The organism is Limnobacter sp. G6BE5S (genome assembly GCF_058448965.1).
This window is the reverse complement of record NZ_JBZFLM010000003.1, coordinates 171448-400803: the sequence shown is the minus strand read 5'-3', so window position 1 is coordinate 400803 and position 229356 is coordinate 171448. Positions and strand designations below refer to the sequence as shown.

Below are 229356 nucleotides of genomic sequence, written 5' to 3'. Positions count from 1 at the left end.
CCTGCCAATCACCGCGAGAACCCGCATGCACCCAGCCCAAGACAACCCTGTAATTCAATGGACCAAGGGCGAAGAAACCTTTCGTGCACGCTGGCAGTCGGAGCGCAACCTGGCCGTGCCGGGCAAAGTGATGCTGGCAGACGACACGCTGACCGCAGACACCGCTTACCGACTGGCCTGCGAGGGCAATGTATTTCTGTGGCAAAGTGATTTTCAAAATGCCCGCCAATTGATGCAGGCCTTGGTTCGCCGGGTTGATAAAAGCGCCGAGCACAAAAAAAGCAAAGCTGCCAAAGCGAGCAAGACCGATGTTGAATACCCACAAAAATTTCATTTGTACCGCCAGGCACAAGCCCAGCGCGCACGTATTCTGGGTTCAATCCTGATTCCGTTTAACGCCGATTACACCATTTCCCTGCGCCGCGCACCCGATGTGTTGGCAGCTTGCACTGAAGCATGGGGCGAGCCACAGGCCGATGGCCCCATGATTGTGTGTTCATTGCGGGAGATGATGGGCGTGGTGGGTGCGTACGAATGGCGCAAAAAAGGCGTGGATGTGCCTGCGCTTGGCGATCCGCCCAATAATCGAATTCATCCGTATTACGGTGTCTTCTCGCCTGTGCGTGGCGAGTATGTGGATTTGGTGTTGAAAGCCCCATTGCCCAAAGCCTGTGAAGTCAATGGCTCGGCGGTGGATGTGGGTACTGGTACTGGTGTGCTGGCCGCTGTGTTGGCGCACCGCTGGTTGAGCAATATTGTGGCCACCGACAACGATCCGCGTGCGCTGGAATGTGCGCAATTCAATATTCAGAATTTGGGCATGGGCAAGCAGGTGAAGGTGGTGCAAGCCGATCTGTTTCCTGAAAACAAAGCCGATTTGATTGTGTGTAACCCACCGTGGTTGCCGGGCAAGCCCACCTCACCGATTGAACGCGCCATTTACGATGAACACAGCGGCATGCTGAAAGCGTTTTTGGCGGGCTTGGCTGCGCACTTGAATGCAGGCGGTGAGGGCTGGTTGATTTTGTCCGACTTGGCCGAACACCTGAAACTGCGCACACGCGAAGAGTTGCTGGGCTGGATCGAGCTGGCTGGTTTGAAAGTGTTGAGCCGCATGGATGCCAAGCCGAAACACGGCAAGGCATTTGATTCTGCCGATGGTTTGTTTGATGCGCGTTGCAAGGAAGTCACCAGCTTGTGGCGACTCGCTGCTGCCTAAGGACTTTCAAGCCTTTGCCCAAAACACCGCAAATTTTTGTTCCGGGTCGGTGTAAGCTTTGCTCTCGACAAAACCTGCGCGCTTGAGCAAGTCTTCAAATCCGGTCAGTGTCCACTTGTAAGAATTCTCGGTGTGAATGCGTTCACCCTCTACAAAGGCTCGCTCGCCACCTTCCCAGTTCACCGAAACATCCCGCAGTGCTTCCAGGTGCATTTCAATGCGGTTGAGTTCAGTGTTGAACAGGCCAATGTGTTTCCAGTCTTCCAGCTTGAAATTGGTGCCAGCCAGTTTGTTGAAGTGCAGCAACATATTGCGGTTGAAGGCAGCTGTTACGCCCAGGGCATCGTCGTAAGCCGCTTCAAGCACAGCTTTGCTTTTCACCAGGTCAACACCGATCAACAGGCCGCCATCCGATGCCGCTGCACACACCGTTTTTACCTGTTTCAGAAACAGCAGTGCTTCCTCGGGGGTGAAGTTGCCAATGCTGGATCCCGGGTAAAACATGACCCGGGGTTGTGCAGGGTTCAGAGCCAGGCCAGCTGGCAAATTCAATTCAGTTGAGAAGTCCATGCCCACCCCACTCATTTCCAGATCTGGAAACTGGCGTTGCAGGCATTCCAGTGAGCCTTTCAGGAAGTCCACGGAAATGTCCACCGCGACATAGCGGTCTGGGTGAAATACATTGAACAACCGGGCTGCTTTTTCACAATTGCCTGCACCCAGGTCAATGAACGCAGCGCCTTTGGGCACTTGCTGTGCCATGTCATGCCCGTGGCTGTTGAAAATCAGCGCTTCCGTGCGGGTGGGGTAATACTCAGGTATGCAAGTGATCGCCTCGAACAGTTTGGAGCCCAATTCGTCGTAGAGATACTTGGGTGAAGTGTGTGCTTTGCTGGCGCGCAGGCCGCTTAGTAACTCTTCACGAATGTGGTCAGCTTGGGCTTGGTAAATCTGGATAAATTGTGGTGTTGGTGTCATTGGCTCAGATCAATTAACGGGTCATTCGACTGCGAAGGTGATAGCTCATGCTGTCTACGATCGCAACCAACAGTAGCATGGCAGCCAATATCGTTGCAGTCTTGCCCATCTGGAACAAGCCCATGTGGAAAGACAGCAACTGGCCGAGGCCACCTGCACCAACCACGCCTAGAATGGCAGCGGCTCGGATGTTGTTTTCCCATCGGTACAGGGTGTAGCTCATTAGCTGGGGGATCACTTGCGGCAAGGTGGTGAAATAAAACACGCGCAGGTTTCCTATTCCCTGCGTACGCAGGGCGTCCGCGGGTTCTTGTGGTGCGTTTTCGATGGATTCAGCAAACAATCGCCCCAACACACCGGTGGTGTGAAATGCCAACGCCAGTGTGCCTGCAAATGGCCCCAAGCCCGCTGAAATCAATAAAAGCGCGGCCCAGACCAATTCGGGAATGGAGCGCAGCGCATTGAGCACCCAGCGTGTTGGTGTTCGCATCAGGCCTTTGTCACTGCTGTGCAACTTACTGGCCGGAATGGCCAATGCCAGCCCGGCTACAGCCGCCAGTACTGTGCCCATGAGCGACATGGCCAAGGTTTCAACGGTTCCCCAGCCCACTTTGCCGAGAAATTTTGAATCAGTTTCCATGGGGAAAAACTCAGCAACGAAACGCCCCATGGATTTGAATGCTTCGAACGAAAGGAAGTCTCCCCATTTCAGGCCCAAAGTCCAGAAGCTAGCGATGATCAGCGATAGCATGGCCAGCAGCAATAATCCCGTGCCGCCGCTCATGATGGCGGGTGCTTTGCTCGGACAGGGCATGGAATCAAGCCGTGCGCTCATATCAGCCTCTTGCGGAAGAACGCGCTAACTGCATCAGCCAGTGCAACCAGCAAAATGAATACGATCAACATGGTGGAGACCTCGCCACCATTGAACATCTTCATGGAGTTGTCCAGTTCCTGGCCCAGCCCGCCCGCACCGACAAAGCCCAGCACCACAGAGGAACGAATCGCACATTCCCAGCGATACACGGTGTAGGAAGTTAGTTCCATTACGTTTTGGGGCAACAGGCCATAAAAAAATGCTTGCAACCGCCCACTGCCGTTGCGCAACAAGGTTTCAGTGGGCGTAGTTTCCCCGCTTTCCAGAATTTCCCCATATACCTTGCCCAACATGCCGCCGTAGGTCAGCGCAATAGCCAATACACCGGCCGTTGGGCCCAAACCCACCACGCGAACAAATACCAGGGCCCACACCAGTTCGGGAATGCTGCGCAGGAAAATCAACATCCAGCGAATGGCTTGTCGAACAACAAATGGAAGGGTGTTCATGCGGCCAGAAATGGCAGAAACCGACAGCACGCGTGTGGACAAAATGGTCAGCGGAAAGGCGATGGTAAGAGCCATGACCATGCCAGCGGTGGCAATCGCGACGGTGGTCCAGGTGGCGTCAACTATTCGCCAAAGTAATTCGGGTTCGAGCACAGGGGGAAAGAAGCTGCCGATGAATTCAGCGCTAATTCGCATGTTCTCTGGTTCAATCAGCACCCCGGGACGGAATTCGGTAGCCACCGCCAAAGGCCAAATCAACACGATGGCAAAAACCATCCAGAACAGGCGTTGATGCCATGCAGGGTCGCGCAGCGGCACATCAAACCGCGGGTTGTGTACAGGTAAGCTGCTCATCGACAATTGTTGACCACCACGGCAGGCGTCACTTTCTCGAACTGCTTTTCAATTAACTCGCGGTCCACTTCACCGAGCAGCTCGTGTTCATATTGTGAATACAAACTTTTCAACATGGCTGGGGTGACTTGTTCAGTGGGCAGATCAAACTCGATTTCCCCGTTGCGCAAACCAACGATGCGCTTGAAAAATGCAAGTGCCATGTCAACCTGGTGCAGGGTACATACCAGTGTAATTCCCTTTTCTGCCGCAGATTCAGTCAATGCAGACATGGCCAGACGAGCCCGTGTGGGGTCTAACGCTGATAAGGGTTCATCCACCAACCACAATTGGGCTGGTGACACGAACAGGCGTGCAAGACCCACACGCTGGCGTTCCCCACCAGAGAGCCTGTCCACACGTTCAAAAATTTTCTCGGGTAAATCCAGTTTGCTTAGCGCACTGTGAGCGGCTGGAATATCCACTGGATAAAACATCGACTTGATGCTTTGCATCAGACTCATCGCAGGAAGCCGGCCAGCCAGTATTGAGGTGATTACTCTTTGGCGCGGTGGTAACGGGGGCACTTGTGGTGCCACGATCAATTGACCGCGAAGTTTTTGAAGCTTGCGTTTGCTGAGTTGCCAAGGTTGCTGCCCTTGCAGTTCAATTGCGCCACCCAATGGTTTTAGTGTGCAGGAGAGAACCTGTAGCAGGGTTGTTTTACCAGCGCCAGAGGGGCCAATCAGCGCGACTTGTTCGCCGCTGCCGATTTGGAGACTCATTTTTTTGATCGCCGGAACGCTGCCCGGCGGGGCGGATGGGTGGCAGGCATTGATGTCCCGAATTTCAAGTTTCACTGCGTTGCCTTCCCTATCCTACTGCGAGAGCCCGGCATGGGCTCCCATCTTCCTTGCAATTATAACAAGCCTGCGCTTTTCGCTGCAGCCTCGAGGCCTTTGTAGTTTTCGGGCTTGGTGTCGATGTAACGTGTGGCCCGGTTCAATTTCAGGATTTCAGCATGTTCAGGTACGGCTGGATCCAGGTCAAACAAGGCTTTCTGGATTTTATTGCGCAAATCAGCCCGCATGTCGGCGTGCACAGTCCAGTTGTAGTTGTAGTACGGTGGCGTGGTGTAAAACACATTCACAGCATTGGTGTCGACCTTATTGGAGTCCACAAATTTTTTCCATACCGTAATGTCGAGCGCCGCAGCATCCACTTTGCCGCTCACAACAGAGGCAATCGTTGCATCGTGCGCACCGGAATAGGCAACCCGTTTGAATGCTGTTTCAGGTTCCAGGCCGGCTTCGAGCAGGAAATTGCGGGGCATCAAGTGGCCCGAGGTGCTGCTTTGGGAGCCGAAAGACACTTGTTTGCCTTTCATGTCTTGAAGGGATTTGATGCCGGAATCTGTTTTGGCAATGAAGACCGACTGAAATTTGGTGTCTTCAACACGCTGGGCGATCGGAATAACCTTTCCGCCAGAACGACGTGATGCTTGAATGTGTGTAAAGCCGCCCAACCAAACCAGGTCAACTTTTTTGTTGGCCAGTGCTTCAACAGCAGCAGGGTAGTCGCTGACCGGTGTGAATTCGACCTTCATACCGATTGCCTTGGACAGGTAATTGGCCAGTGGCTCAAATTTACGAATCTGCTCGGTGGCTGCTTCTTCGGGAATGGTGGAAACTTTCAGAGTCTGCTCGGCGTGTGCGGAGACGGAAAAGCCAGCGGCCAGTGCAATGGCTGCCACAGAGAATAGACGACGTGAAACGGATATTGCTGAACTTTTCATGAGTACCTCGTTATATAGAACGATTGGAAGAAAACTCGAAAATTGATGATCGCACAAACAATTCGGTTTTTAACTGTGAAATGTTTGTACGGTTGTTTTTTTAACTTTTAGCTGCCCAGTTTTCCAGCGGCCTGAACTTCGGCCGCCTGTTCTTCCCCGGTTTTATAGTGGGGTACCCGGATCACCAAGCGCTTTGCGCGTTGGATAAAGCTGTTGTTGCCGTTGACTTCCTGGGCCCAGTAATCGTCGGCCAAAGCGATGTTCTTATCAAGCTCAAGTTCGAAGGCGGCTTGTGAAACGAATCCACCGAAAATGTAGGTTTTTCCGTCGACCACTTTGAAGTCGGCTGCATTGCCGCCCCATGGGATGCCGAACATAATCCCGTTGGCGCAATAGCCGCCGTACTGGGGAATGTATTTGGTGGGTTCTGCGTCAAACAAGGCTTTGTGGTCGGCGCTTGAGAAATGAAAATCCACTTCCTGGTAAGTGCTGCTGAACTCGGGCTTGCCCTGGACATAAGCGTTTTGAGTGATGTATGCCACCACGTCGGCACCAAACAGCATGACGCGGTCATCTCCGGCCACTTCAGCTGCATTCACCGGGCTCAATTTGGTAGAGGGGTTTTGCGCCGTCATTGCGGTACAACCGCTCAAGCCCAACAACAAACTGCCCGTAATTAAAAGTTTGTGTGTGCGTGTCAAAGTCAAAATACTTCTCCTGTTTGTTTGAATCGATTTGGTGTTTTAACTGACTGGTTTGCCTGCAAACAGTTCCGTCGGCAATTTGTCTGCATCAATGACTTGTTCCCGCAAATCTTCAAGATATGGTGCAGGCCAACCCAGCAGGGCGCTGGCCTGCTCGCAGCGCTGGCGCAAGTCGCGCGGGTTTTCTCCACCCAGGTGAACAATGCCGTAACGGTAGCTGCGCAGCCATTTGAAGTCGCGGTGCAGTTCTTTGGTGTCTTTGGGGTACTCAAACAGCAAGGCATCGGGAAATGCTTTGCGGAAGGCCGCTTTTTGCACAAAACCGGGAAATGGTACAGCGGCTTTGGGATTGAAGGAGCGGTAAACAAAGCTGGCTGTAGCGCCGGCTGTGGGCACTGCGCGGGTCAGTGTTGCAGGGTCAATACCGTGTGCCAGCGCAAATGCAATTTCGTGCAGGTCGATGCCGTCGACACGCAAATACAAATCCGAGAATTGCGAGGCCATGCGGGGGTTGAACTCGATCACCGTGATTTTGTCGGTGGCTTCGTCATGGAAAAATTCCATGTTGAACAATCCGTGATCAAAGCCCACAGCATTCAGAAAACGTCGTGCCACGTCGGCTGCTCGCGCCTGCACGTCTGCCTGCAACCTGCTGGGGTATTCAAAACGCATGAAGGCGTCGGTGTTCGGGTACATCACCTCGTCAACCACGCCAAGCGGGCGAACATCACCCTGCCAGACATAGCCATCCAGGTTGTATTGTCGACCGCGCATGGGGGCTTCCAGCATCATGCTGTGCGCGGTTCCGGCTTCTGGCAGTCGCTTTTTTGCAATACGTTCGAAGGGCTCCACCAAATGCTTGATCACCCACAGCTCCCAGGGGCCAAAGCGGGTGTGGGCGTGCAGTTCCTCGGCATTCTTGACCTGTCGCGACAGCACCGAGAACGCGGCTTTTACCGGTTTTACAAATTGCGGATAGTCAATGCCTTGGGGCACAGGCCCGCCATATGCCGCGTCAAGCCTGGCAAATGGCAAGTTGGCCTCGGGGGCTACTTGCTGCAACACCTTGCGGGCGTACAACTTGTGTTGACAGGCCAGAATGGCGTTCACAGGTGTGCCCGGCCACCCCATTTTCTCGGCAAGTAAGGCTGCACAAAGCGCGCCAAACTGCTCATGGTTCGAGGCCACTGCTTTGGCACCGTGCAATTTGGCGAACACGGCCGCTTTGGCTACAAATCGTTCGGTGTCAAACCAGGCCAAGCGCGCATTACTCGGGAAACTGAATAAATCAAAACCAGATACCACGCTGGGCCACTGGGTTCGAAGCCGGTTTGCACCTTGCTCATCCCAGTCGTAGTTGAACAGCAGCAGTGTTTTTGGATGAGGCATGTGAATAGCAAGTAGGGTTAGCGTTTGATGTCGTTAAGCGACCAGTCGTACTCTGTATACGCAACAGGAAGTGATTTGGATGCGAGTTTATCCACTATTTCCGAGTCCGCTGACATCTCCCTGGCCCATTTTGCAAATACATCCTTCACTTCATTGAACCCCTGGTGACCCTTTTCGAAGTCTTCGGCGAACCACTTGAAAATAGGGCTGATCTGAAGTTCGCCGTTCTTCACCCGGTTGCGGCTTGGATCACCTAAAAAGCGGCGCATGCCGTCGTCAAGTTGTGCATTCAGTTTTGTGGCTGTAAACGCTTCGTTGCGCAAAGCGGGGCAGCCCAGGCTGGCGCAGTTTACCGCAGCATGCACTCTGGGTTCCTTGTATTTGGGGCGCAGTTGTTCGTGTTCAATCCAGTCCAGGTGGCGCTTTTGACCCAGCAGCGTAAAAAACTCCTGTTTCCATGGGCTGCTGAATACGCCGCCAATGTCTTTGATGGATTTGATTTTGGGGTATTTGGTCAAAATCAGCTCAATGGTAAAACCGTTGTAGGCATTGATTAAAAAAGCCATTTGCTGGTTTTTCGAAAAGCTGTTGAACTCGGTTTGGCCAACGGCAGACCAGTCGTTTAATAGCGCTTTCAAGGCCTGCCGGTCTTTCTGAAATCCTGCGTAATCAACGGCAGTTTGCTTGTTGTCGGGTAGCCATTTCACATGTTTGGCCAGCAGGTTGTTCCAGGCTGAGTAGTTGTGGTCAAACTCGGCGGCAAAGCTGGTGCTGCTCAGTGACAGGGCAAAAGTCAGTAACAATGTTTTAACAAATTTAAGCATGGCGAATCAATGGCACCGTTATTTGGAATTGAGTGTGTTTAGCGTATTCGCTCGGTACGGCAATTTGGTTACACTACCGCAGATTCGTCAATTCATTTGGAGTTGCCATGCCCGCTGTGCCGGTCACCATTGCCATGTTGTTGATCAGCAATATTTTCATGACGTTTGCGTGGTATGCCCATTTGAAAGACATGAGCCAGAAACCATGGATTATTGCGGCATTGGTGAGTTGGGGAATTGCCTTGTTTGAATACCTGTTCCAGGTGCCTGCCAACCGGATCGGATACACCGTGTTGTCTGTGGGGCAGCTGAAAGTGATGCAGGAAATCATCACCTTGACCGTGTTTGTGCCTTTTGCTGTGTTCTACATGAAAGAACCGTTGAAGCTGGATTACTTGTGGGCCGGTTTCTGCCTGGTGGGTGCGGCCTACTTTATTTTCCGTGACAAGTTGTAAGGCCTGCTCGGCATTTAAAGCACTTTTTGATCAAACTGCGCCATGAAATGTTCAATCGCTTCGGTAAACCGGTGGCCTTGGCCCCCTTTTTCCGCGGCCTGAATGCGGCCTGCAGATTGTTGTTCCAGTTGACCTGGCAAGTCCTCCTCAGTGGATTGAACAATGACAGGAGTGTGTTCGCAATAATCGAGCAGGAATCGGGCGGTGTTTTCTGCTTTGGAGTCACTCACATTCAGGTCGGAAATCAACAACTGGCAACCGCCGTGCGAGGCTTTTAACTGCGACAGGCTTCTGAAGTATTTCACCTCGACCCGGTCTGCGAGTAGACGTGTCAAATGCGTTTCCAGAAGAAAACGGTGCATTTCAAAGTCTTCGAGGCAGAAAATTACAGGTTTCATGCGTTTATAGAATTCAGGCGGTAACATTTGTATCGTACGAGAAATGCTTCCGGGGTGAGAAATCGAGCGAATTCTCATCCCTCACAATGGGGTTGTTGCGCAGGAGAAGTTGAATGCTTGTCGATGTATTTTTCTTTGTGGCCGGTCTAGTTCTGTTGGTGCTTGGTGCCAATGTGCTTGTGCGCGGCGCTTCGAATTTGGCTTTCTCGTTTGGTATCTCACCATTGGTGGTGGGGTTGACTGTTGTGGCCTTTGGTACAAGCGCGCCTGAAATTGCTGTTTCAGTTGGTGCTGTCATCGCAGGTACTACAGACATCGCCATCGGAAACGTGGTGGGCAGCAATATTTTCAATGTGCTTTTCATTTTGGGCTTAAGCGCCTTGATTACCCCTTTGGTGGTTAATCTTCAATTGATCCGCCAAGAGGTGCCCATCATGATTGGTGCCTCTGTGCTTTTGCTTTTGTTAAGTCTGGACGGGCAACTGTCCTGGAGTGATGGCGGTATTCTCGCCGTGCTCATGGTGGCTTATACCGCGTTTCTCATTATTCAGTCGCGAACTCAGGTCAAAGAAGCCCAGGCAGAATTTGAAGAAGAATTACACCCGGCTGATCAAGGCAGTTGGGATTCCAGATTGCCCGTGCAGTTGGGACTGATTGCGTTGGGTCTGGTTTTGCTGGTGTTGGGTTCGGAGTGGTTGGTGGGTTCCGCTGTTGTGTTTGCGAAGGCCATGGGGGTTAGTGATGTGGTGATTGCGTTGACCATTGTGTCTGCCGGTACCTCCATGCCCGAGGTGGCGACCTCGATTGCTGCGGCACTGAAGGGCGAACGCGACATTGCCGTGGGCAACGTGGTGGGCAGTTCTACATTCAATATTTTTGCGTGCTTGGGTATTTCAAGTTTGGTGGCCGCACCGCTTGGCTTGCAAGTCGCGCCTTCGCTGTTGGCGTTCGACATGTGGGTGCTTTTGGCGGTGGCGTTTGCCTGTTTGCCTATTTTTCTGAGCGGGCGGGAAATTGCACGTTGGGAGGGTGGCGTGTTTTTGGCCTACTACACCGCTTATGTGGTTTACCTGATTCTGGATGCGCAGGGCCATGATGCACTTGAGTTGTATTCAAACACCATGCTCAGTTTTGTGGTGCCAATTACGGTGATCACTTTGGTGGTCAGCCTGCTGCGCAGAAAAAGCGGTGTTGGCGGCAATTCAAACGCTTGAATTCGCCCCGTTTAGCAGCATTGATCACAAGATCCGGGTACTTACGCCCCCTTGTTTAAAGGCGTAAATTGGTATCGTGTATTGACCTGCAGTACAGCTTGATCAGGAGAAGGCTTTGAAAATAGGCCCCGCCGTTGTTGCAGTTGGTTTGTGCGTGTTTACTTTGGGCAATGTGGCCCACGCTGCGAACACTGAGAGTGATTTGCCTGTTTGGCTTCAAGAACGTTTTGAGCCAGTGCATTACGACTTGACTGAAATGGTTGATGACACGGCACGCGGCATCGACCAGTTTTTTGGTACGGAAGACAGCCTGTTTGTAGAAAACCAATCTTTTCTTCGCGTTGCGCTGGACACCCGGCTTCAGCCCGGGGAGTCCAAGATCGATCCCAGCGTTCGTTTCCGGGTGGACTTGCCCACGACCAAAAAGCGATTGCGCCTGATTATTGAAAGTGACATTGAAGAGCCCCTGAGCCGACTTTCGGAGCAGGGCGTCCGCGAGGTGCGCGGTGGCGAACGATTCAGCACCAACAATTCCGCCGTTGGCCTGGAGCAGCGTTCTTCAAAGGACCCAACCAAAGCATGGGTTCAAGGCTTGGGTTTGGGTGTGAAATTTGGTACACCACTTGACCCTTATGTGCGTTATTCCGCCCTGCGGCAGTGGAATTTCAGCGAGAGCAAATGGCAAATCAATTCTTCAAGCCGGGTGACCCAGTTCAATCAGCGCGGCTTGCAGGTGCGAACAAATTTTGATGTCAACAAGCCGCTCGACGAGAAAAACACCTTACGCTTTCAGACCTATGCCGAGTACGAGGAAAGGCGTGATTCCACCGTGTTTTCTCAAACCGCAGAAATTAACAAGGTGCTGGATTCACGCACTGCCTTGCGTTACGCCCTGATTGTTGTGGGTGAAGACCGTGGCGAGAACACGATTAAGGATTATATTTTGCAGGCTCACTACCGCCGAGATATTCACAAGAATGTTTTGTTCATGGACATCATTCCGGAAATTCATTTTCCAACCGAAGGCAATCGCGATCCCTATGTGGCCTTGACCTTCCGTCTGGAGGCATTCTTCCGGGGCAACTTCAGCCGCTCCCTATGACCCGTTCGGTTCTACAATTGCAGCGAGACAACTTGCTGCTCAGCGCTTTGGTTGACGGTCCTGAACAGGGCGCTGTTGCCATGCTTGTACATGGTTTTCCTGATACACCACACAGCTGGAACGGCGTGGCCGAAGGGTTGGTGCAGGCAGGCTACCAAGTGGTGCGACCCTGGCTTCGCGGGTACACGCCGGGCTCGGTAAATCCTGATGCGGCTTACGATCCGTTCAATGCCGGGCTGGACCTGTTGGCGTGGCGTGCAAAATTTGAAGGCCGTGATGTTCACCTGGTCGGGCACGATTGGGGTGCTGTGGCCGCAATGGCCGCCGCTGCCACCGATGCGCAGGCCTGGAAATCACTGAGCCTGTTGGCCATACCACCGTTTCAAAAAGTGGAGCGAGCCTGGCGTTTAATGCCCCGGCAACTCAGGCAATCGGCTTACATGCTTGAAATGCAATCGAGCAATGCGCCAGCCAAATTGTTGGTCAACCAGTTTGGTCGAATTCGCGCACTGTGGAACAGTTGGTCACCGGGATGGAAGTATTCAGAAGCCGAGATTCAAGCGGTATTTGACGTATTTTCGAATTCAGGCGTGGCTTGGGCTGCAACAAGGTACTACCGTTCCTTGTTCACCTTGCATCGCGCTGCGACCCGTTCAATTTACGCCTTGTCCAGAAAGCCGCTCGCTGTGCCAACCCTGGTCATGGCCGGTGAAAACGATGGTTGCATGCAAGCGGCATTGCTGCCTGCCATGGTAGAGCCCCAATGTTTTCCGAAAGGCGTTCGAACGTGTACCCTGTCCGAATGTGGCCATTTTCTTCAGGCCGAGCGGCCCGATGCGGTGTTGAAAGAACTTCTTGCGCATCTTCGTGGTCAAGATAGAATTCATTGAATCGATTTTAAAGCAGTACGCCCATGCCCTCCGTTTTTGCACTGTTTGCCTTTGTGTTGTTGGTTGTCGGAGGTTATGGCTATATCAACCAACCTGAACAGGTACCGCCCTGGAATCAGGTTATCCCAGGCTTCGCATTTTCGCCTTACCAGGCTGGGCAAAGCCCCATCGACAACATCGAACCCAAGGTTGAGGACATTAATCGGGACCTGTCCTTGCTGGCCGGTAAAACGCTTGCCATTCGAACCTACACAGTGGCCGGTATTTTTGGCGAAATTCCTGCACTGGCCAAAACGCACAACATCAATGTCGCCTTGGGTGCATGGTTAAGCCCCGATCTGCAGGCCAATGAAAAAGAACTGGATCGCTTGCTCAGCGTTGCACACAGCCCACCCTACAATGTGGTGCGCCTGATCGCAGGCAACGAGGCCTTGCTTCGTGAGGACCTGAACCTGACTCAAATGATTGCCTACCTCGACAAGGTACGCAGTGCAACAGACATACCGGTGAGCACGGCTGAGCCCTGGCATGTGTGGTTGAAAAACCCGGAACTGGCTGAGCATGTTGATTACCTTGCGGTTCACCTGCTGCCCTTCTGGGAAGGCATTGCGCTGGACAATGCCGTGGACTTTTCAATCAACACCTACCAACGTTTGCAGGAGGCTTTCCCGGGTAAACCGATTGTGGTCACCGAGGTGGGTTGGCCCAGTAACGGACGTTCAATCAAACAGGCGGATGCATCGCAGGCCAACCAGGCCAAATTTCTGCGTCGTTTCATTCCGCGCGCCGAACAAGAGCACATGGTGTTTTATGTGATGGAGGCGTTTGACCAACCGTGGAAATCTGACATTGAAGGCAGCGTGGGTGGGCACTGGGGGGTGTTCGATTCATTCCGTGAGCCGAAGTTTGAGCCAGACCGCCCGATTATTGCGATACCGCAATGGAAGTTGTTGGCCGCTGCATCGATTGTGGTGGCTTTGATGATGACTTTTCTGCTGCTGATTGACAGCAGAACCCTGCGAGACAGTGGGCGCACATTTTTGATTTTCAATGCCTTCGTTATTTCGTCCTTGATCATTTATGTCATTTACGACTTCACCCTGCAGTACCACACCTGGGTCAGTGTGGCCATTTCCGTGTTTTTGTTGTTGGGTGTGGTGGGCGTTTTTGTCATTGTGATGTCGGAGGCCCATGAGTGGGCTGAGGCCATGTGGTACACCAGTCGACGCAGATTGCTGACCTTGCCCACGCGCACCGATTCACACAGTTCAGTGGTCACCAAGTACCGGCCATTCGTGTCTGTGCATGTGCCGGCTTATGAAGAGCCACCTGAGATGTTGATCGACACCTTGAATGCTTTGGCCAGGTTGGATTACCCGAATTTTGAGGTAATCGTGGTGGACAACAACACGAAAGACGATGATACCTGGCGCCCTGTGCAGGCGCATTGCCAGTTGTTGGGTGAGCGCTTCCGTTTCTTTCACGTAAAACCCTTGAGCGGTTACAAGGCGGGAGCCTTGAATTACGCGCTGGAAAGAACCTGCCCGCATGCAGAAGTGGTGGCGGTGATTGATGCAGACTACAAAGTGCAGCCACACTGGTTAAGCGATTTGGCGCCACAGTTCGAAAAACCCGAGATTGCGATCGTACAGGCGCCGCAAGATTACCGCGACGGTGCAGACAGTGCATTCAAGTCGTTGTGTTATGCGGAGTACAAGGGTTTTTTCCATTTGGGCATGGTCACTCGCAATGAGCGAAATGCCATTATTCAACACGGCACCATGACCATGGTTCGCCGGTCTGTGTTGGAGAAGGTTGGCTGCTGGGGCGTGAGTACCATTACTGAGGACACTGAGCTGGGTTTGCGAATTTTTGAGCAAGGCCACGAGGCAGTGTATATCGACCAAAGTTATGGACACGGCCTGATTCCCGACACATTCACGGATTACAAAAAACAGCGACACCGCTGGGCCTACGGTGCCATGCAAATTTTGCGTGAACACGCAGGCCAGCTTCTGGGTTTTCGGCGCAGCAGTCTGACTGCAGGTCAGCGGTATCACTTTGTGTCAGGTTGGCTGCCCTGGGTGGCAGACGGTCTCAATCTGGTTTTCACGCTGTTGGCGATTGTGTGGTCTGGTTTAATGCTTTTTGACCCATTGACATTCAATGCACCGCCGCTGCTGATCAGTGTTGTGCCAATCATGTTCTTTTTATTCAAAATCACCAAACTGTTCACCTTGTATTTGGTGCAAGTCAAAGCCAGTTTCCGAACAGCCTTTGCAGCCACCCTGGCCGGGCTGTCTTTGAGCTATGCCATTGGGCGGGCCACCTTGTCGGGTTTGTTTGTTGGCCGTAAAATCCCGTTCATTCGCACACCCAAAATGGCCAACCGAATGGCCATTCTTTATGCCATGAATGCTGCCCGCGATGAATCTGTTTTGGCGTTTGTGTTGTTGTGTGCGGTAGGGGTGATTTATTTTCAATTGGGTTTCGATTCCAAAGAAAACCTGGCCTGGTGCCTGGTTCTGGTGTCCCAGAGTTTGCCCTTCGTAGCGGCGTTCGTCGTTTCCTTACTCAGTGCTGCGCCCACACGGGCCGCGGCGCACAATGAAGTTGGTGTAAAGCAGTCATGAGTTCAACAGATACCGCACTGCGAGGTGGCTTGGGCCTGGGCGTTGGCACAAGCGCGGAAGTTTCAAAATGGCGTTTCAGTGGTCAGGTGTTGCTGGCCCTGGTCTTTTTAAATTCCACGCTTTGTTTTTCAGCCATTTGGCCCACGGTCTATGTATTGCCCGACCTTGGTGTGTCTTCCGAGTTCGTGTGTTTGCTCATGCTGTTGTCGGCATGGGTGGCCGTGTTTGGCAAGCCCACCCTTCGGGCGTTGAGCATTGTTTCGGCAATTTACTTGTTGATGGCGGTGGGGCATTACGCCGATGTCGTGGTGCCCAATTTGTTGGGGCGCCCCGTCAACCTTTACTGGGATGTACCCCAGCTTCCCCGTTTTGTTTGGGTCACTGTTCAAGGTTTGCCTGTGTGGCTTACCGCCTTGGTTGTGCTGTTGACCTGCGCAGTCGTGTGGGCTTATTACCGTTTGTTGGTAATGGCGATGAACACAGTGAGCAAGGCGGTTCAGCCTGTGGCAAAAACCCCGTGGCTGTGGAGTGCGCTGTTGTTGGCTGGCGTCATTGTGATCGCCAATTACTCGGAAAACCCGGACGAACCCACATTTGTTTCCAAAGCAGTGGTGCCCGTGTACTGGAAAGAAGCCTTAAAGCTGCGCGATATTTTGATACCTTCCCGGGCCGCACAACTTTTGCCCGCCAGCACGGTGATTGACGAGGCCTTGGCCAAAACAGATGCACCCGTGTTGGGTGCATTGAACAAACGCGATGTGCACATGATATTTCTTGAAACGTATGGCGCCGTGTTGTATGACCAAAAGGACTCGTCGGCCGCGGTCGCTCAAACCCGTGCACAGCTTGAAAAGTCCATACTGGCCAGTGGCCGCAATGTGGTGTCCGCGTTTTATGTGTCGCCAACTATTGGCGGTGCCAGTGACCTGGCTCATTTGTCGGTGTTGTCTGGTATCGATCTGAAAGATTCGCGCAAGCACGACGTACTTCTGACCACCGAACGCCCAACCTTACTGGACGTGTTCGAACGTGATGGTTATGAAACATTTGGTTTGTACCATTCAGTGGGGTGGGAATGGGTTGAGCGCGCCTTTTACAGCTTTGATCAATACATTGATGGCCCAGCCTTGAACTACCAAGGCCCTGCATTTGGCTTTTGGAAAATTCCTGACCAGTTTGCTGCCGCCCGGGTTGATCAGCTGTACCCACGTGATCAATCGGCCAAGCCTCGCTTCACTTTTTTCCCCACAATTTCCAGCCATTTCCCGTTTCATCAAGTGCCGCCTTACCAGTCCGACTGGAAAAAATTACTGGGCCCACAACCGTTTGATGCCGCCGAAGCTGCACGCGCGCAAGCCGAGCCCGTGAACTGGGAGTACATGAAGCCAGATTACCTGCGCACGATTAACTACACCAACACGTGGCTGGCGGGTTACTTCAGTCAGCCCGAGCCCAGAGAAACCGTGTATGTCATGATCGGCGATCACCAGCCCACAGGCAGCGTGTCCCGAGAGCCCACGCCCTGGGATGTACCTGTTTTTATCGTGTCGAAAGACAGTCGCTTGCTGGATCGTTTCAGGGCGATGGGTTTCACCAATGGATTGACGCCTCAGAAACGAGTACCCTTGGGGACATTGAATGAGCTGACTGCCGTCTTGCTGAAAGGCTTCGGCAGTTGAATTCGTGAAATGCCTCAACAAGGAGAAAGCAATGGGATTAAGAATCAATGATGTGGTGCCTAACCTAAGCCTGGAAACAGATCAGGGAAAATTCATGCTGCACGATTTCATCGGCGACAGCTGGACCATTTTGTTTAGTCACCCCAAAGACTTCACGCCTGTGTGCACCACCGAGTTTGGTGCAGTGGCCCAGTTGGCCGAGGAATGGAAAAAGCGCGGAACCAAAGTCATCGGTCTTTCGGTGGATGGCGTGGAGGAGCACACGCATTGGAAAGGTGATATCGAGAAGTTTTCTGGCGCAAAAGCGTCATTTCCGATTATTGCGGACAAGTCGCTTGAAGTATCCAAAGCACTGGACATGCTGCCTGCCAATGCATATTTGCCCGATGGTCGCACTGCCGCAGACTCTGCCAGCGTGCGCGTGGTGTTTATTTTCAGCCCAGACAAGAAAATGCAGTTGTCCATGACTTACCCCATGTCGGTGGGCCGAAATTTTGCGGAAGTGTTGCGTGCACTGGATGCACTCCAGACTACTTATGGCAAGCCAATTGCCACACCGGCCAACTGGCTGCAAGGGCAGGATGTGATCGTGGCCTTGTCGCTGAACAATGAACAGGCCACTGAGAAATTTGGCGAAATTGACATTAAGCTGCCGTACCTGCGCACCACGAAAATGCCGGCGCAGTGATCTAACCCTGCAGCGGCTGCGCCAGAATCCAAAGCCCCACGCTGGTGAACACCACCATCAACACCAGCATGGGCAGTTGGCTTAATGTGGCGCGCCCGTTGCTGCGTTCAAGTTGCAACGCCTGCTGGTGGGCTAACCACACAGCTGCCACATGCCCTGCCAGAATCAGCGCCACCTGGCTGGTCCAGATGTTGGCCATGTCGGGCAACCAGGGCAGGCGGCCAGTTATGGCATTGCCGAAAATATTCCAGCCCCAACCGAATGGATCGGACACCAAACCCCGAATTTTCAAACCCTGACTAAACAGCAGGGTGTAGTAATGCGTGAAGTGGTACACCACTGCAATGGGTACCAGGCTGGGCAAGTAACGGCGCAACAGCAAGCCGATGGGTTGTTGCCCGCCGGTCAACACTCGCCCCAAGGCTAGAAATGCGATGAACAGCAGCAGGTAGAACAGCGGGGAAACCAACAACAAAATAATTTCCCAGGCCATAAACCACGGGCGCACTGTGGGGTAAATTTTCATGGGGTGATCGCCAAATGCAGCGGTCAACAGCCCCAGTGGGTCTTGCCAAAACAGGTTGAAGTACACCGCGGTTTCCCGCAGCCCGTCGTAGGCAGTGGAAGACAGCAGAAACAATACAAACAGGCATTGCGCGGGGTGCCACAGCCGTGCGTGGCGAAGGTCAGAGAAAGGCAGCGTGAATCGCCAGCGGTATTTTCCGTCGGTACCACGTGTTCTGCGCAGTGGTGCACAGGCGGCGAACAAGCGAAACAGTACGGCAAATAACTCGCCGCGCTGCAGCCAGCGCCGTGTTCCCCACAACAGCATGCCTGCATAGTTGAACGCGCCAAACGCGATCAGCAGCAAGGCCAATTTGCGTGGCGTGCTGTGAAAAAACAATTCGATCGACACCAGGGTGACCAACTGAACCAACGCGGGCCAGTGCCCAAGCCATTTTGGATAGTTGTAAAAACCTTTCCAGCGGGCGGGCAACAAAAAACGCCATGGGTGTTGGTACTTGTACCAGTCGCCAATCAACAGGGCTGCGTAGGAACCACCCAATACAAACAGGATCCAGAAGAAAGTCATGTTGATATTGCGGTGGCTGTCGTTGCTGCCCACAAGGCCGGTCACGATACAAAACGCCAACGCGCTCAGCCAGAATAGTGAACCTGCTGCCCGCGCAGCATGAACCCACTTCGCAGGCCACGCCACCAAGGCCAGTTGTACTTTGAATTGCCCGTTGGTGGAATAGCGACCGGCGAGGGCCAGCAACAGAAATGACAACACAAGCGCCAGCACCGAGCCCGCAATGTAAAGCCCGTAGGGCATGGGCAACTGCACTGGTTCACCAAATGCATGTGCCCACACGCTACCCGGTGCTGCCAGCAGCACCGCAGTGAACCAGCGTGCAATCATTTCGGATTGTTGCGGTAGTACACGTTTTCCCACATGCGCACGTAAGTCTCGGCGCTGTTGTACAGCGCGTCGATGGCCTCGCCGCCACCTTCAAGACGAACTTCTTCAACAAAGTCGGCCACCATGCCATAGTGCGCCATGCCCACTTCGTCGATGTGCCAGAACTTGCCACTCTCAGGTATGGTCAGCAAATTGACTTTCATGGCAGGCAGTGATTGATAACGTGAGCCCCAGCCTTCACCACGGAACAGGGTGAAGGGATATTGAACGGGCACACTGTTGCCGCCGCGCGGACCAGGGTGTCCACCAAAGCCGTTGCCATCTGCGCCATAACCCAGGCCCAGCAGGGTGTTATTCAACCCTGCCTTGTTGCGCCAGAATTTCAGCTTTTCCAGAAACTCCACATGCTTGATGCCGTTGCCTTTGTAGGGGTAAATCACACCGCCACTTTTTAGCATGCGCACTGCCTGGTCGCTGGTTAAACCACCATGGGCGTCGTGGGATGAGGCCATGGGGTAGGGCGGATTCATGGTTTCTGCCAAATCCAGCATCACATCTTTGCTGTGGTAGGCCGCATGGTCAATGTCGATTACAAAGCCACGATTCATCAGGGCAGTCAGTGCATACTTGCCAAGGTCAGTTACCGTTCGGGCATTACAGCGTTTGCCGTCTGGGTATAGCGGTGTAATACCGCCCACTGCCTCCAGCAGCATAGTGGTCAGTGCATTGCTGCCAGTACCAGGAACTGCAGTCGTCATATTGGTACCCGGTTCGCGCACTGAAGGTTCGTTCTCCGGGAAGTCACGACATTCGGTGGTTTTCCAGAAGGCGCCCGTGTCCAGGAAATTCAGAAAGTTGATTACGTCGCCACTGAAAATACCAGCGCCGCCCAGCGAACTGTCAATGTCGTGGAAGGGGTACACGTGGCGCGCACCCAGTGCCCAAAGCTTTTCTATTTCTGCATCAATCTGTGTTTGGTCGCATTTGCGGATTTCCCCGCCACCAGGCAACATGGTCACGCCACAGTTGAACACCTGCGCTACTTCCACGCCTAGCACCACAGCCAGCTTGCCCTCGTTTGCTACTTGGCGTGCTTCCGCTGGTGTTTTTACAATTCGGTACCAGCCTTTGCCGGGCCCTCCAAACTGGGCGTCGATGTAGTCTTGCACGTCATACAGGTATTCCACCTGTTTTGTAGCTACGCCCATGTCGTCGCAATCCGCCTCGGGTTTGCCTGAGTAAGTTTGACCGATACGGCACAGTGCCGCAATGTTGGTGCCGTGGTTCACCATCACGCGCAAGCCTGCGCGCCATGCACGTTCAACCCAGGCGTGGTACATCACTTGGTGGGTCAGGAAATTGCGGCGGGGCCAGTCCACAAAGGTTGGCCAGCCTTGCGTATCGTGTTGTGCGCCCGGCGTGGTTTCCAGAATGTTGTTGGCATCCCGAATGCCATTGGGACCATGGAATCCCTCGCAACTGCCCAGCGCATGGGGAATGCCAAAACGGTGCACCACTTCGCCGTACAGCACGCCACCTGCGGATGGGCCTACACTGCCATCCAATGACATTTCGCTGGACATGCCCATGTGGGTGTGGGTGTCGGCAAAACCAACAATGGGCTGATTTTCGCCGCGACCTTTGTAGGGCGTGCCTTCCATGGCGGTGGGCATTTCAGGGTAGGCGGCACAATCACTGGCCGGTGCCAGCTTGAAGGCGGTGCGCTCGCTGGCGGCATTGGCCAGGGTCAAGCCGGAAGTCTCGTCCAAGGCCAAAAACCGGCCTGTTGAATCGGTGAAGCTGAACTGGCTTTTGGCCCGGTCAAAACTGGCTTGCCACACCGCTGCATTGGCGGGTTCTGCGCTGGCCACCAGGGTGTTGCCTTGCACGGTCACCATTTGACGGTCGCTACCGTAAATCAGGTATTTGCCCAATTCTGTGGGCCGCATGGTGAAGTTTTCCGCTTCTGTGGCGGGTCCCGCGGCGTAGCGGGCTGCGGCGGGTTGCACAAACTGGCGACTAAACGCCGATTGCAATCCAAAGCAGCCATTGGCCACCGAGAATTCAGACAGCTGCAGCGGGGTTTCACTGGGCGTGACCGGCTGGCTAGCGCCGCTGGTTGTTGTTGTGGATTCGCCGCTTGAAAGACAGGCGGAAAGGAGTGCTGCTGTTGCGCTCAAGGCGAGAAGTGACTTCACATTCATCAGGCAAACCCCGTTCAAAATTTGGTGGTGATTTACTCTTACTGAAGGTGTGGAAGTTTTAGATGTGTTTGTGACAGTGAGAATGCCAGTAATGTAAAAAGGGCGACACTTCGGTCACGGGAACAGGAATGAAAAAAGCCTGGGTATATAAATCGAAGATCCGCCTAGGGGCTCATCCAGCTGGGCTCTCCAGCAGAGTTATCGCCGCTCAAGAATTTGGATTGATTGGCAATGACAGAACCCAAAGGCCAATCGTGGTCAGGCTCACCATCAATAGCAAGGCTCCCGAATGTGCAACAAGCAATCTGTTTGAGGTTGATGAATACGTACCGATCGCGTGATGAATCATGATTCCTCCCCATGCATGGCCCGCCAGAATCAGGAGTACCTGTGCATACCAGACCCACTCTGGGTCGAAGGTCCATGCCATGGTTAGGCGTAAATTACTTATTTCAGGCAACCAGCCCCAGCCAAAGGGGTCAACAAGCATGAATGGAAGCTGAAAAGCCTGCTCCCCCAGCAATGAGAGATAGTGGGCCGCGTGGTAAGTCACAACAATGGGTATCACACTTCTGGCAGCGCTGAAAAATAACTGGGGCAGTTGATTCTTGACGCTGAGAATTTGTGCTGTGGCAATAGAAAAGAATGCGAATAACAAAACATAGACGATGGGGGCAATGACGATGAGTGTAAAAGCCTCAAATGTGGTGAACACAGCTTGAAGTAATTTGAAATCTGCGCTGTATTGCAGCCCAAGCATGCCATTCAGAACCGACTGGTAAAAACCGCCCCAGTAGATGGATAACCACAGCAATGATTCTTTGATTCCGTCGAATGTGGTTGTGGCCAGAACGAAAAATACGATACAGGTTTCAAGTGGCCGAAGCGCCCGCCGATCCTTGAGCCTTGCAATCGTGAAAACAGCAAAGAACAGGTTGAAGAAATCGTAGTCTTTAAACCACCTCACGGGCCCGATTCGGCTTGCGCCATAAATTGATATCAGCAGATAGAGCAACAGAAAAACCGCCAATGCACGGGGGTTTGCATGTGTCAAAAGCTCAATGGAAAACAGAGCCACCATGCACAATATGGGCAGGGTGAGCAGGTGCAGTGGAGCAGAAGCTTGTGGAGCAGGCTCAGGCAAGAATTTTTGAAATTTTTCAAAAATAAAGAATACGATTGCTTGCCAGGGATTGATGACTGAAAACTTGTTGACGAAAAAATTGATGTAGAAGAACAAGAGCAGAAAATCGATCCAGAACAAATTCATGCTGATGTTCAGAAATGGATTTCTGTTTCCGATCGCCGAGGTCAGCATGCACATCATCAACAAAAAAGTGCTGACCCAAATCCACGAATGTTGCTTCAAGGGTTTTGTCCGTTGATCGGCAGCATTCATGTTTCGGCATGTTGTATGGTCAACCCTGTACATCCATACGGCAGCCAAAGTAGAGAGTAAAAGGGCAAAAGACACCCCTGCAAGATAGACATGCAAGGGCATGGGCAATGTGTATACCTTGCCAAAGGAGTGTGCGAACACTTCTGCGGGAAGAAGCAAAAGCGATAAGAAAACCCGACTTACTGGTCTTTTATGCATGCCGCTTTGGCTGGTTTGTAGCCATCCGTGAAATCAGACAGCTTGTAACGGGAAAGAAAGCGCCAGGAAATCTCTGCCATCATGGGACCTTTGGGGTCGGCAAATTCAGCGGCGTCTGTGTTGGGGCTGCCACCCGAGAAAAAATGCCCCATTCCATGAATGACCCAGTCCTCTACAAGTAAACATCCTTGCTTGTCGGTATAGCGACTGACTGTGAATGCATACCCGTTGCTTTTCTGATTCTGAAATGTAACGTCGGGCTGCCTGTCAAAAGGCGCTGTCGCTGTACCTGTCATCACGTAGTTATTGGTGGCAAGCCATTGGTTGATTACTTGTGGACTGTTTGAGATAGGCACGGTGGTGTCTTGGTCACCGCGTAATTGAAGCACTGGCATTACGCGGGCATGCTCTCCCATCGCGTCGAACGCAAGTTGCCCCAGCGTGTCGTCGGGAAGGGTGGGGCCTACGAATGCGCATGTTGCGCCAGCTAGGTATGCACAACCAGCGTTTTCTGCAATTGCAGCGTACACGTCCGGGTAGGTTGCACCCAATATGCTGGTCATCATCGCGCCAGACGACATACCAAGTGCATAAACACGATCTTCGTCGATGTTCATGTTCACGATGATTTCTTGCGTAATTCCTGCCAGCAAGGCCGGGTCACCAGAACCTCTGACCTGGCTGATCGGGTTGAACCATTGCCAGCATTTCAATGGTTCGTTTCTTAAAGGCACATCCGGGTACACCACCACGATTCCTTCTCGTTCGGCTGTTGGGTGAAGGGCGCTGGATGCCATGAATTCTTGCGCGGTGGTGTTGCAACCATGTATGGCCAGCAATAGCGGTGCAGGTTTGTCCGGATTGTACGAGGCGGGGGTGTAGACGGAATAATTCAGGGATCCAATCAATGGGTTGTCGGAGTTGAAGGTGTGATTGCTGATGATTCCTGGCTTTGAAAAATCAGCAGACTGCTGGGCCGGTTCGTTGATTGTTTCCAAACCTGTGGAGTTCACATTTTGCCGGGTGGCCTGTGGCCTTGCAGGTGTTTCGTTGCCGCACGCGCTTAGCACGCTGGCCAATATCAACAAAGTAGTGGAACACTGCAAAAAGGTTTTGATGGAGGCTGGTTTCATCCTGATCACCGTAGGGGAAAGATGGAGGGGCTCATCTGCAGGATCTGAAACCCGGCGCATTGCGAGGTGAACAAAATCTGACCTTTGACCGTGTCAATCGTGGGGCGTGAACTACTCCAGTCAGCCCCCGCACACAAACCGGTCACCGCGTAGGCGGACCCAGCTTTATACCCGGGGGTCATTGCCGGGTTGTAGTACGCAATTTCTTTGACTTTCTGTGGTGTTCGAATATCAAAAAGCCGAAGGCCCGAGTTGAAATAACTGCAGGCGAGCATGGTGGCGTTGTCTGGATTGTCCACAGAGCAATAGTGGCTGTCGTATGAAAAAATCACCGAGGTGCTGCTATCCGTGCTGGCTTGCAAGCAGTTTTCCAGCTGTCCTATTTCAAGAGCCAACTTCGAGACAAGGGTAGGGTTCTTTTCATCGGTGATGTCAAAAATCCTCGGGATTCCAAATCCCGGTCGCCCCGTTTGACAGGTGGTGTACCGCGCGGCAGCAGATTGCGCCCCATCTGACCCCATCTCGTCAATTGATACAAGATACTTGAGACCTTTGATTGAGAATGGTTCTGTGTGTTGAGCCCATGCGCCATCATTCCAGAACGCTGTTGAAATCAACCTCACTTCCGGATTGTTCTGACGTTTTTGAATTGCGGTTAAATCATAGATTCCAAAGCCATTCCTGGCGTTCGCGCCACCTTGACCCTGCAAGATGAAATAGCCACGGGTGCCGTCCTTGCTGAACGACATGCCGTGCACACCGAGATCTTGTTCTGGCACTTTCCATTGGGTTAAGTATTTGGGTTTTGTCGGGTCTGACAAATCGATTGCGTAATAAATCTTGTTCTCTAGGTCTGCGCCGTAGTAGGTCAATCCGTCGGGGGCCCAGTTGCCCTCATGCCCTTTGAGTTTCATGTCATCCATGGTGATCGAGGCCAGCAGCACAGGGTTTGCGCAATCTTTTGCAATGTCGTACACATCAAACTGAGGGCCGCCATTTGTGCTGCTTGTGCCATTGACGGCAGCCAGTAATCCCCGGCCGGCATGTACCTTCAGGGACTCCCATGGATCCAGCATGGCAGGCGATTGCAGGTAAGCAACTGCTTTCGGGTTACTTGGGTCAATTGCGTTCACAACTACCACGCCAGGCGTTCGCAAGCTTGGGCGTCTGAGGCTGTCGGGTGCAACCGCCGCCACTGCGTAGGCCTGCCCATAATAAGCACAGTGTTTGTAGGAGCCATGCTGCAGGCTTGCCCCATCCCCTTCAAAGCGACCAATCAGTTTCAAATTGCAGTTTGCGCCTGCAAAGCCTGCAATTCGTTCAACCAGTGAAACCTGACCTTGTAGTCCTCGTTCAGGGGTGTCTGTACTTTCACAGTTTTCCACTGGCACAACGGCTTGAGCCACATTGACAGGGGTAGGTTGTTGCGAAGGGTCAACCACCGATTGACCTGAATTTCGGTTGTTTGAAGAAGGATGGTCACTTGCGCTAAAGCATGCCGTCAATGCACAAGGCAGTGCCAGCGTGGCGAGCAGCAATATGCGCCTGACCTTTTTTGTCATGTCTCCTCCCCGGGTTTTTTTTGTGTATTGCTGGTCTTTCTTAATCGGTTATTTCGTTATTGATGGACCAACAATAAGATGATAGTATAAAAAATCATTCAAGCGCAATTGAAAAATAGAAAGCAATTTCAATACAAAAGCGCCGTTTACACAGGAGACAAGACAATGATTCGGCTAGCCGCTTTGAGTGGGATACTTTTGATTGCCGCGGGTTGCATGAGCGATTCCGAACAAGGTTCTTCAGCGGCCTCCAGGGTGTCCAGCAATCAAACGCAAGCCCAGCAGCAGTCCAGCTTTTGTGGTGATGTGGGCGAACGCCCTTGGTGCGATGTAAGGTTGTTGCCTGCGCAGCGGGCTAATCTTTTGATTGGTGCCATGACGCTTTCTCAGAAGATCGGAATGCTTGGCGGGGATGATCTTGTTTCCACTTTCACGGCAACCCCTTATGTCGGGGTGGTGAAAGGAATTCCAGAGTTGGGTGTGCCCGACCTCAGAATGTCGGACGGCCCTGTTGGTGTGCGCGGTGGACTAACTACTTCAATGCCAATTCCGCTTAGCCTGGCCTCTACATTCATGCCCGAGCTGGCGAAAAAAACCGGGCAAACAGTTGCCAATGAGGTAAAAAACAAAGGAAATGATCTGATCCACGCCACTGTGCCAGACTTGGCCAGAAACCCATATGCAGGCCGTGTGTTTGAGACCTTTGGAGAAGACCCTGTGCTGTCAGCTCAAATGTCGAGGGAGTGGACCAAGGGCGCGCAGTCAGAAGGGGTGTTGGCCAACACCAAGCATTACCTGATGAACCATCAAGAGGGTCAGGTCGGTGTGCCACCATTGACCAGCCTCATAGGGGGAAGAACTCGTGTTGACCACCTGATTGATGAGCGAACCCTGCGAGAGCTTTATTTACCGCCCTTCGAAGCCGCGGTGGTCGATGGTAAATCTGCCACGGTCATGTGCTCATATAACTCCATGAATGGAAGTCCCACTTGTGCAAATGACTTTTTGATCAACACCATTCTGCGAGGCGAGTGGGGATTCAAGGGATTCATTGTCTCTGATTATATCCAGGCCGTGAAAGACACTAGCAATTCGATCAAGGTGGGCACCGAGATAGAAATGCCGATCCCGGTCTATTACGCTGAACCGTTGGTGCAGGCAGCGTTACAGCGTGGCGAAATTGATGAAAGCGACATCGATGCAAGGGTATTCAACATACTGTCAAAGCTTTTTGAGTTTGGATTTTTTGACCGTGAAAGGTATGTTGCGGATGACTCAAAAATTGACATCGAAGCACATGCCGCAGTGGCCCAAAAAGTTGCGGAGGAGGGAACGGTTCTGTTAACGAACCAAGGTGCCTTGCCCATAAACGCCTCCGTCAAACGCATCGCAATTATTGGTTCTTCTGCGGTGAATCGGCCCAGTGGCGGTGGCTCCTCGGCAACTAATCCTTTCCGCTATGTAAGCCCACTTGACAGTATTCGTCAGCGTGCCGGGCCCTCGGTCACTATTGACTACATCGATGGTAATGATTTGAATGAAGCCCGCAGCCTTGCAGCAGCGGCTGACCTGGCGATTGTTTTTGCTTCAGACAAGTCAACAGAAGGCATGGACAAATTGTGTTTGCGCCTGGATTGTTCATTTGCAGATGTACTTGATCCAGCATTGCTGTCAAACGCCAACGCTGACCAGTTTCTGAATCAGATTCTGGATCCGATTCTTACAACACCGCCTTTCAGTTTGATAGGGGTCCCTTTGTTGGATGCCTTGTCCCGTACGCCTATCAAATACCCCGCATCGGTGTCTGATCAGAATGCGCTGATCCGGGAAGTTGCCAGCGTTCAAAAAAATTCTGTCGTGGTACTTCAAACTTCTGGTGTGGTTATTACACCGTGGAGAAATCAGGTCAATGCGGTTTTGCAGTCATGGTATCCAGGCCAAGAAGGGGGCAAGGCGATTGCCCGAATCCTGTTCGGTGATGTTGATCCGGGAGGCAGATTACCATTGAGTTTTCCGGACAAGGAAACTGACAACTTGGTGTTTGGTCAGCCAGATCGATATCCTGGTTTGAATGACAAGGTGTCTCATTCAGAAGGTGTCTTTATTGGTTACCGCTGGTTTGATCAACAAAACATCACGCCTGCTTTTCCATTTGGTCACGGACTTTCTTACACGAGTTTCGAGCTTTCAAATCTGAAAGTGCAAACAATGGGTAGCGACAAACTCCGTATTCGGGTTTCTTTAAAGAATACGGGTAGCCGGCCCGGATCAAGCGTTGTACAGCTTTACCTTTCACTACCCAGCCCAAGGGCAGATGTACCCCAACCCAAAGTCGTTCTAAAAGATTTCAAGAAGACCAGGTTGGCTCCGAATGCAATGGAGTCGCTGGAGTTTGAGGTAAGCCCAAAACAACTTTCTTATTGGGACCCTGAGCTGGAGTCTTGGAAAATTGCAGCCGGGTGTTACGGGGTTTCAGTGGGCTTTTCATCCAGAGATCTACCACTCGAACAAAAGGTTGCTTTAGGAAAAGGTGCCTGTAGCTGAAACAAATCAGAAAGTCTTATGTTGTTTTTAGTATGCTGACATGATCTTTTGACGCTTAAGTGGTTTGGTAAAAACATGACAGATTCGATGGGCTTTGTGCCACGCAGACTTTCCCCTGAAAAACGCAAGGCTGAAATATTGCAGGCGGCACACAGGCTTCTGGTTCGAGAGGGGCTTTCAGGGTTTTCTCTGGATGCTGTTGCACGAGAGGCTGGTGTAGCAAACTCTTTGCCCCGCCATTATTTTGGAACCTACGGTGAGCTGCTGGCCTGCTGTGCGGAAAACATGCTGGAGAGGGTTATTGACGCGTTGGTAGCTCATCCGGAAATACCGTTAAGGTCAAAGTTTGAACGCTACCTGGATGTCTTGGCCTCGGCGCCTTGGGGGCATCAATTGTGGATGACAAGAGGTTTTGGGCATCCAGAAGTGGCTGAGCTGGCTCTTCCTGCGCGAAGGGCCATCATGGAGGCAATTGCCGGGCGAAGTTTCAATAAGTTATCGCCACTGCAAATTCTGCGTATAAGTGGGTTACTTGGGTACGTGGAAAGGATCGTAGAAGACTGGATCATCGGTGGCATGGTCAATCGAGAGATGGTGCTTGATGTGTTGATCGAAGGCATGGAAAAACTGCGTGCTGAAGCTTCAGAAGTCTGATTGTTGTGTATGACTTTTCAAAGTGGTTGCAACACAAGTTTTATATCAACCTGGCCTGTTAAAAAAACGATTCGATCCCATTCAATAAAATTTGATTCAGAATAAGGTGGGAAAAAATGATCAAGGTCTGTGGTGAATGTCGAGGTATTTTTAAATGGGCAGTGTTATTCACACTTGCGCAATTCATTGCGGGTTGTGGCGAATCAGGCAGCGATACCCAAGCCAGCTTGAGTTCATCGAGCACAACTACAGCAAGTGCAAGTGATTCCAACAAAGATGCGAACTGGTATGCAGTTTGGGCCACAGCACAAACCGGTGTTACAACCACACGGTTCGACAATCAAACGCTGAGGCTTGTTGTCTACCCAACAGGCGGTGGCGACAAATTACGCATCAAGCTTAGAAATTTTTTTGGCAATGATTCGGTTCGTATTGGCGCAGTAACCGTGTCGCAAAGGCGCGAGAGGGATCAAATCGTTGAGGGAAGCACCGTTCCTCTATTCTTCAATGGCCAGAAAAGTTTTACCTTGCAGGCAGGCGAGGACATGTTCAGTGATTCCACTCGTTTTGCCACTGAAGCATTCAAAGACATCGTGGTTGATGTTTTCATCGAAGATTCAGCCGCAGTCAGTCAAGACAGTGCCGCTTATCTGACGTCTTATGTTGGTGCTCCTGGGTCGGGTGACCTGACTGGTCAGAATTCCGCAAACAGTTTTCGCTCAGCAACAACAGCCATGCCGCTTCTTGAAGAAGTTTCGGTTTTTTCTAGTGGCATTGCCGGCACCATCGTGGCCGTGGGTGGGTCAGTTGTGGATGGAGTTGGCTCCGATGTTGATCAACACAACCGGTGGAGCGATGTACTCGCGGTAAGGCTGATGGGTCAACCTGGCAAGAAATTGACTGTCGTTAATGAAGGTGTCAGCGGGAACACGACTGAAGACGTGCTTGCTCGTTTTGATCGAGATATCCTGGATAAGACAGGCATTTCGCATGTTGTGATATACGCCGGGACTAATGACCTATCGTTACCCCCACCGCTGGGTTCTACCGCGGAGCAGATCATGGGTAATTTCAGGGCTTTGATCAAAAAAAGTCATGATCTGAAAAAGAAGGTCATCATTTCCACCATCACTCCCCGATTGCAATATTTTCCGATGTCGAATGAAGAAAGAAAAAAGGTCAATGATTGGGTGAAGAAAGGCGGGAACTGTAGTGGTGAATGCGATGGAATTGTGGATTTCGATTCTGTGCTTTCTTGGGCGCCTTACCCAAACATGATCAACCCTGCATTTGACAGTGGGGACACCGTGCACCCTAACGGCACTGGCTATAAAGCCATGGCTGAAAGTTTTGATTTGTCGATTTTTTCCAATTAATCTGGATTAATTGTGATTTCAGGGGGTGTTGGTATTTTAAGCCACATCGATCTGGCCAGCCAAATAGCCATTCCCTTGGTTTTTTATCGCGGCGTAGTCTCAGCGAAAAGTACTTTTGTCTGCCTTCTTTGGCTGAATTGAATGGTCTTGGGTACCAGTTTGGTACCAGATCGCCAAAAATGAAAAAGCCTGAGTAATTTAACCAATGGCCCACTTAGGGCCACATCCAGCTTGGCTCGCCTTTGTCTAGTGGAGTGTATTTGGTGATAAAGCAGCCCTGCACAGCTACGATCTGGCTACGTTGAGGTTTTTGGTGAAATCAGCTGTCCTGTTCTTTGAGTCTGCAAGAAATGTGAAGCCGATTACAGCTATTAAAGCTAGCTCGGTTCAATAAGGCCGTGTTGTCTCCACGGCTAGCTGAGCTTGAGTTAGGGCGTGCCTTGAATCAGCCACAAATCTCTCCAGTCAATTCTCAGGAAGGAGGCATGCCTGTCCCTGACTGTTTGCCGCGGCCTTTTCTCCCCTGCTTCCAAGTACGGTTTGGAAAAAAGTGATATTTATGATATCCCTGTTGACACATTTAAATTTTTCGGTAGAATCACCAGCATGATGCAAAGGATATAACAAATATCACGCCGAGGGTACAAATGAACAATACCAAATCATTCAAAGCAGGTGCCATCTTTTACAAAAGCCAACACGCTATGGAACGATGCGCGCAAAGAGCAATCACTGATTCAGTACTTGAACTGGCCATAATATTTGGGCAAGAAAGACAGGCTGGCCACGGTTGCATTAGCATTTATATCGATAAAACTGCCAAACAAGAAATCCGGGAACATATCGGCAGCAAACAATTCGCTCAGATGGAATCTCAACTGAGTGGACTTTATTTAATTATGGCCGATGACAAAATCGTTACTTCCGCCAGAGCGCACTAATCCCGTACCACACGAATAAACAGAGAAAAAAATGGACAATCAAAAAGAACACTACCTACTTCACGCACGCCTTCTCATGCTCGGCTTCTATACAAATCTATGGCGCATTTTTGATCTCGAATTGAAAACTGAATTACCGAATGAGATCTGCGGATACGAGTTAAGTGAACAGACATTAGAGAAAGCGCTACAGCACAAAACCGTTCGTGATTTCTTCAATCGCTCTGATCTCTTCCAATGGCTGATCAGGGTTTATGAGTATGGGGAGGAAGGAATTGATGATCCCTCCAACCAGCCTGAGGACGAGGAGGAGAGTTGCCAGCCATTTTGGACAGCTTTCCAACAAATGGACGACTTCATAGAAAACAACTGTGAATTTCGCGTTAATCAATCATTTAGCGTCGTCAACAAAGTAGTTGAAAAATATCATGCACGATTTCGACTTGATTACACTACCGCTTACACCCCGGTTATCAATGGTGAAGCCGCACTTTTTCTGACGGACTTGGCTCGACTTTCAGACCTGGACGAGAAAACGATACGCAACATGGCCAGTAAAAAGATGGAGGGATTTCCAACACTCCTCAAGCTTGAAAATCGAACGTATGTCTCCAAAGCTGAAGCACGCAGTTGGCTCATCAGCCGTGGATGGAAAGATACTGTGTCCCTGAAAACTGAAGATGTCAGAGTTAGATTACCGGAACAGTTTCACAGCGCTGAGCATATGTTGGAGTTTTTACACGCTTCTGTTCAGCAGCAAAGCGCTCTGAAAGGAGCCGTTTCGCCCGAGCCTTGGATCAATAAAGTTCAGTCACTCATTGAGGAAGGGAATCTTGCTATCCCTCTTAGCTACACGGAACAATGGGCTAAATTTATTGGCGTTTTGCACTATGACCTGGCGGTTCTGATTCAGACCTGCAAACACAGGCTAGAGCAACGGTCGCTCTTGTCTCACTTTGATCAAAACTAATTTTTATCACCCGAAGAAACCAACACTAAAAGAAAAATATGGCCATCACAATCGATACAAAACTTATCTGCAATTCAATTTTCGAAGCCGCTACCCCAATCATTCGCATCAAGGGACTCGAATCCAATATGTGGCATAGAGACGTACCTCAAACCGACGGACGGTATGGCCCATGGAAGACAGCCAACTACGAAATTCTGGATGAGATTACTTGGAAGCAACTCAAACCCTGTTTGTATCTGGTGCGGGCCGAAGATGGAGAACTCAAGTACGTTGGCATCTCAGCAAATCGACTCAAAGACCGCTGGCGTGTCTCACCCGCAATTTCATATGCGAATAAAAGCAAGCTTCCCGTTAATCAGCTATTTCACAGTCAGTGCTGGAAACACATTGAGCGCGAATTCAGCTCAAATCCATCCGTACGATACGAAGTACGTTGCATCGACGGTGAGCGACTGTCCCAGCACTTGCAGCGTTTAGGCCCACCTTTATCTGGATTTTGCACGTTGGCAGATGATCATGAAGGTATCGTAGCTGCAGTAGAACGCTGGATGTGTAATCAAAGCCGCGAAGGGCTAATTACTTGGAATATTGCAATGACTGGACGAGCCAGACGGTCGCGAATTAATAATTGATTTTATTGGGGTGCATTTGCCCCCTGTTAGAATCCAATTTTCAACGTCTAGGTCAACACCATGATCAGGAAGGATTTCGAATTCTATTCTGTCGATGAATGTGCGTCGGGGAAGTTGCGCTTCTCCACGCTCCATAAGCAAAAGGTCGACGCCAGAGAGAAGAGAGAAAACTAATAAATACCTGAATTTCCGAGGGTAATTCAGACATTTTGTTGTGAACTAGTTTTAGGGGGTATTACCGTAATGCATGAAATCATATGTCCTCATTGTTCAAAGGCATTCAAGATTGACGAGGCGGGTTAGCCACTTCCACGACCGTGTCTTTGTCTGTTTCTCTCAGGATTCGAACAATCTGCTCATCACTGAATCTGGCTCGTTTCATCTCGTCTCTCACTTGGCTGAGAGACCATTGTAATTAAGTCACGTTGGATCGAAAAATCCGGGGCAGGTCAGTGGTGCTTTACTCGCGTGATGTAGCTGCAAATTACTACCTTTTATCATGTTACTCAAAAGACTTCAGATGGAGCGCAAAGACAAATTCGGTCCTAAACAAGGGGATTCTGCTACTATAAAAAATACATTGATAAGCAGAAATAATCTCGTAGAACGGAGGTTTTCGCTGACTCTAATACGGGACGTTGTTCCGGCCATAAACAACTCAAACATAAAATAAAGCTGTGACAATAGAAAATGCACTCACTGCTAGGGACGGAGGACGGCAAAGCGCTTCGGGTAGCGATTACCTGAATGCAATTGGAATCAGTCCGGGGCTCACTCTGTCCGGTCTCGAGGCTGAAAAAGTAAGCCCAGTACCGGCATGGGCAGGGTTTCTGTTGTGGCTTGGCTGGTGGATGAGATCAAATGTCCGCCAAGATCGCAGATATTTTGCTGTAGTTGTGACCCCGACCCGTCACACCACGGCTTTAATAGCCGCATTTGGTGTCCAACTGGCAGGTGCCAAGATAACGACAGGGGTACTTGACTGGACATCGCTAACAACTCTGCCTCCTGGGACCGAAGTATTTATTCAAGAGAGGAAAGACCGGAACAAGTCCGGTGGAAAACAGGTTCACGGCGTCATCGAAGGACTTACTAGGGTGCCAGGGCTTGATAATCAGGAATTTGTTCTTATCCGACAGAAAGACGTGATCCGTCAAGTGTCCGTCAGTCATCTGCATGAATACACGATAACGCTGCAGTCCGTGGGGGGGCGAGCCAAAACAGCGATTCACCGCCACAGCGAGCTGTTCGAGACCCTTATCCCGGGCTTTGACCGGAAGTGGTTCATCACTCCTTCCAATGAGTCCGTGATCATCGGCGAAACAGCCGTACTCCAGCGGGAAGCAGAAGGTGTCTATCTTGGACACTCTGGAATCCGTCATCGGTTCAACCTCGGCAAAATCCTTGGTATTGATAGTCCGCGAGGCCAAGCTCATGCCAAGACGGCACTAATTACCGCTCGCAGTCTGACGGATCAGCCGGCAATAGCTTCGGTATGTATCCTTGACGGTGCAACTGCTTTTCGCTCACTTGAGCACTGCATGGAGGTGACGCAGGCGGGCGCATACGTTGCTTTTCTCGACCGTACGGAATTCGACGAGCAGTTCAGGCGGCGTTCGCTCGCATGGTTGGAGGCGTCGAGTCCGGCCCTTCTAACCGGTTGTCAGGCCATTCCGCAGATGCTTCCCGCAGGCGTGGAGTGCATTGTCTGTGGGATTCCTCTGCAGGAATGACGAACATGAAAAAGTCCGTAGTGAAGGTAATACCTAAAAAAACTGCAAACATTGAAGTGAGCCGCGGTCAGGATTTTTTTCAGATCAGCAGCAACGTTTTTAGCTGTGCGGAAGAGGCAGTTCTACATTTGCACCCGGTCGGCTTCGAACCAGTCCGCATGCTTACACGCCTAGTAGGCTCTCTGTACAATGCTTTGGATCGTATGGACTCAACCGAGGCTGCGGTTGCGCGGGTAGTGTGGCAGCTGCGTTCAACCGTACTCTTCACTCTTCTTCCGTTTGATCATCCTGCACTGCCTATCCGAGAGCTCGGTAATCGACTGGTTCGGATGGCAGACACTTTGCCGTCTGTCAGGCAGCTGGCAGTTGACATTAACGGCACAGTGAAGCAACTCTATGGTATCGCTGAGAACCCTAAGTGGGCCTTGCTTAACGAGCTGTGCTTGCAGTCCGGTGCTGGAGACAGGATCGGACTCCTCACTGCGCTGTGCCCCGGACCGGTGCCAGGCTGGCCCGAAGAATTCCGAGAGCTTCTTGCTACAATTCCTGACAGGCACGTTTCGGCAGTTGACTCACGCCGAGATCTTAAATTTGTGACCTTTGATACGCTGATTATTCCTGCAGGACTACGGCATTGCGCGCCTCAGCTGGCAAGTGATGCTGTTCACGGTTGTCGCGCACGGAGGATTCATCTTCTCCGGTACGAGAGCGAGGGCGTCGGTCTGCCGGAGAGATCCGTCTTGCCTGCTTCGGCGCCTTTTATTTACACAGTTCCTGAGCGCAGACAAGTAGTTACTAAAGCTGTTGATATTCCTGACGTCTTTGAAAATGTAGATCAGTGGCTTGCCCAGAGTTATTGGGTGAACCTACGTCCTGATGGAACACACGTGGCTGATGATCAGGAAGAGACGGAGGCGGCTCGATTTACGGTGTTCTTCAACGGTTATGGGGCATTTCTACCTGACGAAGGTAAGGTTATTGAGGTTTCCGAATTGTTTGACGGACTCGTAGGAACAGCGGGAAACGATTTACCGCGAAAGAGAGTCAACCTTCTGGAAGAGGGCGATCTGGTAGTCATACGCACCTCTGGTGGCGGCGACTATGTGGAGCAACTGGCAGATGCTCTGTTGAGGCGCGCTAATCGTTCAGGCCTTCGTGCTTCAGCTTTGGCTTGGAAGGCGGCACTACGCTCGGCGTTGCTGCGGCACGGTCCGAAAAAAATTGCAGCCTTACTGCGTGCCGAGGGAGGGAAGGTAACCTCACCCGGATACATTTATAACTGGGCTGGAAGTGTTGTCATGTCGCCCCAGCGAGCAGAAGATTTTGTGGCGCTGATGAAAGCCGTTACACAGGCCGGAGAGATCGAACACGGAGACCCGGTTCAATATGCTAATAAAAAATGGCGTGAAATGGAGGAGCTGAAAAGTTACCATCACCGTGCGGGACAGCAGATCCGCCGGGAGCTGCTTACCAAGGTTAATGAACTGGCTGCAGTCCGCCGAAAGATTGAGACTGAAGCACGGATAGCCCTTCCTCATGCCGAGGGAAGCGAAATGTCCGTTCTTCGGATCGCCGCAATTGACCGCACGGTAGTGGACGTGCCCCGTAGCCGGCTCTTCCGGCTTGAACAGACAGTACCTGCACTCCATGGCTAAACTGATACCTGCAACAATTTCCGCGCGGGCCTCTTCTGGTGAGAGGGAGCTGTTTTACCGTCTGCGTGACGATCCTCGCACCGATGGCTGGGTTGTCTTGCATTCGCTAGAAGTACGCCGCCATCTGACCAAACTGGAAGGTGAGATCGATCTTATCGTCATCGTTCCTGGCAGCGGCATTCTTTGTATTGAGGTAAAGGCATGTGATGTGTCGAGGGAGGCTGGAACATGGGTCTACCCCTACGGTACCTCTGCTGAAGGACCTTTCAAGCAGGTAAGCCGTGCGATGCATTCCCTGAGGAAATGGTTGGCCGACAGCGACGCTGCATTTGCTGGCCTGCTTTACTTCTCTGCCGTCGCATTCACAGAAATCAATTTTTCGGAACGCTCACCAGAATGGCACCCGTGGCAGGTTATAAACAAATCAGATCTCCTTCACAACTCGCCAGCCACACTGATCGGTGCAATATTGGAGAAGGCCCATGTCTTCGTAAGGCAGCGCTCTTCTAGGTGGTACGACGAAGTCCGTTCGCGTCCGGGGTCTGCCGTCGTACAACGCATCACGGAAATGCTGCGAAGGGACTTCGAGTACCAAGAAAGCGCCCGAACAGAAATTGAGCGGCTTGAGCGAGCAATCCATCGTTTTACTGACGAACAGATGGATGCAGCGGACCATCTGGCGGAAAATGATCGTGTCATCTTCAAGGGACCCGCTGGCACTGGGAAAACCTTCCTGGCGCTCGTGGCTGCGCGTCAGGCGATCAGGCAGGGTAAGCGGGTGGGACTGTTCTGCTTTAATAAGTTTCTCGGTGAGTGGCTGGACGAGCAGGCTGCTTTACTACGTCAAGAGGCACATGCTGCCGCCATTCCGTTTTATGCCGGTACCTTTCACCGTTTTCTCATGCAGCAGTGCCCCTCGCAGGAATATGTTGGAGTCTCTCCGGACTTCTGGAAAACCACCTTGCCTGCTGCATTCTGCGAACATATCCTAACTCAAGTAGACAGCTCGCCCCTATTCGATATGGTTGTTCTCGATGAGGCGCAGGATCTGATCACTCCGGAATATCTGGACGCGCTAGATCTGATGTTGACCGGAGGACTGAAGAACGGCCGCTGGGTCTTTTTCGGCGACTTTGAACGCCAGGCCATCTATGTGCCGGCCGGTACGGGATCTGGTGCGCTGACGCCGGGAATATTGAAGGACCGTGCGGGTCCACACGCCACTTTTAATCTGACAACCAATTGCCGTAATGCGAGACGTGTAGCTGAGACCCTTACGGTGGTATCTGGCCTCACGCCCGGATATCGAAAGCTTCTGCAGGAGGCGGATACAGGGACGGTTGATCCCGTGTTCTATGACAGTCCTACAGCACAGACTCGTAGGTTGCAGTCCGAAATTGAGCGCTTGCTTCACCGTTTTCGGCCCGATGAAATAATTGTACTGTCGTCACGGACCGCCGGCCAGAGCTGCGCTGCACAGCTATTTAGTAGGGATAATCTACCATTTGAACTATCAGAAATGAACTCTGGCTCCCGCCGTCCTCTGTCTGCCGTACGTTATACATCAGTGCACCGCTTTAAAGGATTGGAGGCATCAGCCATTATTCTGACGGACTTGGACAAATTGGAGGACGAGCAATCAAAGGCTCTACTGTATGTTGGTATGTCGCGGGCGAGGGTGCATCTGAGCGTACTGATGCAGTCCCGCCTCTCACCCGTTTATCAGACCGCTGTGCTTGCCAATCTGCGACAGATACTGGACACGGCATCCTAAACCCAGACAGAAAGAGGACCTATGTCACTCGATGAGAATCTGAAAAGCCGAATTGCTCTTCTCAATGGGCTCAGGGCTGAAGTAATTGGCCCTAATCCTCAGGGAAAGCCCGATCCGGTCGTCAGGAAGCAGCTGATGACATATGACGAGTTTCATCGTCCTCGCGTCCAGTCGGACGGCGAGGAAATCCTCTGGCAGGATCGTCCGGTCAAGCGTTATGGTGCTGCGGTATTGTACCCTGCTGGTGTATCTGAGCTTGCCGAGGGCACTGACATCGCTGTCTCAGCAGGAGTGAGTAGCGATGAGGACAACTCCTCCAGAGAGACAGCGGTGGCCGCTGCAGAAAAGATAGGTGCAAGACGGGGTGAGGCAGATGACGATGGGGATTACGATATAAGCCTTGCAAACTCATTCCGTCCCTCAGCTGTCGGTCTGAGCTTCGTGATTGATCTATCGAAGACTAACGATTTTAGCATCCGTATCGAGCATTCGGCACGTCTGTCAGGTAGTGAGATACAACGGCATCCTAGTGGATATTATCAGCGGTTGCCAGTGCTGGTGGGAGACAAGGCATATGAGCGCTCTCTTTGGTTGCGACGTCCGCTTGTCGATGAAAAGGGACAGGTCCCTACTGTTACCGTTACGGCTGATAGTTTATATGCTTCTGCTCAGCCAGTGGTGCATTCTGTTTCAGGCCCTTTCGCTCAACTGCAATTAGTGGTTATAGCGCGGACTTGGCCAGGCATGCCAAGCGAACATCACCGCTTACTGACGGTTTCCCTCATTAATCGGAGGAAGCCTGCAGAGCGGAGTATAGACGAACACTGCCTTTTTCAGGCTGGCTTCGTGATCTCTGGCAGGCCTGGCTCCGGATGTATCCGGCCCTATCCTGAAACTATCCTGCCGGGAGAGCGGGATGCGTCGCCGATATCCGACGAGAACATTAACCGCGTGCTGTACCGTCATGCGCACACTTTTGCTATCGGTCACGGTTGTGCGGCGGACTGGGAAAGCGGGCAGCCCGCTGAGGTGGACTCTGTCTGGACCGATTACATGCCGATGTATGAACTGCCCGCCACCAGCGCTGATCTTGAGCAACAGAATTCCTCTGGTGACTGGCAGTCGCTGGCAGTCAGTATGAGGAAGCTCGCAGGATTGATTCCCGGAGATGACGGAATAGCTGATGTTGAGAGGCTGGTCGAGGCGTACGCAAGCTGGATATACGGCCGCCGGGAGGAAATGAGCCAGCTTACTCTGGAGCAGCAGAAGACCGCACCGTTTCTTATTGAGCGAGGTGAGATTTGCCTCAGGAGAATGCGGGCGGGCCTCTTGCTTATCACTGCAGACGCGGATGTCGGAAAGGCCTTCAGACTAGCCAATCACGCTATGATCCTGGCTCAGTTGCGCGCTGCGTCAGCGACCAGACAGCCGCAGCTCAGCGGTGGCGGGGTACTTGCCGGTTGGGTGCCGACTTTTGAGGTGGTTGACGCGGCTGGCGGCGATATGGAAAGAGGATTTTGGCGTCCATTCCAGCTGGCATTCTTGCTCATGTCCCTATCTGGCATCACCGGAAAGGCTCCGGACGAGAGGGAGATAGTTGACCTGATCTGGTTTCCCACTGGCGGGGGCAAGACAGAGGCATATCTGGGATTAACCGCTTTTACCGTGTTTTTCAACGCATTGACAGGTCGCAAATCGGCAGGTGCGACAGTTCTGATGCGCTACACGCTGCGGCTCCTCACGGCTCAGCAGTTCCAACGAGCTGCAACGCTGTTTTGTGCAATGGAAGTGCTGCGACGCACCCATTCTGAGCTCGGAACGCGAGTTTTTCGCATCGGTTTGTGGGTCGGAGGAAGTACTACCCCTAACAAGCGTGCAGATGCCGTGAACGCCCTGAAAAAGCTGCAAAAAGATGCAACAGCGGAAAATCCTTTTGTATTGCTACGCTGTCCGTGGTGTGCCGCCGAATTCGGTCCGGTGTCCTATGGTAACAACAAGTCGCTAGTCTTCGGCTATGCGGAACACCGTGGACCGGGGATCAACAGCGTCATGTATCGCTGTGGTGACACGCGCTGTGACTTTGGCGGTACGACCGACATAAAACCAAGTGCACGACCTCTTCCAATCACGGTGATCGACGAGGATCTATACGCGGAGCCAGCAGACCTGATTATAGGGACGGTGGATAAGTTTGCACTTCTTGCATGGACTCCACAGGCAAGGCGTCTCTTTGGAATCGATGATAAGGGCAATCATACAGGTTTGCCGCCTTCCCTTATAATTCAGGATGAGTTGCACCTGATTTCCGGTCCGCTGGGATCAATGGTTGGTGCATACGAAGCAGTAATTGAGAATCTCTGTACATCTGCTGATGGTATTAGGCCGAAGATCGTAGCCTCCACGGCCACTATCAGCCGGGCTGATCAGCAGATCAGAAACCTGTACGGGCGCAATGAGGTTTGCCTGTTTCCGCCTGTAGGGCTTGATGCCGCCGATTCCTTTTTCGCCAAGCAGGCGCGTTTCCGTGACGGTAGTTTGCAACCCGGTCGCCTATACGTTGGCGTGCTGGCACCTGGTCATGGTTCTCTCCAAACGACGCAAGTCCGGTGCTTTGCCTCACTTATGCAGGGTGCAGCATCTGTAGGGGACACCGCTGATAAAGCGGATCCTTGGTGGACGCTACTCGTTTTTTTCAACTCTATCCGTGAGCTCGGCGGAGCAGCGACGTTGTTTGCTTCTGACATCCGGGAATATCTGCGTGTACTTCAATCACGTTGTGGTAGTGATATTGCGCGTACCCGTAAGCTGACGAATGTAGAAGAGCTTACCAGTCGAATCCGGAGCGACGAGGTACCCAAAATTCTTGCAATGCTAGAGCAAAAAATACAGACGATTGATGCTCGTACCAGACAACCTCTTCCTGTGAAGGTTATAGATGCGTGCCTTGCCTCTAATATTATTGAAGTTGGTGTGGATGTTCCACGCCTCGCCATGATGGCCGTAGTAGGGCAGCCAAAAACTACTAGTCAGTACATTCAGGTGACAAGCCGGGTTGGACGAAAGGCAGACCGACCCGGCCTGGTTACCGTCCTCTACGGGCAGACAAAGCCCCGGGACCGAAGCCATTACGAACGTTTTCGATCTTATCATCAGAAGCTGTATGCCCATGTCGAGCCGACCAGTGTGACCCCGTTCAGCCCGCCAGCGATGGATAGAGCCCTTCACGGCCTAATTGCCGCGCTGGTCCGTCAGAAAGGGCGATTGCAATATGAGGCGCAGACTCCAGATCCTTATCCCTTGGAAGAAGGATCTCCGTTGAGGGATCTGATTCAGAATGTGCTAAGCGAGCGGGTCAGTGCCGTGGCACCTGAGGAGCTGTCGGGCGTGATGGACCGGATGGTAGACCGGCTGGAGGAGTGGCGTGCATGGAACCCCCAGACCTACGGAGATTTTGGTCCGCCACCTGAGAACGCTTCTCTGATGCACCCCGCTGGAACCAAGATGCCCGCCACATGGAATAACCACAGCTGGGCCACGCTGTCGTCACTCCGAAACGTGGATGCAAACTGCGAAGCGGCCGTTACTGGTTGGTTTAACGAAGTCCGGGAGCAAGACGTATGAAGCCAGTCAGACGTACTCAGGCAATCAGTCCTTTTGGTGTAGGTGCCATGGTGGATTTTCCGGGACCAACGTCGCTCGTTCATGCGGGTTTGGATGCGTGGCCGGTCGATCCGTCACGACCGGAATCACACGAGTTTCGCATCGATGATGAGCCAAGGCTGGCCCGACGGCTCAACGTCGACTTCTTCATGTTGCCTCCTGATCACAGGAAGAGGGAACGAGGTGTATCGGATGTAAATCTTGGGCTGACCATTCCCTTTCTTCGTTTTCCGCTATGGCATGCCTGCCCTTACTGCGGAAGAATGTACAAGGCGCGGCATCATGATGCAGGTGCGCCCGTATGTGAGGGCCCCATCGCTGGAGGAGGGGCGGACGGAGGTCGGTTGCATAAAAAGCGGAAGGCGGTTCAGGTGCGTTTTGTTGCAGCCTGTGCTCACGGCCATATGCAGGATTTTCCTTGGGTGGAATGGTTGCGTCTTGATGATCCAGAATGGCGTCCTGAAGGACCAGAACGGTGGTTAAGGCTACGGTCGACAGGCTCAGCCGGTGCAGAGGGGATTGAAATTGTTGCTGAGGAGAGGGTTGGTTCAGAGATCAAGGTTCGCGGCAGAAAAACTTTGGCAGGTGCCGTAGGCGGCGAGCCCGGTAAGGGCGATTCTCCCCTAGCGGGAATCGGTATACGGTGTACCGGACAGAATCCCGCACTTGCACGTGGTGCAGAGGCTGATCACGGTTGTGGTGAGCAGCTATATGTGCTGCTGCGCGGAGCCTCTAATCTTTACTACAGTGATGTAGTCAGCTCGATCTACGTACCTGATATCGAAGATGCCAGCATTCCGGACGACGTACTGAATCTGCTGGAGGATCACGCTTTAAAACGCCAGTTGTTACTCGGGGCTTTGGATCGTGACGGGGGTAAAGTGTCGTCCCGCTCGGTGCGCAATGCTCTGAACGAGCGTTATCCTGACTCTAGGGCCGATCCCGAGATCCTCGCTGAGGCGCTCAACCGGCACTATTTGCGCGATCTCCTGACCGACAATGGCAAGATTGCAGCTGCTCTCATTCAGCTCATTAAGGCCCAAGGGACAGGAAAGGTCACCAGCGAAATCGTGTCTCAGATCATTAAGGTGGCGCGGCCCGACTGGGATATTGATCCCGCTGAACTCGTTCATCAGGTACAAGACTGGTACGAGAAATACAGCGGAGTGGCAAAGCAGGATAAACAAGAAGGGGAGTCTGCATCTTCTGATGATGAGAACAACTACCGTGCCGCAGAGTACAGAGTTTTTTGTAAGGACGGCCAAGAGGGTTCACCTAAGACAAACCTGCTGATCCGCAGTGCTCCTCTCGCCGAATACGGTAGCCTTGTTCAGACGGCGTTCGATCGTATTTCGCTGTTGCATAAGCTCCGTGAGACTAGAGCTTTCCGCGGCTACAACAGGATCTTTTCGAATGGGTCTCTGACAGAGGAGGAGCGCTGGAACCTTATTGCGACGAGACGGTTAAGCTGGCTTCCGGCGATTATCGTACGCGGTGAAGGTATCTTTTTGAAGTTCAGAAAATCCGCTTTGGCAGACTGGGAAGCCCGCTTTAACGACTTTCATATAAAGCGCCTGGATGTGCTTAATCAGCAGCTTGGTGAACTGCGAAAGCGTCGTCGTCAAGATGGCTTTATTGTTACGCCACGTTATGTGCTGCTGCATACTTTTGCGCATCTGTTGATTAATGAGCTGGTGTTCGAGTGCGGGTACGGATCGGCCTCGTTGCGGGAGCGAATCTACTGTTCAGAGGGCAGTAATGGTATGGAAGGGGTGTTGATCTACACTGCTGCAGGCGATTCGGAGGGGACAATGGGAGGGCTTGTTCGTATGGGGCAGCCAGGATTACTGGACGGGGTAATCACTCGAATGTTGGAGAAGTCTACTTGGTGTTCGACTGATCCTGTTTGTATCGAGAGCACTGGCCAAGGGCCAGACAATTGCAATCTTGCTGCATGTCATGCATGTGCTCTTCTGCCCGAGACTTCCTGTGAGCAGCAGAACCGGCTTCTGGACAGGGGAGTGGTTATGGGTACTTTGTTATATCCGGAAGCGGGATTCTTTCGCTTTCTTGCAGCCCAGTCTGGGAAATAAAAAAGAAGAGGAGTTATTAATTTAAGAAGGGTTGGTCGCAGCTTATTTTCTTCATCAAGTCTGAAGGGGAATTACGATTCTGCGAGTACGTACTGTAGCCATCTCTGTGGCTATATGTCGTCACTTCGGCAGAAATTTGATTCGTGTTTTAAATTCTATTGATCAGATGGTTTCTAGGCCGGCGAACAAAATAGTCTCGTTTTTATGTGGCCCTTTCGGGTCAGCAGTGGGCCTTCCCCTCGGGATAGTCCAGTGAGGATAAAAAGTGCCTAGGGAAAGCCGTGCGATTCAAGGTGAACCCCCATTTTTTGGGGGTTGCTCAAGAATTGCTGCCTTTACAAGGGCGTCTTTTAAGAAGCAACGGTCAGCGACCAAATCTCTCTTGACGAGCAGCGATCATTGATACGAAAGACTCAACGTCCATTAGCCATGGCCTTTGTGCTGCAGAGTATGAATCATGAATTAAACGAGGCAGCACTAAGGCCACGTTGCGAGCCTTCATCTCGTCAGTCTGATTTTCAGAAATACTGGGCTCTAATGTAATTAAGTGCTTTGTAGGAATCCGATCCGCCTCGCCAAGAATTTGCCTCCAGCGATCTTTGGCCGAGGTCTTTGCTGCCAGCATCGTTAATCTGTCCTCAGGAAATGCAGCATCTTTGTATTCAGCCACGCCTGGAAAAATGAAATCTGGTTTGCTTTTATTCTCCGTTACTGCTGTTCTGCTGTACTGAATTCCGTAGGCGGTGAACACAGCTTCAAGATGATTCTCCAACGCATAGCCTGCCCTGCTTTTGCGTCGGTTCTGCACGCCTAGAGAGAATGAAATGAAACCGTCCACATCAACCGTTCCTCCCTCGCCGTTAAATCCAGCCTGTAAGCGTTCAGATATCAAATACCTTTCCAATGCCCTAAATCCTGCCTCTTCAGTGTCCATCCATGCCAGAAGAACTTCGTCTGGCCCGTCTCTTGCGTCAAGCCTGCATGTATTTCTTATGAACTCAGAAAATGTTCTTGTTGGCGGAAACATAGGTCCGAATTTCGAGAGTATGGATTCAAGCAAAGGTTGTATTTCAGGCTCAGGTTCATATTCAATTCCTATCTCGCTAAGTATCAAGCGAGATGTATACTCAAGTTCGTATTCATCGATTTCTTCTTTATCGACGATTTTGAAGCCGTCTAGGTTTTCCCTGCTGATTCCAAATAACCAAAGAATCTGGTTAGCTGCCGTTGATTTTGATTCTGCTATCAAACATAGCGCAGAACCATCTGGGCGAAGACCAATTACGAACAGATCACCTGCGCGAAACTTGTCCGAAACAGGAGTCGCTGGAAAGTAAAGACGGTGTTCACTTCGGGTGGGGTGTTCGGCCCTGGCGTCATACCAGGTCAGAAAGCCTTCTGCCGAGGCAGGGGCTTCATCCTCTGCATCACATAGGTAAACAAAGCGCGCGGGAAATGTTCGCTTGTTGGGACCGAGAATAGATTTTAGTCGTGAGACACCATTAAATTCATGTTGATTGCTCTTTCTTGGGTCGGCCTCGACAGCAGACAAAGTTTTTGCCGCAACACCGCTAAAGTACTCAGAGAGATAGCCCTTTTTCATACCGAATAATGTCCTGTATGTGGTCGAAATTTAATCATTTGTATCAATGCTCGCTGTGGGTGATTTACTAATCAACCAAGCGGAAATGCTATCTATTGTTAGTTGAAGAGTATCAGCTTTTTTTCCCCGCAATGCGCACTCCCAAACTGTGAGTACTCTCCAGCCTTGCTTCAGAAGTGCTTCTTTCTGAAGACCATCGCGCGATTTGTTTCCGTTAATTTTCGCGAGCCAGAAGGCTGTGCGCGTTGAGGGAACTTTGAAGAATTTGCAATCATGGCCATGCCAAAAGCACCCATGGATATTGATTATGGCTTTGTATTTTGGGAGAACAAGATCTGGTTTACCAGGCAGGGTTTTGTCATGCAGTTTGAACCGGAAGCCTTGCCTGTGCAGTGCAGAGCGCACAAGAATTTCAGGCCGGGTATTTTTGCCTTTTATCCCGGCCATCATCCTGCTTCGGGTTTTTGAATCGACTACATCTGTCATCCAGCCATACGAACAAGTGGCAATTCAGGTTGCATGTCTTCCGTCACGAACTGACACATTAATTTTGCAGCGTGCTCCATCACATCAACAACTACAGAGTTGCCAAACTGTTTGTAAGCTCTGGTATCAGAAACCGGAATTTTGAAATCGTCAGGGAAGCCCATCAGGCGGGCGCATTCGCGAGGTGTAAGGCGTCTTGGGTTCTTTTCCTTGCCTTGGTCTACAAGAATTTCCGAGCCGTCTTTGTAATAGCGTGCAGACAGGGTTCTGGTTGTGCTTTCTGGGCCAACCAAGCCAAATCCAAAGCCGTTGCCTTTGGCTTTGTGTTTCGCTGCATAGTTTTGCAGGTAGGTCCAAAGGCCCGGGGTTAGTGTGTATTTGTCTTGCACTTTCTTGTTGTCATGGTCGAAGAAACGCTTTTCATCCCAGGGTAGGTAGGGTTCGGAACCGTCTGTCTTGTGCAAAATTTCCTTGAGTTTTCTGGAGCCTTTCGCGGGCAGTGGGATTGCATCCCAATCAAAGGCAACCTGGTCTGTAAAGCCTGCAATCAAAATACGTTCGCGATGTTGCGGTGTGAAATGAGCACCATCGATAACGCGGCAATGAATCTTGTAGCCCAAGTCTTTCTCAAGCGTTTCCTTGATCACGGTAAAGGTGCGGCCTTTATCGTGCGATACAAGGTTTTTTACGTTCTCGAGCAGGAATGCTCGTGGGCGTTTGTCTTTGATAATTCGGGCGACATCAAAAAACAGCGTGCCTTGAGTCTCATCCAGAAAACCGTGCGAACGACCTAGAGAGTTCTTTTTGGATACTCCTGCGATCGAGAAAGGCTGGCATGGAAAGCCTGCAAGCAACACGTCGTGATTTGGAATGTCAATCGTATCTACCTTTGTGATGTCACCAGAAATCTCGTGATGGTCACGCTGGTAGTTTTCTCGATACGTTTTCTGGGCGTAGCTGTCCCACTCGCTTGTGAATACACATTTCCCGCCCTGGTTCTCAAATGCTCTTCTAATGCCACCGACGCCAGCAAACAAGTCGATGAAGGTAAAAGGCGGTTCGGGTTCATTTGTAGAGGATTCTTTGGGAAGAAACTGTTTTAACTGGATAGCTACGCTTTTCTGAGACGGAGGAACACTGTCTCCCTTTTCCCATCTTCTCACTGTCCATGGTCCAACTCCAAGAGCCTTGGCTAATTCTGTTTTGGATTTGATTTCAAGAACTTGAGTGAGGAGTGCTTGAAAGTGAAAGTTCTCTGGAGCATTCATCAGTGCGAGTTCCTCTGGGTCAAAAAGCGAACAAATTGTCATGTGATCGTTCCTATCATAGCTAAAAAATGGCTTAAAACTGTTTGAGGTAAACAAATATTCAGTGAATCGTCTCTTTTATGAGAATTGAAATACACTGGATATTGGTTCTGACGGACAGGAATTCGAACACAGAAAGGCTGTATATTAAAACAGTATTATGCTGATGGGGTAGGGGGGTTAACTCGATTTGACGGTTGGTAGTTTGTGTGTGTGCCAAAAATGAAAAAAGCCTGAGTTTTTACACTCAGGCTTTTTGTATTTTGTGGTGGGTCGTGCGAGATTCGAACTCACGACCAAAGGATTAAAAGTCCTCTGCTCTACCAGCTGAGCTAACGACCCACATTTCGCTTTGGGCGTTGGCCCTCAACCGAAGACCGCGATTATGGCCAAGTTTTTAAAAGTGGTCAAGCCCTATGGCGGCAAAAAGCTACTATTTTTTGCCTGATATCACGTAAGGGTTTGAAATCTTGAAACGTTTTAGAATTTCGATTTCGCGGTTTTCCATCAACTCAGCCTGATTATCGCTTTCATGCACATAGCCTTGGGCATGCAGGCAGCCGTGAACAATCAAATGGGCCAAGTGATCAATTGGGTTTTTACCCTGTTCAGCCGCCTCGCGTTCTACCACGGCAGGGCATATCACAATGTCGGCCATGAACACGGGCAGGCCCGAATCCGGGCCCAGGTCGGGCATCTCCATGGGAAAGGTCAGCACATTGGTGGCGTAGTCTTTGCCGCGAAAATCGTGGTTCAGTTGTCGACCTTCTTCTTCGCCCACCAGGCGAATGGTGATTTCAGCCCTGTCCATGAAGCAGGCTTTGGCCCAGCGGCGAATGCGGCTGTTGTCCACGTCTGAAAATGGTGGGTGGTCTGCATGTACAGCCCATTGAATGGCTACGCCAACCGGTGTGGTGGTTTTACTCGTCATTGATTTCGTCAGCTGGGTTGGTTCGTTCGGGGTTGTGGAAACGTTCGTAGGCCTCAACAATGCGGGCCACCAGTGGATGGCGCACCACATCCGCGCTGGTGAAGTAGGTCATTGCAATGCCTTTGACATTGCGCAGCACGTGCTGGGTTTGAACCAGGCCACTTTGTTGGCCGCGTGGCAGGTCAATTTGGGTCACGTCGCCAGTAATCACTGCCTTGCTCCCAAAACCGATTCGGGTCAAAAACATTTTCATTTGCTCGGGCGTGGTGTTTTGGGCTTCGTCCAGAATCACGAAAGCATGGCTTAAAGTGCGGCCACGCATGTAGGCCAGCGGTGCAATTTCAATCACATTGCGTTCAAACCATTTTTGCACGCGGTCAAAGCCTGCCAAGTCGTACAGCGCATCGTACAAGGGGCGCAGGTAGGGGTCTACTTTCTGGTTCAGGTCACCTGGCAAAAAGCCCAGCCGTTCGCCAGCCTCCACCGCTGGGCGGGTCAAAATGATTCGTTTCACGCTGTCGCGCTCAAGCGCATCCACTGCGCAGGCCACAGCCAAATAAGTTTTGCCGGTACCGGCAGGGCCAATGCCAAAGGTCAGGTCGTGTTCAAGCACGGCCTTTAAATAATCCTTCTGGCGGGCGGTGCGGGGTTGCAGGTCACCCTTCTTGGTTTTAAGGATCACGGGTTCGTCTTCACCGGCAATCAGCGGAATTTCTTTTTTGGCGCTGGCCACGGCGTTGGTGTTTTTCAGTTCGACCAATGCCAATTGAATTTCGTCGGCGGTCACTGGCTTGTCACTTTTCTCAAAAAAGTGATTGATCAGGATAAAAGCCTGTTTGGCATTTTCTTTGTCGCCTGCCACATTCAAGGTGCCGTTGCGGCGCGCAATTTTTACGTTCAATGCGGCTTCAATTTGACGAAGGTTGGCATCCACGGGGCCACACAAATTGGCCAGTTTGTGGTTGTCGTCTTCAGGGGCGTGCCATTCACTGCCTTTTGCTCTCATCGGGTGCTTCTAAAAAAGTTGAATTTGTATTTTAAGCAATCAATCTTCCATTTGCCGGTAGCGCGGCGGGAAACTGACACGCATTACGGTGCCCGATCGATCTGGGTGGTTTGATTTTGGATTGTCATGAATGGTTACATTGGCGTCGTGCTGGAATGCGGTTTCCTGCACAATGGCCAGCCCAAGGCCCGAGCCGTCCTCGCTGGTGCCCAGCACGCGATAGAAACGGTCAAACACCAGGTTGCGTTCACTTTCAGGAATGCCGGGGCCGTCGTCCTCCACCTCGAGCACGATCGCTTCGCGCTGTGGGCTGTCATCGACACGCACAGTGACGCAACCTTCCTCGGGGGTGTAACGCAAGGCGTTTTCCACCAGGTTTTTCATCATCTCGGTCAGCATCAGGGTTTGGCCGTTCACGTACACGGGGTGATCGGGTACTTCCACACCCAGGTCGATGTGCTTGTTCATGGCTTCGGGCACAAAGTCCCTGGTCACCGTACGCGCAATGTGAGTTAAATCAAGTTTTTCAAATTGCAGCACCGATGGTGCTTCAGTGCGGGCCAGTGCCAGCAACTGGTTCACCAGGCGGGTGGATCGTTCGGTGCCCACTTTCAGTCGGCGCAGGCTGCGCAGCCTGGCTGCCTCGTCGGTTTCATCGCTCAGCAATTCAACTTGCATGCGCAGGCCAGCCAACGGTGTTTTCAACTGGTGGGCGGCATCGGCCACAAAGCGTTTTTGCGTGTCGATGGTTTGTTCCAATCGCTCCAGTTGTTCGTTCAACGCAGTAATAACAGGCAACAATTCCTCGGGCGTGTCTTTGGTTTGCAGCGCACTCAGGTCATCAGGTTTGCGGGCGCGAATAATGTCCAGCAAGCTGTTCAATGGTGCAATTCCGCGCGACAGACCAAACCACACCAGCAACACGGCCAAGGGCAGAATGACGAACTGCGGCAGAATCACGCCCTTGATGATTTCGTTGGCCAAGCCGTCGCGTTTGCCCAGCGTTTCCGCAACCTGTATCAGCATGAAACGGTTTTCGCCCACGGTGGGCAGTTCAATCCAAAGGTGGCCTGCGCGGAAGTCTTCGCCATTGACCACAATGTCCCGAAAATTAACCACGCCAATTTGTCGGGCTTCGCGCTGTGGAATTGGCAAGGTGCGCTCATCGCCCAGCAAAAACTCACCGGTTTTCCCCAATACTTGTGCACGCAGTTGGTCGGTGCCATCGGCCAGTAAAATTTCCATGGCCTCTTTGGGAATACTGAATTGGTTGCTTGGTGCCTGAGCGGCCACCTCTTGGGCCAAGGCTGTTATTTTGTCGTCGAGAATGTGATCGAAGGGGTCGTTGGCGATGGATTTGGCCACAAGGTAGGTGACCCCAATGCTCATTGGCCACAAAATCAACAGCGGGGCCAGCATCCAGTCCAGAATTTCACCGAACAGTGAGCGCCGTTGCTGTTGGCCCGAGGCCAGCGGATTGCGTTTGTACCAGGCCAATCAGGCACCTGCTTTATGTATTGGCATCGGCATTCGGTGCGGCTTCTTTCTCGGTGTATTTTTCAAGGCAGTAACCCAAGCCGCGCACGGTGGCAATTCGCACACCGTTGACTTCAATTTTTTTGCGAAGGCGGTGAATGTAAACCTCAATGGCGTTGTTGCTGACTTCTTCGCCCCATTCACACAGGTGATCGACGAATTGTTCTTTGCTGACCAGGCGGCCTACCCGCTGAAGCAGAACTTCGAGCAGGCCCACCTCACGCGCTGACAAGTCGAGCATGTCGTCGTTGATGTAGGCAATGCGTCCCACCTGATCGAAGGTCAAAGGGCCATGTTTCCAAATGCTGGCTCCGCCACCGGTGCCACGGCGTGCCAGGGCTCGCACACGGGCTTCAAGTTCTTTCAGGTCGAAAGGTTTGGCCATGTAATCGTCGGCACCGGCATCGAGGCCTTGCACGCGTTGCTCCACGCTATCGGCCGCTGTCAGTATCAATACTGGCATGTTGTTGCTGCGTGCCCGCAGGCGGCGCAACACTTCAAGCCCACTCATTTTGGGCAAGCCCAAATCGAGTATCAAAATGTCGTAGTTCATGGTGGTTAGCGCTGTGTCGGCGTCGCTGCCTTTGAACATGCAATCCACGGCATAACCTGCCTGACGCAACGATTGCGACAAACCTTCAGACAACAAGCTGTCGTCTTCGGCCAGAAGTATTTTCATCCCTGTCTCCTCAGTGCAGGCCGGCCAGTGTGGCTCTTTTTACCTGAACTCGAATGGTGTGTGTTGTGTTGATTTTAGCCTGAAAGTGCCGCAGCTTTCGCGGCTTGTATGGCGTCACGGGTGTTTCGGGCTTCAAGTGCAGCGGCACTGGCGAAATCGGCCTTTTGACTGGCGTACAAGATGGCGCGAGAGGAATTGATCAACAAGCCCCAGCCTTGGCTGCACAAACCGTTTTTCACGGTGTTCAGCAAGTCGCCGCCCTGTGCGCCAATGCCAGGCACCAGCAGTGGTGCATCGCCCACAATGCCGCGCACGGTTTTAATTTCTTCAGGGTAGGTGGCGCCCACAACCAGGCCCACTTGTTGGTGCGGGTTCCAGGTGGTGGTCGCCAGTTTGGCAACGGTTTGATAAAGCGGTTCGCTGTGCTCGGTGTTTAAAAATTGCAGGTCGTTGCCACCGGGGTTGGATGTGCGGCACAGCAGGAAAAGACCGCGGTCAGCATAGGCATGGTAAGGCTCAACTGAATCGCTGCCCATGTAGGGGCTCAGGGTTACGCTGTCGGCTTTGTAGCGCTCGAACGCCTCAATGGCGTATTGCTTGGCGGTGGCCCCAATGTCGCCGCGTTTGGCGTCCAGAATGGTGGTGGCGTGCGGTGCAACTTCATTGGCGTAGGCCAGAATGTTTTCTAGCGCTACTTCGGCGCGGTTGGCCGCAAAGTAAGCAATTTGGGGTTTGAACGCGCAGGCAAATTCAGCCGTGGCCTTCACAATTTCCATGCAAAAGCGCTCGATTTCAGAAGGGCTTGTGCCGTAGCCCTGAGGCATGCGGGTTATGTCGGGGTCAAGGCCCACGCACAACATGGAATTGCTGTGCTGCCAACTGTGCGCAAGGCGTTCTGGAAAGGTGTTGAACTCGGAAAAACGATTGCTGGCCATTGCGCATGTGTACAGTTGAAAGATGTCACCATTGTACAGGATCAGGGCAAGCCCCTAGGGGCAAGCAAGGGCTGATGCACTACACTGGGGCACCTTACTGAATGATCGTTCACTTTCGTGCCTGCAGCAAAATTATCCCTACCGCAAATCCAGTTGCTCCTTGGCATTACTGCCGTTTGGGGAATGAACTGGCCCGTGATGAAATATGCGGTGACCCAGTATCCACCCTTGCATTTTCGTGCCCTGTGCATGGTGTTTGGCATGGTGGCCATGTGGTTTGTTGCCCGGCAAATGAAGGTGTCGCTGAAGGTGCCGCGAGAAATGTGGGGCAGGCTGGCCTTGCTGTGCATTCCCAATATGATTGGTTGGCACCTGTTTTGTATTTTGGCCGTGAAGGAACTGAGCTCGGGGCGTGCTGCCATTTTGGGCTACACCATGCCGGTGTGGGTGGTGTTGACCGGTTTGATGTTTGCGCACCCCGTAGGAAGGCGAGGCTGGATTGGACTTGCTTTGGCCATGGTGGCCGCCATGTTGCTGTTGTCGTCTGAATTTGCTGCAATTGCAGGCAGCCCGTTGGGCGTTGTTCTTATGTTGATTGCAGCCGCCAGTTGGGGCTTGGGCACCACCTTGATTCGGCATTACCCCACCGGTTTGCATGCACTTACCTTCACGCATGCCATGATGCCCCCCACCATTGTGGCCATGGGTTTGGCCGGGTTTTGGTTCGAAGGAACCGATGTGGGCGCGCCGCAGGGTTGGTCGCAGTGGTGGCCAATTTTCTACAACGCGTTTGGTGTATTCGCATTTTGCCAAGTGGCTTGGTTTAGCCTGGCCAAATCATTGCCGCCAATCGTGTCGAGCTTGTCCATCATGATCATTCCGGTGGTGGGTGTAATGGCTGGCAGCTTCTTTTTGGGCGAAGTGCCGCACTGGCCCGACTTCGTTGCGCTGGTGTTGATTCTTGGTGCGATGGCTGTGATTTTGGTGCCAGGGCGGAAGAAGGTGGTAGTCGGCTGAAGCGCGGGTTTATTGCCAACTCGGCGTGAGTTACTTGTGCAGCACTTGAATGGCGACTTTTGATCTGAACTTGAAGGGTCACCGCTGCCCGAAAACTTGGCATATCGGCTTGTCTGCTTGAGCCTGCACTAAGCCAAGTCCTCCAAAAGTAACGGTCGGGTCTTGGCTTTCGCGCCAGGGCGCGATCGTTTGTCTCGGCGCGCCAAGCCGGCAAGTTTTCTGACTGGTCATCGTGCGACCACTTGCAAGTTCAGCCCCGCGTCACCGGCGGCTGAATTTACAGCCCAATCGGCGGCGGTGTTTCGATCGCCTCGCCTTCAAGAAAACCTGCCCGTTTGAATTCACCCGCCACGGTCGGCCAAAGGCCGGCACCGAGACTCGGCCCGCCTTTTTGCCGAGCGAGGTGAGTCAGGGTGAATCTCAAAAAGGGAAGTACAGGTTTTCAGGCGAGAGCTCGGAACCCAAGCTGGTTGGGCTAAATAAACCAGCTGTCGAGCAAGCAAGAATTTGATCAGTTCCGGAAGTACTTCCTCGACCGATACACCAAGGCCTCGCCTTCCCGGAAATCGCAACGCAACACCTCACCCACCATAATGAAATGGTCGCCTTCGTCATGGCGATTGCGCACCTTGCATTCAAAGTGAGCCAGTGCATTGGGAATCAGCGGTGCGCCACCCAACCCCTCGATCACTTCAAGCCCGGCAAAGCGATCGCCTTTGAAGGTAGAAAAGTGATGCGACAGTTCTTCCTGATCTGCCGATAGCACGCTGACACCGTAGTGCGTGGCTACAGCAAATGCGTCGTGGCTGCTGGCCTTTTTGGACAAACTCCACAGCACCAGAGGTGGGTGCAAAGAAACGGAATTGAAAGAATTTGCAGTGACCCCCACGTATTTGCCTTCGGCATTTTTGGTGGTGATGATAGTGATGCCAGTGGCGAACTGGGCCAGCGCTTGCCGAAACAGATGCGCGTCCAGTTCGGCGTCGCCTTCGCGTTTCTCGGCGCGAATGAATTCGGGTTTTGCAGGTGATTGCATGGGGTACTTCTTTTGTATCGAATGGCCCCATTGTGCCAAACAAGTGCTTGAATTGCTGGAATCGGCACTCAAATCGTCGTTTTCAGACCCATGTGCTTGAAATGATTTAAAATACGGCCAATTCTAAAAAGGCATTTTCCTTGAGCGCACTGTTCTTCAAACTCAAAACCACCTCGGGCAAGGCCCGACGCGGTGAAATCACCACAGCCCATGGCGTCATTCAAACGCCGATCTTCATGCCAGTGGGTACCTATGGCACCGTGAAGGGCATGACCCCGCGCGACCTCACCGAGATCAATGCGCAAATTATTCTGGGTAACACCTTTCATTTGTGGATGCGGCCGGGCCTGGACATCATGGAAAAATTTGGAGGCCTTCACCAGTTCATGGGCTGGAAAGGTCCAATTTTGACCGATTCTGGCGGCTTTCAAGTGTTCAGCCTTGGTGCCATGCGCAAAATCAAGGAAGAGGGTGTTCATTTTCGCAGCCCCGTGAACGGCGACAAATTATTCCTTACGCCTGAAGAAAGCATGCGAATTCAAACGGTGTTGAATTCCGACATCGTCATGATTTTTGACGAATGCACGCCATACCCTGCCACCCACACCGAGGCAAGGCTGTCCATGGAAATGTCCATGCGCTGGGCCAGGCGGTCTCGCGATTCATTCGATGCACTGGATAACAACAACGGTTTGTTTGGTATTGTGCAGGGCGGTATGTACGAGGACTTGCGCGACATTTCGCTACAAGGTCTGGAAGAAATCGGCTTTGATGGTTATGCAATTGGTGGCTTGTCTGTTGGCGAACCCAAAGACGACATGCAACGTATTTTGGCGCACACCGCGCCGAAGCTGCCCCAAAACAAGCCCCGTTATTTAATGGGTGTTGGCACACCAGAAGATTTGGTGAATGCCGTGGGGCAGGGCATTGACATGTTTGATTGCGTGATGCCCACCCGCAACGCGCGCAATGGTTGGCTATTTACGCGCACAGGCGACATTCGCATTCGCAACGCAAAATTTCGCAACGATGACAACCCGCTCGATTCGACCTGTACTTGTTACACCTGCAAAAATTTCTCACGGGCGTACTTGCATCACCTCGATCGCAGCAAAGAAATTCTTGGTGCGCAGCTTAACACCATGCACAACCTGCACTACTACCTGGAATTGATGCGGGAAATGCGCGAAGCGATCGAGCAAGACCGCTTCGACGAGTTTGTGAAAGAATTCAATGCGCTGCGTGCACAGAATGCCCAACAACTTCCACAGCCACTTCAGGCGGCACCGTAGGCGCCAGTCCAAACTGGTCGAGAATCAGTAACACCTGCTGGTGCAGGTCGATTACCTCGACCATTCGTTGATGATCGGTTTCACCAATTTGCGCAAGCCGCTGGGTGGTTTTCAATTGACCATGCATTAGTTGCCGTTGCTCACCCAACACAGGCACGTTGGGTTCCCACTGCGCATTTTCAATTGCTGTCAGCGAAGTAACCGCAAAGCCCACGCTTGCGCCATGCACATTCACCACCAGAATACTTGATTCATGATTCAGACTTTGACGTGCTGCACCCAGCCATTGAGCCAGGTCAAATACGGGAATGGATTCATCGCGGTGAGTCAGCATGCCGAGCATGGGGTTGCTTCGCTCAAAAATTTCGATGTCAGACCGGTAGGGAAGTACTTCCCGCACTTGCTCAATTGGCGTAGAAAATTCGGTGTCCAAACGGTACACCATCAACCGGTCTAAACCGTGGGCAGGCCTGCCTTGCTGACTTGCTGCGTCCAGTTGGGCCGACGCGCTGGCCTTGGCCAAAATACCGGCCAGTTCAATCAGTTCCTGGTCTTCGCTGATTCGCGGGCAAGACAGCACAAAGTACTGCGGGCCACGTTGTGAATGCGGGTCTTCTTTTGAAAACACCGTACAGGGCAAGGCCCCCTCAAGTTGCGCCGCTTTGGGCAAACCAAAGCCAGGCAATGCAATCACTGAATTGTGCGGCACATGAACAATGTCCAGAACTTTGTCGATCAGCAAGGCAAGCGGGTTACCCGCTACCCGAATCACAAACGCCTGTTGCGCCGGGCATTGCGTTTTACCGGCATTGCCCAAGCCCAAATAGCTTGCCAGGTCCACTGCGGGAATGGTTTGCTCCCGGTAATCCAGATTGCCTTTGTAAAACCCACCGGAGTATTCACTGGGCAGCAACACGGGGTTGACCACCGTGGTTTCGATGTCTTTGGGATTCACCGCAAACAGCGTTGACATGCTTTGCATCAACATCAGCGGTGTTCGCGTGTTCAACGCGGTGTCTTCATTCGATGTTTGCAGTTCAAGCGATTGGCGATGCGGCTCAGGGTCTTTGGCTTTGGGTAAACCTGGCAAGTCGAACAAGGCTTGCGTAGAAAGCACCTGAACCAGTTGATTCAATTCGCTGTTCATCAGGCTGCCAGCAAAAATGCTGCCAATACAATCGGCGGAATTGACCGTGTGCATATTGGCTGGGTTTGCAAAAAACAGGGCCTTGACCTCGTCGGCAATCAAACCGAGCAAATTGTTTTCGTGGGCGATCAGCAAAATACAGCCCGGTGCATAGGCATGGCCAGGGCGGTTCAAAAGGCATTCCAGATCGAGTACGGGAATGCTGACGCCGCGCAAGTTCAGGCCACCTTTGATCCAGGGCTGTGGGCAAGGCAAGGCCATGAGTGGGTGAAAGGGCACCACTTCCCTGACCGACTTCATGGGCAAGGCCAAGGTCATTTCACCAATTCGAAATGAACCAAAGCCCTGTTCGTATTGGCTCAAATCACTCATGCAGCTTTACTGCCAGTGTGTTTCTCAAGTCCGCCAGTCAGTTCTTCAATCAGCCGGTTCACGGCAATGGCCAACTCGCGTTGCTGTTCTGCTGAACTGGTAATTTGCTTCACGCTTTCACCGGTCTCGGTCACGCTGCTCAAAATGCCGTCAAAGCTTTGTGCTGCGTTCTGGCTTACCTCTACGCCTTCCTCAACCTGCGCAACCGATTCCTCAATCAGAGTGGCGATCTCGCGTGCAGCGCTTGAGCTGCTTTCAGCCAGCTTGCGCACTTCGGCGGCCACCACTGAAAACCCAACGCCGTGTTGCCCGGCGCGTGCAGCTTCAATGGCAGCGTTGAATGCGAGCAAGTTGGTTTGGTTCGCAATGTCGCCAATGACCCGCACAATTTCGGAAACCTTGCTGGAGCTGTTCTGAATGGCATGGATTGCAGCAATGGATCTTTTCAATTCCCTGCTGCCCAGGTTCGCCGCGTCAAGGCCCTTTTGTGCCAGTTGAGTGGCCGTGGCCGAGTTGCCGGAAATGTCGGTAATGCTTTCCACTAGTTTGGAAACCCGTTCCCGCATTTCGCCCGACTTTTTGTTGATACCCTGTTCCAACATCACTTCTTTCGTTACGTCGTAAGCGTACTTCACTACTTTGACCACGTTGCCATTCAAATCCAGAATGGGGTTGTAGGTGGCTTGAATCCACACATCCCGATTGAACTTGCCCACGCGGTGAAAGCGACCGCTGACGAATTTTCCTTCGTTCAGTTTCAACCAGAAGTCGCGGTACTCTTCGCTTTGTGTGTATTCCAGCGTGCAGAAAATGCTGTGGTGCTGGCCTTGAATTTCTCGCGAGGTATAGCCCATCGCGTTCAGGAAGTTGCGGTTGGCATTGAGCACATGGCCGTCCAGGTCAAATTCAATCACGGCTTGACCCAAATTGATCGCTTCTACCTTGGCTTCAAATTCCGAGTTTTTCAGTTTGCTGTTGGTCACGTCGCTGGCAAACTTCACCACTTTGACCAGGTTGCCGCGTGGGTCGTAAATCGGGTTGTAGGTGGCTTGAATCCACACCTCACGCTCACCCTTGGCCACACGTTTGTATTCTCCCGATTCAAACTGACCGCGGCCCAGGCTTTCCCAAAAGGCCTGGTACTGCGGTGTGGCTGCATAGGCGGCATCCACAAACATGCGGTGGTGGCGGCCCGTGATTTCTTCAGCCGAGTAACCCATCAGATTCAGGAAGTTGGCATTGGCTGACAGCACCTTGCCCTGCATGTCGAATTCAATCACGGCCTGCGAACGATCAATTGCGCCCAGTTTGCCTTCTGCATCCAGTCGCGACAGTTTGGATTCGGTGATGTCGTGGATCATCAGCACCACTTTGATCAATTTTCCGTCCAAGCCAATCACCGGGCTGCGGGTACCTGAAAGCCAAATCTCTTTTCCACCCACGCCCTTGTACCTGAATTCGCCAGCCAAGTTCTTGCCTTCCCGCAGGTCATTCCAGATCTTGAAGTGGCTACTGTCGTTGCGCTCTTCATCGAACATCAAAAAGCCTTCCGACTTGTCGGCCAGGTCTGTTTGGCTGTAACCCAGTGATTTCTGTATCAACTCATTGCTGCTAAGAATTTTCCCTTCGGCATTTAATTCAAGAATGCAACTGGTGCTGGACACAGAGTCCATGCGTGCCTGGGTTTCAATTGCGTGCAATTTGGATTCGGTGATGTCGCTGCAAAACTTGACGATTTTGACGGGGTTGCCTTCCAGGTCAAGAATCGGGTTGTAGCTGGCTTGAATCCAGATTCTTTTGCCATGGTTGCCCACGCGCAGGTATTCTCCCGAATCGAATTCGCCTTGCCCCAGCTTGCGCCAAAAAGCGCGGTAGGCGCCGCCACTGCTTTCTTCTTTGTCGACAAACATGCTGTGGTGTTGCCCCACAATGTCGTCTAGCGAATAGCCGGTCAAGCTCAGGAAATTCTCGTTGGCATTCAAAATGTTGCCACCCAGGTCAAATTCAATAATGCCTTGTGAACGGTTCATGGCGCTGACTTTGCCATCGTCTTCAATGGCCTTGATTTTTGCGGCCGTGATATCGCTTGCAAATTTAACCACTTTCACCGGCTTGCCATTCACGCCAAGAATGGGCGTATAGGTGGCTTGCAACCACACAGGGCGGCCTTGTCGGTTCACGCGCATGAATTCGCCAGACTTGAACTCGCCCGCAGCCAGGTCTTTCCAGAAATTGCTGTATTCCTCCGATTCTGCATAATTTTTTTCGCAAAACTGGCGGTGGTGTTGCCCCACAATTTCCTGCAGGCGATAGCCCATGGTGTTCAGGAAATTGTCGTTGGCCGCCAGAATGCGGCCGCTGGTGTCAAATTCGATCACCGCCTGGGTTTTGTCGATGGCAGCCACTTTGCCTTCATTTTCAAGTGACTTGCTCTTGGCCTCTGTAATGTTGCTTGCAATCTTGATCACCGACACCAAATTGCCGTCGTCGTCCCGTACCGGGTTGTAGCTGGCCTGGATATACACCTCCTGGCCCTGTGAATCCAGTCGCAAAAACTCGCCGCTTTGAAATGTACCCTCGCGCAATTTATCCCAAAATTGTCGGTATTCGTCTGATTCAGCGGTGTCAGCAGTGCAAAACAGGCTGTGGTGCTTGCCCAGTACATCCTCTTGCGCGTAGCCAAAAACATTCAGAAAGTTCTCGTTGGCATACAGAACATTGCCGTCCAGGTCGAATTCAATGCAGGCTTGACTCTTGGCCAAAGCATTGAACAGATGAGTACGGTGATTGTGCGTCTGCTCTGTATTGTGGGTCATGGTTTGCCTTGCTGATCAGAATGGGTTGGCTCGATTGGGGTAAACACCATTGTGTGGGGCCTTGGCTGGGTCAATCACCCGATAAAACAGGTAATCACAGTTCAATTGAAGTTTTTCCGCTGTTGTGAATCGCACATTTGGGTAGGGGGGTAATGCAGGGGGGATGGGTTTGATTGCCTATCTGACAGGCTTTCAGTTTGGCGTAAGTTTTCGCTTTGATACTCGTTCGCAAGCCTAGGCTCGGGAGGGATGTGACTTCGTATTCCGTGCCTGCGGTTAACAACAACCTTAAAAAGGAGACAAGCGATGAGCAACCCAAAGGGCGGTGATGCCTACTGGAAAGCGACAATCGGCCTGTTGACCAAAATCATGATCGTGTGGTTTTTGGTCTCTTACGGCGCCGGCATTCTGTTTGTTGAGCAACTCAATCAATTCAGCATTGGTGGTTACCCACTGGGCTTCTGGTTTGCACAACAAGGTTCTATCTACACGTTCATTATTCTCATTTTCTACTACGCGAAGAAAATGGGTCAGATTGACCGCGAACACGACGTTCACGAAAACTAAGGAGATTGCTGATGGATTTGCAAACAATCACCTACGTGATCGTGGGTTTGAGTTTTGCGCTGTACCTCGGTATTGCGTTTTGGGCTCGTGCAGGTAGCACGGGTGAATTTTATGTGGCCGGTGGTGGTGTACACCCCGTAGCCAACGGTATGGCGACTGCAGCGGACTGGATGTCAGCTGCTTCGTTCATTTCCATGGCCGGTTTGATTGCCAACATGGGTTACGGCGGTTCCGTATTCCTGATGGGCTGGACCGGCGGTTATGTGTTGCTGGCGATGTTGCTGGCTCCGTACCTGCGCAAGTTCGGCAAGTTCACGGTGCCTCAGTTCATCGGTGATCGTTACTACTCCAACACAGCACGCACAGTGGCTGTGATCTGTTTGCTGGTTGCTTCCATTACTTACGTAATTGGACAGATGACCGGTGTGGGTGTGGCCTTCTCCCGATTCCTGGGCGTGTCCGCTGAAGTGGGTATTTATGTAGGTATGGGTATTGTGTTCATGTACGCTGTGTTTGGCGGTATGAAGGGCATTACCTACACGCAGATCGCACAGTACTGCGTGTTGATCATGGCTTACACCATTCCTGCCATCTTCATTTCCTTGAACCTGACAGGCAATCCATTGCCTCAACTGGGTCTGGGTTCCGACATGCTGGCCAACAGCCAACCCATGCTGGCTACCTTGGACAAAGTGGTGATGGACCTGGGCTTTAACCAGTACACCACGACTCCCGCGGGCGGCAGCTACCTGAACACGTTCTTCTACACAGTCAGCTTGATGATTGGTACCGCGGGTCTGCCCCACGTGATCATTCGCTTCTTCACTGTACCTACAGTGGCCGATGCGCGTTCATCTGCTGGTTGGGCATTGGTGTTCATCGCAATTTTGTACACCACTGCACCTGCTGTTGGCGCAATGGCCCGTTACAACTTGCATGCAACGGTCAACGCCAACGTGGCAACAGGCGGCGACTTGTTTGCACCTGAAGCAGCTTTGGAAAACGACAAGAAACCAGCCTGGATGGGCCGTTGGGAAACTACAGGCCTGTTGAAGTTTGAAGACAAAAACGGTGATGGTCGCATTCAGTACTACAACGACAAGTCCAAAAACGAAGCATTCCTGGCCAAGGCTGAAGCAGCAGGCTGGAAAGGCAGCGAAATGACAGTGAACGCCGACATTATGGTGTTGGCCAACCCTGAAATTGCACTGTTGCCCAACTGGGTGATCGCCTTGGTGGCTGCTGGTGGTTTGGCTGCTGCGTTGTCGACTGCTGCTGGTTTGTTGCTGGCGATTTCGTCTGCTGTGTCTCACGACTTGATCAAGGGTGTGTTCAATCCAAGTATTTCTGAAAAGAACGAATTGCTGGCCGGTAAAATTTCCATGGCCTTCGCGATTGTTCTGGCCGGTTATTTGGGCTTGAACCCACCGGGCTTCGCGGCGGGTACTGTGGCTTTGGCCTTCGGTATTGCAGCATCAAGCTTGTTCCCTGTGATCATGATGGGTATTTTCTCCAAGACCATGAACTCCGCGGGCGCAATCGTGGGTATGTTGAGTGGCTTGGCGGTAACCCTGTTCTACGTGTTTGCACACAAGGGTATTTTGTTTGTCAACGGTACTGAGTACCTGCACTTGGTGGGCGGCGCCAACGGCTTCTTCGGCATTACGCCTGAAGCCTTCGGTACCGTGGGCGCGATTGTTAACTTTATCGTGGCCTACCTGGTCAGCAAGGTAACAGCACCACCCCCAGAGCACATTCAGCACTTGGTTGAAGACGTACGTACCCCGCGTGGTGCAGGCGTTGCAACTGGTCACTGATTGACTGTTCAACAATAATCACTGCCTTCATTGAAAGGCAGGGCTTGAGAAGCTTGAAAGCCCGGTGAGAAATCACCGGGCTTTTTTATTGTTCTAGAGTAAAACTGTTACTTCCACTCTCAAAAAAATGCTCCAATGCTTCCAAGCTGCGCATGTACCCAAGGGTGGCTGGCCAAAGCGGCAATGAGTAAACCCAGCAGCAGAATAATTCCGAAAGGCTTCAGTGGGCTTGTTTTAGCGGGTGTCGCAGGCAAATTAGTGGATGCTTTCGCGGTGTTTTGTTGCGTAGGCTGCGTCTTGCTTTGTTCTACAGGCATGCTGTTTTTGACCTTTTCCGGGACCACTTTGCCTAAAAACCACATGGCTGCGCTAATCACGATCAAATCGTCGGTGATGCCAAAGAGCACCAGAAAATCGGGAATCATGTCGATTGGACTGAACAGGTATACCACCACAGCCAGCATGAAACCCTTGATCCATTTGGGCGTGTCGGCATGCCGAAAAGCATGCCACAACATGCGGCTATGGGTCTTAAGCGCTTTGAGCTTGGTAAGAACTGGAAAAAAACGAGTAAAAAACATACACAGCACTCAACTATAAAAGAGGAAACATTGTGACCCAAGCACCCTTGATGATCCAGCGTTCATGCCGAATCCCTGTGCCTTTGGCGGACTGTTTTGCTTTGTACACCCGTTTGAAAGCGGATGAATATATTCACAGTGACGCATTAATTGCGCCCATTACCCGTATAGAAATGATTCTGGGCAAATCGTTCAATGAAGTGGGTGATATTCAGCGAATTACCTTCAAGGGTGGCGCTGTGATTGACGAAGAAGTGTTGGCCTTTGTTCCGAATCGGCAGTTTGTTTACAAAGGAACCGGTTTTAGCCAGCCTTTGCTGAACTGGCTTGACCATGCAAAAGGCTCATTTGAATTTGAGAAGGACGGCGACGGCACCCTGGTGACCTGGCGCTATCTGTTTTATTTAAAACCCGGCTTGGGCATTGGGCCCAAGCGACTCGTATTCAAGGCAGTGATAGTCGACTTGATTTGGCACCGGATGATGAGCAAAACACTGATCAATCTGACGCAAATCATTACGCTTCGCACCTTGCAGGCAGGAAAAAAATGATGAATCCATGTTTTAAGAACGGTCTGCGCATTGCGGCCGTTTTCAGTTTGATGATGCTGGTTTTTTTGGGCTTTCAAACCACTGCACGCGCGCAAACAGTAAGTGGCCACGAACCCAGCATTTGCGTGTTTGATTTATTGGGTGCTAAAGGACCCATATTTAATTTGGCGCAAGAATATGCACTGGAAGGCCGAAAAAACGGCTACGGCTTCAAGCCCGTGGTGTACACGAATGAGTCGATTGCAACGAAAGATTTTGAAATTGGTGTGTGCGATGGCTTGGTAGCAACCGGAATTCGCACGCGCAAGCACAACAGCTTCACAGGTAGCCTGGATGCCGTGGGTGGTTTGCCAAATTATGATGCCGTGCTGTTGGCCTTAAAGTCGATGGGCAGCCCACAGTTGCAACCCGTAATGCAGCAAAGTGATTTTGAAGTGGGCGGGGTATTGCCCTTTGGTACGGCGTATGTGTTTGTGCGCGACCGTGAAATTAATTCATTGGCCAAAGCGGCAGGCAAGCGTGTGGCGGCTTTGTCGCATGACGAATCGCAACGCCGGCTAATAGAGCAGGTGGGCGCGCAGCCCATTGCTGCGGATGTATCCAATTATGGGTCGATGTTCAACAACGGTGCCGTGGACATTATCGTGGCGCCTTCCATTGCCTATTCCCCCTTGGAGCTGTACAAAGGCCTGGGCAAGAAGGGTGCAATCATTCAGTTGCCCGTGGCCATGGTGACTTACCAAATCATTTTGCGTAAGTCCAAGTTTCAGCCGGGTTCAGGCCAAAAGTTACGTGCCTTTGTGGCCCAGGAAATGCCCAAGGCATTGAATGCTGTTAAAAAAATCGATCGGCAGATTCCTGACAAAGCCTGGTTGAAAATGACGGATGCCGACAAGCTGGAATACACCACCATGATGCGCGAAGCCCGCATCAGCTTGAGCAAAGACGGCGTGTACGATGGATGCGCCTTGCGTTTGCTCAAAAAAGTGCGTTGCTCACTGGATGGCAAGGCCTCGGAATGCAGTTTGCCTGAGGGCTATACCGTGCCCAAGAGTTGCCCCATACAGCCCATGTAATCGGGTGTTGTATTAGCCAATTACCACTGGGGTGTCGGGAAGCTCGTTCTTGCCACCCCCTTCGTGTGGAAAGTGTTCAATCAATTTCTCGCTCACGGCTTGAATGCCGCGCAGTGCGCCTTCCGCGTAATGCCCTTGGGCGAATTCAGATTGAATCGTGCGGCACAATTCTTCCCAGTACTGGGTACCCACTTGGGTATGAATACCCCGGTCCGCCACAATTTCAATGGCATGGTCCGCCAGCAACACGTATATCAGTACGCCGTTGTTGAGTTCCGTATCCCACACGTGCAATTCACTGAACACCTCGATTGCGCGTTGGCGAGGTGTTTGCCCTTGTAACAGTGGTTGAAGTTCTATCGAACTTTCCACTGCAAATCGAATTTCCCCAGAGTGCCGCGTTTCACTGGCCTTGATGGTTTGTGCAATGCGCTCCAGGTGCATGGGCGAGAAAATTTGCCGCACATGGCGCTCGGCTGTCATCAGGTGTTTCAGAATGCGTTCAATGCCCATGCTTACCACCTTCCCGAGGCACCACCGCCTCCAAAACCGCCGCCACCACCACCGAAGCCTCCGCCCCCGCCAAAGCCACCACCGCCACGGCCGAATCCACCACGCCCGCCGCCAATGCCGCCCACGGAATTACCAAACAATGTCAGCAGTGCTGCCACCACAGCGGCAAGCACGGCAAAAATAACAGCACCCGCAAACAGCCAGGCCACCACAAATACCAATCCACCGGTGGCCAAGGCAGCAGGCAGTTTTCCAACGGCCTTGCGTAAAAATCCACCAATGAAAAGTGTTCCCATGAACAGAAGTGGTGCAATGTCTTCAATGGTACTGGAGGAACTCGTTGTGCCAGTGGTAGCGGGGGCGGGCAAGGGCTCGCCTTCGATGACCTTGATTATTTGGTCTACGCCAGCCGTTACGCCGCCCGCGAAGTCGCCCTGTCGAAATTGCGGAACAATGATTTCGTCAATAATGCGTTTTGACGTGAGATCGGTGAGCACACCTTCAAGCCCGTAGCCCACCTCAATACGCAGTGCCCGGTCTTGCAGGGCCACCACCAAAATAGCCCCATCATCAATATTCTCGCGGCCAATTTTCCAACTCTCGGCCACACGCAAGGCGTATTGCTCAATCGTTTCAGGTTGTGTTGTTGGTACCAGCAGCACGGCAATCTGGCTGCCCTTGCTGGCTTCAAATGCCTGTAGTTTTTGAATCAGTGCGCTTTGCTGCTCGCTGCTTAAGGTACCCGTGGTGTCCACCACCTGAGCGCTTAATGGGGGTACTGGTACTTCTTGTGCCCACAGCAGGCCTGGCACTGGAATGAGTGCCAGCGCCAACAAGCCACAAAGCCAAAACCGGTCAATTGCATCGCTCACAGCGACCATCACTTGGTACCGAAGTCCACAGTGGGCGGCTTCGAAATAGCGGCTTCGTTTTCAACAGTGAAGCTTGGTTTTACTGCATAACCCATCACCATCGCGGTGAGGTTGTTGGGGAATGAGCGCACGGTGATGTTGTATTCCTGAACGGATTTAATGTAGCGGTTGCGAGCCACCGTAATTCGGTTCTCAGTGCCCTCAAGCTGTGTTTGCAAATCCCGAAAGCCCTGATTGGCCTTCAGGTTGGGGTAGTTCTCGGTAATCAGCAACAAGCGCGACAACGCACCGCTGAGTTCACCTTGCGCCTGCTGGAATTTGTTGAATGCTTCCGGGTCGTTGATCAATTCAGGAGTGGCTTGAATGGACGTGGCTTTTGAGCGTGCCTCCACGACCTGTGTCAGTGTTTCCTGTTCGAAATTTGCCTCGGCTTTCACCACATTCACCAGATTGGGTACCAGGTCGGCGCGGCGCTGGTATTGGTTCAACACTTCAGCCCAAGCCGCTTTGACTTGTTCATCGTTGCTTTGAATGGTGTTGTAACCGCAGCCGCTGAGTAGCAGTGCGAACATTAAAGTGAATAGAGAGAAAACGCGATTCATGTGAACGCTCCTAGTGGGTGGCTAGCCTGATTGTGCAGTGAATTGAGGTTCTAGGGCTAGTCCTGATGAATTTCTATGACCTCTTTTGTTTTTTCATTGTTATAAAGAACGCGCAACGCAGTGTTTGGGTTTAAGGCGTTATTTCCCGCACTTAAGCTTTTCTGCACGCGTGGGTCTGCAAGAATAACTTCAGGAAGGTTATCTGTCCCGGTGCCAGGTTCAATATAGATCCATTGATCGCGCACAGGTTCAGAGCATTGGCTATCGAGTTCAATTCGAATATCTTGGCCGTCTATGATGCTTCTATTGATCCAAAAATAGACATCTCCACGTAAGCAGGTAATTTTTAAGAGTTGCCTTGATTGCCATACAAGTGTTGTATCCACAATGCTGTTTGTTCTCAGAATTTCTTTATTCTTTTCGAGTTCAGGGTGTGAACTGTTGATGTGAGTGTGCAGGCGGTACACGAAGTCGGTGGTCGCACCTTCGCTGGTTTCACTCCATGTGGCTGCAAGATTACTTTCCGAGTTTGCTGTGCTTGAAAGCCTCATCAATTCGGAGGGCGTGGGTTGGCAGCCGACAATTGCAAAGAAGGTCAAATACGTCAAGTATTTCATCCTCAGTATCCTTTTCGTTTAGCGAAGTCGATTCCGTTGAGAATCTGTATTTGATCTCTTGGGTCGTCGCCATACGGCGCATCGTCAGTCCAATCACCAAAGGAATTGAGTGTGGTTCCCGCTCTACTTTGAGCCCAGCCAGCCGCTCTTAGCAACACTTGCTCAGGTATACCAATTGCATAACCGATTGCGCCGTAATGGAAGTTACCAAAGTCGGCATACTGAGGGCCTTTTTGCTTGAAATCCCAAGGACCTTTGTTTCTGACCTGATTGTAAAACCACAATAAGTCGGAAGGTGAAAGAATTGCGCCAACACGCTTTGCTGCGTATCGCATATTCATTTCGATGAACACATTTGGAGGGGGACAGGGGGTACCAACAGCAACATTGTCGGTCAAGCAGGTCTGGTCGTTGGACATTTTGGATTATCCAAAATACCAGATGTTATTGAATAAGTTGGCGAGGTGACAAACTTCACCTCGCCTCACTTCAAAGCGGATTACTTCTTCATCATCTCGAAAAACTCTGCGTTGTTCTTGGTCTGGCGAATCTTGTCCATCAAGAATTCCATTGCAGCGATTTCGTCCATGTCGTGCAGCAAGCGGCGCAACACCCAAATCTTTTGCAGCAAATCGGGCTTGATCAGCAGTTCTTCGCGACGTGTGGAAGAACGGTTGATGTTGATGGCTGGGTACACACGTTTTTCCGCCATGCGGCGTTCCATGTGAATTTCCATGTTGCCGGTGCCCTTGAATTCTTCGTAAATCACTTCATCCATGCGGCTGCCGGTGTCAACCAGTGCAGTGGCAATAATGGTCAGTGATCCACCTTCCTCAATGTTACGGGCAGCGCCGAAGAAACGCTTGGGGCGGTGCAGGGCGTTGGCGTCTACACCACCGGTCAATACCTTGCCGGAAGAAGGTACCACGGTGTTGTACGCACGGGCCAGGCGTGTAATCGAGTCGAGCAAAATGACCACGTCGCGCTTGTGTTCAACCAAGCGTTTGGCCTTCTCGATCACCATTTCCGCAACCTGCACGTGGCGGGTTGCTGGTTCATCGAATGTCGAGGCAATTACTTCGCCGCGCACTGAGCGCATCATTTCTGTTACTTCTTCGGGACGCTCGTCGATCAGCAAAACGATCAAAGTGATGTCGGGGTGGTTGGCGGTAATGGCATGTGCAATATGCTGCAACATGACTGTTTTACCCGACTTGGGCGGTGCCACCAGCAGGCCACGCTGGCCTTTTCCGATTGGCGCCACCAGGTCGATGATACGGCCAGTGTTGTTTTCCTCGCCCCGCATGTCGCGTTCCAGCTTCAGGGGCTGGTTCGGGTGCAATGGAGTCAGGTTTTCAAACAGAATTTTGTGCTTGCTGGCCTCGGGCGCTTCGCCGTTGACCTTGTCCACTTTCACCAGCGCAAAGTAACGTTCGCCGTCTTTGGGGGTGCGAACCTCGCCTTCAATGCTGTCACCTGTGTGCAGGTTGAAGCGGCGAATCTGGCTGGGCGAAATATAAATGTCGTCCGGGCTGGCCAGGTAAGATGTTTCAGGTGAGCGCAGGAAGCCGAAGCCGTCAGGCAGCACTTCTAGCACGCCGTCGCCGAAAATTTGCTCGCCGTTTTTGGCGCGTTTTTTCAGAATGGCGAACATCAATTCCTGTTTGCGCATGCGGTTGGCGTTTTCAATTTCAAGGCCACCAGCCACTTCAAGCAGGGCAGAGACGTGTTGCGTTTTTAGTTCAGATAGATACATGTTTGGCTATTTGTGTAGGTGGCGAACGCCGCGAGGTAAACAGGTTGACAAAGGGTGGGAGTTTTGCTGCGGTGAGGGGTTTTCAAGCCCGGCACACGCCGGGCGGTTTAAACAATATTGTATTACAGGTGACTGTCGATGAAAGCGGCCAACTGGGATTTGGACAAGGCGCCTACTTTCGTGGCTACCACTGCACCATTCTTGAACAACATCAAGGTTGGAATGCCGCGAATGCCGTATTTGGCGGGTGTTTCTGAATTCTCGTCCACATTCAGCTTGGCGATTTGCAACTTGCCCTGGTATTCCGAAGACAGGTCATCAAGAATGGGCGCAATCATTTTGCAAGGACCACACCATTCAGCCCAGTAATCCACCAGCACGGGGCCGTCGGTACTCAAAACATCGCTGTCGAAAGATGCGTCACTGACGTGTTTGATCAGGTCACTGCTCATTTAAATCCTCAAGTGGGTAATTGCTTTGGGGGTGTTCACAAAGCGTGTCCGGGTGATTAAAGCACACGCGCAGACCATGAAAGTTCTTCATTTAAGAAAATGCTATTCTGAATGGTACAGCGAAATCGAACTGAAACACAAACCAAACACGCGTTTTGACCCAACACATCATTTCCATTGACCCTTTTCAAGCCACACCATTCAGGCTTGCATTCGATTGGCTGGCCCAATCGGAACTGGATGCCCAGCAAGTATTGTGGGTCATGCCCCGTATTGAAACGGTGGGCAGCTTTAAACGGTGTTGGGCGCAGCACCACGCCGGCCTTGCCGCACTGGGGCCCTGGGTGCAAACAGCAGACCGTTTAAGCCAGCCCGCTGCCATGGGCCCGTGGTTGGCCTTGCAGGCCGATTTGGTGGGGGTGTTGCGTGAATTACCCTTGTTGGGCGGTGGTTCATCGCCCTCGCAGTTGTGGGGTTTGGCGCAGGAATACCTGGAGTTGGCCTTGCGACAGGTGTTGGTGCAAAAACGCAACACAAACGCGCTGGCCGAGTACGCAGAGCACAACACTTTTGCCTGGGAAGAGGCGCAAGTGGTGGCCACACTGGCCCAAACCTATCAAGCAGAATTGATGGATTTATTGCCCAAGCCGGCAGAGCCCGTGGGCAGGCAGCCACTTCAAGTGGCGTGGTTCGACGACGGCGAGACCGTGCCGGGCCTTTGGCTTGAGTTGTTTTACCCCGGGGTGCCGGTGCAGGTGTTCAAATTGCCCGCCATTGAAGGTCCCCAACCCTGGCAAGCCTTGGGCGCCAGTCGCTTTGCTGAAAAACCCAACCCGGTGGTGTTACAAGTTGCGCCCGATGAAACCACGCAAGCTCAGCAAGCAGCCCATCAAATTCTGGAATGGTTGCGCGCCGACCCCACCACTGAAATAGCTGTGGCCGTGCTTGATCGATTGGCTGCGCGCCGCATGGTGGGTTTGTTGGCCGATGTTGGCGTGTTGGTGGACGACCGCACGGGTTGGCGTTTGTCCACCTCGAACGTGGCAGGCTGGTTTGACCACCTGTTGCAGCAATTTGTTGAGCATGGGCAGTTAACGGCGGTTACCCAACCCTTTACCGGCCTGCCACTTGAGCATTTGGAACCCTGGGCTTTCGGCAAATCGGGTAGCCGATACACCTTGGCGCAGTGGGCTGCAGCTTTTGCAGCCTTGTTTGAAAAACACGGCCTTGACCTTGCATTGCAGCCCGATGAAGCAGGGCAGCAGTTGCTGACCGTGTTGGGCCTGATGCAACAGGTGCCTGCTGAAACCGAATTTGATGCGAAGGAGTTTTTGGCCGCCTGGCGCAGTTGGGCCGAATCGCAGCGTTTCCGCCCACTCGACATTGAAAGCCCGGTGCGCATGGTGCCGCTGCTGAGTACACGCATGCGGCCATTTCAGCGCGTGTTGGTGTTGGGCTGTGCGCAGTCGCATTTTCAGGAAAGTCCGCCTGGTTTGTTGCCACCCGCCGTGGCACAGGAACTGGGTTTTCCAGGGCCACGCTTGGCCCGCATTCAAAAAATTTCCGCGCTTTATGAACTGCTTTTGCACAGCAGCGAAGTGACCCTGTTGCACAGTGCACAGGTGGCTGGCAAACCTGAAATGTTGTTGCCCGAATTGACTTGGCTTGACATTGTGTTGCGCGATTGCGCCAGTGTTGAACAACACTGGTCGAGCAGCTGGCACCGCACACCTGCCAACCTTGAAATTGAAGTGCAAAGACAAGCGGAACAGGCCCTGCAAATTACGGCCTTGGGCAATGCGGGATCACTGCCCGATTCAATCCGCGTAACCGCATTGGACGATTGGGCCGCTTGTCGCCTGCGTTTTGGTTTAAAGCATGCGCTGCCTTGGCCGCAGCAACGCGAAGAGGCTGCCATGCGCTATGAACAATTGCGCGGTATTTTTGTGCACAAAGTGTTGGAAAAAACGGCGCAACACATGGTGTTGCCAGGGCAGCCAGTGAACCAGTTGCAGGCCTGGAAGCAAACTTTGCTGGATCAGGCCCGCTTGGTCTGGAACAACCTTGAGTTGGCGCAGCAGGCCACTGTTTATCCCTTCCTGAAATTTTTTGATCAAATTGTTCCGCGCCTTGCCGGCAAGTTGATGGAACGTCAAATTCAGGGCTGGCAATTCAAGGGGGCCGAGCAGAAGGTAGAGCACAAGCTGGTTCTTCAACCAGGTGGCGCGTCGCTTGCGTTGAAAGGTCGAGTCGACAGGCTCGACATGCGGGGTGATTCACTGGCCATTTCCGACATCAAATTCACCAACCCTGCCGTGTTGAAAAAACGGTTGGCAGATCCCTTGAGCCAGCCGCAATTGCCCGCCTACCAAGCCATGTTGAATAAGCCGGGCGCGCAACTCGATTTTTTGGGATTGCACAAAGACAAGGTGGATTGGGTCAGTTTTCCGCCATTGAGCGATGAATACCGAGAGCAAGGTTTTGAATCCTGGGGCGATGTGCTGCTCAGTGAACTTTCACAGGAATTGAATTCATTTTTTGAAGGCCAGGCAGTGTGGCAGGCCAACCCTGGCGATGCCTGTGAATATTGCGCAGTGCGCAGCGTGTGCCGGCCGGAAACACACCCTGCATTCAATGGTGGCGATGCGGGCGAGGAGGGTGAAGATGAGTAATTTCACCGCCACTGCCTGTAACCCAGCCAACAGTGTTGTGGTTGAAGCCTGTGCGGGCAGTGGCAAAACCTGGTTGCTCACCGCGCGCCTGTTTCGCTTGTTGCTCGAGGGAGCGCGACCAGATCAGATTCTGGCAATTACCTTTACCCGCAAAGCCGCACAGGAAATGCAAGAGCGCCTGTTTGACTTGTTGCGTGAATGCGCCTTGTTCAGTGACGACAAACTGAGCGCCTTGTTGATTGAACGCGGCGCACCCGCAACTGAATCCAACCTGAAAAAAGCGCGTGCGCTGGCAGGCGAAGTGCTGACCAATTCCCGCGGTGTCACCATAGACACCTTTCATGGCTGGTTTGCATCGCTGTGCCAAATGGCGCCGCTGGCCAGCGGTTTTTCACGGCAAAGCGAGCCCACAGATCAAACCCTGTTCTGGATGGACCAGGCCATTGATGTGTTCACCGTCAACTTGCTGAACCAACAATCGGATTTGCTTCCCGCCTTCGATACCTTGGTCTCGCAAATGGACCGCGCCGTGGTGCGCCAGGTGCTGCAACATGCGTTGACCAATCGCGTGGCCTGCAGCCTTTGGTTGCACAACAATGTTGCGCCACCCTTGAATACCGTGTTTGGAATCGATGAGGGTGACGATTGGCCACTGCAGGTTTTGAAAAACCAGCATTACCTTGCGCAGTGGGGCACCGCCGCCCGCTGGCTGGCCTTGGGCACAGCCAAGCAACAGGGCAATGCTGTGGAAATAGAAAAGGCGCTGACTGAATTGCGGGAAGGTGGCGACGCTGCCAGCGCATTTGAGCAGTTGAAAGCGGTGTGTTTGACCGCAAAAAATGAGCCCAGCAAAGCGTTCAGCAAACCCACAGCCGGGCAGTTGAAAGCCGGCGTGGTTGACACCGAATATGTGCAAACGCTGGAGGATTTGGCGCTGCAAACCGTGCAGGCCTTGCAGCTGGAAAAAGACCAGCTCGACATGCAGGCCACAGCCGCATTGGCGCAATTGATCGAGCCGCTTTTTGAAACCTACAAGTTGATCAAGCTGGAACAGGGCTTGTGTGATTTCGATGACCTTGAAGCCACCGCATTGGCCATGTTGATGAATGATGAGCAGCGTGCCTACATGCAACAAAAACTGGACACGCGCGTTCGTCATTTGTTGGTGGACGAGTTTCAAGACACCAATCCCGTGCAGTGGAATATTCTGAAGCTGTGGTTGCAAGATTACAGTGGCGATGACAAACCCAGTGTGTTTTTGGTGGGCGACCCCAAGCAATCGATTTACCGCTTTCGCCGTGCAGAGGCGCGTTTGTTCAACCACGCTCGCACTTGGCTGGTTGAAAACTTTGCAGCCAAAACACTCGAGTCGGATACCACGCGGCGTTGCGCGCAGGCGGTGGTTGACGTGGTTAATACTGTGTTTGAGCCGGGGCAAACCCGTGGCCAAACAGCCTTTCGTACCCATGCCAGTTTGGCTGGGGCAAGTGATTCGTCGCTAAGTGGTTTGAACATTTACCCCAAATTGCTGAAAGAAGACGGCGGCCCCGATGAAGCGAAGCGTGTGGTGCAAACCCTGCAGCAATGGCTGGGCAATGGCAGCATCAACAATTTAAGTGAGGTGATGGTGCTGGTGCGCGCCCACAAAAGTGGTGTGCCCCTGATGGCTGCTTTGCGTGAAGCGGGTCTGGCTTACACCATCAAAGACAAGGGTGAGCGTTACACCTCGCAAGTGTGGCTGGACACGATTGCGCTATTGGGATTTTTGAATGATCCACATGTCAATTTGCATGTGTTGGAATTGCTGCGTTGTCCGCTGATCGGGCTTTCTTCAGCCCAGTTTCAGGCATTGATTCAGGCGGGAAAAACCACGCAAGCCAACACTGTTTGGGCCACGCTTGAAACCCTGGCCCAGCAAAACGAGCAACCATGGGTGACCCTGCATGCGCAACTGTCAAATTGGTTGAACATGGCGCGTGCCTTGCCCTTGTTCGAAACCTTGTCAAAGGTGGTGGCCGATACACACGCTTCAGAAAAGTACTTGAATTCGGCTTCGCCCCGACAGCGGGTCATGATGGCCGAGCATTGGGATTGGCTGAAAGCCTGGGCGCTGGGTTTGAACAAAGGGCGTTTTCCGAGTGTGCAGCAGGCATTTGATGAGGCTGTAAAACTGCGGAACTATGCCAGTTCAGACAGCGAAGGCGCAGCGAACAACCCCGATGTACTGCGCATCATGACTGTGCATTCTGCCAAAGGTTTGGAGGCAGATCATGTGTGGTTGTTCGACGCGAATTCCTCGCCCAGGCCGGGCGGAAGCAATGCGGGTTTGCTCATTGATTGGGCTTTGGGTGAATCTCATCCCAACTCGGTCACTGTGATGGGCAATTTGAGCAGCCCCAGCCCCGGCAGGGCCGCTGCGCAAGCCATAGAACAACAGGCCTATGCCGATGAAGAAGACCATTTGTTGTACGTGGCACTAACGCGCGCGCGGTTCTCCATTCACTTAAGTGGCAGCGACAAGCGCGGTGCCACCAAGGGGTGGTATGAGCGCCTGCTGCCTTTTGCCACGCGCGTGCACGACACCTGGCCGCAGCCGAAGTCGCCCGCGCATGGTCCTGCTCAAATTGAACTAACTGGTTTGTTCGATCCACCTGCAACGTGGGTTCGCCCGCAGTTTCCGGTGCTGAAGGCCCTGAGTACGCCGGTGGGCAAGGTGGTGCCACGCCTTACAACGCCCGAGTTACGCAAGGGCACCGCTTGGCACGCAGCGCTGGAGTGGGTCGATGAGCTGGCTGTTGTGGAGTTCGGCGACTGGTGGGCAAAGGTGCAAGTGCGTTGCGAGGCGGTGTTCAAACCCTTGCAGCACGATGAAGTGCAGGATGTGCAACAGGCTTGCCGCCAGTTGGTGAACAAAGCTGATCTGCAGTTGTGGTTACATGCTGCGGGTGCCAGCAACAACCGCGTGTTCAATGAACTGGAATGGGTGCTGGGCGATGGGCGCGCTTTGCGGGCCGACCGGGTGCTTGAGTTGCCCGATCGATTTCTGGTTCTGGATTACAAATGGGCGGTCAACCCCGGCAATTTGCCGGGCTACACCCAACAAGTGCTTGAATACGTGGGTTTAGTTGATCAAACCCTGAACAAGGGTGCCAAGCCAGCCCCCACACAAGCTGCACTGATTGACCGGCACGGCGAAGTTCACTGGCTGACTTCGGTGTAGAATTCAGTTTGGCGGGCCTCCCCGCATGGCGTAGCGGCCAACTTGGTCAGGTCCGGAAGGAAGCAGCCACAACCGTGAAGTCAGTGCCGGGGTTCTGGCTCGCCTCTTACTTTGTTGGACCCAACTCTTGGACCCAATCTGAATGAATCAAACAGTTTCCCAGGCTTTGGCTCGAAAATGGCGACCGCGAGACTTTGATTCGCTGGTGGGTCAAGCCCATGTGGTCAAAGCGCTTTCCCATGCGCTAGACAATCAACGCCTGCATCACGCTTATTTGTTCACCGGCACCCGCGGGGTGGGTAAAACCACCATCGCCCGAATTCTGGCGCGTGCCGTGAACTGCGAACAAGGCATCAGCCGTACGCCTTGTGGCAAATGCCAGGCCTGCGTTGAAATCAGCCAGGGGCGCTTTGTCGATTTGCTGGAAGTGGATGCGGCCACCAACACGCGCGTGGATGAAATGCGTGCACTGCTGGAAAACGCCATGTATGCACCCACTGCGGGCCGCTACAAGGTGTATGTCATTGACGAGGTGCACATGCTGTCCACCAGCGCCTTCAATGCCATGCTGAAAACGCTCGAAGAACCGCCGGGCCATGTGCTGTTTATTTTGGCCACCACCGATCCGCAAAAAATCCCGGCCACCGTGTTGTCGCGTTGCCTGCAGTTCGCTTTGCGCCAATTGCCGCCTGATCAGTTGGCCGACCACCTGGCGCACATTCTGACCGAAGAACAAATTGCCTTTGAGCCTGGTGCCTTGCGCCTGTTGGCCAAAGCCGCCCGTGGCAGTGTGCGCGATGCACTTTCGCTGACTGACCAGGCCATTGCCTACAGCGCAGGCCATGTGGGTGAAGAAACCGTGCGAACCATGCTGGGCGCAGTGGACCAGCAAGTGGTGCACCAGTTGCTGCAAGCCCTGGCACAGGGCGATGGCAAAGCCCTGCTGGAATTGAGCAATGCCTTGGCCACCGCGAGTGCGCCGTTTGGTGCCATTCTGGATGAACTGGCTGCCATTGCCTATCGCCTTTCAGTGGCGCATTTTGCGGGTGGGCTCGATGCAGACGACCCCGACCAAGCAGCCCTGCAAAACCTGCAAGGTGCTTTCGGTGCAGAAGACCTGCAATTGATTTACCAAATTGCCACCCACGCCCGCGCTGAATTGCATTTGGCCCCCGAGGAAGCAATTGGTTTTTCCATGGCCTTGGTGCGCATGCTGGCTTTCAAGCCGGGTGGGCAAGTGGCCGTGGCGGGCAGTGCAGCCCCAGCGTCGGCAAAAGCGTTCGCACCGGTAGCACCCAAAGCGAGTGTGCCTGTTCAGCCGGTCAGCAAACCGGTGCCTGTTGCGCCGGTCAAGGCTGAAGTGCCGCAAGCTGTTCCGTTGGCCACTCGGCCAGCACCGCCGCCTGCACCCACGCCTTCGTTGCCTGATAATTTTGATGAGTCACCGCCTTGGGACACTGCCGATGATTTGCCGGTGGCCCAGGCGAAGCCAGCCGCACCAGCGCCAACGCTGCCAGCTGTGCATGCACAATCGGCCAGTGGTGATTTGCCCAGTGCGGCCAACTGGCCACAAGTTTCTCAGGAAGTGCCAGCTAAGGGCTTGACCCGCCAAGCGCTGGTGCAGGCCGAGCTGGTCGAAGCCAATCGCGACGGCGATGTGCTGCAAATTGTGTTGCGCACCGCCATCAAGGCATACACTGAACCAAGCATGGTGACCCGGCTTGAAGCTGCGCTTGGTCAGTACTATGGCAGCACCGTGCGTTTACAAATGCAGTTCGGCGAAGCGCAGCAAACTGCGCATGCGGTGCAAAGCGAAACCCGCAGGCAGGCCCTGGAAGGCGCGAAACAGGCTTTGCAGGCAGATCCGTTTTTGAAAGACATACAGAACTTGATGGGCGCAACGGTGGTCTCAGGTTCAGAACGCACGCTGAGCAACACAGGCCCAGCCGATATTTGACAGGAGAGAATTCAATATGAACATGATGAAAGGCCAACTGGCCGGCTTGATGAAACAAGCCCAGCAAATGCAGGAAAAAATGGCCAAGATGCAGGCCGAGATTGGTGCATTGGAAGTGGAAGGCCAATCCGGTGGTGGCATGGTGAAAGTGGTCATGACCTGCAAGCACGATTGCAAGCGCATTACCATTGACCCCTCGCTGTTGGGCGAAGACAAAGACATGCTGGAAGACCTGGTGGCCGCCGCGTTTAACGACGCCGTGCGCAAAGCCGAAGCAACCATGACTGAGAAAATGTCTTCAGTCACGGCGGGCTTCCCCATGCCCCCCGGCTTCAAAATGCCATTTTAATTATCACCCATGAGCCGTTCCGCGTTTGACGCCTTCGATGGCCTCGACCCCTTGGTTGATCTGGTGCAGGCGCTTAAGCGCTTGCCCGGTGTGGGGCCAAAGTCGGCGCAACGCCTGGCTTTTCATTTGTTGCAAAACGATCGCCAGGCCGCCACGGCTTTGGGCGAATCGTTGTTGAAGGCGGTGGCGGAAATTCGCCACTGCAGCATGTGCAACAACTTTTGCCATGCTGATGTGTGCAGTATTTGCAGCGACACGCGTCGCAACCCCGGCTTGCTGTGCGTGGTTGAAACACCTGCCGATTTGGCCGCCATTGAGGCCACTCAAACTTACCGTGGTTACTACTACGTGCTCATGGGGCGCGCTTCGCCGCTCGATGGTGTGCGCCCTGAGTCGCTGGATTGGCCCAAGCTGAGCCAGCGCCTGGACGACAGCGAAGTGAAAGAAGTGATTTTGGCCACCAACTTCACCAATGAAGGCGAGGCCACGGCTGTATTTCTCACCGACCGCATTCGCCGCATGGCATTGAAGGTGAGCCGCCTTGCCCGTGGCGTGCCCATTGGGGGCGAACTTGAATACACCGACCCCAGCACTGTGGCACGGGCCCTGTTGGACCGCCGCCAGTTGGGCACTGACTCCGACTGACGCTGATCTCCATGACCGACCAACACAGCAATTCCGAAACCGCACAAAACGGCCCGTTGACTGGTATTCGTGTGCTTGAATTGGGGTCCTTGATTGCAGGCCCTTTTGCCAGCAGAATGCTCGGCGAGTTTGGCGCGGAAGTCATCAAGGTTGAAACGCCCGGAAGTGGCGACCCCATACGCAAATGGCGTGTTCTGCACGAGGGCAATTCATTGTGGTGGGCTGTTCAGGCCCGCAACAAAAAATCAATTACGCTGAATTTAAAAGCCGAAGAAGGGCTTGCTGTGTTGCGCAAGTTGATTGAAAGTGCCGACATGCTGGTGGAGAATTTTCGCCCCGGCCAACTTGAAAAATGGGGCTTAAGCCCTGAGCAACTTCAGGCCATGAATCCTGCCCTGATTGTGGTGCGCCTAAGTGGCTATGGGCAAACAGGCCCCTACAAAGATCGCCCGGGTTTTGGTGCCATTGCGGAATCGATTGGGGGCATGCGTTTTTTGAGTGGCGACACCGACCGCCCGCCTGTGCGTGTGGGTATTTCAATTGGCGATTCCCTGGCAGGTTTGCATGCGGTCATCGGTGCGCTGATGGCACTTCAGCACCGCCACAAAACAGGCAAGGGCCAAGTGGTGGATGTGGCTTTGTATGAGTCAGTGTTCAACATGATGGAAAGCCTTTTGCCGGAATACGATTTCGCGGGCGTGGTGCGCAAACGTTCGGGTGCCAGCTTGCCGGGCATTGTGCCTTCGAACACGTACACCTGTGGTTGCGGTGGTTTTATTGTGATTGGCGGCAATGGTGATGCCATTTTCAAGCGTTTGATGCTGGCCATGGGCCGAAGCGATTTTGCTGAAAACCCAGACATGGCCAGCAACGATGGCCGGGTGCGCCACACCGAGTTAATCGACGACACAATTGCACAATGGTGCAAGGAACGCAGCATTGACGAGGCACTGGATGTACTCGAAAAAGCCGATGTGCCTGCCAGCAAAATTTACAGCATCGAAGACATTGTGCATGATCCGCAATTTGCGGCACGCGGCATGATCGAAGAACATGTCTTTGGCGAGGACCGTACCCTGAAGGTGCCCGGCATTGTGCCCAAGCTCAGCGCCACGCCAGGGCAAACCCGTTGGCTTGGGCCCAAGCTTGGGGAGCACAATGCGCAGGTGTTGGCTGACCTTGGGTATTCAGCTGAAGACATTCAGCGGATGGTGGATGACGGCGTTATTTAAGTAGCAACTCATCCAGCGTCATTGAATCTTTCACAAATGCCCGAATGCCTTCGGCCAGTTTTTCTGTGCCCATGGCGTCGGCATTCAGTTCAAAGCGAAATGCGGTTTCACCGTTCGGGAAGGTTTCCCGTGCTTGGGCAAGTGCCCATTCGGTGTTCAAGTCCACTTTCAATGCCACTTCATCGGCTTTCAACTCGGCCAGCAGTTCGGGGCTGATGGTCAGCAGGTCGCAACCCGCCAGTGCCTTGATTTGCCCCGCGTTGCGAAAGCTTGCGCCCATCACTTCGGTGCGAATTCCATTTTGCTTGTAATAGGCGTAAATGCGGCGCACCGATTGCACGCCCGGGTCGTTCACACCCGCATTGGCCGCTTCGTCCCAGGTGTTGCCTGCGGACTTTTTGTACCAGTCGTAAATTCGGCCCACAAACGGTGAAATCAGTTGGACACCGGCTTGCGCACAGGCGTGAGCTTGAATGGGTGAAAACAGCAAAGTCAGGTTGCAGTGAATGCCTTCGGCTTCCAGTGCTTTTGCTGCCTGAATGCCTTCCCACGTGGATGCAATCTTGATCAACACCCGTTTTTCGGTGTCAATGCCTTCTGTTTTGTAAAGCGACACAATTCGCTTGGCGCGGGCAATGGTGGCCTCGGTGTCGAAGCTGAGCCGCGCATCCACTTCAGTGGAAACCCGGCCTGGAATGATTTTCAGGATTTCAGTGCCGAAAGCCACCAACAGCCGGTCGGTTTGTAGTTCCAAAGGCTCATGGCCATATTTGATCTTGATTTGTTCCAGCAAAGGCATGTACTGCGGTTTTTGTACTGCCTTTAAAATCAATGAGGGGTTGGTGGTGGCGTCTTGGGGCAAAAAGGCTGCAATGGCCTGAAAATCGCCTGTGTCAGCCACTACGGTGGTGACTTGTTTCAGTTGTTCTAATGCGTTGCTCATGTCTTGATGGTAGTGAAAATTCAACGAAGTACGATTCAGTATAGGCGTTTAAGGCGTTTGTTTGATGAATGAAATAGTATCCTTTGGGTAGGAATTAAAAAAAACACAACAAACAATGAGTACCCGCCATGTATTCCGAACAAGAACTTGAACAACAGCCCTTGATTGATTCTGATCAATGGGGACGTCTTGAAAATGAACTGGGGCTTGAAATGCTGCAGGAATTTTCTCAAGAGTTTTTTGAAGAAACCCGTGAGATCTGGTTCGTACCAGGTTTTGATCCCTTTGCGATGGAAGAAAAAGCTTTCAAGTCCATGGCACATCGAAGTGCTGGTGCTGCCGGCACCATTGGATTTAAAAAACTCAGATTTGTATTTCTCTGCATGGAACACAACCCGCTGGGCGAAGAAACCCAGCGCTATTTGTCAGCCATGAGTACCATTTTTCAATCAACCCAAGATTGGGTTCAAAGCAAGTAATAAATGATGCAATATTCTTCCGCACGGCCTTGGGCCAGCCTTGGTCTGTTTATCAGCTTGGGCGCGTTGGCTGCCGCACTGTTCTTTCAAATCAGCAAGGAATGGTTTCCCTGTCCGCTGTGCATTATTCAGCGTTATGCCTATCTTGCAACCGCATTGGGCTTCTTGGGTATCGGCTTGAGCAGTCGTCAAAGCGTGTGGTCCAAGGTATTTGTGGTGTTGACGTTGCTCGGCTTTTTAGCAGGTGCAGGTGTGGCTTTTTACCATGTGTGGGTGTTGTCCAATCCGGCTCAAACCTGCGGGGTGGATCCACTTCAAAACACTTTGAATGCCTTGCCTTGGGTGCAGTACTGGCCCGATATGTTTATTGCAGATGGGTTGTGCACCGAGGCATATCCGCCCCTGTGGGGCTTGTCGCTGCCCATGTGGAGCGGTCTCGGTTTTCTGGCGCAGGGACTTGTGTTGCTGGTTACAGTCCGGAATCGTCAATACGTTAAAGGCTCATGGTGACCGGGTTGGCCAAGGTGACCCAAGTGTCCGTACCTTGGCAGGCCTGTTGTTTTCTCTCAAGGGTTTCCATATAGCCTAGCAAAGTGCCCAAAGCGTCCATGGCATTCGGGTTTTTGCTTTGCCTGATGGCATGCAAAATTACGGCCAGTGCGTCATCCAAGTTGGTATCACTGCCCTGTAAGGGGCCAGCCATTTGAAGCTCAACGGTTTCCGGAAAGCGAAAATCGTGTTTGGGTGTGGCTTGCAGTTGTATGGTTTGCATGATGATGAACCTGGATCTGACTTGATCCAAGAATCTCACTTTTGTGTTTCGCCCCACTTTCCGAATAAACCACTTTTTTTGACCCAGTTCAGCAGATCCCCGAAGTGGACTCCACCGATTGGGCGATCATTTTTTTGGCAGCTCACACGTTATGAATAAGACAAATAGGAGTCTGCCCCATGTTGATCAATATTTCAGATGCCCAGGTGGTGCAACCTTTGTTGCAACGAAAGTCTTTGTCGCCCGAGCATTTGTATTTGTATTCCGGCAAACGCTACAACCCTGCCACACGCGTGGCGGGTGAAAGCCTGGTGGCGCTGGAAACTGAACTGACCCAATCCACCTTGCTGTATCTTCAGGCACAGGATTTGTTTGAGGAGCTGGATTGTTGCTACAAGGTGCTGTCCAAGGCCCTGGTGGACGAAGAGCCTGAAACCTTTGTGGTCGTGATGGACGAACTTGCCGAGCGGTTCAAGCACATTGCCATTCATCATTTCGACCTGGCCTATGCTTACCTGGCTTGGCACACAGCCGACGATTACCCGGTGATGCACCACATGCTGGTGGCCTTGACTCTGTTTCGGGTGGGTTTGTGCAGTAACCGGTTTTCAGGCGGTGAGCTTACCTCGCATTTGAAAGCCGCGTTGACCATGAACATCAGCATGTTGACCTTGCAAGCTCGCTTGCGGGCGCAAACCGAGCCCTTGTCGCGCGATCAGCGCGAGACCATTCGCAAACACCCGGAGCAAAGTGCGAACAAGCTGAAATTGCTGGGTGTGAAGGATGAAATCTGGATTGAGTCGGTGCGCATGCACCATGAACTGCCGGATGGTTCGGGTTATCCAAACCAGATACCCAACAACAATGTGGGGTCGGTGTTGTTGAGTGTTTGCGATTCATTTAATGCCAGAATGGCCCAGCGCGACTACCGCAACAATTTCACGGCTGAACAGGCTGTGAAAGACTTGTTTGCTCATGCGGACCATTTGTACAGCTGCTTTACAGCCATCATTCTCGAGGAGTTGGGTATTTACCCGGCGGGTAGTTTGGTGCAATTGACCGGTAGCCAAATTGGTTGCAGCCTGATTCGGGGTGAAACCGCAATTAGCCCTGTGGTTTTGGTGTTTCGAAATTTACCTTCGCCAGGTCCCAGTGCCGCTTTGGTCGACACTTCTGCGGACGGAAACAAAGTGCGCAATGCTCTGCCCAGGCGTGACTTGGGCAAGCTGCCGGGTTTGCTGGAGTTGTTGTCGAAGGTGGTTTAGTTCGATCCGTGTTCGGGCAATTGCAGGCTGGCCACAGTTTGATTGCCCACGCGGTTCAAATTCAGGGTGATGTGATGGCGAGAAGCAATGCGTTCAGCGGTGGCCAGGCCAATGCCTTCGCCGTCGAATTCATCGTTGCCGTGCATGCGGTGAAATAGCTGAAATTTCTGGGCACCGTGTGTGTCTGAGAAGCCCACACCGTTGTCGATAATTTCAAGATTATTGGCGCTGCTTTGTCGGATGATGATTTTTGGCGACTCCACAGGTCTGGAGAATTTCACTGCATTGTCGATCAGCTCTTTGAAGGCTTTCATCATCATGGGTTTGTCAAAACGCCACTTGCCGTGAACCTGAATTTCAATCGGCACAGGCGAGAAGTCAAAGTGCTCATTCACCACCTGCATCAGGGTGTCGTTCAAATCGTGCAGTTGGATATTCAATGGGCAAACACCCAAGCGCAGGTATTCAATCAGGGCATCGAGCAGCACGCCCATGCGTTTGCCATTGCGGCGAATTTCCTCCAGTGATTTGCTGGCTTCGGGGGGGGCATTTTCACCCAGGTCATCGGCCAGAAAAAAGGAATAGGCGTCTATGGCGCGCAGTGGTGCCCGGAAGTCGTGCGCAATGGTGCCAGACAACCAGTTGAGTTGGCTGAGCAAGTCATTGTTCTCTTTGATTTGTCGCTGGGTTTCGATGTCGACACTTTGATTCAGCTGGCTGAGCGCCTCCTTCAGACTGTCTATTTCCGACAGTTGGGCAGTCATTGTTTGTTTGTGTGAGTCTTGGTTTTTCTCGATCTGCTGAAGTGCCAAAGCCTGTTGGCGCTTCAGTTCGCTACGTAGCTTGCTCGACAAGGTTTCCAGTGCAACTTGCTTGGTTCGCAAATCGTCAAGCTCAAGCTGTTGGCTTTTTGCCTGCTCGGGCGTCAACAGCCGTTGGCCAGTGACGAAAGACAGCAGTTTGAGCAGCAGGCGCAGCACTTGAAAATTTAATTGGTTTTGATGGTTGAAACTTGCGACACGGGTGCTTTCTGATCTTTCGCGCCAATGGAGTCGGTGTAAGCACGATACGCTTTACCTGCTGATTCAGCGCTGTAAGCTTCGACTTCGCCCCGATTGATGCCTTCGGCTTGTTCTTTTAGCCAAGTGCGCGTGCTCAAGCCGGTTTCCGCATCGGTGGTGCCTGAAATGGATAAGGTACCTTGAGAGTTGCTGGCTGTGTCTTGCGCACTAACGAGCAGGGGTGCTGCACCTAAGAGTGCAGCCAATATCCAGGGCGTGATCGGGTTCATTGTGGGTTTCCTTTGGCGTCCAAACGCCTTTTGATGGAATTGGCTTGTGACATCACTTGGTTGCGTGTGTTGTCTGACCACTGCAGCCGGTCGGCGATGTCCATGGCCATGTTGAAATCGTCAAACACCAAACCCCAAAGGGCAAGGTTGGCCATGATCTTTGCATCACCGCTGGCCAGTTGGTTGGCTTTCATCAGCGTGTTGTAGGCGGGTTCTTTTTGCCCTTCCAACAGGTACACCAAACCAAGGTCCGAGTAAGCATTGATGTTCAATGGATCCACCTGAATCGATTTTTCCAGGCGAATCACGGCTGTTTTCAGGTCGCCGCGTTCAATGGCCACTTTGCCCAATCCGTACCAGACTGGTCCGCTTTTTTGCTGGCCTTGTCCGCTGAGCAGCGATTTGTACACCAGCTCTGCCTGGTCCAACTGACTGGTCTTGCGCAGCGAATCGGCGCGCAATTGTTTGCTCTGCCTGTCTGATCCCCATTTCTGGTCGTAAGCATCCAGATGAGCCAAGGCTGCGTAGGCATTGTCTTGCTCAATCATGGTTTGAACGAGTTTCAGGTGCAGGTTTTTCTCGCGTTCGGCACGGGCTTTTCTGGTTTGCTCGTCTTCACGGTCAAGTTCTTTGCGCTCGGCTTCAATTAGCGCGTCTTGAGTAGGGCTGGTAGCGCCAATGTTGGGCGAACTGGGTGTTATTGCCGGTTCCGATGCAGGTGCATTGGGTGCCTGTTGCGGAGTTGCACAGGCGGCCAGAATGAATGGCAGTGCCAACATGGCCAGTTGCCGGTTTAAATGCCCCAAAATTAGACGACTGCTCAACACGCTTTAACCCCCGACCCGTTCAAATGCACGAATAATGGAGATGATACCCGGGCCGCCAGTCATGATCAGAAGTGCTGGCAGCATGGTAATCACCATGACACCCGTCAGTTTAACAGTCAGCTTGCCCATTGTTTCTTTGGCATTGGCTCTTTCTTTTTCCACGAGTCGGTCTGAGAACTGTTTCAGAGGTTCCTGAACAGCGCCGCCAAACTTCTCGATTTGCTCCAAGACCTGCACAAATGATTTGAATTCGTCGCTGGAGTACATGTTGCTCATTCGCTTGAGCATGACAATCCATGGCACCCCCGACTTGACTTGAGCCCGGGATCTACGCAACATGCGGCCGGTAATGGGTACCAGGTCATACAGTTGCGAGGTCATGACTTCGATGGACTGGTCCACGCTCAGGCCGACACCCTGCAACAAACGCATCACATCGACCACGGCCACCAATTCACGTTCAAAAGCGGCTTCCCGACCCTCGCCCACGGTTTTCAGGTACCACTTGGGGGCCATGAAACCAATGCCCGTGACCGCCACCACCTGAATCATCGCAATGGGCCCGAAACCTGCATCCCAGTTCAGGAAAAGCCCGATGGCCAAACCAAGGAGTCCAAGTGCGATTCGGATCAATACAAACCGGCTAAGGTCCTCTTCACGTCCAAAGCCAGCCCGTCCCAGAAGTTTTTTGTCTTCATCTTCTACAAAGTAGGTAAATGCCTTGGTTTTGCTGAATTGCTGGCCAATTCTTTCGATTCTTCCGGTCAGCACACTGGTGGGCACCTGGTTGCGCACTGCAGCGGAGCTTTGAACCCTGCGACGAAGTTCGGTGTACTCATCAATTCGGGCCAGCGCTTTTTCTTTGCGGTTGCTTTGGCTCAACAGGCTCCAGGCCAGGCCGATAAACCCCAGCCCCAACAGGAAAATGCCAATCGCCAAAAATGTGTTCATGTCCATGGTGGCGCCCTTAAATGCTTTTGACCATGCGATAAATAATCGCTGCGCCTGCAATTTGCAGCAGTCCCGCGACGAACAGCAACATGCGGCCTGTATCGTCGTTCCACATGGTGCCCAGGTAAGCAGGGTTCAGCGTCAGAATAATACCGGCCAGTGCGGGTGTCAGGCAGCACATGAATACTGCCGACATGCGAGCCTCGGAGGACATGGCCAACATTTCCTGATGATGTTGTTCACGGTCGCGCAGGTACTGCGCCAAACGGCCCAGCAAAATATCGCTTTTGCCACCGTAGTTCAGTGCCAGCGCAACAACGGATGCAATTAGCTTGAATTCCGTCAGGCCATACACGCGCGACAGTCGGTGCATGGCTTGGTCCAGTTCCAGGCCGGCATATTGCATTTGAACAGCCAGCCCCAACGCTTCCTTCAGGGGTTGTTCGGCGTTTTCCAGTGCGGTGTTGAATGACACAGTCAGGCTGTAACCCACCGCGCTTACACGCACCACGCCATCCAGAAAGTTGGGCAATTGGCTTAGCATTTGCAGCCTGCGTTTGCGCTGACGATACAACACATAAGCGGCAATGCCCAGAATGGCGAGAATGAGTGCACCGACGGCACTTGCGGCACCCCGGAAAACGAAAGCAGCCAGCGCCGGTATCAGTGTGATCATGGCCACACGAATGCCCAATGCGCGGTCGATCGACAGGCCCGCTGAAATCAGGCTGTCGGTGATCCATTGTGGAATGTATTTTTTGCGAAGCGGATCTTTTTCCAGCGCCAATGGGTCTCTGGATTTGCTCAACGCGACATCAAGTCGACTTTCCGCCAGTTTGCGGTTTTGTTCTTCAGCACCCCGGCCCAGCAACAGCAGGGCCAGAGAGATGAATACCAAGGCAGCGGCGATCAGTCCGAATGTCATGTCAGGCGAATATGCGAGATTTTCGGGTTTTTGGGATAAGGCACCACAGGGACCCAGTTGTCCAGTTCCTGACCGTCCGGGCCCAGTCGGCTTTCATGGCGATACAGGTCTTGCAGCAAAATATTGTCGTCCACAATGCCAGCCACTTCCGTGATGCTGTAAATGCGGCGTTTGCCAGACGGCAGCCGCACGATTTGTACAATCAGGTCCAGTGCCGATGCAATTTGTCGGCGCAAACTCATTTCATTGCCGGTGAAGCCCGCAAAGCCAGACAGCATTTCAAGGCGGTGCAGGCAATCGCGTGGCGTCGAGGCGTGAATGGTGCCCATAGACCCATCGTGACCAGTACTCATGGCTTGCAGCATGTCGAGAACCTCGGCACCGCGTACCTCGCCCACCACAACCCGGTCCGGGCGCATGCGCAAGCTGTTTTTTACCAGGTCGCGAATCGAAATTGCACCCGCGCCCTCATGGCCACCGGGGCGGCTTTCAAGGCGAACCACATGGTGGTGGTTCAATTGCAATTCTGCGGTGTCTTCAATGGTGATCAGGCGCTCGCCGGGTGGAATAAACTCGGCCAGCACGTTCAGCATGGAGGTTTTGCCGGTGGATGTCGCACCACTGACCACCAGGTTGCAACGTTTGCGAACGGCCTCTTGCATAAGCTCGTACACACGGGCATCAAAGGTGCCCAAACCCATCAGGTCGTCTGCACGCAGCGGGATGCTTCTGAATTTACGAATGGAAACCACCACGCCATCGCGGGCCAGTGGAGAAATAATCACGTTGATCCGGCTGCCATCGGGCAGGCGGGCATCGACCATGGGGCTGGATTCATCAAGCCGGCGGCCCAGTGGTGCCAGAATGCGGCGAACAATGCGAAGTAGGTGGGCATTGTCGACAAAGCGGGCCTGTACGCGTTCCATGCGACCCATTTTGGACACATACACGTCTTTAAAGCCATTGATCATGACGTCTTCAACGTTGGGATCGGCCAGCAGGTCTTCAAGTGGGCCAAAGCCTGCAATTTCCTTGTACAGCGAGTCGGCCACGAAGGTTACTTCGGAGTCGTTCAATGGAATCTGCTTGCCATAAATCAGACTTTGCACTTCACCCTGAATAAATTTTTCAAGGGCGCTGTTGTCCATTTTGGCGAAAGTAGCGCCTTTCTTCTCGATGATGGCCAGAATGTGTTCATGGGCCATTTCTTTCACATCGGCCAACACCGCAGAGTCCATGTCGCTGACTTTGGCGGTGGCAAACTGCAAGTCCTCGGCTGAATTGGCTGCATTGGACTCAGCGCCTTCAATGTGTTCAGGCTCCGAGGGCTTGGGGGGCGGCGCTTCCTGGCCGAAAATGATGTCACTCATTTGTTGAACCATTTCTTGAATGTGCCTGCAAGGCCGCCCTGTCCGTCAAGGTGTTTGCGGTTGGCATTCACTCTGTCGAGCAGTTGTGCGACTGCTTTGGCATACGGGTCTTTCGAATCGGCTGCGGACAATACCTGACCGCCGTTGACGGCATTGATCAGGGGTGCGCGCCGGTCTGGCAGGGTGTGTACCGTTTCAATGTTCAGTTTCTTGGCGATCGATTCTGCGTCCAGCGCAACGTCTTTGTGATAAGGCGTGACCACCAGGTCAAATGTCTGGGTTGCAATGCCTTTGTCGTTCAGGCCTTTGATCAGCTCAGCGGCGGTCACAATACCGGGTACAGACTGAGGTGTCAGCACCATGGTGGAATCAGCGCTTCGCAGCAGGCTGGCCACAAATTCAATGTTCGAGAAGCCGCACAAATCAATCACGATATTCTCGAAAAAGGATTTGATCAGGTTCAGGAATTTCAATGCATCAGACGCGGAAATGTCACGCAAGTCGGCCAGGTTTCTGGGCAGTGAAAGTATGGCCACGCCGGTGGCATTGTTGCGGCGAAACGCGGTTTTTGCCAAGGTGGCATCGAAGCGTTTCAAGTTGCGCACACATTCCACAAAGTCCATCGCGCCCTGTTTGTCTTCGGCTGGCAAATGCACCAAGCCATCGCCCAAGGGCAAACCAAAGTCCAGCAGCAAAGTGCTGTCTTTGTTTTGTTTGGCCAGCTGCACAGCCAGGTTGACTGCCAATGTGGTGGAACCCACACCCTGGCGACCACCCAATACAACCAAGGCATAGCCTTTTCGCTCATTGCTTTGTTTGGGTGCTTTTTCAACAACGCCGGTCAGAATTTTTGTGACTTCTCCTGCACTGGAATCCAGGCTGAGAAAGTCTTTTACGCCAGAACGCAGGGCATTGACCACGTCTTCAGTCGAGTCTTTCGAGCCCATGGCCACAACAGGCAGGTCGGGTGCAAGTTCTCGAAGTTCCTTGACGATCAGAGTGGCGTCCAGGCCGACCTGTGGCGAGTAATCCACCACAGCCATACTGGGTGATACCAGGCCTACGCGTTTGGTAATTTCGCTGAAAGTGCCAGATTCGCGCACCAGCATAAAACGATCGCCCACTGCGTCTGACAACCAAAGCCAATTGGAGTCAGACCCACTGATGAACAATATTCGGGGCATGCTTTGTTGCATCGCTGATTCCCTTTAATTGTTGGTGAAGCCTGGAACTGGCTCTGTTGCGGCGGGCAGGAAGAGTTGGCTCCACACGCTGCGTGGGCGCATGCCAACGTTTTGACCCGGAAGGGCCAAGGCGGGCGCGTCTGCTGCACGGGGTTTTACAAATCGTGGCGTAACGATGATAAGTAGTTCTTTGTCTTCCCGGCTGTAGGTGTTGCCTTTGAAGAAGGCGCCCAAAATCGGAATTTCAGACAACCAGGGTACCCGGTTGGCATTGGCAATAATGTTTCGGCTAATCAAGCCACCGATCACAAAGCTTTGGTTTTCACCCAGTTCAACGGTGGTACTGGCGCGGCGAGTCAAGATGGCGGGAACCAGCACACCTTGAATGGACGTGCCACGAGAAAAGTCGAGATCGCTGACTTCAGGCGATACTTTCAAGGCGATTGTTTTGTTCGACAAAATGGTGGGTGTGAAACTTAAACCGACACCAAACTTTTTGTACTCAATACCAATTGTGCCGTTGCCAGAAGGCACGGGAATTGGAATTTCGCCACCCGCGAGAAACGATGCGTCCTGACCGGATTGGGCAATCAGAGAAGGCTCGGCGAGCACTTTGGCGTAACCGTCAGCTTGGAGAATATTCAAATTGGCTGTCAAGTCACCTGCCAAATTACTTAGAGTCAATCCGAACGCATTTGCTACCGATCCGGCATTGGCGCCAGGATTGGCAATTTGATAGGTGAACTCGCCACCATTAAATTGTCCGGTCAAGTTAATGCCCAAGCGCTGCAACTCACTGCGGGTGAATTCAACCACTTTCACATCCACTTGCACGGTGCCCGACGTTTGAATCGTGGCCTGATCAATCAGCTCGGCTTGTTTTCCATCACTGCCTGGCTTGATCAAACTTTCACGTGCTTGCTGATAGGTACTGACATTGGGCGTTGAGCCTGACAATTTCAATACCTGCCCTTCAGTTTCAAGGTTCAGGTCTTTCAAGTTTGATATGGTTTCAGCCGCTTTGCCAGTGACAGCCACAGTGATTACCCGGGCCATGCTGGCACCACGGTCCCAAATCAAAAGCGATGTAGAGCCGGTTTTCAAACCGGTTACCAATACACCCGCATTTTTGCCGCCACGGTCGGTGGGTTTAAGTACGGTAACCGAAGCAATGCTGGGGTCGCCAATGGACACCCGTGCCGGTATGCCGGGCAGGCTGATGACTTTTTGGAATCCTGTGCTCAGAGTGAGCACAAAAGGCGTTGCGCTACTTGGCGCGGCAGGTGTTTGCCCAACTGCAATTTGCGGGCTGACCAGCCCTGCACAGGCAATCAGTGATATTGCTGCGACCACGCTTTTCAAGGTGATGTTGTTGTTCTTCATCGCGCTGTTTCCCGGGTTGTTTCGCCGCCACGAATCACTTCAACTGTGGCCGGTTCGGCTGCTCGTCGTGTGGTTTGCGCGGGTTTCTTGTTGTCTTTTGTGTTGCTGCTGCCCGGTAGCACTGTATTACCCAGCGATGTTCCTGCAAAGGCTTTGTCACTTGGGCTCAGTTCAATGGGAGGTTGGACCTTCAGTACTTTACCGTCAGGGCCTTTGACTGGAATAGGCTTTAGCACGGTGTCAGGTTGAGGGTACTTGCTCATGTCAGGAAGTTCTTCTTCCTCGGGGCTGCGCAACACCACAAACAATTCACCCTGGGTTTGCGCAATGGCCAACGTGTTGACGTCTGCGGTGGGCACCTCAACCATCATTGCTTTCAATCTGACCTGGCGGTTGTTTACATCCTTGTCATTGGCGGCATTGGTTGTTTCTGGCGCATTCACCAACTGGGAGCCGACAGACAGCACACGCAGTTTGGGCATGATCAATCGCGAAATTGTTTCTTCAATGTCGCGACTGTTAGATTTGAATATCGAGAACACATCGACATAATCACCGGCCTTGATCTTGGCGGTGGCCACGTTGTTTTCATCCAGACGCAAGGCAAAAGCACGATAACCTTCACGCACTTCAGCAGCCACCGCGCCTGACTCAAAATATTGATTGGTCACTGGCAAGCCCTTGCCAATGTTGAACAGCGGCTTCTTGCCAATTACATCGCCGATGTCGGTGAACGAGCCACTGGGGGCAATCGCAAATTTCTCGACCTTCAACATGTCGGACGTCACTGGCTTGCCAAATTGAATTTCAACTGTGCTGACCACCACCGGGAAACGCTCAAGCTCGGTTTTGATGGCTTGACCACCTTTTTTCACGTTCTGACCCGACAAAAAGGCCATGACCATGAAAATCAGTCCGATTCCCAATAGCAGCAGTGCGAGTATTTTTGTTTTTCCTGACATGTCGCGAAGGGCTCCCGGAAGAATTTACAGTGCGTCGGTGTTCTGGTACAGAACTACAGCGCTGGCGCTGAGTTGTTCTGGAAAAAAAGTATCTGCAAATGGAATATTGGACAAAAACGGATTTTCTGAAGTGTTAAAAAACCCCCGAAATTCCAGGCAACTCAAGGCTGGGTTAGTACCCGCGCCCAAAGCGTTGCCGCAATCAGCAGCACCGGCCAATTGGTCGGTGGAAAAGCTAAAGCCCGCCGGGTACATTGCACTGGGCAGGGAATTCAACAACAATTGCCTGGCCGCAGCTTCCGGGTCGGCCGTGCTACCGGCAACAGCAACGCTTCGTGCAGCCTGTGAAACTGCTGAACTAAGCGTGTGTTGCACCATGAACAACAGGCTGTAACCCACAATTGCAAAAATCACTGTGAGTACAATTGGTAACATCAGGGCCAGCTCAACAAGTTGGGCACCGCGCTGTTTAACAGTGCGGCGGCAAAGAGAAGATCTGGCCCGAATATTGAAGTTCACTGTGCATTAATGGCGAGGATCTTACTCACCACCGGTCAGGGCGTTAACGATGTTGCCGAATGCCGTTTCAAGACCACCACCCAACGTAGCAAAACCAGCCACTGCCAGCGCTACAACCAAAGCCGCGATTACTGCGTACTCGATCAAGGAAGCGCCTTCTTCCTTGCGTTTCAAAACCAACTGTTTGTTTGCTGCATTGCTCATGACATTCACTCCTGTGTGAAAATATCGAACTCTAGGTCGAATTCCCCCATGTTAGGGGTACTCCAAATGGATCAAAGCCAAGATCAGACCGTGAATTGCACCGTCTATTCACAATTTTGACCCCAAGGACCACAGCAATCTTAGGGAATTTCACCCAAACTGATTACGCCTTGTGAGTTACGATAGTAAACCAAGTCTGTGACTTGTTGATTGTTACTGTCAGAAACAATTTGCCTTTGATTAACTATTCATGCAAAAGACCAATTTACCCAGAGCCCTAATGGGGCCCCTCCATGCCTTCTTTGGTTTTCTCACAGGCGGTATGCCCGTTTCCAAAGAGCCGGGTAAAGCCAAGCGGCCTTATGAACGCGCCAAGGAAATTACGCAAAAAGCCTGTGCAAAGGCGGCTGCCGTGTCGGGCGGATTGGCTTTGCCCGTGGGCCCACTGGGAATGCTCACCGTATTGCCCGATCTGATCATTGTGTGGCGGATTCAGGCGCAAATGGTTGCTGACATTGCCGTAACTTTTGGTCACAAGAAGCCACTGACCGAACAAGAACTCATGACTTGTCTTTTCAGTCATGTCACGGACACAGCCGTGCGCGAGTATGAAAGATCGATTCCGCTGGAACATGAGGAGAAATCAGCCAAATCGGTGCTTGATCTGATTGATCGATTTACCCGCAGCGGAAGCCGGGATATCGCAGTCCGTGTAACAAAACAAATTGGACAGGCGGTATTCGAGCGGGTGGCCAAGCGCACTGCATCGCGAATCATTCCGCTGGCGGGTGCCGCGGTGGTGTCTGCTTACGCCGCCTTGGATACGAAAGAAGTTGCGCGCACTGCGGTCGAGTTGTTCTCTGGGGAGAAATTGCCCGCACGCAAATCCAAAAAAAGCTATCCAAGACCAGAAGAAATGTTCAACGTCGACAACGTGAAAGACATTCAACCCGACCAAGGGGCTTGAAGCCCTGTGAGCTCTGTGTAACACTGGGATAGGGCCTCGTGTCGCTCACAAGGCATACGCAAGGCAACTCGCACTCGCTGAAACTTATCTGTTTCGTGGAGGAAAGTGCTCATGAATGCCCCACACCAACCGCAGTATCGCGCAGTCACGCTCAGTGACAAGTACACGCTTTCCCAGGGAAAAATTTACATCACCGGCACCCAGGCTTTGGTGCGCCTCATGTTGCTTCAATCCGAACTGGATCGGAAGAACGGGCTGAACACGGGCGGTTTTGTCTCGGGTTACCGCGGCTCCCCTTTGGGTGCGGTTGATCAGGCTTTTTGGGCGGCAAAACAATTTCTTGATCCTTCAAACATTCATTTTCAGGCAGGTCTCAATGAAGACTTGGCCGCCACATCGGTGTGGGGAAGTCAGCAGCTCAATCTGTTTCAGGGCGCAAAAGTGGATGGCGTATTTGGTCTTTGGTACGGCAAGGGGCCCGGTGTAGATCGCAGTCTCGACGTGTTCAAGCATGCCAATGCAGCAGGCACATCAAAACACGGAGGCGTATTGCTGGTGGCTGGCGATGACCACGCCGCAAAAAGCTCCACCTTGCCGCATCAGTCTGACCATGTACTGAAAGCGGCCATGATTCCGGTCTTGTTTCCAAGCAATGTGCAGGAAATTCTGGACTTCGGTGTGTTGGGTTATGCCATGAGCCGCTATGCGGGAGTTTGGGTTGGCATGAAGACAGTGGCTGACGTGGTTGAATGTTCGGCGACAGTCGACATTGATCTGCTGCGCCACACTACGGTGATTCCCACCGATTTCGACATGCCGGACGGTGGGTTGAATATTCGCTGGCCCGACACTGCCCTGGCTCAAGAAGCCCGGTTGATTGATCACAAGCTGTATGCAGCGCTGGCCTTTTGCCGTGCAAACAAAATTAATCGAACGGTGATTGATTCACCGTGTGCAAGATTCGGCATTGTGGCCACGGGCAAGGCTTTTCAGGACACCTTGCAGAGTTTGAATGATTTGGGTTTAAGCCCCCAGCGATGCGCGGAAATTGGTTTGCGTGTTTACAAAGTGGGCATGGTTTGGCCACTTGATGCAGTGGGTATACGGGACTTTGCGAAGGGTTTGCAAGAGATTCTCGTCATTGAAGAAAAGCGTCAATTGGTGGAGTATCAAATCAAGGAAGAGCTGTATGCCTGGCGAGAAGATGTGCGCCCCAAGGTGTATGGCAAGTTTGACGAAAGGCTGGCCGAAGATGGTCGAGAGGGCGGGGAGTGGTCTTTGCCCCAGGGTAACTGGCTGTTACCAAGCCACTATGAACTGGACCCAGCATTAATTGCATTGGCAATTGCCAAACGCTTGCGCCACATGCAATTGCCTGCCGACATCACAGCACTGATTGAAAGCCGAATCAAAACCATTGAACGCAGTCATGAAGTAGGGCATTCAGCCCACGTGCCAGTGGAACGCAAGCCTTACTTTTGCTCAGGTTGCCCACACAATACTTCAACCAAAGTGCCCGAGGGAAGCCGCGCAATGGCGGGTATCGGTTGCCATTACATGGCCGTGTGGATGGACAGAAACACGCAAACCTACACACAAATGGGCGGAGAGGGAGTGCCGTGGATCGGCCAGGCACCGTTCACCGAAACACAGCATGTGTTTGCCAACCTGGGTGACGGCACTTATTTCCACTCCGGAATTCTGGCCATTCGGGCCAGTGTCGCCGCCGGTGTAAACATCACCTACAAATTACTCTACAACGATGCGGTGGCCATGACGGGCGGGCAGCACCTTGACGGCACGCTGACCGTTGCACAACTTACCCGCCAACTGGCAGCCGAGGACGTTGCCAAAATTGTGATTGTCAGCGACAACCCTGGGGTGCACCTGCGCGATTTGGCCGAAGACCCCAAAGCCGAAGGTATTGAAGTGTTCGACCGCCGCGACATGGACACGGTGCAAAAACTGCTGCGCGACATCAAAGGCACCACGGTGCTGGTTTACGAGCAAACCTGTGCCTCGGAAAAACGCCGCAGGCGCAAGCGAACTGATCCAGCCACAGGCAAACCCATGTTTCCTAACCCAGCCAAGCGTGTATTGATCAATCCACGCGTGTGCGAAGGCTGCGGCGACTGTTCGAAGCATTCCAATTGTTTGTCGATAGAGCCGGTTTCAACGCCCTGGGGCGTCAAACGAACCATTAACCAATCCACTTGCAACAAAGACTACAGTTGCCTGGAAGGGCTTTGCCCTAGCCTGGTGACTGTCGAAGGTGGCGAGTTGCGCAAGCCCGATGTTTCCGGGCATCACCATGCGCTTGCCAAAGCGTGTGCCAGTCTCGTGGAGCCGCCATTTCACCTGCACCCTGATGATCTTGAACATCGTTATTCGGTGCTGATTAATGGCGTAGGTGGCACGGGCGTAGTAACAATTGGCGCCTGGTTGGGCATGGCTGCGCATTTGCAGGGTATGGAAGCATTGGCACTGGACATGGCTGGCTTGGCGCAAAAAGGCGGTGCGGTGTTTTCTCATGTGCAGTTTGCGCCCGCGGGCATTACCCTGGCGTCCTCCAAAATTCCGGTGGGTGAAGCCGATTTGATGATAGGCGGTGACCTGGTCGTGTCTGCGCACGAGAAAACTCTGGAATTACTCAATAGCGCTGCGTTCGCCGTGGTGAATACCGACACGTCTCCCACCGCCGATTTTATTGCCCAGCGAGACTGGTGCGCCCCCGTAGATCAAATGCATGCAGACATTGCCCGCGCCTTGCACGAGCCGCAGCGGCAGTATTCGCCCATTCGTGCCCAGTGGCTGGCCGAGCACCTTTTTGGTGACACCGTGTATGCAAACGCTTTGCTCTTGGGTGCTGCATGGCAGCGGGGGTGTTTGCCCCTTCACTTGGCTGCACTGCGCAAAGCGATTGAATTAAATGGCGTGAAAGTGAATGAAAACCTGATGGCTTTTGATGCGGGTCGACTGGCGGTGACCCAGCCTGACCTTCTGCAGGATTTGTTGAACAACCAGGCCGCTTCTGCCACCAAATCAGAGACCGACAATGACAAGCTGGCCCGCTATGAGTCCGAGTTGACGCAGTATCAAAACGCGAAACTCGCTAGCCGTTTTACCGCCAAGGTATTGCCTTTGCGTTCGGGTTTTGAGTCGCTGGGTTTACAATACCAGTGGGTGCGCTTGTGCAGCACGTATTTCAAATTGTTGGCTTTCAAAGACGAGTTTGAAGTGGCTCGCTTGCACACCAACCCGGATTGGCAACAGCACACCATGGCGCAATTTGAGCCGGGGGCCAAGCTGTATTTTCACTTTGCCCCCACTTGGCTGGCCGGGCACAGCAGTCGCCCAAGAAAAATTAAATTGGGCCCCTGGTTTTTCTCTGTGCTCAAGGTTTTGGCCACTTTGCGCCACTTGCGAAACACTGCATTTGACCCATTTAGAGGAAGTTTAGAGCGTAAAAACCAGACTTTACTGGTGAGTTGGTTTGAAACCTGGTTGGAACTGATGCACAATAATCCTTCAATGTTGCAGCACAGCAAACAGACCGAGCACCTTCTTGACCTGTTCAATCAGGTGAAAGGTTTTGGTCAGGTTCGTGCCCAATCATTTGAACAAGTGCGGTTCGAGATTCAAAAGTCCGTGGAAAACAAGCACAACCTGGATCAGCATGACCAAAGCAGACAACAAACCTGAAGCCAAAGTCACCAAACGCAAAGAAACCAAGCGCTCTGAAAAAGTATTGCCCGATGCCTTGGTGCCTGAAAGTCAGTGGGAAATTTTAGGGCAGGCCTGTATGGTCAATGGCAAAGCGGTTCGCTTGCGTCAATGGCCTACCCGTTACGGCGACATGCCTTCCAAAGAGGACATGCACGAGCGCGTCGACCAGTTGTCGGAACGACTGAACCATTTGTTGACTTGCCTTTATGCACAAGGCGAACACAAGCTGCTGGTTATCTTGCAAGGCATGGACACCGCTGGAAAAGATGGTGCAGCCCGCGCCATTATGCGTTCGGTACACCCGATGGCCCTGCGCATGGTGTCCTTCAAAGAACCTTCCGAGCAAGAAGCCGCGCATGACTTTTTGTGGCGCGTTCATCCTCATGTGCCCGGTGCCGGGCAATCGGTGATTTTCAACCGCTCGCATTACGATGGCATCATCATGCCGATTATTCAGGACAATGTGTCGACTACCTGGATTGAAGAGCGCCTTCGTCAGACCAATGATTTTGAGCGTTTGCTGGTTGAAACCGACACCACAGTGCTCAAAATTTTCCTGAATATTTCCCGCGAAGAACAGCATCAACGCATGGTCGAGCGTTGGGAAACTCCCGACAAACGCTGGAAGTTGACTGAAAAAGACCTTCACTGTGGCGAGAATTACAGCATGTACGCCAATGCCTACGAACAGGTGCTCGAAAAAACCTGCACCAAACAGGCGCCCTGGTGGATTATTCCTGCTGACCACAAAGGTTTCCGTAATATGCTGGTGGCAGAAATCCTGGTGGGCACGCTGGAGCGCATGGGTTTGGCTTGGCCTGACCCAGATCCTGTTGTCGCAAAAAGCGAGTTCTGGCGAAAGTCGTCAACCGCCCAAGGAACATAACCGTTATTTCGATTCCCAAACAAAATTTCAAGGGGACTTTAACCATGAAAAAAACTACATTGAAACTCGCCGTTATCACCAGTACCCTGATGTTTTCGGCCTCCGCCATGGCGGTGGGCTTGGGTGTGAACACTGGTGTTGGCGTGAACGCTGAAGTGCCGGGTGTTTCTTTGAACGCCGATGCCAAGGCCAAAGCGGATGCCAATGCAAATGCCAACGCAGATTTGAAAGGCAAATCCAGCGCTGCAGTGAAAGGCGCAAAGTCCAAGGGCAATGAAATGCGCAATGAAGCTGGCGCCATGCATTCTGAAGCAAAAGGCGAAGTTGGTAAGCGCACTGGTCAAGTGGAGTCAGCCGCTGATGTCAAGGCCAATGCCGACGTGAACGCCAACGTGAAAGCCGATGCGAAGGCCAGCGGTAAGGCAAAAGCCGAGAAGAAGTAAACTTCTGTCAAATGTAGTCACCAAAAATGCCCCCTCGGGGGCATTTTTGCTTTTCAGGTTCTCTACACTGTCTCTTTTGTTTCATTGAACGAGTTGTCATGAATTTTGCCAGCGTACAAGAATGGCTCGTCGGCATGGGTGTGCCCCCTGAATTTTTGGCCTACAACACGTGGGTGTACCAGGTTTTCGCGGTGGTTTTTCTCACCCTGTTGGTCAGTTATTCTGTTGGCTTGGTGTTCAATCATTTGGGGCGCCTTGCAGAAAAATCGAACAATCCCTGGGATGATGTATTTCTTGAAAGTGCCCGCAAGCCACTGAAGCTGCTGATTTGGCTGTTGGGTATTTCATGGGCGGCCAAAATTACGCACATGGCAAACAACGCCGAAATTTTCGAATTCATCGATCCCACGCGTCGGGTTGGCATCATTGTGTTGATCACCTGGTTCTTGTTTGGTTTGGCAAAGCGGTTTGAAGTGGCGCTTCAAAACCCCGACCGGATCAAAGAACCGCTTGATGCCACCACCGCGAGCGCAATTGGCAAGTTGCTGCGTGCCTCTATCATCATCACCGCGGTGCTGGTGATTCTTCAAAATATGGGGTTCAGTATTTCAGGCGTGCTTGCCTTTGGTGGCGTGGGCGGTATTGCAGTGGGTTTTGCCGCCAAAGATTTGCTGGCCAATTTTTTTGGGGGTTTAACGGTGTACATGGATCGCCCATTTGTAGTGGGTGATTGGGTGCGTTCACCGGATAAAAACATTGAAGGCACTGTAGAGCACATTGGCTGGCGACTCACCCGCATTCGTACTTTCGACAAACGCCCACTGTACGTGCCCAATGCCACTTTCAGTACCATTTCCCTGGAAAACCCATCGCGTATGACGCACCGTCGAATTCAGGAAACCATTGGTGTGCGTTACGACGACATTGCCCAGGTTAGAGCGATTGCAGACGGTGTGAAACGCATGTTAATTGATCACGACGAAATTGACGACGATCAAACCTTGATTGTGAACCTGAACCAGTTTGGTGGTTCAAGTGTGAATTTGTTGGTGTATACCTTTACCAAAACCACAATTTGGGTGAAGTTCCACGAAGTAAAGCAGGACGTGTTGCTGAAAATCGCCGAGATCATTGAGCAACACGGTGCGGAAATAGCGTTTCCAACCACCACGTTGCATGTGGCCAGTTTGCCTGAACAATTTGCGCAGGCCAGCGTTGCGCCTGGCAAGGTTTAGAGTTTACGGATTTTTTCGAGCGTGGCCGTGGTGCTGCGCTCGTGTTCAAACGCGATAGACAACGCTGTGCCCCCCCAACTTTGAACTTCTTTGGCACCCACCATTTTTTCAACAGGCCAATCGCCGCCTTTCACCAGTACATCGGGTCGGGCCGCCAAAATTGCATTCAATGGGGTGTCTTCTTCGAAGTAGGTGACCAGGGCCACGCATTCCAGCGCCGCCAGCACATACATTCGATCAGCTTGCGTGTTAATGGGGCGGTCTGGGCCTTTGCCCAGGCGTTTGACTGATTCATCCGAGTTCACTGCCACGATCAGGCTTTGGCCTTCTTGCGCAGCCTGGTCAAGGTAAGTGACATGCCCACGGTGCAGCAAATCAAAAACCCCGTTGGTAAATACCACGGGGCCTTTGAGTTGTTTGGCGCGTTCTGCAAGTTCGCTGGGGTGGCACACCTTTTTTTCAAAGCGTGCCGGTTTTCCTGTTGTTGTCATAGTGCAATCAAATCAGGCTGCGTTGCCAACAGGTGGTTCTGTTGCGCCCAAGCGCGCCATCACTTCCTTGCGGTAGCGGTTCAGGTCTTGCACCGATTCAAAGGTGCGTTCAAACAGCAAGCTCATGTTGTGCAAAATGCGGTCAACCACTTTCTTTTCCCAGTCGGCATCAAAGCGAATTTGACCGTCCAGCCAGTTTTCCAGCCAATCGGGATCGGGCAGGCGGCTTTGCACCGTGTCATTGGGGAACAAGTCTTTGTTCACATGCAGGTTGGTGGGGTGCAAAGGCTTTTGGGTGCGGCGAGCCGAAGCCATGAGCACACCAATTTTGCTGAAAGCCGCACGTGCACCATCACCCACTTCGACCAAGGCTTTTTTCATGTAGCGCAGGTAAGCACCGCCGTGGCGGGCTTCGTCGTGGGAAATAATTTTGTAGATCTGCTTGATCACGGGTTCGGTGTGCCAGTCCGAGGCGCAGCGATACCAGTGATTCAGGCGAATTTCGCCGCAAAAATGCAGCATCAGTGTTTCAAGCGGTGGTGCCGGGTCGAACTCAAAGCGCACGGCATGCAGCTCTTCTTCGGTGGGCAGTAAGTCGGGGCGGAAGCGACGCAGGTATTCCATCAGGACCAGCGAGTGTTTCTGCTCTTCAAAAAACCAGATCGACATGAAGGCGGAAAAGTCACTGTCGTGTTTGTTGTCTCGCAAAAACATTTCAGTGGCAGGCAAGGCTGACCACTCGGTAATTGCATTCATTTTGATGGTTTGGGCCTGTTCTTCAGACAACCTGGAGGCATCGAATTGATCCCAATTGATGTCCTTCTCCATGTTCCAACGAACGGATTCCAATGACCTGAATAACTCTGGATACAACATGTTGCTCCACCTTCACTGAATAGATTTGACTTTGTGATTTTAACAAGACATGTCATGAAGCGCATGAAGATTTGGTGACACAAGGCATTTATGTGCACAAGTGTACGCCAAAACCCGCCTGGTTCGGGCTTTTAGCCCGCTTGCTTTTTTAGCCAGCGCATCAGTCCTCCCAACACCGGGATCTTCTCGTAGAGCTCTTCAGCCGTGTCCCAGTAGTCTCTATGGGACTGTACAAGCCCGTTTTGGTTCAACAACAGGTGCGACGAACCCTTGATGCACTGCACCTGCCCGGCCTTGAAGCGCTTCATTTCGAACAGAAAGTCCCAAGCCATGAATACTTGTTGGCCGGATTCAAATGCGGTGTGCACCACAAAGCGTGGGTTGTTGACCTGATGGAACATCTCGCCAAAAATACGTGCGATGTCCTCAACCTGGTTGACTTCGTTGAACGGGTCTTTGAAGTAAGCATCAGCCGCATAAAATTTGGGCATGTCTGCCACTGTTTGCTCAGTGATGTGTTCAAAAAAATCAATCAGCCTGCGCAAGGGTTCAGACAACTGTTGACGATCCAGTGGTGCAAGCCCGCCTGGTTTGCCAGCGGCGTTATTTGCTTTGTTCATGGCCAAGTTCCGCTTTGTTTTTATTGGCAGTCAGCTTGCGCACCGCGGCAAAGTACAGTGAATACGGCAGCACGCGCAAGGTTCTCAGCGAGCGTGTGAATGCCTTGGGGAAGTGAATTTCGAATTCACCTTTCTCAAGGCCTGTGATAATTTCCTGTGCGGCTTTTTCAGCGGTAATCAGGAACGGCATTGGGAAGGTATTTTTGCGGGTCAGTGGGGTGTCCACAAAACCCGGGTTCACCACGCTCACGCCCACGTGGAGTGGTTTTAACTCGACATGCAATGCCTCAGCCAGGTTGATCAGCGCAGCCTTGGTTGGGCCATAGGCCAGTGAATTGGGCAGGCCTCGATAGCCGGCTACACTGGACACGATTGCCAGGTGCCCTGACTTTTGCTCGAGCAATTTGGGCAACGCGTTGGCCAGCACGTACATGGTGCCATTCAGGTTCACGTCGATTTGTTGTTTCACTTTCTCGATGTCGAATTCAGCAACCGACATTTCCGAGTAAGTGCCCGCCATCAACACAATCAAATCCACGCCTCCCCACGCAGCAATGACATTGTCAAATGCCGTTTTCACAGCAGCTTGCTGGGTAATGTCCAGTGGCAGGGCGGTGGCATGTTGCAATTCGCCCGCCAAAGTGGTCAGTTTGTCTGCGCTGCGGGCCGACAACATTTGCTTGCAGCCGAGTTGGTCGAGTTGGCGGGCCAATGCTTCGCCGATACCAGTGGATGCACCCACCAGCCACACCCGTTTGTTTTGCCATTGGGTCAGTTTCGGATTAAAGCTCATGCGATTTCCTTTGTAGTTTGCCGCTCGGTTTTGTACTCAGTCGCGTTTGCGAAAGCTAAGTAATACTTCACCCAGCTCTATACCGAACTTGCTCATGGTGGCACGGTTCAGCATCACCTTGTCGTCCATCTGGTACATCCAGTCGTCGAACTGCACCTCGTAGGTGGTGCCGTCCACGGGCAGCAGCATGGTGTACTTCCATTGAAATGCATTGCCGGAAGTTTCTCCGTTGGCTTGCCCCAATACATCGCCAGCCGTGCCGGTGTATTTGTTGCCGTCTTTTTTCAGCGTCCACACCCGTTTTTGGGTGGTGCCGTCGGAGTAAGTAAAGTCTTCATCCAGCACGCCGGTGTTGCCGTCCCAAGTGCATTTCATCACCACTGTAAACCGCTTCACTACTTTGCCAGATCGGTCCTGAAACACACCCCAGGCGTCAATGGTGCCATTGAAATATTCTTTCAGGTCCAGCACCGGTTTTTCTTGTGCATAGTCGGTGGGTTGCGGGCTTGCGCACGCTGTTAAAACCAGTGCGCCGGCCAAGGCGAAGAAAGCCAGTTGCAGCTTGCGTGCCCATTGTTGTGCGTAAATCATGCAGTACTCCCGATTGCTGTGTTGCTTGTGGTTTGGTTCAGGCTGGCCAGGCCGCTACGGCCCAACAGCACAATGGCCAGAAGCTTCAGTGCACAAGGCACCAAGGCGTACACCCACAGCAGCGGGTCGTTGGCCAATTGTTGTAACAGCCCCATGTTTTGATAGGTCTCGGTTGTTGCCATGTCGGCCGAATAACTGAACCATTGCAAGGTGCCCAGCGCAAAACTGGGTGCCAGCGCCAAATTGAATTTGTTGATCCAGTTCCAAAGTCCGAAATAGGTGCCTTCTGTTTTGCCGCGCTCGCCGTTTTCTTCAATCAAGCGTGCCACCAATGCGGCAGGCAGCGACAGGTCTGCGCCCAATGCAAAGCCAGTGACAATGCACACAAGCAGGTAACCCGCCAGGTCGCCTTCTCCGAGTACGATCACAATGATGAAGGCTGGAATGGACAAAATCATGCCCAAGAGCCATGCCCGAGCCAGGCCGATTTTGCTGGAAAGCCAAACCCAGAATACAGTGGATGCTGCACCCACCAAAAAGTACACAGCAAGCACCCATTGGTCGGAATCGCCCAAACCCAGTCGGTCACGCATGTAAAAAGGCACCAGCGTGGCGGGCAATGCAGCGGCCAGGCCATTGCACAAAAACACACCCATCAGTTTTCGGAAGTTTTGCCTGCGCAAAGGTTGAACAATATCGGCAAACCCCTTGCGGATGGCCGCCAATGCGCCAGCTTGCACATGGTTGAATGTTTGAGCCAGGGCACTTACCGGCTGTTGCGCGCTACGATCGGGTTGGGGTGAAAACTTCAAGAGCAAGAACATGCCTATCACCAGCATCACCGCGAACACCGTGAATATCAGGCCTGCGTTCGTTTCAAGCGCCAACGACACGGCGAACACCACACCCAGAATGCCCACGCCTTCACGCACCGCCACGTACGTTGACCGTTCCTTGTCGGTGTGGCCCAATTCTGCCCCCCAGGCTTGGTAGGCAATGCTGGCAAAGCTGTAGCCCAGGTGCACCACAATCAAACTCACCATCAGGCTGGCTGCGTATTCAGTCGGGTTGCTACCCAAGGGAAAAAATACACCCGCCATACCCAGCAACAGCAAAGGCACCGCAAGCAGCAGGGGAAGGGCGTACCGGTTGCCCTGGCCGCTGCGGCGATCCACCCACAAACCAATTGCGGGGTCGAGTACAGCATCGAGCAGGCGTGACAACAACAAAATAATGCCCACCCATGCCGATGGAACTTCGTAAATTCGGGAGTACAGGTAGGGCACCTGAATATAGATGGGTACTGCCACGGCGCCCAAGGCCCAGCCCAGAAGGCCGTAATTCAGCAGGTCTTTGGCGCTGGTTCGGGGCATTGGGTTCATGTCGGCGGGGCCGTGATTAACGCTTCAAGCCAATCAGTTCGCGGCGCATTTCGGGCGCAGAGGTTTTTGGGTCCAACCAAATGCCCATGAACGCCTCGGCCAGTTCCGGGTCATCTACTTTGGCCAGGGGCAGGCCATTGCGAAAAAACAGTACGCCTTTGCCGGGCGTGAATAGCGCACTCAAGGTGTGCCCCTTTTCCACATTTGGAAAGATTGATGTCAACTTCACCAGCCAACCCTGGCGTTGCACCTCGGTGCCCGCGCCAATTTCTTCCATTTCCTCAATGCTGCGTTCGGCAATGTCGCTGCCATCAAAGTCTCTGGCATATTTCAGTTCAAGCCATGCGGGGTCGCGCTTGTAGTTGAATCCTTCGGGGTCGGTGTTGGACCACAATTGGCCGTCGTAAACACGCAGGCCAAACCAGCGAAGCGTGCCATGGCCCATCCGTTTCGCGTTCTCAATGGTTTGAATGACTTGTTTGGGCGGCGCATTCAAATTGCTGTTGGCCAGGGCCAGCGGCGCTGTGCCCAGCAAGGTCAGGCCTAGCAAAACATGTTGAATGAACTGGGCCGGGAACAACTTCATTGGTTTTCCACCTTCTCGAGGTAAAACTGGATGACATCGGTGCTTTCATATTCAAAGCCAGCTTCGCAGTAGGCCAAATAAAATTCCCAGGTGCGAATGAACGGATCGTCAAAGCCCTGATTTTTTACTTGCTCCAGCGTTTTCATGAACTGAGAGCGCCAGCGACGCAATGTCTCGGCATAGTCTTTCCCGAAGGCTTTTTCCGACACCACGCGCAATCCATGCTTTTCTGCCATGGCTCTGAATTTTGCGGGTGAAGGCAACATGCCGCCCGGGAAAATATACTGTTGAATAAAGTCCGTGCCTTTGCGATAACGGTCAAACAGCTCGTCTTGAATCACAATGGTTTGAATTGCAGCTTTGCCACCTTTCTTCAGCAAGCGATTTACCGACTGGAAGTAGGCGGGCCAATATTCTTCGCCCACCGCTTCAAACATTTCAATGGATGCTATGTGGTCGAATTGGCCACGGCAATCCCTGTAATCCTGAAGACGGAAATCGGCCTGCTCAGCAAAACCCTGTTTTGCCAAACGCGCTTTGGCAAAAGCCAGTTGTTCAGTCGACAGGGTCAAACCGACCAGGCTGGCACCTGCTGCGCATGCTTTCTCGGCGAATCCGCCCCAGCCACATCCAATTTCCAGAACCTGCTCGCCAGTCTTGGGTGTCAGGTAATTCAACATGGCTTCGTATTTGGCATGCTGCGCTTGTTCCAGGCTCAGGCTGGTGTTGCCGTCAAAAAGGGCGCTGGAATAAGTCATTGTGGGGTCTAGCCACAATTGGTAGAACGGGTTGCCCAAGTCGTAGTGGGCATGGATGTTTTTCTTGGCCTGGGCCTTGGTGTTGCGATTCAACAAATGTTTGATTTTGTAAGCAATACTGCCCAGGAAACTGCCATAAATCACTGTTTCCACTGCTTTGCGGTTTTCAAGAAACACGCCCAATACCGAAGCAATGTCATGTGTTTCCCACTCGCCTGCAATGTAGGCTTCGGCAAAACCAATGTCACCCGCTTTCAGTGCGCGCTGGCATACAGCCCACGAGTTCAGTTTGATTTTCGCACTGGGTTGGTCTTCTTCGCCCCCAAACAGCAGGTGCACGCCTTCAGGAGTCACAATCTCCAGGCGTCCCTTCTTGAGTTTGGTCAGCAATTTCAGGGTCCACTGTGCCGATGACGGTGCATGGCTGGGCAGTTGAAACTGGGAAAAAGTAATGGCTTGAGTCATGCTTCGAGTTCAGTCTGCGTAATTGTTTGACGGGGTGGGGCAGGCTTGCCATGAAACTTCGCGCCTTTAAACAGCAGTTTCACCGCTTGCCAATGAATTTTTGCGATTACAGCCAATGTAAACCAGCCGTATTTCAATAAGGTTTTACCCCAGAGCAGGGTGTTTGGATGCATCAGTTCGCCGCTAACACTCGTGCTGAGCTGTTGAATGGGACCTTCAAAGTAGTTGATTCGCGCCATGGTTCGGTTCGCACTGCTGGCAAACCTGAACTCGTAACGCCCTGAAACCGGGAAGAAAGGCGAAACGTGAAATTCCTTCCTGGCATGCAACAACATGCCCTTGTTCAGTGGTGCCTGGCTTTCAGGTGCAGTGAGCAAGTAAAAATGCCGTTCACCAAAGGTGTTGTTCACCTCGCACATCACAGCGCGACACTGTTGTGCTTCATCGTGAAAGTACCAAAAGCTGACTGGGTTGAATACATAGCCAAATACTTTGGGAAAGGTGTGCAAATGCACTTCACCTTGAAGCGATCTGCCTGTTTTTGCCTCAACTTTGGACACCAGTTCAGTCACAAACTCAGGAAACTTCAGTGCGTGGGATTCAAATCCATAATTGCTGGCAGACACCGACACCAAACCCCGACCATCGATCACTGGGTAAGCGTGCGCTGGTTTTGGTTCATGCTGGGTCGAGAATGTCAGGCGCACAAAGCACGCGCCCGTGGTAAAGCCATTGGGCTTGGGAAGTGACCGGTGATGTTTCACCAGGCCCCAAGCCAGTTTTACATTGCTGAGTTGAAAACGCTCTTGCGCCATCAAGCTGCCTTCTGTTTGATTTTCGCCAGTTTGTCGATCAACGCACGCGCTGCATTCAAGCCCGAAGTGTGACCATCTTCGTGGAAACCATATTTCATCCACGCACCTGCCAAGTAGACATTGTTCAAGCCTTGAAGTTCGCTTAAGACCTGTTGTGCTTGAACCGCCGGCACATCGAACACTGGGTGAGAGTAATGAATTTCCCGAAATACCTGCTTCGCGTCAGGTTGAATAATCGGGTTCAAGGTCACAAAAATCGGCTTTTCAACAGGCAGGGGTTGTAGCAAGTTGCTCCAATAGGTCACCGACACGCTCGGTTGCGGATTCAGCACATCGCTCAAGTAATTCCACGATGACCAGGTACTCCGTGTTTTGGGCATCAGCTTCACGTCGGTGTGCAGATAGGCCACGTTCGGCTGGTACTTAATGTGTTGCAACTGCGCCTTTTGCAGGTCGTTGCCTTTCAGCATGCCCAGCGCCTCATCACTGTGGCAGGCCACGATGACATAGTCAAACTCCTGCTCGCCCAGCTTTGTCTTCACGGCGGGTTTTGTGCCCGTGGTGTCAACTTCAAGTACGGGTGTGTTCGAGTGGACCAAATCGACGAAAGGCAATATTTTTTGCACGTAATTGCGTGCCCCGTTTTTCACGGTGAACCATTTGGGCCGGTCGTTGACTTGCAGCAAACCATGGTTGTGGCAAAACTGAATGAACGTGGCTAGCGGAAAGGCCAGCATTTGCTCACTGGGGCAAGACCATATGGCCGCTGCCATGGGTATCAAATACCAGTCGCGGAATTCTGCACTGTATTTTTCTTCAACCAGATAATCACCAAGGTGCATTTTTGCCTTGCTCTGGAAAAGAGCGGCTCGACCTGCATCAGCCACCATGGCGGTTGCTTCTTTGTTGAAGCGCACAATGTCCAACAACATGCGCAGAAAGCGCGGGCGCAACAAATTGCGGCGCTGCGCAAATACAGTATTCAGGTTGGTGCCAGCCCATTCAATGTTCAGCTCGGGCAAACATACTGAAAAAGACATGTCCGATTCCACGGTTTCAACCGCCAACTCATCGAACAAGCGGATCAGGTTGGGGTAGGTGCGCTCGTTGTAAACCAGAAAACCGGTGTCCACGGCAACCTGCTTGCCTTCCACTTCAATATCAACCGTGTTGGTGTGGCCGCCAATGTACGCATTGGCCTCAAACAGGGTGGTGTGTGCATGGTCTCGTAGCGCATAAGCGGCTGTAAGACCGGAAATACCACCACCTACAATGGCGACTTTCGGCAGCAGTTCTTTTGAATTCTTGGTCATTTGTACTCGGTGTTGAAAAAAGGCAAGGGTTTTTACCAGCATCCTAACCTTTTATTTACTGCAGTAAATGAATTTGACCCCGGCTTTTGAAGCCAGGGCCAACTAACCTCTTACTTCTTACTTTTCTTGACGTTTGTCCTCTTCTATCCAGGCCACCGCAGAATGATTGTGGATCGATTCAAAGTTTTCACTTTCAATTCGATAGGCCATAACCTTTTTGCTGGCTCTCAAACGAATGGCCACGTCGCGCACCAAGTCTTCAACAAATTTCGGATTGTCGTACGCGCGCTCGGTCACATATTTCTCGTCAGGGCGCTTGAGCAAGCCCCACAGTTCGCAAGAGGCCGATTCTTCCGCCATGCGGATCAGTTCTTCCACCGCAATGCCGTCTGCCACCAAAGCCCGAATTGTGATGTGACTACGCTGGTTGTGAGCACCGTACTCGGAAATCTTTTTGGAGCAAGGACATAAGCTGGTCACTGGAACCACCACGGTCATGAACACATCCGTGGACTTGCCGTTGTTGTCCGCTTCAAGCGTGACTTCATAATCCAGCAAACTTGCAACACCCGAGACGGGTGCCACCTTGCGCACGAAGTAGGGAAACTTCATGGTAATGGTGCCCGCGCTCGAATCAAGTCGTTGAAGCATGTCATGCATCATTTGCCTCATGCCTTGCGGGGTCAGTGCGCTTTCTTGCGATTGCAAAATTTCCAGAAAGCGCGACATGTGGGTGCCTTTTACATCGCCGGGCAAAAATACCGACATGTCAATCGTGGCCACAGAGGGCTGGGGGCCTTCTAATGTTTCAACGATGATCGGGTGTTTGATCGCACGTACGCCGACACGCTGTATGGCAATGTTTCGCTTGTCTGCGCGTGATTGTTCGTCAGGTAAAAATAATCCATCCGGTGCATTCATGATGAAGCGCTCCAATAATAATTACTGCTTGGTGATTGGATGTGCATCGAGTGCACGGCGTATTGCCTGTGTAACCTCAGGGCTGGTTGGTGAAACATTGCTTTTAAATGTCTCCACGACTTGTCCTTGTCGGTTAATCAGGTATTTGTGGAAATTCCAGCCGGGCTGTTGTCCGCTGGCTTGGGCCAATTGTTTGTAAAACGGGTTGGCCGATTCCCCTTTCACCACGGTTTTTGCAAACATCGGGAATTTCACCCCGAAGGTGTTGTTGCAAAAAGCCGCAATTTCTTGGTTTGATTTGTATTCCTGATTACCAAAATCGCTCGATGGAAAACCCACCACGCTAAAGCCTTTTTCCTTGTACTGCCGGTGTACTTTTTCGAGTTCCTCATATTGGCCAGTAAAACCACAGAAACTTGCCGTATTCACCACTAACAGCACTTGTCCCTTGAAATCGCAAAGGGAAAGCATCTTCTCGTCTTGAAGCCTTGGGAATTGGTGATTTAACAACGCTGGGCATTGTTGGCCAGACAACGCCTGAGCCGAGTTCCACAGCAAAATGCCAAACATCGCGATTGTCACGACCGCAAACCGGTGCACAAGGTTTACCCGGACTGGACTAGACAGACGCTTGTCTTTACAATGCATAAATTCCACTTGAATGTCTCTATATGTGTGGTTAAATCTCAGCCAATATGCTAATTTGATTAGTAATCAAGCTTTGAGTTCCATTATTATTCGTTCAGTGTGGCAAGTCAATTTGTCTAGGACAAAACAAAGATGTTGAAGTTTCACCGTGGTCAGGTTCAGGTATGAATGAGCGTGCAGATTTAAGCCAACCCTCATTTTCAATTGCAGCAGTCGAGCGGGACACCGGCTTGCCCAAAGACACCTTGCGTGTTTGGGAGAAACGCTACAACTTTCCCCAACCTGGGCGCGATTCCTTCGGCGAGCGCATTTACTCGATCGATCAGGTTGAAAAGCTTCGCGTCATCAAGCGCCTTCTGGATGGCGGCCACCGCCCCGGAAAAATCATAGGTTTAAGCATCGATGAGTTGGTCAAGCTGGCTGAAGTCAGCAGTGCCGGCACTCGCATGAATGTGGCGCCAGACAGTCTCGATGAACTGAACGGCTACATGGAATTGATCAAGCGACACGACGCCGAGGAGTTTCGACAGACCATGTCGCGCCTTGCACTCACCATGGGTTTGCGCCGTTTTGTGGTTGAGGTGGTGGCTCCGCTTAATGCGATGGTGGGCGATGCTTGGGCGCGTGGTTACTTTGAAATTTTCGAAGAACACATTTATACCGAAACCATTCAAGTTGTGTTGCGCAATGCCTTGAACACCATTCCCTCCACGCGCAAAGGCCCCAGGGTGTTGTTAACCACCCTGCCCAATGAGCTGCATGGCTTGGGTTTGTTGATGGCGGAATGTATTTTTTCAATGGAAGGCGCACAGTGCGTTTCCTTGGGAACTCAAACGCCAACGTATGACATTGTGTTGGCCGCCCGAGCCCAGAATATCAACATTGTGGCCTTGTCTTTCTCTGTCATTCAAAGCTCGCCTGCGGTGCTCGAGGCCGTTGCCGAGTTGCGAGAGAAATTGCCACCAATGGTTGAAATCTGGTGTGGCGGTTCTTCGACAGCCTTGCGCAAAAAGCCCTCCGAGGACTTTGTATTGCTCTCCAGCCTGGAGTCCATCAGCGAGTCGATTGCCGATTGGCGCCTGCGCAATAAATTCAGTCAACAGTAAGTGTTGTGGCCAGTAAGCAGCAGTCGTACAAGGGCAACAAATCGTATTTGCCCAGCAAGCCTTGCGTGGCTTGCGGCAAGGAAATGACTTGGCGAAAAAACTGGGCCAAGAATTGGGATGAAGTGAAGTATTGTTCAGACGCCTGCCGCAAGGCAGCCCCAAAAAAGCAGTAGTCAATAATATGAGCAGCAAAGTCAAAGCAGTGGTGGTGTTGGGCGATCAGCTCGACCTTCAAAATCCGGCACTCCTGGCCAACCCTCCCGAATCAGCCGAAGTCCTTATGGTGGAATCACCGGTTGAGTCAACCGTGGTGTGGGTTCACAAGGTACGTATCGCCTTGTTTCTCAGTGCCATGCGCCACTTTGCTGAAGAATTGCGCAAAGCCGGCTACACCGTTCACTACCGCAAACTTGGCGACACCGGTCAAAACAACTTGGTGCAGGAAATTGCTGCGTTGTGCAAACAGCATGGCTTGACCAGTGTGGACATGGCTGAACCCGGCGAATGGCGACTGGAGCAGGAATTTTTAAAGCTGGCCAAGTCCGAAAACCTGAAACTTCGCATGCTGGAAGACACGCATTATTTGTGTAGCCGTGCAGAGTTTGCGAGATGGGCCAGCGGCTACAAGCAAATGCGCATGGAATACTTTTATCGGGAAATGCGAAAGCGCACGGGTGTACTCATGGATGGCGGTGAGCCAGCCGGTGGCAAATGGAACTATGATGCCGACAATCGCAGTGCGTTTCCAAAAGCTGGCCCCGGCAACATTACGCCCCCTGAGTTTTTTGAGCCTGATGAAATAACCCACGCCGTGTTTTCTGAGGTTGAAGCAAACTTTCCGGATCACCCCGGCACGCTGAAAAACTTCGCTTGGCCGGTAACACGCGCGCAGGCCTTGCAGGCGCTTGATACATTCATCGAACATCGATTTTCAAATTTCGGGTCTTATCAGGACGCCATGTGGACCAACACGCCATTTGGCTGGCATTCCTTGGTGTCGAGTGCTATCAACTTGCATTTGCTGCATCCACTTGAAGTGATTCAAAAAGCAGAGGCTGCATACCGCGCAGGCAAGGTGGATGTGGCCAGTGCGGAAGGATTCATCCGTCAAATTCTGGGCTGGCGCGAATTCATGCGCGGTGTGTATTGGCTCGACATGCCCAAGATGCGTGAGGACAACTTTCTGCAGGCTAATCACAACTTGCCCAAGTGGTTCTGGACCGGGCAAACCCACATGAATTGCCTGAAAGATTCCATTGGTCAAACGCTTGATTATGGCTACGCGCACCACATTCAACGCTTGATGGTGATTGGTAATTTTGCCTTGTTGGCCGGTATTGTTCCCCAACAGGTCGAAGACTGGTTTCTTGCCGTGTACGTGGATGCCGTGGAGTGGGTTGAACTACCCAACGTGGCAGGCATGGCTTTGTTTGCCAATGGTGGGCGATTTACCAGCAAGCCTTACATTGCATCGGGTGCATACATCAAACGCATGAGCAACTATTGCACTGGTTGCAAATACAACCCGACCGAAAAAATCGGCGACAAGGCTTGCCCGTTCACAACGCTGTATTGGGGCTTTCTGGATCAGCATGAAAAAATGCTGTCGGCCAACCCGCGTACAGGTCTGATGGCCAAGAACATCGCGCGGCTGGATGATGCCCAACGCACTGCACTTCGGGAAAAAGTGGCCGACACCTTCAAGAATATTGAACAACTGTAAGCGCCTGCTTTGCTAAGGTTAAGGCTGGTTGTTGCAATTCAAGGAGTACACACATGGGTTTGCTTGTAGATGGTCAGTGGCATGACAAGTGGTATGACACCAGTTCCAGTGGTGGCAAATTTCAGCGCGAAAGTGCGCAACTTCGCAACTGGGTAACCGCCGATGGCAGTGCCGGGCCAACAGGCGCGGGCGGCTTCAAGGCTGAAAGTGGTCGATATCATCTTTATGTGTCTTTGGCCTGCCCTTGGGCGCACCGCACACTCATTTTCCGAAAACTGAAAAATCTTGAAAGTCACATTGGCGTGTCGGTGGTCAGCCCTGACATGCTCAGCAACGGCTGGACCTTCAATGCCGATGAGGCTAGCACGGGCGACGCCCTGTTCAACAGTGACTTCATGCATCAAATTTACACACGCCACAAACGCGATTATTCGGGGCGTGTCACTGTGCCTGTGTTGTGGTGTAAAAAAACGAATCAAATTGTCAGCAATGAATCGTCGGAAATCATTCGTATGTTCAATTCCGCATTCAATGAAATGACAGGGAACAGCGACGATTATTACCCCGAGCACTTGCGTACGATGATCGATCGCGTCAACGGCCTGGTGTACGACAACATCAACAACGGTGTGTACCGTGCCGGTTTTGCAACCACACAGGGCGCCTACGAAGAAGCCTACAACGGCGTGTTCATGGCACTCGATTCAATTGAGAAAATTCTTGAGAACAACCGCTTTTTGGTGGGTGCTCAAATCACCGAGGCTGATTGGCGTTTGTTCACCACCCTGATTCGTTTTGATGCCGTATACCACGGCCATTTCAAATGCAATCGACAACGGCTTGAGGATTTTCCGAACATTTCCAATTATGTGCGCGAGTTGTACCAGTGGCCCGGTGTTGCCGAAACAGTCGATTTTTATCACATCAAGCGGCATTACTATTACAGCCACGACATGATCAACCCAACCCGGGTTGTGCCTGCCGGTCCGTCAATTGATTACACGCGTGAGCACAACCGCACCCGTTTGCCCTCAAGCCACTTGGCTTGATTCGGTGGTAATCTTGGGCAACATTGATTTCTGTGTTGCCCATGGCCTTTCACCCCAAACTAAAAGGTTTTCAGACTGACTCCGTGATCGCACAACTACCGCCTACTGTGCAGGTTTATGTGGTCGGCGGTGCCGTTCGTGATGCCTTAATGGGCCGTACCAGCAGCGATCGAGACTGGGTTGTTGTCGGCGCCACTGTAGACAATATGCTGGTTGCAGGATTCACGCCAGTCGGTGCAGATTTTCCCGTGTTTCTTCACCCTGTGAGCAAAGAAGAATACGCCTTGGCCCGCACCGAGCGAAAAAGTGGCCATGGTTACAAGGGTTTCACCTTTCACGCAGACCCTTCGGTCACCCTGGAAGAAGACTTGGCGCGGCGCGATTTCACCGTGAACGCCATGGCCATGAGTGCGACTGGTGCGCTGGTCGATCCGTTCAATGGCGTTCAGGATCTTCAGAACAAATTGATGCGCCATGTCAGCAGCGCTTTTACTGAAGACCCGCTGCGCGTGCTTCGATTGGCACGTTTTCTCGCGCGTTTTCTTGATTTCTCAGTGGCTGAAGAAACAATGGCCCTGTGCGGCGAACTGCGCGACAGTGGCGAGTTGAAACACTTGGTGGCTGAGCGCATTTACGCTGAGCTGCACAAAGGCATGGGCGAAGAAAAGCCTTCGCGAATGCTGAAGTTGATTGGTAAATTAAATGCCTGGGGCGAACTGGCCCCAAGCTGTCAGGTGCCGTTTTCCGGCTTCGATAAACCCGAGTACGATCGCTTGAACGGTTTGCACAATGCCGAGGACCGTTGGGTGTATTCACTGGGGTTTTTCCTGAATCCTGCTCAAATCAAGTCCCTTGCCAAAGCATGGCGTTTGCCCCGCGATACCGAGGACTTGGCAGTGGTTGCGTCGATTAGTCATGCTTTCGCGCAGCAAGCTCATTTTGATGCCGCTGCGACAGGCCAGTTTTTTAATCGGGTGGATGTATTTCGCAAGCCAGCACGTTTGCAACAAGTGAACCGCCTGATTCAACACTTGCTCGGTGACAGTCCATTAAGCCAATGTGTAGATCATGCTGTGGCAGAAGTGGAACAGGGGCATTACAAAGCTTTCCTTGGTGATAAAATCGCCAATGTTCAAGCAGGCGAGCCAGTGGCGCAAGTGGCCGCTAAAGCACGCCAGGCTTGGGTTAATGCATTGCATTCCAGATTTTTTTGATTCTTCGATCGGGGGTGGCCCCATCTTCTTGCTTGAACCTTTATGAAAAACATTTGTGTGTACTGTGGTTCAAGCTCGGGCAGCCGGGTCGAGTATGCCGAAGGCGCAAGGGCTTTGGCCCAAGCGCTGGTGGCCAACCAGCTGGGGCTGGTCTATGGCGGATCCAATTTGGGCTTGATGGGGGCTGTGGCTGAAGAGGTGTTAAGGCTTGGCGGGCGTGCGGTTGGTGTTATTCCTCAAACACTGGTCACCAAAGAACTGGCTCACCCCGCGCTCACCGAGCTCTATGTAACCCGTGACATGCACGAGCGCAAAGCCATGATGGCGGAATTGTCCGATGGCTTTATCGCCTTGCCCGGTGGCTTGGGAACCTTCGAGGAATTGTTTGAAATCCTGACCTGGGCGCAACTCAGTTTCCACCACAAACCTGTGGGTGTCTTGAATGTAAACGGTTATTACGATGGCTTGCTTTCATTTCTGGACCATGCACATGCAGAGGCTTTTATTCGCCCGCAGCACCGCAACATGCTGATGGCACACACTGATGCCAGCAAGCTTTTGGCAGCGTTCAAGGAATACGAAGCGCCTGCAGTGGTGAAGTGGGTATAAGCACCATGCTTACGATTCGTGATGCCACCTTGGCTGACATGACTGTCGTGCACGCGCTGTACGCGCACTACGTATTGCATGAACTGGCCACCTTCGAGTTGGTGCCTCCCACACTTGAAGAAATGTGTGCACGCTGGCAAGCCATACTGAACACAAAGTTGCCCTACCTGGTTGCCGAAATTGACGCTGAAATTGTGGGGTATGCCTATGCAGCCACTTACAGGCCCAGGCCCGCATATCGATACGCGGTTGAAGACTCGGTGTATTTGTCGCCAAGCCACAAAGGCAAGGGTATCGGCGCGGCTTTGCTAAGCGAGGTCATTCGCCGGTGTGAACTAGGCCCTTGGCGTCAAATGGTGGCCGTCATTACACAAGGGGGCACGGCCGGTTCGGCTGAATTGCACAGCAAGCTGGGTTTCGAAGAAGTAGGGCGCATGCCCAACGTGGGCTACAAATTCAATCGCTGGGTGGGCACACTCATCATGCAGCGTGCTTTGGGCGATGGCGGCAATTCCAGCCCAGTACCAATCTAAAGGACAAATTTTGGAAGTGAACGATTACACCCTGGTTGTGGGGCTGGCTTTTTTGGTGGCAGGTTTTGTGAAAGGTGTGACCGGCATGGGCCTGCCGCCGATTGCTATCGGCTTGATGGCCGTGGTTGTGCCACCCGTGCAGGCGGCTGCATTAATCGTGGTGCCCTCCATGGTGAGCAATGTGTGGCAAATGCTGGTTGGTCCCGGTTTTCTGCAAGCCTTGCGCCGGTTCAGTGCGCTGTTGATCATGGTGTGCATTGGTGCAGCCTTCGGCGTGGGCGTATTAACCGGTAGCACGCCAGCCTATGCCACGCTGGCATTGGGTTTGGTGTTGTTCGTGTACGCCATGTTGGGTTTGTTCAAGTTCAATATGCATGTGAATGCAGGCAATGAACGTTGGGCGTCGCCATTGGTGGGTGGGCTTACCGGCTTTTTGGCTGGGGCAACCGGGGTGTCGTCAGTGCCCTCTGCGCCCTACATGAATTCATTGGGTATGAGCAAAGATGAATTGCTGCAAGCCTTGGGGCTTGTATTCACCGTGGGCACTTTTGCCTTGGCGGTGGGTTTGTATTTCAAAGGGCGGTTCGAACTGGCGGCGGCCTGGGAATCCACTTTGTGCTTGATTCCCACCATGACAGGTGTATTGGCCGGGCAAAAATGCCGAACGCTAATAAGTGCAGAAACATTCAAAACCGTATTTTTTGTAGGCCTACTGGCCTTGGGCGGGTACATGATTGTGCGTGTCGTTTGGCTGTAGGCTGATATACACTGAAAGCCACACAAATGCCTTGGAGTAAAACATGCGGCGCATGCTTCTTGCCCTGTGCGTATCGGCGGGTTTGACTGGTTTGGCGGGCATCGGCCTGGTTCAGGCAGCCCCGATCGCTGCAGAGAAGGCGCTTACCCGATTGAATCAGGAAGTCCAGGTTCAAATGAAAGTTCGCTCCAGCAAACTTCGCACTGATCGTGATGAAGTCGATCTCAATTCACACACCAATTTTCGCGATTCTGCCAACCTGACTGTGGTCATTGATGGCCGTGTCGCCACTTGGTATTCCTATCAAGGTATTCACGACTTGCCAAAATTCTTTTTTGGTAAAACCATTGTGGTGTCAGGTTTGATTGAGCAATTTGCGGATCAAACCCGAATTCTTGTAGTCGACCCAGCCCAAATTCAAATCGTGAAGTAAGCCCATGTATTTGCCCAAGCAGTTTGAGGAAACCTCGGTTCCGGTGTTGTTGAGGGGCTGGAAGGTGAAGGTACTGAGAATGCCCTCCGAATGCGTGATTTGGTGAAGAAAAACCTTTGAGCTTGGCAGGTGTGAGCAATGCCTTCTTCCCGGTTAAAAAGTGGTCAGTGTTTGTGCTGTAAACGGTTTGCTGCGCTAACCTTTCATCACCTCATTCCTAAAAAATTACATCGACGTGCTTTTTACCGAAAAAACTTTGATAAAGAAACTTTGAACAAGGGCGTCAATATTTGCAGGCTTTGTCACGATGGTATTCATGATTTGTATGATGAAATGCGGTTGGCCAAGCAATTTTCAAGCGCCGAAACACTGCTCGCCGATGAAGCCTTGCAAAGGCATTTTGCCTGGGTAGCCAAAAAGAAATAAGGACTTAGCAATGCGGGAAAACCTGTTGTTCCACTGGAACCGAATTCGCGAAAAGCTTTGGGTGAAACCCTTGCTGGTCAGTTTGCTGTCAGTTGCCTTTGCGTTTTTGGCGACATTGGCTGATCAAACCAATGCGTCCGTCTGGGTGCCCGATGTCAGCACTGATTCCATTGAGACTTTGCTGAATTTGGTCACCTCCAGCATGTTGGTTATTGCCATGTTTGCAGTGGGGGCCATGGTGACTGCCTATGCCTCGGCCAGCAATTCCGCCACGCCGCGCGCCTTTTCAGTGGTGTTGGCAGACGACACCTCGCAGAACGCCCTGTCTGTTTTTATCGGCGTGTTCATTTATGGGGCTGTGTCATTGGTGGCCCTTCAGAACGACCTGTACGAGCACGCGGGCCGGTTTGCACTGTTCGTGGTCAGTGTGCTGGTTTTTGCCCTGGTTATCCTCACGTTCATACGGTGGATGGACAGCATTGCCCGCCTTGGTCGCATGGGTAACACCATTGACAAAGTTGAAGTGGCCGTGGCCGCGTCATTTGTCAGCCGGTTAAAGCAACCCTATCTTGGTGGTAAGCCAGGTTCAAATTCCACCACTTTGCAGGGCGTTCCGCTGGTCTTGTCAAAGGTGGGGTATTTGCAACGCGTCGACATGCCGTCGTTGCAAGCCTGTGCTGAAAAATTTGATATCGAAATCGAAATGGTCGTTTTGCCAGGCAAGTTTTGTACGCCGGCTAACCCGGTGGCCTTTATACAGGGCTCACCCCAGCAGCAAATCGATTGCCTGGCTGAATTGGCGGCTGCCTTTTACTTGGCCGATCAGCGAACTTACGACCAAGACCCTAGATTCGGCTTGATTGTTTTGTGCGAGATTGCCTGCCGGGCCTTGTCCCCGGCGGTGAATGATCCCGGCACTGCCATTGACGTGATTGGCACGGCCACACGACTTTTTCATCAATGGGCCAGTGGGGACAACAACCCGGATGACACGGTGGTGTACGACCGCATCAGCGTTCCCTCCATTCGAGAAGTTGACATGTTTGATGATGCTTTCAATGGATTGGCCAGGGATGCAGCGGGCACGGTCGAGGTGTCTATCCGGTTGCAAAAGGCATTTGTTGCCATGGCCGGTTTTGGCAATCCAGCCATTCGCTCGGCTTGCCTGGAGCATTCTCGAAGGGCATTGGCCAGAAATGAGTTGACCATGACTTTGCCCGAAGACATTGAAGCGGTGAGAAGGGCGTCTCTTTGTAAGTAATTTAAATTTATTAAGTAGTTTGTTTTTTTGACGCCACAATTTGAAAACGATTGTTTCATTCGCAATAATTTTACTATTTCACACAGTTCATTGAATTGATTCATGCGATAACGTGTGCTAAGTGTTGCAACGCAAAAAAGCACGCGTCTCGGATTTCTGCCCGAGCTCGTTATTACATAAATCCCTGATTCTGGTGAGTTTGTCTTGATCGTTTCTGATGCCTTTCCCAACCAAAAAGAATCGGAGCGGTTGGCTGATTTATACAGAACTCAACTGTTGGACAGTCCTTCCGAGCCAGAACTGGATGCTTTGGTCAAACTCGGATCTCGGGTGTTCAATGCGGCGTATTGTCTGATTTCTTTGGTTGATCGGGATCGCTTGTGGTTCAAAGCGAAAACCGGATTGAATGTTTGCGAGTCCGATCGAAGCGGTTCATTTTGTACGCACACCATTCAAAGTAGCGAGCCTTACAAAATCCCAGACACATTAACGGACCCCTTGTACAAGTTGAATCCTTTGGTCACAGGCCCGTTGGGGCTCAGATCGTATCTCGGTGTTCCATTGTATTGTTCCGCGGGCTCGCGAATTGGAAGCTTTTGTATTCTCGATGTAACGCCTCGCCAATGGACTGTTTCAGAGGTACAGATCATTGAGAAAATGGGTCGCATGGCCGAATTGTTGCTCCTGAAAAGTAGCCGCTCAAATACGCCTAGAGCCATCCCTGGAACGGAGTTCAACGCTGTTTGGACCCGAGTTCTTGTCAATGACAGCGTGGTAATGGATGAGACCCTTTCGCATTTGCTGGGTTTCCCGAAAGAAACCTCAGTTGTTAAAGACTGGTTTACCAGGCAAGTATTCGACTGTGATCGTGAGCGCGTGCTGGAAGAGAGGTGTAGGGCTTCTGGTGAGCCTTTCAGCTATCAAATGGGTCTGGCCGATGGCACAGTGCTTAAAGTGTGCGAACAGGTAAAAATAGCTGGGCAGGGGGCATCGTTATACAAACGTGGCGAGATGCAAATTCACATCGTGCAGCGTGATGCACCAAAATCGTCGGTGTTGATTATTCCTGATCACTGCGAATTTCACATCTGCCCCGATTACACGGCAAAAGTGGTTGGTGATACCCACAGTTTGGCCTTCCGGCTGCTGGATTTTCTTCACCCAGCCAATATCGCCAGCTTTATTCAGGCTTGCAAGGCAGTACGCGACAATGGTGGGCGGCGCAGTTTAACGCTTCAGCTCAAGAATCATGGTGGTTACTTTCGTACATACACTGTTCAACTAAGTTGGGACGGCGGTGCAGATTCATCCACAGCTGGTGTGTTCCTGGCAGCATTAACTGTTAACTTGCAGTCCCAGAGTATGGATCTGGCCGCTGCTTACAACGCATCGATGTCAAAAGCCTTGTGCGCTCCCGGTTTCTTTTGTCACGGAGCAACTGGTCAAATATACATAGCGCCCGAGCTTCGTAAAACGATTGGCCTTTTGGGCCACGCACCACCTCTGGATGAGGTGCTTGTCGCGCTGGAAATATTCTCTGGGCGTGAGTTGAAGGCCGTTCTTTCGCGATGCCTGGAAAGCTGTTCATCAGAGCGACTTGAATTTAAACGGGAACAATTTGGGCTTACACACTGGTATCAGATCCTGTTAAATGTCGACACCGTACTTGGCGAGAAGCCTAATCTAAGTGTTTTTCTGATTGACGTGACCGAGCCAAGAGCCGCCAGGTTGGACGCTGAAACCAATTCTTTCACTCGAGATTTGATTCTCCAGAATATGAGCGATGGCTTGCTTGAATTCGACAACTCGAACTTGGTGGTTTTTGCCAATTCAGCAGCCCGCAAATGTATTTTGGGTGCTGTAAGTGGTTTTGTTGCTGGCACATCAATACAAACATTGCTTCCCGGGCTGACCCCGGCAGCGCTGTCGAAGGCGCTTTCGGAAATGAGATATCAAGGTGCGTCCGAGTCGTATGAACTGTATGTGCCCACCACCGGTAAACTAATCAAAACAAAGTTTATTCGTGGGCACAACGCGTCTTACTGCGTAATTAATGACGTTACAAGTCAACACAGAAACCAGCAGCAACTGTCCTTTGCCGAGCAGGCACTTGCGCTTAGTGAATCACCCGTTGTTTTGCTTGAATTAAATGCAGAATCCACTGACACGTGTAGTGTTGTGTATGTCAATGATGCATTCGGGAACAGGTTCAATAGAGATCCGGATTCAATATTGAATGCAGATCCCGAATGGTTTGCTGTCGCGACATTTGGATCAAGTGGCGTGCGCAAGTTAACCCAGGCCATTATGAAGTGGCAAAATGCTTCGGTTCAACTCCAGTACCTCGACCCCAACGGGGTGAGCCGCTCGTGTGTTGTTGAGGTTCGCCCTTCGACGGAGGTACGCAGTTCGACGCGCCATGTGCTGTTGGTGTTGCGGGAACCCGGCGCTTACCAATAATTCAAAGGCTGGGCATGTTGTTGGTTCAAGTACCTTGCGTGGAATCCTTGGTACAATCAGGGGCTTAGCTCATCAACACTGCCCCGACGCCTCCACATGCTTGCCCAACAACGAAACACACTGATCGCCGCATTCGAAGCGGCCGCTGCTGCTGCCCTTAATCAGCCCTTCGAGGGCGTGGCGGCGCTGGAAAAGCCCAAAGACGCCAGCCACGGCGATGCAGCCTGCAATTTGGCCATGCAGTTGGCCAAGCCCGCGCGCCGCAACCCACGCGAACTCGCGCAATTGCTGGCCGACCATGTGAAGGCCAATCCGTCATGTGCGGGGCTGGTCGACGCTGTTGAGGTGGCAGGCCCAGGCTTTATCAATATTCGGTTAAGCCAGCAAGCCCGGGTTGCTGTGGTGGCCGAGGTACTGAAGCAAGGTCCGGAATTTGGTAAATCACAGGCCCATGCTGACGAAACTGTACTCATCGAGTTTGTCTCGGCCAACCCCACCGGCCCGCTGCACGTAGGCCATGGTCGCCAGGCTGCATTGGGCGACGCCATGGCGGCAGCCATGCAAACGCAGGGCTGGAAGGTTCACAAAGAGTTCTATTACAACGATGCCGGGGTGCAAATTCAAACCTTGGCGATTTCAGTTCAAGCCCGTGCCAAAGGGTTTAAACCCGGCGATGCTGAATGGCCCGAAAGTGCCTACAACGGCGATTACATTGCCGATATCGCTACTGATTTTCTGGCTGGCCGGGAAGTGCAGGCCGCTGACGGTGAACCAGTGAAAGGCAATGGCAATGTGGAAGACCTGGAGTCAATTCGCGCCTTTGCTGTGGCGTACTTGCGCGCCGAGCAAGACCTGGATTTGCAAGCCTTTGGTGTGAAATTCGATCAGTTTTACCTTGAAAGCTCGCTTTACTCCGAGGGCAAGGTAGAAGACGCAGTGGCGCTGATGGTTGCTTCTGGTAAAACCTTTGAAGAAGGCGGGGCACTGTGGTTGCGCTCGACTGATTACGGCGATGACAAAGACAGGGTCATGCGCAAATCCGAAGGTGGTTACACCTACTTTGTGCCCGATGTGGCCTATCACATCCAGAAATTCAAGCGCGGCTTTGGCAAGGTAATCAATGTGCAGGGCACCGACCACCACGGCACCATTGCCCGCGTGCGCGCTGGCTTGCAGGCATGCAATGTGGGTGTTCCGCAGGGCTACCCCGATTACGTACTGCACAAAATGGTCACTGTCATGAAGGGCGGTCAGGAAGTGAAAATTTCCAAGCGTGCCGGCAGTTATGTCACCGTGCGCGACCTGATTTGCTGGTCGGGCGGGGTGGATGAAAGCCAGCCTATGCTGGAACAGCCAGAGGCGCTCGTCAAAGGCCGCGACGCCGTGCGTTTTTTCCTGGTCAGCCGCAAAGCCGACACCGAGTTCGTGTTCGATGTTGATCTGGCCTTGGCCCAATCCGATGAAAACCCGGTGTATTACGTGCAGTATGCCCATGCCCGGATTCATTCCATTCTCGATCAGGCCGAAGTGGATTTGGCAACGGTTCACAGCGCCAATTTGGCCCTTCTGGGTGCGCCATCTGAACTTGCTTTGCTCAGAACGTTGGTTTCTTACCCGGACATTTTGTCCAAGGCTGCCGATGAGTTGGCGCCACACCACATCGCTTTTTACCTTCGTGAGCTGGCTGGCGCATTCCATACTTTCTACAATGCCGAGCGAGTGCGCATCGACGACCTGGCCTTGAAAACCGCGCGTGTAGCCTTGCTCGTGGCTGTGGCGACCGTGTTGGCGAACGGCCTGGCGGTTTTGGGTGTTTCCGCGCCCAAACGGATGTAACCGGGTTCTGGCGATTTTGGCTCAAAACCCTTGTCGAATAAGGGTTTTGAGCTGAGTTTGAGGAGTCCTCACTCTAGGCGCAGGTGCCTGGTTTTTGGTACCATAAAAGGCTAAGCAGTCTAAAGGTTTTGCATGAACGCACCCGTCGAATTAAACACATTGAAACCCTCTGCCGGCGAAACCGCTCGCCTGCGGGAAATTCCATACAACTACACCTCGTTTTCGGACCGTGAAATCGTGATCCGTTTACTGGGCGAGTCGGCCTGGAACATTCTTCAAGAGTTGCGCCAGGAAAGAAAAACTGGCCGTTCAGCACGCATGCTGTTTGAGGTATTGGGCGACATCTGGGTGGTGCGCCGCAACCCGTATTTGCAAGACGACCTGCTCGACAATCCCAAGCGCCTGACTGCGCTGATCGAAGCTTTGTTTCACCGCCTGGGCGAAATTGACGCCCGTCGGGTGGAAGTGAAAGAAGCCGCGGTCGAAACGGATACAGACAATCGCAGTGCCAAGGTTCGTGAATTACTCACCGTGGCCGAAAAAGCAGTATTCGAGTTTCAGCGTGAGCTGGAAGCCATGGCCATTTTGCGTGGTCGTGCCCGCAAGGTGTTGGGTGAACACACAGCGAAAGACAACATCAAGTACGACGGTCTGTCGCGTGTTTCCCACGTAACTGACGCCACCGACTGGCGCGTAGAGTACCCGTTTGTGGTGCTCACCCCCGACCGCGAATCTGAAATTCCTGGTTTGGTCAAAGCCTGTATCGACTTGGGTCTCACCATTATTCCACGTGGAGGCGGCACGGGTTACACCGGTGGCGCGGTGCCACTCACGGCCTTGTCGGCCATCATCAACACCGAAAAGCTGGAAGAACTTGGCCAAGTCAAAATGGAAGTGTTGCCTGGTCTTTCTGAGGAATACGCAACCGTGTTTTCGGGTGCGGGTGTGGTCACCAAGCGCGTATCGGAAGCGGCTGAAGCCGCTGGTCGTGTGTTTGCAGTTGACCCCACATCGGCCGAAGCCAGCTGTATTGGCGGCAACGTGGCCATGAATGCGGGCGGCAAAAAAGCCGTGTTGTGGGGTACTGCGCTCGATAACCTGGCGTGGTGGAGAATGGTCGACCCACAGGGCGACTGGCTTGAGGTGACTCGAGTCAACCACAACCTGAGCAAAATTCACGACGCACCCCAGGCCGATTTTGACCTGGTGTGGTCCGATGGCCGCCTGGCACCGAATGCCAAAATTCTGAAAACCGAACGCCTTACCGTTGAGGGCGCACGCTTCCGCAAAGTGGGTTTGGGCAAAGACGTGACCGACAAGTTTCTGGCCGGATTGCCCGGTATCCAGAAAGAAGGCTGCGATGGCTTGATCACATCGGCCAAGTGGATTTTGCACCGCATGCCCAAACACACCCGCACGGTGTGTCTGGAGTTTTACGGCCAGGCCCGCGACGCAGTGCCTTCAATTGTCGAAATCAAGAACTACCTCGATACCGAGGGCAAAGCCATGGGCGCCATTTTGGCGGGCCTTGAGCACCTCGACGAGCGCTATTTGCGCGCGGTGAAATACAGCCCCAAGTCCAAGCGTGGCGCTTTCCCGAAAATGGTGTTGTTTGGCGACATTGTGGGCGACGATGAAAATGCAGTGGCCCAAGCGGCTTCTGAAGTGGTTCGCCTGTCCAACGGCCGCGCAGGTGAAGGTTTTGTGGCAGTTAGCCCCGAAGCCCGCAAGAAGTTCTGGCTTGACCGCGCCCGCACCGCCGCCATTGCGCGCCACACCAACGCCTTCAAAATCAACGAAGACGTGGTTATTCCCCTGCCGCGCATGGGCGAATACACCGATGAAATCGAGCGAATCAACATTGAATTGTCGATTCGCAACAAACTGAAACTGGTTGCAGCGCTTCGAGCCTTTTTTGAGAAGCCCTTGACCCTGGGCAAAACCGACGAAGTGGATTCCACCAAGTTGTCGACTGAAGACCTGGTGGGCGACCGTGTTGGCCGCGCCGTTGAGTTGCTTGAAGGCGTGCATGAGCGCTGGAGCTGGCTGCTGGGCAATATGAACATGCCTTTGGCACAAGCCAATGCAGTGTTGAAAACAATTGGTTTGGGTCATCTGGATGCCGCGCTTGAAAAGCGTTTGGCAGATCAACCTGAAGCGACCGTGTTCGATGTGTTGCAAGATCGCACCATTCGGGTTAGCTGGAAAACCGAACTGCGCCACAACCTGAACCGCATTTTTGAAGGCGGTGTGTTTGTGCCCGTGATGGAAGAATGCAAAGCCATTCACAAGCAGGTACTGCGCGGTCGTTTGTTCGTGGCGCTGCACATGCATGCTGGCGACGGCAATGTGCACACGAACATTCCGGTGAATTCTGACGACTACGAAATGTTGCGTGAAGCGGAACACACCGTTGACCGCATCATGCAAATTGCCCGGAATCTGGACGGTGTTATTTCCGGTGAGCACGGTATTGGCATTACCAAGTACCAGTACCTCACCAAAGAGGAATTGCAGCCGTTCCAGGATTACAAGCAGCGCATCGACCCGGAAGGTCGTTTCAACAAGGGCAAGCTGTTGCCCGGCGGTGATTTGGCCAATGCCTACACGCCCAGCTTCAACTTGATGGGCCATGAAAGCCTGATCATGAGCCAAAGCGACATTGGCTCAATTGCAGATTCCGTGAAAGATTGTCTGCGTTGCGGCAAGTGCAAGCCCGTGTGTTCTACCCACGTGCCGCGTGCCAATTTGCTGTACAGCCCACGCAACAAAATTCTGGCCACCTCTTTGCTGGTCGAAGCCTTCTTGTATGAAGAACAAACCCGCCGTGGTGTGTCCATCAAGCATTGGGAAGAATTCGAAGACGTGGCCGACCACTGCACGGTGTGCCACAAGTGTTTAACGCCATGCCCGGTCGATATCGATTTTGGCGATGTGTCCATGAACATGCGCGCCCTTTTGCGCAAGCTGGACAAGAAAAGCTTCAACCCCGGCACTGCCTTGGCCATGACTTTCCTGAATGCGAAAGACCCGGCCACCATCAAAGCCATGCGTGTGGGCATGACAGGCATTGGTTACAAGCTGCAGCGTGGCGCCTACAAAGTGGCGAAGTCGCTGGGTATGTTGAACAAGCAAATCGCCAAGCCGCCTGCCACGGTGGGCAAGGCACCACTTCGTGAGCAGGTGATTCACTTCATCAACAAGCCCATGCCTGGTGGTTTGCCCAAGAAAACCGCACGTGCCTTGCTTGATATTGAGAACAGCGATTACGTGCCGGTGATTCGCAACCCGAAAACCACGCAGGCTGACACTGAAGCGGTGTTCTATTTCCCTGGTTGCGGTTCTGAACGTTTGTACAGCCAGGTGGGTTTGGCCACGCAGGCCATGTTGTGGAATGTGGGCGTGCAAACTGTGCTGCCTCCTGGTTACCTGTGCTGTGGTTACCCGCAGCGTGGGGCAGGGCAGTACGACAAAGCCGAGAAAATGATCACCGACAACCGCGTGCTGTTTCACCGCGTTGCCAACACCTTGAACTATCTTGACATTAAAACCGTGGTGGTGAGCTGTGGCACCTGTTACGACCAGTTGCAGGGTTATGAGTTCGAGAAAATTTTCCCTGGCTGCCGCATCATCGACATCCACGAATTCCTGATGGAAAAAGGCGTGACGCTGGACAATGTGACGGGTACGAAGTACATGTACCACGACCCTTGCCACACACCCATGAAAACCTACGACCCGCTGAAGGTTGTGAACCAGTTGATGAACAGCGAGTTGCAGGGCCAGAACATCACCAAGAATGATCGCTGCTGTGGCGAATCGGGCACCTTTGGTGTTTCGCGCCCCGACGTGGCCACGCAGGTCCGCTTCCGCAAGGAAGAGGAAATGCGCAAGGGTGCGGAAAAGGTGCGAGAAAACGCACCACAGGCCGATGTGAAAATTCTGACCAGCTGCCCATCCTGCTTGCAGGGTTTGAGCCGCTACAGCGACGATGCCAATTTGCAAGCAGATTACATTGTGGTTGAAGTTGCCAAGCATGTGCTGGGTCAGGACTGGTTGCAAAACTACGTGAAAGACGCCAACGACGGCGGCATTGAGCGCATCCTTGTCTAATTGCCCCCTGTGTGCCACACCGGGCGGCGATTGGGTGTTCAATTGCAGCAAATTTCGGGTGATCGAGGCCGTGGATGCCGATTACCCCGGCTTTCTGCGCTTGATCTGGAACGACCATGTTCGCGAGTTTTCTGACCTGAGTCGGGAAGATCGGATGCTGTGTATGGACGCGGTGGTATTGCTTGAGCAATTCGTGTTGCGCGTATTCAAGGCCGACAAAGCCAATATTGCTACGCTTGGCAATGTGGTGCCCCATTTGCATTGGCATGTCATTCCGCGTTTTACCGACGACAAACACTTTCCTGCTCCGGTGTGGGCTGTGGCCAAGCAGGGTGTTTCCTTGTCGCCCCGGCAGCAGTTGGTGCTTGATTCAAAGCCCAAGTGGATGCTGGCATTGCGGGCTGAGTTGCTGGCGGCGTTTCCTGGCGTAGCGAACATGTAATTAAGGCCTGGCTAGGTTAGGCTCACGCACAACGTGAGCCTAACCTAGCCAGGCCTGTTGATTGCGCGCTCAGCAACCGAATTGGTGGTTTGCGGTAAAGCTACACGTCGCTTCGCTCAAACAGTCGTCGCTTCGGAAACGGCAGGTTTTGAAGCCGCACCAGCCTTCGCCAGTGGCAGCAGAATCGTAAATGTACTGCCCGCATTCGGCCGGCTTTGAATGTCCAGTTCACCATCGTGGCGTTGCACCACATGCTTCACAATCGCCAAGCCCAAGCCAGTACCACCGCTTTCGCGTGAACGGCTGCGGTCCACACGGTAAAAGCGCTCAGTCAGTCGTGGAATGTGTTCTGCCGATACACCAATGCCAGTGTCTTTCACAACAAACGTTGCACAGGGTTTTCCAATCTCGTTTTCTGTCTTGCGCAAACTGATGGAAATTTTTCCATGCGCGGGTGTGTAACGCACAGCATTGGTCACGATATTCGAGAAGGCGCTGAAAATCTCGGCTGAATTGCCGAAACCCATTAAACCCTTGTCAACATCCACCGAAATATCGTGCTTTCCGGCGGAAAGTTGTTGGGCTTCATCACCTGTTTTCTGGGCAATTCCACTCAAATCAACTGGTTCGCCACCTTCACCCGCATTGGGCGATGATTCAAGCGCCGACAAAGCCAGCAGGTCTTCCACCAGGTTCTGCATGCGGTTGGCCTGGGTGTACATCAAATTCAGGTATTCGGTTTGTTGTTCTTTGCTCAATGGCAAATCACGAAATGTTTCCAGAAAACCGCTGAGCACGGTCAGTGGCGTTTTCAGTTCATGCGACACATTGGCAATGAAGTCCCGACGCATGCGTTCCAGTTTTTCAACCTGGGTTACATCGCGGGAAAGTACCAGCATTTGCTGGTCACCATAGCTGACCAACTGTACCGACAATACTTTGCTGCGGCTGCGTGGGGCGGTCATGATCAGGGGTTGTTCCCAAGAGCGGCTGCGTATGTATTTCGAGAAATTGGGATTTCGAACCAGGTTAATCAGGGGCTGGCCAATGTCGCTGCCCAGTTTCAATCCCAGGTGGTCTTGCGCTGTGTCGTTACACCAGGAAATGTGACCTTCGGAATCGAGCGTAACAACGCCATCGGGCAAGGCCTGTGCGGCGGTTCTGAAAGAGACCAAGGCATTGGTCAGTGCCTGTTGCTGGCGCTGGTGCAAGCGCAGGTAGCGGAACAGTTTCGCCGCGAGGTCGTCCCACCAACTGGAAACCTCGGGCACGTTTTCGACTTTGAAGTCATCCAGCCAGGCAATAATGCGCAGGCCCGAGCGCACGTGGAGCGCATAGACCAGTAGCGAGGCCAAAATAGAACCAGCCACCGCGCCCGTGGGCCCGGCAACCATTTGGCCCACGATGGCAGCTGCACCCAGCACCATGGCCAATAGTATGAGTCGAAAAAAGATGAACGTCATAGGTGCGTATTCTAGGGGAATATCCCGTCGGGGGGAGCCCTTAGTTTAGTGCACCTTCATTTTGCGTTGCGGTAAAGCGGTAGCCTGCACCACGAACTGTTTCAATCAGGCGGTCATGCCCGGAAATAGTCAATGCCTGGCGCAAGCGTCGAATGTGTACATCTACCGTGCGCTCTTCTACAAACACATGGTCGCCCCACACCTGGTCGAGCAGTTGGGTACGGCTGTGTACGCGCTCGGGGTGGGTCATGAAAAAGTGCAGCAAGCGGAATTCGGTGGGGCCCATGTCGATAATTTTGTCATGGCCCATGATGCGGTGCGTCACCGGGTCCAGCTTCAGGCCATGTACTTCCACAATATCGTCGGTCAGCTGGGGCGCACGGCGGCGCAATACTGCCTTAATCCGGGCCAGCAACTCCTTGGGCGAGAAAGGCTTGGTAATGTAATCGTCTGCACCTGCTTCCAGGCCGTCTACTTTGTCCTGTTCTTCTGTGCGGGCAGTTAGCATAATGACCGGCACGTGGCGTGTGCGCTCGTGGCCGCGCAACTCGTGTGCAAACTGAATGCCGGTTTTGCCTGGCAACATCCAGTCTAGCAACACCAAGTCAGGCAATTCAGCTGTAATCAGGGTTTTTGCCTGGTCCGCATCGGCGGCCCGCAGCACTTTGTGCCCAGCAAAGCTCAGGTTGACGGCAATCAGTTCTGCAATCGCGGGTTCATCTTCAACAACTAGGATGGTGCTGGACATCTCGTTTTTCCTCTTCTCTGGCATATTTGTTTGGTGCAACGTCACCTAAAGTAGTGGATTTCCATGACAGTAATATGACACTTGAATGAATCGTCATCAAATTAATCCCGGGCCATGGTGTAAACCGCTGTCGGCCTTGATGAGATACACTTGAGGATTACGCATTCCAAAGACCCTAAGCAGCATGGAAACCACCAATATTCCCACCCCCACACGCATTGTGGTGCACCAAAAGTCCAAGGTGCTCGAAATTGAATTCGACACTGGCGCCTGTTTTAACCTGCCTTTCGAGCTATTGCGGGTGTATTCCCCCTCGGCCGAGGTTCGTGGCCATGGTCCCGGCCAGGAAACCCTTCAGGTTGGTAAAAAAGAAGTCATGGTCAACAACCTGGAACCAGTGGGGATGTACGCAATCAAGCCGTTTTTCTCAGATGGCCACGATTCTGGCCTGTTCAGCTGGCAATACCTGCTGTGGATGGGCGAAAACCAAGAGGGTTTGTGGGAAGACTACCTGGAACGCATGAAAGCTGCGGGTGCCAGTCGTGAACCCAATGCACCAGAAAACATTCCATTCGAACAAAAGAAAGGCGGCGCCTGCGCGAGCCACTGAAAAATCATGAACGATAAAATTACCGATTTCGGCTTCGAAAAGGTTCCCGAGGACCAAAAAGCCAAGAAAGTAGCCGAGGTATTTGATTCCGTGGCCGCCAAATACGACATCATGAACGACTTGATGTCGGGCGGCATGCATCGATTGTGGAAGGCCAGCACTGTGCGGGCTGCTGGTGTGCGTCCCGGGATGAAAGTGCTTGATATCGCCGGCGGTACAGGCGATCTCAGCAAGGCTTTTCTGGACAAAGCAGGCCCCAGTGGGGAAGTGTGGTTGACTGACATCAACGAGAGCATGCTTCGGGTGGGACGCAATCGCATGATTGATCACGGGTATTTGCCAAAAATGGCCCTGTGCGATGCGGAAAAGCTGCCGTTTCCCGACAATTACTTCGATGTGGTCACCGTGGCATTTGGTTTGCGCAACATGACCCACAAAGACATCGCTTTGAGCGAAATGCGCCGGGTGATCAAACCGGGCGGCAAGGTGCTTGTGCTCGAGTTTTCGAAGGTAAATCCCTTGTTGGCACCCGCTTACGACCTTTATTCGTTCCAGGTGCTGCCAAAAATTGGTCAAGTGGTGGCCCAAGATAGCGCTAGCTACCAATATTTGGCCGAAAGCATTCGCATGCATCCTGATCAGGAAACCCTGAAAAGCATCATGCTTGAGAGTGGTTTCGACCAGGTGAAGTACACCAACTTTACCGCAGGCGTAGTGGCCCTGCACCAAGGAACCAAATTCGCCTGAATGTGTCTATTGGCTACACGCGAAAAATTAATATTCTGGAGGCTGTTGCTGTGAAAACCCGTGTTTGGTCTGTTCGGTTGTCTGTGTTGGCGGTTGTGGCCGCTTTTTTGAGTCTGAGTGTGTTGCCAACTGACGCGGAAGCGCGTCGCATGGGTGGCGGTGGCAGTTTTGGCCGTTCGGCGCCTTCGCAGTTCCAGAAAACCGCGCCGACTTCGCCTTCCGGCACCACCTCAACTGCGCCCAGCAAGCAGCAGGCCACCAATCCTGCCGGTACTGCGGCAGGTACAGCGGCTGCACCACGCAATCGTTTTCTGGGCCCCTTGGGTGGTTTGGCGGCAGGTTTGGGTTTGGCGGCCTTGTTTGGCTACCTGGGCTTTGGCGCGGGCATGGCTGAGTTTCTCGGAACAATCCTGATGATCGGCTTGGCTGTGTTTGCGTTCATGTTCCTGGTGCGCATGTTGCGCGGTCAACAGGCCACAAAGCCTCGCCCGGCTTACAGCGCCCCCGGCATGAACGCGGGTGATTCTGCAAACAGTTATCGTCAAGGCCCGGCAAATACCATAAACGATCCCGTGCCCGGTATGGGCGCCCCACGTGCTGATCAAAGCTTTGGTCAGTTTGGCGGTGCTTCTGCCTTTGACGCACCCGTGCCAGCCTCCACGCCCACGAAAGACCTGCCTGCCGGTTTCGATGAAGCAAACTTTGTGAACAGTGCCAAGAAGTTTTTTGTCACGATGCAAGGCGTATTCGACAAGGGCGACATTGATGGCCTGCGTGAATATTGCAGTGACGACGTGGTGGAGCATCTCAAAGTCGAGATTGATGCGCGGGGCGGTGCAGTGAACCGCACCGATGTGGTCACACTCGATGCGCAGTTGATTGGATTCGAGACCGATGTGGATGAGCAAATCGCGACTGTGGCCTTCACCGGCATGCTGCGCGAGGAGCAAGACGGGCCTGCAGCCGAAATCAATGAGCTTTGGATTATGTCCCGCCCTGTTTCAGGCGGCGGCTGGGTGCTTTCGGGCATTCACAATCTGTAATTTTTGACCCTACCCGCCGGGCTTGGCCTGCCCGGCTGGGTTACACTCAAACAAATTTTTTGACTGTTGGAAGTGTGCCTTGGCCAGTCCCCCCATTTTGTTTTTTCAGTTTGCCTCCAAACTACTGTCATCTGGCCAGGCCAAAGGTGTGGCTGCGGCAGGTGGTTTGCTCTCAGCCCCTTTGGCCTTGATGTCTGCAACGGTGACGCAGATGGCTTGCCTTGTGCTCAATCACTTGCTGGACCAGCAACGCAGCAGCAAGTCAAAATTGCAGAAAGAGTCTGGCAAAGTCCTTGATCTGAATATTTTGCCGGTGCAACTAAAATTACGGGTGAACGATCAGGGTTACTTTCAGGCCAGCTCATCCAGCAACGGCGTTGCCGCACCGGCAGATACCAAAATTTCGATGCAATGGGCTGATTTGATCGGCTCTGTCAGTAACCCCAACAGCATGTCGCGCAAGGCCGCAATCGAGGGTGATATGGATTTCGCCCAAACCGTATCCACTGTCATCAACGATTTAAGCTGGGATCCCGAACGTGATCTGGCGCGTGTGGTTGGCGATGCGCAGGCCGTGTGGGTCATGAATACGCTTGCCGCTTTGGGAACGAATGCCCGGGATGTGGTGCAGCGATTCAAAAGTAATTTGCGCGAGTACGTGGTGCATGAAAAATCCATGACCCCAACAGCCTCGGAGTTTGATGCGTTTCGCGGTGAAGTCAATCAAATGCGAGACGAACTGGCGCGTCTTGAAAAACGCCTGGCCAAGCTGGGTGCACCCAAATGAAGTTACGCCGCCTGGCACGCATCGCATTGGTGGCCAGAAAATATGGCCTCTTCCTGATTGCAGCGGATTCAATCAACAACGGTTTTGCCAAGTGGTTCCTGACGTTGATTTCCTCGCGGTCCCACGTTCAGGCGCCACGCGGTGAGCGCATGCGCCGTGCGCTTGAAGATCTTGGTCCCCTGTTTGTCAAGTTCGGGCAGCTGTTATCAACCCGCCGGGATTTGCTGCCAGAAGATGTGGCAGATGAACTGGCCCGGTTGCAAGACCAGGTGCCCGCGTTTTCCTCTGAAAAAGCCCGTGAATTGATTGAGGCCAGTTTGGGTCGTCAAATCGATGACATGTTTCTGGATTTCCAGAACATGCCTGTGGCCAGTGCTTCAATTGCGCAGGTTCATTTCGCGGTAATTCGCGCGGGTGAACATGAGGGCAAAAAAGTCGCAGTAAAAGTGTTGCGCCCCGGCATGATCGAGGTGATCGACAAAGACTTGGCTTTGATGAAAACCGCGGCCCAGTGGATTGAGAAAATTTCTTCAGACGGCAAACGCTTAAAGCCTCGCGAGGTGGTGGCCGAGTTCAACAAGTACCTGCACGATGAACTGGACTTGATGCGAGAAGCAGCCAATGCTTCGCAGCTTCGCCGCAATTTCTCACCAACTTCGGGCAGCGGGCATTTGTTGCGTGTTCCAGAAATGTACTGGGACTATTGCTGTAGCACGGTGATCACCATGGAGCGCATGCACGGCATTCCAATTTCGCAGATCGAGCGGCTACGCGAGAACAACATTGACCTGAAAAAATTGTCCCGTGAAGGTGTGGAAATCTTTTTCACCCAGGTGTTTCGTGATGGTTTTTTCCATGCAGACATGCACCCCGGCAATATTTATGTGGGTGATCAACCCGAGGATTTTGGCCGTTACATTGCGTTGGATTTTGGTATTGTCGGCACGCTCAGCGATGTGGACAAACAATACCTGGCGCAAAACTTTCTGGCTTTTTTCCGGCAAGACTACAAGCGAGTGGCCGAGCTACACGTTCAGTCGGGCTGGGTGCCCAAGGGCACACGGATTGATGAACTGGAATCCGCCATTCGTGCGTGCATTGAGCCATTTTTTGGCAAGCCCTTGAAAGAAATTTCACTGGGACAGGCCTTGATGCGCCTGTTTCAAACATCCCGTCGCTTCAATGTGGAAATTCAGCCCCAGTTGGTTTTGTTGCAAAAAACCCTGCTGAACGTCGAAGGTTTGGGCCGACAACTCGACCCCGACCTGGATCTTTGGAAAACTGCCAAACCGTATCTGGAAAACTGGATGCACCAGCAAATTGGTTTCAAGGGCTTCCAGTCCAGCCTGCAGTGGGAGGCTGCGCAGTGGTCTCAAATTTTGCCTGCCTTGCCACGTTTGTTGCACCAAACCCTGACGCATTCCAATGGCCGGGTCGACGATCAAATTGAACAGTTGGTGAAACAACAAAAACGCTTGAATCGCGCTTTGTTCTGGATGGTATTAATGCTTGCCGTGTTGTTTGGCGTTGTAGCGCTTGATTTGTTGTGGCCTTTCTTGATTGGCTACGCGGGGCCGAAAGGCTTGTTCTAGCAGTGCGCATGTTTCTTGCCTATAATCCGAAATCATTTTTTCTCTCTGGTGGGTTTTCAAGATGTTGCTTGCCTCGGTAGTTGCTTATTTGCTGGTTTCTGTATCCATTGGCCTGTATGTGGCCAGAAATGTAAGTAGTACAGCGGATTACGCGGTGGCGGGCAGGCACCTTTCCTTGCCCATCGTGACCGCAACGGTGTTTGCCACTTGGTTCGGCTCTGAAACGGTGCTGGGTATTTCCTCAACCTTTGTAGAAGAGGGTTTGAGCGGCATTGTGGCTGATCCGTTTGGTGCCTCCATGTGCCTGATTTTGGCGGGTCTGTTCATTGCGCCCAAAATTTATCGTCTGAATTTGCTCACCTTGGGTGACTACTACCGCGTCCGCTACAACCGGGTCGTCGAGATTTTTTGCAGCGCCTGTATTGTGGTGTCCTATCTGGGTTGGGTGGCTGCGCAAATCAGTGCACTGGGTTTGATCTTCAATGTGCTCACTGATGGTGCAATTTCCCAGGAATGGGGCATGATCATTGGTGCCAGTGTGGTGCTTATCTACACGCTGTTTGGTGGCATGTTGTCAGTGGCCATTCTCGATTTCATTCAAATGGTGGTGATTGCAGCTGGTTTGGTCTACATCATGTGGATTGTGGCTGACCTGGCTGGTGGCGTAGGCACGGTGGTTGACCATGCCGAAGCAGCGGGCAAACTGCAGTTTTTCCCTGAAGAATTCAGCTATGTGATGTGGGTGCCGTTCGTGGGCGCCTTCCTGACCATGGCCTTTGGTTCAATTCCCCAGCAGGATATTTTTCAACGTATCAGCTCGGCCAAAAACGAAAAAACTGCGGTACGTGGCGCGGTGCTCGGTGGTTCCCTGTACTTCTTTTTCGCATTCATTCCGGTGTTTTTGGCCTATGGCGCCATCATGATCGATCCGGCTACCTTCAGTGCAATGGTGTCTGAAGACTCGCAAATGGTCTTGCCCAATTTGGTGTTGATGCACACGCCCCTGTTTGCGCAAATCGTGTTTTTCGGTGCGCTCATTTCAGCCATCATGAGTACATCAAGTGCCACTTTGTTAGCGCCTTCCGTGTCTTTCGCTGAAAACATTGTGAAGAACATTTATCCGAACATGGACGACAAAGCCTTGTTGTTGACCATGCGGGTGTCTGTGTTTGTGTTCACCATCATCGTGGTGGCTTTCGCAATCAACAGCGACTCTTCCATATTTGAAATGGTGGAAAGTGCCTATGAAATTACCTTGGCTGCCGCATTTGTGCCCTTGGTGTTCGGCCTGTACTGGAAGGGTGCCACTTCGCAAGGCGCGGTGTGGTCAATCATTGTGGGTGTCAGCAGCTGGTTGATTGCCAAAAACTTCTTCCCCAGCGAAGTTTGGCCCCCCCAGTTGTTGGGCATGGTGCTGGGCTTGTTCACCATGATTATCGCCTCTCTGCTGCCACAGTGGATTGAACACAGGCCGGCGCTACGTGACGGTGTTGTGCACCCACATTAAGCTAAAATAGCCGGATTACCTTTGTTGAAAGTGATCCGGCTGTGAAATACCTCACCATTGAAGACACCATCGGCAACACCCCCTTGGTTCAGTTGCAACGTTTGCCTGGCAAGGCCAATGCCGATCGCGGCAATGTCATTCTTGGCAAGCTAGAGGGCAACAACCCGGCTGGTTCAGTGAAAGACCGCCCGGCAATTTCCATGATCAAACGTGCTGAAGCACGCGGCACCATCAAGCCCGGCGACACCCTGATCGAAGCCACATCGGGCAACACCGGTATTGCGCTCGCCATGGCTGCGGCCATTCGCGGATACCGCATGGTACTCATCATGCCTGAGCACCTTAGCATCGAGCGTCGTCAAACCATGCGTGCATTTGGCGCAGAAATCATTTTGACTCCGCAAAAGGGTGGCATGGAATACGCCCGTGATTTGGCCGAACAAATGCGCGATCAAGGCAAGGGTGTGATCCTCGATCAGTTCGCCAACGAAGACAATCCGCTGGCGCACTTCGAGACGACCGGTCCGGAAATTTGGCGCGACACGGGTGGCAAAGTGACTCATTTCGTCAGTGCCATGGGCACCACCGGATCGATTATGGGCGTGTCGCGTTACCTGAAAAGTCAAAATCCCAATGTGCAAATTATTGGTGCGGAGCCCAGCGAGGGGTCGCAAATTCCCGGTATTCGCAAATGGCCCCAGGAATACCTGCCCAAAATTTATAAGCCCGCCGGCGTGGACCGTGTGGTGCAGGTAACCCAGCTTGAGGCCGAAGAAATGGCCCGAAAAATGGCAGCCGAAGAGGGTATTTTCTGCGGCATATCAGCCGCAGGTGCTGCGCACATTGCGCTAAAAATTGCAGAAGAAGTTGAAAACGCCACCATCGTGTTCATTGTGTGCGACCGTGGAGATCGTTACCTGTCCACGGGTGTTTTTCCAGCCTAATTCAGCATGTCCCTTCTAAGTTTCAACGCCTCGCTCAACTCCAGCACGGCGTTGGCATAGAAGGAACTGCGGTTGTAACGCGTGACCACGTAAAAATTGTGCCCACCCGCGACGAAAGCGGGTTCGGCGTCCCCGCGCACCAGTTCAATCAAGGCCAGTTTTTCATCCGGCAATGTTTCACCCTTCAGCTTCACGCCTTTTTGTTGCATCACTGCTGGGGTAAAGGTGGGCACAATGTCGGGTGCCAGTAGTTCCTTCAAATTATCGGCATGCTCGATATCAACCAGCACGCGCGTGGCTTTGCCTGTTTCCCAGCCGTGTACTTTCAAAAAATTGGCCACACTGAAAATGGCATCGCGGCGGCTGTGAAATAGGTCGACGATGCCATCGGCGTCGCCATCTACGGCATAAGCCGTCCATGAACTGGGCATGAATTGACCCAGGCCAATTGCCCCGGCATACGATCCTTTCACCTCGAGCGCGTCCAGATGGGTTCTGTTGCACAGGGCGATGAAGGCTTCCAGTTCGCTGAGAAAGAATTCCGAACGGTCTTTTTGACCTTCAGGATAAGCAAAGGCCAATGTGGCCAGTGAATCCAGTACCCGGTAATTGCCAATGTGTTGCCCGTAAATGGTCTCTACGCCAATGATGGCCACGATCACTTCTTGCGGAATGCCATACTTGGCTTCAGCCTCTTTCAGGGTGTCCAGGTTGGCGTCCCAAAACTCAACGCCTTTGCGAATTCGATAAGGCTCAACAAATCGGCTGCGGTAGGTGTCCCAGTTGCGTACCCCTTTGGTTTTTGGCGGCATGACGGCTTTTACCACCTGCGGCAGCAACTCGGCCTGTTTTAACAGGCTCAGTGTGGTGCTTGAAGGAATACCCTCTTTGGCCTGTAATCGCTCAGCAAGGGCTGTCGCATTTCTGTGCGCTGCAAAGTCAACCTTCTGGGTGTCTTGGGCGTGTACAGCTTGAGTGCACAGGGCTGTGCTGATTAGAATGGATGCAAAGCTTGTTAAGATTCGATGAGTAGTCACAAAAGGAGTCAGCATGTCCGGTGTAGGTGTAGTCAAAAGTAGTAGCGGTCGACCCGGCGCGTGTTTACTTGGTTTGGCAGGTCTGTTGTTCACTATAACCCAGCATTTGTGCGCTGTTCGGGACTAAGCCATGACCACTGCCTATATTTCCCACAATGATTGCGCCTTGCACAATCCTGGTCTTGGTCACCCGGAAAGCATGGCTCGCCTGCGCGTGATTCGTGAAAAACTGCAAGCGTCCGATTTGTGGCCCCGCTTGGTGCACTGTGACGCACCGGAGGTGCCTTGGTCGGCTGTGACTGCCGTTCACACGCCCGCGTACGTAGAAAGTATCAAGGCCCGTTTTCCGCTGAAGCGAAACATTGATATTGATGGCGACACCACCTTGTCGGAATTCTCGCTGGATGCGGCTAGACGTGCTGCGGGCGCCTGCGTGCATGCAGTGGATTTGGTCATGGCGCATGCGGTCAACAACGCGTTTTGTGCGGTTCGCCCGCCCGGCCACCATGCCTGCGTAGACCGCGCCATGGGTTTTTGTGTGTTCAACAATGTGGCCATTGCCGCACAACACGCCATTGACGCTTACCGACTTGAGCGCGTGCTGATTGTTGATTTCGATGTGCACCATGGCAATGGCACCGAGCATGCATTTGCCAACAATCCGAAAATACTGATGTGCAGCACCTTTCAATCGCCACTTTATCCATTCAGTGGGGGGCTGGGTGGTGCCCGCAATATGGTGAACTGTCCTGTTCGGCCTGGCGGTGACCGCGAGGAAATCAAGCACGCCATTCAAACCCACTGGGTCGATGCGATTGATCAGTTCAAGCCCCAGTTGGTGTTGGTGTCTGCCGGGTTTGATGCCCACGAAAAAGACCCCCTGGCTGACATGCAATTGACCACTGAGGACTACGGCTGGATCACGCACTTCCTGAAAAGGGTGGCCGATGAGTATTGCGATGGAAAGCTGGTTAGTACCCTAGAGGGCGGTTACGAGCTAGAGGCCTTGGCCGATTCTGTTTATGCCCATGTGGAGGCGCTTGCATCGTGATTTTTTCAACGCCTGCGCCGTATTCTGAAGACCGGTTGAGCGAAATGCTGGCGCGAAACGCCGAGTGGGTGGAGCAAATCACCGCGCAAGATCCAGACTATTTCAAACGACTTTCTGCGGGGCAAAGCCCGGCATTCACAGTGATTAGTTGTTGCGACAGCCGGGCCGACCCCAACACCTTGTTGCAAAGCAATTTGGGCGAGCTGTTTGTTTATAAAAATGTGGCCAACCAAACGGGTTTGAACGACCTTAGTTTGCAAACCGCCTTGCAGTTCTCCATCGATAGTTTGAAGGTCAAACACCTTTTGGTGTTTGGGCATCACAACTGCGGAGGCGTGCGCATCGCCTTGGGCTTGCATGCAGGTGGCGCCCCTGGCGATTGGCTGGAAGGTGTGCGCGAACTGGCCCACGATCACCTGATGTTCAACCCCGCATCGCTGGAAGAGGCCAACCGCAATGTTGACAAGCTGTGCGAATTGAACGTGATTCAGCAAGTGCGCCTGGCGGCGTTGAGCCCAGCCGTGAATGCGGCTTGGGGGAGAGGTGAACCTGTGGCGGTGGGCGGCCTGGTGTATAGCCTGTCGACCGGGCGGGTGATCGATCTGGATTGCACCATTCGAAGCCGTGATGAAATCGACGAGCGCTGCTTTTCAGCGATGAAATCGATCTGCGCCCGATACCAATAACCTCGACAAACCACCCCTTAGAGTGTAGACTCTATGAAAAATCGAACGATCGTGCGTTTTTTCTCAAAACGCTTCGTATAATCCAATCATCTATTCTCCAATTTCAACAAAGGGATGGCTTGCATGAAGATCCTGGTACCCGTTAAACGCGTAGTCGATTACAACGTAAAAGTTCGCTGCAAAAGCGATGGTTCTGGCGTGGATATCGCCAACGTGAAAATGTCGATGAACCCCTTCGACGAAATCGCTGTTGAAGAAGCCACGCGCCTGAAAGAAGCAGGCGTGGCCACCGAAGTGATTGCCATTAGTTGTGGCGTTGCCCAGTGCGCAGAAACATTGCGTACCGCCGCTGCCATCGGCGCAGACCGTGGCATTCTGGTCGAGACCGATGTTGAGCTACAGCCATTGGCTGTTGCCAAAATTCTGAAAGCCATTATCGAAAAAGAAGGCATCGACCTGATCATCATGGGCAAACAAGCCATTGACGACGATTGCAATCAAACCGGTCAAATGCTGGCTGCTTTGGGCGACATGCCACAGGGCACGTTTGCATCCAAGGTGGTGGTTGAGGGCGGCAAAGTCAATGTAACCCGTGAAGTGGATGGCGGTCTGGAAACGATTAGCTTGAGCCTGCCCGCGGTTGTGACAACCGACCTGCGCCTGAATGAGCCACGTTATGTGACGCTGCCCAACATCATGAAAGCCAAGAAAAAACAGATCGACACCATCAAGCCCGCTGATTTGGGCGTGAATGTTGATCCACGTATCAAAACCCTGAAAGTAAGCGATCCACCCGTGCGTTCAGCAGGTATCACCGTGCCCGATGTGGCCACGCTGGTCGACAAGCTGAAGAACGAAGCCAAAGTGATCTAACACAGGGACAAAAGGAGCAAAAAATGTCAGTACTCGTTATTGCAGAACACGACAATCAAAGTATCAAGCCCGCCACGCTGAACACCATCGCTGCGGCCCAGAAAATTGGTGGCGATATCCATGTGCTGGTTTCCGGCAAGGGTTGTGGCGCTGCAGCTGAGCAAGCTGCGAAAGCGGCTGGCGTTGCCAAGGTGTTGGTTGCCGATTCAGACGCCCTGGGTGACCAGTTGGCAGAAAACTTTGCAGCACAAATTCTCGCAATTGCCGGCAACTACGGTCACATTCTGGCACCCGCCACCAGCGTGGGCAAAAACGTGTTGCCGCGCGTGGCTGCAAAGCTGGATGTTGCACAAATTTCCGACATCATCAGTGTTGAAAGTGCGGACACATTCACTCGCCCAATCTACGCAGGCAACGTGATTGCCACGGTGCAGTCTTCGGACGCCACCAAGGTTATCACCGTGCGTACCACCGCATTTGATCCGGTTGCTGCCGAGGGCGGTTCTGCCGCCATTGAAAACCTGAGTGCGGTTGCCGATTCCGGCAAGTCTACTTTCGTAAGCCGTGAAGTGGCCAAGAGCGACCGTCCCGAGTTGACTGCTGCCAGCACCATTATCTCCGGTGGCCGTGGTATGGGCTCCGCAGAAAATTTCCATGTTCTGGACCCATTGGCTGACAAGCTAAACGCCGCAATTGGTGCATCGCGTGCTGCGGTAGACGCAGGCTACGCACCGAACGACTGGCAGGTTGGTCAAACCGGCAAAATTGTGGCGCCCCAGTTGTACATGGCTTTCGGGATTTCCGGTGCTATCCAGCACTTGGCGGGCATGAAAGACAGCAAGGTGATTGTGGCCGTGAACAAAGATCCCGAAGCACCAATTTTTGGTGTGGCCGATTACGGTTTGGTGGGCGATTTGTTCGAAGTAGTGCCTCAATTGACTGAAAAACTGTAAGTAAACAAAACACGCAAAGCTGTATCAGGAGACGACAATGAGTTACAACGCCCCAGTCAAAGACATGATGTTTGTCTTGAAAGAATTGGCCGGCTTGGATCAAGTATCCCAGTTGCCCGGTTGTGAAGATGCAACCGAGGAAACAGTGGATGCGGTTCTGAATGAAAACGCAAAGTTCACCAGCGAAGTGGTTGCTCCACTGAACTGGTCGGGCGACGTAGAGGCCGCCAACTGGAAAGACGGCGTTGTAACCACAGCCAAAGGCTTCAAGCAGGCATTCAAAGCCTTTGGCGAGCAAGGCTGGCAAGGTTTGCAGCATCCTTCTGAATTCGGCGGCCAAGGCCTGCCCAAGCTGGTGGCAACACCCTGCATGGAAATGGTCAATGGTGCCAATCTCAGCTTTGCGCTGTGTCCCCTGCTGACCGATGGCGCCATTGAAGCGCTGTTGGTGGCCGGCAGCCAGCATCTGAAAGAAACTTACATTCCCAAAATGATTTCCGGTGAATGGACCGGCACCATGAACCTGACCGAGCCACAGGCTGGTTCAGACCTGGCGCTGGTGCGTTCCAAAGCCGTTCCCCAAGGCGATGGCACTTACCGCATTTCTGGCCAGAAGATCTACATCACCTACGGTGAGCACGACATGGCCGAGAATATTGTTCACCTGGTGCTGGCTCGCACACCCGATGCGCCTGAAGGCGTGAAGGGCATCAGCCTGTTCGTGGTGCCCAAATTCATGGTGAACGACGACGGTTCATTGGGCAAGCGCAACGACGTGTATTGCGCATCCATCGAACACAAGTTGGGTATCAAGGCCTCACCGACCGCTGTGCTGTTGTATGGCGATAACAAGGGTGACGTTGGTCAGGGCGCAATCGGTTATTTGGTGGGTGAAGAAAACAAAGGCCTGCAATACATGTTTGTGATGATGAACGCAGCCCGCTTCCAGGTGGGTGTGCAGGGCATTGGTGTGGCCGAGCGTGCTTACCAGCAGGCTGTGCGTTATGCGAACGATCGTGTTCAGTCTCGCCCCGTGGATGGCACTTCCAGCGAAGCGGTTGCCATTATTCATCACCCCGATGTCAAGCGCATGTTGATGAGCATGCGTTCACAGGTTGAAGCTGCGCGTGCAATGGCCTGCGTGGCGGGTGCCGCATATGATGCAGCCCACTTCCATGCCGATGAAGCCACCCGCAAGCAAAACATGGCGGTGTATGAATTCATGGTGCCTCTGGTCAAAGGCTGGTCGACTGAGATGAGCATTGAAGTGGCCTCCACTGGCGTGCAAGTGCACGGTGGCATGGGCTTCATTGAAGAAACAGGCGCAGCCCAGTACTACCGTGATGCGAAAATTCTGACCATTTACGAAGGCACAACTGCGATTCAGGCCAATGATTTGGTGGGTCGCAAAACCTCGCGTGACGGTGGCGCCATGGTCAAAGCCCTGTGTGCGGAAATTGCACGCACAGTGGTTCAGTTGAATGAATCCGGTTCTGCACACGCCAAGGCAGTGGCAGCCCGTCTGGATGCGGCTCGCGCCTCATTCCTGGATGCTGCACAGTTTGTAGTCGACAATATGAAAGGCAACCCCAACGCAGTGTTTGCCGGTTCAGTGCCTTATCTGAAACTAGCTGGCACCACAGTGGCTGGCTGGCAAATGGCGCGTGCGCTGTTGGCCGCAGAAGCAAAAATCAAGGCTGGCGAAACAGACAGTTTCTACAGCGACAAGATTTTGACTTCCCGCTTCTTCGCCGACCATGTGTTGAATACAGTGCCTGGCTTGCGCGACAGCATTGTGAATGGTTACCAGGGTGTCACAGAAATGGCAGTTGCAAATTTCTGATTGACCCTGGTTGTTCAGTCATTAAAAAGCCCCTCACATCGAGGGGCTTTTTGTTTATGCTGCCTGCATGAACTATTCACATTTTGCTGACTTGGTGCTCTTGATCCACTTTGCCATTGTGCTATTCGTGGTGGGTGGCTTGCTGCTGATCGTATTGGGCAATTTCTTGCGTTGGTCTTGGGTCAACCACTGGTGGTTCAGGGCCATGCACTTACTCGCAATTTCAGTGGTTGTTCTTGAAAGCTGGCTGGGCATTGAATGCCCGCTCACCACACTTGAAAACTGGTTGCGCCTGCATGCAGGGCAGGGGGTTTATCAGGGCAGCTTCATTCAACACTGGGTTCACGGGGTCATGTTCTATCAGGCCCCAGGCTGGGTGTTTGCCTTGGCTTACACCCTGTTTGGCCTTGCTGTTGTGGCGGCTTGGTGGCGCTGGCCGCCACATCAGTTCAAGTAGCATTACCAACCCCCAATGCTGGCGCCCGCTGCGTCAAACCCGCCAATTGCACCATCGGAAAACCAGCCGGAAAAGTTCAGCCATTCCGTGGTTTCGGTCACCAGCACGGTGGGCAGCTCAGTGGTCAGATTCGTGGCTTGGGCCAGGCCAATGCCAGCCAAAACAATCAGCAAAATTAATGTTGTCCTGAGTGCCTTGTTTGCGGTTTCAAACAGGTTCCAGTTCAGGTCCAGGCCAGTGAGGTTTTCGGGCCATTCGTTCATGATTCACACTCCTTTTGAGATGGTGTGAAGTCATGGTATTGATGTACATTGTGCAAATAAACTACCGGTATCGAATTACACCATTGCGCCATGAGCAACAATTTCAATGAACTTCAAGCAGCTGAAACTTTCCTGATGGTGGTCAACACAGGTAGCTTTGCGGCTGCGGCCAAGCTGAAAGGCGAGAACCCGTCCAGTATCAGCCGAGCCATTGCGCAGCTCGAGGCCCATTTGAATATCCGTCTGCTTAACCGCACCACGCGGCAGGTCAAAATTACCGAGGCAGGCGAAATTTATAAACTGTATGCGCAGCGCATGCTGGAAAGTCAGCAAGAGGCGCGTGATGCGATTACCCAACTGCAAAGCGGGCAGCCGCACGGAACCGTTCGTATCAGCCTTCCGGTGATCGTGGGCGAAAAGATTCTCGCACCCCGCCTGCCGGAATTTCACGCCAAGTACCCTGATGTGCAGTTGCAAGTGGACTTGTCCAACCGCAATGCCATGATCGTGGAGGAAGGTTTTGACATTGCCTTGCGTGTTGGGCCGCTTCAAGATTCCACTTTGCGTGCGCGCAAAATTGCCACCATTTGGCGAAAGCTGTATGCCTCACCCGCCTACCTTGAAAAGCACGGTGTGCCGCAAACTCCGGCCGATCTGGTACACCACCAGTGCATTGCATTTTCTCAGCGCGGAGACCAAAAGGAATGGGAGTTCTGGCCTAAAAACGGCGCGCAGCCCAGTCAAAAGCACCGGGTGATTTCATGGCTTACCTGTTCCAGTCCAATGATGGTGGTGCGTGCCATTCAGTCGGGTTTGGGTTTGGGTCGAAGCGCAGACTGGATGCTGCAGGGCGCCTTGGCACGTGGCGAACTGGTTGAAATTCTTGCAGATTGGTATTGCGACAACCCGGCCACAGGCGGTTTGCCCATGTACTTGGTGTTTCCACCGGGTTTAAGCAGCCAGTTGTCCCTGAAAACCCGGGTGGTCGCCGACTTTCTGGAGCAAATTGTTCGCACAGAATTCAAAAAGGCAGATTAAACCGCATTTTGCTGACAGCGAATCTTTCAGCCATCGGCTACATAGCTGAACAACAAAAAATATTCTCGGAGACACAATGCTCGGCAACACCTGCATCACGATCGGTATGGGTTTAAGCCTGACCGTGGAAGATTTTCGACGCACCGCATCACACCCCCGGTTGCGATGGAACTGTAAATCAACGAAGCCGTGAAGCAGGCGGTGATGCGCACATGGAATTTAACTTACACCTTTGGTAAGTACCTTTCCCCAACTGCGGAGGCATTTTGTTATTTCATACTGGAGCGAGGTGAGCCCTTTTTGATCTCCGAATTTCAAGAGCATCACCTCAACCTGATGCAAAATACAATCAAGCCTTGACGGCAAGCAAACCTACTTGCCTGCCGCTGCCTTGGCAACATACTTGGACAGCACTTTGATCTGCTCTGCCGTCAAACTGTTTTTGTAAGAAGGCATTTGTCCCAAGCCATCCCGCAAGGCCCTGGCCACTTGGTCTTCGCTGGGTTTCAGTTCATCCAGTACCGGCCCTATTGCCCCTTCAGAACCTGCATCTGCCAAGGTGTGGCACACAGCGCAAGCAGGCACTGCTTGAGAGGTGAAAAGTTTCTTACCCAAGGCCATGTCTTCTGCTTCCCCTGCCGAGGCTGCTGTTGCAAAGGACAGCACCAGGCCGAGCATCCATACAGTCTTTGATATCATGCCACACTCACTTTGATTGAATGGTCCAGCCAACTGTTGTTGTTGTAACCACTTTTGTTTTCAACACGGGCTTCGGGCTGGCTTTCACCGCTTGTGTCGGTCGCGCGGCTGGCCAGCTGGTATTCACCCGGCTTCAAATCGGCTTCCAGTACAAACTGGCGCCATGCATATTTGCCAAGGTCTGGACCTACAAACTTCGCAGCAGTCCATGTTTTCCCGCCGTCAGTGGACACCTCAACACCCTTCACTGCATGGGTACCCCCGAAGGCCACACCGTGGATTTGAACGCGCCCAGCCTTGATGGCGCCATCCTCCGGCAAGGGTGCGTTGATCCAGGACTTGATCGACATCTGTTGAACCGAAGGCAGGTCTGGACCAGACGTGCCCCCGATGGGCGTGATCCGGTAACCGTGCGACATGATCTTGGCCTTGGTTTCCTGTTCGGTGAATGCCAGGCGCTTGATGTACTTGATGTTGTTCACACCGGTAAAGCCCGGCACGATCAGGCGCAAAGGTCCGCCATGTGCCAGGGAAATGGGTTCGCCATTCATTTCCCAGGCCAATAGTGCGTCTTCCATGGCATCAGCCGACACAGATCGTTCCACAATTACACTCAAGGGATCCAGCCCGTCTGGCAACTTTTCACCACCTGTTCCTGTCATGTATTTTGCACCTGCTTTCACGCCACCGTGGGCTTGAACCAGTGCGCGAACGGGTACGCCGCTCCACACCACACAGCCAGCCGCGCCCACTTTCCAGGGGGTGCCGCTTGGTTTGTGCGGGAAGAATCCACGCCCGTTTCCGGAGCACTGCAGCACCATGGCGGTTGTCTCAAGCCCCATGGTTTTCAGTTCGGCCAGTGTCAATTTTGCGGGTTTGGCAACCCCGTCAATTTCCACCACCCAGGCATCCCGATCTTTCAGGATTTCAGCATCGGGAGGTGGTAGATTGTTGCGAACAAACAGTTGGTCGTTGGGTGTAATAACGCTGGTGCCATAGGCGCTTCGTTTGGTCTCCAGTGTGTTGTTGCTATGTACGATAATGTCGCCAGGAATTTTCCAGTCGGCGTAACCCGGCAGGGGTTTTGCGTCTGCGGCAAAACCAAGTTTGGTCCAGCTGGCCAGCCCCGCCATGGCCATGGCCGCGACAGTACCCTTAAGCACATGTCTTCTGGCATTCGATGAAATTGTGTTTGACATCTCGTTCTCCTTTGGTTTGTTTTAACTGCTTTTTGCTTCAATCAATGCACGGTTCGCGGCTGAAATCGCCTTCTCTTTCTGTGCAACCATTACAACTGCCTTGCCATCTGCGTTGTGCCTGACCTGCCAGTACACATCACGCCACCAGCCACTGCCTTGTGGAATGTGAACACCTTCCTCAAAGGCAAACAGGGTGACCATGCCGCCCTTCTCAAAAAAGGTTGTCAAGTGATACGCCAAATTTCCGTCGATATCGCAAGGGCGCATCAGTTGCGCGAAGCCGGGCACTGGCTTGTTGGCGGGCAAGCCAAACTTTGGCATCAGTTCTGCTGATGTTATGAACTGTCCCCTCAGGGTTCGTTCGTAATATTCATGCTCAATAGCTCCGCGGACCAGTTCCGGTGGGCGAAGCGCAAAGAACCCGCCGCCCACCATTGCGAACAGGCCCAGTGCCAACAAACCGCTGACAAGCGGCGTGCGCCAATAGCGTTCGCGTTTGTACAGGCTCGAGGGGGCTTCGCCTGGCTGGTACGCCAGGGACAATTCAGCACGGGCATTCAGATCGAACTCGCTGTCGATTGATGCGTCAGGAAAAGTGTTGCGAGGGTCATCCATCTTTAGACCGAAGAAGAGTAGTAATTTTGTTGGACGAATCAACGGGAGGCGCAGGATTCATGACCTGCTTCAACGCGTCGCGCGCACGGGCCAGTCTGGACATCACGGTGCCTGGCGCAATTTCAAGTGCCTCGGCAATGGCCATGGTGCTCATGTCATCGAAGTAATACAGCACCAGCACTTCGCGATGAATGGGTGCAATTCTGGCCAAGGCCCGAACTGAATCAATACGGGAGTCGCTGTCTGGCGCGAACTGATCAATGTTGCCGTTTGCTTCGTCGTCCAGTCGCGAGGTTTTTGGTTGTGCGTGGCGGATCACGCAGCGCCGCATGATGCGAAACAACCAGGCTCGCGCCAGGGATTCATCTTTTAACTGTTTGCGATGCTTCCATGCCAAAAAATAAACATCCTGAACAATGTCTTCAGCCAGCACCTTGGAGCCCGTCAACGCCCATGCACTGCGCATCAAAAAGCGGTAATGCTCTTTGACCCACTGGTTGTATCTGCTTTCGGCGCTGGACAGAAAAAGGCTCATAGTCGTATAAGAGCACAGATGCGAGCATCTCATTCCATGGTTTGCAAAATAAAAAACCGGTTGCCACAGGGGGATGCTTAAAATGTGAACTCAAGTCCATGTGGGCGCAAATTGTGGTGGGCGGTTTGCTGTTGATTGCGTTGGGCATCGAATGCCCGCTGACCTCGTTCGAGAACTGGCGGCGGCCTGGTGGCGATGGCCGCCAAGGTGATTGGAACTATTTGATCGGTCGGGTGCAAAAAGGCGGAAAAAACGTCAATTTGCTGACAGCGCATGGGTTCGGCATCGGCTACATTAGCTGAACAACAAAAAATATTCTCGGAGACACAATGCTCGGCAACACCTACATCACGATCGGTTTACCGGTTTCCCTTTTTATCATCATGATCGGTATGGGTTTAAGCCTGACCGTGGAAGATTTTCGACGCATCAAAGAACAGCCCAAAGGGGTGATCGTTGGTACAGTGTTGCAACTGCTCGGTGTGCCTTTGCTGGGGTTTGCAATCGGCGGTCTTTTCGGCGGCGGGGTCATGGCGGCTGGTCTGGTTTTGTCGGCGGTCATGCCTGGCGGCACCACTTCGAACGTCCTGACTTACATGGCCAAAGCCAACCTGGCTTTGTCCATCACCTTGACTGTGATTGCCAGCCTGTTGACAGTGCTCACTATTCCCTTTTACATGTCCTACGCGCTTCCGCTGTTTGTCGGGGCCAACACCGAGCTGCAACTTCCTTTTCTGAAAACCCTCATTACCATGATGGTGATCGTGATTATTCCGGTGTGTATTGGCATGTTTGTTCGTGCCAAGAAACCTGAGTTGTCCCAGAAATTTGAGCCAGCAATCAACAAGTTTGCGGTGTTTGTGCTGGTTGCGATTATTGTTTTGATCGGGGTGAGCGAATCTGAAAATATGCCCACTTGGTTTGCTCAGGCCTGGATGCCTGTCGTCGCTTTGAATTTCGCCGCAATCGCCCTGGGTTTGTTGGGTGGAAAGCTCAGCGGTTTGAATGCCCGTGACAGTCTGACCGTTTCAATAGAGATGTGTGTCAAGAACTCTACGCTGGGTTTAACAATTGCATTGTCTTTGTTGGGTAACGCGGAAATTGCTGTCCCAGTCGTTGTTTATGGGCTGTTGATGTATGTCACTGTTGCTTTGCTTTGTTGGTACGGCAGAAGACTTCCCAACTGATTTGCGACCAAATTCTTCCAAACTTCTGGATAGGCCGCACTTCGGTGTGGCCGAACCCGGCTGTTCCGGGTATAATTCTCGGCTAGCTGAATGATTCTTAGGCAAAAAGCCTGCGCGGGTGTTATTTGTCCCCGGGTGTTTTGTCGCATCTATTGGAGTTTCCCTTGTCGAAATTAGTCGCAAGCGCCCACCCGCGCGCCTTGCTCGCGCTCGCAGACGGCACAGTATTCGAGGGCATTTCTTTTGGCGCCCCCACCACGAAAGTGGGTGAAGTGGTTTTCAACACCTCGCTCACGGGCTATCAAGAAATTGCCACCGACCCATCGTATTGTCGTCAAATTGTTACCCTCACCTATCCGCACATCGGGAATGTGGGCACCAACCCGCAAGACGAAGAATCCTCAGGGCTTCATTTGTCAGGTTTGGTGATCAAGGACCTGCCTGAACTGGTGTCGAACTTCCGTTCTACCTTGCCTCTGGCCGATTACTTGAAAAAGCACGGTGTTCCAGGTATTGCTGGTATCGACACCCGCAAGTTAACCCGCATTCTTCGTGAAAAAGGTGCCCAAAACGGCTGCCTTTTGACCGAGGGCAGCGGCGAAACTTTCAGCGCTGAACGCGCCATTGAATTGGCCAAAGGCTTCCCTGGCTTGGCCGGCATGGACCTGGCCAAGGTGGTTTCCTGCACCGAGGTTCATGAATGGGTTGAAGGCGAATGGGCCTTGGGCGTGGCCGCTGAAGAACCTCATTTCCAAACCGGAGAGCGTCCGCACCACGTGGTGGCGTTCGACTACGGCGCCAAGCGCAATATTTTGCGCATGCTGGCCCAGCGCGGCTGCCGTGTCACGGTTGTGCCTGCACAAACGCCAGTGGAGAAAGTACTCGCCTTGAACCCCGATGGTGTGTTCTTGAGCAACGGCCCAGGCGACCCCGAGCCTTGCGACTATGCAATTTCCGCCATCAAGCACATTCTGGACAACACCAAGCTGCCTGTATTCGGTATTTGTTTGGGTCACCAGTTGATGGCTTTGGCCAGCGGCGCCAAAACCATGAAAATGAAGTTTGGCCATCACGGTGCAAACCACCCGGTTCAAGACCTGAAAACCAAGCGCGTGGCCATTACCAGCCAGAACCATGGTTTTGCGGTCGATGCCGACTCATTGCCTGGCAACTTGCGTGTCACCCATGTGTCGCTGTTCGATGGCTCTATTCAAGGCCTTGAGCGGACCGACCGGGCTGCCTTCTGCTTCCAGGGTCACCCGGAAGCCAGCCCAGGCCCACACGATCTGGCTGAATTGTTCGACCGTTTTATTTCAGACATCAAGGCAGCCAAAGCCTAACCGGCCCCAAGTGCACACCTTCGTCTGAACCGTATTGAATTTTTTAAAATTAAAGGGAAGTTATGCCAAAGCGTAACGATCTAAAAACAATCCTGATCATCGGCGCCGGCCCCATTGTGATTGGTCAGGCCTGCGAATTCGATTACTCAGGTGCCCAAGCCTGTAAAGCGCTTCGCGAAGAAGGTTACAAAGTGGTGCTGGTCAACAGCAACCCGGCCACTATCATGACCGACCCGGAAATGGCCGATGTCACCTACATCGAACCCATCACTTGGCAGGTTGTTGAGCGCATTATCGAAAAAGAGCGCCCCGATGCCGTGTTGCCCACCATGGGTGGTCAAACTGCATTGAACTGTGCGCTTGATCTGGCCAAGCACGGTGTTTTGGCCAAATACAATGTCGAGTTGATTGGCGCGAAAGAAGAAGCCATTGAGAAAGCCGAAGACCGCTTGAAGTTCAAGAATGCCATGACCAGCATTGGCCTGGATTCAGCGAAAAGCGGTGTGGCCCATTCCATGGAAGAAGCCCTTGAAGTGCAGGCCACCATTGCCAAACTGGTTGGCAGCAACGGCTTTCCGGTCATTATTCGCCCCAGTTTCACCCTGGGTGGCACCGGTGGCGGTATTGCGTACAACGCTGAAGAATTCGAAACCATTTGCCGCCGTGGCCTGGAAGCATCGCCAACCAATGAGTTGCTGATTGAAGAAAGCCTGATTGGCTGGAAAGAATACGAAATGGAAGTGGTTCGCGACAGCGCCGACAACTGCATTATCGTGTGTTCAATCGAAAACCTTGACCCCATGGGCGTGCACACTGGCGACAGTATTACTGTTGCCCCGGCACAAACACTGACCGACCGCGAATACCAGTTAATGCGCAATGCATCCATTGCCATTCTGCGTGAAATTGGCGTGGACACGGGTGGTTCAAACGTTCAGTTCTCGATCAACCCGGCCAATGGCCGCATGATCGTGATCGAAATGAATCCACGTGTGTCACGTTCATCCGCCTTGGCTTCCAAAGCAACCGGTTTTCCGATTGCCAAAGTGGCCGCCAAGTTGTCGGTGGGCTACACACTCGATGAGCTGAAAAACGACATCACCGGTGGTCTTACGCCTGCGTCGTTCGAGCCTTCAATCGACTACGTGGTTACGAAAATTCCACGTTTTGCATTCGAAAAATTCCCCACAGCCGATGATCGCCTGACCACCCAAATGAAATCCGTAGGTGAAGTGATGGCCATGGGCCGTACTTTCCAGGAAAGCTTCCAGAAAGCCCTGCGCGGTCTGGAAGTGGGCGTAGACGGCCTGAACCAGAAAACAACCGACCGTGAAGTGATCGAGCGTGAGCTGGGCGAACCCGGCCCCGAGCGTATTTTCTACGTGGGCGATGCCTTTGCCCAAGGCTTCAGCCTTGAGGAAGTGCACCAGCTGACCAAAATTGATCGCTGGTTCCTGATCCAGATTCAGGACATCGTTGACACAGAACTCGAATTGGAAACCAAAACCCTGGCGGACTTGACCGAGCCCGTGTTGCGCTTGCTCAAGCGCAAGGGTTTCTCTGATCGTCGTTTGGCTTATTTGCTCGACGTGTCTGAAGCGGAAATTCGCAAGCTGCGCCACCAGCACAATGTGCGCCCCGTGTACAAGCGCGTGGACACCTGTGCTGCTGAATTCAAAACCGGTACGGCCTACATGTATTCCACCTATGAAGAGGAATGCGAAAGCCAGCCGACCGACAAGAAAAAAATCATGGTGCTGGGCGGCGGTCCCAACCGGATTGGTCAGGGCATTGAGTTTGACTATTGCTGCGTGCACGCTGCCATGGCGCTGCGCGAAGATGGCTATGAAACCATCATGGTGAACTGCAACCCTGAAACGGTATCAACCGACTACGACACCTCGGATCGCTTGTATTTCGAGCCTTTGACGCTTGAAGATGTGCTGGAAATTGTGGCCATTGAAAAGCCGGTCGGCGTGATTGTTCAGTATGGCGGCCAAACCCCATTGAAGCTGGCGAAGTCGCTTGAAGCCAACGGCGTGCCTATCATTGGTACCAGCCCGGAAAGCATCGACATTGCCGAAGACCGCGAGCGTTTCCAGAAACTGTTGACCAAGCTGAACCTGCGCCAGCCGCCAAACCGCACCGCGCGCACGGAAGCTGAAGCCATTTCGCATGCGCAGGAAATTGGTTACCCGCTGGTGGTGCGCCCAAGCTATGTGCTGGGTGGCCGCGCCATGGAAATTGTGCACGAGCAGAAAGACCTCGAGCGCTACATGCGTGAAGCTGTGAAAGTCAGCAATGACAGCCCTGTGTTGCTGGACCGTTTCCTGAACGACGCGATCGAGGTGGACGTGGATGCCTTGTGCGACGGTCAAACTGTCATGATTGGCGGTGTGATGGAGCACATTGAACAGGCGGGCGTACACAGTGGCGACTCTGCGTGCTGCTTGCCTCCATACAGCTTGTCTGCTGACATGGTCAATGAGTTGAAGCGTCAGTCTGAGCTCATGGCCAAAGCCTTGAACGTGATTGGCTTGATGAACGTACAGTTCGCGATTCAAAACGACACCGTGTATGTGCTTGAAGTAAACCCACGCGCATCGCGCACCGTGCCTTATGTGTCCAAGGCCACAGGCAAGCAGTTGGCCAAAATTGCTGCCCGCTGCATGGCGGGTCAAACCTTCGCTGATCAAGGCGTCACCGATATTCCGGTACCCAAGTACTTCTCGGTCAAAGAAGCCGTGTTCCCCTTCGTGAAGTTCCCCGGCGTGGACACCATTCTGGGTCCCGAAATGAAGTCGACCGGTGAAGTCATGGGTGTGGGTCGCACATTTGGCGAAGCTTTCGTGAAATCGCAACTGGCCGCGTCAGTCAAATTGCCAGAAGGTGGCACTGCGTTTATCAGCGTGAAAACCGAAGACAAGAAGCACACGGTGAAACTGGCCAAGGGCCTTGTTGAGCTGGGCTTCAAGATTATCGCCACGCGCGGTACAGCGGCAGCCATTGCTGAGGGCGGTATTGAATGCACCGTGGTCAACAAGGTGCTGGAAGGTCGCCCGAATATTGTCGACATGCTGAAAAACGGCGAAGTACATTTGGTGGTCAACACGGTGGAAGAGCGCAGAAGTGCGATCAATGACAGCCGTTACATTCGAACCACGTCGCTGAGTTCTCGTGTTACGATCTTCACAACCATGGCAGGTGCACTGGCTTCAGTCGAGGGTATGAAACACCTCGGCGCAATGGATGTTTACAGCGTCCAGGGCTTGCATGCGGAACTCTCCGCTTAATCTGCCTGTCTGAACCTTTAAGCCGTCTCATAGCAATTTCTGCTATCAGGCGGCTTTCCATTTGCAGGAACATTTGAATTTATGGCAACTATCCCATTGACCGTCAAGGGTGCTGAAAAGCTGAAACAAGAATTACACCGCCTGAAAACTGTTGATCGCCCCGCAGTGATCAATGCAATTTCAGAGGCGCGGGCGCAGGGCGATTTGTCCGAAAACGCTGAATACGATGCAGCAAAAGAAAAGCAGGGTTTTATCGAAGGGCGAATCAAGGAAATTGAAGGCAAGATGAGCAATGCGCAGATCATCGACCCCACCAATGTCGATGCTGAAGGGCGTGTGGTGTTTGGTGCAACTGTGAAACTGGAAGACATTGAGGCCGGTGCCACGGTCGAATACCAAATTGTGGGCGACGATGAAGCGGACATCAAAGCCGGTCTCATCTCTATTTCAAGCCCCATTGCGCGTGCATTGATTGGTAAGTATGAAGGCGATGTGGCCCATGTTCAGGCACCAGGTGGTTTGCGGGAATATGAAGTATTGGAAGTAAAGTACATTTGATAGTGCTTGTTAAGGGAGTGCAACAACAATGACTTGGCGCGGTTTTCGGGGTGCGGAACTGGTGTTCTGGGCGATTTGGCTCGGGGCTTTGTGGTTCATTGCCATTCTGGTGGTGCCAGGTTTGTTCAAATGGTTACCCCGACCGGAAGCAGGTTTGGTGGCCGGCCGTTTGTTCTACATATTGGCCTTGTACTCTTTGGTGAGCAGCGCCTTGTTGTTGGCCCTGTCGAATTTTGCGGGTGAATTGCGCGCCGGTATGCGGCTCAATGTCTTGATGGCCGTGATTTTGGCGGTTAGCGTGGTCGAGTTGGCCTGGTTGCAGCCCCACATGAATGATCTGCGTGCAGCAATGTCCACCTTGGAGGGCGACGCACTCGCGGCCATGCGAAGCCAGTTCGGGAATATGCACGCCATTTCGAGCGTGCTGTATTCCATCAAAATGATCGGGGCTCTGGTGTGGGGTTTAAACCGGTTTGGTGTCAAACCGGTTTTGACCGCAAAAGGCTGATTTAGGCTTTGGAGGCAAACTGGCGCTTGGTTTGGCGTGGGCCTTTGGATTTTGGCCGGCTTTTGGCTTTTGCTTTTTCGGTGTCTTCTGCCTTGGGGCGGAATAGAACCAGCAATTTGCCAATGTGTTGAACCAAGGCAGCCCCGGTTTCGTCACAAATGGTTTGTGCATATTCAAGGCGGGCTTCCCGATCGTCGCCAGCCACACGTACCTTGATCAAGCCGTGTGCGTTCAAGTTCATGTCGATTTCTTTGACCACATTGGGTGTTAAACCCTTGTCGCCAATCAAAACTACCGGATCCAACGCATGGGCCTGGGCTTTAAGCGCCTTTTTTTCGGCAGGTGTCAGGGTTACAGCAGCGGTGTCCGTCATATTAATTTTTCACTCGGTTGGGTAATCGGTGGCTAAAAAGAAGAAACTCAATAAAAACTGGTTGCATGATCACATCAACGACCCTTACGTGAAGATGGCCACGAATGCAGGCTATCGCGCCCGTGCAGCCTTCAAACTGAAGGAAATTGCAGAGCCGGAAGGGTTGTTGAAGCCGGGCATCAAGGTGGTCGACCTGGGCAGTGCGCCGGGAAGTTGGTCGCAGGTGCTTCGGGAAGCCTTGGTTGGGCCCGGTGGCGTCATCAATGGCCGTATTATCGCACTGGATCTGCTTCCAATGGAACCTATTGCGGGTGTTGAATTCATTCAAGGGGATTTTCGCGACGAAGCGGTGCTCGAAGATTTGAATCAACGCCTGGGTGGCGAGAAGCTGGATTTGGTGGTTTCTGATATGGCCCCCAATCTTTCTGGTGTTGCAGCGGCTGATTCAGCCCGGATTGAGCATGTGTGCGAGCTGGCCATCGACTTTGCGGTCAATCAGCTAAAACCCAACGGTGCCTTGATTGTGAAAATTTTTCATGGATCGTCTTACAGCAACATTGTGCACCAGATGAAACAGGTGTTTAAAAGTGTGTCGCCGCGCAAACCCAAGGCCTCCCGGGATCGTTCTCGTGAAACCTTTTTGCTTTGCAAGGGTCTTAAATAGGTATTTTGCAGCATCATGATCCAGGCGATTGCGATTGTTAATGCACACCATGAATTAGTGTGATGGCGTAATTCGTTGGCTTGGGTTTAAAATGGACAACCTGCCCCCATTTCCCTAGGGTGGTGGCAGAGTCCTCGAGGAGAAGTGGCATTGAATAATTCGTTTTCCAAAGCAGCAGTTTGGTTGGTCGTGGCGTTGGTGCTTTTTACTGTGTTCAAACAGTTTGAAGGTCAGCAGGTTCGTTCCAACGAGATGACCTATTCCGAATTCATGCAAGATGCGCAAAATGGACGCATCAAGAGTGTGGTCGTTGAAGGCCGCACCGTGCGTGCCCTCACTACCGACGACCGTGAGCGCCTGGTGTATTCTCCCGGCGACATCTGGATGGTCGGTGATCTGCTGAAGTACGGCGTGCAAGTACGTGCCAAGCCCGAAGAAGAGCCATCTTTGTTGATGAGCCTGTTCGTGAGCTGGTTCCCCATGATTTTGCTGATTGGTGTGTGGATCTTCTTCATGCGTCAAATGCAGGGTGGTGGCAAAGGTGGTGCGTTTAGCTTTGGCAAAAGCCGAGCCAAGTTGCTGGATGAAAATACCAACCCGGTTACTTTCGCTGACGTGGCTGGTTGCGACGAAGCCAAAGAAGACGTGCACGAATTGGTAGAATTCCTGAAAGACCCCACCAAATTCCAGAAATTGGGTGGTCGCATTCCCCGTGGCGTGCTCATGGTGGGTTCGCCTGGTACTGGTAAAACATTGTTGGCCAAAGCCATTGCCGGCGAAGCCAAAGTGCCTTTCTTTGCGATTTCCGGCTCCGACTTCGTTGAAATGTTTGTGGGTGTGGGCGCGGCCCGTGTTCGCGACATGTTTGAACAAGCCAAAAAGCAGGCACCCTGCATTATTTTCATCGATGAAATTGATGCGGTGGGTCGCCAGCGTGGTGCCGGTTTGGGCGGTGGTAACGATGAACGCGAGCAAACCCTGAACCAGATGCTGGTTGAGATGGACGGTTTTGATACTAACCAGGGCATTATTGTGATTGCTGCAACCAACCGCCCCGATGTGTTGGACCCAGCGTTGTTGCGCCCTGGCCGTTTTGACCGCCAGGTGGTTGTCAGCCTGCCCGATATTCGTGGCCGTGAGCAGATCCTGAAAGTGCACATGCGCAAAATCCCGATGTCGCCCGACGTGGATGCGTCTGTGTTGGCCCGTGGCTGCCCCGGTTTCTCCGGTGCTGATTTGGCCAACCTGGTGAACGAAGCTGCCCTGTTTGCTGCACGCCGCAATGGCCGTGTGGTCGAAATGAGCGACTTTGAAAAAGCCAAAGATAAAATCATCATGGGCGCAGAGCGCCGCAGCATGGTGATGCCGGAAGAGGAACGCCGCAACACGGCTTACCATGAGTCTGGCCACGCTGTGGTTGCCAAATTGATGAGCAAAACCGACCCCGTGCACAAGGTCACAATTATTCCGCGTGGCCGTGCTTTGGGTGTAACCATGCAGTTGCCGGAAGGTGACCGTTACAGCATGGACAAGGAACGCATGTTGTGTACGCTTGCGGTCTTGTTTGGTGGTCGTATTGCCGAAGAAATTTTCATGAACCAGATGACCACTGGTGCCTCGAATGACTTTGAGCGTGCCACAGCCATTGCCCGCGACATGGTAACCCGCTACGGCATGACCGAGGCCCTTGGCCCCATGGTGTATGCCGAGAACGAAGGTGAGGTGTTCCTGGGCCGTTCTGTGACCAAGACCACGCACATGAGCGAGCAAACCATGCAAATGGTCGATGCTGAAATCCGCAAGATCATTGATGCCCAGTACAAAGTGGCCTGGGACATTCTGGATCAGAACCGTGAGAAGGTTCACGTCATGGCCAAGGCCTTGCTGGAATGGGAAACCATTGATGCAGACCAGATCAATGACATCATGGAAGGCAAAGACCCACGCCCACCCACAACTGGTGGTAGCACGCCGCCCACAGGTGGCAGCCCCAGTTCCAGTGGCGGTGGTGGCGAGAAGGTAACACCTGCGCCGCAACCTGCACCTGCTGCGATGAGTGTGAAAGCGGACTAATCGTCGGGTTGGAGAAAACTGAAAAGCCGTTGGTTTTGCGACCAGCGGCTTTTTTGTTGGTTTCTTGCGAGGCTTGGGTGTAGCACCCAAGCCTCGCGCGTTGCCAACCCATTCGCTTGGCTTGCTCAGGTCGCAATGCCCTCGCAGCGCCGATCAAGAAAACCTGCCCGTTTGAATTCACCCGCCACGTTCGACCATAGGCCGGCACCGAGACTCGGCCCGCTTTTTTGCCGAGCGAGGTGAGTCAGGGTGAATCTCAAAAAGGGAAATACAGGTTTTCTGGCGCGAGAGGGTATGCACCTGAGCAAGCTGAGCGGAACAGGTTTGCACCTTTGCCGTAAAATGGCTTCTACAGCAACTCACTAGGTAGCACATGGTTCGCACTTGGAAAGCAGGTCGATTCGAGCTTACATATACCCACGGCAAGCCCCTGATCATGGGCATTGTGAACGTGACGCCCGATTCTTTTTCCGATGGCGGCCGATACAACCAAACCAGCCTGGCCATTGAACATGCCCGCAAACTGGTGGAGCAAGGCGCGCAGATTCTGGACATCGGTGGCGAGTCCACCCGCCCTGGCGCAAAAGGCGTAGACGCGGATGATGAATGGAAACGTGTGGAGGATGTGCTCAAAGAGTTAATGGGCTGGAACGTGCCTTTGTCAATTGACACGATGAAAACCAAAGTGATGGCACGGGCTGTTGATTTGGGTGTGGATATTCTGAATGATGTGAACGGTTTTCGAGAAACAGGCGCAGAGGCAGTGCTTGCGCAATCCAATGCAGGCGCGGTTGTGATGCACATGCAAGGCGAACCGCGCACCATGCAGAATTCACCGGAGTACGGCAATGTAGTCAGCGATGTGGAGGCATTTTTGAACAAGCGCTTGGTCGCGCTTGAACAGCTGGGTGTAAACGCAAGCCGTATTTTGGTAGACCCTGGTTTTGGTTTTGGTAAAACACTTCAACACAATGTTGATTTGATGAAAGCGACCCCGTTGTTTTCCACGCTCGGGGCAGGGGTGCTGGTGGGCGTTTCGCGCAAGCGCATGATCGCTGAGCTCACCGGGCAAACCGACCCTGGCTTGCGCACTGCGGGTTCGGTGGCAGCCGCCACTTACGCCGCGCAACATGGCGCTGCTGTGTTGCGGGTTCATGACGTGCGCGAAACTGTGGAGGCATTGAAAGTGGCCTTCGCGTTGAACCAATAATGCAAGCCAACAGTTTGCAAAAGTTTCCGACAATTTTTGTGAGTGTGGCGGCGTACTGCGAGTCTCATCTTCAGCTGACCATTCACCATTTGTTTTCACAGGCGAAACACCCACAGCGGATTTTTGTGGGCCTGGTGGATCAGTCTGAGAATTTGAATCCGGATTGGTTGCAACAATTTCCTGCACGCAAAAATATCAACTATGTGGGCTTGTCACCAATTGATTCGCGTGGGGTTAGCTGGGCGCGGTCTATCGCGTTCTCGCTGTACAACGATCAGGACTATTTGCTGCAAATTGATTCCCACACCTTGTTTGATCAAGGTTGGGATGAATTGTTGATTGAGCAGTTCAAGCAGCTAAAAAACTCCCATCCAAAGCCTTTGATCAGCACCTACCCGCCGGGTTTCAGGTTTGATTCACAGGGCAGGGCAGTGGCGGATGAACCACTTAAATCGGACGAGATATTTTTTATTGATCGCGACCCTGCCAGTGCGCTGACCGCCGATCGGGCTGTGTTGCAGTTCCGGGTGGTTCGCAAACGGGTTGAACCGTCTGAGATTACCCACCTGCCAGGTTTTCATGTCGGGGCTTGTTTTTTGTTCACCACAGGCGACTTTACACAACAGGTGCCTTACGATCCTTACCTGTATTTTCGGGGCGAAGAACAAAGCCTTTCCCTGCGTGCGCATGCCAAGGGCTATCAGGTGTTTCATTCGCGGCACAATCTGATTCCGCTGTATCACCTGTACAAGGAAGTGGGCAAGGCGTATGAGGGGCAGCACTGGCACCCTGACATGGACGCCAAGCGCCACACGCCTTTTGGCTGGTTGCAACAACGTTCCAATGAAAGGATCAATGCCTTGTTCACGCCAGGGTCTGATTTGGGTGCTTATGGCATTGACAGCCCGGCGCAACTTGAAAGCTTTTGTAAATTAAGCGGGATTGATTACCTGGGGCGCACCACAGTTCCCGTAAAATCAGATTGATAAACATTATTCACCTATTGCAGACATTCAATGAGCAGACAATATTTCGGTACCGATGGCATTCGCGGCACGGTGGGGCAAAGTCCCATGGTTCCTGACTTTGTGTTGCGTTTGGGGCAAGCCGCAGGCACGGTGCTGGCCAAATATGAGGGCGGTGGAAGGCGCCCGCAGGTGTTGATTGGCAAAGACACACGGGTGAGTGGGTATTTGCTGGAAAGCTGCCTGGAGGCGGGCTTTACATCGGTTGGCGTGGATGTGGTTTTGGTGGGGCCCATGCCCACGGCAGGGGTGGCCTATTTGGCACGTGCTTTGAACATGTCGGCCGGTGTGGTCATTAGCGCTTCGCACAACCCTTACCAAGACAACGGCATCAAGTTTTTTTCAGGAGAGGGTACCAAGTTGCCCGATGCCTGGGAGATGGAAATTGAAGCGCAATTGGCCTTGAATGCACCGTGCAAGTCGTCTGAAGAGCTGGGTAAGGCCAAGCGCCTGAACGACGCAGCGGGTCGTTACCTTGAGTTTTGTAAAGGTACTTTTCCGCGCGACAAACATTTGCGTGGATTAAAAATTGTGGTGGATTGTGCCAACGGCGCAGCTTATCAAATTGCACCCGCTGTGTTTCGTGAATTGGGTGCCGATGTGGTGGTGCTTGCAGACCAGCCAGATGGTTTGAATATTAACCGCGGCGTGGGTACCACCTACCCCGACTTTGTGGCTCGAGCCGTGTTTGAACACAAGGCCGATTACGGTTTTGCGCTGGATGGCGATGCAGACAGGCTGATTTGTGTGGATGGCAGTGGCCGGATTTACAACGGCGATGAACTGTTGTTTGCTTTGGTGGCCGAGCGTTTGCACATGCAGGGCAAGGTCGATGGTGTGGTGGGTACCTTGATGAGCAACCTGGGGCTAGAGCTTGCTTTGAAGCAACTGAATGTGGACTTTGAGCGTGCCAAGGTGGGCGATCGCTATGTGTTTGAGAAGTTGCAAGCCAATGGTTGGCAATTGGGCGGAGAAAGTTCAGGCCATTTGCTGGTGCTGGACCGTCATTCCACCGGCGACGGCATTGTGAGCGCCTTGCAAGTGTTGCGCGCTGTGCGCAATTTGGGCATGCCTTTGGCCGACATTTTGAAGCCGGTGGCCATGTTGCCGCAGGTGCTTAAAAATGCACGTTTGCCTGTGGGGTACGACTGGGCCAACGATATGACAGTGCAGGGCGTTTGCGAGGCTGTGAAGGCTGAGCTTGGCAGCAATGGCCGTTTGTTGATTCGCCCTTCCGGCACCGAACCTGTGCTGCGCGTGATGGTTGAAACGGCCGATAAGCCCACCGCCAATCGCTTGGTTGATTCGATTTTGCAGGCTTTGCCCAAGGCGCCCCCGCAGTAAATCGCGGGGGGCTTCGAGGCTTCTTTGAGTCTGTTGGTTGACGTTAGTCGAAGTTAGGCGGGGCTGAGCGTTTGAAGATGCTCGATGAAGGGTGTTGGACTTCCCCCCTCGATTGAAGACGAGATGGCAGCAGGTGTCCCGGCCAGAAAGCCCACTGGGTCAGGTCCGTCTCCGGAGTCGCCACCAACTGGAGCACCGCCGCCTTGCAATGAGGCCATGATTACGCCGGGAGCACCTTCGAGTGTGCCCTGAACAAACTCAGGATTGCTCTGGTCGGGCGTGCCGCGCGCGTCGGTATAAGCCTCACCTTCTAAAATGGCTTGAATGCGTGGGGCCAATTCGTCGCTGCCACCTGGAGCCCGACTTGTAAAAAACGCTTGACCAGCTTCAGGTCCTCGTTCTTCTATTGAGGTGAGAAAAGCGTCTGTGCCTGCATTGTATTCAGTCACAAACAGGTTCAGGCCTTCATCCACGCCAGTGAATGCGCGTTCGACGCCTTCAATAAATGCGGAGGCAAAGGCTGCGTCTGCGGGCACCAAACCCTTCACCAGTGAAGGTGCTGGTCCTTCACCGCCGCCACCGCCGCCAGCGGCAGCAGCTACAACCTCAGCGGGGAAGCCCAATACGCCATCCGCGATGGTCAACACATCATTTTCTGTTCCGATCACGTCCATGTCACTGAACGCGTTGCCCTCTCCGAAGCCGTCTTCACCATCAGGACCATCAACGAAGGTGCCAAAGTCAGTGCCTGGGTCTGCTCCATCGTCCGTACCATCCACGTTGCCGACTGCATCTGCGGCCAAAGAGGGCACCGCCTCAGCCAATTGAACTGCGACGCCGGCAGTGTCGTCCATGATTTGACCTGCAAAGTTTTGAATTGCAAGACTGCCAGCGGCAAATCCATCTTCCGGGCTACCACCGGTGGCTGGGTTACCAGCTTCAAAAGCGGCTTGCATGTCGCTTGCAAATTGTTGCTCAGGCGATTGCTCAACTGGATCGCCTTCATCGGGTGGGGGTGGTGCCGGTGCGTAACTCGCCGGGTCAATACCTTGCAGATTGCCAGCAATAACACCCGCAGCAGCAGCTGCGCGTGTGGCCAGGTTGTCGCCACCTGGGCCTTGATTGATTCGGTCAAATACAACTGCAGTCATGTCTGTCTCCTTAGAATTATTAATAACAGCGAGTGTCACATCGGCGATTTGCCTTTGTGTGGTGGAGATGTCCCTAGAGACAATCCCCATTTCGTTGAGGGCAAATGTGCCCAAGGTCACCACCGAATTGGCGATGGCCGTGTCTGGTTCTTGTAGTGCTTGAACTATGGATATCGGAGGAAGGCGACCGGTCTGAATCGTGTTTGCAGCAGCAAGGAGAAGGCTTTCTAGCCCTGCACCAATTGGTCCGGTAACAGGTGCCAGTTGCGGAATTAGAACCGTCGGGATAAAAACTTGCCCTTCGGATGGCAAAGTTGCTTCTCCGGGCTGTACGTCAAAGCGCATTGGCGTGCCGCCAGCGTTGATTGCAAGATTGTCGATTGACGTACCAAGTGCGATTCGCAGACCGTCTTCACTGAAGGTGCTTCGAAAGGCACTTGCTGTATTTTGCAGCGACTGTGCGACGTTGCTACGGGTAATATCCACCGTGGCCTGTTGAACTTCAAGAGTGCTACCCAAGTTCACAGAGGCATTGCTCAGTAGAAGGCCTTCTTCACCCGTTTGTGATGAATCCGGAAGATCGACAGAACTTTCATCTATATTTGCAACGTCGCTTTGAACTGATGGTGCAGAGGCCTCGTTCAGAATATTCACGTCTTGAACTGACAATACGGGTTGTTGTCCGCCCGCAAAAATTTGAATTTTTGGATCAAGCACCGTAACCGACGAGTTTTCAGGGTCGTCTTGGTGTATTTCGACGCTTAAGGCTTCTACGTTTTGGAGTTGTAGCAGTTGAATGCCCAGTGGCGCGACTGTCAGTTGATCCGCGCTTAACAACATCGGAAGCGTGATGTTGTCGGAATCACTGTCGGAATCGCTGTCGGAGTCGCTGTCAGAGTCGCTGTCAGAGTCGCTGTCGGAGTCGCTGTCGGAGTCGCTGTCGGAGTCGCTGTCGGAGTCGCTGTCGGAGTCGCTGTCAGAGTCGCTGTCGGAGTCGCTGTCAGAGTCGCTGTCGGAGTCGCTGTCAGAGTCGCTGTCAGAGTCGCTGTCGGAATCGCTGTCGGAATCGCTGTCGGAATCGCTGTCGGAATCGCTGTCAGAGTCGCTGTCGGAGTCGCTGTCGGAGTCGCTGTCGGAGTCGCTGTCGGAGTCGCTGTCGGAGTCGCTGTCGGAGTCGCTGTCGGAGTCGCTGTCAGAGTCGCTGTCAGAGTCGCTGTCAGAGTCGCTGTCGGAATCGCTGTCGGAGTCATCGCTTGGTGTCACAGCACTGCTCGAACCACCCGCAATTACTCCCAGAGTGACAGCCCCTCCAGCGAGCGAACCAAATCCAGCCAAACCCAACTCGGCGCCGAATAAACCTGCCAGTTTCTCAGTCTCTTCGTCGGTATCCTTTTCGAGCAAAACGCCCTGCTCAATTTGTTCTGTCTCGTTTTCTTGTTCTACCTGCGATAAATCAGCTTGCTTTGGCGATACCAGGACTGGCTTTTCATGACCGGTAAGTGATTGCGCATTGTCAGTATTGCTCAAGACGATAGGCGCATCTCCAGCAGGTGGCGCTGGCATAGATCGCTTTGTACCCTCTGATTCGGTGTGCTCGGTCATTTGGCAGACGGGACTTGTTGTTGTCCAACTGCTACTTGCGCTGATTTGAGGTGGATTTTATTTGGAATTCTGGATTTAACAAATATTACGGAGAATTTTTATTTTTCTTTTTTCTTTTTTTGAAAAATAAATATATAAAACATATTGTTATGAAATTTATTAAGAAAAGAGTGTGGTGTCTTGAAGGGTTTTACGTGGAATATTTACTAAATTTTATTTGACAATTTAATGTAATGTTCTAATTTAATACCAACGTAAATTAAAAGAAAACGCTCAGAAAGAAGTAGGCATTAATCCCAGTGACTTTTTACGGTTGATGTGTATGATTTGTTCCCACGGGCAGAGTGATCCAGCTGCAAACCTGCAAGTCTTTCACAGAGTGTTGCAGGTAGCGGCCCTGCCGAACTTCGTACCGACCATATTGAAAGGTGACGCCGGCAGCTTGTTGTTGACGGGCGTAGCCGAGCGCTGAATCCAGATTGTTCTCGTGGGGCAGGTTTAGCGGTGAGTAGTTTTTCGGGTAACCCTCGAGGTAATACCCTTTCGCAGTTTGAATGATAGTGCGCTCACCTTTCAGCCGGTTCAGGTTCAGGCGAAGATGGGTGTCGCTGGCGCCGCCGCCTGTTTGACAGGACACGATGTCGTAGCCCATCAAAATAAGCTTTGCAATTAGCCGATGAATCATTTCGCTGTCGGACAATTTATTCGATTCAAAAATGATTTGATGAGGCCATTGCTCGGGTTTTGCATCACTGAAAAAATCGTTCAGTATCACTGCGTCATGTCCCTCGGTGTCGACCTTGAGCATGAATACGCCGTGAACTTCGTGCTGTTGAAAAATGGTTTGCAGCCGAAGGCAGGGTACAGCCTGAATCACCAGAACATCTTGTTGAGCCAGGCCAGTCTTCGCGAGGAGTTTTTCAACAGTTGGGTGAGGTGCGCCGATTGAATTGCAGCCGCGAAGCCAGTTGGGCAGTTTGTGTTTCGCCAGCATTTGAGGTGGTATGAAATAGACATTCACCGTACCTTCCACATTGGAGATGGCCGCGTTGATTTTTTTACAGCCCGGGCGGTTAGGCAAGCGATCAATGTAAAGTGATATGGGGTCGATCGACAGGCCCCGCGTGTCAGGCCCAGCAGCCTGAATCAGGGTGTTGAAGTCGGAGGTACCAATTTCAATGAAGTCCAGGAACATAATGTTTTCAGTCAGATTTCAGTAAAAAATCATGCAAATAGACGGAATTGGTCGATATTTGACGAGTCAGGTTTTCAGTGTAATCAAGCTGGAACAACTCATGTACTTGTTGCTCGCATTGTGTGTGCTTTTAATCCAAGCGGAGTCTGCGTGGGCCAAGCCACATCCCAAAGCACTTTACACCCACAGCGCGGCAGAGGGAGTATTCAGGGTTTTTTATACCACCGAAGGCAAACATGCTGTTCCAGCAGATGACAAGGACGGTAACGATGTTCCTGATCGAGTGGACGATATTCTCATGCAGCTAAAGGCGGCAGATTGGTTTTATCAAACCCAACTGAATTTGATTCCACCTTTGAAGCATTCAAGGTACGCCCAAAGCGATGGAATCGAAGTGCATATTCAGCACTTTGACCAGGGCACAGGCCTTGCCTTCGATGAACCCACCAAACCCAACTGGTATGAAGGTCAGTCCTCTTCTGCCCTTACTTTGAAAATCAAGATTGGTGCACAGGTGGACCCTCGTGTTAGCACCACGCCTGCACATGAACTTTTTCATGTGTACCAATACGCCTATTCGCCCTTTAAAACCAAGTGGTTCACCGAGGGCATGGCCAGGTGGCTGGAGGAGCCTTTTTCCCGTCAAACTGGTTTTGCGGTGCCTCCATCGCCGTCCTCTTGCCGGGAGTTGACTGGCATGGCTTACAACGCGAATGGCTTTTTTGCCCGACTTGCAGAGCGACAAGTGAAGGGCGTTGATCAGGCCGCCATTTCAAACGAATATCGCCAGTTTGTGTACTCAGATGGCAGCCCGGTGATCAGAAACCGATTGGTTTCCAGGTTTCGACCAGTTAAAACATGGCTGGAACGTGCGGCTGAATTGGGAGCGAAGGAATCGCACAGGCTTGGTGTTGTTGAAGGCAGGTGGCCAGAGTCCCTTCAACGCAGCGCTCAATTTGACTTAACGCTGTGTGAGGTCTTGACGAAACCCTGAAATAAACATAGAATTCCGCTTCTTTGTCGGGGCATAGCGCAGTCTGGTAGCGCATCTGGTTTGGGACCAGAGGGTCGAGGGTTCGAATCCTTCTGCCCCGACCACCGAATTTAAAGGATGTTCTATCCTTGTCCAGTGGGTTGTTTCTACCCATTCGCGTGTGCGAGTTACAATGCAAATTCTGCCCGTAGCTCAGTTGGATAGAGCATCGGCCTTCTAAGCCGAGGGTCGGGGGTTCGAACCCCTCCGGGCAGGCCAAGAATTTAGTACCGGTTTACGGTGGCGGTGTTAGCTCAGTTGGTAGAGCAATGGATTGTGATTCCATGGGTCGTGGGTTCGAGCCCCATACATCGCCCCAAATAAAACAAGGACTTAGCGTGAGTGATCCGCTAGGTCCTTTTTGTTTTGGCCTCATAGAACCAGACCATGTTCAATGTAGAAACCCACGTACTGTGGTATTTTGGGTTCTATCTTTTTGAGAACCAAGGTCGAATGAATCAGCACACCAACAGCCACAGCATCGTAATCGGTTACATCCTCTGGATTTTTGGATTCATGGGAGCACACCGTTTTTATTATGGTCGCCCCATATCCGGCATCATCTGGTTTTTCACCTTGGGCTTGTTCCTGATCGGCTGGATCGTGGATTTGTTCTTGATTCCAGGCATGGACAAAAGCGCCGATCGCCGTTTTTTAACGGGTCCGATCAACTACAACATTGCGTGGGTGCTGCTGACATTCTTGGGCGTGTTTGGCATTCATCGCTTTTATCAGCGCAAATGGATCACAGGTTTGATTTACCTGCTTACAGTGGGTTTGTTTGGTATTGGCGTTATTTATGACTGGTGCACATTGAACGACCAAATCGATGAGCTGCACCGTGATGGTCAGTTGAATTAAAGCAGTCCTGTTTCACTGGAAGCCCTATGGGCTTTCAAACATTTAGTAAGACCACACAGCCTTTATTTCAGGCTGTTTTCAACGGCCTTGTAGGCTTCAACAAATCGTGACGGCTGCTTTTTCGGCCTTCCGGTTTTCATATCAATGCAAACCCATTGGGTATGGCCAAGCATCACTGTGGCTTGGTCGCTTTCACGCACAAATTGATATTGGCGGGTCATGTCGGCTTTGCCTTCGTTGTGGCTGATCCAGGTGGCCACCCAAAGTACATCGCCCGCGAAGGTTGGTCGTTTGTATTCCAGGTGGTGTTGGCGCGCCACGCAGCCATAGCCCAATTCAACAAAGTCTTGAAAGGTCAGCCCAAGCTGCCGTGAATGCAAGGCTGCAATGGCCTGCATCCAAACCAGGTAAATGGTGTTGTTGGTGTGCTCGAATTCATCAAGATGTTCAGGCTGTACCGTGAGTGTGGCGACAAACTGCGGAGGGCAGTTCCATGCTGTGGGTGGCGTGTCGGCCACTGCAATCGCTTGAAGGTCGCTTTGCTTGAAAATGTTGGAGTTGTTCACCGAGATGGCCTTACTTTTTTCCAAATCGTTCTTTTGGCAGTTTTTGCACCGCCACGAGTGATCGATTGATGTGCTCACCCAAAATTTGCGTGGCCAGCTCGCTGTTCCGATTCAGTGTGGCTGTCAAAATTTCTTCGTGTTCGGAATGCACATCGCGGGGAATGGGTTTTTCAGAAAGAATCAGCCTGCGATAACGCTCGGATTGCATGTACAGCAAATGTTGAAACTGTTTTAGCCAGCGCGATGGACAGGCTGAAATCAGCGTGTCGTGAAACAGGCGGTTTTTGCGTTCCCATTCGCTGCGGGTTTCAACGGTTTCCTCGTCAAGGCGTGATTCTGCCCGGCTTAGCATATGGAACGCACCCATTACCTCGGCTTCCCACTGGTCATCGCCCAGTGCAATGGCTTGCCGCAGTGCTTCAGTTTCAATCATGACGCGGGTGCGGGTAATGTCTTGAAAATCTTCCGCAGACATGGGGGCCACGGTAAAGCCTCGGTGCCCCTGCGCCACCACCAGTCCGTCATTCAGCAGCAGTTGCAAGGCTTCCCGCAAGGTCCCTGCACCCACGTCGTAATCACTTTTCAGGTGCTCTACGCGCAATTTGGTGCCGGGTCGGTGCACGCCTTCAATGATGTCATTGCGCAGTTTGCGGTAGGCGGTTTCGGCCAGGGTCAGGCTTTCCCCACTGGTGACGCTGCCCGGCAATGAGACCACTTCATTCATACACACTCCAAAAAAATTCTCTCTGTGTCGCCATTGTAGTCGAGTTGCGGTGCTAATCAACATTTTCGATTAAAAATAAAATTCTCGAGAAAATATATTGACGTCGAGAAAAATTAGTTTTATCGTTTGTTCATGGTTTAATCGACTGGCAAGGAAGAGTGCAATGAAAGAGGTTTTAAACTTCATCAACGGGGAGTTTGTTGCGACGGGAAACACATTTCCCAAACATTCACCCGTGAACAACGCCGTGATTGCGCAGGTGCATGAAGCAAGTCGCGCACAGGTAAATGATGCGGTGGCTGCAGCCAAGGCTGCCTTGAAAGGCCCGTGGGGCAAAATGACTGTGGCCGACCGGGTGCAAATGCTGTACGCCGTGGCCGATGAAATCAATCGCCGCTTCGACGACTTTTTGCAGGCTGAGGTGGCCGACACCGGCAAGCCAGTGAGCCTTGCCAGTCACATTGACATTCCCCGTGGTGCTGCCAACTTCAAAGTGTTTGCGGACACCATCAAGAACGTACCCACTGAATGCTTCGAGATGTCTACCCCCGATGGGCGCGGTGCACTGAACTATTCCATTCGTCGCCCGGTGGGTGTGGTGGGCGTGATTTGCCCCTGGAACCTGCCTTTGCTGTTAATGACATGGAAAGTCGGCCCTGCACTGGCCTGTGGCAACACCGTGGTGGTGAAGCCTTCCGAGGAAACGCCGCAGACTGCCGCCTTGTTGGGCGAAGTCATGAACAAAGTGGGCGTGCCACCTGGTGTGTACAACGTGGTGCACGGCTTTGGCCCCGATTCAGCGGGTGAATTTGTAACGACTCACCCTGATGTGAACGCAATCACCTTCACCGGCGAAACACGCACCGGTGCCGCCATCATGAAAGCAGCCGCGCAAGGCGCACGCCCCGTGAGCCTGGAAATGGGTGGCAAGAATGCAGCCATTGTGTTTGCAGACTGCGATTTTGAGGCGGCCATTGAGGGCACCATGCGCTCGGTGTTTGCCAACAGCGGACAGGTGTGTTTGGGCACCGAGCGGGTGTATGTAGAGCGCCCGATTTTCGACAAATTTGTGGCTGCCATGAAGAAGGGTGCAGAAAGCCTGAAACCCGGTTTGCCCGAAAACAAAGACACAGGCATTGGCCCTGTGATTTCTCAAGAACACCGTGAAAAAGTATTGAGCTATTACCGCAAGGCAGTAGAGCAGGGTGCCACCGTGGTGACGGGTGGCGGTGCAATCGAGATGCCCGGTGATTTGAACAACGGTGCCTGGGTGCAGCCCACCATCTGGACCGGTCTGGATGACGATGCGGCTGTGTGTGTGGAGGAAATTTTTGGACCTTGCTGCCACATCGCGCCATTTGATTCGGAAGACGAGGTAGTTGCCCGCGCCAACAACAATGTGTACGGCCTTTCCACCGCGGTGTGGACACAAAACCTTGCCAAAGCGCATCGCGTAGCGGCTTGCATCGAAGTGGGCCTGACGTGGGTGAACAGCTGGTTCTTGCGTGATTTGCGCACGCCGTTTGGTGGTGCCAAGCAATCGGGCATTGGCCGGGAAGGGGGTGTGCACTCGCTGGAGTTTTACACCGAACTGAAAAACATTTGCGTGAAGCTGTAAGGAGGCCACGATGAACGCACCTGCTTCACCTGAAATTGGATTGAGCATCGAGGCCAATGGCCTTCAAACGAATTATCACGATCAAGGCCAGGGCACGAACCTGATGTTGATTCATGGTTCTGGACCCGGCGTGTCGGCTTGGGCGAACTGGCGCTTGGTGATACCCGGTTTTGCAAAACAATTCCGTGTAGTGGCCCCCGACATGGTGGGCTTCGGTTTCACTGAGCGCCGCCAAGGCTACCAATACAACCTGGACAACTGGGTGGCCCACGCTGTGGGCGTGATGGACGCATTGAACATTGAGCAAACGGATTTGATCGGCAATTCCTTTGGTGGTGCGGTTGCACTGGCATTGGCCATTCGCCACCCCGAGCGTGTGCGCAAACTGGTGTTGATGGGCAGTGTGGGTGTGCCATTCCCCATCACTGAAGGGTTGGATGCAGTGTGGGGTTATCAGCCATCGTTTGAGAGCATGCGCAGCATCATGGACTACTTTGCCTACGACCGCAGCCTGGTCAATGATGAGCTGGCCCAACTGCGCTATCAGGCCAGCATTCGCCCGGGCTTTCAGGAAAGTTTCTCGGCCATGTTTCCCGCACCACGCCAACGCTGGGTAGACGCGATGGCCAGCCATGAAACCGACATTCGTGCATTGAAGAAAAGCACATTGATTGTGCATGGCCGGGATGACCAGGTGATCCCCTTGAGCACCTCGCTGTGCCTGCACGAAATGATTGTGGATTCGCAACTGCATGTGTATGGCAAGTGCGGCCACTGGACCCAGATTGAACACGCCGTGCGCTTTGAGCGTTTGGTGACTGACTTCCTGCAAGAGGCATAAAGCAAATGGACGCAACTCAGATTCGCGATTTGGGCGATGAACTTTACAACGCACTGACCCAACGCCACACCATTGCACCGCTGACCAGCCGTGGTTTCGATATCACGATTGAAGACGCGTACCACATTCAGCAACGCATGATTGCGCGGCGCCTGGACAATGGCGAGCATGTGATTGGTAAAAAAATTGGTGTCACCAGCGCAGCAGTGATGAACATGCTCAATGTGCACCAACCCGACTTTGGCTATTTGCTCAACGGCATGGTTTACAACGAGGGCGAAGCCATTGAAGCGGCCAGCCTGATTCAACCACGCGCCGAAGGCGAAATTGCCTTTTTGATGAAGCGCGACCTGATGGGCCCCGGTGTGACAGCAGCCGATGTATTGGCGGCCACCGAGGGTGTGATGGCCTGCTTCGAGATTGTGGACTCGCGCATTGCCGACTGGAAAATCAAAATTCAGGACACCGTGGCGGACAACGCCTCGTGTGGCGCAATTGTGTTGGGCGACCGTGTGGTCGACCCCCGCAAAGTAGACCTGTTTACCTGCGGCATGGTGTTGCAAAAGAACGGCGATATTGTGGGCACTGGTGCAGGTGCCGCCGCCTTGGGTCACCCCGTGAATGCCATCGTGTGGCTGACCAACACACTGGGTCGTTTGGGCATTGGCCTGAAGGCTGGCGAAATCATTCTGTCAGGTTCACTGGCAGCACTCATTCCCGTGAAGGCAGGCGATTCGCTGCAGATGTCGATTGGCGGCATTGGCAACTGCTCTGTTCGCTTCGCCTAAGTTACAACGCAAAAGGCAAAAGGAATTCAATCATGAAAAAAATCAAATGTGCATTGATCGGTCCTGGCAACATTGGCACCGATCTCTTGATGAAACTGAAGCGCAGCAGCGTGCTGGAGCCGGTGTGGATGGTGGGCATTGACCCTGAATCCGATGGCTTGAAACGTGCGCGTGAAATGGGCATTAAAACCACCGCAGAAGGAGTGGATGGTTTGTTGCCCCATGTGGAAGCCGACGGTGTGCAAATTGCATTCGATGCGACCAGTGCATATGTGCATGCAGAGAACAGCCGCAAGCTGAATGAGCTGGGTGTGTTGATGATCGACTTGACGCCTGCGGCTGTTGGGCCTTTCTGCGTGCCCCCGGTGAATTTGAAAGAACACGTGGGCAAGCGTGAAATGAACGTGAACATGGTGACGTGCGGTGGCCAGGCCACCATTCCCATGGTGTATGCCGTGTCGCGCGTTCAACCCGTGAGCTACGGTGAAATTGTGGCCACGGTTTCATCGAAATCGGTTGGTCCTGGCACTCGCAAGAATATTGATGAATTTACACGCACCACAGCCGGTGCTGTGGAAAAAGTGGGCGGTGCCAAAAAGGGCAAAGCCATCATCATCATCAACCCGGCCGAACCACCTTTGATCATGCGCGACACCGTGCATTGTCTGGTCGAAGGCACGCCCGATCAGGAAGCAATTACCAAGTCGGTTCACGACATGATCAAGGAAGTGCAGAAGTACGTACCTGGCTACACGCTGGTGAACGGCCCTGTGTTTGATGGCAACCGTGTGTCGGTGTTCATGCAGGTGGAAGGCCTGGGGGATTACCTGCCCAAGTACGCCGGCAATCTGGACATTATGACCGCCGCAGCGGCCCGCACTGCCGAGATGTTTGCCGAAGAAATTCTCAGCGGCAAGCTGACCCTTGAACCCACCGTGAGCGCCTAAGGAGAACCCCCATGAACTTGAAAGGAACTGAAATCAAAGTGCATGACATGACGCTTCGCGATGGCATGCACCCCAAGCGCCACTTGATGAGCCTGGAACAAATGCTGAGCATTTCCAAAGGTCTGGATGAAGCGGGTGTGCCACTGATTGAAGTAACCCATGGCGATGGCTTGGGTGGTTCATCGGTGAACTACGGCTTTCCTGCGCACAGCGATGAAGAATATTTGAGCACCGTGATTCCTGCGATGAAGCAGGCCAAGGTGTCAGCCTTGTTGTTACCCGGCATTGGCACTGTGGACCATTTGAAAATGGCGAAAGATTTGGGCGTGCACACCATACGTGTTGCCACGCACTGTACCGAAGCCGATGTGAGCGAACAGCACATTACCTATGCCCGCAAACTGGACATGGACACGGTGGGCTTCTTGATGATGGCCCACATGGCCAGCCCCGAGAAGTTGATTGAGCAGGCCAGGCTGATGGAAGGCTATGGTGCGAATTGTATTTATGTGACGGATTCCGCAGGCTACATGTTGCCTGATGAGGTGTACGCAAAAATCAGCGCAGTGCGCGACGCACTAAAGCCGGAAACTGAAATTGGTTTTCATGGTCACCACAATTTGTCGATGGGTGTGTCCAACTCGATTGAGGCCATTCGTGGCGGTGCTCGCCGCATTGATGCAGCCGCCGCAGGTTTGGGCGCAGGCGCGGGCAACACACCCATGGAAGTACTGGTGGCGGTGTGCGAGCGCATGGGTATTCAAACCGGTGTGGACGTGTTCAAGATTTCCGATGTGGCCGAAGACCTGGTGGTGCCCATCATGGACCACCCCATTCGAATTGATCGCGACTCCATGACCCTGGGTTATGCCGGTGTGTATTCCAGCTTCCTGTTGTTCGCCAAACGCGCCGAGAAAAAGTACGGCATCAGTGCCCGTGAAATTCTGGTGGAGCTGGGCCGACGCGGCATGGTGGGTGGCCAGGAAGACATGATTGAAGACACTGCCATCACCATGGCCCGTGCAAGGAGCGCCGCATGAAACTGGACAAGAAAACAATTTCTGCACTGGCCGAGCATTTGGAAAGTGCCGAACTGAATGCACGCGATGTGGTGAAGATTACCGATGATCACCCCGACATGGACTGGGACGATGCCTATGCCATTCAGGATGAAATTCGTGCCCGCAAAGAACGCCGCGGTGTGCGCATTGTGGGTTTGAAAGCAGGTTTGACTTCGCACTCGAAGATGAAACAGATGGGTGTGGACACGCCGGTGTTTGGTTTTCTGGCCGATTACTTCAGCGTGCCTGAAGGGTCAGCTGTGAAAGTGAGTGAGCTGATTCACCCCAAGGTAGAACCTGAAATTGCATTCGTAACCAAGGCTGATTTGCGCGGCCCGGGCTGCAACATTGCCACTGTGTTGGCGGCCACTGATTTTGTGATGCCCGCCATTGAAGTGATTGACTCGCGTTACCGCGATTTCAAATTCGATTTGAAAAGTGTGATCGCCGACAACACGTCTGCTTCACGTTTTGTGGTGGGCGGCACCATGAAACCAGTCGATGGCATGGACCTGAAAACCACCGGCATTGTGCTGGAAAAAAATGGTGTGCCTGTGGCTTTTGGCGCAGGCGCCGCCGTGGTGGGACACCCTGCTGCAGCCATTGCCATGTTGGCCAACGAGCTGGCCAAGCGCGATCAGTTTGTGCCCGCAGGTTCGCTGATTTTGTCGGGTGGCATTACCGAGGCTGTTGCCGTGGAAACCGGCGACAACGTGACCTTGCATGTGCAGGGCCTGGGCCAGGTTGGCCTGCGTTTTGAGTAAGGGAGCAAACCATGCCATTTGCACAAATCAATTTGATTGAAGGCCGCACGGAAGACCAAAAACGCGCGGTGATTGAGAAGGTGACCCAGGCCTTGGTTGAGGCGGTGGGTGCACCCGTTGAAACAGTTCGGGTCCAGATCATTGAAGTGCCCAGCACCAACTGGGGAATTGCAGGCGTGTCGGCAAAAGACCGGGGACGCTAATTAAAAGCCGCACATAAAAACCAGGCGGCTTTCATTTGCCAAACAGAGAAGGCAGGAGACATTGTGAATATTCAGTATTCAGGGGCGCCTTTGCGCCTAAAAAAATCAACAATCGGCTTGGCGATCTTGGCTTTGACCGGTACGGCATTGCTGAACGCCTGCGCCGAAAGCGCAGAGCAGGTTTCGGTTGGTGCCGTGCAGCAAGTCACCAAAACAGTTGAGCGTTACGAGGTTATTCAAACCCTGAGTGCTCAAGGCAAAACAGTGCTGGGTGGTACGCAAACAGGCGTGGTGACTGTGTCAACAGACGGGGGTAGTTCGTGGCTCCGTCAGCGGGTATCCAGCACGGCATCTTTCATTGATTCTGCATTCTGCCCGGATGGCAGCGCAGCCATGCTGGATGTGTACAACACCGTGTGGACATCCTCCGGTGATTTCAAAGACTGGTTACCCAGCAAGTTCGACAAACCTTCCAGCCCGGTTGCCATTGAATGTCACAGCAGTGGTTTGTGGGTTGTTGGCTCAGGCTCTAATTTGATCAATTCCACCGATCAGGGCAAAACCTGGCGCGTGGTCAGCTTTGACGAAGATGCGCAGTTCACCGCACTGACTTTCACCAGCGACACACACGGCATTGCCTTTGGCGAGTTCGGCATGTTGGCCTTCACCAATGATGGCGGGCAGACCTGGCAACGTGGTGAACCGATTGCCGGCGATTTCTACACCTACGACACCTTGTTCACCGATGCCAACACTGGTTATGCCACTGGCCTGGCCGGGCAGGTTCTGAGCACGATCGACGGTGGAACAAGCTGGGTTCGCATGGGCAACACGACAGAGGCACCTTTGTACCGCCTGTTCATGCATGCCGGTGCTCCGCATGGTGTGGGTGCCAACGGTACGCTCGCCCGCCTTGAGGGCGATCAGTGGGTACGCGTTGCTTACGACAGCCCGGTGTTGTCTTTCCTGGGTGCTGCGGTATCGGGTAGCCAATCCATTGTGGTGGGCGGTCCTGGTGGCTTGCTTCGCACCGTTCAAAGTTCCAATTCCAGTCAGGCGGACCCATCATGATCAAGTCATTCGCCGATCGTATGATCGCTCAAATTATTCGTGCTGAAGAATGGTTGTTTGCCAACCCGAAAATTGTGCTCAGCATGATCATGCTGGTCACCGTGGGATTTGCTGCCGCTATTCCCCAGTTGAAGGTGTATTCCGATTTCTCGGACCTGCTGCCACAAAACCACCCTTACATCAAAACCTACAACCAGCTGAAAGAGAATTTCGGCGGGGCCAATATGGTGGTGATGGCGGTGGAAGTGAAAGAAGGCACGATTTTCAACAACGACACTTTGAAGTTGATTGAAAAGGCCACGCAGGGTGTGGACAACCTGCCGAGTGTGAACCACAACCTGGTGAGCAGCCTGACCCACCGTTCTTCCAGAAAAATTTATCTGGATGAAACCGGTGCGTTTCTTTCCGATACTTTTTACGACAGCAACAAGGGTGAGCTCAGCGACGCCCAACTGGCGCAGTTGCAAAAGGATGTCACTGCCAACCCAACCATTTATGGTTTGCTGGTGTCGCCCGACATGAAGGCTGCCTTAATTAAAGCGCAGTTGAACGAAGGCGATATTGATTACGAAAAAACATTCGGTGCGCTGATGCAATTGCGCACTGAATTGACTGATGACAAACACAACCTTTACACCACTGGTAACCCGGTGTTGACAGGCTGGGTGTACACCTACCTTGATCAACTTGTGGCCATCATGGCTTACACGCTGGCCTTGCTCACCTTGTTGTTGATCGTGTACTTCCGCCGTTTCTATGGCATTGCTTTGCCGCTGTTGGGCATTGCCTTGTCATCCATTTGGGGCTTGGGTTTCATGGCCATGGTGGGCATCAACCTTGAGCCCCTGTCCTTGCCGATTCCTTTTCTGATTGCGGCGCGTGCCACCTCGCACGGTGTGCAGTTGGTGGTGCGTTATTACGAAGAACTGGCGATTGTAAAGAATGGCAAGAAGGCTGCACGCAATGCATTGGAGGCCCTGTTCCGCCCCGGTTCGCTGGCCATTATTGTGGACGCGTTAGGTATTGCTGTGTTGGTGTTGGGCGCTGCGCCATTCAATTACAAGTTGGGTATTGCAGCCGGTTTTTGGGGTTTCTCGGTTATTTTCACTGTGCACTTCATGGTGCCGCTGGCACTGACTGTGTTGCCACAGCCCAAGAATACCAAGAACGAAAACCAGGGCATTCGTGATGCCCTGGGCAGCATCACCAGCAAAACCGTGGCGCGTTTCAATGGCGCACTCACCGTGCTGATCGCCACAGTGGCTTTCTCGGCGGTGGGTTTCTATTACGTGAAAGACGTGCAGATGGGCGAATCGGAACCCGGTTCACCCATTTTGAATCGCGATCACGATTACAACCTGGGCACTAAAGCGATCAATGATTTGTTCCCCGGTTCCGAGGAATTGCATGTGCTGGCCCGCACGGCAGAGAAGGGCGGTATCAAGCGCCCTGAGGTAATGGCCGCCATTGAAAAGTTTCAGGCGCACATGTTGAGCGACCCTGAGCTGGGTGGCACCAAGGCGATTCCCGGTGTGGTGCGTGTGGTGAACAGGTTGCTGCACAACGACGATCCCCGTTGGGCACAGTTGCCCGACAACGAATCGGAAGTGGGTGGCTTGATGTTCGCCTACCAGGTGTCCAGCCCGATTCCTGGTGCGCTGAAAGAGTTTGTAACACCCGATGAAAACGAAGCCAACATGGTCTTTTATTACAAAGACCACAAGGCCAGCACCATTAACCGAGTGGTGGCTTTGGCTGAAGAAGGCAAGCGCATTGCCGAAGCTGAAGTACCCGGCCTGACCATTGAACTGGGTGGCGGCATCATCGGTGTAACAGCTGCGGCCAATCAGGCTTTGCACACCGATCACATGATCATCATTCCTGCGGTGATGTTGATGGCCTTCACTTTGGTGATGCTGTATTACCGCTCGGTGCATGCGGGTTGGTTGATGATCATGCCCATGCTGTTCGCCACCTTGATGACGTATGCCTACATGGGTGCATTCGGTATCGGTATCAGCGTGAACACCGTGCCTGTGATCGCAGTGGGTGTCGGCGTGGGCATCGACTACGCCGTGTATTTCATGGACCGCATTCGTGAAGAAATGCACACCGTCAAGAACATCAAACAAGCCGTGATCAATGCGGTGGCCTCCACTGGATATGCCGTCAGTTTCACGGCCGCCACTTTGATTGCCGGTGTGGTGTTGTGGATTTTCATGTCTGATCTCCGATTCCAGTCGGATGCCGCCGTGCTGCTGAGTTTCATGCTGATTGTGAATGCCATTGCCGCCATGTTGATTGTGCCGGCCTGGTGTGTGGTGTTCAAACCGAAGTTTGTGATGGGTGAAGTGCAGGAAGAAAAAGTACAAGCCGCTAATTTGAAACTGGCGAAAGCCGCCTGAATAAATAACAAGCAGTACAACAGCAACAAAGGAGAAGGGGCAACATGAACAAGATGAGACAAAAACCCGCTCTGCACCGCGCAGTGTTGGCAGCCGCCGTTTTCGGCCTGCTCCACGGCACTGCAAATGCAGCAACGTTTGAAGGCGAAGATTATGAAGTGGACATGTTTTACGAGAATCACTCTGTGTATCGCGGTGAGGACAACACAGGCGAGTCTGTGGGCATGGCCAAGTTCAGGAACACACTGATTGCTGAAGGTCGGAAAACCGGTAAGAACGGATGGCGCTACAACGGTACATTTCGAGGCACCTACGATGGTGTGTATGACCTGAACAAAGATCAGTTTGGCAAGACTGCTGGCGGTGCAATTCAGATTGAAAGCTTTGGTCAGCCTGGTGGTTCTGTTCCGCACGGTGGTGGTGCACCCTTGTTTGGAGCCCCTGCCGGTTCGTATCCCAACAATCCCAACGAGGGATTTCGGGTGTTGGGTGACCGTTGGCACAGCACCGATGGTGGTGTTGCTTTTGGTGTGCCTGTGCGCCCCTGTGATTACGATTCACGTGGTTGCGTGGATTTTGGTGGTTATGGTGACCTGACCTTGAATGAACTGCGTCACCCGGAATTCAACAGCCGGCTCGATTTCATTCGTGAAGCCTACGCCACCAATACTTTTCCCCTGAAAGACGGCACCGACCTTTTTGTGAAAGTAGGCAAACAGCAAGTGGTGTGGGGTCGTACTGATTTATTCCGTGTGCTTGATGTGATCAACCCCGTTGATTTTTCCCGTAACAACATTTACGACGAGCTGGAAGACATTCGCATTCCCATGTGGATTGCGCAGGCCGAATGGCGCTTGGGTCCTTCAGAAACCATGCAGGATCGAAACCTGCAGGTGGTGTGGAACTTCGATAAGTTTCGCCCGAATAACCTGGGTCAGTGTGGCCAACCCAACGTGATTCTGGATGCAGGCTGTCTGTTCCGTGGTTTGAAGAACCTGTGGGACAACGGTGGCACCGTGTCTAACTTCCTTCCAGGCGCTGATGGACGCCAATCGATTGCAGCCAACTTCGGTCCAGGCCAAATTGGTATTCGGGATGTTTACTTGCCTGACTGGAAACTGGACAACACGCAATTGGGTATCAAGTACGAAGGCATTACAGCCGATGGCTTGGGCTTTTCTCTGAATGCGCTCACTTACCGTTCACAATTACCTTCACTGCGGGGGATCACCAGTGGTGCCACCAACGTGGGCACGGGTGCGCCGCAGGGACCTGACAACACACATTTGATCGCCTTTGATTTTGTGTACCCGCGTGTGAACCTGGTGGGTGGTTCCCTGGACTTTCAAGTTGAAGCCGCTGCTGCCGCTGTGCGGGTAGAAGCTGCGTTGACTGAAGGTGAGGAATTTGCCAACACACTGCGCCCTCAGTTGTATTCCGAGAACAATGTGTTCCGCGCTGTGGTAGGTGTGGATCGCCCAACGTTCATCGACTGGATCAACCCGCGCATCGCTACCTTGATTTCAGGTCAATTGTTTGTGCAGCATATTTTTGATCATGAAGTTGAGCAGCGCCCACTGGGTATTGCAGGCATGCCTGATTGGGAAACCAATGCCATCGGCACTTTGTTGGTGAAGGGTTTTTTGCAAAATGGTCGCGTCAGCCCAACATTGATTCTGGCGCACGACTTCAAAGCCGAAGCCACTGCCATTGCGCCTTCAGTGGAATGGCTGTACAGCGACAACCTGAAGTTTGTGTTTGGTGCCAACTTCAAAGTGGGCGAAAACGACAAATACAAGTTTGACGATTGCCGCTCTTGCAACCCCTATCCCGGCGTTACTGGCCCACCCGGGTCCATGTCAGGCTCAGCAGGTTTGGGCGGTTTTGAACCACTTGGCCGATTCCGCGCAGGCCCAATTGGCGCGGCATTCAAAGAAGACGATCTGTTTGTGCAGATGCGTTACAACTTCTAATCAGACAGGAGACACACCATGAAACTGAAAACACTCGCCATTTCGATTGCAACAGTAAGCGCCTTGGGCACTGCCCATGCAGCCACGGAAGCAGACTTGCAAAACTCATTCAATCCTTATAAGAGCGGTGTTCCTACCGTGCCCGGTTTGCAAGCTGGCGCGGTGGTGAACAAGGCCAACGTAGAGCAGTTCAAGGAGGCCTTGGACCCTGGCATGTACATGGCCGTGAAGAACGGTTGGTACGACATCAAGGTGGGCAAAACCACCAGCTTTGATGTGGACAAGTTTTATGTGGAAGCAAGCCGCAAGAATCTGGGTAAAACCAAGCTGGGTCCCAAGAATGGTGACTTGACCGGGTTTGCCGGAGGGCGGCCTTTTCTTGAAGAACCCGATCTGAAGGATTCACGCGCTGGTGAAAAGCTGGCGTGGAACTACAAGTACGGTATTAACTGGGGCGATGGCGCGGCCATTTATCCTTTCTACTGGAAGTTTCGTAACCTGCAAACAGGCCAACTGGAACGCACCATCAAGTACAACTTTCACTTCCTGAATTTCAAGCACCGCGTGCAGCACAACCCCACGCCTGAAATTTCACCGAACCCGTCTGACTTCTTCCGGGCGATTTATGTGAAGGTACTTGAGCCTCAGGATTTGAAAGACACCCAGCTGTTGATTCAGCGTTACGACGATGATCAAAAACTGGACGAAGCCAACTTGTACCTTGGTTTTCAGCGCCGTGTGCGTCGCTTGGCCACGGGTCAAACCACGGATTCATTTCTGGGTTCTGACCTGATGATTGAGGACTTTGAGGGTTACAACGGCCGTGTGTCTGACATGAGCTGGAGCTACAAAGGCACCAAGAACATTCTGATGCCTTTCTACAACCACAATGAAATGAAGCTAACCGATGAATTCAAAGAATCCGATGGATTCAAGTTCATCAATTTCACGGGGCAGGGTCAGTGTTACCCGGACATTACCTGGCAACTGCGCAAAGTGTATGTGCTGGAAGCCAAACCTGTGAGTGCATCACACCCGATTGGCAAACGCGTGATGCATGTGGATGCGCAAACTTTCGCTGTGTCGAGAACGCTGGTGTATGACCGCAAGAATGAGTTGTGGAAGAGTTGGACCATTGGCAAGAGCCACCCCGATTTCCACCACCCCATTAACAAGGGCACTGGCATTGCGATTGATGACAGCTTCAGTATGGTGGATGTGCAAAGCCAGCACTGCACCACTGGGCAGTTCAAAGGCTTGGTAGACCCCAAGTTGACTCCACCTGAAATGATGCGCGTGCAGTTTATGCGCGGTGGCAACTGATCGTTTCATCCGCTTTCCGGTAGCGTCTCGCCGGAACTGATCCTCCTCCAGGAGGCTTTAAGGCAAATTTCTGAATTTCAGGAATTTGCCTTTTTTTATCACTCCAGCGGAATGCCTTCTTTCTTCAAGCGATAGGCCAACTGGGGGCGCGTAATACCCAACACGCGTGCCGCTTGCGACAAGTTGCCTTTGGCCTGTTTCAAGGCGGTTTGCATCAGACGGCGTTCCAGTGTGTCCAGCCCCACGTTTTTGGTCAGAATTTCATGGCACAGGTCATCAATGGGCCGGTTTTCAACTGGGGCCAATTCGCCTTGCGCGTTCAGTTGTGATCTTTCCTTGCAGGGCTCAATGCGGTCATCAAAAAGATGGCAGGCCTCTACATAGCCACCATCGGGCGCAAGCACCACAGCGCGTTCAATCAGGTTTTCCAGTTCACGAATATTGCCTGGCCACTCGTAGCTCATTACCTCTTGCATGGCTTTGTCTGTGAGCCCCAAAAGCTTCTTGTTGTAGCTTGCGCAGTACTTCGTCATGAAGCGGTTGATCAGGGGCGAAATGTCAGCCTGCCGTTCGCGAAGTGGCGGAATCTTGATGGGGAAAGTATTCAATCGATAATACAAATCAATGCGGAATTTGTTTTCGCGAATGGCCTGTTGCAACTCCACATTGGTGGCCGCCACAATGCGCACATTCACTTTTTGTACGCGTTCTGAACCCAGGCGTTCGAACTCGCCGGTTTGCAGCACACGCAGCAATTTCACTTGCGTGGACAACGGCAGGTCGCCCACTTCATCCAGAAACAAGGTGCCGTGATCGGCGCGCTCGAATCGGCCCGCGCGTGGCGTGTGCGCACCGGTGTAAGCGCCTTTTTCAACACCAAACAATTCGGCTTCAATCAGCTCGTGGGGAATGGCTGCGCAGTTCACTGCCAGGAAGGGGCCTTTGGCGCGCGGGCTGTTGTCGTGCAGCCAGCGGGCAAACATTTCCTTGCCCACGCCGGTTTCGCCCAACAGCAGCACGGTGATACTGCCCTGTGCTGCGCGTTGCAGCAATTCAAAAGCTTGCATGAAGGCAGGCGACACACCCACCAGGTCGTCGTTGCTGCGGCGGCGAATCAGCGCACTGTCGAGCTTCTCCGCAGCCATGTGATATTCAATCAATTCTTCTGCAAACGCCTGGGCCTTGAAATAGTCCTCGTAGTCGGGGTCGTTCCAGGCCTCCGCGCTTTGCCCGATGATCAGGCACTGCGAATCTCCTTGGCTCATGCACTCCATTTCACGGAACAGTACCAGCTTGCCCATGAAGGCACTGGTGTAACCCGAGGCATAGCCAATCATGGTCCAGCAAGCTGGTTCATCGCCTTGGCCGTAGTCGGCAACATGGGCTTCGTCTTCCCAGGAGTTCTTCCACACAAATTCACCGTAGAAGTGTTTGGTGGACAGGTTGATTTCCATGCTGAGCTTTTCAACCTGCACCATGCCTTCAAGCGTATGCAGTTGGGGGCCCAGCATGAAGGCTTCCTCGACCGAGCTTCCGGCGCGCCTGTGCTTCAGGGCCACCTGACCATCGCGGATGCCCGAGGCAAAGCCAAGCCGCACCAAAAGGCCGCGTGCGCGCTTCAAACCCAGGGTTTCAAACAGTTCTTTGCGCAAGGCGCCCAGGGCGCGCGCGTGCATCAACAGCATGCGTTGCTCATCCAGCCAAATGTGGCCAGAGGGCAGGTTGAATTTCAACAGGGATTGCAGGTCGGTCACAGTATTCATGTCTCCATGTGCCTCTGGGTTTTTTTCTTTTGATTATGCCTTGTTTTTGAAACAAAAAATGTAAAAAAGCCCAAGCGGGGAAGCGACCCCGTTTGAGCTTTCAAGGGCCGCACGAATGGCCCGCCAGAAGCAGGGTGTTGCTTAAGTGAATACGCCCAAAAAGTTCTCGTTGAGCTTTCTGTCGTGGTAAAAAATCGCCCGACCCAGATCGTCGCTGGTCCAGGTGATGATCGGCTTGTCGGGGTAGTGAATATACCCACCGGCAAACACCTCGTTGCGGTTGCCCGAGGGGTCAAAGAAGTAAATGGTTTCACCGCGGGTAATGCCGTGGCGTGTGGGGCCCAAATCCAGCGACACTTTCTTTTTGGAAATAATGTCGGCTGCTCTCAGTACTTCACCCCAGTTGTCCAGAATAAAGGATGCGTGGTGGAACGCACCTTTCATGGGTTGGCGAATGAAGGCCACATCGTGTGGCTTGGTTGAACAACTCAGGAACACACTGATGCGGAAGTCATGGTTGTCTTCAGCCACCACCTGTTCGGTGATGTCAAAGCCCAGCACCTCAGTGAACAACTTCACCACACCATCCAGGTCATCGCCGTACAACAGGCAGTGGTCAAAGCGTGAGGGCGCCATGCCTTTCAAACCATCGGGCCAGGGGTCTGGGTTCACCAGCGGCAGGCAGTTGCCTACCTTGTTTTTTTCAGCCAGCAATTCCATGGTGTGGCCGGTGGTGGTGGTGAAGCGGAAGCGCTCTCCGGTTTCAAGATGTTCGCCTGCTGCAATCCAGCAGCAGTCCGTGGCCAGTCCACTTTCAGTTACTTTTTTAGACAAGTCTTTCAAGGTGTCTACGCTGTCCACGCGCCAACCCATGTAATCCATGCCAGCGGCATCGGCTTCGCGCAGTACCACGCTGTGGTGGTCATGTTCGTCCCATGCTTTCAAATACACGCGGCCCTGTTTGTCGCGCCCGGTTTCAAGCAGGCCCAGCACATCGGTGTAATGCTTCACGGCTGGTTCCAAATCCAGTACCCGAAGCGCCACGTGGCTTGGCCTTAAAACGCCCTTCATTGCCATGTTGATCTCCTTATCCCTATGGTTTTATTGCTATGTGTGCATGGGTTGCTTGGCAAAATGCTTCGCAATGCACTTTTCCATTTTTCCGAGGGCCGACAGTTCAATGTCGGTCAACGGAAAACATCGGCAGGCCAACACCACGCCCTGGGCTTGTTCTTCGGCGGTCACATGCTGCCGACTCATTTTCAGGGTGTGATATTCGCCCGATTCAATTCGGACACGACACACGCCGCATCCGCCTCCACGGCACCCCACCGGGATGCCTTTGCGGTTCAGTTGTTCCATGCCTTTCAGCAAGTTGTCTTCTGGTCCGCAGGTGTACTCTTCCTTGGTGTTTTGAATGGCCACGCGATGCATCTGTGTGGCCCTCCCTACACGTGTTTGAACAGCGGGCTTTTCTTGGCCAGTCCTTCTGCATCGGCCGAGGTCAGGAACCGCTCTGTGTAAATATCCCTTTCAAACAACTGGCCTTGCATCAGTGTCGAAATACATGCTTCGATCATGGGCGGTGGGCCGCACATGTAGGCTTTGTGTCCACGAAAATCATTGTTGAAGTGTGCTTTCAAAGCCTCGTGCACAAAGCCTTTTGCGCCCGTCCAGTTGTCGCCCACATCGGTATCCGACAAAGCCGGGATGTAAGTGAAGTTGGGGTGCTGTGCAGCCAGCTCCGCAAAGTGATTGTGGTAGTACAACTCGGCTTCATTGCGCGCGCCTTGCACCAAGGTGATCGGCAGCGTGCAGCCTTCATTGAACAATTCTTCAATCATGGCTTTCGGGCTGGAAAGCCCTGAGCCGCCAGCCAGGAAAATCATCGGCAAGTTGGCTGATTTGCGCGTGAAAAACCGACCCAGTGGTGCAGTAAATTCCAGCGAATCGCCCACCTTCAGTTCGTCGTGAAGCCAGGTGGTTGCGGCACCGCCTGGTACTTTTCGAATATGCAATTCCACCTGGTTGGTGCCCGGTGCATTGCCAATCGAAAACGCACGCTCGCCTTGCACACCAGGCACTTTCAGCATGATGTACTGGCCAGCCTGAAACTGAACCGGCGTATCCACTTCCAGCCAAATGCCACGAATGGTGGGGGTGAGCATGTCGGCTTTGACCACGCGCCCTGCGAAGTCTTGAAGGCCGATGAATTGTGCATCCGGGTCTTCGTCGACTTCGGCCTCGATCACCATGTCCGATTCCACCGTGGCGCAGCACGCCAGGATTTTTCGTTCATCGCGTTCGAAGTCCATCAGTGCAAACGGGGATGCTTCGCCATGCTCGAAATCGCCATCCACGACCTGCACTTTGCAGGTCGCGCACAGGCCGTGGCCACAGGCATGGGGCAGCCAGACACCCGCCCGCAAGCAGGCGTCCAGTACAGTTTGACCTTCTTCAATGTCCACCGTGGCGCCAATGGGCTCGATGGTGAGTTGATAGCTCATGCGGGCTCTCCCTTGTACTTAAGCGCAAGAGCCGGAAAGGCCCGTCAAGCCGGGGGTTGTGAAACGCAGCACTGACTTGTGGGCCAGGCCGTTTTCATCCAGCGATTTGCTCAGGTCGGGTGTGAAATCGTCACTCCCGTGTTGCCACTGAACTTTGCTCCAGTCAATTTTTGCAAAGTCGGGGTGGCTGCCATACAGCGATGGCAGCACCTCGTTCACCAAGGCCCCGAAAGGCATGGCGGGTGGCAGCGGCAGGGCCATGGGTGCGCAAAACATGAGGTGGTGCTCCCAGTTCACAAACAGCAAACGGTTGCCGTGAAAATTTTCCTCAAGATCGCGCACTTGCCCGGTGTAGCCGGGGTGCAATGAAACCAGTGCCATGTTGTTCTCCTCTTTACTTGTTGTCGTGGTGTGTCAGGTGGCGGGTGCGTCTTTGTGGTTGCGCCCCGTCCATTGCTCCCAGTTGGTCTGGTCCTGACTGCCCATGTATTCGCCGTTGTCCTGGCCTGGCACCAGGTTGTAGTACTTGAGAACGTTGTCCAAGCCTTCGCCACCGCAGTTGCCCTGGAAAATCTGGTGCACAGGCAACCAGCTTTGAACATACTTTTCCGGCTCGTTGTCGAAAATGTCCTTGCAGCCATCGGAGCAGAAGTTGTACTTCATGCCGTGGTAGGTGGAATCTCGCAGACAGGTTTTTGTGGGGTCATCGGGTTCTGTGAAAATAGTGGGAACCTGACACACCTGGCACAGCATGGGCAGGCCGGGGTTGCTCCAGCGTTTGCCTTCTTTTTGAAGGGCATCCCAGTGCTCGAAGCGTGGACGATAGTGCTTGTCGAATGTATCGGGGTACTTCTCGCTCAGCCACTTCAATTCGCTTTCTTCGGGCACCCAGGTGTGAAATGCGGCAGCGTGGCTGAAGTTGTAGAAGGTGGCCCACACTTCATGGCTCAGGCGGCTTTTTTCTTTGCTGGCCACTTCGTGGTACTTGGGCATGCGAATGCCATAGCGGCTCAGGTCTTCAAACAGTGCGCCACCGTTTTTCTCGAAGTAGGTTTCCCAGGCTTCTTGCCAGCTCATCACGCGCTTGGGCAGCATGTAGTCCATCATCATCGACACCAGCGCCAGCAGGCGGTAACCGCGCCAGAACCACTTGTCGATCCACTTCTGGACAATCTCGCGGTTGCCCGGGTCTTGTTCCAGCATGAACTTAACCACTTCCAGGCCCAGTGTCATGTGGCGCGATTCATCCGACTGCGCCGAGAAACCAAAAGTAACCGTGGCCATGTCGCCGTTGTAGGCGGCACCGCTCATGAAGGGCATGAACAGCAGGTTGGTTAATACATACTCAAAAGAAAACGAGATGGCTGTAATGAATTCGAAGGGGCCAGCCGATTGTGCATCTTCAAAGTAGCTCTTGGGCACGCTGAGGTACCACACACGGTCGTGCATGTGGCGGAAGTCATGCAGGCCGTTGAAAAACTTGTTGTAGTGGCTGATGGTGTGCACTTGGGTTTGTGCATGGCGCAACTCGTCGATTGCTTGCATTTGCGAAGCGATGCGCGCACTGACACCACGCATGGAACGACCCACATGGGCATAGCCACGGTGTGCTGCATATTCCAGTGGAGAAACACCCGTGAGGAACAGCTTCAACGTGTTGATGTAACGTGCATCGGTCACATTGAACTGGCCATTGTTTTGAGCGAATGCATCAATGATGGCGTACAGTTTTTTTTCTTTTTCGCCCTGGAATTTCCAGTAGGCGTCCATGGTCAGGCGGAAGGGGTCTTCCCACTTGTCCCAATCGTGAATCTTGATGCCTTCAAACTGGTCGTACGGAAACACATCGTCCATGGCCTGGTAAGTGGTGTCCCATCCAAGGCCGCGGGTCATCATGCCGTATTTTTCTTTCAGGCCCAGTTTTTTGTTGCCTGTGTTCTTGGGTACTGCGCTCATGTCTCTACTCCTTCAAGTTGAAAATTTCCGGGGTTGGGCTTCAAGCCGCGTGGCCCCAGTACAGTTCAAATTCATCCTCTGTTTCATTGATGCTGCCCGACAGTGAAATCAGGTTTAGGTGAATTTCCTGAAGATCCCAGTCACGACCCATCAGGTCTGACACACTTTGCCGTTTCACCACCAAGCGGCCCGGTGATTCAATCTTCACCATTGCCGGGAATTCCTCCACGGTGGCTTGGGGGTTGTCTTCGCGAATGGCCTCAACAATGTTTCGGGTGTCGTCGTTCGTCACAAACGCAATGAAAACGGGCGTGGAAGTTCGCTTTTTGGTCAGATCGTTCATGCTGGGGCTCCGGGGCTTTTCAAACCAATTTTCTTGGCACGCACCAACAGTTCTTCCTTGATTTGCATGAAAGTGCTGGCGGCTTCTTCCGCAAACAGCGCGGTCATGAGGGGTTGCAAAGCGCGGGTGGTTTCCACCATCCAGATGTCGAACCAGCGGCTCAGAATTTCCTTGTTTTCTGGTGATTCATCGACGGCAGTTTTTACCGTTGAATCGACCCAGCGTTGGGTTTCTGTAAACCACTCCTGCATGAAGTTGGTACACATGGAGAAGGTTTGACCTGTAATCGGATTCAGTCGTGTTTCCAGGTGCTTGTAGAACATGGGGTAAAGCAGGCCGTCCATCACCAGGTTCTGGGCCAGAAACACTTCAAACCAGTCCTTGGTCACAAACAGGTTTTCCATGCTGCGGCGGAGTTCCTGCCATTCCGGGGTGTGCAGCCAGTGTTGCTTGCCCACTTCCAGTGAATCGCCTGTGTTGCCATCAAGCAGCAAGCCCAAACGGCTGACGTATTGCGCCAAACCAAGGCGATCCATGGTGTTGTACATGGTGGCCTGGGTCACTGCCGCACCATAGCCAAAGCTGGTGCAAAAGCAGTTGTTCATGTTGGCGCCCCATTCGTAGTGGCGCAGCGGCAGCACCGCAAAAATCAGGTGTTCTTTGTCTTTCTCGGACAGGTTGAAAAACACACCGCGCTTCTCGGCAAACTCAAACTGCTTTTCAGCGGCATCCTGCTGTTTCGCGCGGTTCATGGTGTACACACCGTAGTAATACTGGCGTGGGTCTTTGAAGCTGTACCAGTCAGCCATTTTGATGGCGCTGCGTGCCGTGTCGTACAGCTCGTACTGTGGGTCCCAAATTGGGCGATAGTGGAAGTTGGTGTCCGACTGCATGTCGAACGTGGCTTCTTGATAACGCGAAGCAGGTTTGTCTGCACCCAGCCTGCGGGCCACGTGCGAGAACGTGTTTCGCAGTTGTTTGATATTCGACGTTTTGATGTCGACTTGCATAATGTCTTCTCCTTCCTTTATTTGGTTTTTATTCGCTGACGCCGGCTTGGCCGAACTGCCATTTCAAGCGTTCGTAGTCCAGCCATGCGCATTGTTCGGCCGTTAATTCCACGGCTTTGTGCAGCTTGCAAAATTCCCGAAACTGGTCGAATTGCATGACCAGCTCTACACACAATTCGGGATCGCCGATCGAAAATTCGAATTCGATAAAGCGATCATTCAAGGTGCCGGTAACGCGCACATAACGTGGAATCGATGCCTCCAGAATTCCGTTCATCTCCGGTGGCGGGGTGTCGCTTTTGGATAATTTGACTTCTTTGATCATTTGGAACCCTCTTGCTTGATTTCCCTGTAATAGGGGGCAAGGGGTGTGCCATGCAGGCTAAGTGATTGAAAGAATGAGGATTTGAAAAAATAGAGGGGATATTCTAAGAAATTTACGGGTACTCAAAAGATGAATTGCTGCGGTGCAAGTTGATCAAATGGTGAAATGTATTACCCCTGTGAATTGCAGTCTGTGTATTCGTGGTTGAATAAACGCAATAAAAACAGACAGGAGACAGTTCAATGGGTGAGGCGCAGCGCAACAAAATTGGTCATTTGGTTCCCGAGGGCGGCTGGCGCAAAGCCGAGCGCATTCGTGTGGCACCCTTGAAGCCAGAGGAAATGAGTTTGTTCGCACGCATTGCAATTCGTGTGATCAACAAAGTGGGCAAACTCGAGGCCTCCAACCTGTTCATGATGTTGTTACGCAATTTCAGGTTGTTCAAAGCCTGGTTGGGTTTTGCCGCACGCATGATGCCTTACGGCGAAATTGATCGGCGCGACACGGAACTGGTGATATTGCGTGTGGGCTGGAATTGCCGTTGCCGCTACGAGTGGGGCCAGCATGTTGACATTGGATTGCGCACGGCCTTGTCTGAGGATGATATTGTGCAAGTGCCTTTGGGGGAAACAGCACCCAATTTCGAGCCGCGTATCAAAGCACTGATGAAGGCTTGTGATGAATTTCATCACGAGCGCATGGTATCGGTCAGCACCTGGGCTGAGTTGGAGCAGCATTACAGCCCCCGCAAATTGCTGGAAGTGTTGATGCTGATCGGCCACTATGAAATGTTGGCGGGGGTATTGAATTCAACGGGTTTGCCGCTGGATCACAAGCTGGACAAGCTGCTTGAAAAAGTTTGAGTCAACTGCTTCACCAACTTCCCTGAATTCAACTCGGGCCGTTCGCGCCACAACTTGGCCACTTGTTCAGCGCCGCCAGAAATGGTGTGGGCCAGCACAATCAATTCTTCGTTCACCGGTTTCTCAAGCTCTTTGGCCAGCAGGGCAGCAATCACTTGCACGGTGTTGAAACGCAGGCTCAGGATTTCTTGTGCAGCAGGCCCGCTTACAGCGTTGCCGCCACCGTAAAGCAAAGCCCAGGCTGATGGGTATTCTTCCAGAAACGAGAAATATGCTTCAAAGCCTCTGTGTAATTTTGTTTTCACATTGGCTTTGCCAGAAAACGCTTCTAGTATTCGGGCTTCCAGTGCACCACGGGCTCTTTTCAGGCAAGCGGTGTAAATGCCGTCTTTGGACTGAAACAGGTTGTAGATCATTGGGCGTGTAACACCGGCTGCTTCGGCAATCGCATCAATCGAGGTGGCTTGGTAGCCCAAGCGGGAAAACTCCACCTCGGCCACATCCAGCAGTTGCTTTGCGCGCACTTCACGCGGCACACGTCCGTGTTGATGGCCTTCGATTGCTGAGGGCATTTCTTTCTCCAAAGTTGAATCCGGCAATTGGTCGCCTCAGTATAAGATGAACAAATAGACTTACAGTTATGTAAGTGTAAATAAAGTTTAAATAGCGAATCCGGAGATCAAGCCATGACTATTTCTTACCGATCAAGCCTGTTGATGTGCTTGGTGATTGGCTTGTCAGCTTGTGGAGGGGATGGCGCACCTAGCACGCGCGTATCGGCTGCGCAGGTCAATAAGGCCGATGTGGCCTTTGCCCCCGAGGTGGAGCCCGATACGTTTTACCACGCCAGTGAGCAAGAATTGCATCGTGCGCCGGGCAGCATTCTGGGCTCAAGGCCGGTGCCGTTTACCTTGAACGGGCAAACCCTGCCCAATGAGGCCTGGCAAATCAAGTTTGCAAGCAGAAATTCTGCTGGCGAACCCATTGTGGGCATGGCCACGGTGGTGAAGCCGACCGTTGCCAGCGCATCGCCAAAGCTGGTTTCTTTTCAAATTGCCTACAACGGTTTAGGAGCCAGCTGTACACCCTCGCAAACCTTGTCGGGCAGCAGCGATGCCGACAACGGGGTGATCAACTATGGCAGCTATGGCGCTGGTTTGAACGCATTGGGCTGGACCATGGTGTTTCCCGATTTTGAAGGGCCGTACCACACCTATGGCGCAGGCAAGTTGTCTGGGCAAGTCACGCTGGATGCGATTCGCGCAGCGCAGTCTTTTGAGCCACTTGGGCTTCAAGGCAATGTACCCACGATGATGTGGGGTTATTCCGGTGGTGCAATTGCTACCTCATGGGCCTCCGCACTTCACCCGGTGTATGCCAATGAATTGAACCTGATTGGTGCTGTGTCTGGCGGCACGCCTGCAGACTTACTGGGTGTGGCGCGCGGTGCTGAAGATCAATTCTTCTTTGGCCTTGTGTTCAGCGCCTTGGTGGGAATTAATCGGGAGTTTCCTCAGCTGTTTGAAGGCAGGCTGAATGCGGAAGGATTGCGTGTGGCCAACGCCATCAAGGATGGTTGTGGGGGCGTGCCGGCCGATGGCAGCGAGGGGGCCAGCGGCAACATCAGCAAGTATGTGAATGTGGCAGATTTCTACAACCAGCCGCACATGCTGGAACTGGAAAATTCAATTTCCTTGCCGCAGGCAGCGGGCAACCCACGTATCCCGGTGTTTTTCTATCATGAAATTCTGGATGAGGTCATCCCTGTCGAGGGCGTGGACAAAGTGGTGGATGCTTGGTGTGCCAAGGGCACACCTGTTACCTACCTCAGGTCGTTGACTGGTGAGCACTTGACCGGTTCACGCTTTACACCCGAGGCTCTGGATTTTATCGAGAGCCGGTTTGCAGGCCGCGACTTTTTATTGGCGCCCACGGCGATGCGGTGTAACTGAGATTCTTTTCAAGGCTGCGGCACCGGGTTGCTTTTACAAGTCATTGATTCGAATATTCTGTTGTTTTTAATAAATCGTTTACTTTGTGAATTAAATGTGGTGTTGTTAAACCATCAATCTCTGTTAAGGTGAAACCGAAATCCAAGAAATACAGAGGAAATTTGATGAGCGACAGCAAAGATTTGATGGTGCCCGACGGTGCGGTTAATCCAATTGATACGGATTACAAAGTAGGTCAAGACAACATTATCGTGAAATTAGGGCCATTCGGCTTGGACATTCACAACCGGGTTTTTGCAATCTCCGGTTTGGCGGTGGTGGCGTTTGTCATTTTGACCCTGGCGTTTCAAAACGATGTGGCTCCACTGTTTACTTCTACTCGCGATTGGCTCACTTCAAACCTCGACTGGTTCTTCTTGAGTGCGGCCAATGTCTTCATTTTAGTGGGTCTTGGTATCGCGATTTCTCCACTTGGAAAAGTCCGCATTGGCGGGACCGAAGCCAAGCCTGATTACACTTATCTGGGTTGGTTTTCAATGCTGTTTGCAGCGGGCATGGGCATTGGTTTGATGTTTTACGGTGTGTCCGAGCCCTTGTCGCATTACACAAGTTCGGTGGGTGGCACCGATTGGGCGCCATTGGGTGGTGCTGAAGGCGACACCGCTTCCGCAGCTCGCTTGGGCATGGCCGCCACGATTTTTCACTGGGGTTTGCACCCTTGGGGCATTTACGCAATCATCGCATTGGGTTTGGCAATCTTTTCATTTAATAAAGGATTGCCCTTGACCATACGCTCAATTTTCTATCCCTTGCTGGGCGAGCGCGTGTGGGGTTGGCCTGGCCACATCATCGACATTCTCGCAATTCTTGCCACTTTGTTTGGGTTGGCAACATCGCTCGGGTTCGGGGCCTCTCAGGCCGCAGCAGGCCTTAACTTCCTGTTCGACTTTCCTGCCAATGACACCAGCAAAGTGTTGTTGATCATTGGCATTACAGCCATTGCGCTTTTATCGGTGGTCGCCGGGCTGGATGCGGGCGTGAAGCGCCTCTCAGAAATCAATATGCTGCTGGCAGTTACGCTGTTGTTGTTCGTCATCATAGTGGGCCCAACGGTGCTGATCTTGACAGGTGTGTTGGACAACCTGCTTGCCTACATTCAATACCTGCCCGCGTTGTCTAATCCGGTGGGCCGGGAAGATGCCAATTTCACGCAGGGTTGGACCGCCTTTTACTGGGCCTGGTGGATCTCCTGGTCACCTTTTGTGGGCATGTTCATTGCGCGGGTTTCCCGGGGCCGCTCAGTGCGTGAATTCATCGTGTCAGTGTTGCTGGTTCCATCGCTGGCCTGTGTGCTCTGGATGTCGGTGTTTGGTGGCGTGGCCATTGAGCAAGTGGTCAATCAGGGTTACCAGGCGGCCGCCGAAGCGGAATTGCCTTTGCAGTTGTTCATGATGCTTGAAGCCTTGCCCTTGGCGCAAATTACCTCATTCGTGGCCATTGTGTTGGTGATTGTGTTTTTTGTGACCTCGTCTGATTCGGGCTCGTTGGTGATTGACGTAATTTCAGCAGGCGGCAAGGTTGATGCGCCGACCCCTCAGCGCGTATTCTGGTGTGTATTCGAAGGCTTGGTGGCCATCGCGCTGATTCTCGGGGGTGGCTTGGCCGCATTGCAAGCCATGTCGGTGTCCACCGGGTTCCCGTTCACCATTGTGTTGCTGGTTGCCACTGTGGCGGTGATCAAAGGCTTGGCCAGCGAGCCGCGAGCCTAATGGATTGTCCATGAACGTTGAGCAACAGGAAATCACAGAATTTTTTCAGAAGCATGCGCCCTTGAACACATTGAGCGAGGCGCAGCTTCAACTTGTGCTTTCCAACCTCGAAATCAGTTATTTCAAGGCCGGTTCTCCAATCCTGAATTTTGATGAACCCTCGAATTACTGGTTTGTGATTCGCAGTGGTGCAGTGGAGGTATTCAGGCGGAACGGTCAGCTGTACAACAGACTTTGCGAAGGGGGGTACTTTGGCGAGTTCGGTTTGTTGCGCGGAAAAAAAGTACGTTTCCCGGCCAAAGCCCTGGAGGACACCCTGTGCTACATGATTCCCGCGCCGGTGTTCACGAGCCTGTTTGAGCAATGTGAGGCGTTCGCCGATTACGTTGAGATCGAAGACCACACCCGCTTGCGGCAAGCCGTATCGCGCAGTCATCAAAACAATGTGTTGTTCACCTCGAATATTGATCAATTGATCAGCTCAGCGCCCCTGTGTTTGCCTGGTCATACGCCCTTGCAAGAGGCGGCACGCCACATGGTGCAAACGAACCAGACTGCCCTGATTGTGCAGGATGAAGCCAGGGCATTGATCGGCATTGTGAGTGATCAGGATTTCCGGGATCGCGTGGTTGCCAAAGGTCTGCCCTACAGCACGCCACTGCGGGACATCATGACCGAAACCCCCAAAACGGTGAAACACAATCAATTGGTGTTCGAGGCGATGATGCTGATGCTGCGCCACAATACGCAGCATTTGCCAGTGATGAAAAATGGCGAAGTAATTGGCGTTGTGTCGCAATCTGATTTGGTGAAGTACCAGTCGCGAAACAGTTTGTTTTTGGTGAACAGTATTTTCAATGCAGGGTCAGTGGAAGAGTTGGCGGCCCTGAAGAAAGATGTTCAAGACGCTTTTGTTCGCATGGTGCAAGAGGATGCCAATTCGCGCATGGTGGGTAGCGCAATGGCGGCAATCGGCCGAAGCTTCAAACAAAAACTGCTCGAGTTGGCTGTTCAGCAATTTGGGCCACCCCCGGTACCTTGCTGTTTTCTGGCCTTGGGTTCAATGGCCCGTGAAGAACAGTTGATTGTGACTGATCAGGACAATGCACTGGTGCTGGCCGATACCTATAGCCCGGATTTACATGGTGAGTATTTTGAGAAGCTCGCAAATTTTGTATGCGATGGTTTGGATGCCTGTGGCTACGACTATTGCACCGGGAAAATCATGGCGAGCAATCCACAATGGCGAATGCCTTTGGCTGCATGGAAGCAGACTTTCACCGAGTGGATAGAAAACCCCAGCCCGGAGGGCTTGCTCAACAGCAATGTGTTTTTTGATCTGGATGGCGTGTGGGGCGAAACCGCATTTGCGAATCAACTGAATCAACTGATTCGCAGCAAAGGCAGTTCATCGTATCGTTTTTTATCGTCAATGGTTCGCAACGCCTTGCTGCGCACTCCACCACTTGGATTTTTCAAAGACTTCGTCATGGAAACCGATGGCAGTCAAACAAAAACCATCAACATGAAACGCCGTGGTACAGCGCCCTTGGCCGATTTGATCCGGGTGCATGCATTGTCTGTGGGCAGTACTTCGCGCAATTCTTTCTCCCGGCTCACAGACATTGAAAAGGCAGGTATTTTGGTCAAAGGTCAGGTGGCAAATATTCGGGATTCCATGGAGTTGATTGCCATGGTTCGAATTCGCCACCAGGCACTTAGCGTGGAAGCGGGCAAGCAGCCTGACAACAATGTTGATCCCCGGCAATTGTCTGATTTTGAACGCAAGAATTTGAAAGACGCATTCCAGATTCTCAGTGATGCCCAAAATTTCCTGAAGTTTCGTTATCAATCCAGTCGTGGTCAATAGCAACCATGATGCCCTTGCCCAAGTTGACCACCTATCTCAAACCTGGCGCGCAGCAGTCTTGGCGCATGCCGTTTGAAAAGGCTGCGAGTCTGGCCCAGCACCCCGCCTTGAAAGCGTTTTACTCAGGCTTGAAACTGGATGAAGATTTGCCTTTGAACGGCACCCCCATGTTGGCACTCGACTTTGAAACAACAGGCCTGAATCCTGAGTACGACGACATCATCAGCATTGGTGCAATACCCATGGATTCAAAACGAATTCTGTTGGGGCAAAGCCGCTATTGGGTGTTAAAACCCGCCGCAAAGTTGCGTGCAGACACCATACCGATTCACGGGATCACCCACTCGGATATTGAGCAGGCCCCCGATTTGATCGATGTATTTCCAGACCTGCTGGAAATGATGACAAATCGCGTGGTGGTTGCGCACTGTGCGGGCATTGAATCGCAGTTTTTGTCGACTGCCTTGCAGTACCGCATTGGGGAAGGAATTTCGTTTCCGGCGTTCGACACCATGGGCATTGAACGGCATTTTTCAAACAATCAGCACTTGGGCCTTTTTGCTCGCATGTTCAGAAAAAACCAGGCGGGTTCCTTACGCCTTGCCGATGTACGCAGCCAATACAAACTGCCTTTTTACAGACCACACAACGCCTTGCTGGATGCGTTGGCCTGCGCAGAATTGCTACAGGCACAGATTCAATACCATGGCCTTGACGCACGCCCGGTCAGCCAGATTTTGCCATTGAGATAAGGAGAACAACACCAATGACCACCCGTTTAAAGCCAATACGCTGTGCAGCTGCACTGATGTGTTTGTCCCTGAGTTTGCCTGTGATGGCCCAGGAAAGTGCCGCCGAGTTGAAAGAGCGGATCCGAGTGCTTGAGGCACAGCTTGAAGAAAGCAAACGTGCCTTGGCCAAGGCTGAGCAACAAAGCAAGGTGACAGAAACGGCCTCGACTGAGCCCGACACTGACATGGCCTTTGACCTTGCAGGTGGTCGACTGAAAGTGGGCGGTGCGGTGCGTGTGAACTACACCGCAGGCACCTACCCGAAAGACACCGGAGGCGGGGAAAGCAGCCGTGCCTTCCCCGATGGGGGCAATGTCGGATTGGACACCGCACGTATTAATCTGGATTACGAGAACGGCAACGTGCTGGGCAAGTTTGAATACCGGTTTTACGACGGATATGGTGGATTTGGAACGGGCTACCACATGTTGCACACCGCCTGGTTGGGTTACAACTACGCCAATGGCAGCCAGGTGCAAGTGGGTGTGAACAGGGTACCGTTTGGCCCTGGCCCCTACGGTGTTTCGCAAAGTTTTTTCTTTGACCAGCACTACTACGTGGGCTTGTCCGATGACATGGATTTGGGCGTGAAATATTCATGGACCACAGGTGACTGGAAATGGGATGCAGGGTATTACCTGCAGGATGAAGGTTCTTACAAAGGTGGATCCAAAAAAGCAGACCGCTATTCCTACGATGTCATTACCGATGGCGCAGGCAATGGTTACGCCGAAGAAAACCAGTTGAACTTGAGGGGGATCTACTCCACCAAGCTGGCCGGTATTGATTCCGATTTGGGTTTCTCGACCCAGTACGGTCAGCTTCGCGGCGAGGGTGTCAACGCTTTGGGCAATCCAACGCAAGACGGCGACATGTCGGCCTATTCACTGCACATGGTGAACAAGTGGAACAACTTCACGCTGGCCACACAGGGTACTTATTACGACTACGATGTGCAGCAGGCCGGTGTGCCCAATCAGGGCGAAATTTTAATGGGCGCATTTGCGTTCCCGACTGCTGTGGCCCAGAAGGCCTTTATTCCTGCAGTGTCGCTAAGTTACTACCTGGAAACTCCCTCGATTGGCTGGTTGAACTATGTGATTCCGTTTGCGGAATACAGCTCGATCATGAAAGACGAAAACGGATTCAATGACAGCGAGCTCTACACCATTGGTGCGGCTTTTGGCACTGCCGGGGGGTGGTACACCTATGCAGAATACGCCACCAGCAATGGCAACGATTTCATTGGTGGTGACGGCGGTTTCAACAGCCGGTTTGGTGCCAACCCAGACCAGAAACGAAACCACCGGTTCAACATCAATTTTGGATATTACTTTTAATCGCTACAGGCCAAGGTTTGCTCCAACACCCAGCAGCGTTGCCACACCCAGTGCAGCAAACATGGCCGCAGCGATTCGGTGGACAAGCTTCATCGGGATTTTCTCGGCGAGCTTGTCGCCTGCAAATACCGCGGGTACGTCGGCAATCAACATGCCCAAGGTGGTGCCAGCCACCACCATGAGCACATCGGCGTAGTGAGCCGACATGGCCACCGTGGCAATTTGCGTTTTATCGCCCATCTCGGCGAGGAAAAAGGTGATGAAAGTGGCTCCGAACACGCCCAGCTTGCTTGCAAGCTGGGTTTCTTCATCTTCAATTTTGTCAGGGATCAGAGTCCACGCCGCCATGGCGATAAAGGACGCACCCAGTACCCAACGTAGAACCGATTGATCCACATTGGCTGTGATCCAGCTGCCAACAGCACCTGCCAGGCCGTGGTTAATGAGTGTGGCCAAAGTAATACCCACAATGATGGGAATGGGTTTTTTAAAGCGGGTAGCTAGCAAGAATGCGAGAAGTTGGGTTTTGTCCCCAATTTCAGCAAGTGCAATCACACCGGTTGAAACGAGAAGTGCCGATGACATTTAAAAATTCCTGAAGTCAATTCATACAAAGTGTTGGATTAATGTGTTGCGCCGGTAACATCTCACAAATTGCTTAGTAATATACTGGGCAAATATGTCGTAAGTAAAAAATCAAGGCACGTACCAAGATTGATTACGAACATACCTAAAATTGTGGGAGACAAATTCCAATGAAACCATCGTGGCTCAAACTCGGGCAAGGCGTGTCTGCGCAAGGCCTGCTGCCTTTGGCGTTGACATTTTACAGCGCAAGCGGATTCGGTGCAGGAACTTTTAATGGGCCTGTCGGTATTGAAGGGCGATGGGCCATGGAGGTCAGCGTGGGGGCCTCTATGCGTACCAAGGATGCCGACAAATCCCTGGTGTTCATTGGCAATGGGGGCGAGGCTTCAAGTGGCACCGTGGATGATGGCAATTTGAATTATGCCAAGGGCGATGTGTTCAATTCGGTTGCCAAAGCAGTGGGCGAACTCGAATTGAAGAAAGACAACTATGGTGTTTTTGTTCGCGCCAAAGCGTTTTCAGACTTCCACAACCGCAGCAATCGAGTGCCTCACGGCTCTTCAAACAATGGTTTTCGCTCCAACGAACCGCTCAATGACAATGGCTTCGAGAAGGGCACCAAGTTCGAGGATGCCCAATTTCTTGACAGTTATGTGTTTGCAGACTTTGAACCCTTGGGCAAGCCATTGACCATGAAAGTGGGCAATCAGGTCGTGACTTGGGGCGAGGCCTTGTTCGTGTTGGGTGGCGTGAATCAGTATTCAAATTTCGATTCTGCTGCGCTGCGCCGGCCAGGGGCGCAATTGAAGGAAGTATTTCTGCCTATCCCTCAAATTTATGGAAACCTTCAGGCGACTCCCGATTTGTCGCTGGAGGGTTTTGTTCAGTTGAATCATGAAAAAGTGGTCGTGGATGGTTGTGGCACATTCTTTTCACAGGCAGACCTTTTGAATTGTAATTTTCAGGGCGCACCCGTTAATCCGGGGGTCTTGAGTCTAGGACCTGCCACGGTTGATTTCACGGGTTACAACGATCAACAAACGTTTTCGGGCGGTGGTGTTGTGAACGTGTCTGGCGTGCCAGTGAACACCGCTTTGCTAAGTGGCCTGTCTTCCTTGCCCGGCTTGGGTACGCTGGCCAATTTGACCGGATTGCCCTTGGATCTTGCGCGTTTGAATTTTCGAATGGCGCAACTGGCGGACGGTCGACCCAAAGATTCTGGGCAAATGGGTTTGGCGGCGCGGTACTACGCCGGGGAAATCGGCACCGAGTTTGGCGCTTATCTGGTGAATTATCACCAACGAATTCCTTCGTTGAGTCTGGTGAAAACCCCGTCCGGGTTTGACAATTCAATATTCAATGGTTTGGCTGTGGCCGGGCAAAATGTCGTGAATCCGCTGTCGTACTTTTTTGATTACAGTCAGGAAAATATTCAGGTTGCCGGTTTTTCCGCAGCAACAGAACTGTTCGGATACTCGGTTTTTGGCGAGCTTAGTTACACCAAAGATTATCCGGTCAGTTACAACACGGTTGATTTGATCAAAGGTTCTGCCACTGGGGATGGTCCACTGGCTCGATACGGCGATGCTTCCCAGTTTCCAATGGGCTCCGTGCTGCAGGGTTACAAACCGTTGGATAAAATTCAAGCCCAGGTGTCCACAATTGCATTGTTTCCGCGTCGTTTGGGTGCTAGCCAACTGGCTGTGGTTGGCGAGCTTGGTGCTCAAATGTGGCGCGGAATCGGCGACCCCTTCACTGGGGATCGCTTCGGGCGCTCACCCGCATTTGGAGCGGGTTCGCATATCAGTTACAACGGTGGCAATTGCGATGCAGGCGTCAATCCCAATGCGCGCAACTGCGTGGTGGACGGTTACGCCACCGAGACCGCGTTCGGCTACCGCATTTTGGCAGCGCTGACCTATCCGGATGCTTTATTCGGGATTAATCTGGCCCCGCGTGTATTTTTCTCGCATGATTTCAAAGGCTATTCGGCCGATGGCGTATTTCTTGAAGACCGCATGAATTTGGGTCTGGGCCTTCGCGCTGAAATACAATCTGCCAAATATTTTGCGGAAATGAATTACAGCATGTTCAACGATCAAGCCTATTTTGATCCGTTTAAAGATCGGGATTTCCTGTCGCTTGTGGTGGGTGCTAATTTGTAGGGCAGGCGCGGGTTAAGCCTTGCCTAGATCAGCCAACGGATGTGAGTCTTTAAACCGGGGTGTAAGAATATCGGCGATCAGTTCAGCTTCAACTTCGCGTAGGTGAGCTGGTGTCCATCTCGGTAACTTGTCTTTGTCGACCAGCAGCGCACGCACACCCTCCGGGAAATCCGGGTGTGCGCAGCAACCCAGTGAAGCTTGATATTCCAGCCTGAGCACATCAGCCAAATCGGCATTGGCATGCCGTTTCATCAGTTCATACGACAACGCTGCCGAGGTGGGTGAGCCGTGTGCATAAGCTTGTGCGGCCTTGGCCAGCCAGGGCTCGCTGTGTTGCAAAAGTTCACGTAACGCCAGATCGATGTCGATCAGTGCATCGCGATTCATTACTTCATCAATTGCTTTCGCATGCGTGTGTAACAAGGGTTTGGGTGCCTCGGTCTCGAACCCTTTGAGCAATGTGGACAACAGCTCGCGGTCTGCTTTCAATTCACCGAACCAGTTCGTGTTTTCAATGACCTGCAACACTTCTGAAAACTGCGCATGTTCAACAACCGCGTCAGCCCAGTTGCCCAGCATGGCGTCGCCGGCGTTGATCATGGCGCCAGTCAATGCTAGAAACAAACCGGTGTGTTTTGGCATGCGGTGCAAAAACCAGGTGCCCGCGACATCCGGGTACAAACCAATGTGAATTTCCGGCATAGCGATTCGCGCATTGGGGCTGACCACGCGGTGCGAAGCACCCACCATCAAGCCCACACCGCCACCCATTACAATGCCATGCGCCCAGCACAGAATCGGTTTCGGGTAGGTGTGAATGCGGTAATCCAAACGGTATTCACGCTCGAAAAACGCCTCGGCCTCGGGGGGTACTTGCCCGGCGCCTACACGTTTGCTGGCATGGTGCAAACTGACCACATCGCCGCCTGCACAAAATGCCTTGTCGCCCGCTGCGCTCAACACCACGCCTGCAATGGAATCATCTTCAGCCCAGGCTTTCAGCTGCGGATCGAGCAGATCGATCATGGGCAGTGTCAGCGCATTCAAGGCGGAAGGGTTGTTCAATACGGCATGTCCGAATCGGTGACCGCTGGCAGTAGTGATGGTGCTGAAAATAACGGGTGCTGACATGCTGTGAATGTGCTTTTAGAATTTAACCGGACTGCAAAAGATACACCAATCAAAAAAGCCCGGTGCTTTCACACCGGGCTTTCTCGCTTGCAAAGCAAGTTTTAAAACAAATTAATGGTGCAAATCAAAACGATCGGCATTCATCACCTTGTTCCATGCGGCCACGAAGTCGCTCACGAACTTCTTCTCGGCGTCGGCACCTGCATACACTTCACACAGGGCACGCAGTTGCGAGTTGGAACCGAAGCACATGTCGGCCAGTGTACCTGTCCACTTCACTTCACCAGTTTTGCGATCACGGCCTTCCAGTACGCCATCGGCGCTGGTTGACTTGCTCCACTTGGTGCTCATATCGAGCAGGTTGGTGAAGAAGTCGGTGGTCAGTGTTTCTGGGCGCTTGGTGAATACACCATGCTTGATGCCACCCACGTTGGCATTCAAGGCACGCAGGCCACCTACCAACACAGTCATTTCAGGTGCAGTCAGGCCCAACAGGTTGGCCTTGTCGATCAAACGCTCTGCTGCGGTTCCTTCCAGACCCTTGCGGGCATAGTTGCGGAAGCCGTCTGCTGTGGGTTCAAGTACTTCAAACGAATCCACATCGGTTTGGTCTTGCGTTGCATCAGTGCGACCCAAGGCAACAGGCACTTTGATGTCATGACCAGCTTTCTTGGCTGCGGCTTCAACACCAGCAGCACCAGCTATAACGATCAGATCAGCAAGTGAAACTTTCTTGCCGTCTTTCGCAGAATCGTTGAATTCGGCTTTCACTGCTTCAAGCTGCTCCAACACCTTGCCTAATTCAGCAGGGTTGTTGGCTTCCCAGTTTTTGTGAGGAGCCAAGCGAATACGTGCACCGTTGGCGCCGCCACGCTTGTCGCTGTTGCGGTAAGTCGATGCAGACGCCCAAGCCGTGCGCACCAATTCTGCAATGCTCAAGCCGCAGCCCAATACCTTGGCTTTCAGTGCGGCAACATCCGCATCATCGGCCAGTTTGTGGTCCACTGCTGGCACTGGATCTTGCCAGATCAAATCTTCTTTCGGTACCAATGGGCCGATGTAACGGCTCTTTGGACCCATGTCGCGGTGTGTCAGTTTGAACCATGCGCGTGCATAGGCATCGGCAAACTCGTCCGGGTTGTTCAGGAAATGGCGAGACACTTTCTCGTAATCAGGATCCATGCGCAGCGCCAGGTCGGCGGTGGTCATCATGGGTGCATGGCTCTTGTTGGGGTCGTGTGCGTCGACCACTGTGCCTGCACCTGCGCCACCCTTGGGCTTCCACTGGTGTGCGCCGGCTGGGCTCTTGGTCAGCTCCCAGTCGTAGTTGAACAGGGTTTCCAGGTAGCCCATGTCCCACTTGGTGGGGTTGGGTTTCCAGGCGCCTTCAATGCCGCTGGTGGTGGCGTCACCGGCTTTGCCTGTGCCGTGCTTGTTGATCCAGCCCAAACCTTGCTCTTCAATTGGTGCGCCCTCGGGGGCAGGGCCAACCAGTGATGGATCGCCCGCGCCATGCGCCTTGCCGAAGGTGTGGCCACCGGCTACCAGTGCAACGGTTTCATAGTCGTTCATCGCCATGCGGGCAAATGTGGTGCGAATGTCGTGTGCAGAAAGTTTGGGATCGGGGTTACCGTCCGGACCTTCCGGGTTCACGTAGATCAAGCCCATCTGTACGGCAGCCAATGGGTTTTCCAGGTCGCGCTTGCCGCTGTAACGGCTGTTGGCTTTGTCGCTTGTGGCGAGCCATTCCGCTTCAGGGCCCCAGTACACTTCCTCTGGCTCGTAAACGTCTTTGCGGCCGAATGCAAAACCAAAGGTTTTGAAACCCATGGTGTCCATACAGTAAGTACCTGCCAGGGTGATCAGGTCAGCCCATGACAATTGCTTGCCGTACTTTTGCTTGATGGGCCACAGCAGGCGTCGGGCCTTGTCCAGGTTACCGTTGTCGGGCCAGCTATTCAGGGGTGCAAAACGCTGCATGCCGGTGCCAGCACCGCCACGGCCATCGGCGATACGGTATGTACCTGCGGCATGCCATGTCATGCGAACGAAAAATGGACCATAGTGGCCGTAGTCGGCGGGCCACCAGTCTTGGGAATTGGTGTACAGCGCTTCAAGGTCTTTCAGAAGGGCAGGTACGTCGAGCTTTTTGACTTCTTCAACATAGTCAAAATCTTCACCCATCGGGTTGGTCAATGGGGAGTTTTGATTCAACAATTTGATGTTCAGTGCGTTGGGCCACCAGCTTGCGTTAGTGGGTGTGCCGGCAATCGCTGTTTTAGGACCGTCGCCCGTGAAAGGGCATTTTGCATCGTTTGACATACATCTCTCCTTGTGTTGCCGTTAATCATTAACTGCTCAATTGAGTGTAGGTGGCTAAATCCTATCAATCAAGTTGTTTTTATAAATTTGCTCTATAGGCAGTGACAATGGATATTGTTGACCGCCTGCATGTCTTCCATATTAATCCTGAAAAAAAAGTCGGTCACTCCTCGTCAAAAGAGTCATATTTTTCAGAAAGGAAGTCAATCAAGGCGCGAACCGCGGGCAGCATGCCGCGCCTAGAGGGAAACACCACATGAATAACCTCCCGCCGGGGTGACCAACCGGGCAGTAACTTCACCAACTCGCCCGCGGTCACTTGCTTGGGCACCATCAGGTTGGGCAGTTGAACTACGCCCACGCCAGCCATGGCACTGGCGCGCAAAGCAACCATGTCGGTGGTCACAAGCCGGGGTGAGTGGGGCACCACCACGCGTTCGCCACTGTCGTGAGTCAAGCACCATTCAAAACTGGCCTGCACCTGACCTTGGGTTTGACCCAGGCCAAGGCTTGGCCACTTATTCAAGTCGTTGGGGTGTTTGGGTATGCCCATTTTGCTGATCAGGCAAGGCGAGGCCACCAAACACAATCCACGGTCTGACAACACCTTGAGTACCAAGTCGCTGCTGTCCAGGGGCAAGGGGCGAACACGAATGGCAAGGTCAATGCCCTCGGCCACCACATCCACCCGCCTGTTGCTGGCTTCCATGTGCAGGGTTACCTGTGGGTGTTTCAATAGAAACTCGGCCAGCATGTCGCCAATGTGAGCATGCAATAAGGCAATGGGGCAGGTCACGCGAATCAGGCCCCTGGGTTCGGCGTGGCTGTGCTCAATCAATTCCTGGGCGCTTTCTGCCTCGATCAACATGGCTTTACAGTGTTGGTAGTAAGTTTTGCCAATTTCGGTGATGTGCAGTTTGCGTGTGGAGCGATAAAGCAGCTGGGTGTTCAGGCGCTTTTCGAGTTCGGCAATTCGGCGACTTATTTTGGATTTGGGCACGCCCAATGCACGCGCCGCAGCTGAAAAACCTTGATGCTCAACCACTTTGGCGAAGTAATACAGGTCATTTAAGTCCACTGGGCTCCCCTTAATCGTTCTATTGGTGGAACGATTTGTTGAAAATTGGACTACTTATCGGTGATTGTTTATTCCAATAGCATATTGCCATTATTCACTGTCAATATGTAAAGGAAATAATCATGAGCAAGCCCTACGTTCGCCTTGATAAAAACAATGCTGCAGTGCTGTTGGTGGATCACCAAGCGGGTTTACTTTCGCTGGTACGCGATATCGCCCCCGATCGTTTCAAAAACAATGTATTGGCCCTGGCCGACCTTTCAAAATATTTCAATTTGCCCACCATTTTGACGACCAGTTTCGAGACTGGCCCGAACGGCCCGCTGGTGCCCGAGTTGAAGGAAATTTTCCCCGATGCGCCTTACATTGCACGCCCCGGACAAATCAATGCATGGGACAACGAAGAATTTTTGGCGGCCGTCAAAGCCACCGGCAAAAAGCAGTTGATTATTGCCGGTGTGGTCACTGAGGTGTGTGTGGCATTTCCAGCCTTGTCCGCCTTGGCCGAGGGCTATGACGTGTTTGTGGTCACCGACGCATCGGGCACATTCAATGAGCTGACCCGCGATTCCGCCTGGGAACGCATGACGGCAGCGGGTGCGCAACTGATGACCTGGTTTGGCGTGGCCTGTGAATTGCACCGCGACTGGCGCAACGACATTGAAGGTTTGGGTGCTTTGTTCTCCAATCACATTCCGGATTACCGCAACCTGATTACCAGCTACACCGCACTGACGAAGTAAGCGCAAGGCGTTATGATTTTGTTATGAATAAAATCAAGCGAGTTGAACTTCGAAGCGCAGACTTGGGCGAAGGCATGTTGGTGAAACGTGCCTTGCCCAGTCGCCACCAGCGCATGGTGGGGGCATGGTGTTTTCTTGACCATGCTGGCCCGGTGAACTTTGCGCCCGGCAAAGGCATGCATGTGGGTGCGCACCCGCACACAGCCTTGCAAACTTTCACCTGGCTAATCGATGGCGAAGTGCTGCACAAAGACAGCCTGGGCAATGAGCTGATTATTCGCCCAGGCCAGGTGAATTTAATGACGGCAGGCCGTGGCATTGTGCACACCGAAGATTCGGTGGTGAACGGTGGCCGCCTTCATGCTGCGCAATTGTGGATCGCGTTGCCTGAAGCCTTGGCCAATTGCGATCCTGATTTTGCGCATTATCCCGAGTTGCCAGTTTGGCATTCCGACGGTGTTCAGTTCACACTGTTGGCGGGCAGCTATGGCGATATGAAGGCACCCACTGCGGTGCATTCGCCCATGCTGGGCATGGATTTGTTCAGCCCACAAGGCGGCACGGTTGCGCTGAATTTGAACCCCGATTTTGAGTACGGATTTTTGCCATTAACCGGACAAGTGAATGTGCAGGGCGAGATCTACACGCCTGAAGAATTCGCTTATTTGGAGAAGGGTTCAGAAGGCCTGGATATGACGCTTGGCGCGAATACGCGCGTGTTGTTGCTGGGCGGCGAACCATTCAAGCAGCCCGTGCAAATGTGGTGGAATTTTGTGGGCCACAGCAAAGAAGCCATTGCCCAGGCCCAGCGGGCTTGGGAGCAGGGCGATGCGCGTTTTGGTGATGTGGGTTCTGCCGCGCGTTTACAAGCCCCCATTCTGCCCTGGTCATAAGCGGGTTTTCAGGGTTATCCATGAGCCGGGCTGGTTGTCTGCATTTGGGTGGCCGCGTTGAAGTCGATTACAGTAGATGTATCGACTGACACGGAGTACTCCATGGATTTTTCCCTGACCCCTGCGCTGAAGTCACTTCAAGACGAAGTGAGAAGTTTCATCGCCGAAAAAATCATTCCGCTGGAAAAAGACGCACGCCAAACAGCGCATGGTCCCACTGAGGCTTTGCGCGAGGAATTGGTCAGCCTGGCCCGCAGTGCCGGTTTGTTAACACCCCATGCTTCAGTGGAATTGGGTGGTCGGGGCTGGAGCCACATTCAAAAAGCAATTGCGTTCGAAGAGGCGGGCTACTCCACACTGGGTCCAACGGCCATGAACATCCATGCGCCCGATGAAGGCAATATTCACTTGCTGGAGGTGGTGGCCACGGATTCGCAAAAAGAGCGCTGGTTAAAGCCCATGGTGCAGGGAAAAATTCGCTCGTGCTTTGCCATGACCGAGCCCGCACCTGGCGCAGGCGCCGACCCTTCAATGATGCAAACCACCGCGGTGAAAGACGGTGACCACTACGTGATCAATGGCGACAAATGGTTTATCACCGGGGCGGAAGGTGCAAGCTTCGCGATCATCATGGCGAAGATGGAAGACGGCACCGCCACCATGTTTTTAAGTGACATGAATGCGCCCGGCATTGAGTATGTGCGCACCATGGACGCGATGGATGCCTGCTTTACAGGCGGGCACGGTGTGTTGAAGTTCAACAATTTGCGTGTGCCTGCCACCGATGTATTGGGTGAAATTGGCAAAGGTTTTCGGTATGCGCAAGTGCGCCTGGCACCTGCCCGTTTAACCCATTGCATGCGTTGGTTGGGGCAAGCCCGCCGCACGCACGACATTGCGCTGGACTACGCCCGAAAGCGGCAGGCTTTTGGTGTGCAACTGGGTGCGCATGAAGGGGTCAGTTTTATGTTGGCCGACAATGAAATGGATTTGCACACGGCACGTTTGCACATATGGCACACCGCCTGGATGCTGGACCAAGGCGAGCGCTGTAATTTTGAATCCAGCCGCGCCAAGGTGGTGTGCTCAGAAGCCGAGTGGCGCGTGGTGGATCGCAGTGTGCAAATTCTGGGTGGGCAGGGCGTAACCGGCGAAACCATTGTGAGCCGAATTTTCACCGACATGCGCGCCTTCAGAATTTACGACGGCCCCAGTGAAGTGCACCGATTCAGCATGGGCAAGAAACTGATTGCCGGGCGGTATTAAGATGAATACAAATCAATTGTTTTCGATGCAGGGCAAGTTGGTGCTGGTCACAGGTGCTTCCAGCGGGCTGGGCAAGCATTTTGCACACGTATTGGCGCAGGCCGGTGCAACCGTGTTGTTGAGCGCACGCAGCGTGGACAAATTGCAGCAGGTGCTTGCCCAAATTCAGTCGGAAGGCGGCAAGGCATTTGCGGTGGCCATGGATGTAAGTAGTTCAGCCTCGGTGAGCAACGCAATGGCACATGTGGTCCAAATGTATGGTGTGCCCGATGTGCTGGTGAACAACGCAGGGCAATCCATTGCCAAACCCATGCTGGAGCAGACCGAGGAAGACTGGGACCAAATACTTGACACCAATTTGAAGGGTTGCTGGCTTGTGGCCACCGAACTTGCGCGTGCCTTGGCCGCAGCGGGCAAGCCGGGTTCCATTGTGAACATTGCTTCCATTTTGGGCGAACGGGTGGGGGGCTCAGTGGGGCCTTATGCCATTTCAAAAGCTGGTTTGGTGCAGGCCACCAAAGCCATGGCACTTGAACTGGCCCGTTACAACATTCGGGTCAATGCCATTTTGCCTGGCTATGTGGCCACCGACATGAACAGCGATTTTTTGCACAGCGAACTGGGCGACAAATTGCGCAAGCGAATTCCCTCCCGGCAGTTTTGTGAACTCAGCGATTTGACTGGGCCACTGTTGCTGCTTGCTTCGAATGCAGGTGCAGGCATGACCGGCGCTTGTGTTGCAGTGGATCGTGGCCATTTGGTCAGCGCACTGTAGGGCGGTGGGATGAACGAGACACAGAAAGAATCACTGCAACGATTTTTGACCACGGCCCTGGCTGCGGACACCGTAGTAATCCTGAAGGCTGCCTTGCTTTCAGGCGGTGCCGTGCAAGAGAACTGGGCGCTTGATTTGCAAGTAAAGGGTGGTGAATATTCCGGGCTGCTAAATACCGTGTTGCGCTGTGATTCACCCACTGCAGGTGTGGCCATTAGCCATGGTCGTGCCCAGGAATTTGCATTGTTGCAAACAGTTTTTAATGCCGGGGTGGCTGTGCCGCAACCGCTGTGTTTGTGCGCAGACACTTCCGTGTTTGGGCGTCCGTTTTTTGTGATGCGCAGAATAGGCGGCACTGCCGCTGGCCATGTGCTTGTAAAAAACACGGGGTATGCACCGGATCGCATCGAGCTTGCACGCCGCTTGGGGCGGGAATTGGCACGCATTCATTCGGTAAAGCCACCTGTTGATGCGCTTGGCTTTTTGCATGCTTACACCGAGTCGCCTGCGCTGTACCGAATCAACACCCACCGTGCTTTTCTGGACCAACACCACACGGCCTACCCAGCCTTGGAGTGGGGTTTGCGCTGGCTTGAACGGCACGCGCCACAGCGCAATGTGATTGCCTTGGCGCATGGCGATTTTCGCACTGGCAATTACATGGTGGACGAACATGGCTTGACCGGTATTCTGGATTGGGAATTTGCCGGATGGAGCGACCCGCTGGAGGACATTGGCTGGTTTTGCGCCAAGTGCTGGCGTTTTGGTCAAAACGATTTACAGGCAGGTGGTATTGGCGAGCGAGCGCATTTCTACGAAGGCTATGAAGCGGAGTCGGGTGAAAAAATCGACCGCGATCAAATTCATTACTGGGAAGTGATGGCCCATGTGCGTTGGGCTGTAGTGGCCATTGAGCAGGCACAGCGTTATTGCTCGGGTCAGGAAAACTCTTTGCTGCTGGCCTTGACCGGGCACATTGTGCCTGAACTGGAATGGGAAATTTTGAACATGACGGAGCACAACAATGCGTGAACAACCCACAGGTGAGTCGCTGTTGCAATGCGCCCGCGATGTGTTGAAAAACAATGTGCTGCCCATGCTGCAAGGCGACGCCAAGCGAGACGTGTTGATGGTGATGAACGCCATGTCAATTGCGCAGCGTGAACTGCAGCAGGGAACAGCCCCTGATGAGCGCGAACAGCAAGCGCTGGCCCAGTTGTTGGGGGAACCTGTGTTTGATGTGGCGCAGGCCAATCGTGAACTTGCGGCTCGCATTCGTGCCGGTGTTGCTGACCCTGAAAGCACCGAGTGTGCAGCGGTGTTGAATCATTTGCGCGAGGTGGGCAAAAGCCGCTTATTGGCCAGCAACCCCAAAGTATTGAAAGGCCAATCAGCATGAGCACCCTGGTGTTGATGCGACATGGCCAGGCTTCCTTTGGTGCAGCGCGCTACGATGCCTTGTCGGAAGTGGGGCAGGCACAGGCACGCGCCACCGGGCAGTGGTTGCGCACGCAGGGTGTTCAACCCACAGCGGTGTTGCATGGTCCGCGTCAACGGCAGGCTGACACGGCTGCGTGGTTGTTGAGGGATGCAGGTTTTGAATTGCGAGGTGTTGAACACGCGCTGCTGGACGAGTTTGCCGAGGGCGAGGAAATTTTCAGCACAGCCGAACAATTGCTGGGCCGATCCATGGCGCTGAATGCAGGGCGCGAACGAATCGAGATATTGCGCGATTACGATGCCACTTGCCGCGCCTGGGGCAATGGTGAAGTGGACATTCCGGGCCGCCTGAGCCTGGTGGATTTTCGTGCGCAATTGCGCGAGTGGCTGAACAGCCACACCCAAGCGCAGCAGGCGCCGGGACAAACTGAATGGGTGGTAACCTCGGCGGGGTCGATTGCAGCGCTGGTGTGTGAAGTCATGGGTTTGCCCAATGCCAGCTGGTACAGCCTGCTGCGCGTGATCCGAAATGCGTCACTCACCGAAGTGCTGTACTCCAAAGGCAAAGTCAGTTTGCTGAGTTTCAACGGCGTAAGCCACTTGCCAGCGCATTTGAACACGTCGATGTAAATTTATTAATGAGTCTTTGATTCAGCCTGCCTGCGCACCGCCCGCTGCATTGCCATGGCTAAGCAGTTCGCGGGCAGGACGTACTTCAATGGAGCCATAACGGGCCGGCGGAATTTTTTCGGCCAATGCAATGGCTTCGTTCAGGTCTTTGGCTTCCAGCATGTAGAAACCAGCGAGTTGTTCTTTGGTTTCTGCAAAAGGGCCGTCGGTGGTGTGAGTTTTGCCATTGCGTACCCGCACGGTGGTGGCGGTATTCACAGGCAACAATGGGCTCCCAGTGATGAAATGTCCACGTTGGCTTAGGCTCTCTACACAGGCACTGCACTCGTTGTTCAAGGCGTCCCATTCTTGCTGGGACATGCCGTTCATGATGTTTTCGTCGTAGTACACCAATGCCAGATATTTCATGATGGGTCTCCGTAGCGAGAGTCTTCGCGAAGTGTTTCCTCGATTGGGCGAATTTCTATGGTACCCAGTCTTGCAGAAGGCCATTGTGATGCAATGCGCAGGGCTTCGTTGAAGTCGTGGGCCTCTATCAGAAAATACCCACCCAATTGTTCTTTTGTTTCAACAAAAGGACCATCGGTGGTCACAAGCCGTTGGTTGCGTACACGCACCAGCACGCCATTGCTGGCACTTTGCAGGGCGTGTGTTGCAAGCAAATGACCGCTGGCTTTCAAAGCTTCTACATAACCCAATGTTTCCTGTCGCAAGGCCAACCACTCCTCGCGTGGCATGGCATTGAAAAGGGCCTCTTCCTCGTGGGCCAGGCACAAGTATTTCATTTCACACCGCCTTTCAAGGTTGTGCATCAAAAATGGCTTTGCCACTTTCAGGGTCGAAGGGGGAGGAAAAGTGTTCATGCACGATTTTCCACTCGCCGTGTTGTAGGCGCAGGCAAACCGTGGCCCGCATCCAGCCGATGTTTTCCTCGCCGAAATCTTGCACGGAACCGCAGCGTGACAGGTAGTGGCAAAAAGCCAGGTCGCCTGCAGCATGCATGGCCAGCTGATGAATTTCCATGATGACTCCGCCGCCACACAATTGCATGCAGTATTCCCAGTGCGCTGTGTAATTGGCCTTGCCAACGATGTGTAGCGCTTTGACCGCGTCAAAAGAAACGATGTCCTCACTGTAATGGCTCATGATCTTGTCCAGATCTTCCTCGACTACGGCTTGCTGCCAGCTTTCCAGTACAGCTTTGATTGCGTTCATGCTCACTCCTTTGTGGTTCCTTGGGTTGGTGCTTCATGAATTAGTCGAACGGCAAATCTGGAAATCGACAAGCGATCAAAAATTTTTCAATTACTTTTTCAGATCGTTGATGCGGCTCTGCAGAAAACGTTGTTCCGGTCCTTGCCGAGTCAGTCGAAGTGCTGCCTGGTAAGCGTCCATGGCCTCGTTGAGTTTGCCCAGGCGTCGGCACAAGTCGGCACGTGTTGCGTGGGCCAGGTGGTACTCGGTCAACTGCCCTTGCGCAAGCAATTCGTCCACCAGTGCAAGCCCTGCCTCGGGGCCGTCGCGCATGGCCACTGCTACAGCGCGGTTCAGTGCAACCACCGGTGAGTGGGTGTGCTCCAGCAGGGCATCGTACAGGCCCACAATTTGTATCCAGTCTGTTTCCTCGGCGCTTGGCGCCTCGGCATGCACTGCACTGATTGCCGCTTGAAGCGTGTAGGCACCAAATCGTCGGGATGCCAACGCTTGCAAAACCAACTGGGCACCTTCGTTGATTTGTTCCTGATTCCACAATTTGCGATTCTGGTCTGCCAACAAGATCAAGTCGCCTTCGGGCGTGCTGCGTGCTGTGCGGCGCGAGTCGTTAATCAGCATCAGCGCCAGCAGCCCCATCGCTTCTGGTTCGGGCAATAACTCCACCAGCAAACGCCCCAGTCGAATGGCTTCACCGCTCAGTTCCTGACGAATCAAGGCGTCGCCCGCCGAAGCGGAGTAGCCTTCATTGAAGACCAGGTAGATCACTTGTAAAACCGCATGCAGACGTTCTTGAAGTTGCTCTGCTTGTGGCACTTCGTAGGGAATCTTGGCATCGCGGATTTTTGTTTTGGCACGAACAATTCGTTGAGCGATCGTGGGCACTGCGCTTAAAAATGCACTGGCCACTTCTTCTGTGGACAGACCACAGACCTCTCGCAAGGTGAGTGCAAGTTGTGCCTCGGGTGACAGGCTAGGGTGGCAGCAAGTGAAAATCAGTCGAAGGCGATCGTCTTCAATGCCCTCGTCTGTGTAATCGGGTTCGTGGTGCAGTTGTTCTGCCAGTGTATCGGCGACCTCTTCATATGACGTATCAAATTTTGCACGCCGGCGAATTTGGTCAATGGCCTTGAAGCGAGCAGTTGAGACCATCCATGCGCGGGGATTGGCAGGAATGCCATTGATTTCCCATTGCTGAATCGCAATTGAAAAGGCCTCTTGCATGGCTTCTTCGGCCAAATCAAAGTCGCCCAGCAACCGAATCAGTGTTGCCAGTATTCGTCGCGACTCTTGCTGGTAAAACGAGTCGAGCCAATTGTGCAGGTCAGTTGTCATGGTGAAAAATTAACACTCGTTAATACAAATGATAATAATTATCATTATAATTGTTCGATTATTCATTGTCCTCAATCTTCTCATGAACGCCCAGAATCCGAAATTAAACGTCTTGGCCTTGGCCGTGTTTACTGCCTTGTCCTCTCCAGTATTTGCTCAAACTACCGAGTTGCCCGCCGTGCAGGTTAACGCCAGTGCCGATGCTTCTGCCGAGGGCTTGGCACCTGAATACGCAGGTGGCCAGGTCGCTTCAGGCGGGCGTGTGGGTTTGTTGGGTACCCAATCGAACATGGACACCCCCTTTAATTTGACCAGCTACACGTCCAAGCTGATTCAAGACCAGCAAGCGGCCAGCGTGGGCGAAGTGCTGCTGAATGACCCAGCCGTTCGCGTTGCGCGAGGCTTCGGCAATTTCCAGCAAGTGTATTTGGTCCGTGGTTTGCCAATTTTTTCAGATGACATGTCCTACAACGGTTTGTATGGTTTGTTGCCGCGCCAATACCTGGCATCTGAGTTGGTTGAACGTGTGGAAGTGTTGCGCGGTGCCAATGCGTTTTTGAACGGTGCAGCACCCGGTGGAAGTGGTTTGGGTGGTGCCATTAACGTGGTGCCAAAACGTGCACCCAACTACGACATCAACCAGGCCACCGTGGGCATTCAGGATGGCGGAGAGGCTTACCTGGCGGGTGACTTTGCACGCCGTTTCAACGACGGTTCTACGGGTGTGCGCGCAACCATTGCCAAGCGCGATGGCGACACGAATGTTGAAGGGGAATCGCGTGAATTAACCCTGTTTGCGGTGGGCGCAGATTTCCGCAGTGACAAACTGCGAATTTCCGCAGATGTGGGCTACCAGGAGCACAAGTTACAAGCTTCGCAACCCAATATAACAATTGGCGCTGGCTTGGCCATTCCGCCCACACCGCGCGCGGACCGCAGCATTGCGCAGCCCTGGACATTCTCGAACGCTGAAGACACCTTTGGTACTGTGCGTGCAGAATATGATTTCAATGACACAGTAACGGGCTGGATTGCTGGGGGTATTCGGGAAGGTGTTGAGGCTGGCAATTTCGCCAACCCTACCGTGGATGATTCCAACGGAGACTATGACGCGAACAGATTTTCGAATGTGCGAGAAGACTCCGTTCAAACCGCTGAAGCCGGTTTGCGTTTCAAGTTCAACACAGGTGGCGTGAAGCACACTGTGAGCACCTCGGCTGCGATGTATGAGTTGGAGTCAAAAAATGCCTTCAATTTCTACAATAGTTTTTCAGGCAATATTTACAATCCTCAACCGGTGGCTGAGCCCACGGTAGTGATTTTTCCGGGTGGTAGCTTTAACAATCCCTTGGTCACCGAGAAAACAGACACTTCGAGTCTTGCAATTGCAGACTCAATGGCCTTCCTGAATGATCAGTTGTTGCTGACTGTGGGCGTTCGTCGTCAGGAAATTGAAGCCAAGAGCTTTGATTTCACCACAGGCGCTCAAACAGCCTCTTATTCAGAAAGCGCCACCACGCCGGTGGCAGGGGTTGTATTCAAACTGAACCCACAGTATTCAGTGTATGCCAATTACATTGAGGGTTTGGTGAAAGGTGAAACGGCACCGCAGACTGCAAATAATCAGGCTGTGACCAACGCAGGCTCCGTGTTCAAACCTTTCAAAACCGAGCAAGTTGAGTTGGGTGTGAAATACGACGGTGGCAACATCGGCGGTTCGGTGTCGGTGTTTCAAAGCGAGAAGCCCAGTTACGGCATTGACAGCACCAACACGTTTTCTCAAATTGGTGATCAAACCAATGAGGGTCTGGAAATCATGGCGTTTGGCAAAGCCAGTAAAACAGTCAAGGTGCTGGGCGGCTTGAGCGTTCTGAACACCGATGTCGATGGCCGTGATGCAATTGGCGCACCTTCTGCGCAGGCCAATGTGGGCCTTGAATGGAGCCCGGAACAGGTGCAGGGTTTGGCGTTCGAGACCCGCGCAATATACACCAGCAGCCAGTACGCCGACGCAGCCAATACGCAGGAAGTGCCTTCATGGACTCGCCTGGATTTGGGTGTGCGTTATGTGATGGCAGTGGGCAATGATCAGGCACTTACACTTCGTGCCCGATTGGACAATGTAACTGATCGCGATTATTGGGCGTCAGCGGGCGGTTTCCCTGGCTCGGGCTACCTGACCATTGGCAACCCGCGCACCTTGACAGTGTCGGCATCGCTCGACTTTTAATCTGATTTGACCATGCGCACATCGAGTTGCCCTGAACGCACATGCAGGTCGCGTTGCGGGAAGGGGATCTCGATGTTGTGTTTGCGAAGTTCAGTTTCAATTTCCCACAAAAACAAAGCCTGCGTGCGCTTGGGCCGTGACATCAGTTCATTGCCCACCCAAATCACCAACTCAAAATTCAAACTGTTGTCACCAAACTCAACCAGCCAAACTTCGGGTTTGCGGGTGGGGTTGTCAGTGATTGCGCCTTCAACGCGATCCGCTGCATCCAGCGCAGCTTGCCGTACTTGTTCTTTGTCGCAACCATAGGCCACGCCGAACGGAATATGAATTCGTCGAAACTTTTCACTAAAACTCCAGTTGATGACTTGCCCATTGATGAATTCAGAATTGGGCACAATGATGTCCACGTTGTCGCGCGTGGTGATGCGAGTAAAACGTAAACCAATTTCATTGACAACGCCGGTGGCACCCGAGGACATTTCCACGAAATCGCCGATTTTCAGGCTGCGCTCCACAATCAGAATGATGCCCGACATGAAGTTGCTGAAAATATTCTGCAAACCAAAGCCAATGCCCACACCGATTGCACCGCCCAAGAAGGCCAGGCCACTCAGGTTAAAGCCAATGTAGGAGAGGCCCATCATTGTGCCCACAACCCAGATGGTGTAGCGAAGCAGTCGGCCCAGCAGGTACAGGGTTGACTCATCAATGCCTTTGTAGGTTTTGCCTTTGGTGGTGCGCTGAATGATTTTTTCGACTGTGGCGGCGCCCCACCAAGCCAGCACAATGATGAACAAGAGCCCGACAATGCTGGCCATTGAAAATGTACTTTCTTCGGAATTGAACAGAGGCGTGGTTAGCCACTGGTAAACCAGCGACAAGAACTCGGACATGGATTCCATGACTTTCCTGTTTTGTTAATGAACACATCATTTTTAGTTTTAACATCGAAAAGGCCGTGAATACACGGCAGTGGAGCATATTGCGCTGCAAGGTTGACCCTTGCTCGTGATTCATTCAAGATGTGACTGCTCAGTTACATCTGTGTTGCAGTACCCCATTGCGCCCGCTTTGCACGCCTTACTGGAACAACACAATGCTCACCCGTTTTCTGCCCGTTTTGCTGGTTTTAGCCAGTATGTGCGCTGCTACCCAAGCCTATGCTCAAGTCAAAGGCCCGGAAATTCCTCCGAATTTGATTGGCAATGTGTCGCGCCAACTTATGAAAGAGATGAAGCCGCTGGAAAAACCCTTGCACATCAAGATTTGCATTTTTGATATTTTGGGAAAGGCGGGCCCAGTGTTCAGCATTGCGCAAGACATTGCACTGGAAGCGCGCAAGTGGAATGTGTTTGCCGAGCTGATTCCGCACACCAATGAAACTGTTGCCACCGAATCTTTTCGCACGGGGCAGTGTGAAGCGGTGGGTATTACCACGTTGCGTGCCCGTTTGTTCAATCAGTTCATGGGCAGCTTTGATGCCGTGGGTGCCTTACCAACTTATGACCATGTCAAAACTGCATTGCAGGTGTTGATGGGCAGCGACACCTTGTACGACTTGTCGATTCAAGGCAAGTACCAGGTGGTGGGCATGGCCCCCTTGGGCGCCGCGTATGTGATGGTGAATGACCGCGCCATTGATTCCATCGAGAAGGCCGCTGGCAAGAAAGTCGCGGTGATGGACTGGGACAAAAGCCAGTCAAAAATGATTCAGCAATTGGGTGCGCAGGCGGTGCCCAGCGACATTACCAACTTCGCGCAAAAATTCAACAACGGTGTGGTTGATATTGTGGCTGCACCGGCTGTGGCTTTTGCGCCGTTGGAGCTGTATCGCGGCTTGGGTACCAAGGGTGGGGTTTACAAAATGCCGCTGCTGAATGTGACCGGTTCAGCGATTATCAACCGTACCCGGCTGGAAAAAGAAGTGCCTGACCTGGACGATCGTTTGAAGAAAATGCGCAAGTTTGGTTTGGGCTTTATTGACCAAGCGCTTGACGCAGTCAAAACAATTGAAAAGCAGGTGCCCGCCAAATTCTGGATGGATGTGACACCCGCCGATCAGGAAAAATACAATGTCATGATGCAGCAGGCGCGCGTGCAGTTAACGCAAGAAGGCGTATACGACAAACGCATGATGAGCCTGCTGAAAAAGGTACGTTGCCACCACACACCCAGTGCTGCGGAATGCAGCACGAATGTGGAGTGAATCGATGCACTGTGCGCCTTTTTACTGCCTGAGGTAACTGCCCGCCTGGCGTTGTGCCAGGCGAATCAAGTCACCTTGCGCAATCGATACATCAATCAGGTGAAAGCCCCAGTTCATGCCGCCGATGAATTCACCGGGGTAGTCGTCTGCGCGTGGGTCGTTGGGGTCGGCCACAATGCTGGCCTCCAGATAACTGACACCGTTGGGGCCCACTTTGCACTCACCTTTGATTTGCCCGGGCATGGAATAATAGGGCGTTGGAATGGTCAGGTTGCTGGCTGGGTTTGCATTGGGTCCACCTGGCCCACGTGGAATCAACAACACGCGAAAAACAGGTGGTTGCTGGCGCGGAATGATCGGAAACAAATCAGACTGCCCACCCGCCAGTGCGGCCGGGTTGGTGCACAGGGCTTGTGTGCCTTCAACTGAACTCAAGCCAAAACGCGGGTCTTCCAGTTCGGGGTCGCCCGCGCGGTAGGTCACGTAAGCCACCACACAGCCAAGCTGGTTGGCACTGCGGCATGCAGCTACTTTTTGAAAAGAAGCACCCACATCTCGACCAGTTGGAACCAGCACATTGGTGCCAGGAATGTGTGCGGAAATAAAGCGGCTGAGCAACTCGGGTCGGGTTTCAATTTCCTCGGCAATCAGCCTGCGCAAAATACCTGAGCCTTGTGAATGACCCACCAGAATGAAACCGTGCCCTTCACTTTGGTTGGCAATGTATTCCTTGAAAGCGTCCAGCACATCGGCATAGGCCACTTCGCCAGCATTGGGTGCAACGTCAATGCCACCCAGTGCGCCGGTGAGTGTGTTCAAACCCAGCGCGGTCAGTGTGCGCTGTCGGTACACGGGTGCAAACTGGCGGCACACTTCGCCATATCGACCAAACTGAAGGGCGGTGGTTTGTTGCTCTTGCAGGTCGTCGTTCAAATCGGAATTACCCGCCAGGTCAATGCTGGTTGTGGGGTACACATAAAAGCAATCCACTTGCGGTGCAGTGGCTGGTGTGTAGCTTAGGGTAGTTGCTGTTGCGTCGGCGGCCACGGCAGTACTGTCAAAGTTACCGTTGCACACATTGCTGGTGCCCATTAAGTCGGGGTGGCAAAGCCAGTTGCTGGTGCCGGTGTAAAGCGTACTTTGATAGTCTGGAAACGGGTTGGTGGTGTTGGCTGCACTGGCGCCTACGCGTGTGCCAGCACTGTTTGTGCTGCTTGAGTCGCCACCGCAGGCAGTCAGCAACAGCGAGGCAGTTGCAATGCCAAATAAAAACTTGTGAATCACAATGTTCTCCCGTCGCGGCACGTGGCCCCAGTGGCCGTTACATCGAATGCTTCGCTGATACCTTCAAACTCTTCGGGTGATCCTGCTGGCACTGCCACACCTCGATGTTTGATTCGGTACTTTCCCACGGGCGTGTTGGCCGGAATTTTCCATTCCGCCAGTGCGGTGGACACAAAACCAGCGAGCGGAACAGGGCTGAGGTAAGGTGTGGGCTCGAAAGGTTGCCAGCGGAAAAGAAGCTCGGGCGCGCGGTCGTGGGTGAAGCTTTCCCACTCACCTTGAGCGTTCATTCGTTCTACTTCAACAATGGCCAATCCCCGGGTTTTCATATTGCGTGGATGAGCGCTTTGAAATTGTGCGGTCACCGTGTTGCCAGCCGCCACCGAGGGTGTGGGCTGCGCCAATACATCGCCAAATGCAGCACCGGGTGCCTGATCAAATGGTACATACGGCGGGCGTGGAATCGGATTGCTGGTCACTGTACGGGGTGGCCCTTCGGGTGGCTGAGCTTGCAGCGCCAATGACATGGCCAACCTGCGGCTTTCCTGTTGCACGGCGGCCAGGGTCCAGGGGCCAAATTGGGTAGATGCGCCTTCGTATTGCTGAATGGAATATTCTTCGCGTGTGGTGAGGTAATTCACAAAGTCGTTGCTCAAACCACTGATGATGACCTGGTCGATGCCTTGCGGTTCCAACACTTCCAATACGGTTTGGCGAATGCGCCGCCCCGCCATGGTGGTAATTTCCCATGGCAAGCCCAACACGGCCACATTGCCGATGGTGAACAACTGGAATGGGAGCACATTGTTGCTGAAGTTCAGGGGTGGGCCGAGCACAAACAGCACCGGTTTTTCAGCTTGGCAGCTTAAGCTGGTGCCCACCGGTACGGCGTCGAAAGGCAGCTCATTGAGGTTGCACAACACGGCGGTCGCCAATACTTCCGGTGGCAGTTTGCCCGCAGCCAGTGCCGCCAGGTCGCGGGTGAGGCGGGCAGGGTCGGTGCGCGCTGTGCAGCTCGCGCCTTCCACAGTTGGACCTGGCCCGTCTTCAGCACCGGCGCCAAATGAAACGCCCATGGCGGCCGTGCAGGTTTTCTTCACGGCACTGTTCAGTGATTCCGGGTGGCGCAGTGAATTCAACACCGCAGGGTCGGTAATTTCAACCTCGTCCATTTTTACGTGGAATTGCGCAAAGTTCACACCACCGCGCACCATCTGGTTGGCATCTCGGTACAGCGTCAAAGCTTTCGCAAGCTGTTTGCTGCCGTTTATTTCAACCGCTTTCAATTCGTCTGTAGAACCACCACGTTCCTCAAACGGTTTGTCTTTGAAGAAAATATTGGGGCTGCTGTCGCCCTCATCGGTTTGTGCAAATGCGGCGACGAAGGTGTCTTTCCCGGCGGGTGCCTCGTATTGCGTGCCCATCAATTTTTCAAAGGCCAGGGCAGCCCAACCTTTGTTGTCGGAAGAAATCAAAGGGTTGGTGTTCCCTGTGGTGGTGGGGTGCACACCAAACCAGTTGATTTGTCCAATCGGTGTGCCATCGGCACGGCGTAATTTCAGCAGTGCCATTTCCTTGTTCACATTCTGGCTTTCACCGCGCTGGTTCAAATACTGGTTGCGTTCTTCTTGCGGGTTTTGATCGTAGGCAATGGTTGAGCGGTTCACATTGGCATTGAGCAGCTCACCGTTATTGACCAATAAGCGACCCGGTTCCGGGTTGGCTTGCAGGTTGGTGTGTGCGCGGCGAATGGCCTCCACAATGCCGTCGACGATGAAGTTGTAAACCTCTTCGTCGTGCCCCAAACGGAAGGCATTGAATGCGGTGAAGTGCGCATAGCCACCGGGCCCGGCGTGGGTGTGGGTGGCGTTCAGCATGATGTTTTGTTCATTGTAAAAGCCAGCCAATTCCGTGTCGGCGGCCACCTTGTTCAGCACCCCTTGGCGCACTGCATGAAAAATCATTCCAAGGTCGTTGACCACATACACCACGCGTTTGCCGTTGCAGGGTGAGCCGATCACATAGGCGCGGGAAAACTGGCGGGTGTGCAAACCAAGGCTGGCGTGGGTGGGGCTTTCATAACCCATCATCACGGAACCCGCTGCAGGGCCGGTAATGTCGACAATGCCAGTGCCCATGGTAAACGCAGTGTTGTTTTTGCAAGCGCCACTGTTCAAACCTGTGTTGGGTTGAACGTTGCTGTTGGGCGTACTGGCCGGTGAAATGGAAGGGCTGTCTTGCCCCTCACCAATCAATAAATTTGGATCGGTCAGCGCGCACTGCAAACCAGCGGTGTCGACAAATTCATTGTTGCCAGAATTTTCATTCGGATTGGTGCGACCATCGCTTACAGGCAAGTCGTTGCTTTCGCCCAGGCAAGCAGCCAGTGCTGTGGCCGCAGTCAAGGCCAGCAGGCTGCGGACGGCACGTTGTTTGGTGTTCTTCATGTTTGTTGATTCTTGTAGATGTCTCCTTGGGTTCTTACTGCGCAGCTTGGAGCACAGATTCAGCAGGGGTTGGCAAGCGTTGAACTATGTCGTGTAACCGACACTAGTCACTTTTGAATCCGATTTTTGCCGGAGACAGTAAGAAGTTAAAAACCATAACCACTATTACAATTTTTGAGACATGATCAAAACACCTCGCCATGTGGTGACTCTTGCAGCTTTGGGATTGCTGCTTGGCGCCTGCACTTCAGACGACAATTCACAGAACTCCGCCAATACCAACACCTCAGTTCAGACCGCACAGAATTCGCAGGATTCTCCGGCATTGAAATTAAAGACTCATGATTGGTCAGCGCCCATCGACGGACTAACGCCCGTTCAACTGGCGCGTTTTGAGCAGGGCAAAGCAATCTTCGAGAAGGTATTTACGCCCAGCAACGGTCTGGGCGCTGTGTTTAACGCACAAAGCTGTGTGGAATGCCATGGGCAACCGGCGGTGGGCGGTACCGACCCCACGAAAACCATTCAGCGTTTTACCACCGTGTTGGCACCCCATTTTTCGGTCGGTTTGGTCACACAGGCCGATGGTGCACCCCATGTGCATGCCCGTTCTGTGGCCACTGAATTTCCAGATGAAGTACCCGGCTGCGTGTTGGGTGGCGAGCGCGTGCCGCCCCATGCCATGGCCAGTACCACGCGGGTAACTCCCCACCTGTTTGGTATTGGTTTGCTGGAAAATATTCCTGACACCACCTTGATTCAGAACGGCTTGAGCAGCGCAGAAGTCAACCCGGAAGTCAGTGGTCGCCCTGGCGTGATGTTTCCCGGTGGCGTGAATGATCCAAACGCCGCTGACCAGTTGGTGGGTCGTTTGGGTGCCCGCGGATTTGTGGCCGATGTGCAATCGTTCACCCAAGGTGCATTTTCAACCGAATTGGGCATTGCGACGTTCCACCCCCTGTTTGCCGCGCCGGTGCGCCCCAAAGGCAATTTGGCCACGGCCGATTGCACACCCTTTGTGGGCGAAGCGGTTAGCCTTTCGCAAACACAGGCCACGGCTGATTTCCAGCGCTGGTTGGCACCACCCCCAAGGCCAGAGCTCAAAGGCATTACTTTGCGAGGCCAGCGGGTGTTTAACGACATTCAGTGCAGCAGTTGCCACACACCCATGATGAAAACATCGGCCATGGCTCCCGCGCCGCTGAGCGACCGCGAGGTGTGGTTGTACTCCGATTTGTTGTTGCACGACATGGGAGAGGCACTGGCCGACAATGCGCCGGAAGGCTTGGGCTTGCCCACCGAATGGAAAACAGCGCCGTTGTGGGGTGTTGGTCAAACCGACAAACCCTTGTTGCACGATGGTCGCGCAGGCAGGGATTTTACAAAGGCAATTGAGTTTCACGGCGGAGAGGCCGAAGGTGCAAAACGCCGCTTCCAAGGCTTAAGCCCTGCAGATCAAGCGGCGTTGATTGCGTTTCTCGAAAAGCTATGACGTACTTTAGAACGTGTTGTTGACCAGCACTTCGTCAAGATTGAGCTGACCAGGTTTTGGCCAAGGCGCTTTGGTGCCTTTGCCAATGGCCACCATAGGACCCATTACATGGTCGGCAGGCAAGTTGATCACTTTGGCCACGGCTTCAATGTCAAAGCCGATCATGGGGCAGGAATCCAGGCCAATGCCTTTGGCTGACAGCATCAGGGTTTGCATGGCCATGCCGATCGACCGCTGTGCTTCGTCACGCTGCAACCATTCGCGGCCATCATGAAACGGTCCCATCCAGCCCACCAGCAAATCCGCCACTTCTTTGGGGGCTTCAGTCCAGTATCGTGACGGGTTTTTCTCCCAGGCTTTCATGTCGGCGGTCATGATAATCAGTAGCGAGGCATCGGTGATCTGAGCTTGGTCATTGCCCAGCTTGCGCATTTCAGCGCGCAAGGCTTTGTCGCGTACCACCACAAAACGCCAGTGCTGAATGTTGAAGCTGGTGGGTGCCTGAATGGCCGCTTCAAACAGTTTTTTCTCGTCATCTGCCGGAATGGTGTAATCGGGGTCGAACGCCTTGATGGCCCGGCGTTGGTAAATTGCATCGAATAATTCCATGTACTGCTCCGTGTTTGCTGCATAAAAAAAGCCGGAACCCTGGAGGGGATTCCGGCCAATAGTGTACAGGCTAAAAGGGGAACGTCGTTTATTTGGCCAAACGACGCGCCTGTGACACTGCGTAGCTGCCTGCCCGTGCTGCCAGCAAAGGATCATCCGATCCTTCGATACCGGTGGGCAATACCAGTGGGTTGAAATTGATGCCATCGCAAGCGGCTTTGTCAGTCACTGCGCTGACTTTCAAGCGACCAGCCACCACCTTTTTGCGATCGTCGGGCCAGGCCACAGTCGCATTGTCGGTGGGGTCGCCCGCCTGGGCCAATTGCAGAACCATGTCGAATTCAACCGGAATCTGTGAAACGCGACCTTTCAGCTCGTCTTCAAGAAATACCTTGGCGTGTGTGGCCAGTTTGTCGTCCGCAATAAATTCCTGACCTGTCACAGGCACAAACATCCACTTTGCAAACTGGGTTTTGCCCGCAGCATTGGTGAACTTGAATGCATGTGTGCTCCAGTAATTCACTGCCGCGTAACTGGCAGGCACGCCAGTTTTTGCAACCCATTCCATTTGGGGTTTGAAGTCGGGGTATTTGGCCGCAGCCGCTGCAATTTTTGCAGGATCAGGTTTTTTGGTCGCTGGGTCTGGTTTGCGGGCCTCAAGGAATGCCAGGAAACCATCGGGTGTTGCAGCAGTAAAGAAAGGCGCTGAAATATTGGCCATCAGCCATTGTTCACCGTTGGGTAAATCGAACTGTGCCGCCAATCCACGCACGCCTTTGCCACTTTCGGGTGCGTTGGGGTTACCGCCACCCACCGAAAAGCGCAGGGTGACCGGTACGGGTTTGCCAGAAAATACGGAGGCCTTTGAAACAGCGGCGCCTGCCTTGTTGCCAACAAATTCGCCTGCTGCGCAAACACCGCGCGCACCGGAACGTCGTGCAGCGTGGGTGCCGAATACGCCTTCAAGGCCATCTACCAAATTCACAGCATTGGCAGGTTCGCTGGGAATTGCAGTCTGGGCGACTGCTGTTTGTGTACCAAGTGCGGCCAAAGCGGCCATTGTGGCCACTGCGGCCAAACCATGCGCTGTTCTCATTTCCTGCATCCTTCTTTTGATGGTCATCAACCTCGCAACCCACCCGATGGTTCGGGTGGAGGTACGCAATAGATCGTTGGCGCGAGAAGGAAGTTACAGTGTCTTAAAAATATAATTTTCAGACGATTGTATTCAGGCTGTGGGCAACATGTTTTTGATGACCGATTCCGCCACGAGTTGGCTCATGTAGCGCGGTACGGCGTAGGTAAAGCGGGCTTCGGCGATGGCAGACCTGGCCACGGCCGGAATGTCTGCCGGTTTCAATGCGGCCAGTTGTGTTGGAATACTGAACTTTTCATTCATGGCACGAATTCGGGCCACGAAGGCACGAGCCAAATGAACATCGTCGGCACCCTTGTCACCAATGCCACAGGCGCGCGCCAAAATCGCCAAGCGGTCGGCGCAATTGGGTAAGGAGTAGTCCAGTACATGGGGCATTACGATGGCGTTGGCCAGCCCATGGGGCGTGTGGTACAGCGCACCAAATTTGTGGGCAATGCCATGCACGTAACCCACGCCAGCCTGGGTAAAGGCGATGCCAGCCAAATGAGATGCACGCGCCATTTTCTGGCGGGCTTCCAGGTTGTTGCCATCGGCCACGGCAGTTTCAAGGTATTTCATGATCAGCTGCGTGGCTTCCAGCGCCTTTTGGTTGGTTTTCCGTGTGGCATTGCGCGATACGAAAGCTTCCACAGCATGGGTAAGTGCGTCCATGCCTGTGGACGAGGTGATGTGTGCAGGCAGTCCAGTCATCAGCGAACCATCCAGCGCTGCTGCGGTGGGTAGCAGGCGCAGGTCCATGGCGGCTACTTTGCGTTTGTTTGCTGTGTCGCTGACCACGGCTGCAATGGTCACTTCGGCGCCCGTGCCGGCCGTGGTGGGCACTGCAAACAAGGGGATCATGCCTTTGTGCACTCGCAGCAAACCAGTTAATTTCAATACAGGTTTGTTGTTTTTTGCGCGTGCACCGATCATTTTTGCAGCATCTATGGGGCTGCCGCCGCCCACTGCCAAGATGGCCTGGCAACCATTCTCCATCAACATCCGGTAACCGGCTTCAATTTGTTCCACCGTGGGGTTGGGCTCCACGCCGTCGTACACCACGTATTTCACGCTCTGGGTTTCAAGCTCGGTTTTCATTTTGTCGAGTACACCAAGTTTCACCAGCACGGCGTCGGTCACAACAAGCACATTGCGGTGACCCGCATCGGCCATGTGCCGGACCAGTTCCAGCGACGATCCTGCGCCTTCGAACATGCGGGGCCACTTGAATGGCATCAAGGCGGTGACCACTTTAAAAATGGCCATATAGATGCGTAGAGCGAGCACTTCGAGTGCATGCAACATGCGGGTGTCTCCTGATTTTTATTGGGGTTAACAGTTGTTACGATGATTGTACAAAGAGTAGGCAGTTTTGAAGCAGAGGAAATATTCCACTTTTCATGACGATCGGGAAAATTTCACGGACTGTTTCCTTCATGCTTGCGCAACGCCAATTACAACAATGTTGAGACATTTTTCATGACGCACCGCAGTACGCCCTTGATCGCCGCCCTTGCAGCCTTGGGGCTGGCCACCCCAACCTTTGCGCAAACTGAAAGCCTGGACACCTTTGTGGTGTCTGCCACTCGGGAAGCCCGCGACCCGTTTGAAGTACCTGCCTCGGTCGACAAAATCAACCAGAACACGCTGGAGAAAGCGGGCAGCTTTCAGGTGAATTTGTCAGAAACATTAACCCGCGTGCCGGGCCTTGTGATCAACAACCGCAACAACTTTGCGCAAGACCTGCAAATTTCCATTCGTGGTTTTGGTGCGCGCGCTACCTCAGGTGTGCGCGGCGTGCGTTTGTTCTCAGATGGCATTCCCGCCACCATGCCCGATGGCTCAGGTCAAATTTCGCATTTCAGTTTGTCGTCAACTGAGTCGATCGAGGTGTTGCGCGGACCTTTTTCCTCGCTGTACGGAAATTCATCGGGCGGCGTAATTTTGCTGACCACCGAGAACCCGCGCCCCGGTACCGAACTGGAAGTGAACCAGATTTTCGGCACCGACAACACACGCCGAAGCGGCATCAAATTGAACAAAGGCAATGAGGAAGTGGGCATTGTGATTGACGCGTCCACTTTCCGAACCGATGGATACCGCGACCACAGCAAAGCACGGCGAGACAATTTCAACAGCAAATTGGTTTGGAATTTAAGCAGCGACACACGGCTGAGCTGGGTACTGAACTACGTGGACATTCCGCTGGCGCAAGACCCGGCTGGGTTGACTGCGGCGCAATTGGCCAACAACCGCAGGCAGGCGGGCAACAACACCGTGGCCAACAACACCAACAAAACCGTGGAGCAAAGCCAAACAGGGTTTGTGCTGGAACACAAATTCAGCCCCAGTACCAATGTCACTTTCAGCCCCTACTATGGCGACCGAAAAATTCGCCAGGTGTTGGCCAGCACAGCCGTGATTGATTTGAAAAATGAATACAGCGGTGCCGACCTGCGCTTTGGCCACCAAACCAGCTTGTTGGAAAAGCCCCTGTTTTTGAATGCCGGCCTGACCGTGGGTGAACTGGAACAGGCGCGCCTCGGATTTTTCGGGGGCAGCACCACACCCAACCGCGACGAGGCCAACACGGCCAGCCAGTTCGACCAGTACCTGCAGGCGGAATACTTTTTCACCGACAAATTCAGTGTGTTGGGTGGCGTGCGAAATTCATCCATCGAGATTGAATCGAACGACCAGTTCTTGAGCAATGGCAACGGCAGTGGCAGCAAAAAGTACGACGAAGTGACCAGTAATATTGGTTTCACCTATCGGTTGCAGCCCAACATCAACACCTATATTTCTTATGGCGAGGGTTTCGAGACGCCGACCTTGCTGGAAACGGCCTATTTGTCTGTTGCGCCACCCAGCCCCAACTTCAACTCGCAATTGGAAGCCGCAAAAAGCGAGCAGCTTGAATTGGGTGTGAAAGCCAAGTTTGGCGCCACCCGTGTCAATGCCGCGCTGTACACGGTCGATACTGAGAATGAAATCGTGGTGCTGTCTGCAAACGGCGGTGCCACCTCATTCCAGAATGCAGGCTCAACCAGCCGGGAAGGCGCGGAACTGGGTTTGCAACACGCGTTCAATACGCAGTGGCAGGCCAATGTGGCGGTGAACTATATCCGCGCCACTTACGACACCTCGGTCAACAGCATTCAGGCGGGCAACAGCCTGCCCAGCATTCCGAAGAAAACCTTCTTCGGTGAAGTGGTGTACAAACCGTCTAGCTTGTACGAGGCGGCAACTGAATTGCGCTACGTTGACAAACTGTTTGCCAATGATGCAAACGATGCTTTTGCACCTTCCTATTCAGTGGTGAACCTGCGCGCCAGCAAAGACTGGCCGCTGGATGGTGGCTGGAATGTGCGCACCTACGCGCGCGTGGACAATGTGTTCGACAAGCAATACGTGGGCTCGGTGATTGTGAACCAGGGGGCAGGGCAGTTCTTTGAGCCTGCCAGCGAGCGACAGTTTTTGGCGGGGGTAACGGTGGGGCTGAAGTGGAAGTGAGTCCAGATGTGACCTGTAGGTAACTTTAGAGAGCCCACACCAATATTTGCGGTGTAGGCGCTGTTAGAATCTGACACACATTATTTTCACAATCAGGTTTGTCGCCATGTCCACCGCACTCAGTATTCGCCGTATTAGCCACATGTCCAGCAATGGCTGGAATCGTCTGTTCAAGTCGGAATCCATGGTGCGTGCCGGTT

The 229356-nt window shown here is 52.9% G+C and carries 206 protein-coding genes, 4 tRNA genes, 1 other RNA gene and 1 pseudogene (1 of these 212 only partly in view); 116 read left to right on the top strand and 96 right to left on the bottom strand.

Annotated elements, in window-relative coordinates; translation table 11 throughout:
* Positions 1 to 25: 25 nt before the first annotated feature.
* A complete protein-coding gene (locus tag ACVL1J_RS07585) occupies positions 26 to 1219 on the top strand; it encodes a methyltransferase (protein WP_341237548.1) in 1194 nt (397 codons plus the stop codon).
* Between the two features lie 6 nt (positions 1220 to 1225).
* Here the strand turns inward: ACVL1J_RS07585 and egtD are convergent, their stop codons facing one another.
* The 8 genes from egtD to ACVL1J_RS07545 all read right to left on the bottom strand — a co-directional run bounded on the left by egtD (position 1226) and on the right by ACVL1J_RS07545 (position 8568).
* Positions 1226 to 2197, bottom strand: a complete 972-nt coding sequence (gene egtD / locus ACVL1J_RS07580) for an L-histidine N(alpha)-methyltransferase (protein ID WP_159568833.1) — start codon at positions 2195 to 2197, stop codon at positions 1226 to 1228.
* Between the two features lie 13 nt (positions 2198 to 2210).
* Entirely contained in the window at positions 2211 to 2981 is a 771-nt protein-coding gene (gene phnE, locus ACVL1J_RS07575; protein WP_341237547.1) for a phosphonate ABC transporter, permease protein PhnE, read from the bottom strand.
* A gap of 47 nt (positions 2982 to 3028) precedes the next feature.
* The gene (locus ACVL1J_RS07570; protein ID WP_159568831.1) at positions 3029 to 3877 is read right to left on the bottom strand and encodes a PhnE/PtxC family ABC transporter permease; all 849 of its coding nucleotides are present in this window, start codon (positions 3875 to 3877) and stop codon (positions 3029 to 3031) included.
* Positions 3874 to 4716: a phosphonate ABC transporter ATP-binding protein gene (locus ACVL1J_RS07565; protein ID WP_159568830.1), complete on the bottom strand. Its 843-nt coding sequence runs from the start codon at positions 4714 to 4716 to the stop codon at positions 3874 to 3876. The genes ACVL1J_RS07570 and ACVL1J_RS07565 overlap by 4 nt, the downstream gene beginning before the upstream one ends.
* A 59-nt stretch (positions 4717 to 4775) precedes the next feature.
* A complete protein-coding gene (locus tag ACVL1J_RS07560; RefSeq protein WP_341237544.1) occupies positions 4776 to 5651 on the bottom strand; it encodes a putative selenate ABC transporter substrate-binding protein in 876 nt (291 codons plus the stop codon).
* 107 nt (positions 5652 to 5758) lie between these two features.
* A complete protein-coding gene (locus tag ACVL1J_RS07555; protein ID WP_159568828.1) occupies positions 5759 to 6358 on the bottom strand; it encodes a YHS domain-containing (seleno)protein in 600 nt (199 codons plus the stop codon).
* Positions 6359 to 6394: 36 nt separating this feature from the next.
* A complete protein-coding gene (locus ACVL1J_RS07550) occupies positions 6395 to 7744 on the bottom strand; it encodes an ATP-grasp domain-containing protein (protein ID WP_159568827.1) in 1350 nt (449 codons plus the stop codon).
* 17 nt (positions 7745 to 7761) lie between these two features.
* The gene (locus tag ACVL1J_RS07545; protein WP_341237543.1) at positions 7762 to 8568 is read right to left on the bottom strand and encodes a DUF547 domain-containing protein; all 807 of its coding nucleotides are present in this window, start codon (positions 8566 to 8568) and stop codon (positions 7762 to 7764) included.
* Positions 8569 to 8675: 107 nt separating this feature from the next.
* On the opposite strand from ACVL1J_RS07545, the gene ACVL1J_RS07540 reads away from it, so the two are divergent.
* A complete protein-coding gene (locus ACVL1J_RS07540) occupies positions 8676 to 9023 on the top strand; it encodes a DMT family protein (protein ID WP_159568825.1) in 348 nt (115 codons plus the stop codon).
* 14 nt (positions 9024 to 9037) lie between these two features.
* Here the strand turns inward: ACVL1J_RS07540 and ACVL1J_RS07535 are convergent, their stop codons facing one another.
* Positions 9038 to 9421, bottom strand: a complete 384-nt coding sequence (locus ACVL1J_RS07535) for a hypothetical protein (RefSeq protein ID WP_491665255.1) — start codon at positions 9419 to 9421, stop codon at positions 9038 to 9040.
* Positions 9422 to 9534: 113 nt separating this feature from the next.
* Here ACVL1J_RS07535 and ACVL1J_RS07530 point away from each other — a divergent pair, with 113 nt between their 5' ends.
* The 6 genes from ACVL1J_RS07530 to ACVL1J_RS07505 all read left to right on the top strand — a co-directional run bounded on the left by ACVL1J_RS07530 (position 9535) and on the right by ACVL1J_RS07505 (position 17627).
* Positions 9535 to 10635 carry a calcium/sodium antiporter gene (locus ACVL1J_RS07530; RefSeq protein ID WP_341237542.1) on the top strand — a complete coding sequence of 367 codons (1101 nt, stop codon included), beginning with the start codon at positions 9535 to 9537 and terminating at the stop codon, positions 10633 to 10635.
* 115 nt (positions 10636 to 10750) lie between these two features.
* Positions 10751 to 11737: a hypothetical protein gene (locus ACVL1J_RS07525; RefSeq protein WP_341237541.1), complete on the top strand. Its 987-nt coding sequence runs from the start codon at positions 10751 to 10753 to the stop codon at positions 11735 to 11737.
* A complete protein-coding gene (locus tag ACVL1J_RS07520) occupies positions 11734 to 12627 on the top strand; it encodes an alpha/beta fold hydrolase (RefSeq protein ID WP_491665254.1) in 894 nt (297 codons plus the stop codon). The genes ACVL1J_RS07525 and ACVL1J_RS07520 overlap by 4 nt, the downstream gene beginning before the upstream one ends.
* Before the next feature lie 23 nt (positions 12628 to 12650).
* A complete protein-coding gene (locus ACVL1J_RS07515; protein WP_491665253.1) occupies positions 12651 to 15260 on the top strand; it encodes a glycosyltransferase in 2610 nt (869 codons plus the stop codon).
* Positions 15257 to 16939, top strand: a complete 1683-nt coding sequence (locus tag ACVL1J_RS07510; protein ID WP_491665252.1) for a sulfatase-like hydrolase/transferase — start codon at positions 15257 to 15259, stop codon at positions 16937 to 16939. The genes ACVL1J_RS07515 and ACVL1J_RS07510 overlap by 4 nt, the downstream gene beginning before the upstream one ends.
* A gap of 31 nt (positions 16940 to 16970) precedes the next feature.
* Positions 16971 to 17627 (top strand): peroxiredoxin, encoded by a 657-nt coding sequence (locus ACVL1J_RS07505; RefSeq protein WP_491665251.1) that lies wholly within the window; start codon positions 16971 to 16973, stop codon positions 17625 to 17627.
* Between the two features lies 1 nt (position 17628).
* Here ACVL1J_RS07505 and ACVL1J_RS07500 read toward each other — a convergent pair whose 3' ends face one another.
* From ACVL1J_RS07500 to ACVL1J_RS07480, 5 genes are all read right to left on the bottom strand, one after another.
* The gene (locus ACVL1J_RS07500; RefSeq protein ID WP_341237539.1) at positions 17629 to 19050 is read right to left on the bottom strand and encodes a hypothetical protein; all 1422 of its coding nucleotides are present in this window, start codon (positions 19048 to 19050) and stop codon (positions 17629 to 17631) included.
* Positions 19047 to 21254: an amidohydrolase family protein gene (locus ACVL1J_RS07495; RefSeq protein ID WP_491665250.1), complete on the bottom strand. Its 2208-nt coding sequence runs from the start codon at positions 21252 to 21254 to the stop codon at positions 19047 to 19049. The genes ACVL1J_RS07500 and ACVL1J_RS07495 overlap by 4 nt, the downstream gene beginning before the upstream one ends.
* A 208-nt stretch (positions 21255 to 21462) precedes the next feature.
* Entirely contained in the window at positions 21463 to 22623 is a 1161-nt protein-coding gene (locus ACVL1J_RS07490; RefSeq protein ID WP_491665249.1) for a hypothetical protein, read from the bottom strand.
* A 209-nt stretch (positions 22624 to 22832) separates the two neighbouring features.
* A complete protein-coding gene (locus tag ACVL1J_RS07485; protein ID WP_341238130.1) occupies positions 22833 to 23984 on the bottom strand; it encodes an extracellular catalytic domain type 1 short-chain-length polyhydroxyalkanoate depolymerase in 1152 nt (383 codons plus the stop codon).
* Between the two features lie 5 nt (positions 23985 to 23989).
* A complete protein-coding gene (locus tag ACVL1J_RS07480; RefSeq protein ID WP_491665248.1) occupies positions 23990 to 25546 on the bottom strand; it encodes an LVIVD repeat-containing protein in 1557 nt (518 codons plus the stop codon).
* 165 nt (positions 25547 to 25711) lie between these two features.
* Between ACVL1J_RS07480 and ACVL1J_RS07475 the strand changes: the two genes are divergently transcribed.
* From ACVL1J_RS07475 to drmB, 11 genes are all read left to right on the top strand, one after another.
* Positions 25712 to 28090, top strand: coding sequence for a beta-glucosidase family protein (locus ACVL1J_RS07475; protein ID WP_491665247.1), 2379 nt, complete (start codon positions 25712 to 25714; stop codon positions 28088 to 28090).
* 75 nt (positions 28091 to 28165) lie between these two features.
* Positions 28166 to 28744, top strand: coding sequence for a TetR/AcrR family transcriptional regulator (locus tag ACVL1J_RS07470; protein ID WP_491665246.1), 579 nt, complete (start codon positions 28166 to 28168; stop codon positions 28742 to 28744).
* Between the two features lie 227 nt (positions 28745 to 28971).
* Complete coding sequence (locus ACVL1J_RS07465; RefSeq protein ID WP_491665245.1) at positions 28972 to 30120, top strand: GDSL-type esterase/lipase family protein; 1149 nt, start codon at positions 28972 to 28974, stop codon at positions 30118 to 30120.
* A gap of 647 nt (positions 30121 to 30767) precedes the next feature.
* Positions 30768 to 31061, top strand: a complete 294-nt coding sequence (locus tag ACVL1J_RS07460) for a hypothetical protein (protein ID WP_491665244.1) — start codon at positions 30768 to 30770, stop codon at positions 31059 to 31061.
* 31 nt (positions 31062 to 31092) lie between these two features.
* Positions 31093 to 32031: a hypothetical protein gene (locus ACVL1J_RS07455; protein WP_491665243.1), complete on the top strand. Its 939-nt coding sequence runs from the start codon at positions 31093 to 31095 to the stop codon at positions 32029 to 32031.
* Between the two features lie 38 nt (positions 32032 to 32069).
* Positions 32070 to 32666, top strand: coding sequence for a hypothetical protein (locus tag ACVL1J_RS07450; RefSeq protein WP_491665242.1), 597 nt, complete (start codon positions 32070 to 32072; stop codon positions 32664 to 32666).
* Positions 32667 to 33499: 833 nt separating this feature from the next.
* A complete protein-coding gene (locus ACVL1J_RS07445; protein WP_491665241.1) occupies positions 33500 to 34399 on the top strand; it encodes a hypothetical protein in 900 nt (299 codons plus the stop codon).
* 5 nt (positions 34400 to 34404) lie between these two features.
* Complete coding sequence (locus tag ACVL1J_RS07440) at positions 34405 to 36054, top strand: DISARM anti-phage system protein DrmE domain-containing protein (RefSeq protein WP_491665240.1); 1650 nt, start codon at positions 34405 to 34407, stop codon at positions 36052 to 36054.
* On the top strand, positions 36047 to 37828 hold the full coding sequence (locus ACVL1J_RS07435) for a nuclease-related domain-containing DEAD/DEAH box helicase (protein WP_491665239.1): 1782 nt from the start codon (positions 36047 to 36049) through the stop codon (positions 37826 to 37828). Before ACVL1J_RS07440 ends, ACVL1J_RS07435 begins: the two co-directional genes overlap by 8 nt.
* Positions 37829 to 37849: 21 nt before the next feature.
* The gene (locus ACVL1J_RS07430; RefSeq protein ID WP_491665238.1) at positions 37850 to 41449 is read left to right on the top strand and encodes a hypothetical protein; all 3600 of its coding nucleotides are present in this window, start codon (positions 37850 to 37852) and stop codon (positions 41447 to 41449) included.
* Entirely contained in the window at positions 41446 to 43581 is a 2136-nt protein-coding gene (drmB, locus tag ACVL1J_RS07425; RefSeq protein WP_491665237.1) for a DrmB family protein, read from the top strand. The genes ACVL1J_RS07430 and drmB overlap by 4 nt, the downstream gene beginning before the upstream one ends.
* Positions 43582 to 43945: 364 nt before the next feature.
* Here the strand turns inward: drmB and ACVL1J_RS07420 are convergent, their stop codons facing one another.
* The 9 genes from ACVL1J_RS07420 to pyrF form a co-directional block, all read right to left on the bottom strand.
* Positions 43946 to 45184: a type II restriction endonuclease gene (locus tag ACVL1J_RS07420; RefSeq protein WP_491665236.1), complete on the bottom strand. Its 1239-nt coding sequence runs from the start codon at positions 45182 to 45184 to the stop codon at positions 43946 to 43948.
* Between the two features lie 30 nt (positions 45185 to 45214).
* A complete protein-coding gene (locus ACVL1J_RS07415; RefSeq protein ID WP_491665235.1) occupies positions 45215 to 45670 on the bottom strand; it encodes a very short patch repair endonuclease in 456 nt (151 codons plus the stop codon).
* Complete coding sequence (gene dcm / locus ACVL1J_RS07410) at positions 45667 to 46938, bottom strand: DNA (cytosine-5-)-methyltransferase (RefSeq protein WP_491665266.1); 1272 nt, start codon at positions 46936 to 46938, stop codon at positions 45667 to 45669. The genes ACVL1J_RS07415 and dcm overlap by 4 nt, the downstream gene beginning before the upstream one ends.
* Positions 46939 to 47243: 305 nt before the next feature.
* Positions 47244 to 47319 (bottom strand) — tRNA-Lys (locus tag ACVL1J_RS07405).
* Positions 47320 to 47410: 91 nt separating this feature from the next.
* A complete protein-coding gene (gene ybeY, locus ACVL1J_RS07400) occupies positions 47411 to 47908 on the bottom strand; it encodes an rRNA maturation RNase YbeY (protein ID WP_341238202.1) in 498 nt (165 codons plus the stop codon).
* On the bottom strand, positions 47898 to 48914 hold the full coding sequence (locus ACVL1J_RS07395; RefSeq protein ID WP_394672937.1) for a PhoH family protein: 1017 nt from the start codon (positions 48912 to 48914) through the stop codon (positions 47898 to 47900). The genes ybeY and ACVL1J_RS07395 overlap by 11 nt, the downstream gene beginning before the upstream one ends.
* A gap of 39 nt (positions 48915 to 48953) precedes the next feature.
* Positions 48954 to 50411: a sensor histidine kinase gene (locus ACVL1J_RS07390; protein ID WP_159568813.1), complete on the bottom strand. Its 1458-nt coding sequence runs from the start codon at positions 50409 to 50411 to the stop codon at positions 48954 to 48956.
* Between the two features lie 13 nt (positions 50412 to 50424).
* Entirely contained in the window at positions 50425 to 51129 is a 705-nt protein-coding gene (locus ACVL1J_RS07385) for a response regulator (protein ID WP_159568812.1), read from the bottom strand.
* Between the two features lie 74 nt (positions 51130 to 51203).
* Positions 51204 to 52064 (bottom strand): orotidine-5'-phosphate decarboxylase, encoded by an 861-nt coding sequence (gene pyrF, locus ACVL1J_RS07380; RefSeq protein ID WP_491665234.1) that lies wholly within the window; start codon positions 52062 to 52064, stop codon positions 51204 to 51206.
* A 117-nt stretch (positions 52065 to 52181) separates the two neighbouring features.
* On the opposite strand from pyrF, the gene ACVL1J_RS07375 reads away from it, so the two are divergent.
* The gene (locus ACVL1J_RS07375) at positions 52182 to 53081 is read left to right on the top strand and encodes a DMT family transporter (protein ID WP_341238199.1); all 900 of its coding nucleotides are present in this window, start codon (positions 52182 to 52184) and stop codon (positions 53079 to 53081) included.
* A 511-nt stretch (positions 53082 to 53592) separates the two neighbouring features.
* Here ACVL1J_RS07375 and ACVL1J_RS07370 read toward each other — a convergent pair.
* Positions 53593 to 54117 (bottom strand): flavin reductase family protein, encoded by a 525-nt coding sequence (locus ACVL1J_RS07370; RefSeq protein WP_159568809.1) that lies wholly within the window; start codon positions 54115 to 54117, stop codon positions 53593 to 53595.
* A gap of 140 nt (positions 54118 to 54257) precedes the next feature.
* On the opposite strand from ACVL1J_RS07370, the gene tgt reads away from it, so the two are divergent.
* Complete coding sequence (gene tgt / locus ACVL1J_RS07365) at positions 54258 to 55409, top strand: tRNA guanosine(34) transglycosylase Tgt (RefSeq protein WP_341236749.1); 1152 nt, start codon at positions 54258 to 54260, stop codon at positions 55407 to 55409.
* Here the strand turns inward: tgt and ACVL1J_RS07360 are convergent.
* On the bottom strand, positions 55348 to 56928 hold the full coding sequence (locus ACVL1J_RS07360) for a chemotaxis protein CheW (RefSeq protein WP_341236750.1): 1581 nt from the start codon (positions 56926 to 56928) through the stop codon (positions 55348 to 55350). The genes tgt and ACVL1J_RS07360 overlap by 62 nt on opposite strands.
* A complete protein-coding gene (locus tag ACVL1J_RS07355; RefSeq protein ID WP_491665233.1) occupies positions 56925 to 59744 on the bottom strand; it encodes a methyl-accepting chemotaxis protein in 2820 nt (939 codons plus the stop codon). Before ACVL1J_RS07355 ends, ACVL1J_RS07360 begins: the two co-directional genes overlap by 4 nt.
* A 306-nt stretch (positions 59745 to 60050) precedes the next feature.
* Here ACVL1J_RS07355 and ACVL1J_RS07350 point away from each other — a divergent pair, with 306 nt between their 5' ends.
* Positions 60051 to 60311: a DUF4212 domain-containing protein gene (locus tag ACVL1J_RS07350; RefSeq protein WP_159568806.1), complete on the top strand. Its 261-nt coding sequence runs from the start codon at positions 60051 to 60053 to the stop codon at positions 60309 to 60311.
* A gap of 11 nt (positions 60312 to 60322) precedes the next feature.
* Positions 60323 to 62128: a sodium:solute symporter family protein gene (locus ACVL1J_RS07345; protein ID WP_341236752.1), complete on the top strand. Its 1806-nt coding sequence runs from the start codon at positions 60323 to 60325 to the stop codon at positions 62126 to 62128.
* Positions 62129 to 62247: 119 nt separating this feature from the next.
* Here ACVL1J_RS07345 and ACVL1J_RS07340 read toward each other — a convergent pair whose 3' ends face one another.
* A complete protein-coding gene (locus ACVL1J_RS07340) occupies positions 62248 to 62709 on the bottom strand; it encodes a YkvA family protein (protein ID WP_341236753.1) in 462 nt (153 codons plus the stop codon).
* A 32-nt stretch (positions 62710 to 62741) separates the two neighbouring features.
* Here ACVL1J_RS07340 and ACVL1J_RS07335 point away from each other — a divergent pair, with 32 nt between their 5' ends.
* Both ACVL1J_RS07335 and ACVL1J_RS07330 read left to right on the top strand, forming a co-directional pair.
* Positions 62742 to 63260, top strand: a complete 519-nt coding sequence (locus ACVL1J_RS07335) for an SRPBCC family protein (RefSeq protein WP_159568803.1) — start codon at positions 62742 to 62744, stop codon at positions 63258 to 63260.
* Positions 63260 to 64336, top strand: coding sequence for a putative solute-binding protein (locus ACVL1J_RS07330; RefSeq protein WP_491665232.1), 1077 nt, complete (start codon positions 63260 to 63262; stop codon positions 64334 to 64336). The genes ACVL1J_RS07335 and ACVL1J_RS07330 overlap by 1 nt, the downstream gene beginning before the upstream one ends.
* A 12-nt stretch (positions 64337 to 64348) precedes the next feature.
* On the opposite strand, the gene ACVL1J_RS07325 is transcribed toward ACVL1J_RS07330, so the two are convergent.
* From ACVL1J_RS07325 to trxA, 7 genes are all read right to left on the bottom strand, one after another.
* Positions 64349 to 64849 carry a TPM domain-containing protein gene (locus ACVL1J_RS07325; protein WP_341236755.1) on the bottom strand — a complete coding sequence of 167 codons (501 nt, stop codon included), beginning with the start codon at positions 64847 to 64849 and terminating at the stop codon, positions 64349 to 64351.
* Between the two features lie 2 nt (positions 64850 to 64851).
* A complete protein-coding gene (locus ACVL1J_RS07320) occupies positions 64852 to 65730 on the bottom strand; it encodes a TPM domain-containing protein (protein ID WP_341236756.1) in 879 nt (292 codons plus the stop codon).
* Positions 65730 to 66323: a LemA family protein gene (locus ACVL1J_RS07315; RefSeq protein WP_341236757.1), complete on the bottom strand. Its 594-nt coding sequence runs from the start codon at positions 66321 to 66323 to the stop codon at positions 65730 to 65732. The genes ACVL1J_RS07320 and ACVL1J_RS07315 overlap by 1 nt, the downstream gene beginning before the upstream one ends.
* Positions 66324 to 66379: 56 nt before the next feature.
* The gene (locus ACVL1J_RS07310; RefSeq protein WP_341236758.1) at positions 66380 to 66940 is read right to left on the bottom strand and encodes a hypothetical protein; all 561 of its coding nucleotides are present in this window, start codon (positions 66938 to 66940) and stop codon (positions 66380 to 66382) included.
* 2 nt (positions 66941 to 66942) lie between these two features.
* The gene (locus ACVL1J_RS07305) at positions 66943 to 67359 is read right to left on the bottom strand and encodes a polymorphic toxin type 44 domain-containing protein (protein ID WP_341236759.1); all 417 of its coding nucleotides are present in this window, start codon (positions 67357 to 67359) and stop codon (positions 66943 to 66945) included.
* Positions 67360 to 67439: 80 nt separating this feature from the next.
* The gene (rho, locus tag ACVL1J_RS07300) at positions 67440 to 68696 is read right to left on the bottom strand and encodes a transcription termination factor Rho (protein WP_008250210.1); all 1257 of its coding nucleotides are present in this window, start codon (positions 68694 to 68696) and stop codon (positions 67440 to 67442) included.
* A gap of 122 nt (positions 68697 to 68818) precedes the next feature.
* A complete protein-coding gene (gene trxA / locus ACVL1J_RS07295) occupies positions 68819 to 69148 on the bottom strand; it encodes a thioredoxin TrxA (RefSeq protein WP_159571900.1) in 330 nt (109 codons plus the stop codon).
* A gap of 155 nt (positions 69149 to 69303) precedes the next feature.
* On the opposite strand from trxA, the gene ACVL1J_RS07290 reads away from it, so the two are divergent.
* From ACVL1J_RS07290 to ACVL1J_RS07260, 7 genes are all read left to right on the top strand, one after another.
* The gene (locus ACVL1J_RS07290) at positions 69304 to 71820 is read left to right on the top strand and encodes a PD-(D/E)XK nuclease family protein (RefSeq protein ID WP_491665231.1); all 2517 of its coding nucleotides are present in this window, start codon (positions 69304 to 69306) and stop codon (positions 71818 to 71820) included.
* Positions 71813 to 75040, top strand: a complete 3228-nt coding sequence (locus tag ACVL1J_RS07285) for a UvrD-helicase domain-containing protein (RefSeq protein ID WP_491665230.1) — start codon at positions 71813 to 71815, stop codon at positions 75038 to 75040. The genes ACVL1J_RS07290 and ACVL1J_RS07285 overlap by 8 nt, the downstream gene beginning before the upstream one ends.
* A 10-nt stretch (positions 75041 to 75050) precedes the next feature.
* Positions 75051 to 75147, top strand: an RNA gene (gene ffs / locus ACVL1J_RS07280) — signal recognition particle sRNA small type.
* A 35-nt stretch (positions 75148 to 75182) separates the two neighbouring features.
* Positions 75183 to 76997 (top strand): DNA polymerase III subunit gamma/tau, encoded by a 1815-nt coding sequence (gene dnaX, locus ACVL1J_RS07275; protein WP_341236762.1) that lies wholly within the window; start codon positions 75183 to 75185, stop codon positions 76995 to 76997.
* Positions 76998 to 77019: 22 nt separating this feature from the next.
* Positions 77020 to 77346, top strand: a complete 327-nt coding sequence (locus ACVL1J_RS07270; RefSeq protein ID WP_040512993.1) for a YbaB/EbfC family nucleoid-associated protein — start codon at positions 77020 to 77022, stop codon at positions 77344 to 77346.
* 9 nt (positions 77347 to 77355) lie between these two features.
* The gene (recR, locus tag ACVL1J_RS07265; RefSeq protein ID WP_159571912.1) at positions 77356 to 77991 is read left to right on the top strand and encodes a recombination mediator RecR; all 636 of its coding nucleotides are present in this window, start codon (positions 77356 to 77358) and stop codon (positions 77989 to 77991) included.
* Positions 77992 to 78002: 11 nt separating this feature from the next.
* The gene (locus ACVL1J_RS07260) at positions 78003 to 79223 is read left to right on the top strand and encodes a CaiB/BaiF CoA transferase family protein (RefSeq protein WP_341236763.1); all 1221 of its coding nucleotides are present in this window, start codon (positions 78003 to 78005) and stop codon (positions 79221 to 79223) included.
* Here ACVL1J_RS07260 and tal read toward each other — a convergent pair.
* Entirely contained in the window at positions 79216 to 80166 is a 951-nt protein-coding gene (gene tal, locus ACVL1J_RS07255; protein ID WP_341236764.1) for a transaldolase, read from the bottom strand. The two genes, ACVL1J_RS07260 and tal, sit on opposite strands and share 8 nt — an antisense overlap.
* Positions 80167 to 80294: 128 nt before the next feature.
* Between tal and ACVL1J_RS07250 the strand changes: the two genes are divergently transcribed.
* Positions 80295 to 80645 (top strand): hypothetical protein, encoded by a 351-nt coding sequence (locus ACVL1J_RS07250; RefSeq protein ID WP_341236765.1) that lies wholly within the window; start codon positions 80295 to 80297, stop codon positions 80643 to 80645.
* Positions 80646 to 80648: 3 nt separating this feature from the next.
* The gene (locus tag ACVL1J_RS07245) at positions 80649 to 81155 is read left to right on the top strand and encodes a disulfide bond formation protein B (protein ID WP_341236766.1); all 507 of its coding nucleotides are present in this window, start codon (positions 80649 to 80651) and stop codon (positions 81153 to 81155) included.
* Here ACVL1J_RS07245 and ACVL1J_RS07240 read toward each other — a convergent pair.
* Positions 81139 to 81417 (bottom strand): hypothetical protein, encoded by a 279-nt coding sequence (locus ACVL1J_RS07240; protein WP_394672918.1) that lies wholly within the window; start codon positions 81415 to 81417, stop codon positions 81139 to 81141. The genes ACVL1J_RS07245 and ACVL1J_RS07240 overlap by 17 nt on opposite strands.
* Before the next feature lie 179 nt (positions 81418 to 81596).
* Between ACVL1J_RS07240 and ACVL1J_RS07235 the strand changes: the two genes are divergently transcribed.
* On the top strand, positions 81597 to 82682 hold the full coding sequence (locus ACVL1J_RS07235; protein WP_159571930.1) for an HD-GYP domain-containing protein: 1086 nt from the start codon (positions 81597 to 81599) through the stop codon (positions 82680 to 82682).
* Here the strand turns inward: ACVL1J_RS07235 and ACVL1J_RS07230 are convergent.
* The 11 genes from ACVL1J_RS07230 to ACVL1J_RS07180 form a co-directional block, all read right to left on the bottom strand.
* Positions 82679 to 83662 (bottom strand): sensor histidine kinase, encoded by a 984-nt coding sequence (locus tag ACVL1J_RS07230; protein WP_341236768.1) that lies wholly within the window; start codon positions 83660 to 83662, stop codon positions 82679 to 82681. The two genes, ACVL1J_RS07235 and ACVL1J_RS07230, sit on opposite strands and share 4 nt — an antisense overlap.
* An 8-nt stretch (positions 83663 to 83670) precedes the next feature.
* Complete coding sequence (locus tag ACVL1J_RS07225; protein ID WP_341236769.1) at positions 83671 to 83973, bottom strand: hypothetical protein; 303 nt, start codon at positions 83971 to 83973, stop codon at positions 83671 to 83673.
* A complete protein-coding gene (locus ACVL1J_RS07220) occupies positions 83970 to 84797 on the bottom strand; it encodes a hypothetical protein (protein ID WP_341236770.1) in 828 nt (275 codons plus the stop codon). Before ACVL1J_RS07220 ends, ACVL1J_RS07225 begins: the two co-directional genes overlap by 4 nt.
* A gap of 6 nt (positions 84798 to 84803) precedes the next feature.
* Positions 84804 to 85757: a type II secretion system F family protein gene (locus tag ACVL1J_RS07215; RefSeq protein ID WP_341236771.1), complete on the bottom strand. Its 954-nt coding sequence runs from the start codon at positions 85755 to 85757 to the stop codon at positions 84804 to 84806.
* Between the two features lie 10 nt (positions 85758 to 85767).
* A complete protein-coding gene (locus ACVL1J_RS07210) occupies positions 85768 to 86676 on the bottom strand; it encodes a type II secretion system F family protein (protein WP_341236772.1) in 909 nt (302 codons plus the stop codon).
* Entirely contained in the window at positions 86673 to 87914 is a 1242-nt protein-coding gene (locus ACVL1J_RS07205) for a TadA family conjugal transfer-associated ATPase (RefSeq protein WP_236550905.1), read from the bottom strand. Before ACVL1J_RS07205 ends, ACVL1J_RS07210 begins: the two co-directional genes overlap by 4 nt.
* Positions 87915 to 88042: 128 nt before the next feature.
* Positions 88043 to 89242 carry a CpaE/TadZ family protein gene (locus tag ACVL1J_RS07200; protein ID WP_491665229.1) on the bottom strand — a complete coding sequence of 400 codons (1200 nt, stop codon included), beginning with the start codon at positions 89240 to 89242 and terminating at the stop codon, positions 88043 to 88045.
* A 12-nt stretch (positions 89243 to 89254) separates the two neighbouring features.
* A complete protein-coding gene (locus tag ACVL1J_RS07195; RefSeq protein WP_341236774.1) occupies positions 89255 to 90613 on the bottom strand; it encodes a type II and III secretion system protein family protein in 1359 nt (452 codons plus the stop codon).
* A complete protein-coding gene (gene cpaB, locus ACVL1J_RS07190) occupies positions 90610 to 91575 on the bottom strand; it encodes a Flp pilus assembly protein CpaB (RefSeq protein WP_341236775.1) in 966 nt (321 codons plus the stop codon). Before cpaB ends, ACVL1J_RS07195 begins: the two co-directional genes overlap by 4 nt.
* A 24-nt stretch (positions 91576 to 91599) precedes the next feature.
* Positions 91600 to 92094 (bottom strand): TadE/TadG family type IV pilus assembly protein, encoded by a 495-nt coding sequence (locus ACVL1J_RS07185; protein ID WP_341236776.1) that lies wholly within the window; start codon positions 92092 to 92094, stop codon positions 91600 to 91602.
* 21 nt (positions 92095 to 92115) lie between these two features.
* Positions 92116 to 92298 carry a Flp family type IVb pilin gene (locus tag ACVL1J_RS07180; RefSeq protein WP_159571961.1) on the bottom strand — a complete coding sequence of 61 codons (183 nt, stop codon included), beginning with the start codon at positions 92296 to 92298 and terminating at the stop codon, positions 92116 to 92118.
* 322 nt (positions 92299 to 92620) lie between these two features.
* Here ACVL1J_RS07180 and ACVL1J_RS07175 point away from each other — a divergent pair, with 322 nt between their 5' ends.
* From ACVL1J_RS07175 to ACVL1J_RS07155, 5 genes are all read left to right on the top strand, one after another.
* Positions 92621 to 93265 (top strand): EcsC family protein, encoded by a 645-nt coding sequence (locus tag ACVL1J_RS07175; RefSeq protein WP_159571964.1) that lies wholly within the window; start codon positions 92621 to 92623, stop codon positions 93263 to 93265.
* Positions 93266 to 93376: 111 nt separating this feature from the next.
* Positions 93377 to 96967, top strand: coding sequence for an indolepyruvate ferredoxin oxidoreductase family protein (locus tag ACVL1J_RS07170; protein WP_341236777.1), 3591 nt, complete (start codon positions 93377 to 93379; stop codon positions 96965 to 96967).
* A complete protein-coding gene (locus ACVL1J_RS07165; RefSeq protein ID WP_341236778.1) occupies positions 96942 to 97877 on the top strand; it encodes a PPK2 family polyphosphate kinase in 936 nt (311 codons plus the stop codon). Before ACVL1J_RS07170 ends, ACVL1J_RS07165 begins: the two co-directional genes overlap by 26 nt.
* Before the next feature lie 44 nt (positions 97878 to 97921).
* On the top strand, positions 97922 to 98320 hold the full coding sequence (locus ACVL1J_RS07160; protein WP_159571973.1) for a hypothetical protein: 399 nt from the start codon (positions 97922 to 97924) through the stop codon (positions 98318 to 98320).
* Between the two features lie 98 nt (positions 98321 to 98418).
* A complete protein-coding gene (locus tag ACVL1J_RS07155; RefSeq protein WP_159571976.1) occupies positions 98419 to 99555 on the top strand; it encodes a mechanosensitive ion channel family protein in 1137 nt (378 codons plus the stop codon).
* Here the strand turns inward: ACVL1J_RS07155 and rfaE2 are convergent.
* The 12 genes from rfaE2 to ACVL1J_RS07095 all read right to left on the bottom strand — a co-directional run bounded on the left by rfaE2 (position 99552) and on the right by ACVL1J_RS07095 (position 109748).
* Positions 99552 to 100046 carry a D-glycero-beta-D-manno-heptose 1-phosphate adenylyltransferase gene (rfaE2, locus tag ACVL1J_RS07150; protein WP_159571979.1) on the bottom strand — a complete coding sequence of 165 codons (495 nt, stop codon included), beginning with the start codon at positions 100044 to 100046 and terminating at the stop codon, positions 99552 to 99554. The genes ACVL1J_RS07155 and rfaE2 overlap by 4 nt on opposite strands.
* A 12-nt stretch (positions 100047 to 100058) precedes the next feature.
* On the bottom strand, positions 100059 to 100922 hold the full coding sequence (locus ACVL1J_RS07145; protein WP_159571982.1) for a ferritin family protein: 864 nt from the start codon (positions 100920 to 100922) through the stop codon (positions 100059 to 100061).
* 131 nt (positions 100923 to 101053) lie between these two features.
* A complete protein-coding gene (locus ACVL1J_RS07140; RefSeq protein WP_341236779.1) occupies positions 101054 to 101542 on the bottom strand; it encodes a nuclear transport factor 2 family protein in 489 nt (162 codons plus the stop codon).
* Positions 101526 to 102335: an SDR family NAD(P)-dependent oxidoreductase gene (locus ACVL1J_RS07135; protein WP_341236780.1), complete on the bottom strand. Its 810-nt coding sequence runs from the start codon at positions 102333 to 102335 to the stop codon at positions 101526 to 101528. Before ACVL1J_RS07135 ends, ACVL1J_RS07140 begins: the two co-directional genes overlap by 17 nt.
* A gap of 36 nt (positions 102336 to 102371) precedes the next feature.
* Entirely contained in the window at positions 102372 to 102926 is a 555-nt protein-coding gene (locus ACVL1J_RS07130; protein ID WP_341236781.1) for a DUF3833 domain-containing protein, read from the bottom strand.
* Positions 102923 to 104299, bottom strand: a complete 1377-nt coding sequence (locus ACVL1J_RS07125; RefSeq protein WP_491665228.1) for an MFS transporter — start codon at positions 104297 to 104299, stop codon at positions 102923 to 102925. Before ACVL1J_RS07125 ends, ACVL1J_RS07130 begins: the two co-directional genes overlap by 4 nt.
* 25 nt (positions 104300 to 104324) lie before the next feature.
* Complete coding sequence (locus ACVL1J_RS07120) at positions 104325 to 104894, bottom strand: chalcone isomerase family protein (RefSeq protein WP_341236782.1); 570 nt, start codon at positions 104892 to 104894, stop codon at positions 104325 to 104327.
* Positions 104891 to 106117 carry a class I SAM-dependent methyltransferase gene (locus ACVL1J_RS07115; protein ID WP_341236783.1) on the bottom strand — a complete coding sequence of 409 codons (1227 nt, stop codon included), beginning with the start codon at positions 106115 to 106117 and terminating at the stop codon, positions 104891 to 104893. The genes ACVL1J_RS07120 and ACVL1J_RS07115 overlap by 4 nt, the downstream gene beginning before the upstream one ends.
* Complete coding sequence (locus ACVL1J_RS07110) at positions 106114 to 106932, bottom strand: DUF1365 domain-containing protein (RefSeq protein WP_394672894.1); 819 nt, start codon at positions 106930 to 106932, stop codon at positions 106114 to 106116. The genes ACVL1J_RS07115 and ACVL1J_RS07110 overlap by 4 nt, the downstream gene beginning before the upstream one ends.
* Complete coding sequence (locus tag ACVL1J_RS07105; protein ID WP_159572005.1) at positions 106932 to 108245, bottom strand: NAD(P)/FAD-dependent oxidoreductase; 1314 nt, start codon at positions 108243 to 108245, stop codon at positions 106932 to 106934. Before ACVL1J_RS07105 ends, ACVL1J_RS07110 begins: the two co-directional genes overlap by 1 nt.
* Before the next feature lie 117 nt (positions 108246 to 108362).
* Positions 108363 to 109166 (bottom strand): GTP cyclohydrolase FolE2, encoded by an 804-nt coding sequence (folE2, locus tag ACVL1J_RS07100; protein WP_491665227.1) that lies wholly within the window; start codon positions 109164 to 109166, stop codon positions 108363 to 108365.
* A 21-nt stretch (positions 109167 to 109187) separates the two neighbouring features.
* Positions 109188 to 109748, bottom strand: a complete 561-nt coding sequence (locus ACVL1J_RS07095) for a glutathione peroxidase (protein ID WP_491665226.1) — start codon at positions 109746 to 109748, stop codon at positions 109188 to 109190.
* A 230-nt stretch (positions 109749 to 109978) separates the two neighbouring features.
* Here ACVL1J_RS07095 and ACVL1J_RS07090 point away from each other — a divergent pair, with 230 nt between their 5' ends.
* The 16 genes and pseudogenes from ACVL1J_RS07090 to ACVL1J_RS07015 all read left to right on the top strand — a co-directional run bounded on the left by ACVL1J_RS07090 (position 109979) and on the right by ACVL1J_RS07015 (position 127776).
* On the top strand, positions 109979 to 110920 hold the full coding sequence (locus ACVL1J_RS07090; RefSeq protein ID WP_341236786.1) for a MerR family transcriptional regulator: 942 nt from the start codon (positions 109979 to 109981) through the stop codon (positions 110918 to 110920).
* Positions 110921 to 110925: 5 nt separating this feature from the next.
* Positions 110926 to 111093: a DUF2256 domain-containing protein gene (locus tag ACVL1J_RS07085; protein ID WP_159572013.1), complete on the top strand. Its 168-nt coding sequence runs from the start codon at positions 110926 to 110928 to the stop codon at positions 111091 to 111093.
* 8 nt (positions 111094 to 111101) lie between these two features.
* On the top strand, positions 111102 to 112643 hold the full coding sequence (locus tag ACVL1J_RS07080) for a cryptochrome/photolyase family protein (protein ID WP_341236787.1): 1542 nt from the start codon (positions 111102 to 111104) through the stop codon (positions 112641 to 112643).
* A 53-nt stretch (positions 112644 to 112696) separates the two neighbouring features.
* A complete protein-coding gene (locus ACVL1J_RS07075) occupies positions 112697 to 113692 on the top strand; it encodes a glutathione S-transferase family protein (protein ID WP_341236788.1) in 996 nt (331 codons plus the stop codon).
* Between the two features lie 41 nt (positions 113693 to 113733).
* The gene (locus ACVL1J_RS07070) at positions 113734 to 114906 is read left to right on the top strand and encodes a tRNA nucleotidyltransferase/poly(A) polymerase-related protein (RefSeq protein ID WP_491665225.1); all 1173 of its coding nucleotides are present in this window, start codon (positions 113734 to 113736) and stop codon (positions 114904 to 114906) included.
* Between the two features lie 42 nt (positions 114907 to 114948).
* On the top strand, positions 114949 to 115515 hold the full coding sequence (locus ACVL1J_RS07065; protein ID WP_341236789.1) for an LOG family protein: 567 nt from the start codon (positions 114949 to 114951) through the stop codon (positions 115513 to 115515).
* Positions 115516 to 115520: 5 nt separating this feature from the next.
* On the top strand, positions 115521 to 116048 hold the full coding sequence (locus ACVL1J_RS07060; protein WP_341236790.1) for a GNAT family N-acetyltransferase: 528 nt from the start codon (positions 115521 to 115523) through the stop codon (positions 116046 to 116048).
* Between the two features lie 16 nt (positions 116049 to 116064).
* The gene (locus tag ACVL1J_RS07055; protein WP_341236791.1) at positions 116065 to 116805 is read left to right on the top strand and encodes a sulfite exporter TauE/SafE family protein; all 741 of its coding nucleotides are present in this window, start codon (positions 116065 to 116067) and stop codon (positions 116803 to 116805) included.
* A 43-nt stretch (positions 116806 to 116848) separates the two neighbouring features.
* Positions 116849 to 117238 (top strand): hypothetical protein, encoded by a 390-nt coding sequence (locus ACVL1J_RS07050; protein WP_341236792.1) that lies wholly within the window; start codon positions 116849 to 116851, stop codon positions 117236 to 117238.
* A 138-nt stretch (positions 117239 to 117376) separates the two neighbouring features.
* On the top strand, positions 117377 to 117664 hold the full coding sequence (locus ACVL1J_RS07045; protein ID WP_341236793.1) for a hypothetical protein: 288 nt from the start codon (positions 117377 to 117379) through the stop codon (positions 117662 to 117664).
* Positions 117665 to 117674: 10 nt separating this feature from the next.
* A complete protein-coding gene (locus ACVL1J_RS07040) occupies positions 117675 to 118925 on the top strand; it encodes a DUF2254 domain-containing protein (RefSeq protein ID WP_341236794.1) in 1251 nt (416 codons plus the stop codon).
* A gap of 204 nt (positions 118926 to 119129) precedes the next feature.
* Positions 119130 to 119591: pseudogene (locus ACVL1J_RS07035) on the top strand (GAF domain-containing protein); the annotation flags it as partial.
* On the top strand, positions 119592 to 121385 hold the full coding sequence (locus ACVL1J_RS07030) for a PAS domain-containing protein (RefSeq protein ID WP_341236795.1): 1794 nt from the start codon (positions 119592 to 119594) through the stop codon (positions 121383 to 121385). It abuts the pseudogene before it with no gap.
* A 96-nt stretch (positions 121386 to 121481) separates the two neighbouring features.
* On the top strand, positions 121482 to 123221 hold the full coding sequence (argS, locus tag ACVL1J_RS07025) for an arginine--tRNA ligase (RefSeq protein ID WP_341236796.1): 1740 nt from the start codon (positions 121482 to 121484) through the stop codon (positions 123219 to 123221).
* A 132-nt stretch (positions 123222 to 123353) separates the two neighbouring features.
* Positions 123354 to 127334 carry a DUF3683 domain-containing protein gene (locus ACVL1J_RS07020; RefSeq protein ID WP_341236797.1) on the top strand — a complete coding sequence of 1327 codons (3981 nt, stop codon included), beginning with the start codon at positions 123354 to 123356 and terminating at the stop codon, positions 127332 to 127334.
* Positions 127327 to 127776: an HIT family protein gene (locus ACVL1J_RS07015; protein WP_341236798.1), complete on the top strand. Its 450-nt coding sequence runs from the start codon at positions 127327 to 127329 to the stop codon at positions 127774 to 127776. Before ACVL1J_RS07020 ends, ACVL1J_RS07015 begins: the two co-directional genes overlap by 8 nt.
* 116 nt (positions 127777 to 127892) lie before the next feature.
* Here the strand turns inward: ACVL1J_RS07015 and phoR are convergent, their stop codons facing one another.
* Positions 127893 to 129239, bottom strand: a complete 1347-nt coding sequence (gene phoR, locus ACVL1J_RS07010; protein WP_341236799.1) for a phosphate regulon sensor histidine kinase PhoR — start codon at positions 129237 to 129239, stop codon at positions 127893 to 127895.
* 40 nt (positions 129240 to 129279) lie between these two features.
* Entirely contained in the window at positions 129280 to 129987 is a 708-nt protein-coding gene (phoB, locus tag ACVL1J_RS07005) for a phosphate regulon transcriptional regulator PhoB (protein ID WP_008250307.1), read from the bottom strand.
* Positions 129988 to 130171: 184 nt separating this feature from the next.
* On the opposite strand from phoB, the gene ACVL1J_RS07000 reads away from it, so the two are divergent.
* The 7 genes from ACVL1J_RS07000 to cysM all read left to right on the top strand — a co-directional run bounded on the left by ACVL1J_RS07000 (position 130172) and on the right by cysM (position 137217).
* Entirely contained in the window at positions 130172 to 130597 is a 426-nt protein-coding gene (locus ACVL1J_RS07000; protein WP_159572058.1) for a gamma-butyrobetaine hydroxylase family protein, read from the top strand.
* Between the two features lie 6 nt (positions 130598 to 130603).
* A complete protein-coding gene (gene ubiE / locus ACVL1J_RS06995) occupies positions 130604 to 131344 on the top strand; it encodes a bifunctional demethylmenaquinone methyltransferase/2-methoxy-6-polyprenyl-1,4-benzoquinol methylase UbiE (protein ID WP_159572061.1) in 741 nt (246 codons plus the stop codon).
* A 50-nt stretch (positions 131345 to 131394) separates the two neighbouring features.
* Positions 131395 to 132387 carry a Tim44 domain-containing protein gene (locus ACVL1J_RS06990; protein ID WP_491665224.1) on the top strand — a complete coding sequence of 331 codons (993 nt, stop codon included), beginning with the start codon at positions 131395 to 131397 and terminating at the stop codon, positions 132385 to 132387.
* 79 nt (positions 132388 to 132466) lie between these two features.
* On the top strand, positions 132467 to 133174 hold the full coding sequence (locus ACVL1J_RS06985) for a ubiquinone biosynthesis accessory factor UbiJ (RefSeq protein WP_491665223.1): 708 nt from the start codon (positions 132467 to 132469) through the stop codon (positions 133172 to 133174).
* Positions 133171 to 134766, top strand: coding sequence for a ubiquinone biosynthesis regulatory protein kinase UbiB (gene ubiB, locus ACVL1J_RS06980; RefSeq protein ID WP_159572070.1), 1596 nt, complete (start codon positions 133171 to 133173; stop codon positions 134764 to 134766). Before ACVL1J_RS06985 ends, ubiB begins: the two co-directional genes overlap by 4 nt.
* A 61-nt stretch (positions 134767 to 134827) precedes the next feature.
* Complete coding sequence (locus tag ACVL1J_RS06975) at positions 134828 to 136273, top strand: high affinity choline transporter 1 (protein ID WP_491665222.1); 1446 nt, start codon at positions 134828 to 134830, stop codon at positions 136271 to 136273.
* Positions 136274 to 136314: 41 nt separating this feature from the next.
* On the top strand, positions 136315 to 137217 hold the full coding sequence (cysM, locus tag ACVL1J_RS06970) for a cysteine synthase CysM (protein WP_159572076.1): 903 nt from the start codon (positions 136315 to 136317) through the stop codon (positions 137215 to 137217).
* On the opposite strand, the gene mltB is transcribed toward cysM, so the two are convergent.
* Positions 137214 to 138254 (bottom strand): lytic murein transglycosylase B, encoded by a 1041-nt coding sequence (gene mltB, locus ACVL1J_RS06965; protein ID WP_491665221.1) that lies wholly within the window; start codon positions 138252 to 138254, stop codon positions 137214 to 137216. The genes cysM and mltB overlap by 4 nt on opposite strands.
* Before the next feature lie 130 nt (positions 138255 to 138384).
* On the opposite strand from mltB, the gene ACVL1J_RS06960 reads away from it, so the two are divergent.
* The 6 genes from ACVL1J_RS06960 to ACVL1J_RS06935 all read left to right on the top strand — a co-directional run bounded on the left by ACVL1J_RS06960 (position 138385) and on the right by ACVL1J_RS06935 (position 144117).
* The gene (locus ACVL1J_RS06960; RefSeq protein ID WP_341236804.1) at positions 138385 to 139305 is read left to right on the top strand and encodes a histone deacetylase family protein; all 921 of its coding nucleotides are present in this window, start codon (positions 138385 to 138387) and stop codon (positions 139303 to 139305) included.
* On the top strand, positions 139302 to 139991 hold the full coding sequence (locus ACVL1J_RS06955; protein WP_491665220.1) for a carbonic anhydrase: 690 nt from the start codon (positions 139302 to 139304) through the stop codon (positions 139989 to 139991). Before ACVL1J_RS06960 ends, ACVL1J_RS06955 begins: the two co-directional genes overlap by 4 nt.
* A gap of 123 nt (positions 139992 to 140114) precedes the next feature.
* The gene (locus ACVL1J_RS06950) at positions 140115 to 140864 is read left to right on the top strand and encodes an electron transfer flavoprotein subunit beta/FixA family protein (RefSeq protein WP_491665219.1); all 750 of its coding nucleotides are present in this window, start codon (positions 140115 to 140117) and stop codon (positions 140862 to 140864) included.
* 23 nt (positions 140865 to 140887) lie between these two features.
* Positions 140888 to 141817 carry an electron transfer flavoprotein subunit alpha/FixB family protein gene (locus ACVL1J_RS06945; protein WP_341236806.1) on the top strand — a complete coding sequence of 310 codons (930 nt, stop codon included), beginning with the start codon at positions 140888 to 140890 and terminating at the stop codon, positions 141815 to 141817.
* 37 nt (positions 141818 to 141854) lie between these two features.
* Positions 141855 to 143660, top strand: coding sequence for an acyl-CoA dehydrogenase (locus tag ACVL1J_RS06940; protein WP_491665218.1), 1806 nt, complete (start codon positions 141855 to 141857; stop codon positions 143658 to 143660).
* A gap of 67 nt (positions 143661 to 143727) precedes the next feature.
* Positions 143728 to 144117, top strand: coding sequence for a DUF2784 domain-containing protein (locus ACVL1J_RS06935; RefSeq protein WP_491665217.1), 390 nt, complete (start codon positions 143728 to 143730; stop codon positions 144115 to 144117).
* A gap of 2 nt (positions 144118 to 144119) precedes the next feature.
* Here ACVL1J_RS06935 and ACVL1J_RS06930 read toward each other — a convergent pair whose 3' ends face one another.
* A complete protein-coding gene (locus tag ACVL1J_RS06930; RefSeq protein WP_138517562.1) occupies positions 144120 to 144380 on the bottom strand; it encodes a hypothetical protein in 261 nt (86 codons plus the stop codon).
* 90 nt (positions 144381 to 144470) lie between these two features.
* Here ACVL1J_RS06930 and ACVL1J_RS06925 point away from each other — a divergent pair, with 90 nt between their 5' ends.
* Entirely contained in the window at positions 144471 to 145418 is a 948-nt protein-coding gene (locus ACVL1J_RS06925) for a LysR family transcriptional regulator (protein ID WP_491665216.1), read from the top strand.
* A 372-nt stretch (positions 145419 to 145790) separates the two neighbouring features.
* Here ACVL1J_RS06925 and sorU read toward each other — a convergent pair whose 3' ends face one another.
* The 4 genes from sorU to ACVL1J_RS06905 are packed head-to-tail and all read right to left on the bottom strand — an operon-like array spanning position 145791 to position 148466.
* Complete coding sequence (gene sorU / locus ACVL1J_RS06920) at positions 145791 to 146117, bottom strand: SorU family sulfite dehydrogenase c-type cytochrome subunit (RefSeq protein ID WP_105028379.1); 327 nt, start codon at positions 146115 to 146117, stop codon at positions 145791 to 145793.
* A complete protein-coding gene (gene sorT, locus ACVL1J_RS06915; RefSeq protein ID WP_105028380.1) occupies positions 146114 to 147316 on the bottom strand; it encodes a SorT family sulfite dehydrogenase catalytic subunit in 1203 nt (400 codons plus the stop codon). The genes sorU and sorT overlap by 4 nt, the downstream gene beginning before the upstream one ends.
* 21 nt (positions 147317 to 147337) lie before the next feature.
* Positions 147338 to 147931 (bottom strand): hypothetical protein, encoded by a 594-nt coding sequence (locus ACVL1J_RS06910; RefSeq protein ID WP_138517564.1) that lies wholly within the window; start codon positions 147929 to 147931, stop codon positions 147338 to 147340.
* Complete coding sequence (locus tag ACVL1J_RS06905) at positions 147924 to 148466, bottom strand: RNA polymerase sigma factor (RefSeq protein ID WP_291745449.1); 543 nt, start codon at positions 148464 to 148466, stop codon at positions 147924 to 147926. The genes ACVL1J_RS06910 and ACVL1J_RS06905 overlap by 8 nt, the downstream gene beginning before the upstream one ends.
* Before the next feature lie 98 nt (positions 148467 to 148564).
* Between ACVL1J_RS06905 and ACVL1J_RS06900 the strand changes: the two genes are divergently transcribed.
* The 6 genes from ACVL1J_RS06900 to ACVL1J_RS06875 all read left to right on the top strand — a co-directional run bounded on the left by ACVL1J_RS06900 (position 148565) and on the right by ACVL1J_RS06875 (position 155352).
* Positions 148565 to 148768 carry a hypothetical protein gene (locus ACVL1J_RS06900; protein WP_291745447.1) on the top strand — a complete coding sequence of 68 codons (204 nt, stop codon included), beginning with the start codon at positions 148565 to 148567 and terminating at the stop codon, positions 148766 to 148768.
* Positions 148769 to 148795: 27 nt separating this feature from the next.
* Positions 148796 to 149653 (top strand): bile acid:sodium symporter family protein, encoded by an 858-nt coding sequence (locus tag ACVL1J_RS06895; protein WP_008250335.1) that lies wholly within the window; start codon positions 148796 to 148798, stop codon positions 149651 to 149653.
* A gap of 164 nt (positions 149654 to 149817) precedes the next feature.
* Positions 149818 to 150993 carry a glutamine-hydrolyzing carbamoyl-phosphate synthase small subunit gene (carA, locus tag ACVL1J_RS06890; RefSeq protein WP_491665215.1) on the top strand — a complete coding sequence of 392 codons (1176 nt, stop codon included), beginning with the start codon at positions 149818 to 149820 and terminating at the stop codon, positions 150991 to 150993.
* Between the two features lie 62 nt (positions 150994 to 151055).
* Complete coding sequence (gene carB / locus ACVL1J_RS06885; protein ID WP_159572109.1) at positions 151056 to 154286, top strand: carbamoyl-phosphate synthase large subunit; 3231 nt, start codon at positions 151056 to 151058, stop codon at positions 154284 to 154286.
* A gap of 81 nt (positions 154287 to 154367) precedes the next feature.
* A complete protein-coding gene (greA, locus tag ACVL1J_RS06880) occupies positions 154368 to 154844 on the top strand; it encodes a transcription elongation factor GreA (protein ID WP_159572112.1) in 477 nt (158 codons plus the stop codon).
* 28 nt (positions 154845 to 154872) lie between these two features.
* Complete coding sequence (locus ACVL1J_RS06875; RefSeq protein ID WP_341238096.1) at positions 154873 to 155352, top strand: DUF4149 domain-containing protein; 480 nt, start codon at positions 154873 to 154875, stop codon at positions 155350 to 155352.
* A gap of 1 nt (position 155353) precedes the next feature.
* Here ACVL1J_RS06875 and yhbY read toward each other — a convergent pair whose 3' ends face one another.
* Positions 155354 to 155725 carry a ribosome assembly RNA-binding protein YhbY gene (yhbY, locus tag ACVL1J_RS06870; RefSeq protein WP_341238097.1) on the bottom strand — a complete coding sequence of 124 codons (372 nt, stop codon included), beginning with the start codon at positions 155723 to 155725 and terminating at the stop codon, positions 155354 to 155356.
* Between the two features lie 28 nt (positions 155726 to 155753).
* On the opposite strand from yhbY, the gene ACVL1J_RS06865 reads away from it, so the two are divergent.
* The 5 genes from ACVL1J_RS06865 to glmM all read left to right on the top strand — a co-directional run bounded on the left by ACVL1J_RS06865 (position 155754) and on the right by glmM (position 162041).
* Positions 155754 to 156389 carry an RlmE family RNA methyltransferase gene (locus ACVL1J_RS06865; RefSeq protein ID WP_159572121.1) on the top strand — a complete coding sequence of 212 codons (636 nt, stop codon included), beginning with the start codon at positions 155754 to 155756 and terminating at the stop codon, positions 156387 to 156389.
* A gap of 150 nt (positions 156390 to 156539) precedes the next feature.
* Complete coding sequence (ftsH, locus tag ACVL1J_RS06860) at positions 156540 to 158462, top strand: ATP-dependent zinc metalloprotease FtsH (protein ID WP_341238098.1); 1923 nt, start codon at positions 156540 to 156542, stop codon at positions 158460 to 158462.
* Positions 158463 to 158835: 373 nt separating this feature from the next.
* The gene (gene folP, locus ACVL1J_RS06855) at positions 158836 to 159672 is read left to right on the top strand and encodes a dihydropteroate synthase (RefSeq protein ID WP_341238099.1); all 837 of its coding nucleotides are present in this window, start codon (positions 158836 to 158838) and stop codon (positions 159670 to 159672) included.
* Positions 159672 to 160658, top strand: coding sequence for a GlcNAc-transferase family protein (locus ACVL1J_RS06850; RefSeq protein ID WP_341238100.1), 987 nt, complete (start codon positions 159672 to 159674; stop codon positions 160656 to 160658). Before folP ends, ACVL1J_RS06850 begins: the two co-directional genes overlap by 1 nt.
* Positions 160659 to 160688: 30 nt before the next feature.
* Entirely contained in the window at positions 160689 to 162041 is a 1353-nt protein-coding gene (gene glmM / locus ACVL1J_RS06845) for a phosphoglucosamine mutase (protein WP_341238101.1), read from the top strand.
* A gap of 53 nt (positions 162042 to 162094) precedes the next feature.
* Here the strand turns inward: glmM and ACVL1J_RS06840 are convergent, their stop codons facing one another.
* Entirely contained in the window at positions 162095 to 164719 is a 2625-nt protein-coding gene (locus ACVL1J_RS06840; RefSeq protein ID WP_491665214.1) for a hypothetical protein, read from the bottom strand.
* A 382-nt stretch (positions 164720 to 165101) separates the two neighbouring features.
* A complete protein-coding gene (locus tag ACVL1J_RS06835) occupies positions 165102 to 165989 on the bottom strand; it encodes an FkbM family methyltransferase (protein ID WP_341236811.1) in 888 nt (295 codons plus the stop codon).
* Positions 165990 to 166020: 31 nt separating this feature from the next.
* Here ACVL1J_RS06835 and ACVL1J_RS06830 point away from each other — a divergent pair, with 31 nt between their 5' ends.
* The 5 genes from ACVL1J_RS06830 to ACVL1J_RS06810 all read left to right on the top strand — a co-directional run bounded on the left by ACVL1J_RS06830 (position 166021) and on the right by ACVL1J_RS06810 (position 167883).
* A complete protein-coding gene (locus ACVL1J_RS06830; protein ID WP_159572139.1) occupies positions 166021 to 166983 on the top strand; it encodes a hypothetical protein in 963 nt (320 codons plus the stop codon).
* A 27-nt stretch (positions 166984 to 167010) separates the two neighbouring features.
* Positions 167011 to 167087 (top strand) — tRNA-Pro (locus ACVL1J_RS06825).
* Between the two features lie 77 nt (positions 167088 to 167164).
* Positions 167165 to 167241: transfer RNA gene (locus ACVL1J_RS06820), tRNA-Arg, on the top strand.
* A gap of 24 nt (positions 167242 to 167265) precedes the next feature.
* Positions 167266 to 167341: transfer RNA gene (locus ACVL1J_RS06815), tRNA-His, on the top strand.
* 134 nt (positions 167342 to 167475) lie between these two features.
* Complete coding sequence (locus ACVL1J_RS06810) at positions 167476 to 167883, top strand: NINE protein (RefSeq protein WP_491665213.1); 408 nt, start codon at positions 167476 to 167478, stop codon at positions 167881 to 167883.
* A 62-nt stretch (positions 167884 to 167945) separates the two neighbouring features.
* Here the strand turns inward: ACVL1J_RS06810 and ACVL1J_RS06805 are convergent, their stop codons facing one another.
* Both ACVL1J_RS06805 and ACVL1J_RS06800 read right to left on the bottom strand, forming a co-directional pair.
* Entirely contained in the window at positions 167946 to 168449 is a 504-nt protein-coding gene (locus tag ACVL1J_RS06805) for an acyl-CoA thioesterase (RefSeq protein ID WP_159572145.1), read from the bottom strand.
* 10 nt (positions 168450 to 168459) lie between these two features.
* Positions 168460 to 169173: a GntR family transcriptional regulator gene (locus ACVL1J_RS06800; RefSeq protein WP_341236812.1), complete on the bottom strand. Its 714-nt coding sequence runs from the start codon at positions 169171 to 169173 to the stop codon at positions 168460 to 168462.
* 163 nt (positions 169174 to 169336) lie between these two features.
* Here ACVL1J_RS06800 and ACVL1J_RS06795 point away from each other — a divergent pair, with 163 nt between their 5' ends.
* From ACVL1J_RS06795 to ACVL1J_RS06745, 11 genes are all read left to right on the top strand, one after another.
* Positions 169337 to 170791, top strand: coding sequence for a 2-hydroxymuconic semialdehyde dehydrogenase (locus ACVL1J_RS06795; protein WP_491665212.1), 1455 nt, complete (start codon positions 169337 to 169339; stop codon positions 170789 to 170791).
* Positions 170792 to 170801: 10 nt separating this feature from the next.
* On the top strand, positions 170802 to 171632 hold the full coding sequence (locus tag ACVL1J_RS06790; protein ID WP_341236814.1) for an alpha/beta fold hydrolase: 831 nt from the start codon (positions 170802 to 170804) through the stop codon (positions 171630 to 171632).
* Between the two features lie 5 nt (positions 171633 to 171637).
* Positions 171638 to 172420: a 2-oxopent-4-enoate hydratase gene (gene dmpE / locus ACVL1J_RS06785; RefSeq protein WP_341236815.1), complete on the top strand. Its 783-nt coding sequence runs from the start codon at positions 171638 to 171640 to the stop codon at positions 172418 to 172420.
* 29 nt (positions 172421 to 172449) lie between these two features.
* Positions 172450 to 173367: an acetaldehyde dehydrogenase (acetylating) gene (locus ACVL1J_RS06780; protein ID WP_291714716.1), complete on the top strand. Its 918-nt coding sequence runs from the start codon at positions 172450 to 172452 to the stop codon at positions 173365 to 173367.
* 11 nt (positions 173368 to 173378) lie between these two features.
* The gene (dmpG, locus tag ACVL1J_RS06775; protein ID WP_341236816.1) at positions 173379 to 174407 is read left to right on the top strand and encodes a 4-hydroxy-2-oxovalerate aldolase; all 1029 of its coding nucleotides are present in this window, start codon (positions 173379 to 173381) and stop codon (positions 174405 to 174407) included.
* Positions 174404 to 175192, top strand: coding sequence for a 2-oxo-3-hexenedioate decarboxylase (dmpH, locus tag ACVL1J_RS06770; RefSeq protein ID WP_491665211.1), 789 nt, complete (start codon positions 174404 to 174406; stop codon positions 175190 to 175192). Before dmpG ends, dmpH begins: the two co-directional genes overlap by 4 nt.
* 11 nt (positions 175193 to 175203) lie before the next feature.
* Entirely contained in the window at positions 175204 to 175395 is a 192-nt protein-coding gene (thmT, locus tag ACVL1J_RS06765; protein WP_159568769.1) for a 2-hydroxymuconate tautomerase, read from the top strand.
* Between the two features lie 63 nt (positions 175396 to 175458).
* Entirely contained in the window at positions 175459 to 176466 is a 1008-nt protein-coding gene (locus ACVL1J_RS06760; RefSeq protein WP_341236818.1) for a WD40/YVTN/BNR-like repeat-containing protein, read from the top strand.
* Positions 176463 to 178871, top strand: a complete 2409-nt coding sequence (locus ACVL1J_RS06755; RefSeq protein ID WP_341236819.1) for an efflux RND transporter permease subunit — start codon at positions 176463 to 176465, stop codon at positions 178869 to 178871. The genes ACVL1J_RS06760 and ACVL1J_RS06755 overlap by 4 nt, the downstream gene beginning before the upstream one ends.
* A 44-nt stretch (positions 178872 to 178915) precedes the next feature.
* Positions 178916 to 180844: a DUF1302 family protein gene (locus tag ACVL1J_RS06750; protein ID WP_341236820.1), complete on the top strand. Its 1929-nt coding sequence runs from the start codon at positions 178916 to 178918 to the stop codon at positions 180842 to 180844.
* An 18-nt stretch (positions 180845 to 180862) separates the two neighbouring features.
* Positions 180863 to 182167, top strand: a complete 1305-nt coding sequence (locus ACVL1J_RS06745; protein ID WP_341236821.1) for a DUF1329 domain-containing protein — start codon at positions 180863 to 180865, stop codon at positions 182165 to 182167.
* Between the two features lie 98 nt (positions 182168 to 182265).
* On the opposite strand, the gene ACVL1J_RS06740 is transcribed toward ACVL1J_RS06745, so the two are convergent.
* The 9 genes from ACVL1J_RS06740 to ACVL1J_RS06700 form a co-directional block, all read right to left on the bottom strand.
* On the bottom strand, positions 182266 to 183930 hold the full coding sequence (locus tag ACVL1J_RS06740; RefSeq protein WP_341236822.1) for a sigma 54-interacting transcriptional regulator: 1665 nt from the start codon (positions 183928 to 183930) through the stop codon (positions 182266 to 182268).
* Between the two features lie 141 nt (positions 183931 to 184071).
* Positions 184072 to 185007, bottom strand: coding sequence for a catechol 2,3-dioxygenase (locus tag ACVL1J_RS06735; RefSeq protein ID WP_341236823.1), 936 nt, complete (start codon positions 185005 to 185007; stop codon positions 184072 to 184074).
* 30 nt (positions 185008 to 185037) lie between these two features.
* The gene (locus tag ACVL1J_RS06730; RefSeq protein WP_341236824.1) at positions 185038 to 185364 is read right to left on the bottom strand and encodes a 2Fe-2S iron-sulfur cluster-binding protein; all 327 of its coding nucleotides are present in this window, start codon (positions 185362 to 185364) and stop codon (positions 185038 to 185040) included.
* Between the two features lie 14 nt (positions 185365 to 185378).
* Positions 185379 to 186437, bottom strand: coding sequence for an NADH:ubiquinone reductase (Na(+)-transporting) subunit F (locus ACVL1J_RS06725; RefSeq protein ID WP_341236825.1), 1059 nt, complete (start codon positions 186435 to 186437; stop codon positions 185379 to 185381).
* Between the two features lie 18 nt (positions 186438 to 186455).
* Positions 186456 to 186818, bottom strand: coding sequence for a phenol hydroxylase subunit P4 (locus ACVL1J_RS06720; RefSeq protein ID WP_341236826.1), 363 nt, complete (start codon positions 186816 to 186818; stop codon positions 186456 to 186458).
* A gap of 33 nt (positions 186819 to 186851) precedes the next feature.
* Complete coding sequence (locus tag ACVL1J_RS06715; RefSeq protein WP_341236827.1) at positions 186852 to 188393, bottom strand: aromatic/alkene/methane monooxygenase hydroxylase/oxygenase subunit alpha; 1542 nt, start codon at positions 188391 to 188393, stop codon at positions 186852 to 186854.
* A gap of 40 nt (positions 188394 to 188433) precedes the next feature.
* Positions 188434 to 188736, bottom strand: a complete 303-nt coding sequence (locus ACVL1J_RS06710; RefSeq protein WP_341236828.1) for an MmoB/DmpM family protein — start codon at positions 188734 to 188736, stop codon at positions 188434 to 188436.
* Positions 188733 to 189746, bottom strand: a complete 1014-nt coding sequence (locus ACVL1J_RS06705; RefSeq protein ID WP_341236829.1) for an aromatic/alkene monooxygenase hydroxylase subunit beta — start codon at positions 189744 to 189746, stop codon at positions 188733 to 188735. The genes ACVL1J_RS06710 and ACVL1J_RS06705 overlap by 4 nt, the downstream gene beginning before the upstream one ends.
* A 28-nt stretch (positions 189747 to 189774) precedes the next feature.
* Positions 189775 to 190071, bottom strand: a complete 297-nt coding sequence (locus ACVL1J_RS06700) for a phenol hydroxylase subunit (protein ID WP_341236830.1) — start codon at positions 190069 to 190071, stop codon at positions 189775 to 189777.
* 242 nt (positions 190072 to 190313) lie between these two features.
* On the opposite strand from ACVL1J_RS06700, the gene ACVL1J_RS06695 reads away from it, so the two are divergent.
* Positions 190314 to 190934, top strand: a complete 621-nt coding sequence (locus tag ACVL1J_RS06695) for a carboxymuconolactone decarboxylase family protein (RefSeq protein WP_341236831.1) — start codon at positions 190314 to 190316, stop codon at positions 190932 to 190934.
* Here the strand turns inward: ACVL1J_RS06695 and ACVL1J_RS06690 are convergent.
* Complete coding sequence (locus ACVL1J_RS06690) at positions 190901 to 191506, bottom strand: TetR/AcrR family transcriptional regulator (protein WP_341236832.1); 606 nt, start codon at positions 191504 to 191506, stop codon at positions 190901 to 190903. The genes ACVL1J_RS06695 and ACVL1J_RS06690 overlap by 34 nt on opposite strands.
* A 114-nt stretch (positions 191507 to 191620) precedes the next feature.
* Between ACVL1J_RS06690 and ACVL1J_RS06685 the strand changes: the two genes are divergently transcribed.
* The 5 genes from ACVL1J_RS06685 (at position 191621) to ACVL1J_RS06665 (ending at position 198656) form a co-directional block, all read left to right on the top strand.
* Positions 191621 to 192886, top strand: coding sequence for a lipase family protein (locus ACVL1J_RS06685; RefSeq protein WP_341236833.1), 1266 nt, complete (start codon positions 191621 to 191623; stop codon positions 192884 to 192886).
* Positions 192887 to 193050: 164 nt separating this feature from the next.
* A complete protein-coding gene (locus tag ACVL1J_RS06680) occupies positions 193051 to 194655 on the top strand; it encodes a BCCT family transporter (protein WP_341236834.1) in 1605 nt (534 codons plus the stop codon).
* Positions 194656 to 194665: 10 nt separating this feature from the next.
* Positions 194666 to 196525, top strand: coding sequence for a DUF294 nucleotidyltransferase-like domain-containing protein (locus tag ACVL1J_RS06675; RefSeq protein WP_341236835.1), 1860 nt, complete (start codon positions 194666 to 194668; stop codon positions 196523 to 196525).
* Positions 196526 to 196530: 5 nt separating this feature from the next.
* A complete protein-coding gene (locus ACVL1J_RS06670; RefSeq protein WP_159572166.1) occupies positions 196531 to 197277 on the top strand; it encodes a 3'-5' exonuclease in 747 nt (248 codons plus the stop codon).
* A 14-nt stretch (positions 197278 to 197291) separates the two neighbouring features.
* A complete protein-coding gene (locus tag ACVL1J_RS06665; RefSeq protein ID WP_236550898.1) occupies positions 197292 to 198656 on the top strand; it encodes a hypothetical protein in 1365 nt (454 codons plus the stop codon).
* Between the two features lie 3 nt (positions 198657 to 198659).
* Here the strand turns inward: ACVL1J_RS06665 and ACVL1J_RS06660 are convergent, their stop codons facing one another.
* Positions 198660 to 199241, bottom strand: a complete 582-nt coding sequence (locus ACVL1J_RS06660) for a TMEM165/GDT1 family protein (protein WP_159572169.1) — start codon at positions 199239 to 199241, stop codon at positions 198660 to 198662.
* Between the two features lie 170 nt (positions 199242 to 199411).
* On the opposite strand from ACVL1J_RS06660, the gene ACVL1J_RS06655 reads away from it, so the two are divergent.
* Positions 199412 to 201409 (top strand): DUF1302 domain-containing protein, encoded by a 1998-nt coding sequence (locus ACVL1J_RS06655; RefSeq protein ID WP_159572173.1) that lies wholly within the window; start codon positions 199412 to 199414, stop codon positions 201407 to 201409.
* 12 nt (positions 201410 to 201421) lie between these two features.
* Here the strand turns inward: ACVL1J_RS06655 and ACVL1J_RS06650 are convergent, their stop codons facing one another.
* The 3 genes from ACVL1J_RS06650 to ACVL1J_RS06640 all read right to left on the bottom strand — a co-directional run bounded on the left by ACVL1J_RS06650 (position 201422) and on the right by ACVL1J_RS06640 (position 205940).
* Positions 201422 to 202540, bottom strand: coding sequence for an enoyl-CoA hydratase/isomerase family protein (locus ACVL1J_RS06650; RefSeq protein ID WP_341236836.1), 1119 nt, complete (start codon positions 202538 to 202540; stop codon positions 201422 to 201424).
* Positions 202541 to 202651: 111 nt separating this feature from the next.
* Entirely contained in the window at positions 202652 to 204862 is a 2211-nt protein-coding gene (gene katG / locus ACVL1J_RS06645) for a catalase/peroxidase HPI (RefSeq protein ID WP_341236837.1), read from the bottom strand.
* Between the two features lie 163 nt (positions 204863 to 205025).
* On the bottom strand, positions 205026 to 205940 hold the full coding sequence (locus tag ACVL1J_RS06640; RefSeq protein WP_341236838.1) for a LysR family transcriptional regulator: 915 nt from the start codon (positions 205938 to 205940) through the stop codon (positions 205026 to 205028).
* 122 nt (positions 205941 to 206062) lie between these two features.
* Here ACVL1J_RS06640 and ycaC point away from each other — a divergent pair, with 122 nt between their 5' ends.
* The 7 genes from ycaC to ACVL1J_RS06605 all read left to right on the top strand — a co-directional run bounded on the left by ycaC (position 206063) and on the right by ACVL1J_RS06605 (position 211687).
* On the top strand, positions 206063 to 206683 hold the full coding sequence (ycaC, locus tag ACVL1J_RS06635; protein ID WP_341236839.1) for an isochorismate family cysteine hydrolase YcaC: 621 nt from the start codon (positions 206063 to 206065) through the stop codon (positions 206681 to 206683).
* 23 nt (positions 206684 to 206706) lie between these two features.
* Positions 206707 to 207576 (top strand): pirin family protein, encoded by an 870-nt coding sequence (locus tag ACVL1J_RS06630; RefSeq protein WP_341236840.1) that lies wholly within the window; start codon positions 206707 to 206709, stop codon positions 207574 to 207576.
* A 102-nt stretch (positions 207577 to 207678) separates the two neighbouring features.
* Positions 207679 to 208842, top strand: coding sequence for an acyl-CoA dehydrogenase family protein (locus ACVL1J_RS06625; protein ID WP_341236873.1), 1164 nt, complete (start codon positions 207679 to 207681; stop codon positions 208840 to 208842).
* A 1-nt stretch (position 208843) separates the two neighbouring features.
* Positions 208844 to 209617 carry an SDR family NAD(P)-dependent oxidoreductase gene (locus tag ACVL1J_RS06620; RefSeq protein WP_341236841.1) on the top strand — a complete coding sequence of 258 codons (774 nt, stop codon included), beginning with the start codon at positions 208844 to 208846 and terminating at the stop codon, positions 209615 to 209617.
* Between the two features lie 9 nt (positions 209618 to 209626).
* Complete coding sequence (locus ACVL1J_RS06615; RefSeq protein WP_341236842.1) at positions 209627 to 210649, top strand: phosphotransferase family protein; 1023 nt, start codon at positions 209627 to 209629, stop codon at positions 210647 to 210649.
* Positions 210642 to 211016, top strand: a complete 375-nt coding sequence (locus tag ACVL1J_RS06610) for a DUF6285 domain-containing protein (RefSeq protein WP_341236843.1) — start codon at positions 210642 to 210644, stop codon at positions 211014 to 211016. The genes ACVL1J_RS06615 and ACVL1J_RS06610 overlap by 8 nt, the downstream gene beginning before the upstream one ends.
* Positions 211013 to 211687, top strand: a complete 675-nt coding sequence (locus ACVL1J_RS06605) for a histidine phosphatase family protein (RefSeq protein ID WP_341236844.1) — start codon at positions 211013 to 211015, stop codon at positions 211685 to 211687. The genes ACVL1J_RS06610 and ACVL1J_RS06605 overlap by 4 nt, the downstream gene beginning before the upstream one ends.
* A gap of 21 nt (positions 211688 to 211708) precedes the next feature.
* On the opposite strand, the gene ACVL1J_RS06600 is transcribed toward ACVL1J_RS06605, so the two are convergent.
* The 4 genes from ACVL1J_RS06600 to ACVL1J_RS06585 form a co-directional block, all read right to left on the bottom strand.
* Entirely contained in the window at positions 211709 to 212095 is a 387-nt protein-coding gene (locus ACVL1J_RS06600; protein WP_159572200.1) for a YciI family protein, read from the bottom strand.
* On the bottom strand, positions 212092 to 212472 hold the full coding sequence (locus ACVL1J_RS06595) for a YciI family protein (RefSeq protein WP_341236845.1): 381 nt from the start codon (positions 212470 to 212472) through the stop codon (positions 212092 to 212094). The genes ACVL1J_RS06600 and ACVL1J_RS06595 overlap by 4 nt, the downstream gene beginning before the upstream one ends.
* A gap of 13 nt (positions 212473 to 212485) precedes the next feature.
* On the bottom strand, positions 212486 to 212902 hold the full coding sequence (locus tag ACVL1J_RS06590) for a YybH family protein (RefSeq protein ID WP_159572206.1): 417 nt from the start codon (positions 212900 to 212902) through the stop codon (positions 212486 to 212488).
* 90 nt (positions 212903 to 212992) lie between these two features.
* On the bottom strand, positions 212993 to 214234 hold the full coding sequence (locus ACVL1J_RS06585; protein WP_341236846.1) for an RNA polymerase sigma factor: 1242 nt from the start codon (positions 214232 to 214234) through the stop codon (positions 212993 to 212995).
* An 82-nt stretch (positions 214235 to 214316) separates the two neighbouring features.
* Here ACVL1J_RS06585 and ACVL1J_RS06580 point away from each other — a divergent pair, with 82 nt between their 5' ends.
* The gene (locus tag ACVL1J_RS06580) at positions 214317 to 216464 is read left to right on the top strand and encodes a TonB-dependent receptor (RefSeq protein ID WP_341236847.1); all 2148 of its coding nucleotides are present in this window, start codon (positions 214317 to 214319) and stop codon (positions 216462 to 216464) included.
* On the opposite strand, the gene ACVL1J_RS06575 is transcribed toward ACVL1J_RS06580, so the two are convergent.
* Complete coding sequence (locus ACVL1J_RS06575; protein WP_341236848.1) at positions 216461 to 217369, bottom strand: mechanosensitive ion channel family protein; 909 nt, start codon at positions 217367 to 217369, stop codon at positions 216461 to 216463. The genes ACVL1J_RS06580 and ACVL1J_RS06575 overlap by 4 nt on opposite strands.
* Before the next feature lie 194 nt (positions 217370 to 217563).
* Between ACVL1J_RS06575 and ACVL1J_RS06570 the strand changes: the two genes are divergently transcribed.
* Positions 217564 to 218673: a putative solute-binding protein gene (locus ACVL1J_RS06570; protein ID WP_159572215.1), complete on the top strand. Its 1110-nt coding sequence runs from the start codon at positions 217564 to 217566 to the stop codon at positions 218671 to 218673.
* A gap of 21 nt (positions 218674 to 218694) precedes the next feature.
* Here the strand turns inward: ACVL1J_RS06570 and ACVL1J_RS06565 are convergent, their stop codons facing one another.
* Together ACVL1J_RS06565 and ACVL1J_RS06560 are read right to left on the bottom strand one after the other, a co-directional pair.
* Positions 218695 to 219957: a DUF3089 domain-containing protein gene (locus ACVL1J_RS06565; RefSeq protein WP_341236849.1), complete on the bottom strand. Its 1263-nt coding sequence runs from the start codon at positions 219955 to 219957 to the stop codon at positions 218695 to 218697.
* Positions 219954 to 222404: a neutral/alkaline non-lysosomal ceramidase N-terminal domain-containing protein gene (locus ACVL1J_RS06560; protein WP_341236850.1), complete on the bottom strand. Its 2451-nt coding sequence runs from the start codon at positions 222402 to 222404 to the stop codon at positions 219954 to 219956. Before ACVL1J_RS06560 ends, ACVL1J_RS06565 begins: the two co-directional genes overlap by 4 nt.
* A gap of 181 nt (positions 222405 to 222585) precedes the next feature.
* Here ACVL1J_RS06560 and ACVL1J_RS06555 point away from each other — a divergent pair, with 181 nt between their 5' ends.
* On the top strand, positions 222586 to 223896 hold the full coding sequence (locus ACVL1J_RS06555; protein WP_341236851.1) for a di-heme oxidoredictase family protein: 1311 nt from the start codon (positions 222586 to 222588) through the stop codon (positions 223894 to 223896).
* Positions 223897 to 223902: 6 nt separating this feature from the next.
* Here the strand turns inward: ACVL1J_RS06555 and ACVL1J_RS06550 are convergent, their stop codons facing one another.
* From ACVL1J_RS06550 to ACVL1J_RS06540, 3 genes are all read right to left on the bottom strand, one after another.
* Positions 223903 to 224505 (bottom strand): nitroreductase family protein, encoded by a 603-nt coding sequence (locus ACVL1J_RS06550; RefSeq protein ID WP_341236852.1) that lies wholly within the window; start codon positions 224503 to 224505, stop codon positions 223903 to 223905.
* An 88-nt stretch (positions 224506 to 224593) separates the two neighbouring features.
* Positions 224594 to 225601, bottom strand: a complete 1008-nt coding sequence (locus ACVL1J_RS06545; RefSeq protein ID WP_341236853.1) for a catalase family peroxidase — start codon at positions 225599 to 225601, stop codon at positions 224594 to 224596.
* A 132-nt stretch (positions 225602 to 225733) separates the two neighbouring features.
* Complete coding sequence (locus tag ACVL1J_RS06540) at positions 225734 to 226948, bottom strand: iron-containing alcohol dehydrogenase (RefSeq protein WP_341236854.1); 1215 nt, start codon at positions 226946 to 226948, stop codon at positions 225734 to 225736.
* 135 nt (positions 226949 to 227083) lie between these two features.
* On the opposite strand from ACVL1J_RS06540, the gene ACVL1J_RS06535 reads away from it, so the two are divergent.
* Together ACVL1J_RS06535 and ACVL1J_RS06530 are read left to right on the top strand one after the other, a co-directional pair.
* The gene (locus ACVL1J_RS06535; protein WP_491665210.1) at positions 227084 to 229156 is read left to right on the top strand and encodes a TonB-dependent receptor family protein; all 2073 of its coding nucleotides are present in this window, start codon (positions 227084 to 227086) and stop codon (positions 229154 to 229156) included.
* 106 nt (positions 229157 to 229262) lie between these two features.
* On the top strand, positions 229263 to 229356 hold the 5' end (the start) of the coding sequence (locus ACVL1J_RS06530) for an alpha/beta fold hydrolase (protein ID WP_341236856.1). Its footprint extends 1010 nt past the window's final position; the window shows 94 of its 1104 coding nt (coding positions 1-94); its start codon is at positions 229263 to 229265; its stop codon lies off the right edge, out of view.

What these genes read in the sequence shown, in the direction of transcription:
- ACVL1J_RS07450 (WP_491665242.1), top strand. Translation starts at nt 32,070, where the DNA reads ATGGCCATCACAATCGATACAAAACTTATCTGCAATTCAATTTTCGAA.
- ACVL1J_RS06595 (WP_341236845.1), bottom strand. Translation starts at nt 212,472, where the DNA reads ATGAAATACTTGTGCCTGGCCCACGAGGAAGAGGCCCTTTTCAATGCC.
- ACVL1J_RS07530 (WP_341237542.1), top strand. Translation starts at nt 9,535, where the DNA reads ATGCTTGTCGATGTATTTTTCTTTGTGGCCGGTCTAGTTCTGTTGGTG.
- ACVL1J_RS06700 (WP_341236830.1), bottom strand. Translation starts at nt 190,071, where the DNA reads ATGATCAAAGAAGTCAAATTATCCAAAAGCGACACCCCGCCACCGGAG.
- ACVL1J_RS07310 (WP_341236758.1), bottom strand. Translation starts at nt 66,940, where the DNA reads ATGAAATACTTGACGTATTTGACCTTCTTTGCAATTGTCGGCTGCCAA.
- yhbY (WP_341238097.1), bottom strand. Translation starts at nt 155,725, where the DNA reads ATGACGGACACCGCTGCTGTAACCCTGACACCTGCCGAAAAAAAGGCG.
- ACVL1J_RS07470 (WP_491665246.1), top strand. Translation starts at nt 28,166, where the DNA reads ATGACAGATTCGATGGGCTTTGTGCCACGCAGACTTTCCCCTGAAAAA.
- ACVL1J_RS06725 (WP_341236825.1), bottom strand. Translation starts at nt 186,437, where the DNA reads ATGAGCTATCAACTCACCATCGAGCCCATTGGCGCCACGGTGGACATT.
- egtD (WP_159568833.1), bottom strand. Translation starts at nt 2,197, where the DNA reads ATGACACCAACACCACAATTTATCCAGATTTACCAAGCCCAAGCTGAC.
- cpaB (WP_341236775.1), bottom strand. Translation starts at nt 91,575, where the DNA reads ATGTCAGGAAAAACAAAAATACTCGCACTGCTGCTATTGGGAATCGGA.
- ACVL1J_RS07340 (WP_341236753.1), bottom strand. Translation starts at nt 62,709, where the DNA reads ATGTTTTTTACTCGTTTTTTTCCAGTTCTTACCAAGCTCAAAGCGCTT.
- ACVL1J_RS07090 (WP_341236786.1), top strand. Translation starts at nt 109,979, where the DNA reads ATGAATGAGCGTGCAGATTTAAGCCAACCCTCATTTTCAATTGCAGCA.
- ACVL1J_RS06575 (WP_341236848.1), bottom strand. Translation starts at nt 217,369, where the DNA reads ATGGAATCCATGTCCGAGTTCTTGTCGCTGGTTTACCAGTGGCTAACC.
- ACVL1J_RS07210 (WP_341236772.1), bottom strand. Translation starts at nt 86,676, where the DNA reads ATGACATTCGGACTGATCGCCGCTGCCTTGGTATTCATCTCTCTGGCC.
- ACVL1J_RS06975 (WP_491665222.1), top strand. Translation starts at nt 134,828, where the DNA reads ATGTTGCTTGCCTCGGTAGTTGCTTATTTGCTGGTTTCTGTATCCATT.
- ACVL1J_RS07370 (WP_159568809.1), bottom strand. Translation starts at nt 54,117, where the DNA reads ATGCAATCACCTGCAAAACCCGAATTCATTCGCGCCGAGAAACGCGAA.
- ACVL1J_RS06605 (WP_341236844.1), top strand. Translation starts at nt 211,013, where the DNA reads ATGAGCACCCTGGTGTTGATGCGACATGGCCAGGCTTCCTTTGGTGCA.
- ACVL1J_RS07460 (WP_491665244.1), top strand. Translation starts at nt 30,768, where the DNA reads ATGAACAATACCAAATCATTCAAAGCAGGTGCCATCTTTTACAAAAGC.
- ACVL1J_RS07060 (WP_341236790.1), top strand. Translation starts at nt 115,521, where the DNA reads ATGCTTACGATTCGTGATGCCACCTTGGCTGACATGACTGTCGTGCAC.
- ACVL1J_RS07160 (WP_159571973.1), top strand. Translation starts at nt 97,922, where the DNA reads ATGAAAAAAACTACATTGAAACTCGCCGTTATCACCAGTACCCTGATG.
- ACVL1J_RS07245 (WP_341236766.1), top strand. Translation starts at nt 80,649, where the DNA reads ATGATGCAATATTCTTCCGCACGGCCTTGGGCCAGCCTTGGTCTGTTT.
- ACVL1J_RS06960 (WP_341236804.1), top strand. Translation starts at nt 138,385, where the DNA reads ATGACCACTGCCTATATTTCCCACAATGATTGCGCCTTGCACAATCCT.
- ACVL1J_RS07475 (WP_491665247.1), top strand. Translation starts at nt 25,712, where the DNA reads ATGATTCGGCTAGCCGCTTTGAGTGGGATACTTTTGATTGCCGCGGGT.
- ACVL1J_RS07330 (WP_491665232.1), top strand. Translation starts at nt 63,260, where the DNA reads ATGAATCCATGTTTTAAGAACGGTCTGCGCATTGCGGCCGTTTTCAGT.
- ACVL1J_RS06570 (WP_159572215.1), top strand. Translation starts at nt 217,564, where the DNA reads ATGCTCACCCGTTTTCTGCCCGTTTTGCTGGTTTTAGCCAGTATGTGC.
- folE2 (WP_491665227.1), bottom strand. Translation starts at nt 109,166, where the DNA reads ATGAATGCACCGGATGGATTATTTTTACCTGACGAACAATCACGCGCA.
- ACVL1J_RS07155 (WP_159571976.1), top strand. Translation starts at nt 98,419, where the DNA reads ATGAATTTTGCCAGCGTACAAGAATGGCTCGTCGGCATGGGTGTGCCC.
- ACVL1J_RS06675 (WP_341236835.1), top strand. Translation starts at nt 194,666, where the DNA reads ATGAACGTTGAGCAACAGGAAATCACAGAATTTTTTCAGAAGCATGCG.
- ACVL1J_RS06745 (WP_341236821.1), top strand. Translation starts at nt 180,863, where the DNA reads ATGAAACTGAAAACACTCGCCATTTCGATTGCAACAGTAAGCGCCTTG.
- ACVL1J_RS06670 (WP_159572166.1), top strand. Translation starts at nt 196,531, where the DNA reads ATGATGCCCTTGCCCAAGTTGACCACCTATCTCAAACCTGGCGCGCAG.
- ACVL1J_RS07570 (WP_159568831.1), bottom strand. Translation starts at nt 3,877, where the DNA reads ATGAGCAGCTTACCTGTACACAACCCGCGGTTTGATGTGCCGCTGCGC.
- katG (WP_341236837.1), bottom strand. Translation starts at nt 204,862, where the DNA reads ATGTCAAACGATGCAAAATGCCCTTTCACGGGCGACGGTCCTAAAACA.
- ACVL1J_RS06735 (WP_341236823.1), bottom strand. Translation starts at nt 185,007, where the DNA reads ATGGCAATGAAGGGCGTTTTAAGGCCAAGCCACGTGGCGCTTCGGGTA.
- ACVL1J_RS07420 (WP_491665236.1), bottom strand. Translation starts at nt 45,184, where the DNA reads ATGAAAAAGGGCTATCTCTCTGAGTACTTTAGCGGTGTTGCGGCAAAA.
- ACVL1J_RS06710 (WP_341236828.1), bottom strand. Translation starts at nt 188,736, where the DNA reads ATGAACGATCTGACCAAAAAGCGAACTTCCACGCCCGTTTTCATTGCG.
- ACVL1J_RS07120 (WP_341236782.1), bottom strand. Translation starts at nt 104,894, where the DNA reads ATGAAGTTGTTCCCGGCCCAGTTCATTCAACATGTTTTGCTAGGCCTG.
- ACVL1J_RS06685 (WP_341236833.1), top strand. Translation starts at nt 191,621, where the DNA reads ATGACTATTTCTTACCGATCAAGCCTGTTGATGTGCTTGGTGATTGGC.
- ACVL1J_RS06800 (WP_341236812.1), bottom strand. Translation starts at nt 169,173, where the DNA reads ATGAATGAAGTGGTCTCATTGCCGGGCAGCGTCACCAGTGGGGAAAGC.
- ACVL1J_RS07145 (WP_159571982.1), bottom strand. Translation starts at nt 100,922, where the DNA reads ATGTTGTATCCAGAGTTATTCAGGTCATTGGAATCCGTTCGTTGGAAC.
- ACVL1J_RS07585 (WP_341237548.1), top strand. Translation starts at nt 26, where the DNA reads ATGCACCCAGCCCAAGACAACCCTGTAATTCAATGGACCAAGGGCGAA.
- ACVL1J_RS06610 (WP_341236843.1), top strand. Translation starts at nt 210,642, where the DNA reads ATGCGTGAACAACCCACAGGTGAGTCGCTGTTGCAATGCGCCCGCGAT.
- ACVL1J_RS06690 (WP_341236832.1), bottom strand. Translation starts at nt 191,506, where the DNA reads ATGCCCTCAGCAATCGAAGGCCATCAACACGGACGTGTGCCGCGTGAA.
- ACVL1J_RS06625 (WP_341236873.1), top strand. Translation starts at nt 207,679, where the DNA reads ATGGATTTTTCCCTGACCCCTGCGCTGAAGTCACTTCAAGACGAAGTG.
- ACVL1J_RS07250 (WP_341236765.1), top strand. Translation starts at nt 80,295, where the DNA reads ATGTATTCCGAACAAGAACTTGAACAACAGCCCTTGATTGATTCTGAT.
- ACVL1J_RS07165 (WP_341236778.1), top strand. Translation starts at nt 96,942, where the DNA reads ATGACCAAAGCAGACAACAAACCTGAAGCCAAAGTCACCAAACGCAAA.
- ACVL1J_RS06795 (WP_491665212.1), top strand. Translation starts at nt 169,337, where the DNA reads ATGAAAGAGGTTTTAAACTTCATCAACGGGGAGTTTGTTGCGACGGGA.
- drmB (WP_491665237.1), top strand. Translation starts at nt 41,446, where the DNA reads ATGAAGCCAGTCAGACGTACTCAGGCAATCAGTCCTTTTGGTGTAGGT.
- trxA (WP_159571900.1), bottom strand. Translation starts at nt 69,148, where the DNA reads ATGAGCAGTGACCTGATCAAACACGTCAGTGACGCATCTTTCGACAGC.
- ACVL1J_RS07560 (WP_341237544.1), bottom strand. Translation starts at nt 5,651, where the DNA reads ATGAAAAGTTCAGCAATATCCGTTTCACGTCGTCTATTCTCTGTGGCA.
- ACVL1J_RS06750 (WP_341236820.1), top strand. Translation starts at nt 178,916, where the DNA reads ATGAACAAGATGAGACAAAAACCCGCTCTGCACCGCGCAGTGTTGGCA.
- ACVL1J_RS06660 (WP_159572169.1), bottom strand. Translation starts at nt 199,241, where the DNA reads ATGTCATCGGCACTTCTCGTTTCAACCGGTGTGATTGCACTTGCTGAA.
- ACVL1J_RS06895 (WP_008250335.1), top strand. Translation starts at nt 148,796, where the DNA reads ATGCTCGGCAACACCTACATCACGATCGGTTTACCGGTTTCCCTTTTT.
- ACVL1J_RS06790 (WP_341236814.1), top strand. Translation starts at nt 170,802, where the DNA reads ATGAACGCACCTGCTTCACCTGAAATTGGATTGAGCATCGAGGCCAAT.
- ACVL1J_RS07180 (WP_159571961.1), bottom strand. Translation starts at nt 92,298, where the DNA reads ATGAGCAATGCAGCAAACAAACAGTTGGTTTTGAAACGCAAGGAAGAA.
- ACVL1J_RS07110 (WP_394672894.1), bottom strand. Translation starts at nt 106,932, where the DNA reads ATGGCGCAAGAGCGTTTTCAACTCAGCAATGTAAAACTGGCTTGGGGC.
- ACVL1J_RS06680 (WP_341236834.1), top strand. Translation starts at nt 193,051, where the DNA reads ATGAGCGACAGCAAAGATTTGATGGTGCCCGACGGTGCGGTTAATCCA.
- thmT (WP_159568769.1), top strand. Translation starts at nt 175,204, where the DNA reads ATGCCATTTGCACAAATCAATTTGATTGAAGGCCGCACGGAAGACCAA.
- ACVL1J_RS06730 (WP_341236824.1), bottom strand. Translation starts at nt 185,364, where the DNA reads ATGCATCGCGTGGCCATTCAAAACACCAAGGAAGAGTACACCTGCGGA.
- ACVL1J_RS06550 (WP_341236852.1), bottom strand. Translation starts at nt 224,505, where the DNA reads ATGGAATTATTCGATGCAATTTACCAACGCCGGGCCATCAAGGCGTTC.
- ACVL1J_RS06740 (WP_341236822.1), bottom strand. Translation starts at nt 183,930, where the DNA reads ATGAATACTGTGACCGACCTGCAATCCCTGTTGAAATTCAACCTGCCC.
- ACVL1J_RS07395 (WP_394672937.1), bottom strand. Translation starts at nt 48,914, where the DNA reads ATGAGAGCAAAAGGCAGTGAATGGCACGCCCCTGAAGACGACAACCAC.
- ACVL1J_RS07075 (WP_341236788.1), top strand. Translation starts at nt 112,697, where the DNA reads ATGGGTTTGCTTGTAGATGGTCAGTGGCATGACAAGTGGTATGACACC.
- ycaC (WP_341236839.1), top strand. Translation starts at nt 206,063, where the DNA reads ATGAGCAAGCCCTACGTTCGCCTTGATAAAAACAATGCTGCAGTGCTG.
- ACVL1J_RS06935 (WP_491665217.1), top strand. Translation starts at nt 143,728, where the DNA reads ATGAACTATTCACATTTTGCTGACTTGGTGCTCTTGATCCACTTTGCC.
- ACVL1J_RS07070 (WP_491665225.1), top strand. Translation starts at nt 113,734, where the DNA reads ATGGCCTTTCACCCCAAACTAAAAGGTTTTCAGACTGACTCCGTGATC.
- ACVL1J_RS07040 (WP_341236794.1), top strand. Translation starts at nt 117,675, where the DNA reads ATGCGGGAAAACCTGTTGTTCCACTGGAACCGAATTCGCGAAAAGCTT.
- ACVL1J_RS06695 (WP_341236831.1), top strand. Translation starts at nt 190,314, where the DNA reads ATGGGTGAGGCGCAGCGCAACAAAATTGGTCATTTGGTTCCCGAGGGC.
- ACVL1J_RS07240 (WP_394672918.1), bottom strand. Translation starts at nt 81,417, where the DNA reads ATGCAAACCATACAACTGCAAGCCACACCCAAACACGATTTTCGCTTT.
- ACVL1J_RS07175 (WP_159571964.1), top strand. Translation starts at nt 92,621, where the DNA reads ATGCCCGTTTCCAAAGAGCCGGGTAAAGCCAAGCGGCCTTATGAACGC.
- ACVL1J_RS07540 (WP_159568825.1), top strand. Translation starts at nt 8,676, where the DNA reads ATGCCCGCTGTGCCGGTCACCATTGCCATGTTGTTGATCAGCAATATT.
- ACVL1J_RS07050 (WP_341236792.1), top strand. Translation starts at nt 116,849, where the DNA reads ATGCGGCGCATGCTTCTTGCCCTGTGCGTATCGGCGGGTTTGACTGGT.
- rfaE2 (WP_159571979.1), bottom strand. Translation starts at nt 100,046, where the DNA reads ATGACAACAACAGGAAAACCGGCACGCTTTGAAAAAAAGGTGTGCCAC.
- ACVL1J_RS06950 (WP_491665219.1), top strand. Translation starts at nt 140,115, where the DNA reads ATGAAGATCCTGGTACCCGTTAAACGCGTAGTCGATTACAACGTAAAA.
- ACVL1J_RS07415 (WP_491665235.1), bottom strand. Translation starts at nt 45,670, where the DNA reads ATGACAGATGTAGTCGATTCAAAAACCCGAAGCAGGATGATGGCCGGG.
- dmpE (WP_341236815.1), top strand. Translation starts at nt 171,638, where the DNA reads ATGGACGCAACTCAGATTCGCGATTTGGGCGATGAACTTTACAACGCA.
- dmpH (WP_491665211.1), top strand. Translation starts at nt 174,404, where the DNA reads ATGAAACTGGACAAGAAAACAATTTCTGCACTGGCCGAGCATTTGGAA.
- ACVL1J_RS06925 (WP_491665216.1), top strand. Translation starts at nt 144,471, where the DNA reads ATGAGCAACAATTTCAATGAACTTCAAGCAGCTGAAACTTTCCTGATG.
- ACVL1J_RS06580 (WP_341236847.1), top strand. Translation starts at nt 214,317, where the DNA reads ATGAACGCCCAGAATCCGAAATTAAACGTCTTGGCCTTGGCCGTGTTT.
- ACVL1J_RS06830 (WP_159572139.1), top strand. Translation starts at nt 166,021, where the DNA reads ATGCAAATAGACGGAATTGGTCGATATTTGACGAGTCAGGTTTTCAGT.
- ACVL1J_RS07550 (WP_159568827.1), bottom strand. Translation starts at nt 7,744, where the DNA reads ATGCCTCATCCAAAAACACTGCTGCTGTTCAACTACGACTGGGATGAG.
- ACVL1J_RS07170 (WP_341236777.1), top strand. Translation starts at nt 93,377, where the DNA reads ATGAATGCCCCACACCAACCGCAGTATCGCGCAGTCACGCTCAGTGAC.
- ACVL1J_RS06665 (WP_236550898.1), top strand. Translation starts at nt 197,292, where the DNA reads ATGACCACCCGTTTAAAGCCAATACGCTGTGCAGCTGCACTGATGTGT.
- ACVL1J_RS07125 (WP_491665228.1), bottom strand. Translation starts at nt 104,299, where the DNA reads ATGCCCCGAACCAGCGCCAAAGACCTGCTGAATTACGGCCTTCTGGGC.
- ACVL1J_RS07320 (WP_341236756.1), bottom strand. Translation starts at nt 65,730, where the DNA reads ATGGTCGCTGTGAGCGATGCAATTGACCGGTTTTGGCTTTGTGGCTTG.
- ACVL1J_RS07345 (WP_341236752.1), top strand. Translation starts at nt 60,323, where the DNA reads ATGGATTTGCAAACAATCACCTACGTGATCGTGGGTTTGAGTTTTGCG.
- rho (WP_008250210.1), bottom strand. Translation starts at nt 68,696, where the DNA reads ATGTATCTATCTGAACTAAAAACGCAACACGTCTCTGCCCTGCTTGAA.
- ACVL1J_RS07325 (WP_341236755.1), bottom strand. Translation starts at nt 64,849, where the DNA reads ATGGGCATTGAACGCATTCTGAAACACCTGATGACAGCCGAGCGCCAT.
- sorU (WP_105028379.1), bottom strand. Translation starts at nt 146,117, where the DNA reads ATGATATCAAAGACTGTATGGATGCTCGGCCTGGTGCTGTCCTTTGCA.
- ACVL1J_RS07080 (WP_341236787.1), top strand. Translation starts at nt 111,102, where the DNA reads ATGAGCAGCAAAGTCAAAGCAGTGGTGGTGTTGGGCGATCAGCTCGAC.
- ACVL1J_RS06720 (WP_341236826.1), bottom strand. Translation starts at nt 186,818, where the DNA reads ATGGCACTGGTTTCATTGCACCCCGGCTACACCGGGCAAGTGCGCGAT.
- ACVL1J_RS06755 (WP_341236819.1), top strand. Translation starts at nt 176,463, where the DNA reads ATGATCAAGTCATTCGCCGATCGTATGATCGCTCAAATTATTCGTGCT.
- ACVL1J_RS06620 (WP_341236841.1), top strand. Translation starts at nt 208,844, where the DNA reads ATGAATACAAATCAATTGTTTTCGATGCAGGGCAAGTTGGTGCTGGTC.
- sorT (WP_105028380.1), bottom strand. Translation starts at nt 147,316, where the DNA reads ATGTCAAACACAATTTCATCGAATGCCAGAAGACATGTGCTTAAGGGT.
- ACVL1J_RS07000 (WP_159572058.1), top strand. Translation starts at nt 130,172, where the DNA reads ATGGAAACCACCAATATTCCCACCCCCACACGCATTGTGGTGCACCAA.
- ACVL1J_RS07140 (WP_341236779.1), bottom strand. Translation starts at nt 101,542, where the DNA reads ATGAACAAAGCAAATAACGCCGCTGGCAAACCAGGCGGGCTTGCACCA.
- phnE (WP_341237547.1), bottom strand. Translation starts at nt 2,981, where the DNA reads ATGAGCGGCGGCACGGGATTATTGCTGCTGGCCATGCTATCGCTGATC.
- ACVL1J_RS07455 (WP_491665243.1), top strand. Translation starts at nt 31,093, where the DNA reads ATGGACAATCAAAAAGAACACTACCTACTTCACGCACGCCTTCTCATG.
- ACVL1J_RS06650 (WP_341236836.1), bottom strand. Translation starts at nt 202,540, where the DNA reads ATGTCAGCACCCGTTATTTTCAGCACCATCACTACTGCCAGCGGTCAC.
- phoR (WP_341236799.1), bottom strand. Translation starts at nt 129,239, where the DNA reads ATGACGTTCATCTTTTTTCGACTCATACTATTGGCCATGGTGCTGGGT.
- ACVL1J_RS07225 (WP_341236769.1), bottom strand. Translation starts at nt 83,973, where the DNA reads ATGAACCCGATCACGCCCTGGATATTGGCTGCACTCTTAGGTGCAGCA.
- ACVL1J_RS07510 (WP_491665252.1), top strand. Translation starts at nt 15,257, where the DNA reads ATGAGTTCAACAGATACCGCACTGCGAGGTGGCTTGGGCCTGGGCGTT.
- ACVL1J_RS07500 (WP_341237539.1), bottom strand. Translation starts at nt 19,050, where the DNA reads ATGATTGCACGCTGGTTCACTGCGGTGCTGCTGGCAGCACCGGGTAGC.
- ACVL1J_RS06705 (WP_341236829.1), bottom strand. Translation starts at nt 189,746, where the DNA reads ATGCAAGTCGACATCAAAACGTCGAATATCAAACAACTGCGAAACACG.
- ACVL1J_RS07505 (WP_491665251.1), top strand. Translation starts at nt 16,971, where the DNA reads ATGGGATTAAGAATCAATGATGTGGTGCCTAACCTAAGCCTGGAAACA.
- ACVL1J_RS07215 (WP_341236771.1), bottom strand. Translation starts at nt 85,757, where the DNA reads ATGGACATGAACACATTTTTGGCGATTGGCATTTTCCTGTTGGGGCTG.
- ACVL1J_RS07520 (WP_491665254.1), top strand. Translation starts at nt 11,734, where the DNA reads ATGACCCGTTCGGTTCTACAATTGCAGCGAGACAACTTGCTGCTCAGC.
- ACVL1J_RS06540 (WP_341236854.1), bottom strand. Translation starts at nt 226,948, where the DNA reads ATGTTGCATGCACTCGAAGTGCTCGCTCTACGCATCTATATGGCCATT.
- ACVL1J_RS07350 (WP_159568806.1), top strand. Translation starts at nt 60,051, where the DNA reads ATGAGCAACCCAAAGGGCGGTGATGCCTACTGGAAAGCGACAATCGGC.
- carB (WP_159572109.1), top strand. Translation starts at nt 151,056, where the DNA reads ATGCCAAAGCGTAACGATCTAAAAACAATCCTGATCATCGGCGCCGGC.
- ACVL1J_RS07515 (WP_491665253.1), top strand. Translation starts at nt 12,651, where the DNA reads ATGCCCTCCGTTTTTGCACTGTTTGCCTTTGTGTTGTTGGTTGTCGGA.
- dmpG (WP_341236816.1), top strand. Translation starts at nt 173,379, where the DNA reads ATGAACTTGAAAGGAACTGAAATCAAAGTGCATGACATGACGCTTCGC.
- ACVL1J_RS06945 (WP_341236806.1), top strand. Translation starts at nt 140,888, where the DNA reads ATGTCAGTACTCGTTATTGCAGAACACGACAATCAAAGTATCAAGCCC.
- ACVL1J_RS07270 (WP_040512993.1), top strand. Translation starts at nt 77,020, where the DNA reads ATGATGAAAGGCCAACTGGCCGGCTTGATGAAACAAGCCCAGCAAATG.
- ubiB (WP_159572070.1), top strand. Translation starts at nt 133,171, where the DNA reads ATGAAGTTACGCCGCCTGGCACGCATCGCATTGGTGGCCAGAAAATAT.
- ACVL1J_RS07480 (WP_491665248.1), bottom strand. Translation starts at nt 25,546, where the DNA reads ATGACAAAAAAGGTCAGGCGCATATTGCTGCTCGCCACGCTGGCACTG.
- ACVL1J_RS06630 (WP_341236840.1), top strand. Translation starts at nt 206,707, where the DNA reads ATGAATAAAATCAAGCGAGTTGAACTTCGAAGCGCAGACTTGGGCGAA.
- ACVL1J_RS06715 (WP_341236827.1), bottom strand. Translation starts at nt 188,393, where the DNA reads ATGAGCGCAGTACCCAAGAACACAGGCAACAAAAAACTGGGCCTGAAA.
- ACVL1J_RS07435 (WP_491665239.1), top strand. Translation starts at nt 36,047, where the DNA reads ATGGCTAAACTGATACCTGCAACAATTTCCGCGCGGGCCTCTTCTGGT.
- ACVL1J_RS07030 (WP_341236795.1), top strand. Translation starts at nt 119,592, where the DNA reads ATGGCCGAATTGTTGCTCCTGAAAAGTAGCCGCTCAAATACGCCTAGA.
- ACVL1J_RS07360 (WP_341236750.1), bottom strand. Translation starts at nt 56,928, where the DNA reads ATGAGTGATTTGAGCCAATACGAACAGGGCTTTGGTTCATTTCGAATT.
- tal (WP_341236764.1), bottom strand. Translation starts at nt 80,166, where the DNA reads ATGAGCAACGCATTAGAACAACTGAAACAAGTCACCACCGTAGTGGCT.
- greA (WP_159572112.1), top strand. Translation starts at nt 154,368, where the DNA reads ATGGCAACTATCCCATTGACCGTCAAGGGTGCTGAAAAGCTGAAACAA.
- ACVL1J_RS06615 (WP_341236842.1), top strand. Translation starts at nt 209,627, where the DNA reads ATGAACGAGACACAGAAAGAATCACTGCAACGATTTTTGACCACGGCC.
- ACVL1J_RS06850 (WP_341238100.1), top strand. Translation starts at nt 159,672, where the DNA reads ATGCAAGCCAACAGTTTGCAAAAGTTTCCGACAATTTTTGTGAGTGTG.
- dcm (WP_491665266.1), bottom strand. Translation starts at nt 46,938, where the DNA reads ATGAATGCTCCAGAGAACTTTCACTTTCAAGCACTCCTCACTCAAGTT.
- recR (WP_159571912.1), top strand. Translation starts at nt 77,356, where the DNA reads ATGAGCCGTTCCGCGTTTGACGCCTTCGATGGCCTCGACCCCTTGGTT.
- ACVL1J_RS07305 (WP_341236759.1), bottom strand. Translation starts at nt 67,359, where the DNA reads ATGTCCAACGACCAGACCTGCTTGACCGACAATGTTGCTGTTGGTACC.
- ACVL1J_RS07045 (WP_341236793.1), top strand. Translation starts at nt 117,377, where the DNA reads ATGCCTTCTTCCCGGTTAAAAAGTGGTCAGTGTTTGTGCTGTAAACGG.
- glmM (WP_341238101.1), top strand. Translation starts at nt 160,689, where the DNA reads ATGAGCAGACAATATTTCGGTACCGATGGCATTCGCGGCACGGTGGGG.
- ACVL1J_RS06835 (WP_341236811.1), bottom strand. Translation starts at nt 165,989, where the DNA reads ATGTTCCTGGACTTCATTGAAATTGGTACCTCCGACTTCAACACCCTG.
- ubiE (WP_159572061.1), top strand. Translation starts at nt 130,604, where the DNA reads ATGAACGATAAAATTACCGATTTCGGCTTCGAAAAGGTTCCCGAGGAC.
- ACVL1J_RS07105 (WP_159572005.1), bottom strand. Translation starts at nt 108,245, where the DNA reads ATGACCAAGAATTCAAAAGAACTGCTGCCGAAAGTCGCCATTGTAGGT.
- ACVL1J_RS07385 (WP_159568812.1), bottom strand. Translation starts at nt 51,129, where the DNA reads ATGAAAATACTTCTGGCCGAAGACGACAGCTTGTTGTCTGAAGGTTTG.
- argS (WP_341236796.1), top strand. Translation starts at nt 121,482, where the DNA reads ATGCTTGCCCAACAACGAAACACACTGATCGCCGCATTCGAAGCGGCC.
- ACVL1J_RS06600 (WP_159572200.1), bottom strand. Translation starts at nt 212,095, where the DNA reads ATGAAATATCTGGCATTGGTGTACTACGACGAAAACATCATGAACGGC.
- ACVL1J_RS06590 (WP_159572206.1), bottom strand. Translation starts at nt 212,902, where the DNA reads ATGAACGCAATCAAAGCTGTACTGGAAAGCTGGCAGCAAGCCGTAGTC.
- ACVL1J_RS06560 (WP_341236850.1), bottom strand. Translation starts at nt 222,404, where the DNA reads ATGAAGAACACCAAACAACGTGCCGTCCGCAGCCTGCTGGCCTTGACT.
- dnaX (WP_341236762.1), top strand. Translation starts at nt 75,183, where the DNA reads ATGAATCAAACAGTTTCCCAGGCTTTGGCTCGAAAATGGCGACCGCGA.
- ACVL1J_RS06910 (WP_138517564.1), bottom strand. Translation starts at nt 147,931, where the DNA reads ATGGATGACCCTCGCAACACTTTTCCTGACGCATCAATCGACAGCGAG.
- ACVL1J_RS07285 (WP_491665230.1), top strand. Translation starts at nt 71,813, where the DNA reads ATGAGTAATTTCACCGCCACTGCCTGTAACCCAGCCAACAGTGTTGTG.
- ybeY (WP_341238202.1), bottom strand. Translation starts at nt 47,908, where the DNA reads ATGACGAGTAAAACCACCACACCGGTTGGCGTAGCCATTCAATGGGCT.
- phoB (WP_008250307.1), bottom strand. Translation starts at nt 129,987, where the DNA reads ATGTCCAGCACCATCCTAGTTGTTGAAGATGAACCCGCGATTGCAGAA.
- ACVL1J_RS06810 (WP_491665213.1), top strand. Translation starts at nt 167,476, where the DNA reads ATGAATCAGCACACCAACAGCCACAGCATCGTAATCGGTTACATCCTC.
- ACVL1J_RS07115 (WP_341236783.1), bottom strand. Translation starts at nt 106,117, where the DNA reads ATGACTCAAGCCATTACTTTTTCCCAGTTTCAACTGCCCAGCCATGCA.
- ACVL1J_RS07065 (WP_341236789.1), top strand. Translation starts at nt 114,949, where the DNA reads ATGAAAAACATTTGTGTGTACTGTGGTTCAAGCTCGGGCAGCCGGGTC.
- ACVL1J_RS06875 (WP_341238096.1), top strand. Translation starts at nt 154,873, where the DNA reads ATGACTTGGCGCGGTTTTCGGGGTGCGGAACTGGTGTTCTGGGCGATT.
- ACVL1J_RS06900 (WP_291745447.1), top strand. Translation starts at nt 148,565, where the DNA reads ATGTGGGCGCAAATTGTGGTGGGCGGTTTGCTGTTGATTGCGTTGGGC.
- ACVL1J_RS07130 (WP_341236781.1), bottom strand. Translation starts at nt 102,926, where the DNA reads ATGATTTACGCACAACAATGGGCACGCAAGCTGCAACTGGCTTTCTTC.
- ACVL1J_RS07205 (WP_236550905.1), bottom strand. Translation starts at nt 87,914, where the DNA reads ATGGACTCTGCGGTGTTGGCCGATGTGAAAGAAATGGCCCATGAACAC.
- ACVL1J_RS07195 (WP_341236774.1), bottom strand. Translation starts at nt 90,613, where the DNA reads ATGAAGAACAACAACATCACCTTGAAAAGCGTGGTCGCAGCAATATCA.
- ACVL1J_RS07260 (WP_341236763.1), top strand. Translation starts at nt 78,003, where the DNA reads ATGACCGACCAACACAGCAATTCCGAAACCGCACAAAACGGCCCGTTG.
- ACVL1J_RS07440 (WP_491665240.1), top strand. Translation starts at nt 34,405, where the DNA reads ATGAAAAAGTCCGTAGTGAAGGTAATACCTAAAAAAACTGCAAACATT.
- ACVL1J_RS06655 (WP_159572173.1), top strand. Translation starts at nt 199,412, where the DNA reads ATGAAACCATCGTGGCTCAAACTCGGGCAAGGCGTGTCTGCGCAAGGC.
- ACVL1J_RS07200 (WP_491665229.1), bottom strand. Translation starts at nt 89,242, where the DNA reads ATGCAACAAAGCATGCCCCGAATATTGTTCATCAGTGGGTCTGACTCC.
- ACVL1J_RS06585 (WP_341236846.1), bottom strand. Translation starts at nt 214,234, where the DNA reads ATGACAACTGACCTGCACAATTGGCTCGACTCGTTTTACCAGCAAGAG.
- ACVL1J_RS07355 (WP_491665233.1), bottom strand. Translation starts at nt 59,744, where the DNA reads ATGACCCACAATACAGAGCAGACGCACAATCACCGTACTCATCTGTTC.
- ACVL1J_RS06940 (WP_491665218.1), top strand. Translation starts at nt 141,855, where the DNA reads ATGAGTTACAACGCCCCAGTCAAAGACATGATGTTTGTCTTGAAAGAA.
- ACVL1J_RS06930 (WP_138517562.1), bottom strand. Translation starts at nt 144,380, where the DNA reads ATGAACGAATGGCCCGAAAACCTCACTGGCCTGGACCTGAACTGGAAC.
- ACVL1J_RS07430 (WP_491665238.1), top strand. Translation starts at nt 37,850, where the DNA reads ATGTCACTCGATGAGAATCTGAAAAGCCGAATTGCTCTTCTCAATGGG.
- ACVL1J_RS07495 (WP_491665250.1), bottom strand. Translation starts at nt 21,254, where the DNA reads ATGAATGTGAAGTCACTTCTCGCCTTGAGCGCAACAGCAGCACTCCTT.
- ACVL1J_RS07020 (WP_341236797.1), top strand. Translation starts at nt 123,354, where the DNA reads ATGAACGCACCCGTCGAATTAAACACATTGAAACCCTCTGCCGGCGAA.
- ACVL1J_RS06905 (WP_291745449.1), bottom strand. Translation starts at nt 148,466, where the DNA reads ATGAGCCTTTTTCTGTCCAGCGCCGAAAGCAGATACAACCAGTGGGTC.
- ACVL1J_RS07535 (WP_491665255.1), bottom strand. Translation starts at nt 9,421, where the DNA reads ATGAAACCTGTAATTTTCTGCCTCGAAGACTTTGAAATGCACCGTTTT.
- ACVL1J_RS07235 (WP_159571930.1), top strand. Translation starts at nt 81,597, where the DNA reads ATGTTGATCAATATTTCAGATGCCCAGGTGGTGCAACCTTTGTTGCAA.
- ACVL1J_RS06555 (WP_341236851.1), top strand. Translation starts at nt 222,586, where the DNA reads ATGATCAAAACACCTCGCCATGTGGTGACTCTTGCAGCTTTGGGATTG.
- ACVL1J_RS07315 (WP_341236757.1), bottom strand. Translation starts at nt 66,323, where the DNA reads ATGAATCGCGTTTTCTCTCTATTCACTTTAATGTTCGCACTGCTACTC.
- ACVL1J_RS06545 (WP_341236853.1), bottom strand. Translation starts at nt 225,601, where the DNA reads ATGAGAACAGCGCATGGTTTGGCCGCAGTGGCCACAATGGCCGCTTTG.
- ACVL1J_RS07545 (WP_341237543.1), bottom strand. Translation starts at nt 8,568, where the DNA reads ATGCTTAAATTTGTTAAAACATTGTTACTGACTTTTGCCCTGTCACTG.
- ACVL1J_RS07485 (WP_341238130.1), bottom strand. Translation starts at nt 23,984, where the DNA reads ATGAAACCAGCCTCCATCAAAACCTTTTTGCAGTGTTCCACTACTTTG.
- ACVL1J_RS07135 (WP_341236780.1), bottom strand. Translation starts at nt 102,335, where the DNA reads ATGAGCTTTAATCCGAAACTGACCCAATGGCAAAACAAACGGGTGTGG.
- folP (WP_341238099.1), top strand. Translation starts at nt 158,836, where the DNA reads ATGGTTCGCACTTGGAAAGCAGGTCGATTCGAGCTTACATATACCCAC.
- pyrF (WP_491665234.1), bottom strand. Translation starts at nt 52,064, where the DNA reads ATGGCCAGCAATCGTTTTTCCGAGTTCAACACCTTTCCAGAACGCCTT.